This is a genomic window from Tenacibaculum piscium, from assembly GCF_021390755.1.
GTDB lineage: Bacteria > Bacteroidota > Bacteroidia > Flavobacteriales > Flavobacteriaceae > Polaribacter > Polaribacter piscius.
Genome location: NZ_JAJGWR010000002.1, coordinates 57672 through 288357 on the forward strand (window position 1 = coordinate 57672; position 230686 = coordinate 288357).

At 30.9% G+C, this 230686-nt stretch carries 224 protein-coding genes, 6 tRNA genes and 1 other annotated feature (2 of these 231 only partly in view); of the genes, 122 read left to right on the forward strand and 108 right to left on the reverse strand.

The genetic code is table 11. The features are described from left to right. From L0U72_RS11775 to L0U72_RS04275, 6 genes are all read left to right on the forward strand, one after another. Window positions 1–1007, forward strand: the 3' portion of a protein-coding gene (locus L0U72_RS11775; protein ID WP_317206238.1) for a LuxR C-terminal-related transcriptional regulator. The gene continues 595 nt to the left of window position 1, outside the view; the window shows 1007 of its 1602 coding nt (coding positions 596–1602); its start codon lies beyond the left edge, outside the window; its stop codon occupies window positions 1005–1007. A 235-nt stretch (window positions 1008–1242) separates the two neighbouring features. After that, window positions 1243–2538 (forward strand): OmpA family protein, encoded by a 1296-nt coding sequence (locus tag L0U72_RS04255; protein ID WP_233898508.1) that lies wholly within the window; start codon window positions 1243–1245, stop codon window positions 2536–2538. Window positions 2539–2572: 34 nt separating this feature from the next. Then, window positions 2573–3451: a hypothetical protein gene (locus L0U72_RS04260; RefSeq protein ID WP_233898509.1), complete on the forward strand. Its 879-nt coding sequence runs from the start codon at window positions 2573–2575 to the stop codon at window positions 3449–3451. Between the two features lie 52 nt (window positions 3452–3503). Beyond that, the gene (locus L0U72_RS04265; RefSeq protein ID WP_233898510.1) at window positions 3504–4184 is read left to right on the forward strand and encodes a hypothetical protein; all 681 of its coding nucleotides are present in this window, start codon (window positions 3504–3506) and stop codon (window positions 4182–4184) included. Between the two features lie 61 nt (window positions 4185–4245). After that, a complete protein-coding gene (locus tag L0U72_RS04270; protein ID WP_233898511.1) occupies window positions 4246–5478 on the forward strand; it encodes an META domain-containing protein in 1233 nt (410 codons plus the stop codon). A gap of 19 nt (window positions 5479–5497) precedes the next feature. After that, the gene (locus L0U72_RS04275; RefSeq protein WP_233897917.1) at window positions 5498–6109 is read left to right on the forward strand and encodes an outer membrane protein; all 612 of its coding nucleotides are present in this window, start codon (window positions 5498–5500) and stop codon (window positions 6107–6109) included. An 84-nt stretch (window positions 6110–6193) separates the two neighbouring features. Here L0U72_RS04275 and L0U72_RS04280 read toward each other — a convergent pair whose 3' ends face one another. After that, the gene (locus L0U72_RS04280; protein ID WP_233861096.1) at window positions 6194–6928 is read right to left on the reverse strand and encodes an MbnP family protein; all 735 of its coding nucleotides are present in this window, start codon (window positions 6926–6928) and stop codon (window positions 6194–6196) included. A gap of 99 nt (window positions 6929–7027) precedes the next feature. Between L0U72_RS04280 and thiL the strand changes: the two genes are divergently transcribed. The 10 genes from thiL (at window position 7028) to L0U72_RS04330 (ending at window position 17446) form a co-directional block, all read left to right on the forward strand. After that, a complete protein-coding gene (gene thiL, locus L0U72_RS04285) occupies window positions 7028–8086 on the forward strand; it encodes a thiamine-phosphate kinase (protein ID WP_233897916.1) in 1059 nt (352 codons plus the stop codon). Between the two features lie 628 nt (window positions 8087–8714). Beyond that, window positions 8715–9200, forward strand: coding sequence for a peptidoglycan-binding protein LysM (lysM, locus tag L0U72_RS04290; protein WP_233898512.1), 486 nt, complete (start codon window positions 8715–8717; stop codon window positions 9198–9200). Between the two features lie 160 nt (window positions 9201–9360). Then, complete coding sequence (locus L0U72_RS04295; RefSeq protein ID WP_101917809.1) at window positions 9361–10284, forward strand: DMT family transporter; 924 nt, start codon at window positions 9361–9363, stop codon at window positions 10282–10284. A gap of 29 nt (window positions 10285–10313) precedes the next feature. After that, a complete protein-coding gene (locus tag L0U72_RS04300; protein WP_233884653.1) occupies window positions 10314–11204 on the forward strand; it encodes a YicC/YloC family endoribonuclease in 891 nt (296 codons plus the stop codon). A gap of 1 nt (window position 11205) precedes the next feature. Continuing rightward, window positions 11206–11796: a guanylate kinase gene (gmk, locus tag L0U72_RS04305; RefSeq protein WP_101917807.1), complete on the forward strand. Its 591-nt coding sequence runs from the start codon at window positions 11206–11208 to the stop codon at window positions 11794–11796. A 39-nt stretch (window positions 11797–11835) separates the two neighbouring features. Next, window positions 11836–12432: a nicotinate (nicotinamide) nucleotide adenylyltransferase gene (nadD, locus tag L0U72_RS04310; protein WP_101917806.1), complete on the forward strand. Its 597-nt coding sequence runs from the start codon at window positions 11836–11838 to the stop codon at window positions 12430–12432. 66 nt (window positions 12433–12498) lie between these two features. After that, window positions 12499–13374, forward strand: coding sequence for a M23 family metallopeptidase (locus L0U72_RS04315; protein WP_233898513.1), 876 nt, complete (start codon window positions 12499–12501; stop codon window positions 13372–13374). Between the two features lie 25 nt (window positions 13375–13399). Continuing rightward, window positions 13400–14893, forward strand: a complete 1494-nt coding sequence (locus tag L0U72_RS04320; RefSeq protein WP_233897913.1) for a GH3 auxin-responsive promoter family protein — start codon at window positions 13400–13402, stop codon at window positions 14891–14893. Window positions 14894–14934: 41 nt separating this feature from the next. Beyond that, complete coding sequence (locus L0U72_RS04325; protein WP_233898514.1) at window positions 14935–16608, forward strand: tetratricopeptide repeat-containing sensor histidine kinase; 1674 nt, start codon at window positions 14935–14937, stop codon at window positions 16606–16608. 91 nt (window positions 16609–16699) lie between these two features. Further along, window positions 16700–17446, forward strand: coding sequence for a LytR/AlgR family response regulator transcription factor (locus L0U72_RS04330; protein WP_233898515.1), 747 nt, complete (start codon window positions 16700–16702; stop codon window positions 17444–17446). Between the two features lie 316 nt (window positions 17447–17762). Here the strand turns inward: L0U72_RS04330 and L0U72_RS04335 are convergent, their stop codons facing one another. The 4 genes from L0U72_RS04335 to L0U72_RS04350 form a co-directional block, all read right to left on the reverse strand. Beyond that, window positions 17763–19325: a S41 family peptidase gene (locus tag L0U72_RS04335; protein WP_233898516.1), complete on the reverse strand. Its 1563-nt coding sequence runs from the start codon at window positions 19323–19325 to the stop codon at window positions 17763–17765. Beyond that, a complete protein-coding gene (locus tag L0U72_RS04340) occupies window positions 19312–19743 on the reverse strand; it encodes a deoxycytidylate deaminase (RefSeq protein ID WP_101917800.1) in 432 nt (143 codons plus the stop codon). Before L0U72_RS04340 ends, L0U72_RS04335 begins: the two co-directional genes overlap by 14 nt. Window positions 19744–19798: 55 nt before the next feature. Beyond that, window positions 19799–20380, reverse strand: coding sequence for a HupE/UreJ family protein (locus tag L0U72_RS04345; protein ID WP_233898517.1), 582 nt, complete (start codon window positions 20378–20380; stop codon window positions 19799–19801). Window positions 20381–20445: 65 nt separating this feature from the next. Next, complete coding sequence (locus L0U72_RS04350; RefSeq protein ID WP_101917798.1) at window positions 20446–20907, reverse strand: Lrp/AsnC ligand binding domain-containing protein; 462 nt, start codon at window positions 20905–20907, stop codon at window positions 20446–20448. 199 nt (window positions 20908–21106) lie between these two features. Between L0U72_RS04350 and L0U72_RS04355 the strand changes: the two genes are divergently transcribed. Continuing rightward, window positions 21107–21544, forward strand: a complete 438-nt coding sequence (locus tag L0U72_RS04355) for a LexA family protein (RefSeq protein WP_233861088.1) — start codon at window positions 21107–21109, stop codon at window positions 21542–21544. 75 nt (window positions 21545–21619) lie between these two features. Here L0U72_RS04355 and L0U72_RS04360 read toward each other — a convergent pair whose 3' ends face one another. Next, window positions 21620–22030 (reverse strand): BrxA/BrxB family bacilliredoxin, encoded by a 411-nt coding sequence (locus tag L0U72_RS04360; protein WP_101917796.1) that lies wholly within the window; start codon window positions 22028–22030, stop codon window positions 21620–21622. Between the two features lie 332 nt (window positions 22031–22362). On the opposite strand from L0U72_RS04360, the gene L0U72_RS04365 reads away from it, so the two are divergent. The 7 genes from L0U72_RS04365 (at window position 22363) to L0U72_RS04395 (ending at window position 30811) form a co-directional block, all read left to right on the forward strand. Continuing rightward, complete coding sequence (locus tag L0U72_RS04365) at window positions 22363–23127, forward strand: TerB family tellurite resistance protein (protein ID WP_233884631.1); 765 nt, start codon at window positions 22363–22365, stop codon at window positions 23125–23127. A gap of 71 nt (window positions 23128–23198) precedes the next feature. Beyond that, window positions 23199–26597 carry an isoleucine--tRNA ligase gene (gene ileS / locus L0U72_RS04370; RefSeq protein WP_233898518.1) on the forward strand — a complete coding sequence of 1133 codons (3399 nt, stop codon included), beginning with the start codon at window positions 23199–23201 and terminating at the stop codon, window positions 26595–26597. Between the two features lie 3 nt (window positions 26598–26600). After that, the gene (locus tag L0U72_RS04375) at window positions 26601–26978 is read left to right on the forward strand and encodes a TraR/DksA family transcriptional regulator (protein WP_101917793.1); all 378 of its coding nucleotides are present in this window, start codon (window positions 26601–26603) and stop codon (window positions 26976–26978) included. Window positions 26979–27108: 130 nt separating this feature from the next. Further along, window positions 27109–28536 (forward strand): gliding motility-associated C-terminal domain-containing protein, encoded by a 1428-nt coding sequence (locus L0U72_RS04380; RefSeq protein WP_233898519.1) that lies wholly within the window; start codon window positions 27109–27111, stop codon window positions 28534–28536. Window positions 28537–28581: 45 nt separating this feature from the next. After that, window positions 28582–29505 (forward strand): PorP/SprF family type IX secretion system membrane protein, encoded by a 924-nt coding sequence (locus tag L0U72_RS04385; protein WP_233884617.1) that lies wholly within the window; start codon window positions 28582–28584, stop codon window positions 29503–29505. 68 nt (window positions 29506–29573) lie between these two features. Next, a complete protein-coding gene (locus L0U72_RS04390) occupies window positions 29574–30149 on the forward strand; it encodes a lipoprotein signal peptidase (protein ID WP_233884616.1) in 576 nt (191 codons plus the stop codon). 53 nt (window positions 30150–30202) lie between these two features. After that, window positions 30203–30811: a DUF4230 domain-containing protein gene (locus tag L0U72_RS04395; protein ID WP_101917789.1), complete on the forward strand. Its 609-nt coding sequence runs from the start codon at window positions 30203–30205 to the stop codon at window positions 30809–30811. 17 nt (window positions 30812–30828) lie between these two features. Here L0U72_RS04395 and L0U72_RS04400 read toward each other — a convergent pair whose 3' ends face one another. From L0U72_RS04400 to pdxA, 9 genes are all read right to left on the reverse strand, one after another. Beyond that, window positions 30829–31242: a DUF6691 family protein gene (locus L0U72_RS04400; protein WP_101917788.1), complete on the reverse strand. Its 414-nt coding sequence runs from the start codon at window positions 31240–31242 to the stop codon at window positions 30829–30831. A 16-nt stretch (window positions 31243–31258) separates the two neighbouring features. Further along, entirely contained in the window at window positions 31259–31825 is a 567-nt protein-coding gene (locus tag L0U72_RS04405) for a YeeE/YedE family protein (RefSeq protein ID WP_101917787.1), read from the reverse strand. Beyond that, window positions 31825–33075, reverse strand: coding sequence for a 3-deoxy-D-manno-octulosonic acid transferase (locus L0U72_RS04410; RefSeq protein WP_233898520.1), 1251 nt, complete (start codon window positions 33073–33075; stop codon window positions 31825–31827). The genes L0U72_RS04405 and L0U72_RS04410 overlap by 1 nt, the downstream gene beginning before the upstream one ends. A gap of 71 nt (window positions 33076–33146) precedes the next feature. Then, on the reverse strand, window positions 33147–34484 hold the full coding sequence (accC, locus tag L0U72_RS04415; RefSeq protein WP_101917785.1) for an acetyl-CoA carboxylase biotin carboxylase subunit: 1338 nt from the start codon (window positions 34482–34484) through the stop codon (window positions 33147–33149). A gap of 62 nt (window positions 34485–34546) precedes the next feature. Further along, complete coding sequence (accB, locus tag L0U72_RS04420) at window positions 34547–35020, reverse strand: acetyl-CoA carboxylase biotin carboxyl carrier protein (protein ID WP_101917784.1); 474 nt, start codon at window positions 35018–35020, stop codon at window positions 34547–34549. Window positions 35021–35046: 26 nt separating this feature from the next. Beyond that, on the reverse strand, window positions 35047–36045 hold the full coding sequence (locus L0U72_RS04425; RefSeq protein WP_101917783.1) for a beta-ketoacyl-ACP synthase III: 999 nt from the start codon (window positions 36043–36045) through the stop codon (window positions 35047–35049). Window positions 36046–36197: 152 nt separating this feature from the next. Next, window positions 36198–36392: a 50S ribosomal protein L32 gene (gene rpmF, locus L0U72_RS04430; RefSeq protein ID WP_101917782.1), complete on the reverse strand. Its 195-nt coding sequence runs from the start codon at window positions 36390–36392 to the stop codon at window positions 36198–36200. A 6-nt stretch (window positions 36393–36398) separates the two neighbouring features. After that, a complete protein-coding gene (locus tag L0U72_RS04435) occupies window positions 36399–36935 on the reverse strand; it encodes a YceD family protein (RefSeq protein ID WP_193700362.1) in 537 nt (178 codons plus the stop codon). A 127-nt stretch (window positions 36936–37062) separates the two neighbouring features. Continuing rightward, window positions 37063–38100 (reverse strand): 4-hydroxythreonine-4-phosphate dehydrogenase PdxA, encoded by a 1038-nt coding sequence (gene pdxA / locus L0U72_RS04440; RefSeq protein ID WP_233884611.1) that lies wholly within the window; start codon window positions 38098–38100, stop codon window positions 37063–37065. Between the two features lie 97 nt (window positions 38101–38197). Here pdxA and L0U72_RS04445 point away from each other — a divergent pair, with 97 nt between their 5' ends. After that, window positions 38198–38785: a riboflavin synthase gene (locus tag L0U72_RS04445; protein WP_101917780.1), complete on the forward strand. Its 588-nt coding sequence runs from the start codon at window positions 38198–38200 to the stop codon at window positions 38783–38785. A gap of 495 nt (window positions 38786–39280) precedes the next feature. Here the strand turns inward: L0U72_RS04445 and L0U72_RS04450 are convergent. Together L0U72_RS04450 and L0U72_RS04455 are read right to left on the reverse strand one after the other, a co-directional pair. Next, a tRNA-Ile gene (locus L0U72_RS04450) sits at window positions 39281–39354 on the reverse strand. Window positions 39355–39406: 52 nt separating this feature from the next. Next, window positions 39407–40390 (reverse strand): polyprenyl synthetase family protein, encoded by a 984-nt coding sequence (locus L0U72_RS04455; protein ID WP_233898521.1) that lies wholly within the window; start codon window positions 40388–40390, stop codon window positions 39407–39409. Window positions 40391–40525: 135 nt separating this feature from the next. Between L0U72_RS04455 and L0U72_RS04460 the strand changes: the two genes are divergently transcribed. From L0U72_RS04460 to L0U72_RS04480, 5 genes are all read left to right on the forward strand, one after another. Further along, window positions 40526–41140, forward strand: coding sequence for a TetR/AcrR family transcriptional regulator (locus L0U72_RS04460; protein ID WP_233884606.1), 615 nt, complete (start codon window positions 40526–40528; stop codon window positions 41138–41140). Between the two features lie 28 nt (window positions 41141–41168). Continuing rightward, entirely contained in the window at window positions 41169–42509 is a 1341-nt protein-coding gene (locus tag L0U72_RS04465) for a TolC family protein (protein ID WP_101917777.1), read from the forward strand. Window positions 42510–42544: 35 nt separating this feature from the next. Further along, entirely contained in the window at window positions 42545–43735 is a 1191-nt protein-coding gene (locus tag L0U72_RS04470; protein ID WP_101917776.1) for an efflux RND transporter periplasmic adaptor subunit, read from the forward strand. A 21-nt stretch (window positions 43736–43756) separates the two neighbouring features. Beyond that, window positions 43757–47236, forward strand: a complete 3480-nt coding sequence (locus tag L0U72_RS04475; protein ID WP_233898522.1) for an efflux RND transporter permease subunit — start codon at window positions 43757–43759, stop codon at window positions 47234–47236. Between the two features lie 177 nt (window positions 47237–47413). Continuing rightward, window positions 47414–47878, forward strand: coding sequence for a regulatory protein RecX (locus L0U72_RS04480; RefSeq protein ID WP_233884602.1), 465 nt, complete (start codon window positions 47414–47416; stop codon window positions 47876–47878). 7 nt (window positions 47879–47885) lie between these two features. On the opposite strand, the gene L0U72_RS04485 is transcribed toward L0U72_RS04480, so the two are convergent. After that, window positions 47886–48407 carry a hypothetical protein gene (locus L0U72_RS04485; RefSeq protein ID WP_233897898.1) on the reverse strand — a complete coding sequence of 174 codons (522 nt, stop codon included), beginning with the start codon at window positions 48405–48407 and terminating at the stop codon, window positions 47886–47888. 117 nt (window positions 48408–48524) lie between these two features. Between L0U72_RS04485 and L0U72_RS04490 the strand changes: the two genes are divergently transcribed. Then, window positions 48525–49115 (forward strand): thioredoxin family protein, encoded by a 591-nt coding sequence (locus L0U72_RS04490; RefSeq protein WP_233898523.1) that lies wholly within the window; start codon window positions 48525–48527, stop codon window positions 49113–49115. A gap of 38 nt (window positions 49116–49153) precedes the next feature. After that, window positions 49154–49648 carry an ABC transporter ATPase gene (locus L0U72_RS04495; protein ID WP_101917771.1) on the forward strand — a complete coding sequence of 165 codons (495 nt, stop codon included), beginning with the start codon at window positions 49154–49156 and terminating at the stop codon, window positions 49646–49648. Window positions 49649–49723: 75 nt separating this feature from the next. On the opposite strand, the gene truB is transcribed toward L0U72_RS04495, so the two are convergent. Genes truB through L0U72_RS04515 form a run of 4 tightly spaced genes read right to left on the reverse strand, consistent with a single transcriptional unit; the run spans window position 49724 to window position 52390 of the window. Further along, window positions 49724–50416, reverse strand: a complete 693-nt coding sequence (gene truB, locus L0U72_RS04500; protein ID WP_193706514.1) for a tRNA pseudouridine(55) synthase TruB — start codon at window positions 50414–50416, stop codon at window positions 49724–49726. Window positions 50417–50440: 24 nt separating this feature from the next. Further along, complete coding sequence (locus L0U72_RS04505) at window positions 50441–51235, reverse strand: undecaprenyl-diphosphate phosphatase (RefSeq protein WP_233897896.1); 795 nt, start codon at window positions 51233–51235, stop codon at window positions 50441–50443. Window positions 51236–51237: 2 nt separating this feature from the next. After that, complete coding sequence (locus tag L0U72_RS04510) at window positions 51238–51504, reverse strand: DUF3098 domain-containing protein (protein ID WP_233884594.1); 267 nt, start codon at window positions 51502–51504, stop codon at window positions 51238–51240. 7 nt (window positions 51505–51511) lie between these two features. Beyond that, window positions 51512–52390: a cell division protein FtsX gene (locus tag L0U72_RS04515; protein WP_101917767.1), complete on the reverse strand. Its 879-nt coding sequence runs from the start codon at window positions 52388–52390 to the stop codon at window positions 51512–51514. Window positions 52391–52569: 179 nt separating this feature from the next. On the opposite strand from L0U72_RS04515, the gene rbfA reads away from it, so the two are divergent. After that, window positions 52570–52965, forward strand: a complete 396-nt coding sequence (rbfA, locus tag L0U72_RS04520) for a 30S ribosome-binding factor RbfA (protein WP_101917766.1) — start codon at window positions 52570–52572, stop codon at window positions 52963–52965. A 49-nt stretch (window positions 52966–53014) separates the two neighbouring features. Continuing rightward, window positions 53015–54217 carry an ABC transporter permease gene (locus tag L0U72_RS04525; protein WP_233898524.1) on the forward strand — a complete coding sequence of 401 codons (1203 nt, stop codon included), beginning with the start codon at window positions 53015–53017 and terminating at the stop codon, window positions 54215–54217. A gap of 89 nt (window positions 54218–54306) precedes the next feature. Here L0U72_RS04525 and L0U72_RS04530 read toward each other — a convergent pair whose 3' ends face one another. The 3 genes from L0U72_RS04530 to L0U72_RS04540 all read right to left on the reverse strand — a co-directional run bounded on the left by L0U72_RS04530 (window position 54307) and on the right by L0U72_RS04540 (window position 56529). Next, entirely contained in the window at window positions 54307–54702 is a 396-nt protein-coding gene (locus tag L0U72_RS04530; RefSeq protein ID WP_233898525.1) for a hypothetical protein, read from the reverse strand. 163 nt (window positions 54703–54865) lie between these two features. After that, window positions 54866–55867, reverse strand: a complete 1002-nt coding sequence (gene dusB / locus L0U72_RS04535; RefSeq protein ID WP_233898526.1) for a tRNA dihydrouridine synthase DusB — start codon at window positions 55865–55867, stop codon at window positions 54866–54868. Window positions 55868–55878: 11 nt separating this feature from the next. After that, window positions 55879–56529 (reverse strand): hypothetical protein, encoded by a 651-nt coding sequence (locus L0U72_RS04540; protein WP_233898527.1) that lies wholly within the window; start codon window positions 56527–56529, stop codon window positions 55879–55881. A gap of 160 nt (window positions 56530–56689) precedes the next feature. Here L0U72_RS04540 and lepA point away from each other — a divergent pair, with 160 nt between their 5' ends. Then, on the forward strand, window positions 56690–58486 hold the full coding sequence (gene lepA, locus L0U72_RS04545; RefSeq protein ID WP_233884574.1) for a translation elongation factor 4: 1797 nt from the start codon (window positions 56690–56692) through the stop codon (window positions 58484–58486). Window positions 58487–58578: 92 nt separating this feature from the next. Here the strand turns inward: lepA and L0U72_RS04550 are convergent, their stop codons facing one another. After that, on the reverse strand, window positions 58579–59277 hold the full coding sequence (locus L0U72_RS04550; protein ID WP_233898528.1) for a zinc metallopeptidase: 699 nt from the start codon (window positions 59275–59277) through the stop codon (window positions 58579–58581). 116 nt (window positions 59278–59393) lie between these two features. Between L0U72_RS04550 and L0U72_RS04555 the strand changes: the two genes are divergently transcribed. The 6 genes from L0U72_RS04555 to L0U72_RS04580 all read left to right on the forward strand — a co-directional run bounded on the left by L0U72_RS04555 (window position 59394) and on the right by L0U72_RS04580 (window position 63755). After that, window positions 59394–60440, forward strand: coding sequence for an asparaginase (locus tag L0U72_RS04555; RefSeq protein ID WP_233884567.1), 1047 nt, complete (start codon window positions 59394–59396; stop codon window positions 60438–60440). A 235-nt stretch (window positions 60441–60675) separates the two neighbouring features. Next, the gene (locus L0U72_RS04560) at window positions 60676–61389 is read left to right on the forward strand and encodes a MotA/TolQ/ExbB proton channel family protein (RefSeq protein ID WP_101917758.1); all 714 of its coding nucleotides are present in this window, start codon (window positions 60676–60678) and stop codon (window positions 61387–61389) included. A gap of 8 nt (window positions 61390–61397) precedes the next feature. Beyond that, on the forward strand, window positions 61398–61835 hold the full coding sequence (locus L0U72_RS04565) for a hypothetical protein (RefSeq protein ID WP_101917757.1): 438 nt from the start codon (window positions 61398–61400) through the stop codon (window positions 61833–61835). A gap of 6 nt (window positions 61836–61841) precedes the next feature. Continuing rightward, window positions 61842–62468: an ExbD/TolR family protein gene (locus tag L0U72_RS04570; protein WP_101917756.1), complete on the forward strand. Its 627-nt coding sequence runs from the start codon at window positions 61842–61844 to the stop codon at window positions 62466–62468. An 18-nt stretch (window positions 62469–62486) separates the two neighbouring features. Next, window positions 62487–62957 (forward strand): ExbD/TolR family protein, encoded by a 471-nt coding sequence (locus tag L0U72_RS04575; protein ID WP_233884565.1) that lies wholly within the window; start codon window positions 62487–62489, stop codon window positions 62955–62957. A gap of 162 nt (window positions 62958–63119) precedes the next feature. Beyond that, window positions 63120–63755 carry a porin family protein gene (locus L0U72_RS04580; RefSeq protein WP_233898529.1) on the forward strand — a complete coding sequence of 212 codons (636 nt, stop codon included), beginning with the start codon at window positions 63120–63122 and terminating at the stop codon, window positions 63753–63755. Here the strand turns inward: L0U72_RS04580 and L0U72_RS04585 are convergent. From L0U72_RS04585 to L0U72_RS04635, 11 genes are all read right to left on the reverse strand, one after another. Continuing rightward, window positions 63750–64349: a hypothetical protein gene (locus tag L0U72_RS04585; protein WP_233898530.1), complete on the reverse strand. Its 600-nt coding sequence runs from the start codon at window positions 64347–64349 to the stop codon at window positions 63750–63752. The two genes, L0U72_RS04580 and L0U72_RS04585, sit on opposite strands and share 6 nt — an antisense overlap. Continuing rightward, window positions 64349–65809, reverse strand: coding sequence for an RNA polymerase factor sigma-54 (gene rpoN / locus L0U72_RS04590; RefSeq protein ID WP_101917752.1), 1461 nt, complete (start codon window positions 65807–65809; stop codon window positions 64349–64351). Before rpoN ends, L0U72_RS04585 begins: the two co-directional genes overlap by 1 nt. 84 nt (window positions 65810–65893) lie before the next feature. Beyond that, complete coding sequence (gene asnS / locus L0U72_RS04595; protein ID WP_193700082.1) at window positions 65894–67327, reverse strand: asparagine--tRNA ligase; 1434 nt, start codon at window positions 67325–67327, stop codon at window positions 65894–65896. Between the two features lie 97 nt (window positions 67328–67424). Then, window positions 67425–69788, reverse strand: coding sequence for an efflux RND transporter permease subunit (locus tag L0U72_RS04600; RefSeq protein ID WP_233861076.1), 2364 nt, complete (start codon window positions 69786–69788; stop codon window positions 67425–67427). 191 nt (window positions 69789–69979) lie between these two features. Further along, a complete protein-coding gene (frr, locus tag L0U72_RS04605; protein WP_101917749.1) occupies window positions 69980–70534 on the reverse strand; it encodes a ribosome recycling factor in 555 nt (184 codons plus the stop codon). Window positions 70535–70587: 53 nt separating this feature from the next. Beyond that, a complete protein-coding gene (gene pyrH / locus L0U72_RS04610; protein WP_101917748.1) occupies window positions 70588–71295 on the reverse strand; it encodes a UMP kinase in 708 nt (235 codons plus the stop codon). A 112-nt stretch (window positions 71296–71407) separates the two neighbouring features. Next, window positions 71408–72376, reverse strand: coding sequence for a translation elongation factor Ts (gene tsf / locus L0U72_RS04615; protein WP_233884559.1), 969 nt, complete (start codon window positions 72374–72376; stop codon window positions 71408–71410). A 91-nt stretch (window positions 72377–72467) separates the two neighbouring features. Beyond that, window positions 72468–73265 (reverse strand): 30S ribosomal protein S2, encoded by a 798-nt coding sequence (rpsB, locus tag L0U72_RS04620; protein WP_233898531.1) that lies wholly within the window; start codon window positions 73263–73265, stop codon window positions 72468–72470. A gap of 155 nt (window positions 73266–73420) precedes the next feature. Further along, window positions 73421–73807 carry a 30S ribosomal protein S9 gene (gene rpsI, locus L0U72_RS04625; protein WP_101917745.1) on the reverse strand — a complete coding sequence of 129 codons (387 nt, stop codon included), beginning with the start codon at window positions 73805–73807 and terminating at the stop codon, window positions 73421–73423. Then, window positions 73807–74262, reverse strand: a complete 456-nt coding sequence (gene rplM / locus L0U72_RS04630; protein ID WP_101917744.1) for a 50S ribosomal protein L13 — start codon at window positions 74260–74262, stop codon at window positions 73807–73809. The genes rpsI and rplM overlap by 1 nt, the downstream gene beginning before the upstream one ends. Window positions 74263–74467: 205 nt before the next feature. Beyond that, window positions 74468–75316: an OmpA/MotB family protein gene (locus L0U72_RS04635; protein WP_233898532.1), complete on the reverse strand. Its 849-nt coding sequence runs from the start codon at window positions 75314–75316 to the stop codon at window positions 74468–74470. Between the two features lie 148 nt (window positions 75317–75464). On the opposite strand from L0U72_RS04635, the gene L0U72_RS04640 reads away from it, so the two are divergent. After that, window positions 75465–76529, forward strand: coding sequence for an FAD:protein FMN transferase (locus tag L0U72_RS04640; RefSeq protein WP_233898533.1), 1065 nt, complete (start codon window positions 75465–75467; stop codon window positions 76527–76529). Here L0U72_RS04640 and L0U72_RS04645 read toward each other — a convergent pair. From L0U72_RS04645 to L0U72_RS04670, 6 genes are all read right to left on the reverse strand, one after another. Continuing rightward, entirely contained in the window at window positions 76526–77317 is a 792-nt protein-coding gene (locus L0U72_RS04645) for a class I SAM-dependent methyltransferase (RefSeq protein WP_233898534.1), read from the reverse strand. The two genes, L0U72_RS04640 and L0U72_RS04645, sit on opposite strands and share 4 nt — an antisense overlap. Window position 77318: 1 nt before the next feature. Next, on the reverse strand, window positions 77319–78137 hold the full coding sequence (gene map, locus L0U72_RS04650) for a type I methionyl aminopeptidase (RefSeq protein ID WP_101917741.1): 819 nt from the start codon (window positions 78135–78137) through the stop codon (window positions 77319–77321). A 29-nt stretch (window positions 78138–78166) separates the two neighbouring features. Further along, the gene (locus L0U72_RS04655) at window positions 78167–78697 is read right to left on the reverse strand and encodes a thioredoxin domain-containing protein (protein ID WP_233884543.1); all 531 of its coding nucleotides are present in this window, start codon (window positions 78695–78697) and stop codon (window positions 78167–78169) included. 10 nt (window positions 78698–78707) lie between these two features. Next, window positions 78708–80225 carry a 2,3-bisphosphoglycerate-independent phosphoglycerate mutase gene (gene gpmI, locus L0U72_RS04660; protein WP_233898535.1) on the reverse strand — a complete coding sequence of 506 codons (1518 nt, stop codon included), beginning with the start codon at window positions 80223–80225 and terminating at the stop codon, window positions 78708–78710. Window positions 80226–80596: 371 nt separating this feature from the next. Continuing rightward, window positions 80597–81139 (reverse strand): REP-associated tyrosine transposase, encoded by a 543-nt coding sequence (locus L0U72_RS04665; protein WP_233898536.1) that lies wholly within the window; start codon window positions 81137–81139, stop codon window positions 80597–80599. A gap of 398 nt (window positions 81140–81537) precedes the next feature. Beyond that, window positions 81538–82311, reverse strand: a complete 774-nt coding sequence (locus L0U72_RS04670; protein WP_101917737.1) for a M48 family metalloprotease — start codon at window positions 82309–82311, stop codon at window positions 81538–81540. A 131-nt stretch (window positions 82312–82442) separates the two neighbouring features. On the opposite strand from L0U72_RS04670, the gene L0U72_RS04675 reads away from it, so the two are divergent. After that, window positions 82443–84185, forward strand: a complete 1743-nt coding sequence (locus tag L0U72_RS04675) for an aromatic amino acid hydroxylase (protein ID WP_101917736.1) — start codon at window positions 82443–82445, stop codon at window positions 84183–84185. 47 nt (window positions 84186–84232) lie between these two features. Further along, window positions 84233–84511: a rhodanese-like domain-containing protein gene (locus tag L0U72_RS04680; RefSeq protein ID WP_101917873.1), complete on the forward strand. Its 279-nt coding sequence runs from the start codon at window positions 84233–84235 to the stop codon at window positions 84509–84511. 31 nt (window positions 84512–84542) lie between these two features. Here L0U72_RS04680 and L0U72_RS04685 read toward each other — a convergent pair whose 3' ends face one another. Continuing rightward, complete coding sequence (locus L0U72_RS04685; RefSeq protein ID WP_233898537.1) at window positions 84543–85493, reverse strand: GSCFA domain-containing protein; 951 nt, start codon at window positions 85491–85493, stop codon at window positions 84543–84545. A 155-nt stretch (window positions 85494–85648) separates the two neighbouring features. On the opposite strand from L0U72_RS04685, the gene L0U72_RS04690 reads away from it, so the two are divergent. The 19 genes from L0U72_RS04690 (at window position 85649) to L0U72_RS04780 (ending at window position 99897) form a co-directional block, all read left to right on the forward strand. Then, window positions 85649–86542, forward strand: coding sequence for a MerR family transcriptional regulator (locus L0U72_RS04690; RefSeq protein ID WP_101917734.1), 894 nt, complete (start codon window positions 85649–85651; stop codon window positions 86540–86542). Between the two features lie 220 nt (window positions 86543–86762). After that, window positions 86763–88226: a phytoene desaturase family protein gene (locus L0U72_RS04695; protein WP_233898538.1), complete on the forward strand. Its 1464-nt coding sequence runs from the start codon at window positions 86763–86765 to the stop codon at window positions 88224–88226. A 2-nt stretch (window positions 88227–88228) separates the two neighbouring features. Then, window positions 88229–89071, forward strand: coding sequence for a phytoene/squalene synthase family protein (locus L0U72_RS04700; protein WP_233884526.1), 843 nt, complete (start codon window positions 88229–88231; stop codon window positions 89069–89071). 2 nt (window positions 89072–89073) lie between these two features. Continuing rightward, window positions 89074–89520, forward strand: coding sequence for a sterol desaturase family protein (locus L0U72_RS04705; RefSeq protein WP_233898539.1), 447 nt, complete (start codon window positions 89074–89076; stop codon window positions 89518–89520). A gap of 37 nt (window positions 89521–89557) precedes the next feature. Next, window positions 89558–90271, forward strand: a complete 714-nt coding sequence (locus L0U72_RS04710) for a lycopene cyclase domain-containing protein (protein ID WP_233898540.1) — start codon at window positions 89558–89560, stop codon at window positions 90269–90271. Further along, complete coding sequence (locus tag L0U72_RS04715; RefSeq protein ID WP_233897882.1) at window positions 90258–90731, forward strand: TspO/MBR family protein; 474 nt, start codon at window positions 90258–90260, stop codon at window positions 90729–90731. Before L0U72_RS04710 ends, L0U72_RS04715 begins: the two co-directional genes overlap by 14 nt. 26 nt (window positions 90732–90757) lie before the next feature. Further along, window positions 90758–91411, forward strand: a complete 654-nt coding sequence (locus L0U72_RS04720) for a TetR family transcriptional regulator C-terminal domain-containing protein (RefSeq protein WP_233898541.1) — start codon at window positions 90758–90760, stop codon at window positions 91409–91411. Between the two features lie 6 nt (window positions 91412–91417). After that, window positions 91418–92728 carry an ABC1 kinase family protein gene (locus tag L0U72_RS04725; RefSeq protein WP_233898542.1) on the forward strand — a complete coding sequence of 437 codons (1311 nt, stop codon included), beginning with the start codon at window positions 91418–91420 and terminating at the stop codon, window positions 92726–92728. 57 nt (window positions 92729–92785) lie between these two features. After that, complete coding sequence (locus L0U72_RS04730) at window positions 92786–93340, forward strand: flavin reductase family protein (RefSeq protein ID WP_233898543.1); 555 nt, start codon at window positions 92786–92788, stop codon at window positions 93338–93340. A gap of 31 nt (window positions 93341–93371) precedes the next feature. Next, window positions 93372–94790, forward strand: coding sequence for an SDR family oxidoreductase (locus tag L0U72_RS04735; protein ID WP_233898544.1), 1419 nt, complete (start codon window positions 93372–93374; stop codon window positions 94788–94790). A gap of 9 nt (window positions 94791–94799) precedes the next feature. Next, on the forward strand, window positions 94800–95066 hold the full coding sequence (locus tag L0U72_RS04740; protein ID WP_101955010.1) for a TIGR03643 family protein: 267 nt from the start codon (window positions 94800–94802) through the stop codon (window positions 95064–95066). 15 nt (window positions 95067–95081) lie between these two features. After that, window positions 95082–95492 (forward strand): 6-pyruvoyl trahydropterin synthase family protein, encoded by a 411-nt coding sequence (locus L0U72_RS04745; protein WP_233898545.1) that lies wholly within the window; start codon window positions 95082–95084, stop codon window positions 95490–95492. Further along, window positions 95455–96150, forward strand: coding sequence for a GTP cyclohydrolase I FolE (folE, locus tag L0U72_RS04750; RefSeq protein ID WP_233898546.1), 696 nt, complete (start codon window positions 95455–95457; stop codon window positions 96148–96150). Before L0U72_RS04745 ends, folE begins: the two co-directional genes overlap by 38 nt. Next, complete coding sequence (locus L0U72_RS04755; protein ID WP_233898547.1) at window positions 96147–96371, forward strand: hypothetical protein; 225 nt, start codon at window positions 96147–96149, stop codon at window positions 96369–96371. Before folE ends, L0U72_RS04755 begins: the two co-directional genes overlap by 4 nt. After that, window positions 96368–97045 (forward strand): SDR family NAD(P)-dependent oxidoreductase, encoded by a 678-nt coding sequence (locus tag L0U72_RS04760; protein ID WP_233898548.1) that lies wholly within the window; start codon window positions 96368–96370, stop codon window positions 97043–97045. The genes L0U72_RS04755 and L0U72_RS04760 overlap by 4 nt, the downstream gene beginning before the upstream one ends. A 10-nt stretch (window positions 97046–97055) precedes the next feature. Continuing rightward, the gene (locus L0U72_RS04765; RefSeq protein ID WP_233898549.1) at window positions 97056–97580 is read left to right on the forward strand and encodes a CIA30 family protein; all 525 of its coding nucleotides are present in this window, start codon (window positions 97056–97058) and stop codon (window positions 97578–97580) included. Between the two features lie 39 nt (window positions 97581–97619). Further along, window positions 97620–98135: a glutathione peroxidase gene (locus tag L0U72_RS04770; protein WP_394801452.1), complete on the forward strand. Its 516-nt coding sequence runs from the start codon at window positions 97620–97622 to the stop codon at window positions 98133–98135. A gap of 3 nt (window positions 98136–98138) precedes the next feature. Next, the gene (locus L0U72_RS04775) at window positions 98139–98621 is read left to right on the forward strand and encodes an SRPBCC family protein (RefSeq protein ID WP_233898551.1); all 483 of its coding nucleotides are present in this window, start codon (window positions 98139–98141) and stop codon (window positions 98619–98621) included. After that, the gene (locus tag L0U72_RS04780; protein WP_233898552.1) at window positions 98611–99897 is read left to right on the forward strand and encodes a cryptochrome/photolyase family protein; all 1287 of its coding nucleotides are present in this window, start codon (window positions 98611–98613) and stop codon (window positions 99895–99897) included. The genes L0U72_RS04775 and L0U72_RS04780 overlap by 11 nt, the downstream gene beginning before the upstream one ends. Window positions 99898–100078: 181 nt before the next feature. Here the strand turns inward: L0U72_RS04780 and alaS are convergent, their stop codons facing one another. Then, the gene (gene alaS, locus L0U72_RS04785; RefSeq protein ID WP_233898553.1) at window positions 100079–102706 is read right to left on the reverse strand and encodes an alanine--tRNA ligase; all 2628 of its coding nucleotides are present in this window, start codon (window positions 102704–102706) and stop codon (window positions 100079–100081) included. A gap of 243 nt (window positions 102707–102949) precedes the next feature. Here alaS and L0U72_RS04790 point away from each other — a divergent pair, with 243 nt between their 5' ends. The 11 genes from L0U72_RS04790 to L0U72_RS04840 all read left to right on the forward strand — a co-directional run bounded on the left by L0U72_RS04790 (window position 102950) and on the right by L0U72_RS04840 (window position 114637). Continuing rightward, window positions 102950–103450, forward strand: a complete 501-nt coding sequence (locus L0U72_RS04790; protein ID WP_233884493.1) for a sigma-70 family RNA polymerase sigma factor — start codon at window positions 102950–102952, stop codon at window positions 103448–103450. Between the two features lie 54 nt (window positions 103451–103504). After that, the gene (locus L0U72_RS04795; protein ID WP_233898554.1) at window positions 103505–104479 is read left to right on the forward strand and encodes a FecR family protein; all 975 of its coding nucleotides are present in this window, start codon (window positions 103505–103507) and stop codon (window positions 104477–104479) included. A gap of 87 nt (window positions 104480–104566) precedes the next feature. Next, window positions 104567–107368 (forward strand): TonB-dependent receptor, encoded by a 2802-nt coding sequence (locus L0U72_RS04800; protein WP_233898555.1) that lies wholly within the window; start codon window positions 104567–104569, stop codon window positions 107366–107368. Window positions 107369–107372: 4 nt separating this feature from the next. After that, on the forward strand, window positions 107373–108203 hold the full coding sequence (locus tag L0U72_RS04805) for a DUF4249 domain-containing protein (RefSeq protein ID WP_233884490.1): 831 nt from the start codon (window positions 107373–107375) through the stop codon (window positions 108201–108203). A 241-nt stretch (window positions 108204–108444) separates the two neighbouring features. After that, window positions 108445–109413: a M23 family metallopeptidase gene (locus tag L0U72_RS04810; RefSeq protein WP_233898556.1), complete on the forward strand. Its 969-nt coding sequence runs from the start codon at window positions 108445–108447 to the stop codon at window positions 109411–109413. Between the two features lie 37 nt (window positions 109414–109450). Then, entirely contained in the window at window positions 109451–109780 is a 330-nt protein-coding gene (locus tag L0U72_RS04815; protein WP_101917714.1) for a MerR family transcriptional regulator, read from the forward strand. A 44-nt stretch (window positions 109781–109824) separates the two neighbouring features. Then, window positions 109825–110427, forward strand: a complete 603-nt coding sequence (locus L0U72_RS04820) for a LemA family protein (RefSeq protein ID WP_101917713.1) — start codon at window positions 109825–109827, stop codon at window positions 110425–110427. Between the two features lie 20 nt (window positions 110428–110447). Further along, the gene (locus L0U72_RS04825) at window positions 110448–110885 is read left to right on the forward strand and encodes a TPM domain-containing protein (protein WP_101917712.1); all 438 of its coding nucleotides are present in this window, start codon (window positions 110448–110450) and stop codon (window positions 110883–110885) included. Beyond that, window positions 110854–111699, forward strand: coding sequence for a TPM domain-containing protein (locus L0U72_RS04830; RefSeq protein WP_394801450.1), 846 nt, complete (start codon window positions 110854–110856; stop codon window positions 111697–111699). Before L0U72_RS04825 ends, L0U72_RS04830 begins: the two co-directional genes overlap by 32 nt. Before the next feature lie 115 nt (window positions 111700–111814). Then, window positions 111815–113518, forward strand: a complete 1704-nt coding sequence (locus L0U72_RS04835; RefSeq protein ID WP_233897866.1) for an alkaline phosphatase D family protein — start codon at window positions 111815–111817, stop codon at window positions 113516–113518. Between the two features lie 270 nt (window positions 113519–113788). Continuing rightward, window positions 113789–114637: an NHL repeat-containing protein gene (locus L0U72_RS04840; protein ID WP_233898557.1), complete on the forward strand. Its 849-nt coding sequence runs from the start codon at window positions 113789–113791 to the stop codon at window positions 114635–114637. Here L0U72_RS04840 and L0U72_RS04845 read toward each other — a convergent pair. From L0U72_RS04845 to msrB, 5 genes are all read right to left on the reverse strand, one after another. Then, complete coding sequence (locus L0U72_RS04845; protein ID WP_101917709.1) at window positions 114630–115025, reverse strand: DUF423 domain-containing protein; 396 nt, start codon at window positions 115023–115025, stop codon at window positions 114630–114632. The two genes, L0U72_RS04840 and L0U72_RS04845, sit on opposite strands and share 8 nt — an antisense overlap. Window positions 115026–115050: 25 nt before the next feature. Continuing rightward, window positions 115051–118773 carry a metallophosphoesterase gene (locus L0U72_RS04850; protein WP_233898558.1) on the reverse strand — a complete coding sequence of 1241 codons (3723 nt, stop codon included), beginning with the start codon at window positions 118771–118773 and terminating at the stop codon, window positions 115051–115053. Window positions 118774–118836: 63 nt separating this feature from the next. Further along, a complete protein-coding gene (locus tag L0U72_RS04855) occupies window positions 118837–120402 on the reverse strand; it encodes a protein adenylyltransferase SelO (protein WP_233898559.1) in 1566 nt (521 codons plus the stop codon). A gap of 38 nt (window positions 120403–120440) precedes the next feature. Further along, on the reverse strand, window positions 120441–120980 hold the full coding sequence (gene msrA, locus L0U72_RS04860; RefSeq protein ID WP_233898560.1) for a peptide-methionine (S)-S-oxide reductase MsrA: 540 nt from the start codon (window positions 120978–120980) through the stop codon (window positions 120441–120443). A 14-nt stretch (window positions 120981–120994) separates the two neighbouring features. Next, window positions 120995–121441, reverse strand: a complete 447-nt coding sequence (gene msrB / locus L0U72_RS04865; RefSeq protein ID WP_233898680.1) for a peptide-methionine (R)-S-oxide reductase MsrB — start codon at window positions 121439–121441, stop codon at window positions 120995–120997. Window positions 121442–121531: 90 nt separating this feature from the next. Between msrB and L0U72_RS04870 the strand changes: the two genes are divergently transcribed. Then, the gene (locus L0U72_RS04870) at window positions 121532–122692 is read left to right on the forward strand and encodes a Pycsar system effector family protein (RefSeq protein WP_101917702.1); all 1161 of its coding nucleotides are present in this window, start codon (window positions 121532–121534) and stop codon (window positions 122690–122692) included. 27 nt (window positions 122693–122719) lie between these two features. Here L0U72_RS04870 and L0U72_RS04875 read toward each other — a convergent pair whose 3' ends face one another. Beyond that, window positions 122720–125113, reverse strand: a complete 2394-nt coding sequence (locus tag L0U72_RS04875; RefSeq protein WP_233898561.1) for a GAF domain-containing protein — start codon at window positions 125111–125113, stop codon at window positions 122720–122722. Window positions 125114–125243: 130 nt separating this feature from the next. After that, window positions 125244–126548: a ribosome biogenesis GTPase Der gene (gene der, locus L0U72_RS04880; protein WP_233884476.1), complete on the reverse strand. Its 1305-nt coding sequence runs from the start codon at window positions 126546–126548 to the stop codon at window positions 125244–125246. Between the two features lie 117 nt (window positions 126549–126665). Between der and L0U72_RS04885 the strand changes: the two genes are divergently transcribed. Further along, window positions 126666–127172 carry a GTP-binding protein gene (locus L0U72_RS04885; RefSeq protein WP_101917698.1) on the forward strand — a complete coding sequence of 169 codons (507 nt, stop codon included), beginning with the start codon at window positions 126666–126668 and terminating at the stop codon, window positions 127170–127172. A gap of 125 nt (window positions 127173–127297) precedes the next feature. On the opposite strand, the gene era is transcribed toward L0U72_RS04885, so the two are convergent. Further along, window positions 127298–128179 carry a GTPase Era gene (era, locus tag L0U72_RS04890; RefSeq protein WP_233884472.1) on the reverse strand — a complete coding sequence of 294 codons (882 nt, stop codon included), beginning with the start codon at window positions 128177–128179 and terminating at the stop codon, window positions 127298–127300. 137 nt (window positions 128180–128316) lie between these two features. Between era and L0U72_RS04895 the strand changes: the two genes are divergently transcribed. Then, window positions 128317–128389 (forward strand) — tRNA-Met (locus tag L0U72_RS04895). A 45-nt stretch (window positions 128390–128434) separates the two neighbouring features. On the opposite strand, the gene L0U72_RS04900 is transcribed toward L0U72_RS04895, so the two are convergent. From L0U72_RS04900 to L0U72_RS04910, 3 genes are all read right to left on the reverse strand, one after another. Further along, the gene (locus tag L0U72_RS04900) at window positions 128435–128839 is read right to left on the reverse strand and encodes a DUF2452 domain-containing protein (RefSeq protein ID WP_233884471.1); all 405 of its coding nucleotides are present in this window, start codon (window positions 128837–128839) and stop codon (window positions 128435–128437) included. Between the two features lie 14 nt (window positions 128840–128853). Then, complete coding sequence (locus tag L0U72_RS04905) at window positions 128854–129018, reverse strand: Lacal_2735 family protein (protein ID WP_145993225.1); 165 nt, start codon at window positions 129016–129018, stop codon at window positions 128854–128856. A 321-nt stretch (window positions 129019–129339) separates the two neighbouring features. Continuing rightward, on the reverse strand, window positions 129340–129504 hold the full coding sequence (locus L0U72_RS04910) for a hypothetical protein (protein ID WP_233898562.1): 165 nt from the start codon (window positions 129502–129504) through the stop codon (window positions 129340–129342). 6 nt (window positions 129505–129510) lie between these two features. Between L0U72_RS04910 and L0U72_RS04915 the strand changes: the two genes are divergently transcribed. Beyond that, window positions 129511–129583 (forward strand) — tRNA-Met (locus L0U72_RS04915). A gap of 112 nt (window positions 129584–129695) precedes the next feature. Here the strand turns inward: L0U72_RS04915 and rodA are convergent. The 7 genes from rodA to L0U72_RS04950 form a co-directional block, all read right to left on the reverse strand. Further along, window positions 129696–130973, reverse strand: a complete 1278-nt coding sequence (rodA, locus tag L0U72_RS04920; protein WP_233898563.1) for a rod shape-determining protein RodA — start codon at window positions 130971–130973, stop codon at window positions 129696–129698. Next, complete coding sequence (gene mrdA / locus L0U72_RS04925) at window positions 130954–132837, reverse strand: penicillin-binding protein 2 (protein ID WP_233898564.1); 1884 nt, start codon at window positions 132835–132837, stop codon at window positions 130954–130956. The genes rodA and mrdA overlap by 20 nt, the downstream gene beginning before the upstream one ends. 86 nt (window positions 132838–132923) lie before the next feature. Next, window positions 132924–133430 carry a rod shape-determining protein MreD gene (gene mreD / locus L0U72_RS04930; protein ID WP_101917690.1) on the reverse strand — a complete coding sequence of 169 codons (507 nt, stop codon included), beginning with the start codon at window positions 133428–133430 and terminating at the stop codon, window positions 132924–132926. Between the two features lie 17 nt (window positions 133431–133447). Then, on the reverse strand, window positions 133448–134302 hold the full coding sequence (gene mreC, locus L0U72_RS04935; RefSeq protein WP_233898565.1) for a rod shape-determining protein MreC: 855 nt from the start codon (window positions 134300–134302) through the stop codon (window positions 133448–133450). A 17-nt stretch (window positions 134303–134319) separates the two neighbouring features. After that, window positions 134320–135348 (reverse strand): rod shape-determining protein, encoded by a 1029-nt coding sequence (locus tag L0U72_RS04940; RefSeq protein ID WP_101917686.1) that lies wholly within the window; start codon window positions 135346–135348, stop codon window positions 134320–134322. A 94-nt stretch (window positions 135349–135442) separates the two neighbouring features. Then, window positions 135443–136969 (reverse strand): bifunctional phosphoribosylaminoimidazolecarboxamide formyltransferase/IMP cyclohydrolase, encoded by a 1527-nt coding sequence (purH, locus tag L0U72_RS04945; RefSeq protein WP_233898566.1) that lies wholly within the window; start codon window positions 136967–136969, stop codon window positions 135443–135445. A gap of 69 nt (window positions 136970–137038) precedes the next feature. Then, complete coding sequence (locus L0U72_RS04950; RefSeq protein WP_101917683.1) at window positions 137039–137503, reverse strand: GAF domain-containing protein; 465 nt, start codon at window positions 137501–137503, stop codon at window positions 137039–137041. A 105-nt stretch (window positions 137504–137608) separates the two neighbouring features. On the opposite strand from L0U72_RS04950, the gene L0U72_RS04955 reads away from it, so the two are divergent. The 4 genes from L0U72_RS04955 to L0U72_RS04970 all read left to right on the forward strand — a co-directional run bounded on the left by L0U72_RS04955 (window position 137609) and on the right by L0U72_RS04970 (window position 143106). After that, window positions 137609–138022, forward strand: coding sequence for an HYC_CC_PP family protein (locus L0U72_RS04955; RefSeq protein WP_233898567.1), 414 nt, complete (start codon window positions 137609–137611; stop codon window positions 138020–138022). 103 nt (window positions 138023–138125) lie between these two features. Next, entirely contained in the window at window positions 138126–140384 is a 2259-nt protein-coding gene (locus tag L0U72_RS04960; protein WP_233898568.1) for a TonB-dependent receptor, read from the forward strand. A 49-nt stretch (window positions 140385–140433) separates the two neighbouring features. Continuing rightward, the gene (locus L0U72_RS04965) at window positions 140434–140805 is read left to right on the forward strand and encodes a heavy-metal-associated domain-containing protein (protein ID WP_233884463.1); all 372 of its coding nucleotides are present in this window, start codon (window positions 140434–140436) and stop codon (window positions 140803–140805) included. A gap of 210 nt (window positions 140806–141015) precedes the next feature. After that, a complete protein-coding gene (locus tag L0U72_RS04970) occupies window positions 141016–143106 on the forward strand; it encodes a ComEC/Rec2 family competence protein (RefSeq protein ID WP_233898569.1) in 2091 nt (696 codons plus the stop codon). Between the two features lie 2 nt (window positions 143107–143108). Here L0U72_RS04970 and L0U72_RS04975 read toward each other — a convergent pair whose 3' ends face one another. The 4 genes from L0U72_RS04975 to L0U72_RS04990 all read right to left on the reverse strand — a co-directional run bounded on the left by L0U72_RS04975 (window position 143109) and on the right by L0U72_RS04990 (window position 149089). Beyond that, window positions 143109–143636, reverse strand: a complete 528-nt coding sequence (locus L0U72_RS04975; RefSeq protein ID WP_101917679.1) for a thioredoxin family protein — start codon at window positions 143634–143636, stop codon at window positions 143109–143111. Window positions 143637–143768: 132 nt separating this feature from the next. Then, a complete protein-coding gene (locus tag L0U72_RS04980) occupies window positions 143769–145526 on the reverse strand; it encodes a peptide MFS transporter (RefSeq protein WP_233884460.1) in 1758 nt (585 codons plus the stop codon). A gap of 55 nt (window positions 145527–145581) precedes the next feature. Then, a complete protein-coding gene (locus tag L0U72_RS04985) occupies window positions 145582–146937 on the reverse strand; it encodes a peptide MFS transporter (protein ID WP_233884459.1) in 1356 nt (451 codons plus the stop codon). A gap of 7 nt (window positions 146938–146944) precedes the next feature. Further along, a complete protein-coding gene (locus L0U72_RS04990; protein ID WP_233897854.1) occupies window positions 146945–149089 on the reverse strand; it encodes a S9 family peptidase in 2145 nt (714 codons plus the stop codon). Window positions 149090–149231: 142 nt separating this feature from the next. Between L0U72_RS04990 and L0U72_RS04995 the strand changes: the two genes are divergently transcribed. The 3 genes from L0U72_RS04995 to L0U72_RS05005 are packed head-to-tail and all read left to right on the forward strand — an operon-like array spanning window position 149232 to window position 152706. Beyond that, window positions 149232–150503 (forward strand): hydroxymethylglutaryl-CoA reductase, degradative, encoded by a 1272-nt coding sequence (locus L0U72_RS04995; protein ID WP_233898570.1) that lies wholly within the window; start codon window positions 149232–149234, stop codon window positions 150501–150503. Window positions 150504–150507: 4 nt separating this feature from the next. After that, entirely contained in the window at window positions 150508–151449 is a 942-nt protein-coding gene (locus L0U72_RS05000; RefSeq protein ID WP_233898571.1) for a GYDIA family GHMP kinase, read from the forward strand. A gap of 48 nt (window positions 151450–151497) precedes the next feature. Continuing rightward, window positions 151498–152706, forward strand: a complete 1209-nt coding sequence (locus L0U72_RS05005) for a BaiN/RdsA family NAD(P)/FAD-dependent oxidoreductase (RefSeq protein ID WP_233898572.1) — start codon at window positions 151498–151500, stop codon at window positions 152704–152706. A gap of 88 nt (window positions 152707–152794) precedes the next feature. Here L0U72_RS05005 and L0U72_RS05010 read toward each other — a convergent pair whose 3' ends face one another. The 4 genes from L0U72_RS05010 to L0U72_RS05025 form a co-directional block, all read right to left on the reverse strand. Further along, window positions 152795–153241: a KTSC domain-containing protein gene (locus tag L0U72_RS05010; RefSeq protein WP_101917668.1), complete on the reverse strand. Its 447-nt coding sequence runs from the start codon at window positions 153239–153241 to the stop codon at window positions 152795–152797. A 131-nt stretch (window positions 153242–153372) separates the two neighbouring features. After that, window positions 153373–154011, reverse strand: coding sequence for a hypothetical protein (locus L0U72_RS05015; protein ID WP_233898573.1), 639 nt, complete (start codon window positions 154009–154011; stop codon window positions 153373–153375). A gap of 96 nt (window positions 154012–154107) precedes the next feature. Further along, window positions 154108–154395: a hypothetical protein gene (locus L0U72_RS05020; RefSeq protein ID WP_193700116.1), complete on the reverse strand. Its 288-nt coding sequence runs from the start codon at window positions 154393–154395 to the stop codon at window positions 154108–154110. A 22-nt stretch (window positions 154396–154417) separates the two neighbouring features. Further along, window positions 154418–154651 (reverse strand): hypothetical protein, encoded by a 234-nt coding sequence (locus L0U72_RS05025; RefSeq protein WP_233898574.1) that lies wholly within the window; start codon window positions 154649–154651, stop codon window positions 154418–154420. A gap of 374 nt (window positions 154652–155025) precedes the next feature. Between L0U72_RS05025 and L0U72_RS05030 the strand changes: the two genes are divergently transcribed. From L0U72_RS05030 to L0U72_RS05080, 11 genes are all read left to right on the forward strand, one after another. Then, on the forward strand, window positions 155026–158214 hold the full coding sequence (locus tag L0U72_RS05030; protein ID WP_233898575.1) for a SusC/RagA family TonB-linked outer membrane protein: 3189 nt from the start codon (window positions 155026–155028) through the stop codon (window positions 158212–158214). A gap of 1 nt (window position 158215) precedes the next feature. After that, window positions 158216–159772: a SusD/RagB family nutrient-binding outer membrane lipoprotein gene (locus L0U72_RS05035; protein ID WP_233898576.1), complete on the forward strand. Its 1557-nt coding sequence runs from the start codon at window positions 158216–158218 to the stop codon at window positions 159770–159772. Window positions 159773–159918: 146 nt separating this feature from the next. Then, on the forward strand, window positions 159919–161016 hold the full coding sequence (locus L0U72_RS05040; protein WP_233898577.1) for a diphosphomevalonate/mevalonate 3,5-bisphosphate decarboxylase family protein: 1098 nt from the start codon (window positions 159919–159921) through the stop codon (window positions 161014–161016). Window positions 161017–161027: 11 nt separating this feature from the next. Next, complete coding sequence (locus L0U72_RS05045; RefSeq protein ID WP_233898578.1) at window positions 161028–161351, forward strand: toxin-antitoxin system YwqK family antitoxin; 324 nt, start codon at window positions 161028–161030, stop codon at window positions 161349–161351. 51 nt (window positions 161352–161402) lie between these two features. Next, the gene (locus tag L0U72_RS05050; protein WP_193700119.1) at window positions 161403–162329 is read left to right on the forward strand and encodes a mevalonate kinase family protein; all 927 of its coding nucleotides are present in this window, start codon (window positions 161403–161405) and stop codon (window positions 162327–162329) included. A 33-nt stretch (window positions 162330–162362) separates the two neighbouring features. Further along, complete coding sequence (locus tag L0U72_RS05055; protein ID WP_101917654.1) at window positions 162363–163280, forward strand: geranylgeranylglycerol-phosphate geranylgeranyltransferase; 918 nt, start codon at window positions 162363–162365, stop codon at window positions 163278–163280. 40 nt (window positions 163281–163320) lie between these two features. Beyond that, window positions 163321–164394, forward strand: a complete 1074-nt coding sequence (locus L0U72_RS05060) for a pseudouridine synthase (RefSeq protein ID WP_233898579.1) — start codon at window positions 163321–163323, stop codon at window positions 164392–164394. A 730-nt stretch (window positions 164395–165124) separates the two neighbouring features. Further along, window positions 165125–168241 (forward strand): SusC/RagA family TonB-linked outer membrane protein, encoded by a 3117-nt coding sequence (locus tag L0U72_RS05065; protein ID WP_233898580.1) that lies wholly within the window; start codon window positions 165125–165127, stop codon window positions 168239–168241. A 9-nt stretch (window positions 168242–168250) separates the two neighbouring features. Further along, window positions 168251–169759, forward strand: coding sequence for a SusD/RagB family nutrient-binding outer membrane lipoprotein (locus tag L0U72_RS05070; RefSeq protein ID WP_233898581.1), 1509 nt, complete (start codon window positions 168251–168253; stop codon window positions 169757–169759). A 19-nt stretch (window positions 169760–169778) separates the two neighbouring features. Then, on the forward strand, window positions 169779–170645 hold the full coding sequence (locus tag L0U72_RS05075) for a hypothetical protein (protein ID WP_193700120.1): 867 nt from the start codon (window positions 169779–169781) through the stop codon (window positions 170643–170645). A gap of 9 nt (window positions 170646–170654) precedes the next feature. Then, a complete protein-coding gene (locus tag L0U72_RS05080) occupies window positions 170655–171614 on the forward strand; it encodes a hypothetical protein (protein WP_233898582.1) in 960 nt (319 codons plus the stop codon). A gap of 152 nt (window positions 171615–171766) precedes the next feature. Here the strand turns inward: L0U72_RS05080 and lysS are convergent, their stop codons facing one another. Continuing rightward, window positions 171767–173464 carry a lysine--tRNA ligase gene (gene lysS, locus L0U72_RS05085; RefSeq protein ID WP_233897840.1) on the reverse strand — a complete coding sequence of 566 codons (1698 nt, stop codon included), beginning with the start codon at window positions 173462–173464 and terminating at the stop codon, window positions 171767–171769. A 542-nt stretch (window positions 173465–174006) separates the two neighbouring features. Between lysS and L0U72_RS05090 the strand changes: the two genes are divergently transcribed. Together L0U72_RS05090 and L0U72_RS05095 are read left to right on the forward strand one after the other, a co-directional pair. Next, a complete protein-coding gene (locus tag L0U72_RS05090) occupies window positions 174007–174378 on the forward strand; it encodes a BlaI/MecI/CopY family transcriptional regulator (protein WP_233884430.1) in 372 nt (123 codons plus the stop codon). Continuing rightward, the gene (locus L0U72_RS05095; protein ID WP_233897839.1) at window positions 174372–175886 is read left to right on the forward strand and encodes a M56 family metallopeptidase; all 1515 of its coding nucleotides are present in this window, start codon (window positions 174372–174374) and stop codon (window positions 175884–175886) included. The genes L0U72_RS05090 and L0U72_RS05095 overlap by 7 nt, the downstream gene beginning before the upstream one ends. 36 nt (window positions 175887–175922) lie before the next feature. Here L0U72_RS05095 and L0U72_RS05100 read toward each other — a convergent pair whose 3' ends face one another. Continuing rightward, window positions 175923–177431, reverse strand: coding sequence for a GH3 auxin-responsive promoter family protein (locus tag L0U72_RS05100; RefSeq protein WP_101917644.1), 1509 nt, complete (start codon window positions 177429–177431; stop codon window positions 175923–175925). A gap of 75 nt (window positions 177432–177506) precedes the next feature. Between L0U72_RS05100 and L0U72_RS05105 the strand changes: the two genes are divergently transcribed. Beyond that, window positions 177507–178298 (forward strand): DUF2797 domain-containing protein, encoded by a 792-nt coding sequence (locus L0U72_RS05105; protein WP_233884426.1) that lies wholly within the window; start codon window positions 177507–177509, stop codon window positions 178296–178298. Between the two features lie 121 nt (window positions 178299–178419). Here the strand turns inward: L0U72_RS05105 and L0U72_RS05110 are convergent, their stop codons facing one another. Further along, entirely contained in the window at window positions 178420–180636 is a 2217-nt protein-coding gene (locus L0U72_RS05110) for a carboxy terminal-processing peptidase (RefSeq protein ID WP_233898583.1), read from the reverse strand. Window positions 180637–180877: 241 nt separating this feature from the next. Here L0U72_RS05110 and surE point away from each other — a divergent pair, with 241 nt between their 5' ends. From surE to L0U72_RS05130, 4 genes are read left to right on the forward strand one after another with little or no spacing between them, the layout of a single operon-like run. Beyond that, window positions 180878–181648 (forward strand): 5'/3'-nucleotidase SurE, encoded by a 771-nt coding sequence (gene surE / locus L0U72_RS05115; RefSeq protein ID WP_101917639.1) that lies wholly within the window; start codon window positions 180878–180880, stop codon window positions 181646–181648. Further along, the gene (locus L0U72_RS05120) at window positions 181636–181923 is read left to right on the forward strand and encodes a hypothetical protein (protein WP_101917637.1); all 288 of its coding nucleotides are present in this window, start codon (window positions 181636–181638) and stop codon (window positions 181921–181923) included. Before surE ends, L0U72_RS05120 begins: the two co-directional genes overlap by 13 nt. Before the next feature lie 10 nt (window positions 181924–181933). Continuing rightward, window positions 181934–183079 carry a lipid-A-disaccharide synthase gene (gene lpxB / locus L0U72_RS05125; protein WP_233898584.1) on the forward strand — a complete coding sequence of 382 codons (1146 nt, stop codon included), beginning with the start codon at window positions 181934–181936 and terminating at the stop codon, window positions 183077–183079. Window positions 183080–183103: 24 nt separating this feature from the next. Further along, window positions 183104–183694, forward strand: a complete 591-nt coding sequence (locus L0U72_RS05130; protein ID WP_233898585.1) for a C40 family peptidase — start codon at window positions 183104–183106, stop codon at window positions 183692–183694. Between the two features lie 90 nt (window positions 183695–183784). Here L0U72_RS05130 and L0U72_RS05135 read toward each other — a convergent pair whose 3' ends face one another. The 11 genes from L0U72_RS05135 to L0U72_RS05185 all read right to left on the reverse strand — a co-directional run bounded on the left by L0U72_RS05135 (window position 183785) and on the right by L0U72_RS05185 (window position 195734). Then, a complete protein-coding gene (locus L0U72_RS05135) occupies window positions 183785–184429 on the reverse strand; it encodes a YceI family protein (RefSeq protein WP_193700123.1) in 645 nt (214 codons plus the stop codon). 82 nt (window positions 184430–184511) lie between these two features. Continuing rightward, window positions 184512–185228, reverse strand: a complete 717-nt coding sequence (locus L0U72_RS05140) for a tRNA threonylcarbamoyladenosine dehydratase (protein ID WP_101917632.1) — start codon at window positions 185226–185228, stop codon at window positions 184512–184514. Then, window positions 185225–185863, reverse strand: a complete 639-nt coding sequence (locus L0U72_RS05145) for a TatD family hydrolase (RefSeq protein ID WP_233898586.1) — start codon at window positions 185861–185863, stop codon at window positions 185225–185227. Before L0U72_RS05145 ends, L0U72_RS05140 begins: the two co-directional genes overlap by 4 nt. 11 nt (window positions 185864–185874) lie before the next feature. Further along, on the reverse strand, window positions 185875–186567 hold the full coding sequence (locus L0U72_RS05150) for a tRNA-uridine aminocarboxypropyltransferase (protein WP_239710146.1): 693 nt from the start codon (window positions 186565–186567) through the stop codon (window positions 185875–185877). Window positions 186568–186627: 60 nt separating this feature from the next. Beyond that, on the reverse strand, window positions 186628–187080 hold the full coding sequence (dtd, locus tag L0U72_RS05155) for a D-aminoacyl-tRNA deacylase (RefSeq protein ID WP_233898588.1): 453 nt from the start codon (window positions 187078–187080) through the stop codon (window positions 186628–186630). Then, window positions 187081–188046: a ribosome small subunit-dependent GTPase A gene (rsgA, locus tag L0U72_RS05160; RefSeq protein WP_233898589.1), complete on the reverse strand. Its 966-nt coding sequence runs from the start codon at window positions 188044–188046 to the stop codon at window positions 187081–187083. Between the two features lie 549 nt (window positions 188047–188595). Then, window positions 188596–189678: a bifunctional 3-deoxy-7-phosphoheptulonate synthase/chorismate mutase type II gene (locus L0U72_RS05165; protein ID WP_101917624.1), complete on the reverse strand. Its 1083-nt coding sequence runs from the start codon at window positions 189676–189678 to the stop codon at window positions 188596–188598. 20 nt (window positions 189679–189698) lie between these two features. Beyond that, window positions 189699–190547, reverse strand: coding sequence for a prephenate dehydrogenase (locus L0U72_RS05170; protein ID WP_101917622.1), 849 nt, complete (start codon window positions 190545–190547; stop codon window positions 189699–189701). A gap of 65 nt (window positions 190548–190612) precedes the next feature. Then, on the reverse strand, window positions 190613–191758 hold the full coding sequence (locus L0U72_RS05175; RefSeq protein WP_233898590.1) for a pyridoxal phosphate-dependent aminotransferase: 1146 nt from the start codon (window positions 191756–191758) through the stop codon (window positions 190613–190615). Next, window positions 191755–192597 (reverse strand): prephenate dehydratase, encoded by an 843-nt coding sequence (locus tag L0U72_RS05180; RefSeq protein WP_101907782.1) that lies wholly within the window; start codon window positions 192595–192597, stop codon window positions 191755–191757. Before L0U72_RS05180 ends, L0U72_RS05175 begins: the two co-directional genes overlap by 4 nt. Window positions 192598–193556: 959 nt before the next feature. Continuing rightward, window positions 193557–194462, forward strand: a sequence feature (most likely nonfunctional fraction of RNA operon). 783 nt (window positions 194463–195245) lie between these two features. After that, a complete protein-coding gene (locus L0U72_RS05185) occupies window positions 195246–195734 on the reverse strand; it encodes a CvpA family protein (protein ID WP_101918659.1) in 489 nt (162 codons plus the stop codon). 110 nt (window positions 195735–195844) lie between these two features. On the opposite strand from L0U72_RS05185, the gene L0U72_RS05190 reads away from it, so the two are divergent. Both L0U72_RS05190 and L0U72_RS05195 read left to right on the forward strand, forming a co-directional pair. After that, window positions 195845–196201: a hypothetical protein gene (locus tag L0U72_RS05190; RefSeq protein ID WP_101918332.1), complete on the forward strand. Its 357-nt coding sequence runs from the start codon at window positions 195845–195847 to the stop codon at window positions 196199–196201. A gap of 207 nt (window positions 196202–196408) precedes the next feature. Then, a complete protein-coding gene (locus L0U72_RS05195) occupies window positions 196409–197851 on the forward strand; it encodes a TlpA family protein disulfide reductase (RefSeq protein ID WP_233898591.1) in 1443 nt (480 codons plus the stop codon). A gap of 77 nt (window positions 197852–197928) precedes the next feature. On the opposite strand, the gene L0U72_RS05200 is transcribed toward L0U72_RS05195, so the two are convergent. Further along, window positions 197929–198288, reverse strand: a complete 360-nt coding sequence (locus L0U72_RS05200; protein WP_233898592.1) for a YraN family protein — start codon at window positions 198286–198288, stop codon at window positions 197929–197931. Next, a complete protein-coding gene (locus L0U72_RS05205) occupies window positions 198288–199280 on the reverse strand; it encodes a S66 peptidase family protein (RefSeq protein WP_233898593.1) in 993 nt (330 codons plus the stop codon). Before L0U72_RS05205 ends, L0U72_RS05200 begins: the two co-directional genes overlap by 1 nt. A gap of 148 nt (window positions 199281–199428) precedes the next feature. Here L0U72_RS05205 and metG point away from each other — a divergent pair, with 148 nt between their 5' ends. Together metG and L0U72_RS05215 are read left to right on the forward strand one after the other, a co-directional pair. Further along, the gene (gene metG, locus L0U72_RS05210; RefSeq protein WP_233898594.1) at window positions 199429–201483 is read left to right on the forward strand and encodes a methionine--tRNA ligase; all 2055 of its coding nucleotides are present in this window, start codon (window positions 199429–199431) and stop codon (window positions 201481–201483) included. Window positions 201484–201557: 74 nt separating this feature from the next. Continuing rightward, complete coding sequence (locus L0U72_RS05215; protein ID WP_233898595.1) at window positions 201558–203681, forward strand: Tex family protein; 2124 nt, start codon at window positions 201558–201560, stop codon at window positions 203679–203681. A 59-nt stretch (window positions 203682–203740) separates the two neighbouring features. Here L0U72_RS05215 and L0U72_RS05220 read toward each other — a convergent pair whose 3' ends face one another. Both L0U72_RS05220 and L0U72_RS05225 read right to left on the reverse strand, forming a co-directional pair. After that, window positions 203741–204589, reverse strand: coding sequence for a YitT family protein (locus L0U72_RS05220; protein WP_233882987.1), 849 nt, complete (start codon window positions 204587–204589; stop codon window positions 203741–203743). 209 nt (window positions 204590–204798) lie between these two features. Continuing rightward, a complete protein-coding gene (locus tag L0U72_RS05225) occupies window positions 204799–205134 on the reverse strand; it encodes a single-stranded DNA-binding protein (protein ID WP_101918341.1) in 336 nt (111 codons plus the stop codon). A gap of 194 nt (window positions 205135–205328) precedes the next feature. Here L0U72_RS05225 and L0U72_RS05230 point away from each other — a divergent pair, with 194 nt between their 5' ends. Beyond that, a complete protein-coding gene (locus L0U72_RS05230; protein WP_101918342.1) occupies window positions 205329–205691 on the forward strand; it encodes a hypothetical protein in 363 nt (120 codons plus the stop codon). A gap of 95 nt (window positions 205692–205786) precedes the next feature. Here the strand turns inward: L0U72_RS05230 and pyk are convergent, their stop codons facing one another. The 4 genes from pyk to L0U72_RS05250 all read right to left on the reverse strand — a co-directional run bounded on the left by pyk (window position 205787) and on the right by L0U72_RS05250 (window position 209648). Further along, entirely contained in the window at window positions 205787–207214 is a 1428-nt protein-coding gene (gene pyk, locus L0U72_RS05235) for a pyruvate kinase (protein WP_101918343.1), read from the reverse strand. 184 nt (window positions 207215–207398) lie between these two features. Further along, window positions 207399–208136 (reverse strand): ribonuclease III, encoded by a 738-nt coding sequence (rnc, locus tag L0U72_RS05240; RefSeq protein WP_233861796.1) that lies wholly within the window; start codon window positions 208134–208136, stop codon window positions 207399–207401. 6 nt (window positions 208137–208142) lie between these two features. Next, on the reverse strand, window positions 208143–209393 hold the full coding sequence (gene fabF / locus L0U72_RS05245) for a beta-ketoacyl-ACP synthase II (protein ID WP_101918345.1): 1251 nt from the start codon (window positions 209391–209393) through the stop codon (window positions 208143–208145). An 18-nt stretch (window positions 209394–209411) separates the two neighbouring features. Further along, on the reverse strand, window positions 209412–209648 hold the full coding sequence (locus tag L0U72_RS05250) for an acyl carrier protein (protein WP_101918346.1): 237 nt from the start codon (window positions 209646–209648) through the stop codon (window positions 209412–209414). Window positions 209649–209825: 177 nt separating this feature from the next. Here L0U72_RS05250 and purN point away from each other — a divergent pair, with 177 nt between their 5' ends. Beyond that, the gene (purN, locus tag L0U72_RS05255; protein WP_233882989.1) at window positions 209826–210395 is read left to right on the forward strand and encodes a phosphoribosylglycinamide formyltransferase; all 570 of its coding nucleotides are present in this window, start codon (window positions 209826–209828) and stop codon (window positions 210393–210395) included. Next, window positions 210388–211023, forward strand: coding sequence for a ribonuclease H1 domain-containing protein (locus L0U72_RS05260; RefSeq protein WP_233898596.1), 636 nt, complete (start codon window positions 210388–210390; stop codon window positions 211021–211023). Before purN ends, L0U72_RS05260 begins: the two co-directional genes overlap by 8 nt. An 84-nt stretch (window positions 211024–211107) precedes the next feature. Here the strand turns inward: L0U72_RS05260 and L0U72_RS05265 are convergent, their stop codons facing one another. After that, the gene (locus tag L0U72_RS05265; protein ID WP_101918349.1) at window positions 211108–211455 is read right to left on the reverse strand and encodes a toxin-antitoxin system YwqK family antitoxin; all 348 of its coding nucleotides are present in this window, start codon (window positions 211453–211455) and stop codon (window positions 211108–211110) included. Window positions 211456–211659: 204 nt separating this feature from the next. Here L0U72_RS05265 and L0U72_RS05270 point away from each other — a divergent pair, with 204 nt between their 5' ends. Together L0U72_RS05270 and L0U72_RS05275 are read left to right on the forward strand one after the other, a co-directional pair. Then, on the forward strand, window positions 211660–211860 hold the full coding sequence (locus L0U72_RS05270) for a dodecin family protein (protein WP_101918350.1): 201 nt from the start codon (window positions 211660–211662) through the stop codon (window positions 211858–211860). Between the two features lie 175 nt (window positions 211861–212035). Next, window positions 212036–212842, forward strand: coding sequence for a mechanosensitive ion channel family protein (locus tag L0U72_RS05275; RefSeq protein ID WP_101918351.1), 807 nt, complete (start codon window positions 212036–212038; stop codon window positions 212840–212842). On the opposite strand, the gene tsaB is transcribed toward L0U72_RS05275, so the two are convergent. The 10 genes from tsaB to cyoE all read right to left on the reverse strand — a co-directional run bounded on the left by tsaB (window position 212839) and on the right by cyoE (window position 220173). After that, a complete protein-coding gene (gene tsaB, locus L0U72_RS05280) occupies window positions 212839–213516 on the reverse strand; it encodes a tRNA (adenosine(37)-N6)-threonylcarbamoyltransferase complex dimerization subunit type 1 TsaB (RefSeq protein WP_233882993.1) in 678 nt (225 codons plus the stop codon). The two genes, L0U72_RS05275 and tsaB, sit on opposite strands and share 4 nt — an antisense overlap. A gap of 66 nt (window positions 213517–213582) precedes the next feature. Then, on the reverse strand, window positions 213583–214959 hold the full coding sequence (locus L0U72_RS05285; protein ID WP_233898597.1) for a TolC family protein: 1377 nt from the start codon (window positions 214957–214959) through the stop codon (window positions 213583–213585). Between the two features lie 152 nt (window positions 214960–215111). Next, entirely contained in the window at window positions 215112–215333 is a 222-nt protein-coding gene (locus L0U72_RS05290; protein WP_193700219.1) for a hypothetical protein, read from the reverse strand. Continuing rightward, entirely contained in the window at window positions 215326–215847 is a 522-nt protein-coding gene (locus L0U72_RS05295) for a DUF420 domain-containing protein (RefSeq protein ID WP_101918355.1), read from the reverse strand. The genes L0U72_RS05290 and L0U72_RS05295 overlap by 8 nt, the downstream gene beginning before the upstream one ends. 26 nt (window positions 215848–215873) lie before the next feature. Further along, window positions 215874–216521: an SCO family protein gene (locus tag L0U72_RS05300; protein ID WP_233898598.1), complete on the reverse strand. Its 648-nt coding sequence runs from the start codon at window positions 216519–216521 to the stop codon at window positions 215874–215876. After that, window positions 216508–217188: a hypothetical protein gene (locus tag L0U72_RS05305; RefSeq protein WP_233898599.1), complete on the reverse strand. Its 681-nt coding sequence runs from the start codon at window positions 217186–217188 to the stop codon at window positions 216508–216510. Before L0U72_RS05305 ends, L0U72_RS05300 begins: the two co-directional genes overlap by 14 nt. A gap of 91 nt (window positions 217189–217279) precedes the next feature. Beyond that, window positions 217280–217618 carry a cytochrome C oxidase subunit IV family protein gene (locus tag L0U72_RS05310; protein WP_101918358.1) on the reverse strand — a complete coding sequence of 113 codons (339 nt, stop codon included), beginning with the start codon at window positions 217616–217618 and terminating at the stop codon, window positions 217280–217282. A gap of 18 nt (window positions 217619–217636) precedes the next feature. Then, window positions 217637–218620 (reverse strand): cytochrome c oxidase subunit 3, encoded by a 984-nt coding sequence (locus tag L0U72_RS05315; protein ID WP_101918359.1) that lies wholly within the window; start codon window positions 218618–218620, stop codon window positions 217637–217639. A 56-nt stretch (window positions 218621–218676) separates the two neighbouring features. Next, window positions 218677–219261 carry a cytochrome c oxidase subunit 3 gene (locus L0U72_RS05320; RefSeq protein WP_101918360.1) on the reverse strand — a complete coding sequence of 195 codons (585 nt, stop codon included), beginning with the start codon at window positions 219259–219261 and terminating at the stop codon, window positions 218677–218679. 6 nt (window positions 219262–219267) lie between these two features. Next, window positions 219268–220173 (reverse strand): heme o synthase, encoded by a 906-nt coding sequence (cyoE, locus tag L0U72_RS05325; protein WP_233898681.1) that lies wholly within the window; start codon window positions 220171–220173, stop codon window positions 219268–219270. A gap of 191 nt (window positions 220174–220364) precedes the next feature. On the opposite strand from cyoE, the gene L0U72_RS05330 reads away from it, so the two are divergent. The 8 genes from L0U72_RS05330 (at window position 220365) to L0U72_RS05365 (ending at window position 224914) form a co-directional block, all read left to right on the forward strand. Next, window positions 220365–220436 (forward strand) — tRNA-Gly (locus tag L0U72_RS05330). 55 nt (window positions 220437–220491) lie between these two features. Then, window positions 220492–220575, forward strand: a tRNA-Leu gene (locus L0U72_RS05335). 70 nt (window positions 220576–220645) lie between these two features. Further along, window positions 220646–220729, forward strand: a tRNA-Leu gene (locus tag L0U72_RS05340). A 387-nt stretch (window positions 220730–221116) separates the two neighbouring features. Continuing rightward, complete coding sequence (locus L0U72_RS05345) at window positions 221117–221932, forward strand: purine-nucleoside phosphorylase (RefSeq protein ID WP_233898600.1); 816 nt, start codon at window positions 221117–221119, stop codon at window positions 221930–221932. Between the two features lie 144 nt (window positions 221933–222076). Next, the gene (locus L0U72_RS05350) at window positions 222077–222376 is read left to right on the forward strand and encodes a phosphoribosylpyrophosphate synthetase (RefSeq protein ID WP_233898601.1); all 300 of its coding nucleotides are present in this window, start codon (window positions 222077–222079) and stop codon (window positions 222374–222376) included. Window positions 222377–222378: 2 nt separating this feature from the next. Further along, on the forward strand, window positions 222379–223257 hold the full coding sequence (locus L0U72_RS05355; protein WP_233898602.1) for a DnaJ C-terminal domain-containing protein: 879 nt from the start codon (window positions 222379–222381) through the stop codon (window positions 223255–223257). Between the two features lies 1 nt (window position 223258). Continuing rightward, window positions 223259–223555, forward strand: coding sequence for a chaperone modulator CbpM (locus L0U72_RS05360; protein ID WP_233861787.1), 297 nt, complete (start codon window positions 223259–223261; stop codon window positions 223553–223555). A 30-nt stretch (window positions 223556–223585) separates the two neighbouring features. Then, the gene (locus L0U72_RS05365; RefSeq protein WP_233898603.1) at window positions 223586–224914 is read left to right on the forward strand and encodes an APC family permease; all 1329 of its coding nucleotides are present in this window, start codon (window positions 223586–223588) and stop codon (window positions 224912–224914) included. Here the strand turns inward: L0U72_RS05365 and radA are convergent. The 4 genes from radA to panC form a co-directional block, all read right to left on the reverse strand. Continuing rightward, window positions 224903–226264 (reverse strand): DNA repair protein RadA, encoded by a 1362-nt coding sequence (gene radA, locus L0U72_RS05370; RefSeq protein WP_233883007.1) that lies wholly within the window; start codon window positions 226262–226264, stop codon window positions 224903–224905. The two genes, L0U72_RS05365 and radA, sit on opposite strands and share 12 nt — an antisense overlap. Window positions 226265–226476: 212 nt before the next feature. Then, window positions 226477–227424: a lysylphosphatidylglycerol synthase transmembrane domain-containing protein gene (locus tag L0U72_RS05375; RefSeq protein WP_233897503.1), complete on the reverse strand. Its 948-nt coding sequence runs from the start codon at window positions 227422–227424 to the stop codon at window positions 226477–226479. Window positions 227425–227435: 11 nt separating this feature from the next. Next, window positions 227436–227786: an aspartate 1-decarboxylase gene (gene panD / locus L0U72_RS05380; protein ID WP_058885987.1), complete on the reverse strand. Its 351-nt coding sequence runs from the start codon at window positions 227784–227786 to the stop codon at window positions 227436–227438. A 61-nt stretch (window positions 227787–227847) separates the two neighbouring features. Further along, entirely contained in the window at window positions 227848–228693 is an 846-nt protein-coding gene (gene panC, locus L0U72_RS05385; protein WP_233883009.1) for a pantoate--beta-alanine ligase, read from the reverse strand. Window positions 228694–228789: 96 nt separating this feature from the next. Here panC and L0U72_RS05390 point away from each other — a divergent pair, with 96 nt between their 5' ends. Together L0U72_RS05390 and L0U72_RS05395 are read left to right on the forward strand one after the other, a co-directional pair. Then, entirely contained in the window at window positions 228790–229608 is an 819-nt protein-coding gene (locus L0U72_RS05390; RefSeq protein WP_101918367.1) for a glycogen/starch synthase, read from the forward strand. Window positions 229609–229617: 9 nt separating this feature from the next. Further along, window positions 229618–230686 carry the 5' portion of a DUF4270 family protein gene (locus tag L0U72_RS05395; protein ID WP_233898604.1) on the forward strand. It continues 503 nt past the right edge of the window, so only the first 1069 of its 1572 coding nucleotides appear in the window; it begins with the start codon at window positions 229618–229620; its stop codon lies beyond the right edge, outside the window.

Consider the following 230686-nt stretch of genomic DNA (forward strand, 5'->3'; position numbering starts at 1 on the left):
AAATTGAAGAAAAAAACAACAACGAAAGAGGCATCGAATACGGTCTTGCAAATATCGGTGAATCATTTATTTATTTAAAATCGTACGATTCTGCCTACGTTTATTTAGAAAAAGCAATTTTATTATCAACAAAAAACAAACGAAAAGATAGTAAAGCTATCAAATTAAACCTTTTAGGACTTTTATATCAAAAGAAAAAAGAATACAAAAAAGCAAATAGTTATTATAATCAAGCAAAAAATATTTTTGAAAAAACAAAAAACATTCGATATTTAAGTAATACTAAAATTAATATCGGAATTAATAATTGCTACTTAAATAAACGAAAAATTGCCTTGTCTTTTATCGAATCAGGATTAAATGACGCTATAAAAATAGATTCCAAAGAAAATATTTTATTAGGATATAACGCACTTTCTAATTTCTATATCAAAAGTGAAAAATATAAAAAAGCCTTAGAAATTAATCGAAAAGCAACCGCACTAAAAGATACAATGCTTAATGAAGCTTCTCAAAAAAGTATCATCAGCTCTCAAGTTGCCTACGAAACTTACGAAAAAGATAAGAAAATAAAACAACTCGATAGCGATAATCAAAAAAATCAACAAAAAGCAAAAAATAATTTCAATAAATTATTATACGGAGGTATTTTAGTCGCAATTATTTTTATTGGAGCAACCATTCTTTTTATTTTAGATAGAAAAAATACTGACCTTAAATTACAAAATGCGAATAAAGATATTCAAAATTATGTGTTGCAATTAAATGAGTTGAAAAATAACGTGTCAAACGCTAAAAGAGTATCGGTAGAAGATAGAATTTCTTTGTTAGATTTGACAAAAAGAGAAGCCGAAGTGTTGCAACTTATCGTAAAAGGATACCAAAATACGGATATTTCTAAAGAATTATTTATTTCCGCAAATACCGTCAAAACACATATTAAAAATATCTACGTAAAATTAGATGTAAAAAATAGAGTGCAAGTAATTAAAAAAGTAGTGGTTTAAAAAAGTAGTGTGGCAAGGGGTTAAAACCCCTTGTTGAAAAATAGTATTTAAATAAATTAAAAATCATACAGAAAAATAATTTTTTCGGTATGATTTTTTTTTAGCCCTTTATTTTAGGGAGGTTTTTAACTAAAATCACCCGAATAGGTGATGTAAATCGCCCGTAAAAATGAACTAAAAAAGTAAGGTTGTCGCTAGTTTTGTAGTCGTAAAACGAACTCAAAATTATGCGATTATGAAAACACTAATTACATCAAAAAGTATTTTTAAAGTGATGCTTTTTTTCGGTTTTATGCTCTTTTTTCCTCAAAAATCGAATGCTCAATTCTTTAAGAAATTATTGAAAAAAGCAGAAAATAAAATTGAAAGAGAAGCAGAAAAACGTTCAGAAAGAAGAATCAATAAAAAAATTGATAAAGAATTCGATAAAGTAGAAGATAAAATTGATGGCAAAAAGAAACCCGAAAATCAGCCAGAAAATCAAAAAAATAAAACGACTGAAAATGATAAAAAAGTATCAGTAAAACCATCGGAAGAAGTAACCGAAAAACCCAAAAAAAGAACGGTAATCTGGAATAAATTCGATTTCGTGTCTGGTGATACCGTAATTTTTGAAGACAATCCAAGTACATCCGAAGAAAATGGCGAATTTCCTAGCCATTGGGATTTATATAAAGGAGGAGCAGAAATAGCCGAAGTTGATGGAAAATCTGTAATCACCTTTATTACAGACATCGGAAATATGCACAGCAAAGGAATTGTTCCGTATTTAAAAGATGCTGAAAAAGATTATTTACCCGAAATTTTTACTATCGAATTTGATGCCTTTTTTAATCCGAATGTATATAACGAACGCTATTATGTAACATTTTATGATAAAAAAAATCAATCGAGAAATGGGATTTCACAACTAACAATTTATGTGAATCAAGTAAGAATGAAGGATAGCGAGGGAGCTTTATCAGAAAAAGCCCGTTCAAATCTTGATAAAATTGCGGGTTGGAGACACGTATCAATAGCTTACACAAAAGGGAAATTTAAAGTTTATTTAGAAGATGAACGATTAATAAATATTCCACATTTAAAAGGAAATCCGACAGGATTAACAATGACGGCAGGTTCGAAAGGAATGTATATCAAAAATATTCGTATCGCAAAAGGTGGCGTAAAATATTATGACAGAGTTTTATCCGAAGGAAAAATAATTGTAAACGGAATTAAATTCGATGTGAATAAAGTTACTCTTAAACGTGAAAGTATGGGACCTATCAATAAAATTTTTCAATTGATGAGAAAACAACCCGATTTGAAATTTAGCATCGAAGGACATACCGATACTGATGGCGATTCTGAAAATAATCAAAAATTATCGGAAGGAAGAGCCAAAACCGTTAAAAATAAATTAATCAGCATGGGAATTTCTGCAAGCAGATTAAAAAGTAAAGGTTTCGGAGAATCAAAACCACTAGATAACAACAATACATCCGAAGGAAAAGCAAACAATAGAAGAGTCGAATTTGTGAAATTTTAATCGTTTTAAAATCAATAAAAATGAACATAAAAAAATGAAAGCAATACTAACAAGCCTGCTTATTATTATCAGTATGATGAGCTGTAAGGGCAATGAGAAAAATCAAAAAAACACTGATAATCAGCAGAAAACGATAAAAAGATACAATTTATCCGAAGGAAAAATAACCTATAAAACAACCATTTCAGGTAAAATTATGGGCGGAAAAATACAAGGAAACGGAATAGAAACACGCTATTTTAAAAACTGGGGAACTGTGGAATTAGTAGAAATAAAAAATACGCAAACGACCACGATAAGTATTCTAGGAAACAAACAAGTAACCACGGATAATCATCATAGTATTAGTAAGCTAGATAACGGTGAAAGCTATACTGTAGATTTTGAAAATCAAAAAATATACGCCAATAGAAGCCCTGTTATGGATGTCATAAAAACCCTAGAACCAAATGCCAATGCCGAAAAAATAGGCAAAAAAATGCTTGAAAGTATCGGAGGAAAAGAAATAGGAAAAGAAAAAATAAACGGCGTTTTATGTGATGTTTGGGAAATCCCTGGAGGAAAACAATGGATGTACAAAGGCGTGGTTTTGAAATCGGTAATTACATTAATTGGAGTTACTACAACAACCGAAGTTGTTACGATGAGTTTTAATCAGAATCCGCCAGAAAAAGCGTTTAAACTTCCTGATTTTCCAATAGAAAAACAACAAGGTTTTTTAACAAATATTGAATTTGATCAGGAAATGAAAGGCGATGTCGATGATATGAAAAAAGAACTCGCCAAAATGAAAAATATGTCTTTTAAAGAATGGAAATATCAAGCAACTAAAAATGATGCCGAAATGAGAGAAATGAGCGATGAAGAATTACGCAAAATTTATGATATGATTCAAAAAATGATGCCCAAATAATTCTTCAAAAAAAAATAAAAAAACTTTTAAATAATTCTTAAAAATAAATAACATGAAAAAATTACTTACAGCAACAATTATCTTAATAACACTAATCGTAACATTTTCATCTTGTAGTAAAGATGATAATTTAGAAAGTAAAGACATTAAACGATATAATGTTGAATCTGGAATAATAAAATATGTAACAACAATATCGGGAACAGTTGCAAGTGGAACTGTAAATGGTTCAGGAACGTCTCAATTATATTTTGATAATTGGGGTGCAAAAGAACTTAAAAATGAGCAAAGTACTACAACAACTGTCGTTATAATTCCTATTTCTAATCAGAAAATTACAGATGTTAGTACCACTCATAATACTTATAAAATCGATAATGAAATGATTTATACAGTCGATTATGATACTAAAACAATTTTCACAAAATCAGACCCGCTAATAGAACTTATGCGTTTGAATGATTATGACGCTCTTGAAGCAGGTAGAAAAATGCTGATTTCAATGGGAGGAACACAATCTGAAAATGAAGAGTTTAAAGGGTATGATTGTGAAATATGGACTGCTTTAGGCTCGAAACAATGGATTTATAAAGGAATTACTCTTAAAATAGTTTCAACAATTGGCGGTATTATAACCACGCAAGAAGCAACAGATATTAAGTTCGATGTATCTGTAAATGAAAGCTATTTTAAATTACCAGATTATACGCATAAAAATATTGATGAGCTGTAAATCATATTGATATAATTAATCCTTTAGGAGATAATTTTATTAAAAATAAATATCAAAAAAAATGCAACAAAAAATAATCGTAGTATTTGTCTTACTGATGTCTTTAGCTTCTTTAACAGCCGAAGCACAAGATTTAGTTTCAGGAAATTGGAAGCTTACAAAAGTAGAAGATCAAGGAATTATTAATGAGGTTAATACCGAATTTACGTTCTCTAAAGAAGGGAAAATTATGGAGCGTGGAAGGGAATTTGGTCAGTGGGAAATTAAGCCAAATAAAAAAGAAATTGTGTTGAAATCTTCTTTTTCAGAGGATGAATTTAATGGCACACACAAAATAAGTAAACTGACTAAAAAAGAATTTATTTTCTCTAAAAAGCAAATGCGTTACTTTTTTAAGAAAATTGATTTAAAAGCAATTTCAAAAGGCAATAAAAAATCAAAATTAATGGGAACTTGGAAATTAAATCATAAAGATTTTGATGATTTATTTCTGATATTAAAATTACCGAACAATTTTATTTTTGTAAGTGCTAGCCCAAATTCAGTAAGTTCAGAAAAAGGAACATGGGAATATTTGCGAAAAACAAAAGAGTTAAGTCTTCAAGGAACTCGTGGGATTTTAAAAGGAAAAAGTAGGGTAAAAGATGTTTCTGATAATTTTTTAGCCCTAATAAGACCGCAAGAAACCTTGTTTTTTGATAACGTAAATTTTGATAAAAATCCGATTCAATGGCTCGATTTTAAATCAGAAGATTTAATGTCAGAAGAAAATCAACAAGAAAATCAGCAACAAAATAATCAAGAAAACGAAGCAGAAAAACTGCCAAAAGCATGGAGAAATCAACAGAATTTTAATGAAAATTTAGCCAATTTTAAAAGTCTAGAATATAAATACGCAACTTATGTAAAAGAAGCTGAAGCTTTTCGATTTTCAAAAATTTGTAAAAATATTACGATAAATAAAGAAGAGCAAAGCGTTTCAATTGCTAATAAATTGATAACAAAATACGATACCATTCAAACTTCAGAAAATTATAAAGGAAATATGGTAAATCGGTACAATTCTTTTTTTCCTGAAAAAACGCCCGATTATTATAAAATTATCGGAAAAGAAACTATAAATAATCAAAATTGTACCGTCGTAATAGGCGTTTTAGGCGATGAAAAAATAAAATATTGGATGATTGATAACAGTCCTGGTGTGTATGCTAAAATTATCAAACAAACGACTGATACCTTTTTTAATGAAACAACATATACTATCGAAACGTTAACGAAATCAATAAAAAAATAATAAAAAAACAATCAAAATTATGAAAACAACAACACTTTTTATCGCAATTTTTACGACACTTTTAGCCGTGTTTTCAACCACAAAAACACAAGCTCAAACAAAAGATGGAACTTTTTTAGCAGGTGCAGGAATTGGATATGCTTCAGAAATTAATTCTTTAGGATTGTCAGCAAAAGGAGTTTATATTATTAACGAACAATGGGAAGCAGCGGCATCATTTACGTATTTTTTACCAAAAAAAACCTACGGTTTTGACTTAAAATGGTACTCTTTTGACGTAGATGCTCATTATGTTTTTTCATCAAAAGATAAAACAACTTTTTATGGTTTGGCAGGAATTAATGCCTTAATGGTAAATGTTCCAACCTTCGATTTTGAGGGCGATTATGACGATATTTACGATGATATTTCTGACGATTCTCAAAATATTTATGAGGAATATAATAAAGACTATAATAAAAATTATAATGCCAAAGAAACAAGCTCTACAACAACCGATTTTGGCGTAAATATAGGGGCAGGAGCTCGTTACGAAATTTCAAAATCAATATCTTTAGTAGGCGAAGCAAAATATACGATTACAACAGGTGGTTTTTTTCAAATAGGAGCAGGAGTTTTATTTGCTTTTTAATGAAGTTTTTATCCTAAAAAAAAGAGTTAATTAAAAATAAAACAGGAGTTGCTTAAAAACAATTCCTGTTTTTTTTGATGAAAATTATTGCGAAATAGCTCCCAAACTAAAAACGCCTTTTTTACCATTTTCAAACATTATTTTTTGAGCTTCATAGTTTTTTGTTAAATCAGTATTTAATTCATTCAAATTCCAGTTTTTAGGATTTTTAAACCATTCTGCAATATTCATTTTGATTTCAATAGTCGCGTCATTTTTAATTGAAATCACACCCAATTCTACCGAAAAAGAACTCTCTTCTGTTTTGTTGGTTTTCGGATTAAATGTATGTATCATATCATAATTAAACTTGGAATAAACGTTAGTACTATCTAAATAAGTTCCGCTCATTTTTATCAAATGATAATCGCTGTTTAATTTGTCTGATTTGTCTGATTTTTTTGTATCAATATCATTTAAAGCTGTTCCAAAAGTCATCGATACTTTATAAATTCCTTCGGATATTTTCTCTGATAAACTGGGTGTTAAACTTTTTGAATCTTCTAAATTTACTAAATAATGTGTTTTAAAAATGGTAGAATCGCCACCCGCATCAGTAAAAATAATTTTCGAAATTACATAGCGTAAACTATCAATTGTAAGTTTTGTTCCTAATTTATTCGTGAATTTGGTGCGACTCAAATCTTCCGAAGTTACAGGTGTTTCATCCCAATTTTGAGTAAAATTAAGTTTGATAGTGGCGTGTTTAATTAATTCGTCATCATCGGTACTACAAGAAAAAAATACGGCACTTATAATAAATAAAAAAAAATATTTCATTCGGATATTATTTAGGTTTTAAAAGTCAAAAAAAAGTTAATAAAAAAATCAATAAAAGAGCATCAAAGATAATTAAATACTTGTTGTTATCTTTGCCAGATGTTAGAAGATAAAAATCAAGAAAGAACCTCATTAGCTGAATTAGGAGAATTTGGATTAATAAACCATTTAACCGAGCATTTTAAGCTGTACAATTCATCAACAACAAAAGGAATTGGAGACGATGCTGCGGTCATTAGCGCATCAGAAAAAGAACGCTTAATAACTACCGATTTATTGATTGAAGGCGTGCATTTTGATTTAAGCTACATGCCTTTAAAACACTTAGGATATAAAGCCGTTATGGTGAATTTATCAGATGTGTATGCGATGAATGGTGTTGCCGAACAAATTACGGTTTCCATAGCGGTTTCAAACCGTTTTCCGTTAGAAGCTTTGGAAGAATTATATGCAGGAATTCAACTTGCGTGTGACACGTATAAAGTAGATTTAATTGGCGGTGATACGACATCATCAACCAAAGGAATGTTGCTTTCGATTACTGCAATTGGAACAGCGAATAAAGAAGAAATCGTGTATCGAAATGGCGCAAAACCAACGGATTTAATTGTGGTTTCAGGAGATTTAGGAGGCGCGTATTTAGGATTACAAGTTTTAGAAAGAGAGAAACAAGTATTTCAAGTAAATCCAGAAAGTCAGCCAGATTTAGACGCTTATACGTATTTAATTGAACGTCAATTAAAACCAGAAGCACGTAAAGATATTGTCGAATTATTGAAAGAATTGGACGTGAAACCAACTGCTATGATTGATATTTCTGATGGATTATCTTCGGAAATAATGCACATTTGTACGCAAAGTAAAACGGGTTGTAAAATTTATGAAGATAAATTACCGCTAGATCCACAAGTTATTTCAACATCCGAAGAATTTAATATGGATAGCACGATGATTGCATTAAGTGGTGGCGAAGATTATGAACTCCTTTTTACAGTTCCAATTGCCGATTTTGAAAAAATTAAATCAAATCCAAACTTATCAATTATTGGGCACGTTGTAGAACAAAATCAAGGAATGAATCTTGTAACACGTGCCGATCAAGAAATTGAACTAAAAGCACAAGGATGGAATACTTTTAAACAAGGTGCTCAAGAATAAATACAAAATATATCAATATATTATAAACCATACTTTTTAGAAGTGTGGTTTTTTTTGCCATTTTTTTAAAGAATATAAAAATAATAAATTGAAGCAATTTCCCGCTTTCTGCACTCGCTCTTTTTTGAAGAAAAATCAAAAAAGGAGCTCAAACAAATGCGTCAATCGGGGCTAGGCATTTGATTTATCTATTTATTTCAAATATATTTTTATCATTCTTGCCTTCAAAGTATTATTAGATACGGTACGAGCGTGACGCTCGCACTAGCAATGAAAAATGCTAGCGCAAGCATCTTGCTTGTGCCGTCAAATAAAAATAGAACTGAGTTTCTTTTTAGTCTTAAAAAGTATAAAAAGCAATAGTTAAGGAAATAATTAGAGTAAAAATAACCCTAAAAATCAATAGAAAATAGCTTAAAACCAAGCTATCAAAAAACAAAAAAAATAATCTGTTGAAAAAAGATAAACACTAGTAGTTTAGATTTTTATCTTGTAAATATTGCTATTTGTCTATAAGGAAAATTAAAAAATAAAATATTTTTTTATAAAAAAAATAAAAATGGCGTAAAAATTGTATATTAGTAATCAGAAGTAAAACTATTTATTAACTAAAAAAAACAAAAAGAAAATGGGAATTTTTTCATTTATTAAAAACGCTGGAGCTAAAGTATTTGGTGTAGGAAAAACAACGGAAGAAGAAGCGGTTGAAAAATCTGCAAAATTAGTAGATGCTGTAAATACGCTAGAATTACCTGTTGAAAATTTAGCAATCGTTATAGACGAAGACAAAGCAACTATTTCTGGAGAAGCAGCTGATTTAGCAACCAAAGAAAAAGTTATTTTAGTAGTAGGAAATACTAATGGAATTGGTTCTGTTGAAGACAATATGACCGTTGCACCTGTTGAGGTTGTAGCAGAAGTAGAAGTTGTTGAAGAAATAATGGCACAATTTCATACCGTAGGAAGTGGAGATACTTTAGGGAAAATAGCAAAAGAATTTTATGGTGATCCAATGAAATATACCGTAATTTTTGAAGCAAACAAACCAATGTTATCACATCCTGATAAAATTTATCCTGGACAAGTATTAAGAGTTCCTGCTTTAATTGATTAATTAAAAGGAATTTATAGATAAAATCTAACGTAATTTAGAGAAGAAAAGCACTACAAACGTAGTGCTTTTTTACGTCCAAAAATTCAAGAATAAACCGCATCTTTGTAGCTTTTTAAACAGATTAGAAGTATCCTGAAAAAGTATCTCAAAAAATATTAAAATGAATCAAAGAACACTGGCTTTAATAGCATTATCAGTAGCTACGCTCATTTATGGGGTTACCTTTACCATCGCAAAAGAAGTGATGCCAATGTATATTAAACCATTTGGATTTATCGTAATTCGAGTAGGAGGTGCGGCTATCGTTTTTTGGACGCTAGGTCTTTTTATCAATAAAAAATCAACTGAAACAGCAAGAAAAATAGTAATTGAAAAATCAGATTATAAAAAAATAAGTATCGCCGCCTTTTTTGGAGTTGGGTTAAATATGCTTACTTTTTTTAAAGGATTAAGCTACACAACGCCAATCAGTGCTTCGGTAATGATGGTTACAGCACCCATTTTAGTCTTGATTTTTTCGAGTATTATCCTAAAAGAACGCTTAGTTTTACAGAAAATAATCGGTATTATCATAGGACTAATCGGTGCAATTATTTTAATCGTTTACGGAAGTACCTCCGATGGTGCAACCAAAAATATGATGTTCGGTAATTTTTTAGTATTTATTAACGCTGCTTCTTACGGAATGTACTTAGTACAAGTGAAAAAAATAATAGGAAAATACCATCCAATTGTATTTGTAAAATGGCTCTATTTATTCGGTTTAATATTCGTTTTACCCTTCGGATTTTTAGAATTAATCGAAATTCAATGGCAAGTAATGCCAATATCAATCTACTTAAAAGCAGGTTTTGTCGTACTATTCACTACCTGTATTACGTATTTATGTAATTTATTTGCCCTAGTAAGATTAAAACCAACAACCGTAAGCGTTTTTATCTATTTACAACCAGTAATCGCAGCTATTTACGCCTTGTTGGTCGGAAGCGATAGTTTCGATACCGTTAAAATAATGGCAACATTATTGATATTTTTAGGTGTGTTTTTAGTATCAAAACAAGTAGTTTCGGTTAAAAATAAATAACAGTATCTTTGCTTTTCTAAATTGACGATATGATACAGTCTATGACGGGTTATGGAAAATCCGTATTACAGTTGCCATCAAAAAAAGTAACCATTGAAATTAAGTCGCTAAACAGTAAAAACTTAGACTTAAATACCAGAATCCCTTCTTATTACAGAGAAAAAGAACTATCCGTTCGTAAAAAATTAGCGAGTAATCTGGTGCGAGGTAAAATAGATTTTTCTATTTATGTAGAAATGACCGCCGAACAAACATCAACAACCGTCAACAAAATAGTGGTTGAAAATTACATCGAACAGCTAAAAAAATCACTCGGAAATTCACTCGGAAATATATCGACTATTGATGAAAATCAAAAAATTGAATTCCTGAAAATGGCCATCAGAATGCCTGATGCCCTGAAAACAGAACGTGAAGAATTAGACGAAAATGAATGGACGCAAATTGAAATCCATATTGAAGAAGCGCTAAAAGAAATCATCGCATACAGAACCGATGAAGCCAAATCTTTAGAAAAAGATTTTCAACTACGAATCGCCAATATTCAAACAGCTTTACAAGAAATTAAAGAACTTGATAGCCAACGAATTGTTAACGTAAAAGAACGTTTGCAAAAGGCATTAACCGACTTGAAAATCGAAATTGATGAAAATAGATTCGAACAAGAATTAATCTACTATCTAGAAAAATTAGACATCAACGAAGAAAAAGTACGCTTAGAAAATCACCTGATTTATTTCCTAGAACAATTAGAAACAAACGATTCTAACGGAAAAAAATTAGGATTTATCGTGCAAGAAATTGGACGAGAAGTAAATACAATGGGCTCAAAAGCTAATTTTGCAGTAATGCAAAAAATAGTCATTCAAATGAAAGACGAATTAGAAAAAATAAAAGAACAAATTTTAAACGTTTTGTAAGATGTCAGAAAATTCTAAAAAAGACTTTAAAGGAAAATTATTAGTATTTTCAGCTCCCTCAGGTTCAGGAAAAACAACCATTGTTCGACACTTATTACAACAAGAAAAACTTAACCTAGAATTTTCAATATCAGCAACCTCAAGAAAAGCAAGAGGCGAAGAGGTTAATGGCGAGGATTATTACTTTATTTCTGCTCACGAATTTAAACAAAAAATTAAAGCAGATGAATTCTTAGAATGGGAAGAAGTATATCGAGATAACTTCTACGGAACTCTAAAAACCGAAGTAGAACGCATCTGGGCTTTGAAAAAACACGTTATTTTTGATATCGATGTTGCAGGAGGATTGCGTATCAAAAGTAAATTCCCTGAACAAACATTAGCCGTTTTTGTAAAGCCTCCAAGTATTGATGAACTTAAAATACGACTCAAAAAAAGAAGCACCGAAACCGAAGACAAAATAAATATGCGTATCGCTAAAGCATCCGTAGAATTGGCAACCGCACCGCAGTTTGATAAAATTATAAAAAATTACGATTTAACAATCGCTTTAAAAGAAGCAGAAGAATTAGTTCGTGATTTTATATCATAAAATAGTAAAAATAATAATACATATATTTTAAAACGGATTATGGGAAATTTCAGCAAAAATATCGGTCTGTATTTCGGAACTTTCAATCCTATTCATATAGGACACTTAATTATCGCCAATCAAATGGTCGAAAATTCTGATTTAGATGAAATTTGGATGGTCGTAACACCTCATAATCCGTTTAAAAATAAAAATACCTTACTCAATAATTACGACCGATTCGAAATGGTGCAATTAGCAACCAAAAATTACGATAAAATTAAAGCGTCCGATATCGAGTTTACCTTGCCACAGCCAAATTATACCATCAATACATTAACGCATATTTCGGAACAATATCCGAACTATAATTTTAACCTAATTATGGGAGAAGATAATTTGAAAAACTTCCATAAATGGAAAAATTATCAAGCTATTTTAGACGATTATCAATTATATGTGTATCCTCGAATATCCGAAGGAATTGTAGCCAATCAATTTATAAAACACGCCAAAATTCATCGAATTGAAGCTCCAATTGTACAAATATCTTCCACAATGATTCGAAATGGAATCAAAAATAATAAAAATATAAGACCATTAGTAGCAACGAAAGTTTGGGAATATATCGATAAAATGAACTTTTATAAAAAATAGTTTCGCTAAATTTTCATTAAATTTTCGTTGTATATTTGAAAAAGCTTCAAATTAAAAAAGTATAACGTGCCTCAAAATAAAAATAAAAAGAAACTCAAACATAAACTTAAACAAAAACTAGTCGATAAATATCGATTGGTAATTTTAAATGAAGATACTTTTCAAGAGAAATTTTCATTAAAATTATCACGCTTAAATGTCTTTGTTTTTAGTGGTATTTTTTCAATCGTATTAATTGGATTAACAACCCTGTTAATCGCCTTTACTGGACTTAGAGAATATATTCCTGGATATTCCTCAACCTCATTAAAAAAGAAAGCTACCCGATTGGTATATCAAACCGATTCCCTAAAAACCCGATTGGCTGTTATTGAACAATTTACAAAAGCTTTGAAACCCGTTTTAACAGGTGAAATAGGTCCCGATAAAATAGATTCTATACAAACAGAAATTAAAAATATAGGCGTTTATCAACAACAATTACAAGCTACCAAAGAAGATTCCCTATTTAGAGAAAAAGTGGAAATGAAAGACCGATTTCCATTATCCGAAGGAGCAGAAGGAAGAGCTAAAGTGGTGTTTTTTTCGCCCCTAACAGGTACCGTTTCTCAAATTTTTAATAGAGATGATAAACATTATGCTATTGATATTGTTGCAAAATCAGGAACGCCCGTAAAAGCAATTACTGATGGAACCGTGATTTTAGCAGAATGGACAGCAGAAACAGGTTATGTATTAACCATACAACACGCTAATGAATTTATATCGGTATATAAACACAATGGAACACTATTAAAACAACAAGGCGATATTGTCAAATCAGGCGAAGCCATTGCTAGTGTTGGTGATACAGGTGAATTATCAACAGGACCACACCTGCATTTTGAATTATGGAATAATGGATTTCCCGTAAATCCAACCGATTATATAGATTTTCAATAATAAAAATCAGCTAAAATATTGTATCATGAGCATCAAAGCATTATTAGCCATTCCTTTTGCTAAACAAGTACGAAAACAAGTGTATAAATGGGCAAATAATCCGCATAAAACACAACAAAAAGTATTCGAATATTTGGTATCAGAAGGATGTAAAACAGCTTTTGGTAATGATCATGATTTTGTGTCAATCAATAATTATGAAGATTTTAAAAAACGTGTTCCAATTACCGATTATGAAGGATTACGTAGCTATGTCGATAGGATGGTCGCAGGAGAAGAAAATATTTTGTGGAAAGGAAAACCACTGTATTTTGCTAAAACTTCAGGCACAACTTCTGGAGCAAAATATATTCCGATTACCAAAGAATCAATGCCAACACATATAAAATCGGCACGAAATGCCTTGCTTTTTTATATTGCCGAAACAAAGGATGCTAGTTTTGTAAACGGAAAAATGATTTTTTTACAAGGAAGCCCTGTTTTAGAAGATTTAAACGGTGTCAAATTAGGACGATTAAGCGGGATTGCAGCCCATTATGTACCGAATTATTTATTGAAAAATAGGTTGCCAAGTTGGCAAACCAATTGTATCGAAGATTGGGATACAAAAGTTGATAAAATAGTAGAAGAAACCATTGATCAAGATATGTCAGTCATTAGTGGAATTCCGTCTTGGGTGCAAATGTATTTTGAAAAATTAATCGCCAAAACAGGAAAACCAATCGCAGAAATATTTCCGAATTTTAATTTCTTCGTATATGGAGGCGTGAATTTTGAACCGTATAAAAATAAATTCGAAACGTTAATCGGAAAAAAAATTGATTATATTGAATTATATCCCGCTTCCGAAGGATTTATTGCGTATCAAGATTCGCAAACCGAAAAAGGAATGTTACTGCAATTAAATTCAGGAATTTTTTATGAATTTATTCCAGCATCCGAATTTTATGAGCAAAATCCTACCCGAATTTGTTTAAAAGATGTCGAATTAAACGTAAATTATGTCATTATTTTAAACACTTCCGCAGGACTTTGGGGCTATAATATCGGCGATACTATCGAGTTTATATCACTGAAACCCTACCGAATAAAAGTTACAGGACGTATTAAACATTTTATTTCCGCCTTTGGCGAACACGTAATCGGAAAAGAAGTTGAAAAGGCTTTAAATGATGCAATTATCGGTACAAAAACCACGATAAGTGAATTTACCGTTGCTCCACAGGTAAATCCTGAAAGCGGATTGCCGTATCATGAATGGTTTATCGAATTTGAAAATGAACCCGAAAATTTAACCGAATTAGCACAGAAAATGGACGCTTCTATGCAACATCAAAATGTATATTATTTTGATTTAATTACAGGGAAAATATTACAACCGCTTATCATCAGAAAAGTGAAAAAAGGTGGTTTTCATGAATATATGAAATCAATTGGAAAGTTTGGCGGACAAAATAAAATCCCACAATTATCAGACAATCGTAAAATTGCCGAAGTCTTAAAAAACTTTTTAGTGTAGTTTTTACTATGAATAATAAATACGTGTTTTTTATTTTATTGATGTACGTAATAAATTCTTTTTCTCAAAAAGCATTAGACGATTTGAGAAATAAAACAGATTCTATTTGTAGAAAAGTTCAAATAAAATCTTTTTGTAAAGTTCTTGAATTTTATAAATTAAAACAATACGATTCTTGCTATATTTATTCAAATAAAGCTTTATTAGACGTTACAACTACCAATCAAAAAGATATTATATATTATTTGCAAAGTATTAGTCCAACAGAAAAATCACTATTTAAAAAGGCACTGTTTAGCCTTGATAAAATATCAGATACAGGGCGTTTTGCTTCTTTAAAAAATTTAAGACTCGGTTATGTTTACTTAAATCAACAAAAATATGATACATCAATTTTAAGCTTAGAGAAATGCGTATCATCTAAAGATATTATGAAAGATGTTGAGCAAAGGTCAATGATCTATCATAATTTAGCAGCATGTTATTTTTATAAAAAAGACTTTAAAAAAGCTACTTTTTATTATGATAAACAGCTTTCTTTAATTCAAAAAAACGATACCACTTCTTTGATTAAATTAAAAATGGGAATGGCATATATGTATTACGATCAATATTTAGATAAACAAGCGATTCCCTTATTTAAAGAAAGTTATAATTTATCACAATTGTATACTGATATCGTATTAAAGGAAAGTACTGCTTTTAGTATGGCCGTGGTAGAAGAAAATAGAAAACGCTATAAAAAAAGTGTTAAGTATTACAAAGAAAGTAATCGCTGGAAAGATTCTATTTGGAATAAAGAGAAAATTTGGGAAATTACCGAAAGAGATAAAAAAATTGCCATTGCTTATAAACAGCAAGAAATTAGAATTAAAAATGAAGAAATAAAACGTCAAAAAATAGTTCAAAAAGGATTGATTTTTGGCGGAAGTTTATTGTTATTTCTTTTAGCGATTTTAGGGGTTGTCTATAAAAAATTACGAAGTAAGAATAAACTAATTATAGCACAAAAGGAAGCTTTAAGTGTGGCTAATAAAACAAAAGATTATTTGTTTTCGGTAGTTTCACATGATTTACGATCGCCTATAAATACGATAAAAAGACAGCATAAAAAACTAGAAAAACATATTGAAAATAATGATTTACCTGCAATTAAACAAGCAACTCAGCTGGCTATTTCAATTACGCAAAGTACGAGTCGTTTATTAGATAATGTACTGTATTGGTCGTTAGATCAAAGTAATATGTTAAGTTTTACTCCCGAAAAAAATGCCCTCCGCCCAATAATAGAACATCTTTTGTTTGATTATGAAAATTTAGGAAGTGTTAAAGATATTTCTATTTCAAGCGATTTAGAAACAGGGGTATTTGTTTTAATAGATAAAGAATCTTTAAAAATTGTACTGCGAAACTTAATCGATAATTCGATGAAATACATGAAAGATTCAGGAAGTATTTCGATTAAAATGAAAATATATTCCAAAAACCAAGCATCGATTGAAATTAAAGATACTGGAATTGGAATGTCACCAGAAAAACTTAAAGAAATTAATGGGTTAAAAGATGTATCCATAGCTAAAATAGACCATTCAAAAGGCGTTGGATTGGGCTTATTATTGTGTCAAACATTGATTAAAAAAAATAAAGGAACTTTGTTTTTTGAAAGTGAAGAAGGAGTTTATACAACGGCTGTTATTTTACTGCCTTTAGCTTAGTTATTAGTCTAGAAATTAGTTTGTTTAGTGTTTTTTTAAGATGATTTAACTTATAAAATAAGTATCTTCGTTAGTTAAAAAGCTATAAAAGATGAATAATTTACGACTGCTTCTATTAGAAGATTTAGAGGAAGAAGCGACAGAAATAATAAACTTATTAGAGGCACATGATTATGAAGTTATTCATGTGAAAAATACTAAAGACGCTGAAAAAGAACTAAAAAACCGCTTTTTTGATATCATTCTTTTAGATATTATGATTAACGGACAGCCAGATGGTATTTCGTTAGCACATCGCTTAAATAAAGAACAGATTGAAACGCCTTTTTTATTTTTAACAAGTATGCAAAGTAGGGTAGTATTTAACGATGCAAAACTTACAAAACCATACACTTATTTATTAAAACCATTTAATAAATTGGAATTACTGTATTCTTTAGAATTGGCTTTAGAAAAATTTTATGAACAGGGAAATAACAGCAGTTTAAGTGATGAAAAAGCGATTATTACACCTTCCTTTTTATTTGTTAAAAAAAACCAAGGTATTGTAAAGGTTGATATAAAATCAATTTTTTATGTAGAAGTTAAAGAAAAATACTGCCGGTTTGTTTGTGATCAAGATCAGGAGTATATAATTCGATTATCGTTAACAAAAGTGAAAGAATTACTTGGCGATACTTATTTTGTTCAAACTCACCGAAATTATTTAGTAAATCTTAAAAAAATACAAGCACTTTATTTTGAAGATAATTTATTGATTTTAAATAATAATCATAAAGTATTATTTAGTGATCGTTTTAAGAAGCAATTTTTGAAAAATAATAAGATTTTTAGATAAAAAAACAAATTATCAATTTTAATTTGAGGAACTAGGTATGTGTTAATAAAAAAGACACTAGGACTTAGCTTTGAGTGTAGCTCAGGTACTTTAAAGCGTAAAAAAGCAGTAAAAAACATAGTATCTTAATTCCCTCCCTCCTGAATTTGAATACATACATGTTAATTACCACTTTTTTTGTAGTTAAAAAACCCTTCTTTTATTTTTAACTTACTACAAATGTAAAGAGTAATTGAAAGTGATTTATTTTAGAATCCCTTAGTGCTTAAAAATAGGAGGTAAGCGTTTCTTATATTGGTATAAGTGTTTTTTTTGATTATTTCGTTTCTAATTCAAATACTTTTTGAAGCATTTTATCATTCATTTGATTCACTTTATACAAACCTTCATCGCTAAAAAGTTCTCTAGCGATGACTGTTTTTAGCGTTTCTTTTAGTTGATTTTTCGTTTTTTTAGAGAATTTATAACTTTTAAGTTCTTTGAAAAATTCAGTAGAAACATCATTTTTAGCATCAAAATTTTTGATAAATTCTTCGACTGTTAGGTTTTCTAATGCTGTACGATTATTATCGACATAATTAAAAGCAAAGGTATTTAAAGGTCTAAAAAAGATAGTTGGAATATAGTTTGTGGTATCTACAGACACAAAATAATCAGGAATAATACCGCCACCGCCGTACACAATTTTTCCTTTTGGCGTGGTAAATTTTAGACTATCAATAGTTTTAATGCTATCTTTTGTGAAAAACTCGCCATTTTTTAATCGAGTATCAAAATCGGTATCATATACCGAAGTTGCGTCTTCTTTTTTGTATGGTTTTTGAATGGAACGTCCTGTTGGCGTGTAATAGCGAGCGATTGTTAAACGAACTGCAGAACCATCTCCTAAATCCATTTCTTGTTGTACCAATCCTTTTCCGAACGAACGCCGACCGATGATAATTCCTTTGTCATTATCCTGTAAAGCTCCCGCAACAATTTCCGAAGCCGAAGCTGAATTTTCATCAATTAAAACATATAAACCACCTTTTTCAAAACTTCCTTTTTTGGTGGCAAACGATTCTTTAATGTTTCCTTTATTATTTTTGGTGAATACAATTAATTTTTCATCTTCTAAAAATTCATCAACAATACTATTGGCGATATCCACAAAACCACCACCATTTCCACGAAGATCAAATACTAAATCAGTCATTCCTTTTTCTTTTAAATCACGTAAAGAATTTTTAAATTCCTGATAAGAATTACGAGCAAAACGATTTAATTTGATATACCCAAGACTATCATTTAGCATATAAGCGACATCAACACTTTTAATATTTACCTTATTTCTATTGATATTTACATCAAAAATACTATCGATTGTTTTTCGATAAATTTGTAAGCGAACGCTTGTATTTGGTTCTCCTTTTAGGGATTTCATGATGGTTGTTGTCGATAAATTTTTACCGAATAAGGTATCTTTATCTGCGGATAAAATACGGTCGCCTGCTTTAATTCCCGCTTTAATACTTGGACCTCCTTTGATAGGTGAAATCACTGTAATAGTGTCGCCAATCATACGATATTGCACGCCGATTCCTACAAAATTACCTTGCATATTTTCGGTAATTAATTGAAGTTTTTCTTTGGGAATATATACAGAATGTGGGTCTAATTTACCGAGCATTTCGGTTATTGCACCGTCTAATAAATCATCAGTATTTACAGCATCGACATAATCATGTTGTATGTAATCGATTAAGCGTTTTATTTTTTTTTCCGATGCTGAATTTTTTCGGATAAAATTAGTTGTTGTTCCTTTGCTAAAAAAAGTTCCGATAAGGATACCTAAAACTACGGCAAAGGAAAAATAGATAGGGAAATTATTTTTTTTCATAAGGTAAATGTATGATTTTAACCCCTGCTTTTTCTAAAAAATCGATGCCAGAAGTATCTTTATAATCTTCGGCATAAACCACGCGTTTTATACCCGCCTGATGTATTAATTTGCTACATTGTTGGCAAGGAGAAAGAGTAATATATAAGGTCGCACCTTTGCATGATTGCGTAGAAGCAGCAACTTTTAAAATCGCATTTGCCTCGGCATGTAGTACGTACCATTTTGTGTAGCCTTCTTCGTCTTCACAATAATTTTCAAAGCCAGAAGGCGTTCCGTTATAACCATCAGAAATAATCATGCGATCTTTAACGATAATCGCGCCTACTTGTTTGCGTTTGCAATGCGATAATTTACCCCATTCTTTTGCCATTTTCAAATAGGCCTTGTCGTATTTTAATTGTTTTTTACCCAAAATAATAAATGAATTTATAGATTTTACAAGAGTTTTTAAAAGTTAATTATCTAATTCGTTACCAAAAAATACGATTCATCATCATCTCGAAAGCAATTCCCATAACAACTGATGAAACCACTAAAATCCAATCTCTTCGGTGTAAATTCAAGAATGTTAACGCTATTTTCCCTGTCAATAAAATTCCTAAAACAATAATAATTTGTGCGATTTCTACACCGATAGCAAATTCTAAAAGTGGCATTAATTTATCGGAAGTTTTACCAATCATTATTTTGAAATAATTTGAAAAACCAAGTCCGTGAATTAATCCGAAGAATAAAGCAAAAAATAAATTTTGATTTTCTTTTCCTACCGATGCTTTTTTAGCGGTTAAAACATTCAGCAAACCAGTGATGAAAATACTTAATGGAATTAAAAACTCGACTAAATCGGCATTTATTTTGACGATTCCATAGGCAGAAAGTGCCAAAGTTATCGAATGTCCAACGGTAAATAACGTGATTAACCATAAAACTTTTTTCCATTGTTTAAATTGATATACAATCGCCAAGACGATTAAAAATAAAATATGGTCATAGGCACTAATATCAAGCACATGAAATAAGCCCATTTTAAGGTAAAAAATAAAATCGTTCATTGATTTGAGTAAGTATTAATGATAATTAAATAATTAAAATGATAAATAGTTGAAATATAAAAAGTTTAAATTTTGATTTGTCGGTCTATTTGTTGGTCTAAAGAAATAAAGGTTTCGGTTCTGGAAACGCCTTTTATATTTTGAATATCCTTGTTTAATAAGTGCATTAAATCTTCATTATTTTTACAAAGTATTTTGATGAAAATAGCATAATTCCCTGTAGTATAATGACTTTCAACAACTTCAGGAATTTCTTTTAATCTTTTTATTGCTGATGAATACAAGCTCGAAGAATCTAAAAACACCCCTACAAAAGCGGTCGTATTATAGCCTAAAGCCTTCGGATTTAAGACCATTTTGTAGCCGTCAATTAAATCGGAAGCATCTAATTTTCGTAATCGCTGATGAATGGCAGCTCCTGAAATTCCAACTTCCCGAGCAATGCTTAAAATAGGCGTACGTGCATCGGCAACCAACCGTTTGATGATAATTTTATCAATTCCATCAATTTTTAACTTTTTAATCATACTGCAAAAATAAGCAAACTTCAGTAGATTATTTTTGAGCTTATCATGCAATGTTTATTATCTATTTTAAATTTTATTGCTTTTTTGATGCATATCAATTAAAGGATTAAAAATTAATGTGTTAAATTAGCATTTCCTTCAGAAGTAGTTGGCGAAGTATAGTCAAAACAGGAATCAGATTATTATCATAAAATAAATTATGAATACATCAAAAGTATTAACTTTTTTAGCACCTAAGGAAATGAGTAAAAGTAAGGGTGCCATTTTTATAGACATGGGGATTTCAGCAGGTTTTCCATCGCCTGCCGATGATTTTAAAGAAACACGTATTTCTTTGGATGAAGAGTTAATTAAAAATAAAGAGGCTACTTTTTTTGCGAAAGTTAGCGGACAATCAATGATTGGTGCAGGATTAGATGATAATGATTTATTAGTAATTGATAGAAGTATTACACCAACAAATAATAAAATCGCTGTCTGTTTTTTAGATGGAGAATTTACTGTAAAAAGATTAAGAGTAACCAAAGATGAAGTTTGGCTACAACCCGAAAATCCTGATTATCCTGTAATCAAAATTACCGAAGAAAATAATTTTATCATCTGGGGAATTGTAACAAGTGTTATTAAAAAAGTGTAATTTTAGAATATCAGTATAAAATAAAATCCAGCAAATTTGCTGGATTTTATTTAAAATATTTTCTATAAATGCTGTTTAGCAAAATTCATCGTAAGCTGCTGCTAAATTCTGTGCAATCGCTTGTGCTGAATGTCCTTCAATATGATGACGCTCTAAAATATGAACTAAATTACCATCCTTAAATAACGCAATCGCTGGAGACGATGGAGGAAAAGGAATCATCATTTCTCTTGCTCTTGCCGTAGATTCTTTCTCTACACCTGCAAATACAGTCGTTAAATTTGTTGGTGTTTTTTCAGCGCCTAAAGAGGCAATAGCTCCTGGTCTTGCAGTACCTGCAGCACAACCACAAACAGAGTTTACCATTACTAAAGTTGTTCCTTGTTTTGCTAATGCTTTATCAACATCTTCAGCGGTATATAATGCGTCAAAACCAGCGTCGATTAATTGATCACGCATCGGTTTTACTAATTCTTCTGGGTACATATTTTTTGTGTTAAATGGTTCTCTGCAAAGATACTTTATTTAAAAACAAGAATCAAACTCCAAAAAAGCATATCTAGAATGAAACTCGCCATTTTAATAAAAAAACAAGATTTAAGAAAATACTCAAAACTTAATAAATAGACCTAGCCCCGATTGAAGCAATTGTTTGAGCTCCTTTTTTTTGATTTTTCTTCAAAAAAAAGAGCGAGTGCGCAAAGCGGGAAATAGCTTCAAAATAACTCTAAAATAGCTTTTCGTTTTAAAAAAAGAAATAATTACTTAAAAATAAGATTAATAGTATATTTACATCTTTAAAAAAAAATAAAAATAAAATGGGAAAGTTTGCAAAATGGCTCGGAGCAGGAGTCGGATTTACAATGGGAGGACCTATTGGAGCTATTATCGGATATGCCGTAGGAAGTTTTATTGATGGCGTTTCTTTCAGCGATTTTAGCAATGAACAAAAAGAATATCAACAAAATACACAAGAAAAAAATAAAGAAAGAATGCAAGCCACTTCTGGCGACTTTGAAATAACATTACTGATCTTAGCTTCCGTAGTTATTAAAGCCGATGGGAAAATCGATCAACGTGAACTCGATTTCGTACGCCTGCATTTTGTAGAAATGTACGGGAAAGAACGCGCAAATCATGCCTTTAAATTGTTTAGTGGCATCATTAAAAAAGAAATTTCAACACGACAAGTTTGTATGCAAATCCGTCAACACATGACGCACTCCTCTCGTTTACAATTGCTACACTTTTTATTCGGAATCGCCAAAGCTGATGGGCAAGTAACAGCACTTGAAGAACAAGAAATAAAGAAAATTGCAGGGTATTTATATATCAATAATCATGATTATACATCCATAAAAGCAATGTTCTATGAAGAAGTTGATAGCGCCTATAAAATCTTAGAAATTACGAAACAAGCCACCGATAACGAACTTAAAAAAGCCTACCGAAAAATGGCTAAGAAATATCATCCCGACAAATTACAAGGATTAGGAGAAGAACACAAACAAGGCGCAAATCAGAAATTTCAGCAAATTCAAGGTGCTTATGAACAGATAAAAAAAGAAAGAGGACTTTCTTAAAAAGAAGTGCATAATTACTACAATTACAAGAAAATACGTAATTTCGCGAAATCAATAAATATAAAGAAAAAATGAGTACGAAGTTTACTGAATACAAAGGGCTTAACTTGCCAAATGTTGCAGATGAAATCCTAGATTATTGGAAAGAAAACAACATTTTTGAAAAAAGTATAACTACGCGTGATGATAATAAACCGTTTATCTTTTTCGAAGGACCTCCTTCGGCAAATGGTTTACCTGGGATTCATCATGCAATGGGACGTACCATTAAAGATATTTTTTGCCGTTATAAAACCTTAAAAGGATTTCAAGTAAAGCGTAAAGCTGGTTGGGATACCCATGGTTTACCTGTTGAATTAGGTGTTGAAAAAGAATTAGGTATTACCAAAGAAGATATCGGAACTAAAATTACGATAGAAGAATACAATATTGCTTGTAAAAAAGCAGTAATGAAATATACTGATATTTGGAATACGCTTACCGAAAAAATGGGATATTGGGTAGATATGGAAGATCCGTATGTAACTTATAAACCAAAATACATGGAAACTGTTTGGTGGTTGTTAAAGCAAATCTATAATAAAGATTTGATGTATAAAGGATATACAATTCAGCCATATTCACCAAAAGCAGGAACGGGTTTAAGTTCTCATGAAGTAAATCAACCAGGAGCATATCAAGATGTTACTGATACAACTGTAGTTGCTCAATTTAAAGCAATTACTGAAACGCTGCCTAGTGTTTTACAAAACGGAAACGATGTTCATATTTTAGCTTGGACAACAACTCCTTGGACACTGCCAAGTAATACTGCATTAACCGTTGGAAATAAAATTGAGTATGTTTTAGTAAAAACATTCAATCAATATACTTTTGAGCCTACTCAAGTAGTTTTAGGAAAACCTTTACTTGCAAAACAATTTGCAGGGAAAAAGTTTAAAGCTGTTGAAAACGAAGCTGATTTAGCAACGTATACATCAGAAGATAAACAAATACCTTATTTAGTAATTGCAGAATGTAAAGGTGCTGATTTAGTAGGTACTAAATATGAGCAATTATTACCTTATGCATTACCACACGATAATCCTGAAGAAGCTTTTAGAGTAATTTCTGGAGATTTTGTAACTACAGAAGATGGTACAGGAATCGTACATACAGCGCCAACTTTTGGAGCAGATGATGCTTTAGTTTGTAAAGATGCAGGCGTGCCACCAATGTTGGTTAAAGATGAAAATGATAACTTAGTTCCTTTAGTTGATTTACAAGGTAAATTTACCAAAGAAATGGGTGAATTTGCAGGGAAATATGTTAAAAATGAATATTATGCTGATGGCGAAGCTCCTGAGCGTTCGGTAGATGTAGAAATTGCCATCAAATTAAAAGAAGAAAATAAAGCCTTTAAGGTTGAAAAATATGTGCACAGTTATCCACATTGTTGGAGAACTGATAAGCCTATTTTATATTATCCGTTAGATTCTTGGTTTATTAAAGTAACGGAAGTTAAAGACCGTATGCATTCTTTAAACGAAGAGATTAACTGGAAACCTGAATCAACAGGAACAGGTCGTTTTGGAAATTGGTTGAAAAATGCCAATGATTGGAATTTATCTCGTTCTCGTTTTTGGGGAATTCCGTTGCCTGTTTGGAGAACCGAAGATGGTAAGGAAACCAAAATAGTAGGTTCTGTAGCTGAATTAAAAGAAGAAATGGCACTTGCTGTAAAAGCAGGCGTAATGACCGAAGATATTTTTGCTGATTTTGTATCAGGAGATATGTCTGATGAGAATTATGATACCGTTGATTTACATAAAAATGTAGTTGATAAAATTACCTTGGTATCAGCTTCAGGTGAGCCAATGCAACGTGAATCTGATTTGATTGATGTTTGGTTCGATTCAGGTTCTATGCCGTATGCACAATGGCATTATCCTTTTGAAAATAAAACATTGGTAGAAGATGGCTGGAAAACTGCCGATTTTATCGCCGAAGGAGTGGATCAAACTCGTGGATGGTTTTATACTTTACACGCTATTGCTACTATGGTTTTTGATGATAAAGCCTATAAAAATGTAGTTTCTAACGGATTAGTGTTAGATAAAAACGGACAAAAAATGTCGAAACGTTTAGGAAATGGTGTTGACCCATTTACTACCTTAGATAAATATGGTCCTGATGCTACACGTTGGTACATGATTTCAAACGCAAATCCTTGGGATAATTTAAAGTTTGATTTAGATGGAATTACCGAAGTAAGTAGAAAATTCTTTGGAACACTTTATAATACGTATTCGTTTTTTAGTTTATACGCTAATTTAGATAACTTCAATTATAGTGAAGCTGAGGTTCCATTAAATGAAAGACCAGAAATTGATCGTTGGGTTTTATCAGAATTAAATACGCTTGTTCAAAAAGTAGATGTATTTTATGCTGAATATGAACCAACAAAAGCAACTAGAGCAATTTCTGATTTCGTACAAGATCATTTAAGTAACTGGTATGTTCGCTTATGTAGAAGACGTTTTTGGAAAGGCGAATATGTACAAGATAAAATATCGGCATATCAAACTTTATATACGTGTATGCTTACGGTGGCTAAATTGGCATCGCCAGTAGCGCCTTTCTTTATGGATAAATTATATAAAGATTTAATAAGCACGACAAATAGTGAAGGTTTTGAAAGTGTACATTTAGCAGAATTTCCTGTTTGTAATGAGGCTTTAATTGATAAATCATTAGAGCGTCAAATGGAAAACGCACAAACGATTTCTTCTTTAGTTTTATCATTAAGAGCAAAAGAAAAAATTAAAGTACGTCAGCCATTACAAAAAATAATGATTCCTGTTTCAGATGCGACTCAAAAAGCAGCAATTTTAGCCGTTGCCGATTTAATAAAATCGGAAGTAAATGTGAAAGAAATTGAACTTTTAGATGATGCTTCTGATATTTTAGTGAAGCAAATTAAACCAAACTTTAAAGCACTTGGACCAAAGTTCGGTAAAGACATGAAGTTAGTTGCGGGGAAAATTAAACAATTTACCCAAGATGATATCATCAAAATTGAAAAAGAAGGAAGTCTTTCAGTAGAAGTTAATGGTAAAAATATCACCTTAGAAACTGCGGATGTAGAAATTTCATCGAAAGATATCGAAGGTTGGTTAGTGGCAAATGCAGAAGGTTTAACCGTAGCGTTAGATGTTACTATTAATGAAGAGTTACGTAAAGAAGGAGTTGCTAGAGAGTTAATCAACAGAATTCAAAACGGACGTAAAGAAACAGGTTTAGAAGTTACCGATAAAATTAAATTAACGATTTTAAAAACAGCTGATTTACAAGAATCTGTAACAGCAAATGAAAATTATATAAAGGCAGAAACATTAACGAATGAATTGGTTTTTGTCGATGAGTTAAGCGGTGGTACAGAAATTGAGTTTGATACCATAAAAAGTAGCATATTAATTGAAAAAGCATAAGTTATGGATGACATTAATGTAAGATACTCTGATGTAGATTTACAGGAGTTTAAAGAAATTATTTTAAAAAAAATTAAGCATGCTGAAGAAGATTTATTATTGATAGAATCTTCTTACAAAAATGGTTCTGACAATGGTACAGAAGATACTTCTCCGACTTTTAAATCATTTGAAGAAGGATCGGATACCATGGCAAAAGAAGCAAATATGCAATTGGCAATCCGTCAAGAAAAGTTTCTTCGCGATTTGAAAAATGCTTTAATTCGTATTCAAAATAAAACATACGGTATCTGTAGAGTTACAGGGAAATTAATTCAAAAAGAACGCTTAAAGTTAGTGCCGCACGCTACTTTAAGTATTGATGCAAAACGCAAACAATAAGTACTACAATTATAATAGAAAAAGCTGTTTAGTGCTGTTCTGGTATTAAACAGCTTTTTTAATTAAATATTTTATTAAAATAATGCCCCCAAAAAAACAGAAGATTAAAAGTGCTATAAATTTTATTTATATGCCTTTTATATTAGCATGCTTATGTATTACAAGCAATAGCTTTAGCCAAACAGATTTAGATTCCGATAACGATGGTATTTTAGATTCCGAAGAATGTGGATTTACTATTTGTGCTCAACCAATTATAAATGGTAGTTTTGAGAATCCTGCTAAATCAGTATCTACCTACAATTTTATTAAAGAAAATCAGGTTCCTGGTTGGGAAACAACTGCTTCAGATAATTTTATTGAAATTTGGCGTGGTCCTCTGGAAGGCGTAAATGCTGCAGAAGGAAATCAATTTGCTGAGTTAAATGCTAATGAAGAATCAACATTATTTCAAAAATTATGTTTAACTCCAGGTACTAAAGTATCTTGGTCTGTTAAACATAGAGGTAGAATGGGTACAGATGTTGCAGCTGTTAAAATAGGTGCTTCATTAAGTACTTTAATACTACAAGAAACCATGTCCGACGGTAAATCAGCTTGGGGTACTTATGGTGGTGAATATACAGTGCCTTCAAATCAAACAGAAACGATATTTGCTTTTAAATCGATATCAAGTACAGGGAATGATAAATCTATTGGTAATTTAATTGATGATGTTCAAATTATCGTGCTTTCAAGCCCACCTTGTAGAGATACAGATGGTGATGGAATACCAAATAATTTAGATTTAGATTCTGATGGCGATGGTTGTTTTGATGTTCTTGAAGCAGGTTTTTCAGACCCCGATAATGACGGTGTTTTAGGAACAGGAACACCCGTAGAAGATGCCAATGGTTTGGTAACATCTGCATCCGATGGTTATACAAAACCTGCTAATTTAGATAATAATAATGTTAATGATTATCTGCAAGATGTACCTGTTATTGTTTTTAATAAAAAACTTAAAAACACTAGTGTTAAAATTGGTGAAACCGCAAGTTTTAGCTTTGTAACGAATATCAATCAAGTGAATATTCAATGGCAAGTAAGTGAAGATAATGGCAGTTCATGGAATACTTTAACAGATGATTTAACCTATTCAGGAACCAATACAACTCATTTATCAATAGCAAATGTAGTGCCAAGTTTTTCAGGGAATTTATACAGTGTACTTGTAAGTCCTAAGGCTAATATTTGTGCGAAACCCAATATATCAAAAGCTAAATTATTGGTAGCTTTACTGATAAAACCCATAACAATACCTGATGGTTTTTCACCAAATAACGATGGTATAAATGATACTTTTAGTATTAAAAATTTAGACATCTATTTAAACCATAGTTTAGAGATATTTAATAGATATGGATATCTAGTTTTTAAAGGAACTATAAATTCAAGCCCTTGGGATGGTACCGATACCAAAGGAAACACATTACCTAGTGGAGTTTATTTTTATCGAATAGAACTTAATGAACCTGATAGTGAATTATTGCAAGGACGCATACATTTACGAAAATAAGTACTAGAACTTCAATATAATTTCAATACAACTTTACGACAAACCATGACTAAGAAATTATTTTTCATAATATTCTGTTGGGCAAGTTTTGCTATGGCACAACAGCGACCTCAATTTTCACATTACATGTATAATTTAAGTATGTTAAACCCAGCATATTCGAATGTTGATAAAAGCGTTGTTGAATTTGGTGCTTTTTACCGAAATCAATGGAGCGGAATAACAGGTTCCCCTAAAACAGGACTTCTTTTTGGGCATGGAGCCTTAAATAAAAATTTAGAAGGAGGATTTTCTATTTTATATGATAATATCGGAAACGACATACAAACGGTTAATGCAACTGTTGATTTATCGTATGTTGTTAGATTGAAAAAAGATATAAGCCTTTCTACAGGAGTAAAAACAGGGTTTTCATCTTATAACGGAGTTTTTAATAACTTAACATTAGCATCAGGTTTAGCAAGTACCGACCCTTTATTTAAGGAAAATGTTAGTATGATTGATTTTGTTTTTGGTGCAGGGGTATTTTTGTTTTCTAAGAAATTTTATGTCGGTATATCAAGTCCTAATTTAATTAAAAGTAAACTTTATGACAATACTTTACAAAGTAACAGTAGTTTAGAAAATCATTACTATGGAACTGCAGGCTATGTATATGAAGTTCATGCTGATTTAAAAGTAAAACCATCTATTTTAGTTACTTATTTGCAAAATTCAGCACCGTCTATTGATGTGGCAACAAATGTGCTAATTAATCAAAAGTTCGAACTAGGTGTAGGTTATAATTTTAGTAATACGTTAAATGCCCTAGTTAAAATTAGTGTTTCAGAAAACGTAGCTTTAGGATACTCTTACGGTAAAATGTTTAATAGTTTAGGCAGTTTAAGTAATGGATCTCATGAGTTTTTTATATTGTACAACTTAAAAAAAACAAGAGGAAATCGCTGTTATTATGACCGTTTCTTTTAAAGCAAAATGAATAAAGCTTGTTAATTAGCTGATAATATGCTTATTTTTGTTGCTATTAAATTTAAAAAATGTCTAAAAAAAATATTGCAATACTGACCATCATTTTGGCAATTTTAATTGACCAAATTAGTAAAATATATATCAAAACAAACTTTCAATTAGGGGAGGAAGTAGTTGTTTTTAGTGATTGGTTTAAAATCCATTTTACTGAAAATAATGGTATGGCTTGGGGTTTTGAATTTGGTGGTAAGGCAGGGAAATTATTTTTAACGCTTTTTAGAGTTGTTGCGGTTTCTGGTATTGGATATTGGTTGTGGCAAACAATACAGCGAAAAACACATACAGCAGTTATCATTGCGATTGCCTTAATTTTGGCAGGAGCAGTAGGGAATATTATTGATTCTGTTTTTTATGGAGTTATTTTTGATAGTTCATATCATAATGTAGCCACGTTATTTTCTGATAAACCGTATGGTGAATTGTTTCATGGTAAAGTAGTGGATATGCTTTATTTTCCGATGTATCAAGGTGAGAATTTTACTTTTTTCAATGCTATTTTTAACGGTGCCGATGCGTGGATTAGTATTGGCGTTGCGTTGTTATTTTTATTTAATAAAGAAGCGTTTCCTAAAGAAGAAAAATAAGCGTGAAATTAGACTATTTGTTATATATTTATAGGAAAATATAATAAAAAAAGATGATGCGTTTCTTTAAATATTTGGCTGTTTTTTTACTCGGTTTTTTGGTTGCTAAACTTTGGTACGAGAAAAAACAAGAAGAAAAACAGCAACATGAAGAAGTTCAAGTCGTTTTAAACAGTATTCAAAACATACGTAAATTAGTAGTTTCACAAGGAACTTTTTCTGAAATGTATCATTTTTCAGATACCAAAAAATATTTTTACGACTATCTTTCTTTTGAAAAAAAAGCAATTCTATCGGTAAATGCAAAAGTGGAGGTTGGGTATGATTTATCAAAATTAGACATCGAAATAGACAGTCTTGCAAAGCAAATTATCATCCATAAAATACCAAAACAAGAATTGGTTATTTCTCCTGATATCAAATATTTTGATATGCAACAAAGTCAATTTAATACTTTTTCAAAGGAAGAATTGAATAACCTGAGTGCCAAAGCAATTGAGAATATCAAAACAACAATTACGGTTTCGGAGTTAGAGAAAAAAGCAAAAGATAGATTATTTGAAGAGTTATCAAAAATCTATCAATTATCTAAAATTTATCAGTGGAAAGTGGTCGATAAAACGAACTCAAAAACATCAAACAATACGTTATTTGAAAATTAAATTTAAAAAACAAAAAATTAATTCGGTAATTTATCACTTAATAATCCATAGATAAAAGCGCCTAAAACAGCTCCGAATAAGACTACAATAATAGGGAATATTCCGTGTCCAATAAGTACAAAAATAGGACCAGGACACGCGCCAGCTAACGCCCAACCTAAGCCAAAAATTGTCCCACCAACAAGGGTTCTTATCATTCCTTTTTTCTTTTGTTCTATATTTATTTGATTTCCTAAATAATCTTTAATTGTTCCTTTTTTGAAGAAATACATAAAAATCATAGAAACTGCCACTGCCGAACCGATAATTCCGTACATATGGAAGGATTGAAACTTAAACATTTCATAGATTCTGTACCAAGAAATAGCTTCGGATTTTGTCATTATTATTCCAAATAAAATACCGATTAGCAAAAATTTTATATTTTTCATGATGTTTTTTTAAGATTTATAAACTTCCAAAAATTAACGGAAAAAATACCCAAGTCATTAATAAACCGCCTATAAAAAATCCGATAACGGCAACTAATGAGGGTAATTGTAAACTGCTTAAACCTGTAATTGCATGTCCAGAAGTACATCCACCAGCGTACCGAGTTCCAAATCCAATGAAAACTCCAGCGATTAATAAGATTGAAAATCCTTTAAAAGTTAGCATATTTTCAAGGCTAAAAATTTCTGAAGGAACAAACGAATTCCCAGCATTTACAAAGCCTAAATCGGCTAATTCTTGTACGGTTTTTGGGTTTAAATCGATACTTTTTTCTGCGGATAAATAATTAATCGCGATAAAACCACCAATAATTAATCCGACTAAAAAAGTAAGTGCCCAGTCACGTTGTTTCCAATCTTTTTTAAAATAATCGGAAATTTTTCCTGCACCAGCAATCGTACACATGGTTTCTAAGTTTCTAGATACGCCAAAACTTTTCCCAAAATAAAAAAATAAAAACAGTACCAAAGCGATTAAAGGACCTGAAATATACCAAGTCCAAGGTTGTAAAATAATATTCATTATAAGGTTTTTTTGATGTAATCGAGTATTTTTTTGGTAGCACCCGTATGCTCCAAAATATATTGCTGATTGATATTTGCAAAGGTAGTTCTTAAATCGGCATTATTTTTTAAAGTACTTACAATATTGGTAAATTCTTGCTGATTAACGACTGTTTTAACGCCTCCTAATTGTAATAAATCCGTTGCTTCTTGAAACTTTTTGTATTTATTTCCGCCAAAAATAATAGGCACACCAAAAGTGGCAGGTTCTAAAATATTATGAAGTCCTGTAGCCAATCCACCGCCAACGTAAGCAACATCAGCATAAGAATAAATTTTGGTCAATAAACCGATAGTATCAATAATAAAAACTTGATTTTCTGCTAAATTTCCTGCGTATTTTTTGTGGTCTTTTTCGGAATATAAAACCGTTTTTTTATAGATTGATTTTTGTAATTCTTTTATTTGATTTTGATTGATATTATGCGGTGCGATGATAAATTTTTCATCAGAAGAAGCCTGATTATTTATATAATTTACTAACAGTTTTTCGTCTTCTTTCCAAGTACTTCCTGCAACTAGGGTATAAGTATCATTTTTAAAATCAGCGATAAAATCAAGTGAATTATCTTGTTTTAAAATATCGTGAACTCTATCGAATCGGGTATCTCCAGCGATGGTTGTATTTTTAAAACCGATGCTTGAAAGTAGTTCTTTAGAGCTTTCATTTTGAAGATAAAAATGATGAAAGGCTGTTAATTTATCACGCATAAAACTGCCGTATCTTTTAAAAAATACTTGTTTTTCTCTAAAGATTCCTGAAATTAAAATGGTATTAATTTGTTGTTTTTTTACTTCGGATAAAAGATTTGGCCAAAACTCATATTTTATAATAATGGCTATTTCTGGATGTATTTTATCAATAAATTTTTTAACATTCGATTTTGTATCAAAAGGTAAATAACAAACAACATCGGCTAAATTATAATTTTTTCTGATTTCATATCCCGAAGGAGAAAAAAAAGTAACCACTATTTTATGATTTTTATAGTCTTCTTTTAAGGCTTCAATAATGGGTCTTCCTTGTTCAAATTCGCCTAGAGAAGCGGCGTGAAACCAAATAATCTTATCTGATTGTTGGATGTTTTCTAATTTAGAAAATGTTTGTTTTCGTCCATCAACAAAAAGTTTTATTTTTTTATTGAATAACGCAACAATAGGCAATAATAACGATGCTACAAAAAGCAATAAATTATAAAGAAAATTCATAGGGCAAATTTATGAAATAAAAAATCAGTGAGTTTCCCCACTGATTTTTATGTATTTATGTTGATGTTTTATTATTTCATTTTAAAATCTTCCATAAATTTTGTGGTGTAATTACCCGCAATATAATCAGGATGATCCATTAATTGTCTATGAAAAGGAATGGTTGTTTTTACGCCTTCGATAATGTATTCATCTAAGGCACGTTTCATTTTATTGATTGCTTCTTCACGAGTTTGTGCGGTAACAATCAATTTTGAAATCATTGAATCGTAGTTTGGTGGAATCATATATCCTGCATACACGTGCGTATCAATACGAACTCCATGACCTCCTGGGGCATGATATGAGGTTATTTTTCCAGGTGCAGGTCTAAATCCATTATAAGGATCTTCTGCATTAATTCTACATTCGATAGAGTGTAATTGAGGATAGTAATTTTTACCAGAAATTGGCACTCCTGCTGCCACTAAAATTTGTTCACGAATTAAATCGTAATTAACAACTTCTTCAGTAATAGGGTGTTCTACTTGAATACGCGTGTTCATCTCCATAAAGAAGAAATTACGATGTTTATCAACTAAAAACTCTACTGTTCCAGCACCTTCGTACTTAATAAATTCAGCAGCTTTTACAGCAGCTTTTCCCATTTTATCACGTAAATCATCGGTCATAAACGGCGAAGGAGTTTCTTCGGTTAATTTTTGATGACGACGTTGTACCGAACAATCTCTTTCAGATAAATGACATGCTTTTCCGTAAGAATCTCCAATAATTTGAATTTCGATATGGCGAGGCTCTTCAATAAGCTTTTCCATATACATATCATCATTACCAAAGGCAGCTTTTGATTCTTGACGTGCAGAATCCCACGCATCTTTTAAATCTTCCGCTTTCCAAACAGCACGCATTCCTTTTCCACCACCACCTGCAGATGCTTTTAACATTACAGGATACCCAGTTTCTAAGGCCGTTTTTTCACAATCTTCAAAATTTTCAATAACACCTTCACTTCCAGGTACACAAGGTACACCGGCAGCAATCATGGTTGATTTAGCATTGGCTTTATCACCCATTCTGTCAATCATTTCGGGAGAAGCACCAATGAATTTTACATCATGTTCTTCACAAAGTTTAGAGAATTTAGCATTTTCTGATAAAAACCCATATCCTGGATGAATGGCGTCTGCGTTGGTAATTTCTGCGGCAGCAATAATACGATCCATTTTCAAGTAAGATTCGCTACTAGCGGCTGGTCCTATACAAACGGCTTCATCAGCAAATCTTACATGTAAACTTTCGGCATCAGCTTTTGAATAAACAGCTACAGTTTTGATGCCCATTTCTTTACAGGTTCTAATTACACGTAGTGCAATTTCTCCTCTATTGGCAATTAATATCTTTTTAAACATACGTTCTAAAAATTTTAAAACTCCAAATAATAAATTTTTTATTATTTGGAGTTATATGTAAATTAAGATGGATCGACTAAAAATAATGGTTGATCAAATTCTACAGGTGTAGAATCATCTACTAATACTTTAATGATTTTACCTGAAATTTCAGATTCAATTTCATTAAATAATTTCATTGCTTCAATAACACAAACAGTATCACCTACTTTTATTTCGGTACCAACTTCTGCGAAGTTTGGTTTATCTGGTGATGGTTTTCTATAAAAAGTTCCAATAATTGGCGACTTAACAGTAATGTATTTTGCATCTACTTCTTCGGTAGTTGGCATATTATTGGCAGGTGCAGCTGCAGTAAAAGGTGCTTGCATTTGTGGTGCGATACCCATTTGTGGTGCAGCCTGAATAATAGTAGTTTCAGGAGTTTCGCTTCCAGTTTTAATGGTGATTTTGATATCTTCCATTTCTAACTTTACTTCACTAGCGCCAGATTTAGCTACAAATTTTATAAGACTTTGAATTTCTTTAATATCCATATTCCTAATTTTAGTTGTTTGGTTTTTTATGAATTGTATGCCCATTTTAAATAGATAGCTCCCCATGTGAAGCCTCCACCGAATGCGGCAAAAATTAAATTATTTCCTTTTTTCAGATCTTTTTCATAATCAGCAAGCAATAGGGGTAGGGTCGCTGAAGTGGTATTTCCATATTTATGGATATTTACCATTACTTTTTCAGCATCTAAACCGACTCTATTTGCGGTTGCTTCAATAATTCTGTTATTTGCTTGATGTGGTACTAACCAATCGACATCATCTTTAGTAAGATTATTTCTGGTAAGCATTTTTTCAGAAACATCTGCCATGCTAGAAACGGCGTATTTGAATACGGTTCTACCTTCTTGAGTTATAAAATGTTGTCCATTTTTAATGCTTTCTTCGGATGCTGGAGTAATAGAACCTCCTGCGTGAATTTTCAAGAAATTTCTTCCAATTCCGTCACTTCTTAAATATTCGTCTTGTAATCCTAGTCCTTCTGTATTTGGTTCAAATAATGCTGCACCAGCGCCATCACCAAAAATAATACAGGTTGCTCTATCAGTATAATCGATTACTGATGACATTTTATCGGCACCGATTAACAATACTTTTTTGTAACGACCACTTTCTATATAGCTTGCAGCGGTAGACATTCCGAATAAAAAGCTAGAACAAGCGGCTTGTAAATCATAAGAAAAAGCGTTTACAGCTCCTATTTCGGTAGCAGTATATGCTGCGGTAGAGGCAACTAACATGTCAGGAGTTGCGGTTGCTACAATAACCAAGTCAATTTCTTTCGGATCGATATTTGATTTTTCTAGTAAATTTTGTGCCGCTTTAATTGCCATGTAAGAAGTTCCTACGCCTTCTTCTTTTTTGAGTATTCTTCGTTCTTTGATACCTGTTCTAGTAGTAATCCATTCATCATTGGTATCTACCATTGATTCAAGTTCCTTATTTGTTAAGGCGTATTTAGGAACAAATTTTCCTACTGCGGAAATCGCTGCAGTTATTTTAGTCATAATTGTTTGTTTTGATGTAAAACTAGTTTTCAAAAGTAATGAAAAATAGTTGACACTTTTTAAGATAAAACATCTAAAATAGCTTTTTTTCACAAAAAAGCACAAAAAAACCCTCGAAAGGAGGGTTTTTTTATTTTGTAAAAACTACTTTTTTAAGCTTCAAGACCTGCTTTTTCTAAAACAACTTGACCTCTGTAATATAATTTTCCTTCATGCCAGTGAGCTCTGTGGTATAAATGAGCTTCTCCAGTTGTAGGATCAACAGCTATTTGAGGTACAGAAGCTTTATAATGAGTTCTTCTTTTATCTCTTCTAGTTTTCGATATTTTTCTCTTTGGATGTGCCATTATGTTTTATTTATCTGTTAGTAAATCCTTTAATTTATCCCATCTTGGGTCTGTTGAAGTTTGTTCAACATTTTTTGGTTCTCGTATTCTTAATTTGTTTAATCTCTCTAAAGCTTCCGATTTCATAGTTCCATTTAATACATCAGGATGTACTCTTCTGTTAGGAACTGACAATACGATTAACTCATATATATATTGTGCGACATTCATTTGATACATTTCATGTGGAAGTATCAAAATTTCATCGTGTTCATCATTATATTCTTGCCCGAATTGAACGACTAAATCTAAAACACCATCAATTTTTAAATCAAATAGCTCGCCAGTGCTATCACAAGGTACGTTTACCGTTCCATTTATTGTAAATTCAAGTTCAAAAAGTGTACTTTTTTTTACAAAATTGAGCGTAGCGGTTATGTTTGCGTCGTTAAATTCATCAAACTTAAATGCTTCAAAGAACTTTTTGTCAATTTGATAGGTAAACAAATGACTTCCTTCTTTCAAACCTACAAAAGGTATATTGAATTCTTTTATGTCTTTCATCTATAAGATCAATTTGAGCTTGCAAAGATATAAAAAATGTTTATATTTTTATATTTTACCGAAAAAAAAATACTATTTTACTTTTATCTTATTTTGAGGTTCATTTGATCTTCAAATAAAATAATTTTTAGCGTGTTTTTAGCGTATTTTCTGTTAGCGTTTCATATTGTTTTCTGCTCTTAAATATTTGTAATGAGGTAAATAAAGCTTCTTTGAATGATGATGGGTTTGCGTTGTTTTTACCAGCAATATCAAAACCTGTACCGTGATCTGGTGAGGTTCTTACTTTATTTAATCCAGCGGTAAAGTTTACACCATTGCCAAATGATAAGGCTTTAAAAGGCGCTAATCCTTGGTCGTGATACATGGCTAAAACACCGTCAAATTTTTTGTAAGTTTCAGAGCCAAAAAAGCCATCGGCGGCATACGGACCAAAAACTAATTTACCTGTTTCTTTAATTTCAGCAATTGTTGGGCGTATAATTACGTCATCTTCATCGCCTATAATTCCGTGATCTCCACAATGTGGGTTCAGCCCTAAAATAGCAATTTTTGGTTTAGTAATGCTAAAATCTTGCTTTAAAGAGTGGTACATAATGTCCACTTTTTCTTTAATCAATGCTGGTGTAATACTTTCTGAAACTTTAGAAATCGGGATATGCCCCGTAATTAAACCGACTCTTAGCGTGTCGCTCATTAAAATCATTAAACTTTTTCCTTCTAAATTTTCTTCTAAATATTCGGTATGTCCTGGAAAGTTAAATTCTTCCGATTGAATATTTTCTTTGCTAATCGGTGCGGTTAGCAACACATCAATTTGATTATTTTTTAAAGCATTCGTGGCTGCTTCTAATGATTTATACGCATATTTACCACCGATTTCAGTACTTTTACCCAATTCAATTTTAACTTCCTCGCTCCAAGAGTTCATTAAATTGATTTTAGTATCCGCAATTTTATCGAGCGAATTAATCCCGAATATCGTATTGTGTAATTTTAAATTTTTCTTGTGATATGAAATTAATCTATTAGAAGCGAAAATTACGGGCGTGCAAAAATCAAGCATTCGTTTGTCTTCAAAAGTTTTTAAAATAATTTCGATACCAATTCCGTTTATATCTCCAACTGAAATTCCAACAATAATTTTGCTTGTAGTCTTATCCATCGTCATTTTTCGTCCGTGTTTTTATGGTTTTTTTTGTCTGTAAAGTTGTATTTTTGATACAAACAAAAGTAACTAAAAGTAACTAAAAACGTAGAGAATGTTTACAGGAATAATTGAAACCCTTGGAATTGTAACAAAAGTAGTACCTGAAAAAGAGAATTTACACCTTACTATTTCAAGTGATATCACCAACGAATTAAAAATTGACCAAAGTGTAGCGCATAACGGCGTTTGTTTAACGGTGGTTGCTATTGATAATAAGGAATATACCGTTACGGCAATTAAAGAAACACTTGATAAAACGACAATTGGAAGTTTAGCGGTTGCTGATGAAATTAACTTAGAAAGAGCTATGAAATTAGGGGCTCGTTTAGATGGTCATATCGTGCAAGGTCATGTTGATAAAACAGGAATTTGTAAAAATATCAAAGATGAAAATGGAAGTACCGTTTTTACTTTTTCGTATGATTTTGATGCAAGTGCGATCACTATTGAAAAAGGTTCGATTACCATAAACGGCGTAAGTTTAACCGTTGTAAATTCACAAAAAGATGAATTTAGTGTTGCAATTATTCCGTATACTTTAGAACATACGAATTTTAAAAACTTCAAAATAGGCACAAAAGTAAACCTAGAATTTGATGTAATCGGTAAATATGTAGCACGTTTGACACAGTTTAATTAGGATATTTTTAAAAGGATAATAAAATAGAAAACCTCATATTCAATTAAGAGCCTGTTTAAATTTCATCTGAAAAAAATATATAACAGAAAAATAAGGAATCGAATCCGTCAAACTGAATTTATTTCAGTTTCACATCCTGATTTTCTGTGTTTTTTAGCTTTTTTTGATGATTCTTGTCAATTCGAGTGATTTTAATGACTAAAAGGAATTAAAATTGTATCGAGAATTTCAATTCTTTTATATTGATAAATTTCATGCTAAAAAAGTTCTCGATACAATTTTTTTGAAGGAAAAAAATCACTCGAACTGACAGTTTCTTTAATTTTTAAACAGGCTCTAAATAGAATTTAAAATTACTTTAAAAAAATGATGTACAATTATTATATCTAATTTTGTTTTTATAAAACAACAAAATTACTGACACATTTACTGACACATTAAATATTCCAAACAAGAAAAAACCTCATAATCAGTTAAGATTGTGAGGTTTAAACGTGGTCCCACCTGGACTCGAACCAGGGACCACCTGATTATGAGTCAGGTGCTCTAACCAACTGAGCTATAGGACCGGTTAATTAGGATTGCAAAAATAACATCTTTTTTTAAATAAAAAAGTTTTTTTTAAACTTTTCTACTCATTAAATTTTTACCAAACATAAGAAGTCCGTCTTTTGCTTGTTGACTAATCTTTAAATAAGCAAGGCTCTCAAACGACTTATTCGTGTAATATTCAATAAGTTGATGCGTGTATTCAGGAATGTTATTTCTGGTGAAAATAGCCGAAACAGTTGCTACTTTTTCAATGTTATTTTCCGTATTATTTTTTTGTTTTTTACTATAAAATTGTAGTAATTTTTCTTTATCCGAAGTATTTGAAACTTCTAATGCCTTTAAATAAAGAAAGGTTTTTTTATTTTCCATAATATCACCACCAACTTGCTTTCCGAAATTTTCAGGATTTCCATAAGTATCCAAATAATCATCTTGCAATTGAAAAGCAATACCTAAATTTAATCCGTAATTATATAAATGTTGGGCTTGTTCTTCACTCGCATCAGCCACAATAGCTCCCATTTTTAAAGCAGCAGCTACTAAAACAGACGTTTTTAGCGTTATCATTTTAATATATTCTGCAATAGTAACGTCGTTTCTGGTTTCAAAATCAACATCTAATTGTTGCCCGTCGCAAACTTCTAAAGCTGTTTTGCTGAATAATTTTGCTAATTTTTGAAAAACAATCGGTTCGTAGTTTTCGAAATATTGATACGCCAAAATTAACATCGCATCACCAGATAAAATTCCCGTATTAATATCCCACTTTTCATGAACTGTTTTATGCCCTCTTCTTAAAGGAGCATCGTCCATAATATCATCGTGAACCAACGTGAAATTATGAAAAACTTCAACCGCTAATGCAGCTGGCATGGCTTTTTTATAATCTCCAGAAAAAATATCCGAAGCCATAAGTGTTAGCATTGGACGAATCCTTTTCCCCCCGATTTGAAGAATGTAATCGATTGGTTCATAGAGGTTTTTAGGCTCTTTTACTAGTTTTTTAGTACGTAAATACGATAAAAAGTCTGATTGATATTTTAGTATGTCCAAATCTTAAATTTTTTGTAAAAATAAGATAAACAATAATTCTAGCTCTAAACGAATGTTAAAAAATAATTAAAACGAAGGAAACTTTTATTGTTTTTAAAGTTTCCTGTTTTATATTTGCAAACTATTATGAGCAGTATGAGAGATAAAATTTTAAATAAAACAGGAGAATTATTTTTAAATCTAGGGTTTAAAAGTGTAACAATGGATGATATTGCAAGTGAATTAGGAATATCAAAAAAAACATTATATAAATATTTTTCAAGTAAAGCGATACTTGTTGAAGCAAGTGCTTCTAGACTTCATCTTTCTGTAAGTCAGGAAATTAATCGCATAAAAAAACAAGGATATAACGCCATTGAAGAAGAATTTGCAGTAAAAGCAATCTTTAAAGAAATGTTTAAAAATGCGAAAACTTCGCCGATGTATCAATTAAAAAAATATTATCCTGAAACATATTCTAATTTAGTAGCACGAGAAGTTTGTATCTTTAAAAACTGTAATATTGATAACCTCACAAAAGGTATTGCACAAGGATTTTATCGACCAAATATAAATATAGAATTTGCCGTTAACTTCTATTTTACCTTGATTTTTGGCGTTTTTGAAACCGAAATCTATGGAAATCAAACGCAAGAATTAATGAAAGTAGAATATGAAATTTTAGAATATCATATAAGAGCAATCGCCACCGAAAAAGGATTGAAAGAACTAGAAAAACAAGTAAATAGTATCAATAAAAATCATCAATAAAATCATCTATCAAAAAAAAAAAATAACCATGAAAAAATACCTGTCTAGTGTATTTATAATCTTTTGCTCAGGTTTTCTGTTTGCTCAAGAACAACTTAATTTATCAATGCAAGAAGCCATTGAATATGCTATTAAAAATAATTATCAAAATAAAATAGCCGTAAATAATATCAAGGCCGCTAAACAACGAAAATGGGAAACAACAACGATCGGGTTGCCACAAATTGATGGAAATGTCGATTATCAAAATTGGCTCAAACAACAAGTTTCATTGCTCCCCGCAGAAATTACAGGAGGAGAAAAAGGCGGTTTCATACCCGTTAAATTTGGTACGAAACAAACTGTAAATGCCAATGTTACAGTATCACAATTAATTTTTGATGGCTCTTATATTGTTGGTTTACAATCAGCTAAAACATATTTGAAAATATCGGAACAAGCCAAAGAAAAAACCGAACTAACTACAAGAGAAGCCGTCATTAATTCCTACGGAAATATATTAGTCGTTGAAAAAATGCTCGGAATTTTAGAACGAAATAAAAAGGTCGTTCAACAAAATTTATATGAAACTCAAAAAATATACGACAACGGTTTAACCGAATTAGAAGACGTAGAACAACTACAAATAACGCTCGGAACAATTGAAAATAATTACAGAAATACTAAAAGAATGAAAAGCATTGCGTATCAAATGCTAAATATTTCTTTAGGAAATACGGTAAATCATCCTATCAAAATAACCGATTCATTAGATAATTTGGTCGTTGCAAATACCGACTTAAATTTGCTGACAAAAATTTTTAATGTCGATAAACATATCGATTTTAAAATGGCAGAAAATGAAAAAGTAAGTAAAGAATTGTTAATGAAACTCGAACAAAGTAAAGCATTACCAACCTTATCTGCCTTTGTAAATTACGGTGCAAATGCCAATGCTGATGATTTTAATTTTACAAATACATCCCAAAAATGGTTCGATTATTCCATGTTAGGTGTAAAATTAAAAGTGCCTATTTTTAGTAGTTTCGGAAGACACGCCAAAACAGCAAGAGCAAAAATTGAACTCGAAAGCGCTCAAATTAAAACAAATCAAATTAAAGAACAACTAAAATTACAAGCAAAAACCGCTAAAAGTAATTATCAATTAAGTATCGAAAGTTTTCAAACTGCCACTAAAAATTTAGCCCTAGCACAAAGAATCGAAAAAAAACAACAAATTAAGTTTTTTGAAGGAATCTCTTCTAGTTTTGAATTATCACAAGCACAAAATCAACTATACACACAACAAAATAATTATGTGCAATCGATGCTAAAAGTTATCACCCAAAAAGCACAGCTAGAAAACGCATTAAATATTCCCGTAAAATAAAAAACATCTAAAATAAAAAAATATAAAAAATAAAAATGAAAAAAATATACTCACTAATCGCAATAACACTACTGTTAGCTTCCTGTTCAGGAAATAAAAAACACTCCCTAGAAAAAGTGTTAGCGTCCAATGATTTAACTAAAATTCGTGCCAAAAAAACAACCTTAAATAGCGAAATTCAAAAATTATCAGAAAGCATTAAAGCATTAGATGCTAAAATTGCAACGCTAGATACTTCTAAAAAAGTACCATTAATTACTGTCGTATCAGCAAATAAAACGGTTTTTAATCATTATTTAGAATTACAAGGAGATGTAAAAACAAAACAAAATGTACTCATATATCCTGAAATGGCAGGGCAATTAGTCCAAATTTATGTTAAAGAAGGACAATCGGTAGTAAAAGGACAAGCATTAGCCAAAATTGATGACGCCGGTTTATCGAATAAATTAGCGCAAATTGAAATTCAAACAGCATTAGCAAAAACAACGTATGAACGTCAAGAACGTTTGTGGAATCAGAAAATTGGCTCGGAAATTCAATTCCTACAAGCAAAAACAACTTTCGAAGCTCAAAAAAATGCCGTAACGCAACTTAAAAAACAACTCGGAAAATCAATCATAAAAGCACCGTTTTCAGGTATTATTGATGACGTAATTAAAGAACAAGGCGTAATTGTTGCTCCTGGTGCAAAATCAGAAATCTTTAGAATTGTAAATCTTTCTAAAATGTATATCGAAACTGCCGTGCCTGAAAGTTATATCAGTACCATTAAAAAAGGTAAAAATGTTGAAATCGAATTTCCAGTATTGGGCGAAAAAATGACTTCAACAGTACGTCAGGCAGGAAATTTTATCAATCCTGCAAATCGTACTTTTAATGTCGAGGTTGCCGTGGATAATAAAGCGAAAAATATCAAACCAAACCTAACTGCAAAACTGAAAATTAACGATTATACCAATAATGAAGCCTTGCTAATTCCACAAAGTATCATTTCTGAAAACGCTAAAGGCGAGCAATATCTTTATGTCGTTACAGATTTAAAAGAAGAATCAAGACAAAATTCAAAAGAGCTATTAGGTACAGCCAAACAAATAATTATTACCACAGGAAAAACACAAGGTGATGTCGTGGAAGTTTTAAAAGGTATCAAAACTGGCGATAAAATTATTATGGAAGGAGCGCGTAGTGTGCAAAATGGACAACAAGTTCAGATTTTAAATTAATTCATCAATAAAAATAGAATTATGTCTGAAAAAAATAAAAAAAAGAAACACGTAGATAAAGAATTTGCATTATCATCGTGGGCAATCAATAATAAAACCACTATTTATGTGATGATGGCAATTATCCTATATGCAGGAATTGCCGCATTTATAGATATGCCACGAGAAAATTTCCCAGAAATAAAAGATACTAAAATTTATGTTAGTTCTATTTATCCAGGAAATACCGCCGAAGATATTGAGAAATTAATCACAGATCCGTTAGAAGATAGATTAAAATCAGTTAGTAATATGACTGAAATTACATCAACTTCACAAGAAGATGTGTCGATGATTACCGTTGAATTTGACGATAAAATTACCATCGAAGAAGCAAAACAAAAAGTAAAAGATGAAATTGATGAAGAAGTTTCATCCGAAGATTGGCCGACTTTTAACGGAGCAAAAGTATCTCCCAATGTTTTTGAATTAAATATATCAGAAGAAACACCAATTCTAAATATCAATATTTCTGGAGATTATACCGTTCGTCAATTAAAAGAATTTGCCGAAATTCTACAAGATGAAATAGAAGATTTATCCGAAATAAAAAAAGCATCTATTCGAGGAGCAGAAGATAAAGAAGTAGAAGTTGCCGTAGATATTTATAAAATGATGGCCGCTAAAATTAGCTTTAATGATATTCTTCAAGCCATTCAATCCGGAAATGTAACCATGTCAGCAGGAAATATCATCACCAGCGGACAACGTAGAACATTGCGTATTTTAGGAGAAGTTAATTCACCTAAAGAATTGGAAAATTTTGTGGTGAAATCAGAAAAAGGAAATTCGATTTATCTAAAAGATGTTGCCACAGTGTCTTTTAAAGATAAAGATAAAACCACCTACGCTCGTGAATTTGGTCAGCAAGTAGTGATGCTAGACGTTAAAAAAAGAGCAGGAGAAAATATGGTAACCGCTACCGAAAAAATTAGAGAAATTGTAGCACATACCCAACAACAAATTTTTCCTAAAAATTTAAAAGTTACCATTGCCAATGACCAATCTTCAAAAACTATTGGTCAAGTTGATGATTTAGTAAATAATATTATTTTCGGAGTGCTTTTAGTAGTACTTGTCTTGATGTTTTTCTTAGGATTTAAAAACTCGTTATTTGTAGGTTTTGCGATTCCGATGTCGATGTTTATGTCTTTAATGATTTTACATTTAATGGGCTACACCATGAATACCATGATTTTATTCGGATTAATTATGGGACTCGGAATGCTCGTTGATAACGGTATTGTGGTCGTTGAAAACGTATATCGTTTGATGGATGAAGAAGGAATGTCGCGCTTGGAAGCGGCAAAAATGGGAATCGGAGAAATTGCTTTTCCAATTATAATATCGACAGCGACTACCGTAGCGGCATTTATTCCCTTAGGAATGTGGCCAGGAACAATGGGACAATTCATGATTTATTTTCCAATTACTTTATCGGTAGTTTTAGGATCATCATTATTTGTGGCCATCTTTTTTAATTCGGTAATGGTATCACAATTTATGAGTACCGATGATAAAGCAATGCCTTTAAGAAAGATTATTCGCATTACATTAGTGCTTGGTATACTCGGAATTTTAATTGTAATTTTTGGAGGAGCAATTCGACCCTTAGGAACCTTATTGATTTTTGCTGCCATCAATTTTTGGATATATCGTTACGCATTACGCCCGATGGCAAATGCTTTTCAAAATAAAATATTGCCTTACTGGGAACGCTTTTACGAAAGAACAATTCGTGGTTCTTTAAAAGGATGGAGACCTTACGGAATCACCGTAGTAACCATTATTTTGCTCTTTGTCGCATTTATCGGTTTTGGAGCTTCTGTAAAAAGTAAGCGAACTAAAATTGAGTTTTTTCCTGATAATACACCCAATAAAATTGTGGTTTATGTTGAATATCCGCAAGGAACAGATATTGAAAAAACAAATGCTATCATGAAAAATTTAGAAACACGAGTTTCTAAAGTATTAAATGAAGATATGTATATGGATATGGACGGAACCCATAATTTTATGGTGGAAAGTTCGATTGCACAAGTAGGAGCAGGGTCTGGAAATCCACAAACTGATGGCGGTTCAGTTGCTGAAATGCCACATCGTGGAAAAATTGTCGCTTCCATGCGAGAATATAAATATCGAAAAGGACGCGATAGTAAAGTGCTTAAAAAGAAAGTAACAGACGCTTTAACAGGGATTTATCCTGGGTTATCAATTTCCGTAGAAAAAGATCCCGTAGGACCTCCTGCAGGATATCCAATTAATATCGAACTAGAAGGAAATGATTATGATGCTTTAATCGTTACTGCCGAGAAAATGCGTGATTTTATCAATACAAAATCAATTCCTGGAATCGCAGAACTCAAAATCGATGTTAATAAATCAAAACCAACCATGTTAATTGATGTCGATAGAAAAAAAGCAGGAGAACTAAAAATAAGTACTTCCCAAATTGGGAAACAATTACGTACATCTATCTTTGGAACAAAAGCAGGAATCTATAAAGAAGATGGTGATGATTATGATATTTATGTTCGTTTTAATAAAGAAAATCGTTACAACTCAAGTGCGATTTTCAATCAAACCATTACTTTTAAAGATATGGCAACAGGCGAACTTAAATCGATACCTGTTTCCGCAGTGGCAAAACAGCGTAATACTTCAGGATTTAGTGCCATTAAACACAAAAATGTAAAACGTGTAGTTACGGTATATTCTGCCCTAGCTCCTGGTTATACTGATGCTTCCGCGATTGTTGATAAAATTCAAAATGAAATGAAATCATTTCCAGAATTGCCAAAAACAATAAAAGTTGATTATACAGGGCAAATTGAAGAACAAAACAAACAAATGAGTTTCTTAATGGGCGCTTTTTTCTCTGGATTAGGATTAATTTTCTTGATTTTGATTTTCCAATTTAATTCGGTGTCAAAACCTGGAATTATTATGTTGGCAATCTTTTTAAGTTTGATTGGTGTTTTTGGAGGAATTGTAGCATCAGGTTCGTCATTTGTAATTATGATGACCATGATGGGAATTATTTCCTTAGCAGGAATTGTGGTAAATAATGGTGTTGTATTGTTGGATTATACTCAATTATTAATTGATAGAGAAAAATCGGCACGTAACTTAGAGGAAGATGAATTTTTAGAAGTTTTCGTATTAAACGAAGCCATTGTAAAGGGAGGAAAAGCACGTTTACGTCCTGTATTATTAACGGCAATTACCACTATTTTAGGATTAATTCCATTAGCAACAGGATTAAATATTAATTTTTTCACCTTATTAACAGAGTTAAATCCGCACATATATGTTGGAGGAGATAACGTAATTTTCTGGGGTCCATTAGCCTGGACGGTAATTTATGGATTATTAATTGCTACTTTTTTAACCTTAATTGCAGTGCCAATTTTATTCTTTTTAATCACGAAGTTCAAAATGTGGTTGAAAACAAAAATGTAGTATTTTAATTTTTTAAATGATTATTTAAGAATCATAAAATTAAAGAAAATTAAGAGTTAAAGAGAGTTAAGAGTTAAAGAGAGTTGGAAATATAATTTTTCAACTCTCTTTTTTTAGGTATTATTTTAATGTTATTTTGAATTTTAATATTTTGTGAATATTTTTAGATAAATTTATATGGATAAACAAGGTTTTACAGTGAAAGAAATACAACGAAAATTAGAATTTTATTGTGTATATCAAGACCGTTGTCATAAAGAAGTGGAAGCAAAATTAAAAGAATATAATGCTGTTCCTGAAGTTCGAGAACTGATTTTGTTGAGTTTACTAAAAGATAATTTTTTAAACGAAGAGCGTTTTGCTAAAAGTTTTGCAAGAGGGAAATTTCGTATAAAAAAATGGGGAAAAAATAGAATTGTAAGAGAGTTAAAATTTAGAGATATTTCTCCATATAATATAAAAACGGCTTTAAAAGAAATCGATGAACAAGAATATATCGCTACATTATATGCTTTGGTTACTAAAAAAAATAACGTAATTTCTGAAACAAATAGCTTTAAAAGAAACAAAAAAATTGCCGATTATCTGTTATATCGAGGTTTTGAAAGCCATTTAATATATGAAGCCATAAACGCACTTTAAATTCTTTTTAAAATTGAAATAGACTATCTAAATTAATTTCTTCGTTAAATTGTTTTTGCGTGTATACGGTATTTATTTTATTATTGATACTTCCAAAAAGTAACAGTATTTTAGCGACTTCAATATTTATCTCCCTTGAACTAATTGCAGGAATATATGTCATATCAGCAAGTCGTAAAACTTCATTTTCAAAAACATTCATACGCGCTTTAAAAGCAGGCGTTTTAAGTGTTTCAATTGCTAAACTATCTTTTAAATTTTTAGTCAGTTCTTTTAATTCTATCGCATTATTTAAAGCTTCGGTAGGTGTCGTTTGTTCTAATTGTTTGAGCAAATCAGCAATAATAAAATACTCTTCCCAATCTTTTATTTCTTTAATAGCGTTTTTGTTTAATTGAACATATTTTAAATGTTTAACGCTACCATTCATGCCTGTTTTTTCAACAAGTGTATTTTTTGTAGTTCCTTCTTTTTTACAAGAAAAAATCATCAATATAAAAGAAAGTGAGAAATATAAAAGGTGTTTCATCAACATAAAATTAAAACTATAAAAATACAATTTTTAGCAATGTAACTTACATTACGAACAATTTAAATAGAAAGAAATATCTTTGTAATATCTTTGTAAAATAAATAATTTATCAAAATGAAAGAAGTGATAGCAAATAGTTTAGCAAAAGGAATTTCATATCATGAATATCGAGATTTAGTGAAAAATTTGCTAGAAAAAGGCAAATCAACTGGTGAAAATCAATCCGAGGAATTGTTGAATTACAGTGTGTTAAACGATAAACGAATGAAACGTTTGGATAAAACCATCAAATTAACTAATGAGGTTTTAGCAAAAATAAAAACAGTGAAAGCACCACAAACTTGGTTGGTTTTATCTGAAAGTTGGTGTGGCGATGCCGCGCAAAATTTACCTGTTATCCATAAAATGGCATCAGAAAATGAACAAATTCAATTAAAAATAGTGTTAAGAGATGAAAATCTAGCTTTGATGGACGCTTTTTTAACCAATGGAGGACGCTCAATTCCGAAATTAATTGCCTTAGATACCAATAATGAAGTCCTTGGAACTTGGGGTCCAAGACCTGAAATTGCTACCAAAATGGTTGCCGATTACAAAAAAGAACACGGAGCATTAGATGCAGAATTTAAAGAATCGTTACAGGTTTGGTACAATAAAAATAAAGGCGTAAATCTTCAAGAAAATCTTATGTCGTTGTTAAAATAACATTTCTGTATCTTTGCACTTTAAAACCAGCAATCGTTATGTTAGTCAATTTTAATACGTTATCCGAAGAAGCAAAAGTTTGGATTTATCCCTGTAATAGAAAATTTTATCCACAAGAAATTGAAGGATTAAATGAGCAATTAAAAACATTTATCGAAGGTTGGAAATCGGATGATGAAAATTTTAAAGCCTCTTTTGAAATAAAGTATAATCGATTTATTATTTTTTCAGCAGATGAAAATTCAGTGTTATCAAATGCCGATATTGATGCCCAAGTTGGTTTTATTCTACAACTACAAGCGCAGTATGAAGTGGAATTATTAGATAGAATGAATGTATGTTTTAAGCAAGGCGAATACACGCAATATAAAGAATTAAAGGACTTTAAACAGTTAATTAAAAATAAAGCGGTAACGGAAAAAACAATTGTTTTTGATAATTTAATTGAAACAAAACAAGAATTAGAAAATCATTGGGAAGTACCAATTTCTGAAAGTTGGTACAGTCGATTTTTAAAGAAAAAGAAAGCGTAATTTTAGTTTTTTTTAACTTTTTTGATAAAATAAAAACTCGAATCGCTAATTAAAATAGCCATTCGAGTTTTTTAATTATTCTGATAAATTTGCTATAAATTCATCAATACTTACGGCGTTATTTACATGAAAATCACCAATTTTAGTTCTTCTTAATGCTGATAAATGTGCGCCAGAATTTAAAGCAATTCCGAAATCATATGCTAAAGAACGAATATAAGTTCCTTTACTACAAACAACTCTAAAATCAAGATTATTGCCATCAATTTTAGTGATTTCAAAAACAGGAATCGTAATTTCTCGTGTTTTAATTTCGGTAGTTTCTCCTTTTCTTGCTAATTCATATAAGCGTATACCTTCTTTTTTGATGGCTGAAAAAATAGGCGGTTTTTGTTGAATTATGCCTGTAAATTGTTGCGTCGTTTTGTGAATTAATGCTTCAGAAATATGTTCGGTAGCAAAAGTTTCATTTATTTCGGTTTCTAAATCATAACTAGGCGTTGTTGCTCCTAAGGTGATTGTTCCCGTATATTCTTTTATTTGCGCTTGATATTGGTCAATAATTTTGGTTTTTTTACCCGTGCAAAGTATCAGTAAACCTGTTGCTAACGGATCTAAAGTTCCAGCATGCCCAACTTTAATTTTTTTGATGTTAAAGCGTTGTTTTATATGCCAACGCAATTTATTAACGACCTGAAAAGAGGTCCATTCTAAGGGTTTATCAATTAATAAAACGTGTCCATTTTGATAATCTTCTAGTGTTTTCATACTTAAAAATAACTTGAAAAAAAATTAAAAGAATAAAGAATATCCAATAGCGATTATCCCGACAACAGCACAATATATTGAAAAATAAGATAATTTACTTTTTTTAACCAAGGCAATCATCCAATTACAGGCGACTAATCCTGAAAGGAAAGCCGCAATAAAACCTGCAGATATTGGTATGATTTCCGAAGATTGAAAATTAATATCGCCACCAAGAAAATCTTTTGCTATTTTTCCAAAGATAAGTGGAACGACCATTAAAAATGAAAATCGAGCTGCTTTACTACGATCAATTCCTAATAAAACCGAAGTTGAAATCGTGGCTCCAGAACGAGAAATTCCAGGTAACATCGCAATTGCTTGCGAAATCCCGATAATTAATGAATTACTAAATGAAACTTCTTTATTGGTGTTTTTTGCTTTATCGGCAAATAATAATAAAACAGCGGTAACTAATAACATAACTCCTACAAGTAATATTTTTCCGCCAAAAAAAGATGCTAATTGTTTTTCAAATACTAATCCAATAATTACTGCTGGAAGCATCGAAATAATAATTTTTAAAGAAAATTTAAGTTCATCATTCCATTTAAATTGAAATAATCCGCTGAAAATTTCAGCAACTTCTTTTCTGAAAACAACCAACGTACTTAATGCCGTTGCAAAATGTAAAACGACTGTAAAAGTTAAACTTTCTTCAGGTATAGAGGTATCACCTAAAATGGCTTTTGCTAGTTCTAAATGTCCGCTGGATGATACAGGTAAAAATTCGGTAAGCCCTTGAATAATACCAAGGATAATAGCTTCTAATAAATTCATGCTTATTTTTTAGGGTTGGCTAAAATAGCATAAATTTCAATACCCAACCCGATAATTACCAATGTTGGTGCAAAACGAATTCTACGCCAGCTGTAAATCTCGGCATTAAAAATAGCTGGATCGTCGCTTCCACCACCTGCCATCAAAATAAATCCGAAGGCAATAATAGCCAAACCAAGCAACATGATACTATAATTTTTTTTACCAAATAAAAATACTGGTTTTTGGGCTGATTTTAAATCCTGTTTTGAAAGAGTCTCTTTTTTCATGAAAATTTTAGTAATATAAATCGTTTGTTCGTAAGTTTAAAAAACGCTGTGTGGCAAAAAAAGTGCTTATCCACGTAATGAAAAAAGCGGTAGATAACACGCCAATACCAATGTAAATTAAAGAAATATAATCAGTTAATAAACCTAAACTAGGAATTTTTTTATCAAGATAATAAATTACAATTGCCAAACCAGATAAAGCAATAATAGCACCTAAAAATCCTAATTTTATACTTTGCCAAATAAACGGTTTTCGGATAAAACTTTTCGTTGCGCCCACCATTTGCATCGTTTTTATATTAAATCGTTTCGAATAAATTGATAATCGAATAGAACTATTAATCAAAAGAATGACAATTAAACCTAAAAAACCACTTAAAACTAATAACCAAAAACTAATTCGCTGAATATTTTCGGTAAGTAATTCAACCAACGGTTTGTCATAATTTATTTCTGCAACAAGCTTATTTTTATCAAACTGTTTCTTGATAATATCCATTTTTTCAGGCGTTACAAAATCGGCTTTTAAATAAATATCAATCCCGTTTTTAAGTGGATTATCGCCTAAAAATTGTAAAAAATCTTCGCCTAAATCTTCTTTATAAATTTTAGCAGCTTCGGCTTTTGTAACGTATACTATTTTATTGGTGTACGCTTCTTTCTCAAGGGTTTCTTGAAATTTTTTGATATCTTTTTTAGCAACATCATCATTTAAAAAGAGTGTCATTACTACTTTTTCTTTAAAATGATTGGCTACTTTGGTCGATTTGAGAAGCATCAACCCTAAAACTCCCATCATAAATAACACTAAAGCGATACTAATCACGACAGAAATATACGAAGATTGTAAACGACGTTTTTGAAAAGATTCAAAAGAGTTAGACATTTAAAGGTGTTTTAAATAAAAAAATTTAGACTTTGCAAGATACAAATATTTTGTGAAATTTTGTAAAATTTTATAGCAGTAATCTCAAAAATAACAAATGAAAATAAGGCATTTTTAGCCTTTTTTAACTGATGAAAAATAAAATTTACACTCCGTAATTTTATCCTTAAATTTGCCACATGGAAGAAACGAATAGACAACGGAAAATTGCAGGAGTTTTGCAAGAAGATTTAGTAGATGTGTTGCAGCGTGCAGCACAAGATGGAATGAAAGGAGTAATTATATCGGTATCAAAAGTTTCGGTAACCGCCGATTTAGGAGTCGCTAAGGTATATTTAAGTGTTTTTCCTTCGGATAAAAGAGATGAAATCGTACAAGGAGTGGTGTCTAATACGCCATTAATTCGTCATGAATTAGCAAAACGTACTAGAAATCAATTAAGAAGAATGCCAGAATTATTGTTTTTTGGAGACGATAGTTTAGACTATATTGAAGAAATAGACAAATCGTTAAAAGGTGAAGATGTAGATCCAATTCAAAATCCAGATGTATTGCCACGTCGTCAAAAACGTTAAGTAAGTTTTACATACTTTGATTCTTATGATTCTTAAAATTTATTAAAACTTGAAATTTTCCTTATACATCGCTAAAAGATACCTGTTTTCAAAAACAAGCACCAACGCTATAAATATTATTACATTTATAGCAGTTTTTGGAGTTGTTGTTGGGGCTTTGGCGTTGTTTGTAATTTTATCAGGCTTTTCAGGATTACGAACCTTTAGCGATTCGATGTTAAATGCCTCTGATCCTGATATCAAAATAACAAGCGTACAAGGGAAATCATTTAAGTACTCTGATACTGTTCATCAAAAATTAATCGAGCATTCAGAAATAAAAACAGTATCAAAATTTATTGAAGAGCGAGTGTTTTTAAAATATAAAGATAAAAGTCAAGTAGCTTATATTAAGGGAGTTGATGATAATTATAACGGCATAATTTCGGTTGATTCACTTTTAACTGTTGGTACTTGGCTAGATCCTACCTATAAAAATACAGCGGTTATTGGCTACGGAATTTCATATAAATTATCGTTGAGCGTGTTAAATTTTGGGGAACCATTGCAAATTTTAGTACCAAAACCTGGTAAGGGATTTATAAATGTCAATAATGCTTTTCGGTCAGTATCGACACAGGTTATCGGGGCGTATTCAGGTTCAGAAGAATTTCAGAATAAATACGTTTTTACAGAATTATCTTTAGCGCAAGAGTTGTTAAATTATGATGAAAATCAAATTTCAGGAATCGAACTAAAATTACAACCAACTGTTGATTTAGATGATTTTCAACAGAAATTACAACAAAATTTAGGTACAAATTTTGAAGTAAAAACCAGAGCGCAATTAAATGCGTTGTATTATAAAGTAATTAATACCGAAAATTTTATTTCGTATTTAATTTTCACTTTGATAATTGCCATTGCGTTATTTAATGTAATCGGTTCTATTATTATGATGATTATTGATAAACGAAAAAACCTAAAAACGCTCTATAATTTAGGAGCAAGTATCGAGGAGATTAAAAAAATATTCGTGTTACAAGGTTTTTTATTGACGCTTGTAGGAATGTTTATCGGGCTTATTTTAGGTGTTTTATTAGTGATAATTCAGCAACGTTACGAACTTTTTATGATTACTCAAAATTTAGCGTATCCCGTAGAATTTAGATGGACAAATTTATTAGTTGTTATGTTTACAATTTCAATATTAGGCTATATTTCAGCAAAAATTGCGAGTTCGAGAATATCGAAAGCTTTTATTGAGAGGTAAAAATTTATAAATTTAGTGTATAAAATAGCATTAAAAAATCCTCACATATTTTGAAATAGGCGAGGATTGATAGTTTCTCTTTTTGATTTTTATTTTCTGAGTTTTCTCTGCTGTTTTCTTTCTAATTTTCGTTTTCTTTTAGCGGCTTTTTTTTGTTTTTTTAAATACTTATGATGTGCATTTACGGTTTTATTATTAATACGTCCTGTTACTTGAACATCATAGCCAAGAGATTTTAATTTCTCTTGATATTTTTTTAATTTGATTTTATCTTGTTCACATTTTACAAGTTCTTTTTTTGATTTTTCTTGCTTAACTTTTGAACATTTAACCTCTTTCCATTCAATTTTTTTGTCATACTCAAAACATCGTTCGTAGCATATTCCTGGTTTTGCGTTTCGAGGTAAATTAGAATTTTGAGCTTTTACTTGCATATTGAAGGCTAAAAAAGCGAGTAGTGTAATTATAAATTGCAATTTTTTCATTTTTCTTATTTTTTTTTAAAGATATAAATTTCTTCTAAATTAGAAAATAAAAGCGAAGTAAATACAGAAATTAAGGAAGCTTGTAAAATGTGCGAACACACAGATTCGCCCCTACAATGATTAATGTAAGGGCAGACCTATGTGTCTGCCCCTTTTTTATTTATTACTTAATATCAGGAATAATCATATTTCCAAATTTTGCTTCTACTTCATCAAGAGCTTTAAAAACATCTTCTGGAGCATCCGAAGTAACCATTTTCATTCTATGTTCTTTAAAATGTGGAATTCCTTTAAAGTAATTGGTGTAATGTCTTCGTGTTTCAAAAACACCTAAAATATCGCCTTTCCAGTCGATAGCCATTTGTAAATGTCTACGAGCCATTTCTACACGTTGTGCGATGTTTGGTTTTGCTAAATATTCACCTGTTTTAAAAAAGTGCTTTATTTCATTAAAAAACCACGGATAACCAATCGAAGCTCTTCCAATCATACAGCCGTCTAAACCATAAACATCACGCATTCTCATGGCTTTTTCAGGAGTATCCACATCACCATTTCCAAACACAGGAATGTGCATTCTTGGGTTATTTTTCACCTCGGCAATTGGCGCCCAATTTGCTTCGCCTTTATACATTTGTGCGCGGGTTCTTCCGTGGATAGAAATCGCTGCACAGCCAACATCTTGGAGGCGTTCGGCAACTTCTACAATTTTAATAGAAGCATCATCCCAACCTAAACGAGTTTTAACGGTAATTGGTAAATTCGTATGTTTTACCATGGCTTCGGTTAGGGAAACCATTAAATCTATATCTTTTAAAATACCTGCGCCTGCACCTTTTGAAACTACTTTTTTAACAGGACAACCGAAATTAATATCAATAATATCAGGGTTTGATTTTTCAACAATTGCTACGGATTGTAGCATCGATTCTAAATTTGCACCAAATATTTGAATCCCAACAGGACGTTCTTTTTCGTAAATATCTAATTTCATAACGCTTTTTGCCGCATCACGAATCAATCCTTCCGAAGAAATAAATTCAGTATAAACTACATCTGCACCATTTTCTTTGCATAAAGCTCTAAAAGGTGGATCACTCACATCTTCCATCGGCGCTAATAATAGCGGAAAATCAGGAAGTTCTATATTGCCAATTTTTATCAAAATTTTATATTTTATTTACCTAATTCGGTTATTTTTTTCTCGTATAATTTTTTACTTTCTGTAACGGCAATATTTAATTCTTGCATAATTCCGTCCACTCTTTGTTCAATACTTTTCATCTGCCCGTTAATAGAATCGAAGGAATTTAGTGCTGCTGCAACTTCTAAAGCTTTTACAATTTCAACAGCATCAGTATGTAAAAGTCTTAATTTTTGTATTGCTTTTGAAGTATTATTTAGCGTTGTATTATAATTCTTTTTTGCTTTATTGATAGCCGATAAAAGCGTAGTTTTAGTAGTAACATCGCTTAAACTATTGCTTTGCGTTTCCATCGCCATAAATAAATTGGAAGCCTTTGTTTTTAAGTCTTCAAATTCTTTATTAAGATTATTGACTTTTCTATTAACTTTTTCCCAATCGCCATAAACTCGGGCAAATTCTTTGTCTTCATTTTTGGCATCTTCTAACGCTAATTTTAAGGCTCCTAAAGAATTTAAACCTTTGGTGATTTTTTTGTTAGCGGTTTCTTTTTTGCTTTCGAAAGTAGAAACTTGTGATTTGAATTTTTCTTTCAAGCGAATTAAATCTTCAGGACTTCTATCTTTCCAACAAGAAGTTAATAGCAATAATAATCCAGCAAATAGCAGTATTTTTTTAGACATCTGTAAAAAAAATTATTTATTTAATTGATGCAAAGATACAATAGAAGAAATAAAAAAAAATTGTGTAAAAATTAATATTTTTTAATGCATAAATTTTTAATTGTACAACGTTTTTCAATAAAGTATCTTTGTCAGTCATAAGAGGTTAGAAATACGACGAATGAAGAAAATTAGAAATTTTTGCATTATTGCACATATTGATCACGGTAAAAGTACACTTGCCGATAGATTATTAGATTATACAGGAGCTGTTACTGAAAGAGAAAAGAAATCACAGTTATTAGATAGCATGGATTTGGAGCGTGAACGTGGTATTACCATTAAATCACACGCCATTCAAATGGACTATACTTTTGAAGGCGAAGATTATATTCTAAATTTAATTGATACGCCTGGTCACGTAGATTTTTCGTATGAAGTATCTCGTTCGATTGCTGCTTGTGAAGGTGCATTGTTAATTGTTGATGCAGCACAAAGTATTCAGGCACAAACAATTTCTAATTTATATCTAGCCTTAGATAATGACTTAGAAATTATTCCAGTATTAAATAAAGTTGATTTACCATCGGCAAATCCTGAAGAAGTTACCGATGATATTGTTGATTTATTAGGCTGTGAACCAGAAGATGTAATTCACGCAAGTGGAAAAACAGGTTTTGGAGTTGATAAAATTTTAGAAGCAATCATTAATAAAATTCCTGCGCCGTCAGGAAATCCTGATGCGCCTTTAAAAGCGTTAATTTTTGATTCTGTTTACAATTCTTATCGAGGAATTGAAACCTATTTTAGAGTAATTGATGGTTCTATTAAAAAGAATCAGCGTATTCAATTTATGTCAACAGGAACGGAATATAAAGCCGATGAAGTTGGTACTTTAAAGCTAGAACAAGTTGTTAAGCAAGAAGTGAAAACAGGAGATGTAGGGTATTTAATTACAGGAATTAAAGTTGCAAAAGAAGTAAAAGTAGGAGATACAATTACTGATTTTGAAAACCCAACAGAAAGCCTTATTGATGGTTTTGAAGATGTGAAGCCAATGGTTTTTGCAGGTATTTATCCTGTAGATACAGAGGATTACGAAGAATTACGTAATTCAATGGAAAAATTACAATTAAATGATGCTTCTTTGGTATTTCAACCAGAAAGTTCAGCAGCATTAGGTTTTGGTTTTCGATGTGGATTCTTAGGAATGTTACACATGGAAATTATCCAAGAACGTTTAGAACGTGAATTTAATATGACTGTAATTACGACCGTTCCCAACGTTTCTTATCACGCATATACCAAGAAAAATCCGACAGAAATAGTATTATTAAATAATCCGACAGATTTACCAGATCCGTCAAGATTAGAAAAAGTGGAAGAACCTTTTATTAAAGCAACAATTATTACAAAGTCTGACTTTGTTGGACAAGTAATGTCGCTTTGTATTGAAAAAAGAGGGGAAATAGTAAATCAAACGTATTTAACTACAGAAAGAGTTGAATTAACTTTTGATATGCCTTTAGCAGAAATCGTATTTGATTTTTACGATCGTTTAAAAACAGTTTCAAAAGGATATGCTTCTTTTGATTATTCGCCAATCGGAATGCGAACTTCAAAATTAGTTCGTGTTGATATTCTATTAAATGGACAACCTGTAGATGCACTTTCAGCCTTATTACATGCAGATAACGCCTATACAATCGGTAAAAAAATTGTAGAAAAATTAAAAGAATTAATCCCAAGACAGCAGTTTGATATTCCTATTCAGGCGGCAATTGGTGCGAAAATTATCGCTAGAGAAACGACTAAAGCGTTGCGTAAAGATGTAACGGCAAAATGTTATGGTGGAGATATTTCACGTAAACGTAAGTTATTAGAAAAACAGAAAAAAGGTAAGAAAAGAATGCGTCAGGTTGGTAATGTAGAAATTCCTCAAGAAGCATTTATGGCTGTTTTAAAATTGAATGATTAATAAAATTATCAAAATAAAAGTAAAACTAAAAAGCACTCCTTATATAAGGAGTGCTTTTTCAGTTATAATAAATGCTAAAAGCATCTGCGATACTAATCTCTATTTCCTAGAATTTGTGATCCCCAATATAATAACATGGCTAACGAACCTAAAGCGGCAACTAAATAGGTTCTTGCTGCCCATTTTAAAGCATCTTCAGAACCTGCTAATTCCTCTCGAGTTACGATGTGTTTATCTTCTAACCAAGCCAAGGCTCTGTTACTTGCATCATATTCAACAGGCAAAGTTACAAAACTGAATAAGGTACCAACTGCCATAAATACCAATCCTGCAACAGCGATATAAAAACCAATTCCTGTATTTCCAGAAGCGGCACCAAAGGCGATTCCACCAATAACCATCCATTGCGAATATTTAGAAGTAATATTTACCATCGGTACTAATTTTGAACGCATTTGTAAATATTGATATGCTCTAGCATGTTGCACAGCATGTCCAACTTCGTGCGCTGCCACGGCTGCTGAAGCGGCATTTCGTTGGTTATAAACACCTTCACTTAAATTAACCGTTTTATTCTGCGGATTGTAATGATCGGTAAGCATTCCTGGCGTAGAAATTACTTTTACGTCATTAATTCCGTGATCATCTAACATTTTTTGTGCTATTTCAGCCCCACTCATGCCATTTTTTAAATGAACTTGCGAGTATTTCTTAAATTTTCGTTTAAGCATATTACTTACTAACCAGCTACATAGCGAAATAATTCCTATGAGTACATAAAATCCGATCATAAATTATGTTGTTTTAAAAGTTTGTATTGTTTTGTTTGATAAATTTACAACATAAATTATTCCATAATTAAATTATTTATCAAATAATATACTAAATTTAGTATAAAAGTGTCAAAATGTCAAAAAATAAAAAAAAACCTACAATTTTAATAGTGTATACAGGAGGAACTATTGGTATGGTTAAAGATTATAAAACAGGCGCTTTAAAAGCATTTGATTTTAGTCAAATATCTAGTAAAATTCCCGAATTACAACAATTGCATTGTGAAATTTCAACAATTTCATTTGAAGAACCTATTGATTCATCAAATATGAATGTGAATTATTATGTTGATATCGCTCAAATTATTGCCGATAATTATGATAAATTTGATGGTTTTGTAGTATTAACAGGTTCTGATACCATGTCATATACGTCATCAGCAATTAGTTTTATGTTGGAGAATTTGCAAAAACCAGTGATTTTTACAGGTTCGCAATTACCAATCGGTGATTTACGAACAGATGCTAAAGAGAATTTAATTACTTCGATACAAGTAGCATCCACCTATAAAAAAGGAAAACCCGTAGTGCAAGAAGTTGGGCTGTATTTTGAATACAAATTATACCGAGCTAACAGAACTACCAAAATAAATGCCGAACAATTTGAAGCTTTTGCTTCGATGAATTATCCGCCTTTAGCGATAAGTGGCGTGCATTTAAATTTTGATTATCCAGTATTACTTAAAACATCTAAAGAAAAAGAAGATAAACAACTTATCTTTAGAAAAAAATTAGATAATAATGTAGCAATTTTAAAATTATTTCCAGGAATAACAGCGTCAGTTGTGGAAAGTTTTATAAATATTCCGAATTTGAAAGGAATTATTCTAGAAACCTACGGATCAGGAAATGCCCCCACCGAAAAATGGTTTATAAATTTGATTGAAAAAGCAATATCGAAAGGAATTCATATTGTAAATGTAACGCAATGTGCTGGTGGAAGTGTTATTTTAGGGCATTATGAAACCAGTTCCGACCTAAAACGCATCGGAATTATTGACGGAAAAGACATTACCACAGAGACTGCCGTTGCTAAAATGATGTATTTATTAGGTGAAAAATTATCAAAAAAAGAATTTAAACATTATTTTGAAACATCGTTACGAGGGGAAATTAATTAAATGACATTTTTTTAACTAAATTTATGACGATAACTACCTGAAATCGTTATAGAAACAAAAATGTTTTATAAATAACCTTAAATTTTTTAATGTACCAACATTTTTTTGTTACTTGGCACTCTGAAAATTAAACTTTATCAAATAAATAAAAATCACTTATTTGTAAAAATTTAAGTTTTTTCTAGTAAAATTTGTATTTTTAACCCATTAACTATTTAAAATTAATTATAACAAAATGAAGAAAGTAGTAAATTTCCTAACTGTTGCAGGATTTATGTTTTTAGGGGCTATTCAGTCAACTTATGCTCAAGAAGCAGAAAAAACTTTTCACCAAGAGTTAAAACAACGTTTTATTGAAGGAGATCCTCAGTTTATGGGTATCGTATTAGTTGCATTAATTTTAGGATTAGCAATTGCAATTGAAAGAATTATTTATTTAAACATGGCTACAACCAATACTAAGAAATTAGTAGAAAGTGTAGATGAAGCTTTAAGTTCTGGTGGTATTGAAGCTGCTAAAGAGGTTTGTAGAAATACAAAAGGACCTGTTGCTTCTATCTTTTTCCAAGGATTAGAAAGAGCTGACGAAGGTTTAGAAGCTGCTGAAAAAGCCGTAGTAGGTTATGGTGGTGTACAAATGGGATTATTAGAGAAAAATGTTTCTTGGTTATCTTTATTTATTGCATTAGCTCCGATGTTAGGGTTCATGGGTACTGTAATTGGTATGATTGAAGCTTTTGATAAAATCGCAGTAGCAAATGATATTTCTCCAGCCGTAGTAGCAGGTGGTATTAAAATTGCACTTTTAACAACTGTATTTGGTCTTGTTGCAGCAATTATTTTACAGATTTTTTATAATTACATCGTTTCTAAAATTGATAGTATTGTAAATAATATGGAAGATGCTTCAATTTCGTTAATCGACTTACTTGCTAAGTATAAAAAATAATCAATCGTATGAATAATAAAATATTAACATTACTTGTAGCGGCAATATCACTTATCGGTGTTGCGTTATTTGTAAACGTTGTAATAATAGACAAAGAAAACGTAGAAGCGGTTTCTAACGCTGTTTCTCCTTTAGTAAGTTATTCATATTATTTACTAATTGTAATTGTAATTGTAGCTGTAGTAATTTCACTATTGAGTATGCTTAAAAACCCTGCCGCATTAAAGAAAACTTTATTAGGTGTTTTAGTTTTAGGAGTACTTTTAGTAGTGTCATATATGCTGTCTTCTGACAGTCAAGTATTAGGTCCTGATGCAGGAGTATTAGTTGCAGCAGGAAGTACTTCTAAATGGGTAGGAACAGGAATTAGTTTTACCTTGATTTTAGGTGCAATTGCAGGAGCATTTTTTGTAGTAGATTTATTAAAAGGAATCGTTAAATCATAAGTAAATATGGCAAGAAGAGAAAACCCAGAAATTAATGCAGGTTCTATGGCAGATATTGCATTCTTGCTACTTATCTTTTTCCTTGTAACAACAACAATGGATGTAGATTCAGGTATCCCTAAAAAGTTAGCTGAAAAATCAGACGTTGTACCACCTATTGTAAAAGAGAAAAACATTTTTCAAGTAAGTATTAACAGAAACAATCAGTTATTCGTAGAGAATGAAGGAATGGAGTTAAGAGACTTAAAAGATGCGGCTGTTAAATTTATAGATAACGGTGGAGGTGTTGGTAACCCAATGCCTGGGAAAGAAGCAGGTACATCTTGTAATTATTGTAAAGGAGCTAAAGATCCAGCTTCTTCAGATCATCCAAATAAAGCCATTATCTCTGTTGAAAGTGATAGAGGTACTGAGTTTGGAATGTATGTAGCTGTTCAAAATGAATTGTTAAAAGCCTATGCTGAATTACGTAATAGATTATGTCAAGAAAAATACGGCATGAGCTTTACAGAATTAGAGAAATCTTTTACAGCAGGAGCAAGAAAAGACGACTCATTAAGAAAAAAAGTAGAAGATATTAAGAATAGTTATCCTCAAATTATATCGGATACTGAGCCAACAAATGTTCAATAGTATTAAAACAATTTAAGTATGTCTAAATTTAAAAATAAGAAAAAAGAGATGCCAGCAGTGAATACTTCTTCACTTCCTGATATTGTTTTTATGTTATTATTCTTTTTCATGGTAACAACGGTAATGAGAGAAAGTGATTTAGCAATCGAAAATCCTCGTTTACCTAGTGCAAGTGAAGTAAAGAAACTAGAACGTAAAAGTTTAGTGAGCACTATTTATGTTGGTAAAGCTAAAGATGCTAAATATGGAAAGGGATATAATAGAATTCAGTTAAACGATAAGATTGCCACACCTGATGATGTGCCTTCTTTTATTTTCTTAGAAAGAGGAAATGTATCGGAAGCTGAAGTACCTTTTATGACCACTTCTATAAAAATGGATAAAGAGTCAAGTGTTGGTACATTATCTGATATTCGTGAGAAATTAAGAGACGTAAATGCGCTTAAATTAAGTTTATCTACGCATAAATCAGCAGATATTAAAAAGTAATTACTTTTTAATATAAATAAAAAAAGGACAATCATTTTGATTGTCCTTTTTTTGTGTAAAATAACGTACATTTAGCGAACTTTAACAAGTATTAGTCAAGTTCCAAGATTTATTATTATGAAAAATAGTTTCATTTTATACCTGTTTTTTTTATCAATAAGTATGTTTTCTCAAAAGGATTCGCTACAAATTGGCGATTCTTACTGGGAAGATCAACTGTATTTAAATATTTCATTTACCGCCTTAACAAATCAGCCTCAAAAACTTGATAAAAAGTTACATAAAAGTGGTTTTTCTTTTGGGTTTTCAGCTGGATATATTAGGGATATTCCTGTTGTAAAAAGCGGTAAAATTGCGATTGGTATCGGTTTAGGCTATGGTTTTGATTCTTTTAATCATAGTTTAAAAGTGATTGAAGGCGATCCTAATGGTTTTAAAATTGACAAAAATATTAGTACCAATAAACTAAAAACACATAATATTGAAATTCCTATTCAGTTTCGATTACGAACATCTACTCAAAATAGTTATGCTTTTTGGAGACTTTATACAGGAATTAAATTCAGTTATAATTTAAAAAACACCTTTAGTTATATGGAATCAGATTCAGAAATAAGTTTATCAAATTTAGCTGAATATCATACATTTCAAACAGGTTTAACGCTGTCAGCAGGCTATAAAACGTTTAATTTTCATGCCTATTATGGAATAACGCCTATCTTGAAAAATACGTATTTACATGCTCATAAAATTAAAACTAATATTGTACGTATTGGTTTGAGTTTTTATTTATTATAAAATATAATAAGCAAAAAAAGGACTGGCTATTCCAATAAAAAAACCAAGATATACTTCTTTAACAGTATGTGCTTTTAAGCGGAGTCTAGCACTTGCTAAAACTCCTGAAAGCAATATAAATACCATACTTATTGGAAGTGTGTATATGTTATGGATTTGCTGAAAAAGCATGAAATATCCAATAATTGCGCCCATTGAAAGTAGGTGTAAACTCGCTTTTATTTTTGTTACAAAAAGAATATAAATAAATCCTAAGCCAAATACAACGCCAAAAAAAAGATAGCTTAAATCTTTAATACTTGTGATTTCTAAGAAAAATTTTCCTAGTAAAAAAAGTAACGACATCATAAAGAAAACGGGTATTTTACGTTCTTCAATACTATGTACTTCGTACGATTTTATATAGCCAATTGCTTTTAAAAAAAGCAATAATAGTATAGGAATAATATAGGTAGCAACAAATACAACGCCGAGCATCATATATTGTTGATAACGGCTTAAATTAATCGGTGTTAACATAAAATACAGCAACATTCCTATTGTTGGTATCACAATAGGATGTAAAATTGTTGATATAAATTTAGCCCAACGCATTATATTTCTTTACGTAATCTAGCTACGGGAATATCTAATTGTTCTCGATATTTAGCAACGGTTCTACGGGCAATTAAATAGCCTTTTTCTTTTAAAAGAATTGATAATTTCTGATCTGTAAGAGGTTTTCGTTTGTCTTCTTCTTGAATAACGGTTTCTAGAATTTTTTTAATTTCACGAGTAGAAACATCTTCTCCTTGATCATTTTTCATTGATTCAGAGAAAAACAATTTTATTAATTTTGTTCCGTAAGGCGTTGCGACATATTTACTGTTGGCAACTCTAGAAACGGTAGAAATATCCATGTTAATTTCCTCGGCAATATCTTTTAAAATCATTGGTTTTAGCTTGCGTTCATCACCTGTTAAAAAATAAGCTTCCTGACGCTTCATAATAGCATTCATCGTAATTAGCAAGGTTTGTTGTCGTTGTTTTATCGCGTCGATAAACCATTTTGCGGCATCTAATTTTTGCTTGATAAACATTACGGCATCTTTTTGCGTTTTGCTTTTCTTTGTAGCATCGCTATAGCCTTTAAGCATGTTATTATATTCACGAGAAACGTGTAATTCTGGTGCGTTTCTAGAGTTTAAGGTAAGATCGAGCGTTCCATCAATAATTTGTATGGAAAAATCGGGTACTATTTGTTCTGCAAATTTATTATTTCCAGCGTAGGAGCTACCTGGTTTTGGGTTTAATCGTGCAATTTCTTCAATTACTTCTTTTAGTTTTTCTTCACTGATTGTAAACTTTTCGAGTAATTTTTTATAGTGTTTTTTTACAAAATGATCAAAAGCATCTTCAAGAATAGCAATGGCTAATGTTCTTGTTTCTTTTGCTGATTTCGCTTTTAATTGAATAATTAAACATTCTTTTAAGTTACGAGCACCAATTCCGATAGGGTCTAGTTTTTGAATTACATTTTTTAAAATAGCGATTACATTTTCTTCTGATGTAAAAATATTTTGTGTAAATGCTAAATCATCTACTAAATCAATAATTTCTCTACGAATATAACCACTATCATCAAGGCTTCCTACTAGAAACTCTGCAATAGCACGTTCTTCTTCGTTAATAGGATAGGTTGTTAATTGATTATTTAATGATTGATGAAAGCTAGTTCCTGAAGCATAGGGAATTTGTTTTTCTTCATCATCTGCCGAATAATTGTTCGCTTGTGTTTTATAACTAGGATATTCATCATCACTTAAATACTCATCAATATTGATGTCATCCGTATCTATTTTTTCATTTCCATCATCGTAATCTTCGGCATCTGTTAGGGTGTCTTCAAAGTTTTCAGGCTCTTCTTTACCCGTATCTAGTGCTGGATTTTCTTCAATTTCTTGCTTTAAACGCTCTTCAAATGCTTGTGTAGGCAATTGAATTAACTTCATCAACTGAATTTGTTGAGGCGATAACTTTTGAAGTAACTTATAATGTAAACCTTGTTTTAGCATACTTACAAATATATGAAATTAAGCACAAAAAAAAATCGTCATTCTGTGAGGAATGACGATTCGTATCTTTAAAAAAGATATATATTAAAATTCTGCATTTTGTGGTGTTCTTGGGAAAGGAATTACGTCACGAATATTGCTCATTCCTGTGGTGAATAAAACCAAACGTTCAAAGCCTAAACCAAATCCTGAATGTACTGCTGTTCCGAATTTACGAGTATCTAGATACCACCATAATTCTTCTTCGTCAATGTTTAAATCTGCCATTTTAGCTTTTAAAACATCTAAACGTTCTTCTCTTTGTGATCCTCCAACCATTTCTCCAATTCCTGGGAATAAAACATCCATAGCACGAACTGTTTTACCATCGTCATTTAAACGCATGTAAAATGCTTTAATTTTTGCAGGATAATCGAATAAAATAACAGGACATTTAAAGTGTTTTTCTACTAAATAACGCTCATGTTCCGATTGTAAATCAACACCCCATTCAGTAATAGGAAATTGAAATTTCTTCTTTTTATTAGGCTTCGAATTGCGTAAAATATCAAAAGCTTCGGTATAAGAAACACGTTTAAAGTTGTTGTTCGCTACAAAGTTTAATTTTTCAAGTAAGCCCATTTCGCTACGTTCAGCTTGTGGTTTTGTTTTTTCTTCTTGCGTTAAACGATTGTCTAAAAAGGCTAAATCATCTTTACAGTTTTCTAAAACATATCCTAAAACTGATTTGATAAAATCTTCAGATAAATCCATATTGGCATCTAAATCATTAAATGCAACTTCAGGTTCAATCATCCAAAATTCGGCTAAATGACGTGTTGTATTTGAGTTCTCAGCTCTAAAAGTAGGACCAAAAGTATATACTTTTCCTAATGCCATCGCGTAGGTTTCAGCCTCTAACTGTCCAGAAACGGTTAAATTTGTTTCTTTTCCGAAGAAATCTTGTGTATAATCAATTTCTCCTGCTTCGTTTAACGGTGCTTTATTGGTATCAAAATTAGATACGTGGAACATTTCTCCAGCACCTTCAGCGTCAGAACCTGTAATAATAGGCGTATTTACGTAGTTGAAACCATTTTCTTGAAAGTATTTATGTACACCAAAAGATAATGCCGAACGAACTCTCATTACCGCACTAAATGTATTTGTTCTGATACGTAAATGTGCATTTTCTCTTAAAAACTCTAAGCTATGTTTTTTTGGCTGAATTGGGTATTCATCAGGATTTGAATCGCCTAAAATTTCTAGTTTTGTAACTGTAATTTCTACCGACTGTCCTTTTCCTTGACTCTCTGTTAAGGTTCCCGTAATGCTTACGGCAGCACTTGTTGTGATTCTTTTTAAAAGTTCTTCCTCTGTATTTTCAAAATCTACAACACATTGAATATTATTAATGGTAGATCCATCATTTAAAGCAATAAAACGATTGCTTCTAAAGGTTCTAACCCATCCTTTTACGTGTACTTCTTGTAAAAATTTATCAGAATGTAATAATTCTTTAACGCTACTTCTTTTCATCTTTTAAAAATTGAATAGCAAAGATACTTTTTTACAAAGAATTTAGCAATTTTGCTATTTAAAATAAAATAAAAATCAGTTTCTCGTTATATCGAATTTATTCTTCTTCCTTTGGCGGTAAAATTTTAAAATTAGTTTCTTTCAATACTTTTTTATTCGCAATTTTCTTTTCAAACGAAAGTAGGAGTGATGGTAATAATATTAAATTCGATACCATCGCTAATAATAACGTTACTGAAACCAAGCCTCCTAAAGCAATCGTTCCTCCAAAACTGGAAATCGTAAACACCAAAAACCCAAAGAATAAAACAATAGAAGTGTAAAACATACTCACGCCAGTTTCCTGAAGTGCGGCATAAACGGCAGGTTTGATTTTCCAATTATTTGCTAATAATTCTTGACGATATTTTGCTAAAAAGTGAATGGTATCATCGACAGAAATACCAAAAGCGATACTAAAAACTAAAATAGTAGAAGGTTTTATTGGGATATTAAAAAAGCCCATTAATCCAGCTGTTATCAACAAAGGAAGCATGTTTGGAATTAATGAAATGAAAATCATTTTATACGAACGGAACATCCATGCCATAAATATCGCAATTAATAAAATAGCTAATGATAAGGAAATTGCTAAATTTTTAATCAGATAATTTGTTCCTTTTAAGAAAACTAACGCTTTTCCTGTCATCGAAACGGTAAATTTATCTTCAGGAAATTGTTTTTTGATAACGGCATTTAATCGATCTTGAATAATGTCCATTTTATCGGTACCTACATCTTTCATAAATGTCGTAATTCTGGCATATCTTCCAGTACTATCTACAAAGTTTTTAAGCATATTCGAATTACCATCGGAATTTTTAGTGTAGGCAAAAATGTGCGCTTTTTCTTGACTCGTTGGTAATTGATAATATTTAGGATTTCCTTTATAAAAAGCTTGTTTTGAGTATTTAACCAAATTGGTAACCGAAATTGGTTTGGATAATTCTGGAAAAGATTCGATGGTTTCATTTAATTTTTCCATCTTTTTTAAGGTAGAAAGTTTCATGACACCTTTTTCTTTTTTGGTATCAATCAAAATTTCCAAAGGCATAATTCCTCCAAATTCTGTTTCAAAGAATTTAATATCCTTATAAAACTGTGCTTCTTTGGGCATATCTTCAATTAAACTTCCCGAAACACGGATTTGATATACGCCAATCATACTTAATATAATTACCGAAACAGTGGTAATATAAATAGTATTTCTGCGTTCTTTTACCATGCGTTCCATCCACGAAACCACATTGTTCATCCATTTATTTTCCAAATGATTTAAGTGTTTTTCCTTTGGAAGTGGCATAAAACTGTAAATAATAGGAATTATCAATAGCGCTAAAATAAAGATGCTAATAATATTTATAGATGCTAAAATTCCAAATTCTCTTAATAAATTACTTTTCACAAAAATAAAGGTTGCAAATCCTGATGCAGTGGTAATATTGGTCATTAAGGTTGCATTTCCAACCTTTGAAATAACACGTTGCAAAGATTTTGCTTGATTTCGGTGTTTTTTTATTTCTTGCTGATATTTATTGATAAGAAACACGGCATTTGGCACACCAATCACAATAATTAATGGTGGAATTAACGCTGATAAAACGGTGATTTCATAGCCAAATAATCCGATAAAACCAAATGCCCAAATAACACCAATTCCTACAACGAGTAGCGTAATAAAAGTAGCTCTAAACGAACGAAAAAAGAAAAAGAAAATAACGGCTGTAATTCCTAATGCGCCTAATACAAAAAGACTCATTTCGTCAATAATATTTTGAGAATTGATCGTTCGTATGTATGGCATTCCAGACATTCGTACATCTATTTGATGGTCATTTTCAAATTTTTCAACGGTAGGAATTAATATATCTGCAATAAAATCTCTACGAGCAGGCGTGTTTACAATTTTTTTATCAATATAAAGTGCTGTTTGTAAGGTTCCTTTATCGTTGTATAATAGGTTGTCGTAAAAAGGCAGTTTTTCAAACAATTGTTTTTTAATCCTGAGAACTTCTTCATTGGTTGTTGGAGCTGTTTCAAACAATGGTTCAAGTACAAATTTCTTGTTTTTTCGGTCTGCTTTTAATTGTTTTACATCTGCAATTGAAACTGTAAAATCGACTTGTGTTGCTTTGTTTAAATCTTTAACAAGTTTATTCCAAGCATTGAATTTTACAGGCGTAAAAATAGTAGAATCCTTAATTCCTAAGATCACTAAGTTTCCTTCTTCGCCAAAAATTTCTAAAAATTTATTGTATTGTATGTTTGCTTCGTGATCTTCTGGAAGTAAATTTGCTTCGGTATAGGAGAAGCGCATATACTTCATTTGGGTGACTAAAAGCCCCGTAACAATCGCAATAGCGATTAAAACTAGATATCGGTTTCTTAATATAAATCCTGCGATTTTAGTCCAAAAAGTCATTCAAATATTTTTTGCAAAGTTATGTTAAATGAAATTATTAAACCAAAAAAAGAGTGTCTTTAAAAAACACTCTTTTTATTTATTTTTTATTCGTTGTTTATCTAGGTTCTTTATCTTTTTTTGCTGTTTTTTCAGCGGATAAAGAATCAAAATATGTTTGAAAATACGTTTAAAATATTTTCAATTAATTCTTAAACAGTCATAATTTCTTTTTCTTTCACGACTACTTTTTCATCAATAATTTTACTGAAAGTATCGGTTAATTTCTGTACACTTTCTTCGGATATTTTTTTAACATCATCAGAAACATCGGCTTTTTTGATATCGTTATTAGCATCTTTACGTGCATTACGTACGCCAACTTTAGCGTGTTCAGCTTCAGCTTTACATTGTTTTGCTAATTCTTTACGACGTTCTTCTGTTAAAGCAGGAACGTTTATAATAATAACATCGCCATTATTCATTGGATTGAATCCTAAATTAGCGTTCATAATTGCTTTTTCAACTTCTTGAAGCATATTTTTTTCCCAAGGCTGAATGGTAATTGTTCTAGCATCAGGAGTGCTTACGTTGGCAATTTGCCCTAAAGGAGTTGCTGCGCCATAATAATCAACTTGTACATTTGCAAGCATTGCAGGTGATGCTTTACCAGCTCTAATAGTACGTAATTCTTTTTCTAAATGTGCGATTGCATTATTCATTGCCTCTTTGGCAGCATCTAAAATAAAATCAATTTCTTCGTTCATTTTGCTTGTGTTTAGTGTCCTCTGAAAAAAGTAAGAGGTTGTATTGCTATTTATTAATTATCAACGATTGTTCCAATTTGTTCTCCAGAAACTAATTTTAATAAGTTTCCTTTTTTGTTCATATCAAAAACGATAATTGGAAGTTTATTTTCTTCACTTAAGGTAAAAGCGGTCATATCCATTACTTTTAATCCTTTGTCAATAACGTCTCTAAAGGTGATATTATCGTATTTTATGGCATTTTTATCTTTTTCAGGATCTGCATTATAAATCCCATCGACTCTAGTTCCTTTTAAAATGGCATCGGCATTTACTTCGATAGCTCTTAAAACTGCTGCTGTATCAGTAGTGAAATAGGGATTTCCAGTACCTCCGCCAAAAATAACGACACGACCTTTTTCTAAATGACGATTTGCACGACGTTTAATATAAGGTTCTGCTATTTCTTTAATTTCGATTGCTGTTTGTAAACGGGTATGAATTCCTTCAGCTTCTAAAGCACTTTGCAAAGCTAAACCATTAATGCAAGTTGCTAACATTCCCATGTGGTCACCTTGTACTCTGTCCATGCCTTGGCTTGCTCCAGCAACCCCTCTAAAAATATTTCCACCGCCAATAACAATGGCAATTTCAATGTTTTTAGCTATTACTTGTTTTATTTCTTGGGCGTATTCTTTAAGTCTTTTAGGATCAATACCATATTGAAGGTCGCCCATTAATGATTCGCCGCTTAATTTTAAAAGGATTCTTTTATATTGCATAATCTTGTTGAAAGTTATGCAAAATTACGCATTTTTTTTGAGTTTGAATTTTGATAAAACAAAAAACCATCCAAAAAATGGATGGTTTTAAATATTTTGTGGTGTTTAAGAATTATCCTAAAGTAACTCTTACGAAGTTTTTAACTTCTACGTCACCAAAAGAAGAAACATATTCTGCAACAGTTTTCTTTTCGTCTTTAATAAACTTTTGATCTAATAAACATTGTTCTTGATCTAAAGTTGTGTTATCAGAGATAAATCTTTCCATTTTTCCTGGTAAAATTTTATCCCAAATTTTTTCTGGTTTCCCTTCTGATTTTAATTGCTCTTTGGCAACTTCTTCAGCTTGTGCTAAAGCAGCCTCAGTTAATTGTAATCTAGAAACATATTGAGGAACGTTTTTTAAAGTTTTACCTAAACGTCCTAATTCGATGTTATCTTTAGCGATAACAGCAATTCTTGCTTCAGTTTCAGCTTCTACATAAGCAGGATCAAAATCTTTGTAAGACAAAGAAATTGCACCCATTGAAGCAGCTTGCATTGCTAAGTCTTTAGCTAAAACAGCAGCATTATCTACCGCAGCAGATAAACCAACCATAGCAGCAATTTTACCAATGTGTGTATAAGAACCTACGTAAGGCGCTTCTAATCTTTCGAAAGAAGTGATGTCGATTTTTTCACCGATAACACCTGTTTGTTCGATTAATTTTTCAGCAACAGTTACTCCACCGAAATCAGCAGCTAAAAATTCTTCTTTACTTTTAGTATCAAAAGCAATAGCAACAAATTCAGCAGCTAAATCTTTGAAAGAATCATTTTTAGAAACGAAATCTGTTTCACATGCTAATACAATAGCAACCCCATAAGTATTATCATCACTAATTTTAGTGATAGCAACACCTTCAGTAGAATCTCTATCGGCTCTTTTAGCAGCGATTTTTTGTCCTTTTTTACGTAAAATATCAATTGATTTATCAAAATTACCTTCAGCTTCTACTAATGCATTTTTACAATCCATCATACCGGCTCCGGTAGTTTCTCTTAATTTTTTTACGTCTGCAGCGCTAATTTTTACTGACATATCTATTGTTATTTTTTAGTTGTGAATTTATACTTGTAAAAATAGTTAAAGGTTTCAAGTAAATGAAACCTTTAACGGAAATAAATTGAAATTATTTAGCTTCTTCTTCTTCTTCTTTAGCTGGTGCTTGTGTAGCAACAGTTTCAGTAGTAGCTTTTACTTCTTTAGCTTCTTCTTTAACAGGAGTAGCTACTTTTTCTTTGTCAGCCTTTCTTTCAGATAAACCTTCAGCAATAGCATCAGTTACATAAGATAAAACTTTATCAATAGATTTTGAAGCATCGTCATTTGCAGGAATTACGTAATCTACTGGTCTAGGATCAGAGTTCGTATCAACTAATGCAAAAATTGGAATGTTTAATTTTGTTGCTTCAGCAATTGCAATGTGTTCTTTTTTAACATCGATTACAAATACAGCCGCAGGTAAACGAGTCATATCAGAAATAGAACCTAAATTCTTTTCTAATTTAGCTCTCTGACGGTTAATTTGTAACTTTTCTCTTTTAGATAAAGCGTCAAAAGAACCATCTAACTTCATTCTATCAATAGTAGCCATTTTCTTAACAGCTTTACGGATAGTTACGAAGTTTGTTAACATCCCACCTGGCCAACGCTCAGTAATGTAAGGCATGTTAATGTTTGCTGCTCTTTCAGCAACGATATCTTTCGCTTGCTTTTTAGTTGCAACGAATAATATTTTACGTCCAGAGTTTGCTATTTTTTGTAAAGCTGCAGCAGCTTCGTCAATTTTAGCAGATGTTTTATACAAATCGATGATGTGAACACCGTTACGTTCTGTATAAATGTATGGAGCCATGTTTGGGTTCCATTTTCTAGTTAAGTGACCGAAGTGCACTCCGCTTTCTAATAATTCTTGAATATTTGCCATTTTAATAAAATGTGTTTACGTTCTGTTTTCACAATATTTCAGTAGTTGTAAAAAGTCTGAAATATTTAGATACTAAACTGTTAAAAATAAATGTATAAATAACAGTCTCTTCTGAAAATAAAGAACATTGCCTTTTGCAAGGCAATGAAAATATATTAACGTTTAGAGAACTGGAATTTCTTACGTGCTTTTTTCTGACCGAATTTCTTACGTTCAACCATTCTAGGATCACGAGTTAATAAACCTTCTGGTTTCAATACTGCTTTGTGCTCTTCGTTAATTGCTACTAATGCTCTAGTAATTGCTAAACGGATTGCTTCTGCTTGACCAGTAATACCACCTCCAAAAACGTTTACTTTAATGTCATAAGACTCTAAGTTCTCCGTTAACATTAAAGGCTGTTGGATTTTGTATTGTAAAGTTCCTGTTGTAAAGTAGTTCTTATAGTCTTTTTTATTAACAGTAATGTTTCCTTTACCTTCTGAAAGATAAATACGAGCAACTGCTGTTTTTCTTCTACCTATTTTGTGTACAGTTTCCATTATATAAGATCTTTAAGGTTAATAGCTTTTGGGTTTTGAGCAGTTTGTTGGTGCTCAGTACCTGCATACGCATATAAGTTTTTGTATAAAGCGCTTCCTAATTTATTTTTAGGTAACATTCCTTTTACTGCTTTTTCGATTAATCTTGTAGGATCTTTTTCGAACATTTCTGTAGCAGTTAATGATCTTTGTCCACCTGGATAACCTGTATGACGGATATAAGATTTATCAGTCCATTTTTTACCAGTTAAAACAATTTTTTCTGCGTTGATAACAACCACGTTATCTCCACAATCTACGTGAGGAGTATAATTTGGTTTGTACTTACCTCTAATTAGCATTGCTATTTTAGAAGCTAGACGACCCAACGTTTGCCCGTCCGCATCAACTAAAACCCACTCTTTATTAACAGTGTTTTTGTTTGCTGATACTGTTTTGTAACTTAATGTGTTCATAATTACACGATTAGTTTTTGTTTATTAATATATGATTTTATCCTTAAAAAAGGTGTGCAAATATACGGCTAATTATTTGATTGACAAATAGTAGGTTTGTTTAATTTTTTCTAATAAAAAAAACGTGCAGTTGCACGTTTTTTTATTTATGAAATAGTATTTTGAATAAAAATGCTCTAATTTTTATTCTATTTTTCAGGTTATTTTACTCTGTTTTTTGTTCTAATAATTCAAAGAATTGATTTAAACGTGGTAAAATAATAATTTTTGTTCGTCTATTTTTGGCTTTATTATCAGGAGTATCGTTTGCTACTAATGGCACATAACTTCCTCTACCAGCTGCGATTAATCTTTTAGGAGCAACGCTGTATTTATTTTGTAATTCACGAACAATAGCTGTTGAACGTAATACACTTAATCCCCAGTTATCTATTAGTCTAGATCCTTTCGAAACAGGTGTATTATCAGTATGTCCTTCAATCATTACATCCATTTCTGGCTGACCATTTACAACCGTTGCTACTTTTCCTAAAACTTTAGAGGCTTTATCAGAAATTGTATAGCTTCCGCTTTTAAATAATAGTTTATCAGAAATCGAGATAAAAACCACTGTTTTTTCTACGTTAATAGTGATATCTTCATCATCAATACCTTGTTGTAATTCTTTTTTCAGATGAAAAGCAACGACTAAATTTAACGAATCTTTTTTAGAAGCTGCTGCTCTAATTCGGTTAATATATTTGTCTTTTTTGCTTAATTGCGTTAAGGTTTCTTTGATGTTATCATTTGCTCCTTTGGTTAAAACGGTTAAGTTTTCTACTTGTTGAAGCGTATTTTGTTTGTCTTGTTTTAAATCACCAACGGATGATTTTAAGGTATTTACTTTTTCTTGACAACTTTCTTTTTCAACTAAACATTTCGTTAAATTTGCCTTTACAGCTAATAATTCATCTTTTGTTTTTTCGTGCTTAGTTTTTAAAGCGTTTAATTCTTTGGTAGAAACACAAGATGCTAGTAAAAAAGAAGCGGTAATAACTAAAAATATTTTCTTCATTTTAGGCTGTTTTTAAGTGGTGAATTAGTATTGTTTTGAAAAATACAAATTTATGAAAATCAATGCGTAAAAAAACAGAATTAACAATCTTTTATGAAGCGATAATGATTTATTTTTGTCGTTACATTTTAAATATTAAATTTTTACGATGATTCAAAATAGAATTTGCACAGTATTTTTAAGATTATTATCAATAATATTTCTATTATTATTTTTGATTTCTTGTAATCAGAAAAAAGAAATAACTCCTACGAAATTAACAGGTTTTGTATTTGGAACAACGTATCATATTACCTATTTTGATGCTCAAAATCAAGAAATCGCTCAAAAAATAATCAATAAAACGACTACTAAAACGAGTGAAAAATTAAATAAAAAGTTGCTTCAAAAATCAATTGATAGTTTATTTAATTTAGTGAATAAATCATTGTCTACGTATTTACCAACTTCCGATATTTCTAGGATTAATCAAGGCGATACCACGGTAGTTGTTGATGCGATGTTTGTCGAAGTTTTTAAAAAAGCTAAAAAAATTCATCAACAAACCGATGGTTATTTTGATCCAACGATTGGAAAATTAATTGATGCGTATGGTTTTGGAGCGGGAAAAGAGATTAAAAATTTAACATCCGAAGAAATTAAAAAACTAATGATTGGCGTTGGTTTTGATAAAGTAAAATTAGAAAATAATAAGGTTTATCGTGAATCAGATCATATTGAATTTAATGTAAATGCTTTTGCAAAAGGTTATGGAGTTGATATTATCGGTCGATTTTTAGAGGATAAAAACATTGAAAATTATTTGGTAGAAATAGGAGGGGAGATTCGAGCGAGAGGAAAAAAGAACAGTAAATTATGGAAAGTAGCGATTGAAAAACCAAATATTGATGGCACACGTTCGCTTCAAAAAGTTATTTCTTTGGATAATGAATCGATGGCAACTTCTGGGAATTACCGAAAGTTTAAAATCAATGAAAACGGCGATAAAATTGTACATACGGTAAATGCAAAAACAGGTTTGGCAAGTCAAAGTAATTTATTGAGTGTTTCGGTTCGTTTAAAGGGCGATTGTGCCGATGTTGATGCCTACGCAACCGCTTTTTTAGCCATGGGATTAGAAAAAACGAAAGCATTTTTACAAAAATATCCTGAATTAAAAGTAGTCTTATTATATAATGACGAAAATAATGAGTTAAAAGAGTATAAAAATTAACTCTTAAAACAAACAGGCAGAATTTCGTCTTTCATCAATGCAAATCGTGCTAGTTTTTCTGGGGCGATTTTTTGTGTCAAATCAACCTCATCAACCTTAAAACCTACGGAACGAAGTTTGTCGAAATAATCACGTCCATACACGCGAACATGATCGTATTGACCGAATATTTTGGTGCGTTGCTTTTCATCGGTAATGGAATCGTCTTCAAAAGTTTTTTCTCTTGATAAATCTTGAGGAATCTGAAAAATTCCAAATCCGCCAACTTTTAAAACCCTGTATAATTCTTGCATTGCTTTGGTGTCATCAGAAATATGTTCTAAAACATGATTGCAAAAAACAACATCAAACTCATTATCTTTAAAAGGTAAATCGCAAATATCGGCTTTTACATCCGCAATTGGAGATTCTAAATCAGCAGTAATATAGTCTAAGTTTTTTTGCTTTCTGAAGATATCTAAAAAGCATTGTTCAGGTGCAATATGAAGTACTTTTAGTTTTTTATCCGAAGAACTATTTAAGTTATTTGAAGCTAAAAAATTTGTTTCATTTTGTAAATACAACCATAATAAACGGTGTCTTTCTAAGGATAAAGTAGAAGGAGAAAGGGCATTTTCTCTTTGATCTTGATATCCGTAAGGCAAAAATTTGCGAAAAGATTTTCCATCAATAGGATCTGTAAAAACATCACCTTGTAACCACCAAGAAATTACTGGGCGAACCCAGTAACTTGCTTTAATTAATAAAGGTCTTGGAATGGTGTTTAATATGATTTTGAATATTGACAAATTATATTGTTAAAGGTTGTTGTCTAAATTCGTCTTCTTCATTTGTTTCAATTCCTAATGCTTCATGTATATATTTGAAGGTAGAAAGTAATTCTGGTTTTCCATCAACAATAGCAACATCGTGTTCAAAATGAGCGGAAGGTTTGTTGTCTAAAGTTGTAATTGTCCAACCGTCATTATGTTGTAAAATTTTATGTGTTCCTAGGTTTGTCATCGGCTCGATGGCAACAACCATTCCTTCGATAAATTTTTTCCCACGACCTCTACGACCGTAATTTGGCATTTCAGGGTCTTCGTGCATTACACGTCCTAAGCCATGACCAACTAATTCACGAACTACACCGTATCCATGTTTTTCAGTAAAGTTTTGAATAGCAAAACCAACATCACCAACACGATTTCCTACTTTTAATTCACGAATACCAACATATAAACTTTCTCTGGTAACGTCTAATAATTTTTGCGTTTCAGGAGCGATTTCACCCACTGCAAAAGTGTAGGCGTGGTCGCCATAAAAACCATTTTTAATCGAACCACAATCAATGGAAATAATATCTCCTTCTTGCATTGGGTTTTTATTCGGAATTCCGTGTACTACTTGTGAATTTGGGCTCATACAAAGGCTATTCGGGAAATCATACAATCCTAAAAAACCAGGAATTGCTCCTTGTTCACGGATAAATTCTTCGGCAAGTTTGTCTAAATATAAAGTGGAAACACCAGGTTTCACTTCTTTAGCTAACATTCCTAAAGTTTTTGATACTACTAATGCACTTTCACGCATTAACTCTATTTCTTCTCTAGTTTTTGATTTAATCATCTTAAAAATATTGAAGGACAAATTTACGGTTATTTTTGATAAGGATGTGTGTATGGCTTGCCAGAAACTATTTTTAAAATATCTTCTTCGATAGTACTACCATCAAGTGCATGCTCAACAAAACGACCAATTTCTTTTCCATCTTTATAAAAAATGAAGGTTGGTATTCGAATAATATCAAGTCCTTTTTCTAATCCATTTCCTTTTTTCTTACGGTTAACAGCTACTATTTCTGAATTTATATAGTTAAAATTAGCTTGATCTAAAATTTTATAAAAATTAGGAAGTACGCGTTGGCTATCTCCACACCAAGTTGCTACAAAACCTCTAATAGTAACATCTTTTAGATGTATTTTCAATTTATTAATCGTTTTTTTATCGGTTTGGTAATACCTATAAAAATCATTAAACCATTCTGAGGCATAAGGTTCTTGTTTAAAATCTTTTTTGGTAGCAATTCCGACTAAGTCATTCTGATTATTTTTAGTAGCAGGCTCTCTTGATATTGATGCACAAGAAGTAACTAATAATACAATAAATAAGTATGTTATTTTTTTCATCGGTATAATTTTAAATTAACGAATCTTGTGTCATTTCTTTAGGTTGCGGTACGTTCATTAAGTGCAAGATAGTTGGTGCAATATCACCTAAAACGCCATCTTTTATAGTTTTTAAATCGTTATCGATTAAAATCATCGGAACAGGGTTCGTGGTGTGCGATGTATGTGGTGAACCATCAGGATTCATCATCGTTTCACAATTTCCATGATCGGCGATTAAAATAGTGGTATAATCGTTTTCTAAAGCCGTTGTAATTACATCTTTTACGCAATTATCGACGGTTTCACAAGCTTTTACTGCGGCATCAAAAACGCCTGTATGTCCAACCATATCGCCATTTGCGAAATTTAAGCATACGAAATCAACAGTGTTATTTTTTAATTCAGGAATAATAGCGTCTCGGATTTCATACGCACTCATTTCTGGCTGTAAATCATAGGTTGCTACTTTTGGCGATGGGCATAATAAACGTTTTTCGCCTTTAAATTCTTGCTCTCTTCCTCCAGAAAAGAAAAAAGTTACATGTGGATATTTTTCAGTTTCCGCAATTCTAATTTGCGTTTTACCAGCATTTTCTAAAACTTCGCCAAGTGTATTTTCGATATTTTTACCATCGTAAATTACCTTGATGTTTTTAAAAGTTTCATCATAATTTGTTAGTGTAACAAAATATAACGGCACTTTTTTCATGTTAAATTCAGGAAAATCTTTTTGCGATAATGCTTCGGTTAATTCACGACCTCTATCGGTTCTAAAATTAAAGAAAATAACTACATCATCTTTTTTGATTGTTGTTTTAGGATGCTTATTTTGATCAACCATAATAATAGGTTTGATAAATTCATCCGTAACATTTTCATTGTAACTTTCTTGAATACTTTGGTTAGCATCTCTAGAAAAACTTCCTTTTCCGTTTACTAAAGCATCGTAAGCGAGTTGCACTCTTTCCCAACGATTATCTCTATCCATTGCAAAATAACGCCCTGTAATTGTCGCCAATTCACCGGTGGTTTTTTGCATATGTTCTTCTATCTCATTGATAAAATATTTTCCAGATTTAGGATCACAATCACGACCATCAGTAAAAGCATGTAAAAAAACATTGTCCAATTTTTGCTCGTTTGCGATGGATAAAAGTCCTTTTAAATGATTGATATGAGAATGAATCCCACCATTAGAAACCAATCCTAAAAGATGAACATTTTTATTGTTTTTTTTGGCGTAATCAAAAGCTTTTAATAATTCAATTTCTTGCGCTAAAGTTCCTTGTTCAACAGCCTTGTTAATTTTAGCAAGATTTTGATATACAATTCTACCTGCGCCTAAATTCATGTGTCCAACTTCCGAATTCCCCATCTGTCCTTCAGGCAAACCGACATGTTCTCCATCAGTACGTAATTGTGCGTGTGGAAATTTATCATATAAAGAATTTATGAAAGGCGTTTTGGCGTTGTATATAGCAGAAACTTTTGGATCTTGGGTAATTCCCCAGCCATCGAGAATCATTAAAATTACTTTCTTGTTCATTTTTGTTGAATTGAACGGTAAAAATAAGAAAGATTTTATCGTTTTAAGAGCCTGTTTAAAAAATAAATAGTCAGTTCATCGCTAGTGCAAGCATCTTGCTTGTGCCGTTGCTGCTAAAAGCATTATTTTTATCAGATATCAATCTCTAAAACTGTTTTATTGTCTTAATAATTACTACTATATTTCTAATCTACAGAGTTTGTTATGAAACTTATATTTTTTATATATCGCTTTCTTCTTACTCATTTGGTCACGAGCAAGATGCTCGCGATAGCCGTAAATAAATTCTATAAAAATTATTTTTACTTGATAAATCCATCGCTAGCGCAAGCATCTTGCTTGTGCCGTTGCTGCTAAAAGCATTATTTTTATCAGATATCAATCTCTAAAACTGTTTGATCACCTTGATAATTTCTAGCGCTACTATATTTCCAATCTACAGGGTTTGTTACAAAACCACTTTCAATAGGGTTATTATGTATATAATCTATCTTTTGTTGTATTACTTTTTCGCTCCACAATTCTATAGGTTTATTGTGTTGTTGCCAAAGTTGGTATTTTTTAACATTACTATTTTTACTTCCCGCTCTTTTTAGCATCCATAATAACCATTCTTTTCTGCTTTCTTGAGGATTTTCTTCTATCATTTTTATTAATTTTCTGGCAGTAAAACCTTTAAAATCACGTAGCAATCCAGAAGGGTTTTCATCCGTTGAGCGAAAAATTAAATGAACATGATTTGGCATAAAACAATATGCAAATACCTGCATTGCTTTTTCTTTTCTACAATAGGTTATACTTTCTTCTAAAATATTAAAATAAGCTTGTCGAGTAAAAATATCAATCCAATATACGGTAGCAAAACTTATGAAATAAACACCTGATTTGTTATGAAATTTATATTTTCTACTCATTTTTTATCTTACTGATTTTCCTCATTACTAGCGCAAGTATCTTGCTTGTGCTGTTACTTAAAAACTTATATTTCCTACTCATTTTGGTCACGAGCAAGATGCTCGCGCTAGCTACAAATACGTTTTATAAAAATGTGTTTTCACTTGATAAATCCATTGCTAGCGCAAGCATCTTGCTTGTGCTGTTACTTAAAAACTTATATTTCCTACTCATTTTGTTCACGAGCAAGATGCTCGCGCTAGCTACAAATAAGGTTTATAAAAATGTGTTTTCACTTGATAAATCCATTGCTAGCGCAAGCATCTTGCTTGTGCCGTTACTTAAAAACTTATATTTCCTATTCATTTTGTTCACGAGCAAGATGCTCGCGCTAGCTACAAATAAGGTTTATAAAAAATTATTTACGATACTTTCGAATCGCGTTTTTAATTTTTTCGATTCTATTTTCAGGATCGGGATGTGTACTTTGAAATTCTGGAGTTCTGTTAGGTCCTGCGGCAGCTTTTAAAATTTGCATAACGCCAATTAAACTCTCAGGATTATAGCCTGCATCAATCATTAATTTAACACCTAATTCATCACTTTCTAACTCATCGCCTCGACCATATTTCATGTTAATAACATTGGCAATTCCTGCCATTCCTTGTGCAGTACTTGGGTCAAAACCAACAGAAGCTCCTGAGAGTAATCCTTGTGTTAAATCTTGTTTTGCCATGCGAGCCGCAGAATGTCGCCCGATAACATGTCCAATTTCATGTCCTAAAACGCCCGCTAACTGATCTTTATTTTTCAACTTTGAAAACAATGCATACGTAATAAATACTTGTCCTCCAGGAAGTGCGAAAGCATTAATAGTTCTTTCATCTCTTAATAAATGAAATTCAAAAGGATAGCCAGATTCTCTAGCAATACTATTGTCAACTAATTTTTTTCCAATTTGGTCCACTAATTTTTGAGCATCTATATTCGGATGTAATCCACCGTGTTGTTGTGCCATTTGAGGAGCGCTACTTAAGCCGATTGCGATTTCTTGTTTCGGAGAAATAGAAATATGTTGTTTTTGACCTGTGTACGGATTTGTTTCTGCACTAGCGCAGTATTTTACCAAAGCAAAAAGTGCGATTGCTGCACCAATTAAAAGTCTAATTTTTAAACCTCCGCGATTTCTCATAATTTTTCTTTTTTTAATTTTTTTGATAAAAGTAAATATACAATTTATATATTTTAACGAATATCGATTTTTTGTAAACGATAAAAAACTTAATTTTACCTTTACAAAATAGTTACAAAATAATTGAAAATATGAAACCTCATTTCGAGTTAAATGACGTAACAAAAAAATTACCAAAACATCTGCATAAATTTGTTGTTCAACAACCGTATGATGAATATACAGCTCAAAATCAGGCGGTTTGGCGATATGTAATGCGAGTAAATGTTGATTATTTAGGTAAAGTTGCTCATTCATCATATTTAAAAGGATTAGAAAAAACAGGTATTTCTGTAAATAGCATTCCGTATATGGAAGGAATGAATCGAATTTTAAAAGAAATCGGTTGGGCGGCAGTTTCTGTTGATGGCTTTATTCCGCCAAATGCTTTTATGGAATTTCAAGCCTATAATGTGCTGGTTATTGCTTCGGATATGAGAACTATCAATCATATTCAATACACGCCTGCTCCAGATATTATTCACGAAGCCGCAGGACACGCTCCAATTATTGCAAATCCAGAATATGCAGAGTATTTACGAAGATTCGGTGAAATAGGTTCAAAAGCAATTTCATCCGCAGAAGACTATGAAATGTATGAAGCAATTCGATTATTATCGATTTTAAAAGAAGATCCAAATTCAACCCAAAAAGAAATCGCCCAAGCGCAAGAAAAAGTTACCTATTTACAAGATAATATGGGCGAATTATCTGAAATGGCACAAATTCGAAATCTGCATTGGTGGACAGTCGAATATGGCTTAATCGGAACACTTGAAAATCCGAAGATATACGGCGCAGGATTGTTATCATCTATAGGAGAAAGTAAAGGTTGTCTGAAATCAAAGGTTAAAAAAATAGCCTATTCGATAGCTTCTGCAACGGTTAATTTTGATATCACCAAACCACAACCACAACTTTTTGTAACCCCAGATTTTGCCCATTTAAGCTTCGTTTTAAATGAATTTGCAAATACGATGGCACTTCGTACTGGAGGATTATCTGGAGTTCAAAAATTGATAACATCTAAAAATTTAGGAACTGTTGAATTAAGTACAGGAATTCAAATTTCAGGGATGTTTAGCAACGTAATAAAAGATGAAAATGGGAAAATTGCGTACTTACAAACAACAGGAAATACTGCTTTATCAAACAGAGATAAAGAATTAATTGGACACGGAATTTCGTATCATGCCGAAGGTTTTGGAAGCCCAATCGGGAAATTAAAAGGTATTAATTTGCCGATCGAAAATATGAGTCCGCGCGATTTAGAAGCCTACGGAATTTATGAAGGAAAAAATATCAAATTAGAGTTTGAAAGTGGCGTGCTTGTTACAGGAAATATCATCACGGGAACACGCGATTTAAGAGGGAAAATTTTAATCATCTCTTTTAAAAACTGTACAGTTACCTATCAAAATGAAACATTATTTGAACCTTCTTGGGGAATTTATGACATGGCAATCGGTAAAAAAGTGGTTTCCGCTTATTCAGGTCCTGCCGATGTTACTTCTTTTGAAAATTTAGGGAAAGTTTCTGAAACGAAAACACACAAAATAACATATACTAAAAATCAGCAAGAATTATATACATTATATGCCGAAGTTCGAGAAATGCGAGAACAAAAACAAGCCACAAATAGCAATATTGAAACCATTTTTCAGCGCTTGAAAAAAGAGTTTCCAACAGATTGGTTGCTCGTTTTAGAACTCTATGAACTATCCGTAGAAAATAATTTTAGCATCAAAAATGAACTGGAAAAATATTTAGAAAACTTAAAAAGTAACAAGAGTTACAAAGCTTTAATAGAAAACGGACTACATTTGTTGCCGTAGAAACACGCAAACAAATGGGATTATTTAACTTATTTAGAAAAAAAGATATGACAAACGAAATACAAACGTATTTAGATAATGGCGCAATTATTTTAGATGTACGAACTTTAGATGAATGGAACGAAGGACATTCACAAGGAGCAAAACATATTGTTTTAACAACAATATCGGCACGAGTTGCTGAAATTAAAGCATGGAAAAAACCTGTAATCGCAGTGTGTAGAAGTGGCGCTAGAAGTGGACAAGCAACCGACTTTTTACATGCACAAGGTGTCGATATTATTAACGGAGGACCTTGGCAAAATGTCGATAAACACTTAAAATAATTTTTGATTTTTTAAGTGTCTATACGTTTTTTTAAAATTGAATAAAAGGAAATGCTTTTTGAAGTGTTTCCTTTTTTTGTGCGATATTTTGTAAGAATTTTTGATGGGCTTCTGATGTTGGATTAAAAGAACGATGCGCCAATCCTTTTTGAATTATTTCAATTTCCTTCATCGTTTTTTGGGTGTTTTCAGCAATCCAAACGGCTATGAATTTTTCCCAAATATAATTTATTGCAGTAGCATTTGGATGAATCATATCTTGGGCATAAAAACGATAATCACGCAATTCATCCATCATAATTTCATACGAAGGAAAATAATAAACGCTCTTTTTAATATCGATAATTGAATGAATTGCCGATATTAAATGCGATTTACTTTGCTGATTTTCAATAAATCCATCTTTTAGATGACGCACAGGCGATACGGTAAAAAGAATCGCAATATCAGGATTAACGGATTTTGTTAAAGCTATAATTTCTGATAAACTTTCAGTGATTTCAGCAATACTTAAAATCTTTTTTGTAAAGTTTTTCTGTGGAATTTTATGGCAATTCGCTACAATTGTATCCGAAGAAATTTCACGATAAATCCATGAAGTTCCCAAGGTAATTATCAAATGACTAGCGTTTTTTAACTGCGTAAATGTTGCCGAACTGGCAGTGTTTAAATTCTCTAAAACTTCATTTTTATCCAAAGAACTTATACTCGAATGCGCATCAAAACAATGCCAAGATTCATTGTGATAAAAAACAGCTTCTTCTGTATATTTTTTTTGATTGATAGCATCGGTAATTAATTTTTCAATAGCCTTTGGATGAAATAAAATTCCAAAAGGATTCTGTGTCGATTGAAATTTATAATACGATAATTTATCGCCGATATTTTCAGAAAAACAAGACCCCAATAAAAATAATTTCGAGTTATAATCAATTAAATGATGCGCTTGTTTTTTTAAAGAAAGTTGTGTTTGAAGTTTCATTTTATAAAAATAGTATCAAAAGCATAAACATCAAAAATAATTATAAAAATAGTCATAACTATACTTATCAAAAATGATTCTAAAAATAAAGTCAAACCAAAACTAAAGACAAACTCCGTAAAAATGTATCTTTGTTTATCTTAAAACATAATAAATTGAACAATATTAAAAATACTTTTACCATTAAAGATCTTGAAAATATTTCAGGAATCAAAGCACACACCATTCGTATTTGGGAAAAACGCTATAATTTATTATCCCCCGAAAGAACCGATACGAATATTCGGTATTATTCTTCAAAAAATTTATTGAAATTATTAAACGTTGTTCTACTGAATAAAAACAATTATAAAATTTCTAAAATAGCCGCAATGTCTAACCAAGAAATATTGATTGCTTCAAGAGAATTAGCCTTAAAAACAGCCTCTAATGACCAAGCAATGAACTCCTTGAAATTAGCAATGTTTCAGTTTGATAAAGAGTTATTTAACAATACTTACAATCAATTGTTGGATAAAAAAACGTTCCGAGAAATCTTCAAAGATGTTTTTGTACCTTTTTTAAATCACATCGGTTTACTATGGCAAACAGACACCTTACTTCCTGCTCACGAGCATTTTATATCAAATTTAATTACTCAGAAAATTCAAATAAGTACCGAAAGATTGCCGTATAATATTTTAAATTCAAAAGTATTATACGTATTGTTTTTACCAGAACATGAAATACACGAATTAGGTTTGATGTACTTAAATTATGAGTTAGTGTTGCGTGGTTATAAAACGATTTACTTAGGGCAAAGTTTGCCGTTAAATAATTTGAATTATTTCTTTGAAAGTGATACGGAAATTCGTTTTGTAACTTCATTAACCGTACAGCCCTACGACGATAAAATAACCGATTATTTTAAGGAAATAGAAGCTATTTTAAAAGATACAAAGCATCAATTAATTGCGATAGGAGCAAAAACAGCCAACGTTAAAGAAATAGATTTTGAAGCAAATATTTCGCTATATCCTTCTATTATTGAGTTTTTAAAAATAATGTAGCTTTTTTTGATTAATTTAATTTTGTTTAACTCTTTTTTGTCTTAATTAAACAAAAGTTGTAAATTTGGGTATTCATAAAGAGCCTTCTTTAATTTTATATATTTAATTATTTTTAGATGTTTTTTAATTCTTAAAAATCCTTAAATTTATCAGAAAGTATTTTGTGAGTATAATTTTGTGAGTGTATTAGTAATCCTACTAAAAAAAAATAAAATTGAAATTGAAAAAGAAAATACATATAATAGGTTCGGGTTTTTCATCATTATCAGCTTCGTGTTATTTAGCAAAAGCAGGATATGACGTTGTAATTTTAGAGAAAAATGAAACACTAGGAGGCAGAGCACGTCAGTTAAAAAAAGATGGTTTTACTTTTGATATCGGACCAACATGGTATTGGATGCCCGATGTTTTTGAGAAGTTTTTTGCCGATTTTGGTAAAAAACCATCTGATTATTATGAATTAGAAAAGTTAGATCCAGCATATCAAGTTTATTTTGATACCGCAGATTCGATTACAATTCCTGGTAGTGTTGAAGAAATTTATGAAATTTTTGAAACAGAAGAAAAAGGAAGTTCAGTTCATTTAAAAGCATTCTTAAAATCTGCCGCCTATAATTATGATGTTTCGATAAACGATTTAGTCTATAACCCAGGAGTTTCTCCTTTAGAATTAGTAACTCCTGTTACGATTGGAAAAATAACCCAGTTTTTTTCATCCATAAGAAAAGAAGTTCGTAGAAAAATTAAAAGTAAAAAATTAATTCAGATTTTAGAATTTCCTGTCTTATTTTTAGGCGCAAAACCAAGCAATACACCCGCTTTTTATAACTTTATGAATTATGCCGATTTTGTTTTAGGAACTTGGCATCCAAAGGGCGGAATGTACAAAGTGATTGAAGCAATGCATACTTTAGCTAAAGATGTAGGCGTTGAGTTTAAAACCAATGCTAATGTTGAAGAAATATCGGTTAATGAAGTGGGCGAAGCTATCGGGCTTATTGTAAATGGTGAATTTATTGCTTCGGATATTGTGTTGAGCGGTGCCGATTATCATCATACAGAAACATTATTACCTCAAAAATATAGACAGTATTCTGAAAAATATTGGGATAAAAAAGTTTTTGCACCATCGTCATTATTGTTTTACGTTGGTTTTGATAAAAAACTAAAAGATGTTTGTCATCATACCTTATTTTTTGATACCGATTTTGATATACATGCGGCATCAATATATGATACTCCAAGTTGGCCAAAAGATCCGATGTTTTATGCAAGTTTCCCCTCCGTAACAGAGGATTCTTTTGCGCCAATTCATAACGAAGCTGCCACTTTTTTAATCCCGATAGCGCCAGGTATTGAAGATACTCCTGAGCTTAGAGAAAAGTACTTTGATTTAATTATCAACAGATTAGAGAAATTAACACAGCAATCTGTAAAAGAAAATGTTATCTTTAAAGAGAGTTTTTGTGTCAAGGATTTTGTAAAAGATTATAATTCGTACAAAGGAAATGCCTACGGATTAGCAAATATTTTAACACAAACTGCTTTTTTAAGACCAAAAATAAAAAGTAAAAAAGTAAAGAATTTATTCTTTACAGGGCAATTAACGGTTCCAGGACCAGGCGTGCCACCGTCATTAATTTCGGGTAAAATAGCTTCAGATTTAATTTTAAAACACCATTAAAAATGAAACAATTATTTGATGAAGTTTCTTATGCTTGTAGTAAATTAGTTACTGAAAAATACAGTACTTCTTTTTCTTTAGCAACTCGAATGTTATCGCCAAAAATACGTGCCGAAATTTATAATATTTATGGTTTTGTCCGTTTTGCTGATGAAATAGTCGATTCTTTTCATCAGTATAATAAAGAAGTTTTATTAACACGATTTGAACAAGAATATTACAACGCAAAAAAAGAAGGTATTAGTTTAAATCCGATTCTAAATGCATTTTTACATACTGTTGAAAAATATAAAATTACCGAAGATTTAATTCAAGCTTTTTTAAAAAGTATGAAAGCCGATTTACATCAAACAACATACACTACCCAAGAAGAATATAAACAATATATTTATGGCTCGGCTGATGTTGTTGGCTTAATGTGTTTAAAGGTTTTTGTAAATGGTGATGCAAATCAATATAACGAATTAAAAGATGCCGCAATGCGTTTAGGTTCTGCGTTTCAAAAAGTAAATTTTTTAAGAGATTTAAAAGATGATTTAGAACTCTTAAACCGTTCTTATTTTCCAAATATCAACCTTAAAGAATTAGATCAAGCATCCAAAGAAATTATTATTAAAGATATTGAAGCTGATTTTGATTATGCCTATGAAAATGGTATTTTAAAATTACCTGTTGAAGCAAAATTTGGTGTTTACATGGCGTATCGATATTATAAAAAATTGCTTAATAAATTAAAAGCAACGCCATCATCAGAAATAATGGACACAAGAATTAGAATCTCTGACCCAATGAAAATTAATCTTTTGGCAAGAAGTTACGTAAAATATAAACTAAACCTTATTTAAAAATGTTATTTGCAATTACAACTTTACTGGTTTTTATAGGGATGGAAGCCGTTACTTGGTGCACCCATAAATATATAATGCACGGTTTTGGATGGTATTTACACGAAGACCATCATCAGCCAGGATACCCGAATGTGTTTGAAAAAAACGATGCTTTTTTTGTGGTTTTTGCCATACCGAGTATGTTGTTGTTTTACTTCGGAATTAATCCAGCATTAAATTATTTGTTTTTTATAGGCTTAGGAATTTTATGTTATGGAATCGCTTATTTTTTAGTGCATGATGTGTTAATTCATAGGCGTTTTAATTGGTTTAAAAATACGAATAATCAATATCTAAAAGGACTTCGAAAAGCACATAAAATACATCACAAGCATTTAGGGAAACCTGATGGAGAATGCTTCGGAATGTTGTTCGTTCCGTTTAAATATTTTAAGAAAAGACAATAAAAATAATTAAATTAATCTAGCTAATAATACTAAAATAATGAGTGAATATCTATATCTCTTATTGAATTTAGGAAGTTTAAGTATCCCTTTAGGTTACAGTATTTTTGAGAAAAAATTTCATTTTATACAGCATTTTAAAAGTGCTTTAATCAGTATTTCGCTAGTCGCTTTACCGTTTATAACTTGGGATGCGGTTTTTGCTCAGATGGGAGTTTGGGGCTTTAATACTGATTATTATTTAGGAATAAAACTATTTAAATTACCTATTGAAGAATGGCTATTTTTCTTTTGTATTCCGTATGCTTGCTTGTTTACGCACGAGGTTTTAAAATATTTAGCACCTCAATTTAAGTTATCAAAAACTCCCACAGTATTGTTGAGTTTTTTATTGATTTTGATTACTTTTTTATTATTGATTTTCAATTTTGGAAAATGGTATACGACTGTAAATTTCATTCTTTTTATTGTATTGATGCTTTTTTCATTAAAAAATAATTTATCGGAACTACAAGCGTATTTTCCAAGTTTTTTGGTGATTTTAATTCCGTTTTTACTAACAAATGGAATCTTAACAGGAAGCTTTATTGAGCAACCTGTAGTTTGGTATAATAATACAGAAAACTTGAATTTTAGAATTTTTACAATTCCTATTGAAGATGTTTTTTATGCTTTTACGCTATTGTTTTCAGTACAATTAATTTTTAATCATTTAAAGAAATCTAATAAAAAAATAAAATATGAAACAAAATAAATACATACGATTTTTACTCTTTTTAGTAGTTAATTTTTTAGCCTTAGGTATCGGTGTTATATTGATGGAAAATGGTCCAAAAAGTGAGTGGTATCTATCATTAAATAAAGCACCTTGGACACCCGCAGGTTGGGTTTTTGGAGCAGCTTGGTCAACAATTATGCTGTTATTTGCTTTTTATATGACAAAATTGAGTTTTAAATTTCCTTTTTTAGATAAAAAATTAACAATCCTTTTTAGTGTTCAGTGGATTTTAAACGTCGGTTGGAATTACTTGTTTTTCAATCAACATTTAATGGGAATTGGCTTGCTTGTTATTACCTTATTATGGCTTTTAATCGGGTATTTTACTTTTAAATATCTGAAAGAATTAAAAATAAACACGCTATGGATACTGCCTTATTTAATTTGGATGACCATAGCAACAACATTAAACGCATACACAGTACTTTATAACTAATATATAGTGTTAATAATTAAATGATTATGGCAAAAAAAAAGAATATTACCCAAGATAAAATTATAGAATTATACATGAATTCAGTATTAATTTCAGGAAAACCGAATTCTATTTATGCTTTTGCCCTTCAAAATAATATTGAAGAAACCGATTTTTATAAACATTTTTCAAGTTTTAAGAGTTTAGAAAAATCAATATTTGGAATTTTTGCTAAAGAAACAATCCATTTATTGCATAAAACAGAAGCTTATCAAGGTTATGAGTCAAAAGATAAATTACTAAGTTTTTATTTTACTTTTTTTGAATTATTAACTGCAAACAGATCCTATGTTTTATGGCAATTTCAAGATATGAAATCGGATTTTTCAAAACTAGCAGTTTTAAAAGAATTACGTTCAGAATTTCTAAAATATATCAGTGAAATTGAAATAGAAAAAATTGATTTTAAGAATGATAAAATCAATGAAATTCAAGATAAAACAATAACAGAAGCTTATTGGATGCAATTATTAATGATTCTGAAATTTTGGATTGATGATGAATCTTCAAACTTCGAAAAAACAGATGTTTTTATTGAAAAATCAATTAAAGCTGCTTTTGAAATTCAACAAATAACTCCCGTAAAAAGCGTTATTGATTTAGCGAAATTTTTATGGAAAGAAAAAGGAATGTCAACATAAGAAAATATGAAAAGACTCGATAAAATACCAACATCAAAAATAGAAAGAACAACTAAATTAGTTACTACAGGTTTAAAACTTGGTGTAAACTATGCAAAGTATTACGGAAATAAAATCACAAAATCAGAAGAAGAGGCAAGAGCTCAGTTAAATGAAGATAATGCAACTGATATTTATGACGGTTTAAAAGAATTAAAAGGTTCGGCATTAAAAGTAGCGCAAATGCTAAGCATGGAAAAGAATTTATTGCCAAGTGCTTATGTTGAAAAATTTTCGTTATCACAATTTTCTGTTCCGCCACTTTCAGGACCTTTAGTAGTTAAAACTTTTAAAAAATATTTTAACAAAACACCTGAAGATGTTTTTGACACGTTTACAGCAGAATCTGTAAATGCGGCAAGTATCGGACAGGTTCATAAAGCTACGATAGGCGAAAAAATATTGGCTGTTAAAATTCAATATCCTGGTGTTGCAAATAGTATTTCTACCGATTTAGCATTGGTAAAACCGATTGCTATGAAAATGTTTAATATAAGAGGCGAAGGTTCTGATGAATATTTTAAAGAAGTTGAAAGTAAACTATTAGAAGAAACAAATTACGTTTTAGAATTAGCACAGAGTAACGAAATAGCGAATGCTTGTGCACATATTCCAAATTTAAAATTTCCGAAATATTACGAAGAATTTTCTACGGATAGAATTTTAACAATGGATTGGATGGACGGAATTCATTTGTCAGAATTTACATCAAAAGGATATGATGAACAAACGGCAAATAAATTAGGACAAGCTTTATGGGATTTTTATATGTATCAAATGCATGTCTTAAAAAAAGTACATGCCGACCCGCATCCTGGTAATTTTTTGGTATCCAAAGAAAATGATTTAATTGTTATCGATTTTGGATGTATGAAAGAAGTACCAATGACTTTTTATACGCCATATTTCGAGTTAGCCAAACGAGAAAATATTGAAAATCCTGCTTTTTTTGAAAGTAAATTATACGAATTAGAAATTTTGAAAAAAGACGATTCCGAAGAAGAAAAAGCCTTTTTTAAAGAATTGTTTTACGAAATGTTGTATTTATTTACATCGCCTTTTCAGCAAGAATCTTTTGATTTTTCTGATGGTATTTTCTTTGGTAAAATAGCCGATTTAGGACAAAAATATGCAAAAAGTACTGAGTTGAAAAAAATGAACGGAAATAGAGGTTCGAAACATTTTATTTATATCAACAGAACATTTTTCGGTTTATATAATTTAATGCACGATTTAAAATCGACTCATATAAAAATTAATAATTACAAGAATTTATAAATGCATTTATCAAGAAAAGCTATAGATGAGATGAATCATCTGTATAAAATAAATCTAATGAACAGTATTTCTGGTTATAAACCAGCAAATTTAATTGCTACAAAATCGGAAGATGGAACTAGTAATGTAGCTGTTTTTAGTTCTATTGTTCATTATGGCTCTAGTCCTGCAATTTTAGGATTTGTTTTGCGTCCGACAACCGTGGCAAGAAATACCTATGACAACATTAAAAAAACAGGTTTTTATACGATAAATGCTATTAACGAAGCCATAATTGAAGATGCACATCATACATCGGCTAAATATCCTTCAGGAGTTTCAGAGTTTGATAAAACGGATTTAACCGAAATTTATAAAGATGATTTTTTTGCACCTTATGTAGCAGAATCGCCTATAAAAATAGGAATGAAATTTTTAGAAGAACATCATATAAAAGCAAACGGAACAATTTTAGTTCTAGGCGAAGTAACCGATTTGTATTTTAAAGATTCAATGCTTTCTGAGGATGGTTTTTTAAATTTATCCGAAGAAAAAATTGCAGCAATTAATGGTTTAGATACGTATATGGTTGCAAAAGAATATAAAAGATTATCATACCAAAGACCAAAGTAACACAATAATTAATATGTAAAACATCAAGAAAATGAAAATTTTAATCACAGGAACAACAGGATATATTGCAAAAAGATTGGTATTAAAATTACTAGATGCAGGTCATGAATTAGTATGCTGTGTCCGTGATTTAAAACGAATTCCTGATGAAATAGAATACAAAGACAATATTTCATTTATAAAAGTTGATTTTTTACAAACCGAACAAATTGTTTTTCCTTCGGATATTGATGTTGCGTATTATTTAATTCATTCAATGGCTACGGATGCTACTAATTTTGAAGATTTAGAGCAAACTTGTGCCAAGAATTTTAAAAATATTGTCGAAAAAATAAATTGTAAGCAAGTCATTTATTTAAGTGGTATTGTAAATGATAGTTCTTTGTCTAAGCATTTGGCTTCTCGTTTTCAGGTAGAGAAAAATTTAGCTTCAAAAAAATATGCATTGACCACTTTTAGAGCAGGAATTATTGTTGGAAGCGGTAGTGCATCTTTTGAAATTATTAGAGATATTGTTGAAAAGTTACCTGTAATGGTTACGCCAAAATGGTTGAATACAAAATCGCAACCAATTGCAATTAGAGATGTATTAACTTTTTTAGAACGTGCTGTTGGAAATGAAAAATTGTATAACAAATCCTTTGATATTTGCGGTACAGAAGTGCTTACTTATAAAGAAATGCTTTTGCAATTTTCAGAAGTAAGAGGCTTTAAACGTTACATTTTAACACTACCACTTTTAACGCCAAAATTATCATCGTATTGGTTGTATTTTGTAACTTCTACGTCTTTTAATTTAGCACAAGCTTTGGTGGATAGTATGAAAGTTGAGGTAATTGCCAAGTCAAGTAATATCAATCAAATTTTAAATATACAGCCTATTTCTTATAAAGAATCGGTCGATTTAGCTTTTCAACGAATAGAACAAAATGCTGTAATATCAAGCTGGAAAGATGCTATTAGTAGCGGTGTTTTTCAAGCTCAATTATCTGATCATATTCAAATACCACAATACGGTTGTTTTATTGATGAACGTACTGTAAAAGTTATTGATGATGCTTTTACTCTTGATAAAATTTGGTCAATTGGAGGGAAAAATGGTTGGTATAGTTTTAATTGGTTATGGAAAATAAGAGGTTATGCCGATAAAATTTTCGGAGGAGTTGGCTTGCGTAGAGGAAGAACACATGATGCATCTTTAGAAGCTGGTGATCCGTTAGATTTTTGGCGTGTTTTATTGGCTGATAAAAAAGAAAAAAGACTTTTGTTATTTGCAGAAATGAAATTACCTGGAGAAGCTTGGTTAGAGTTCAAAATAGTAAATGATACTTTACATCAAAAAGCAGTTTTCAGACCCAAAGGAGTTTTAGGACGCTTGTATTGGTATTCCGTTTTACCGTTTCATGCTTTTGTATTTAAAGGAATGATAAATGCTTTGGTAAAAAAATAATCAAAAATTATGAATCACAGAGATATAGATAGAATAATAGAAATGGCATGGGAAGATAGAACTACGTTCGATGCTATAAAGTTTCAGTTTGGTTTAAAAGAACAACAAGTAATCGAATTAATGCGTAAAGAATTAAAACTGTCTAGTTTTAAATTATGGAGAGCAAGAGTTCAAGGTCGTTCAACCAAACATCAAGCAAAACGAATTTTCGAAAAAGGAAGGTTCAAATGTACAAGGCAAAAAAGTATCAGTAATAATAAAGTTTCTAAGCGATAATAAGAGATAAAGTGAATGAAGAAAATAGCAATTACAAGAAAAGAGCATTTTAACTCGGCTCATAGACTTCATAATCTTAATTGGTCAATTGAAAAAAATAAAGAGGTATTTGGTAAATGTAATAATGAAAATTACCATGGGCATAATTACGATTTAGAGGTAACTATTATCGGAGCAATTAATCCTGATACAGGATATGTAATAGATACTAAGATACTTTCAAATCATATTAAAAATGAAATATTAGAACCTTTTGATCATAAAAACTTAAATCTTGATACAGAAGATTTTGAGTTTTTAAATCCAACTGTAGAAAATATTGCAGTTGTAATTTATAATAAATTAAAAAAAGTAATAAGTAACGATTTAGAAATAAAAATTAAACTATATGAAACAGCCAGAAACTTTGTTGAATACCCCTATTAAAAATGGTTATAACGGTCTGTCTGTAGAAGAGATAGGAGATAATCATTTATCAATAGGTATTGATACACCAATGACACTTGATGCATTTTTAATGTCAGATAAAGAAAAGAAGCAAAAAATAGCAATGCTTTTTAAAGAAATTATGCAAACGATGGGTTTAGACTTAAATGACGATTCATTAAAAGGCACTCCAAATAGAGTTGCAAAAATGTATATAGATGAAATATTTTCAGGGTTAAATCCAGAAAATAAACCTAAAATAGCATTGTTTGATAATAAATATCAATATAATCAGATGTTGGTAGAAAAAGATATTACTTTTTACTCTAATTGTGAACATCATTTTGTTCCAATAATAGGGAAAGCACATATAGCTTATATATCATCAGGTAAAGTAATAGGACTATCTAAATTAAACAGAATAGTACAATATTATGCAAAACGCCCACAAGTACAAGAGCGTTTGACCAATCAAATTGCAACAGATTTAAAAGAGATATTAGATACCGAAAATGTTGCAGTAATAATAGATGCAAAACATTTATGTGTATCATCTAGAGGAGTAGAGGATAATGCATCATCTACTTTAACTTGTTATTATGGAGGTGTTTTTAATACTTCAGAGAAAATTGTCGAACTTCAAAATTATTTAAAATGAGTACATTAAATTTAGTAGAAGAAGCATTAGATTTTGAAAAAAATTATAAATCTTTTAGAACAAGAAACGACAAAATAATAGCTTCTAGAAAAGCTAAAGAAATAGTTTTAGCTATCAATGAAATTTATAAGAAAAATAGAGATAAAAAATTAATGGATATTATGAAACGTATTACATTGATTAAACAGAAAATTGAAAAAAGGTTAAAAGGAAGATTATGAAAACAATTGTAGTAGTAGGAGGTAGCTCGGGTATCGGAAAAGCTATTGTAAATAAATTAAAAGATACACATCAAATCATCAATATAAGTAGAACAGCACCCGAAGAACATGAAAATGTAACGCATTATTCATGCGATGTTTTAAATGATGAATTACCAGTTTTAAAAGATATTAATGGATTGGTATATTGTCCTGGAAGTATCAATTTAAAATCATTTACTCGACTTAAAGTTGCCGATTTTAAAACTGATTTTGAAATAAATGTTATAGGCGCAATCAATACTTTAAAAGCATACGAAACTAGTTTGGCAAAAAACAACGGAAGCGTGGTCTTATTTAGTACAGTTGCTTCTGCTTTAGGAATGCCATTTCATGCAAGTATTGCTACAAGTAAATCGGCAGTTGAAGGTTTAACAAAATCGTTAGCAGCAGAGTATGCAACTAAAATTCGTTTTAATGCGATTGCTCCAACCGTAACAGATACACCACTTGCAAAACGTTTGTTAAGAAATGAAAAGCAACAAGAAAGTATGCAAGACAGGCATCCGCTAAAAAAATATTTAACACCTCAAGAAGTTGCAGGTTTGGCTAGTTATTTATTATCAGAGGATGCAAGTTCAATAACAGGACAAATTATTCCTATGGATGCAGGAATTGTAAGTGTAAAATTATAATTGTACTCGAATGAAATGGCTAATTTTATTCACTATTTTTTTATGTATGAATGATGAGGTAATAATTTTTGATAAAAATACAACATCCCAAAATTGGATTATCACAAATGATGATGTTATGGGAGGCGTATCGACATCATCTATGAAATTGAATAACGATAAACAACTTGTTTTTTCGGGAGCTGTTTCTTTAGATAATAACGGCGGTTTTGCAATGACAAGATTACCTATCGCTATTAATTTTGATGATAAAAAAACAAATCTAGTTATAAAGTTAAAAGGCGATGGTAAAAAGTATCAGTTTAGAATAAAAGCCAAAGAAGATCAGCATTTTTGGTATGTTCAGCCGTTTGAAACGACCAATAAATCAGAAGAAATTATTTTGCCTTTACATAAATTTTATGCTTCATCTAGAGGTAATTTAGTTGATGTGCCAAATTATTCAGCAACTACTATTTCAGAAATTGTAATTTTGATAGGTAACAAAAAGAACGAAAATTTTAATATATCCATAGAAAAAATAACACTTCAATAAATGAAAACACTTAAAATAACCTTATCAATACTAGTAATTATGGCATTATTTAGTTTTTTATCAAATTCAGAAACAGTATCTCCTAATCAATCTTTATATGACATAGAAATTAAAGGAATTGACGGAAAAAGATTAGATTTAAATCAATATAAAGGTAAAAAAATATTATTTGTAAACGTTGCCTCTAAATGCGGATTTACCAAGCAATATGATGGTTTACAAGAATTATATTCAAAATATAATGATAAATTAGTAGTCATCGGTTTGCCGTGTAATCAATTTGGAGAACAAGAACCTGGTGAAGCATCTGAAATAAAATCGTTTTGTAAATTAAATTTTGGAGTCGATTTTCCATTAACCGAAAAAATAGCCGTTAAAGGAGTTGACAAACATCCGTTATATCAATGGTTAACAGAAAAAGAAAAAAATGCAAAAATGGATTCGTCTGTAAAATGGAATTTTCAAAAATATTTAGTTGACGAAGAAGGAAGATTAATTGATGTTTTCTATTCAATTACAAAACCAATGAGTACTAAAATAACAAGCCTTTTATAAATGATGAATTTTAAAAAACACTCAGGAATTTATACGCTAGAAACAGTACAAGAATTAAAAATGCCGTTAGCAAAAGCATGGGATTATTTTTCATCACCAGAAAATTTAGCCAAAATTACGCCAAAAAAAATGGGTTTTAATATCACTTCAAAAGTTGATAAAAAAGCATATCCTGGGCAAATAATAACATATAAAGTATCGCCTGTTCCGTTTGTAAAAACAAATTGGGTAACAGAAATAACGCAAGTAAAAGAACAAGCTTTTTTTATTGATGAGCAACGTTTCGGACCTTATTCAATGTGGCATCACGAACATTTTTTTGAAGCCTTGCCAAACGGAAATACCTTAATGAAAGATAAAATTTCCTATAAAATACCGTTCGGTTTTTTAGGACATATAGCGCAAGCTCTTTTTATCAAAAAACAATTAACAAGTATTTTTGAATATCGATATATAATTTTAGAAAAAATGTTTAATGGCAAATAAAGTAGCGATATTTTGGTTTCGTAGAGATTTGCGTTTAGAAGATAACGTAGCTTTATTTAATGCTTTAAATTCATCAAATAAAGTACTGCCAATATTTATTTTTGATGAAGAAATTTTAGATAATTTACCCAAAAATGATGCCCGAGTTTCATTTATTTATCAAACATTAGAGCAATTAGATACCGATTTAAAAGCAGTTGGTTCATCTTTATTGATAAAAAAAGGAAATCCTCTTGAAGTTTGGAAAACAATAATTTCAGAATTTGATATTTCAGCAGTTTATACCAATAAAGATTACGAACCGTATGGATTACAAAGAGATGCAGAAATTAGCGATTTTTTGAAATCAAAAAGTATTGATTTTTTAAGTTATAAAGACCAAGTTATTTTTGAAGAAGCTGAGGTTACCAAAAATGATGGTTTGCCATATACCGTTTATACGCCTTATAAAAATAAGTGGTTGCAGAAATTTAATGCCGAAGAAGATTTAAAAAATTATGAAATAAATTTTGATAATTTTCATCAATTTACATCAGAAATACCTTCTTTAAAATTCATAGGATTTAATGAAAGTAGTATAAAAGTAAAGCCTTATAATTTATCAAATTTAACAAATTACGATGAAGTTCGTGATTTTCCTTTTATCGATAAAACATCTTATTTATCGCCTTATTTTCGTTTCGGATTGGTCAGTGTTCGTAAAATGGTGCAATTTGCTTTAAAAACGAATGCTACTTTTTTAAATGAATTGATTTGGCGAGAATTTTTTATGCAAGTGTTATTTCATTTTCCAAAAGTGGTTACAAATAATTTTAAGCAAAAATACGATGCCGTTCCGTGGAGAAATAACGAAGCCGAATTTGAAAAATGGTGTAAAGGAGAAACGGGGTATCCGATGGTCGATGCAGGCATGCGACAGTTAAATAAAACGGGTTATATGCACAATCGGGTACGCATGATTACGGCAGGTTTTTTATGTAAACATCTGTTAATTGATTGGCGTTGGGGCGAAGCGTATTTTGCTGAAAAACTATTAGATTACGAATTGTCAGCAAACAATGGAAATTGGCAATGGGCAGCAGGAACAGGTTGTGATGCTGCACCATATTTTAGAGTTTTTAACCCTGAAGCACAATTAAAAAAGTTCGATAAAGACTTACAATACATTCGAAAATGGATTGAAAATTTTGATGAATTAACATATCCACAGCCAATGGTTGAACATAAATTTGCCAGAGAAAGAGCAATTTCGACTTATAAAGAAGCCTTAAATTAATTGCGAAAGAAAAAGGTTCAAAGAATTAAATCTTTGAACCTTTTTGAAGTTGTTTTTTATAATTATTTGAAGCAATTTCCCGCTTTCCGCACTCGCTTTTTTTTGAAGAAAAATCAAAAACAGCCCTCAAACAAATGCTTCAATCGGGGCTAGAATTTTCTGCTATCTTTTTTATATTTTACTAAACAATATATTCTTTCGCTTTTTCTAAAGCTTTAGGGATTCCGCCAGGATTTTTACCTCCAGCAGTTGCAAAGAAATTCTGTCCACCACCACCACCGTGGATTAGTTTTCCTAATTCTCTAACAACTTTACCAGCATCGTAACCACGTTCTGCAGCTAATTCTTTCGAAATATAACAAGTTAACATTGCTTTATCTGCTTTTTCAGAAGAGGCAAAGAATAAGAATAAATTTTTAAAATCTTTTCCTAAAGCAAATGCTAAATTTTTAATTCCGTTGGCATCTAAAGCAACTTTAGTCGCTAAAAACTGCACACCGTTTATTTCTTGTAATTGATTTCTTAATTCACCCGATAAATTTTCAGCCTTTTCTTTAAGTAACTGTTCTACTTGCTTTTTTAAAGTAGCGTTTTCATCTTGTAAATTAGTTACCGATTTTACAACATCTTTAGGGTTTTTAAATAGTTGTTTTATATCAGTAAAGTTACGTTCAACATCTTCAAAATAATTACCAACAGCTACATTTGTAATTGCTTCAATTCTTCTAATTCCTGAAGCAACAGCACCTTCCGATTTTATTTTAAAATGCCAAATATCACCAGTTTGTGGAACGTGAGTTCCTCCACATAATTCCATTGATTGACCAAATTTAATGGCTCTTACGGCATCTCCGTATTTTTCGCCAAATAAAGCAATTGCTCCTTCATCAATAGCTTGTTGCATCGGAATATTTCTTCTTTCAATTAAAGAAAGATTTTCACGAATACGAGCATTTACAAAATCTTCAATTTCTTGTAATTCATCCGAAGTTACTTTAGAGAAATGAGAAAAATCGAAACGTAAATGTTTAGGACTCACTAACGAACCTTTTTGCTCAACATGAGTTCCTAAAATTGTACGTAATGCTTGATGTAATAAATGCGTAGCAGTATGATTACTTGCAGATAAATTTCTACTATTTTTATTAACTACGGCTTTAAATTTTTCTGATAAATTTGCAGGTAAAGTTTTAGTATAGTGAATAATTAAATTGTTTTCTTTTTTAGTGTTTACTACGTAAATTAAATCTCCGTTAGAAGTTTTAATATGTCCAACATCACCAACTTGTCCACCACCTTCAGGATAAAAAGGAGTCATGTTAAAAACTAATTGATATTGTTCACCATCTTTTTTAGTGGTTACTTTTCTGTATCGAGTTAATTTAACATCAGCAGTTAAGGTATCGTATCCGATAAACTCTTCTTCGTCATCTTCAATTAAAACATTCCAATCATCAGTTTCAATAGCCGTTGCAGCTCTTCCTCTGTCTTGTTGTTGTTTTAAAGCTTCTTTATATTCTTCTTTATTATAATCTAATCCTTTTTCAGATAAAACTAATGCCGTTAAATCTTCAGGAAAACCATACGTATCTTTTAATTCAAATACTTTTTTACCAGAAATTACTTTGTTTCCAGCATTAGCTGTCATAGTATCTAGTAATAACAAACCTTGCTCTAATGTTTTTAGGAAAGATTGTTCTTCTTCTTTAATAACATTTCGGGCTAATTGTTCTTGTGCTTTTATCTCTGGAAAAGCATCACCCATTTGGTCGCTTAACGTTGCGACTAATTTATAGATAAAAGGTTCTTTCTGATTTAAGAACGTAAAACCGTAACGAATAGCTCTTCTTAATATTCTTCGGATGACATAACCTGCACCAGTATTACTAGGTAATTGACCATCGGCAATAGAAAATGCTACAGCACGAACATGATCGGCAATTACACGAATTGCGATATCTGTTTGATCATCTGCAACTGATGAATCTTCATATTTTACGCCTGTAATAGTTTGAATTTCTCTAATAATCGGCGTAAAAACATCAGTATCATAATTAGATTGTACGCCTTGTAAAGCCATACATAAACGCTCAAATCCCATACCTGTATCAATATGTGTAGCAGGTAAGTTTTCTAGGCTTCCGTTAGCTTTACGGTTGAATTGCATAAAAACTAAGTTCCAAACTTCCACCACATGTGGATGATCTAAATTTACCAAAGATGCTCCCGAAACTTTTGCTTTTTCATCCGCAGAGCGAATATCAATATGAATTTCAGAACACGGTCCACAAGGTCCTTGTGCACCCATTTCCCAGAAATTATCTTTTTTATTTCCTAATAAAATACGGTCTTCAGCAATATATTGTTTCCAAATATCGTAGGCTTCTGTATCTTTTGCTAAACCTTCTTTTTCATCACCTTCAAAAATAGTAACATATAAAATGTCTTTGTCTATTTTATAAACTTCAGTCAATAATTCCCAAGCCCAAGCAATCGCTTCTTTTTTGAAATAATCGCCAAAAGACCAATTTCCAAGCATTTCAAATAATGTATGATGATACGTGTCTTTTCCAACTTCTTCTAAATCGTTATGTTTTCCAGAAACACGCAAACATTTTTGAGAATCGGCAACTCTAGCATCCACTATTTTTTTCTGTCCTAAAAAATATTCTTTAAAAGGAACCATTCCTGCATTTACAAACATTAAAGTAGGATCGTTCTTTAACACCATTGGCGAAGATGGAACGATAGCATGGTTTTTAGACTTGTAGAATTCTAAAAATTTTGATCTTATTTCTTGAGATTTCATATGTTTTGAGCTCGAAAATTTTGTTAAATAATCATTAAAAAACAGCTAATTAGAAGTAGTTTTAAAATAGTTATTATATTAGTTGCTAAGTATTGTATTTTTATTACTTACTTGAAAAAGACAAAAATAAGATATTTAGTAGTATGAAAGCAAAATGTTTTTTTAATCAGCTTGAATAAAAATAAGATTAATTTAAGCGTATTTAAAAGAACGTATTAAGTGAATTTTTAGCATTAAAAATTGATGAAATTAAAAGAAAAGGTAGATTTTTCAGGATTGTTTGATACACATTATGAAAAATTATATAACTACGCTATTAAAATAGTAAAAGATGAAAGTATATCGAATGATTTATTACAAGACACTTTTATAAAGTTATGGGAAAATATCGATTCGATGAAAATAAATCATCGATCTATAGAATCTTTTTTGATTATAACATTAAAAAATAAAATTGTAGATCATTTTAGAAAAGAAAACGTAAAAAAGAAACACTTAAATCTGTATGTTTTAAATAAAGATATTGAAGAAGAAATAAATAATGAATGGGATTTGTTAAAAACAATAGAAGAAGTATATAGGTTACTTCCTCAAAAAACAATTGAAATTTTTAAGCTTTCAAGAGATAAAGGACATACTTATGCTGAAATAGCATCCATAAAAAATATATCAATAAAAACGGTAGAAGCTCATATTTCAAAGGCTTTGCAAGTTTTTAAAAAAGAATTAGTAAATTTTTTATAAAAAAAATAGGGTACTTGTTGTTCAGAAACGTTTTATAATAAATCTCATATTATTATGAAGCGAGACAAAATTGAAGAAACAGACCTTTGGGCTTATGTATCAAACACAGCAAGTGTTGCTATTAAAGCTAAGGTTGAGCGATGGAAAAACTCAACAGAATATGATGAACAATTATTTGAGGAAATCAAAAAAATAAATCAAATTACTAAAGAAAATAGTAGTGTAGCTACACCTAATATAGAAAAGAATAAAACCAACTTTTTCAAAAAGATAGAAAGTAAGGAAAAGAAAAATAACTTTAAAAAGCTTTTCTTTAAATATGCTGCGGCAGCAATAATAGTATTAAGTACTTCTTTTTTCGCCTATTTTATAACACAATCTAAAGAAATATTTATAGCAACAACTTACGGAGAACAAAAGGAAGTAACGCTTTCAGATGGATCTGTTGTTTGGTTAAATGCTTCGAGTAAAATTTCATATAAGGAAAATTCTCCAAGAACCATCCGTTTAGAAGGGGAAGCTTTTTTTGAAGTAGCAAAAGATAAAAAGCATCCGTTTACGGTAGAAACTCCAGATAATATTATAGTTAAAGCATTAGGAACTAGCTTTAATATTAAATCTTACAAAGAAAATAATTATTATGAAACAGTTTTATTTACAGGCAAAGTAGCAGTTAATGTTAAAGATTCTGAAAAAAATAAAATGATAATGTTACCTAATGATAAAATAAGAATTCTGAAGAAAAATAAACAAATTATAAAATCTGTTATCAAAAATAAAATGAATACTATTTCTTGGAGAGAAGGTAAAATTCAGTTTAAGAACAAAACATTTAAAGAAATAGCTACCGATTTTAAGAATCAATATAATTTGAAGTTTCATTTTGAAAATGAAAAAATATCAAATATAAAATTTACTGGAACTTTTGAAAAAACAATGCCTATAGGAGAAATTTTAGAAATTTTAAAAATAACAAAACCTTTTGAATATCATTTTAATACTCAAAAAAATACTTGGATTATTAAATAAAAAATAGGAGAACTGCAATTCTCCTATTTAAAATTGCTGATAAATTTAATTTTAATTGAACAAAACCATCTAACAACATTCAAATCTATGAAAAACAAACAATTTATAACCCAATTAGGGTTAAAAAATGTATCCCAAAAACATGCGTTTTTAATGAAAATCACTTTATCAATTTTTTTATTTTGTTGCTTACAAATAGCAGCAACGAATACTTTTTCTCAAAAAAATGTAACACTAAACTATGAAAACACAACTTTAGAAGCTATTTTAAATCAAATAGAAAAACAAACTAATTATAACTTTGTTTTTAATAATGATGAAGTTAATATTCAACAAAAATTTACGATTAATGTAGTTAATAAAGAGCTTAATAAAGCTATAAAACTATTGTTTAGAAATACAGCAATAAAACATCAGGTAAAAAATGAATTGATAATTTTATCTAAAGATAAAGAAACTTATCAAAAGAATATTTTAAAAAAACAGCAACAAAAATATACTATTAGTGGAACCGTAAAAGATGCTACAACTGGTGAAACATTATTAGGTGCAAATGTAATTGTGAAAAATCCTTTAAAGGGAACGGTTACCAATGAATATGGTTTCTATTCTATGACACTTTTAAAAGGTATTTATGTTGTCGAAATTTCTTATATCGGTTATAAAAGTAAACAACTTGAGGTTGTTTTAAATAAAGATATTAAGAAGAACTTTGAATTAACTTTAAGTGAAAATGCCTTAGAAGAAGTTGTTGTAAAATCAACGAATACTAGTAAAAGTCAACTAAAAACAATTTTAACGGGCGTTTCTAGTTTGAAAGCTTCTGAAATAAAAAAGCTTCCTGCATTTTTTGGTGAACCAGATATTACAAGAGCAATTTTAACACAACCTGGAGTTAGTTCGGTAGGAGAAGGCGCTAGTGGATTTAATGTTAGAGGAGGTAATATTGATCAGAATTTATTATTATTAGATGAAGCACCATTATATAATTCATCTCATTTATGGGGACTTTTTTCGGCAATTAATGCCGATGCGTTAAAAGATATAAAATTTTACAAAGGAGGTATTCCAGCACGTTTTGGAGGTAGAGCTTCTTCGGTATTAGATATGAGACAGAAAGAAGGTAGTTCTAAAATTTTTAAAGCAGAAGGAGGCGTTGGTTTGTTATTTTCAAGATTAACCCTAGAAGGACCGATAAAAAAAGATAAACTTAGTTTTTTAGTGTCAGGGCGTAGAACTTATTTTGATTTGTTTTTTCCATTAGCAGGAGAAGACCTGAAAAAACAAAAAATGTATTTTTATGATTTAAATACAAAATTAGCGTGGAATATAAATGATAATAATAAATTGTTTTTATCAGGATATTTCGGTCAAGATGTAATGAAGTTTAAAGCTGAAGAAGAACTTGTATATGATGAAAAAACAAAAGAAAATAAAAAAGAACCTGGAGGGAAAATAGACTTCTTATGGAATAATGCCACTACAAGTTTACGTTGGAATCATATATTTTCGAATAAACTGTTCATGAATGTATCAACGATTTATAGTTCTTATAAATATTCCTTAGCTGCTGAAAATGATGGTCCTTCACAAACAGATTCAGGAAGTGCATTTGAATGGACATCATCGGTTGAAAATTATATTTTTAAACCAGATTTTACCTATTATTTGAATCCAGAAACAAAGATGAGGTTTGGAATACACGGAACGTATTATAGATTCACACCAGCAAAGATTACAAGTACTGAACAAGGAATAAGTAATATAGATTTTTCTGTAGAAAAAGGCTTGGAAATAGCACCGTATTATGAACTAGAAAAAAAATGGAATAAGTTATCTCTAAATTTAGGAGCGCGTTATGCTATCTTTAGAAATATTGGACCCTATGAAGTTGCTTCTTATGCTTCAGGATTTCCGAAAACACCAAGCACAATAACAGCACAGGTAAAGTATAAAAATGGAAAAACAATAAAAGAATATGCTGGTTTTGAACCGCGTTTGTCTTTGAAATATGATATTGATAATCGAAAATCATTAAAAATTGGGTACAATAAAATGTATCAATATATACATTTAATGAGTAATAGTAGCGCTGCATTACCTTTTGATATTTGGAAACTTTCAGGAAAACATGTAAAGCCATTAGCGGTAAATCAATATTCTTTTGGGTTTGCATTTGACAATCAAAATAGAACCTATAATTTTTCGGTAGAAGGCTATTATAAAGATTTTAAAAATTTAGTAGAATATGTAAATAATGCCGATTTATTTATCAATAAAAATATTGAAACACAATTGCTTCCTGCTAATGGATATGCTTATGGAACAGAGTTTGCCGTTTATAAAACAAAAGGAAAATTAACAGGTAATTTAAATTATACGTACTCGGTTTCTAAAAGAAAAACTGTTAGTGAGTTTTCATCAGAAAATATAAATAATGGCGAATATTTTTCATCAAATTATGATAAGCCTCACATATTTAATGCAACTGCCAATTATAAATTTAGTGATAAATGGACGCTGGGAACTTTTTTTACTTTCCAATCAGGAAGACCAACTACATTAATAACAGGAAGAGGTGTTTATGGTGAAAATCAAGATAAATCTATTTTTACCTATTCTGATAGAAATGCATACCGAATGAAAAATACACATCGATTAGATGTTTCATTAACATATACACCAGAATCTAGTTTATATTCAAAATGGAAAGGGAGTTGGAGTTTTGGAGTTTATAATATTTATGGAAGAAAAAATGCTTTTTCTAATTATTATACTTTTTCTAATAAAGAAAATCAAAATACAGGAATTTCTAAAACATTAAACAAGAAACAGTTTTCGCTGTTTGGAGCTCCAATACCATTTATTACGTATAATTTTAAATTTTAAAAAAATGAAATTACTATATATATTATTCATACTTATCATAAATATGGTTGCTTTTTTAAGTTGTTCACAAACCATTCCATTAGATGATATACACGAACCTAACATAATAATAAAAGGAGGAATAACAAAAAATAATGTTGTTTATGTTGATATACAAGAAACTGTTCCTGTAGATGTAATAACGAAAAAATCAATTAATACAGCAAAAGTTTCTTTGTATGCTAAAGGAGAAAATAGTTTAGATACAAAAATTGCTGATTTATCAATTTTAGATGAAAGAGACGGAATATATGTTATAGAAAATCAATTTAATCCGATAGTAAATAATTATTATTGGATAAAAATAATCTTAGAAGATGGAACTGTTTTAGAATCATATCCTGAAGTATTTAAAGAGAAAGTTGAGGTGAAAAGTATCACTATAAATAATGAAAATACACGCGTAACTTTTAAGGATTCTTCAACAGATCAAAAAGATTTTTATTTGATAGTCTATCGATTATATAATGAACAAGGAGATTTTATTTTTACTGATTTTTTTGTTCAAAATGATATTCTTTTTGAAGAAGACCAAGATCCTTTTTCTGAGATAGAGGATACTGCAAAAAGTATAGAAGTTGAAATTTCAAACATTGGTTATAATAATTATAACTTCTTCAAAAATTATTTATCTCAGGTAGAAGCACAAGATGTTGAAGATGGTGATTTCTTTTCACAATTATTCTCTGGTCCACCAGCGAATTTAGAAGGAAATATTATAAATAAAACCACAGGGAAAAAGGCATTAGGTTTTTTCGGTTTGTTCAATCCAACCATTAAAAAACAAGATTTTTAGTTTTTTATAAAAAAATAATTAAATAAAAATAAAAAGGAGCGTTTTAAAAAAACGTTCCTTTTTTTGATTAGACTTTTTGTTAAATTATCATTAAAAAACAACTAATTAAAAGTAGTTTTAAAACATTTTGTAAATTTGTGTGTTTACAAACAATACTTTATCAATCAAAATGTAAATAAAGTAATGAATAAAGTAGTTTGTTTAAAAGAACAAAACAGTACATTTAGTAGTATATAGCACTATGGCGAAAGTAAAATATTATTACGACCCTGATACCTTGTCGTATCGAAAAATAGAGTCGAAGAAAAGTGAAAAATATAAAAATTCTTTTTTAGGAATTATAGGAGTATTATTAATTGCCTTTTTTGGATTTATTGGTTTTAGTCAATTTTTGATGTCGCCTAATGAAAGGGCTCAGAAAAGAGAACTTGAAAATTTCAAATTGCATACAGAATTAATGTCAAAAGAATTAGGAATGTTATCGGAAAGATTAACAGAACTACAAAAACGAGACGACAATATTTATAGAACTTATTTTGAAGCAAGCCCAATTCCTGAAGAACAACGTAAAGCAGGTTTTGGAGGAGTAAACCGATATAAACATTTAGAAGGCTTTAAAAATAGTGCCATGATTACTAACGTAACCAAAGAGATAGAAATGTTGTCGAAACAAATGGTCGTGCAATCGAAATCATTAGATGAAATTGTAGGATTAGCCAAAGAAAAAGAAAAAATGCTAGCTTCTATACCTGCAATTCAACCTGTAAAAAATCAAGATTTAAAAAGAATGGCATCTGGTTATGGAATGCGATTGCATCCTATTTTAAAATCGTGGAGAATGCATAATGGAATGGATTTTACCGCACCAACAGGTACGCCTATTTTTGCATCAGGAAATGGAAAGATAAAAAAAGCACATCGTAGTGCCTCTTTTGGAAATGTTGTATATATCGATCATGGCTACGGATATGAAACTATTTACGCACACATGAGTAAAATTGCAACCCGAGAAGGAAAACAGGTAAAACGTGGCGATTTAATAGGATATGTAGGGAATACAGGACGTTCTGCTGCGCCACATTTACATTATGAAGTGCATAAAAATGGCAGACCTGTAAATCCTATTTATTATTATTATGGAGATTTAAGCCCTGAAGAATTTATAGCAATGCAAAAAGCATCACAACAAAAAGGACAATCATACGATTAAAAATAGTTCAAAATAATTAAGATAAAATATGCAATGAATGTATGTAGAATTTCCTGAAAAAAGATATTATAAAATAGGAGAAGTTTCTAAAGCATTTGGGGTAAATGTATCCTTAATTCGGTTTTGGGAACAAGAATTTGAGGTTATCAAACCTAAAAAAAATGCTAAAGGAAATAGATTATTTACCAAAGAGGATATCGAAAACTTTAAATTGATATACAATTTAGTAAAAGAAAGAGGATTTACATTAGAAGGTGCCAAAAAAAAACTAAAGAGAAATCCTGAAGATGTAATTCGAAATCATGAAATTATTAGTAAATTAGAAGCCGTAAAAGCCGTTTTACTAAACATAAAAAATCAACTATAAAAATTAATTATCTAAATAATTTAAAATAAAATAAAAATCAAAACATGAAAAAATTTATACCTATAATTATAATCGTTTTAATTGCTTTCTCAATATATAAATGGGCAGTAGGATTTCAAAATACCGCCGTAGAATATCAAGAAAATGCAAAAACAGCATGGTCAAATGTAGAAAGCTCGTATCAACGAAGAAATGATTTAATCGGAAACTTAGTAAAAACAGTACAAGGAGCTGCCGATTTTGAAAAAAGTACCTTAATCGGAGTTATTGAAGCTAGAGCTAAAGCAACTTCTGTAAATATCAACGCAGGAGATTTAACGCCTGAAAACATGGCGCAATTTCAAAAAGCACAAGCAGGATTAAGTGGTGCTTTATCTAAATTATTAGTGTCTGTAGAGCGCTATCCTGATATCAAAGCAAATAAAAATTTCTTAGAATTACAAAGTCAATTAGAAGGTACCGAAAATAGAATTAATGTCGCTCGTGATCGTTTTAATGAAAGCGTAAATATCTACAATAAATTGATTAAGAAATTTCCGAGTTCTTTATTAGCTGGTATTTTTAATTTTGATGAAATGAATCGTTATAAATCGGATGCAGGTTCTGAAAATGCACCAAATATCAATTTTGATTTCAATAAAAAATAAGATATCTAAAATATAAAAACATGTCTAAAGTAGAAGATTTTTTGACACTTCAAGAAGAACAAGAAATTATTGCTGCTATTCAAATTGCAGAGAAAAATACTTCTGGTGAAATTCGAGTTCATATCGAAGCATCTGCTAATAAAGATGCTTTTCAGCGTGCATTAGAAGTATTTGAACTGCTCAAAATGTTTGATACCAAAGCCCAAAATGCTGTGTTATTTTACGTGGCGGTAAATGATAAAAAATTTGTGGTTTATGGCGATAAAGGAATCGATAAAGTAGTGCCTGAAAACTTTTGGGATACTACAAAAAATACCATGAAAGCACATTTTATAAAAGGAGCTTTTAAGCAAGGAATTGTTGCTGGTATTTTAACCGCAGGAGAAGAATTAAAAGTTCATTTTCCTTGGCAAACTGATGATGAAAATGAATTATCTAACGAAATATCTAAAGGATAAAAAAAGTTTGAAGAACACGACACGTATTTTATTTTTTATTCTTGGACTCTTTTTTATTCAAGCAACATTTTCTCAAGGATTTAAAATCCCTGAAAAACCGAAATTTGAAACAAGTGTTTACGATTATATTGGCTTACTTTCTGCAGAACAAAAATCTCGCTTAGAAGATAAGTTAATTCAATATTCTGATACTACATCAACACAAATAGTTATTGCTATTATCAATTCTACCCAAGGAGAGAATATTAATTATTTAACTGCAAATTGGGGCGAGAAATGGGGGATTGGACAGGCAAAAGAAGATAATGGTGTCTTAATTTTATTAGCACAACAAGACCGTAAAATATCGATTCAAGCAGGAAAAGGAACAGAACATTTATTAACCGATTTTGCTTCTAAAAGAATTATTGAAAGAGCAATTATTCCCGAATTTAAACGCGGCGATTATTATGCAGGTTTAGATAGGGGAGCGGATGCTGTTTTTAAAACCTTACAAGGAGAATATTCAGGAACTCGTAAAAAATCCGACCAATTTGATCCAAGTTTTATCATCTTTATCATTATTCTTGTGGTGTTTTTTATCATCATCTCAAGAGGAAATAAAAATAGTGGCGGTCGTGATGGGAACGATAATGGTTCGAATAAAAGAAATATTGCAGGTAGTATTTTGGAAACCATTATTTTAAGCAGTGCAGGTCGTGGTGGTTTTGGCGGTGGCGGAAGCTTTGGAGGAGGTTCTTCTGGAGGCGGAGGTTTCGGTGGAGGCTTTGGCGGTGGTAGCTTTGGTGGTGGTGGTGCATCAGGAGATTGGTAAATTAAACTTTTTAGCATAATATTCACCTAACAATTTAAACAACTACATCTTTTACTTTTGCTTGATAACAAAACAAATTAATAAAAATTAATTAAAGCAAAAATTAACGTAAAAGATGGCAACAAATATTAAAAGGAGAAATTTTTTAAAAAATACTCTTTTAGCAAGTGGAGGAATACTTTTGGCAACCAATTTTATCAGTTGTAATGATGATGACGAAATAACAAATCCTATTCCTGATAATTTATCCGAAGAAAATTTTAAAGAAGGTGTCGCAAGTTTTGATCCTACAAATTCTCAAGTAATTATCTGGACACGATATACAACCGATAAATCTTCCGTAGCAATCACTTGGCAAGTAGCAACAGATATCAAATTTAAAAATATTGTACGTCAATCCGAAGTAATTACAGATGCTTCTAGAGATTATACAATCGCTATCGAAGTAAAAGAATTAGCCGAAAATCAAAAATTATATTACCGTTTTATCAATATAAAAGATAAAACAACTTCTGTAATCGGCGAAACATTAACTTTCGGAACGAAAACTTCTGATGTGAAATTAGCCGTAACTTCTTGTGCAAATTATGCCTACGGATATTTTAATGTCTATGAAGCAATTAACAAATCGGAGGCTGAAGTTGTCGTGCATTTAGGCGATTATATCTACGAATATGGCGAAAATACGTACGGCTCATTTAGAACGCCAAATCCAAAAGGTGAAATAATTTCTTTAGATGATTATAGAACTCGTTATCGCCAATATCGTTCGGATAATAAATTAAAAGAGTTGCATCAAAAGAAACCATTTATCTGTATTTGGGACGATCATGAAGTTGCAAACGATTCGTATAAAGATGGTGCTGAAAATCATCAAGAAAACGAAGGAAGTTACACCGTTCGAAAAAATAGTGCGTTACAAGCATACAGCGAATATTTACCAAATACGACTAATATTGTTGATAATGCTATCATTTATAGAAATCTGAAAATAGGAAATTTAGCCGATTTAATTTTATTAGATACTCGAATTATAGGACGAGAAAAGCAGTTAAATTATGCAGATTTCTACACTTCAAAAGGAGAATTTGATATTCCTAGTTTTCAAAAAGAATGGCTGAATCCAAATAGAACGATGTTAGGAACTACGCAAAAAACATGGGTTACGAATCAAATAAAAACATCAAATGCGAGTTGGCAAATTATTGGGCAACAAGTTTTGATGGGGAAAATGTTAATGCCCGCAGAATTATTACCGATTTTAGCACGTGTTTCGGCAGAAGCTGAAACGAAAGGTGGCGCATCGGCGGAAACTTTTGGTGCTTTTCAAAAAGCAATTACCGAATTGGTTATTATCAAAACAAGATTTTTGAAAAAAGATCCAAGTTTAACGCCTCAAGAAATAGCCAGAATAAAAACTGTTTTACCTTATAATTTAGATGCTTGGGACGGTTATTTTATGGAAAGAGAAGCACTTTTAGCAAGTTTCAAAAACAAAAAAGTAGTTGTTTTAGCAGGCGATACGCATAATGCTTGGCAAAGTGATTTAACCAATGCAAATGGAGATAAAGTAGGCGTAGAATTAGCGACAAGTTCGGTGTCATCACCAGGATTAGAAAAATATTTAGGCGAAGGAGCATTACAACTCGAAAAAGCATTACAACTTTTAGTCGATGATTTAAAGTATAGCGATTTCTCACAAAGAGGTTTTATGGAATTACATATAAATCAAGCATCGGTAGTTTCGAATTGGAAATATGTAAGTACTGTAATTAGCGAAACCTATACCACAAAAACAGGACACAGTGTAACGGTTTAAAATCAGTCTATTAAATATCAAAAATATTAAAATCATATAAAATAGTTCCTTGAAATTTATTTTGAGGAACTATTTTATTTTAAATATTTTTTGAAGCAATTTCCCGCTTTCCGCACTCGCTCTTTTTTTGAAAAAAATCAAAAAAAGGAGCTCAAACAAAGCTTCAATCGGGGCTAGGGGTATTTGCAAATTATTGAAATTATGCAAAAAAACAAGTTACTTCTCTAAAAAATAAAATCGTATCATTGTGTTTAATAACAGTGTGTTTTTATGAAAAAATTAATAGGATGTCTTCTTTTTATTTTACTAAGTAACTGTAAAAATTATGGCGAATTAAAGCTTCAATATAATTTACCTAAAAAATTAGCAGAAGTTTCAGGAATCGAAAAAATAAACAATAGTAATTTACTTTGGATGCATAATGATAGTGGTAATAAAGCCGTTATTTATGGTGTTGATTCAAAAGGAAAAATCATTAGAGAAATCGCTATCAATGCCAAAAATAATGATTGGGAAGATATGACATCCGATGAAAAAGGAAACTTATATATTGCCGATTTTGGAAATAATGATAACACTCGGAAAAACTTAAAAATACTTAAAATTAAGCATCAAGATTTAGTAGAAAAAGAAGCTGTTGATGTCGATAAAATTAAGTTTTCGTATGCTTCTCAAACAAAATTTCCTCCTAAAAAGAAACATCGTTTTTTTGATGCTGAAAGCTTATTATATAATGACGGATTTTTATATTTTTTCACCAAAAGTAGGGTTAAAAATAACTACGGAAAAACAACTTTGTATAAAATTCCTGCCCAAAAAGGAACACATATAGCACAGCGTATTTCAAGTTTTGAAACTTGTAATGATTTATCTTGTTCGATAACTGCTAGTGCGATTGCTCCTAATGGAAAAAAAATGGCGTTATTAAATCATCAATCGGTTTTTATTTTTAGTGATTTTAAAAAAGATGATTTCTTTTCAGGAAAAATTCAGGAATTTCCCTTAGGTTTTGTTTCGCAAAAAGAAAGCATCACTTTTAAAGATCATAATACGTTGTATATTGCTGATGAAAAAGCACATGGAAAAGGTGGGAAATTATATGAGTTTTCGCTTAAATAAATGCAACTAAAAGCAGTATCCAGCCGATAACTAATAACAAACCGCCAAGAGGTGTAATTGGTCCTAAAAATGACATTTTTTTTCCTTTGGCATCGGATAAAACTAATCCGTAAATACTAAATGAAAAAAGAAAAGTTCCGATAATAAAAGCAAAACTCATCAAGGTATTTGCTGTTGAATTTAATATTGAATTTGACGTTGAAAAATAATTCCCTATAAACAATAAAACAAGGGCGTGATACATTTGATATTTTACGCCTGTTTCAAACGATTTTAATTGTTCTTCGGATAAAATTTTCTTTAAAGCGTGTGCGCCAAAAGCTCCAAAAATTACGGCTAATCCGCCAAATAAAGCGCCTGATATTACTACTATTTGTTGTGTTATCATTTTAAAAAATTAAGAGAATAAAATATTAAAAATTAAAGCCCATTGCAAAAGACCATTGCAAACCATCTTGGCTATGAAATGTAGCTATATTTGCGGTTATCATGTTTGTCATATTAAAGAAAATTCCGCCACCGATCGAGGTTTTTATATCCTGTGAACTAAGCTCATTAAGCCATACTTTTCCATAATCAAAACCAGCATAAATACCAAGATGTAAAGGTAGTATACTTGTCTTTAATTTCTTTATGTTTACTCGAATATCGGTACTATGATATGCCGAGTTTTTACTTGTAAATCGTTCGTTTCTGTATCCTCGTAATCCGTTATTTGCCCCTAGATTTGCTCCTTGATAAAAGGCAAAAGTATCCCCAAAAATAAAATGACTTTTCACTTTGGTTGCCAATACTACTTGACCGCTCGGAATTAGTTTATAATCAAAAGAAATCGCAGGAATTAGATAACTAAAATTATTGTTCTCATTTATAGTATTCAGATTTGCTGTATAACCAATTCGAAATAACATTTTCATTCCCATGGTTGTAAAAGCTTTGTTATCCGTGTTTTCAAATTCGTAACTGGCTTCGGCATTCACAAAGTTTTGACGCTTAAAAGTAACTGATTCTAAAGGTGTTGTAATAAAACGATGGTTTGTTTTATCTATTTTAAAGGATTGAAAATTAATGCCTAATTTTACTTCGGCTTCTAAATCGCCTTTCCAATGTAGGGCAGTTCCTGTTATAAATTTCTTTATTTTTACTCGATTATAATTTTTATCTTTAAGGTTATTTGCTTCTAAATTGATGGAATTATTCCCAAATCCGAAGAAATTAATAGCGTAATTTGGGCTTGTATATAAGGCGTTTACACTTACATTCCAATTGCCAATAACATTGGCAAATTCGCTGGAATAGTTTAGTTCAAAACCATCAGTAGCAAAATAATAAGCACCTGAAATTTTATGTTGTGAGGTAAACGGATTTCGTTCAAAACCGTTGATAGTATACGTATTTGAAAAGCCTATTTTTACACGGTCATCAGGGTTCATTCCGATAACGGGTTTGAGAACATTTGCGTTATTTTTCAGCTTTTTATAATTGTACGTATTTGTTTGATAATCGTCCGTTAATTTTTTGTGAATATTCCTGCTATTCTTGGTCGTAAAGGTATTTTTGGTTGATTTATGATCGTATATTGTAACTTTTTTAGTGTTTAAAATCGTGTATTTATCATTGTTTTGTCCTCCGATAATTCGCAGTTTAATCAAATGATTTCCGGTACCTTTTACCATAAAAACATCATCATCTGCCAAGCCATAAATCCATAATTCTTTTGTTTGTTTTTTATCATAAATTCTTTGATGAAAAATCGTTGCTTTTTTTCCTTTTTTGATGCGATACGCTGTTACTTTGGTGCGTCCGTTTGGCAATCGAATGATATCAAACCAATCGTCTTTTACAGTTCCTTTAATTACTTGAAATTTATTGATATGTTTAAAATAAGCATCGGATATTTTCTGCAAATTTTTTCTTCTTCCAATTAGTTTTCGTTTGATTTCTTGGGTATTTTTTCCTTGAATTTCTTTTGGGAAATTTTCAAAAGCGTTGTCGATAATTTCATCGGTAATATTATTGGTAATATGTTTTACTTGTGCGTCCCAAATGCTTTTATCAGATTTATTAATTAGTGCCATATCCAACGGATATGGTTCTAAATTAAACCATTTTGGGCTTTTTAAGGTTTCTTTATAGGGTTTCATTAATCGCAAAGCGGGAATAATTCTAGTAGCGATACTTAACAAAAATCCATCACCCATAATTGAAAAAGCTTGGTCTCTATCTCTTGGAACTGGGCGATAAATAGTACGTTTATTTTCTTTGAAAACAGCCCATCGCCATTGATCTTCATGTCTATCCCAATCACCGATTAGCATGTCAAATAAACGTGCTTTTATGTAAGCAGATTCGTCTAATTGATGTTTTTCATTTTTTGATAGATTGCTTAATAAATCATCGGTACTAATTATTTCATTTGAAAATCCAAAGCTACTTTTATCCTGATGTCCTGAAGAAGCTCGTTCTTCAATCATGTATAATTCATTGCCGAAATCGGCATTAAAAGTACCTAAGACATGTTGTTTTGGAACGTAATATAAAACAGGATTTGCGTGATAAATTCCCACGGCATCGCTTAAAGTTCCGATAACAAATGGGGCGTAAGGATGCGCACCTGTAAAGGCATCGAGCAGTAAATTCTCGGTGTAGGTATCGTTAAATTGTCCATCTAAATAATAGTCTTTAAAGGCAACGGCTTGTAAGTATTGCACGGCATTTTTTCGCAAAGCACGCATTACATATTCTCGTCCTTTTTTATCTTTTAATCGCAATGATTTTGATTGATTTCCGCCTCCTTTTCGAACGGGTTTTAATCCGCCAAAAAGCGTGTCTAAATTTACGGTAGGTGCGGTTATTTTTGTGCCAAAATCTTTTCGATAACGTTTTCCCCAAAAATATTCAAATACTTTTGTTTTTTCAACTTCCTTATCGGTGTAAATACTTGCTTTTTTTTGAGTGATATTTCGATGCGGATACGTAGTAAAATTCTTTTTTTTATCCGCAGGAAAAATAGCTGTTTGATATACTTTTTTAGCTTCTTTTTCTGAATAAAAATGAACTTCTGAACTTCCATCAGTATAAATATCTAATTGTGCAAAACCTTGACTTGCATAGGTAAATTTTGCTCCACCTGCCAATTTGGTTGGCGTAGTTTTAGAACCTGAACCACTAATAATTTGAACAATATTATTTTGTTCAATATATTGTAAACTGTGTTCATGCCCAGAGATAAAAATGGTTTTTTCATTTTCTTGAGCCAGTGTTACCAGATGCTTTTTAAGTTCATTATATTTTTTATTTTGCAAATCGGTATTGGTAATTCCTGTTGTTTTTCGTAGGATATTTTTTAGCGTTCCAAGAACAGGAAGTGGTTTTAAATGACTTTTAAAAGAATAATAACCGCCATGAGAACCGTTGGTAAATAACGGGTGATGTATGGCAATTAGGGTTGTTTTTCCGTTGGATTTTTTGAGCAAACTTTTAAATTCTTCTAAAAATTTGGCTCTTGTTTTGATGTTGCAATTATCATTTATTTTAGGATGTTTATTCCAATTTGTTACATACCAATGCGAATCAACAATAATTAAAACAACTTTTTTACTGATAGTTACTTTTTTTAAAGGACAGCCATTCTCGGGGAGAAAAGTGTTTTTTCCTAAGGCTTTTTCGACTAATTTTTCTTCTCTTTTTAAGCCTTCTAAACCGTTGTACCAATCATGATTTCCTGGGATAAAAATAGTATTACCTGCAAATTTTTCAGCAATATCGGTTTGTACTTTAATTCGATGTTTTGCTAACGGATATTTTTTAGAATTTTCGGGAGGAATACCAGTTTCATACACATTATCACCTAAAAAAAGCAAGGTTGAATTTTTAGGAGCTGTGCGAATATGTTTATTTAAATATTTTAATGCAGGCGATATTTTTCCTAAATCAGAATTTCCAGCATCGCCAATTAAATAAAAAGTATGGGCTATTTTTTTATCAGAATTTGGGTTGTTTTTTTCTTTTTTAAGATTTTTTACGGTATTTTTATCGGCATATTGAGCTTTGTACGTTGCACAATTATTGAACAGCGTACTTATAATCACCAGAAAAAAGAATACTAAATATCTAAAATTTCCCCTAAAATTCATCTCTCTTTAATTAGGCTGTAAAAATACTTTATATTCTTTTAATTCAGATGAAAAACACTCTTTTTAAGAACTACAACTTAATGCAGAACATCCAATTTTATTACGAGCCCATTCTGGACGTTTTGCAAACCATTTTTCATGCTTTGGTTGCTCATCATATGGCTTTTTTAATAACTCATATAATTCATCAATTAAATTATAATCACCTTTATTGGCAGCATCAATAGCTAATTGTGCCATATAATTTCGCAATACATATTTCGGATTTACAGCATTCATTTTTTCTTTTCTTACTGAATCAGATAAAGTTTCTAGTTCTAATCTTTTTAAATAACGCTCAAACCAATCTTGCCAATGATTTTTTATTTCATCTTTAACTTCGATAATCGTATAAAATGCGATTTTTATTTTATCGAAAGCAGTTTCAAAAGTATCATCCGAAGAAATTAAGGCTAAATTTCTAAAGAAAAGCGTCATGTCGGTTTCTGTTAATTGTAAAGTTTCTTCTAAGCGTCCAATTAATTCATAATCGTTAGTATCTTCAGAAAATAAACCAATTTTCGATTTCATCATTTCTAAATATTTCTTTTGATAAATATCAGAATATTCATCTAAAATTTCTTGTAAAGGCGGTGCTTCTTCGATAAGTGGAAACAAGGCATTTGCTAATTGAAATAAATTCCAAACACCAATTTGTGATTGATTTCCAAAGCGGTATCGCTTGTGTTGATTGTCGGTTGTATTTGGTGTCCAGCCAGCATCGTAGCCTTCTAACCATCCGTAAGGACCGTAATCGATGGTTAATCCGAGGATAGACATATTGTCGGTATTCATAACGCCATGAACAAAACCAATACGTTGCCAATGAACAATCATTTCAATAGTTCGATTTCTTATTTCGGTTAAAAAATCAAGATATTTTTGTTTTCCTTCGGATGTAATTTCAGGATAAAAATGAGTAATCGTATAATCTGCTAATGTTTTTAAAGCAGGATAATTTTTTCTAGATGATAAAATTTCAAAACTTCCAAAACGAATAAAACTTGGAGCTAAGCGGCTTACAATTGCACCTTTTTCATAGGCTGCATTTCCGTTGTATAACATATCTCGCAACACATTATCGCCCGATAAACTTAACGATAAAGCTCTAGTTGTTGGAACGCCCAAATGAAACATTGCTTCGCTACATAAATATTCTCTGACCGATGAGCGTAAAACGGCCAAACCATCGGCAGTTCTTGAATATGGAGTTTCTCCAGCACCTTTTAATTGTATTGCCCAACGTTTATTATTGTGTACAACTTCGGTTAAATTGATAGCTCTACCATCGCCTAATTGTCCTGCCCAATTTCCAAACTGATGCCCGCCATAACACATCGCAAATGGATGCGTGTTTTCTAAGACTTTATTTCCTGTAAAAATCTGTAAAAACTCTTCTGATTTAGCATCTTTTTCAGTTAATCCAATAGCAGTTAACATTTCTTTTGAAACATGAAGTAACTTCGGATTTGCTGTTTTTTTAGGTTCAACAAACGAAAAACAAGCATCTAAAACTTGTCTTCGGGTGTTTTCTAAAATTTTATCAGCAGGTAATTCTTTTGTAAAAGTATTTTGAATGTTAAGCTTCATTATTTTTTGGATAAATGGATTGACAAAATTACGGTAAATTACTTTAATTTATGAGCATGTAATTTTCGAAGTGTTGCTAATTTTGGCGAAATAACAAAACTACAATACCCTAGTGTTTGGTTTTGTCTGTAATAATTTTGATGAGCTATTTCTGCTTCGTAAAAAATAGCATATGGACTAACTTCTGTAACAATTTTATCTTCATAAAAAGGAGCAACTTCAGTTAAAACAATTTCTGAAATTTCTTTTTGCGATTCGTTATGATAAAAAATTACAGAACGATATGCTGTTCCTTTATCCGCTCCTTGCTGATTTAAGGTTGTCGGATTGTGAGTTGTCATAAAAATAATTAAAATATCTTGATATGAAATAATATTTGCATCAAAAGTAAGTTGAATTACTTCGGCATGTCCTGTTAATCCGCTACAAACTTCTCTATATGTTGGGTGTCCTGGTACGTTTCCGCCAGCATAACCAGAAACCACTTTTTCAATACCTTTTACTTCCTGAAAAACTGCTTCTGTGCACCAAAAACATCCACCGCCTAAGGTGGCTATTTGTAAATTTTGATTAGTCATTAAATTGAATTATTTTAATTTTTATTTAAAATCATTGATTCCGAATTGATGCAATATCTTAAACCACTAGGCTGAGGACCATCAGGAAAAACGTGTCCTAAATGTGCATCACAACTGTTGCATAAAACTTCTACTCGTACCATTCCCAAAGTACTATCTCTATGATATTTAATGGCATTTTCGGCAATTGGTTGGGTAAAACTAGGCCATCCTGAGCTTGAATCAAATTTAATAGTAGAATCAAATAAAGGCGTATCGCAACAAGTACAATTGTATTTTCCTTCATCATAAGTAGTACATAATTCTCCAGAAAAAGGACGTTCCGTTCCTTTTAAACGGGTAATTCTGAATTGTTCATCTGTTAATAATTCTTTCCATTGAGTTTCAGTTTTTTCAACTCTTTTTATTGGTGTTGGATTGCCATTTACAGCAAAATGAATGATTTTTTTCCAAGTAAGTATCATTGTCTTTTTAATTTAAACGAAAGATAGTTAATAATTATGGGTAATAAAATTCAAAAAAGTATCTGTAATTTTGTAAAAAAAAATCTGATGGAAAAATTAGTACTTAAAGTAGAGAATTATGTAATCAGTCTTTTAAATGAAAAATTACCTGCTTCCTTTTTATATCATAATATATTTCACACACAAAGGGTGGTGGAGAAAACAAAAATATTAATTGAAGAATTAAAAATTGATGCAAAAGACGCTACTAATTTGCTGTTATCGGCATGGTTTCATGATACTGGCTATATTTTTTCCATTGAAAATCATGAAGAAGAAAGTGTTCAAATAGCATCGGATTTTTTGAAAAAACAGGCCGTTTCAGCTGAGCTTATTTCGGAAGTTTCGAGATTGATTTTGGCTACAAAAATAGGTGCAATCGCTACTGATGAACTACAAAAAATAATGAAAGATGCCGATTGTGCACATTTAGGAAGTAAAAATTTCAGTAATTATACTTCTTTATTGCGAAAGGAGTGGGAATTAACCAAAAATGAGGTCGTTTCTGATGACGTTTGGAATGCTGGAAATATTGAATTTTTATCTAATTTTCGATTTCAGACAACTTTTGCGATTAAAAATTGGGGTAAAATAGCGCATAAAAATTTAGCTGAATTATTAATATATCAACAAAAAACAGCACATAAAAAAGTACAAAAAGCACCCGAAAGAGGCGTAGAAACAATGTTTCGGGTCGCCCTTCGAAATCATATAACTTTAAGTGATATCGCCGATACAAAGGCAAATATTTTGTTATCGGTAAATGCTATTATAATTTCGATGACCTTATCAACATTAATTCCGAAACTCGATAATCCGACCAATCATTATTTAATAATTCCGTCATTAATTTTCGTTTTATTTACCGTGGCATCTATTATTTTATCGATAATGGCAACCCGCCCAAATGTAACGCAAGGGAAATTTACTAAAGAAGACGTAGCAAATAAAAAAGTAAATTTATTGTTTTTTGGGAATTTTCATCAAATGAATTTGCCCGATTTTGAATGGGCAATGCAAGAAATGATGCAAGATCGTGATTATTTATACGGTTCGCTTACCAAAGATTTGTACTTTTTAGGCTTGGTTTTAAACCGAAAATACAAATTATTGCGCGTAACCTACACCGTTTTTATGATTGGAATTATTGTAAGTGTACTCGCTTTTGCAGTGGCTTTTAAAATACAAGACATGGCAAGTATTTTATAATTTTATAAAATTATGAATTATTTATTTTTAGGATTTAAACTGCTTGGTTAATTCATCCATCGTGATGGTTTTTTCACTGTTAAAATCATCTTGATAAATGACCGTAACACGTAACGCTTTTAAACCAGAAACACCTTGTAAGTCTTCTAATTCAAGGTTTTCTACGTTGCCTACTAATTTTTTAGATTGCAAGTAATTAATATATTTTAAATATTCTTTAGCTTCTTTATCTTGCGAATATACAATGGCAATTTTTCCAGGAATGGTAAGGCGTTTTTTGGTATTTTTGAGATGTACTTTATCAATTCTTTTTTTGATGATTTCATAGCGAATATTGTATGCACCATCTACGTCGAATTGTTTTTCATCCATTCTAAATTTTATGGATAAGGGCGTACTATGCACCAAAATTAACGATGCCACTTGTAGGTCGTGTTCCATCGATTTTCTAGCAATATTAGCTACATTTTCCATCTCGCACATTGTTTGTAATTGCCATAACCGAAGATTGTACAAATAGACTTCATCAAAGGTTTTATCTTTGGTTAAAGACTGCCCGATATACATATTATATTCGACGCCATCGGTTTTATAACGCTCAAAATAATGCGGAAACATTGCTTGTGCATCTTCTTGTTTCGCATCAATAAATTTGGCTAATTTATCATTTAAAAAAGTAACACTTTGCTCGTATGCTTTTCGTTTTTCATAGACGACATGCAAATTACTATCAATTCGATTCATGTACCTATTTATGGTAGTTTCCAAGCTGTTGTTATTGCTTTTGATGTGTTTAAAAACAGGATAAATCTCTCGTTTTAAAAAATCTAAAATTCCAATTTCATCGCCTGTTTTTAAGCCGTTGATAACGTTGTTTAAATATACTTCCACACGAAACATCAGCTCTTTATAAATGGGTAATTTCTCTAATATATAGGCTTTTTTAAGTACATAAATAGCCATGTTAAGTTGTGTTATTAAATCTTCTTTAATGGCTTCATTTCTAGCGAAAGAGGAACCTTTTATGTCCGATTGTCCGTATAACGGATATACATTTTTAAAGATTATTTGTTCTATTTTTAAGTTTTCTTTTTTGCTATAAATTCCTGCTTGATATTGTTCTGCGGCTTCATAAAATTTCCATTTTACAGTAGGATGTAGGGCAGTATAATGTTCTTGTATGGTTGCTTCTAGGACGTTTAAATATTCTTCGGATGAACGATTTATAGCGGCTTTAAAAACAGGAATAATATCTTTTAATTTTTGTTGATTTACCGAATTTAACTCATAGGCTCTTGGTGATGCGATTTCTAACAAAGCTAAATCATTATTGCTACTTGCTTTGATGGGAATCAACAAAATGCTACCAATATTTTGATTTTTTAATCTTTTTGAAAATTCATTATATTCAGAGCCTCTTCCATAATTTTCCGTATCAGATATGGCTATAATTTCTTGTTTTTCAAAAACTTGAGAAATTACATGATTACAAAAAAAACTATTACAGGCTATTTTTTTTTCATTATTAGGAAAAAGAAGACTTTCTGATTTTTTAATACGTGTGGTTTGTAACGAAAGTGTAGCGGTATCAAAAATAGAAAATCCTACTTTTAAATCTTTAATATTATAAAATTCACTTAAATCTTTGCGTAGTTTTTCGATAATTGTTCCGTTATCTTTTTCAAGCAAGGTGGTTCTTATGGATGAAATATTTTCATCGCTAGTAACATCAAACAAATTCATGATTCCAAATCCTTTAAAAATATAGCTGTTTGGCGGAAATTTTTCTTTCCAAATAGCAATATCTTCATAATTATTTAAGAGAATTTTAATGTCTTCTTTAGTGATTTTTGGTGCATTTTCAGTGGGTATAATTTCCATGAAATCGGCATTAAAAGCCACCCGATAATGTTTTATAATATTTAATGTTTTATCAGGAATATCAAAAAAAAATGGACGTTTTAAATCGATATTATATTGATAAACAGTATTTAAAATAAAAGTACATGCCATGATGTACATTTTATCATTTTCAAAATTTCGCACTTTAAATTGATATTCATCTCCTGCATTTTTAAGAATATCTTCGAGTCTTTTTGTAAATTTAAAAGAGGTAAATGAAAAAGGAATTGTGGCTACTTTAATTTCATTTAAGGTAAGCATTTCTGGAAATAATGTTTCTAGTAAAACATCGATAATCGCTTCGTGTTTTTTTAATAATGAAACATCAGAAAAACCATTAATAAGTTCAGGATATTTAGCAACTTCTTTTAAAATGATAGTTGCCGAGGCATTAAAAGGGTGTTTTTTGGCAGTATCACTGGCATACTGCTTAAGCATATTATATATTTTCTGAAAACTAATATGTAATTGTAGTGGTAATTCAGGATTTTTAAAGGCGTTTAATTTTCTAATTTTCATAAAATGATGATTAATCTACTACAAATTTACAAAAATCCAGACAACGTATGGGCAGACCTGTGTGTCTGCCCTATATATTGTGTGTCTGTGCCAAATGTTTAACAAGTTCTTTTAAAAGAATTGTCGTTGTTTATTTCTGTCTGAAATAAATAATAATTGGTACACCATTAAAATTATAATGTTGACGTAATTGATTTTCTAAATAACGTCTGTACGGATCTCTTACATACTGCGGTAAATTGGCGAAAAACGCAAATTGTGGCGTGTAAGTAGGTAACTGCATACAGTATTTAATTTTGATATACTTTCCTTTAATTGCAGGTGGCGGATTTTGTTCTAAAATTTCTAACATCGTTTCATTCAATTTACTTGTTTGAATACGGCGTTTTCTATTTTCAAAAACTTCTACGGCAGTTTCGATGGCTTTAAAAATACGTTGTTTTGTTAAAACGGATGTAAATACGATAGGCACATCAGTAAAAGGGGCAATTTTTCTTCGGATTTGTGCTTCAAAATCACGCATGGTATTGGTTTCTTTTTCAACCAAATCCCATTTGTTTACTAAAATAACGACACCTTTTTTATTTTTTTCAGCAAGCCAAAATATTTTTTCATCTTGTCCTTCAAAATCACGAGTTGCATCGACTACTAAAACGGCAACATCACAATGTTCGATTGCACGAACGGCACGCATTACAGAATAAAATTCTAAATCTTCTTTTACTTTTGATTTTTTACGAATCCCAGCAGTATCTACTAAGTTAAATTCAAAACCAAAACGATTGTATTTTGTATCAATAGAATCACGTGTTGTACCTGCAATATTGGTTACAATATTTCTATCTTCACCGATTAAAGCGTTGATAAACGACGATTTTCCAGCATTTGGACGTCCTACAATAGCAAAACGAGGAAGTTCATTTTCTTCTTCTTCTTCTTCAACAGGAATTTCTTCAGCAACGGCATCTAATAATTCACCTGTTCCACTACCATTTATTGAAGAAATAGTGTGATATCCTCCTAAACCAAGGTTATAGAATTCAACGGCATCTGCATCACGCATTGCATTATCTACCTTGTTAACAGCCATAATAATAGGCTTTTTAACTTGGCGTAAAATTTTGGCAACTTCAGCATCCATCGGTGTAATTCCTTGTTCCACATCAACAACAAAAATAATGATGTCAGCTTCTTCAATGGCTAATTGTACTTGTTTGCGTATTTCTTCTTCAAAAATATCATCAGAACCGACAACATATCCACCAGTATCAATTACCGAAAATTCCTTTCCGTTCCATTCTGATTTCCCGTAGTGTCTATCTCTTGTAACTCCACTTACAGAATCAACAATAGCTTCACGGCGTTGCACTAAACGGTTAAATAACGTGGATTTACCTACATTTGGTCTTCCAACAATGGCTACAATACTACTCATTTATACTAAAATTTGTGCAAAGATACAACTTAGGGAATTAAGTTTTGATGGAATTTTAAAGAGTATCGTATTTTTAGTACATTGTGGCACAATTACTTTTAAACGCTCTTATATATTATGAATGATAAATTATACAATCAAATTTTTTTAAAACCAAGATTTCAGTTTGATTTTGAGATGAATTCACAGGATTTATTAAATAATATAAAAGCGCATTTATTAGATGATAAACGTTATAAAATGGCAATTATAGATGCTCATATAATTATTGATGTTCCGATAAAAGATGCGCATCTTTGGTCGCCACAATTATCATTGGAAGTAGCGGAATTGACAAAAACAAGGTCAAAAATAAAAGGATTATTTGGTCCAAAACCACAAATTTGGACTTTTTTTATGTTCATACATTTTGTGGTTGCATCGGCTTTTTTAATTTCTAGCGTGATGGCGTATAGCAATTGGTCGTTAAAAAACGGGTCGATATTTCCTATTGTGATGTTGGTTGTTTTGCCAATTGTTTGGGTATTGCTATATCTTGTAGGCGCAATGGGGAAGTCTATCGGGAAAAAGCAAATGGATGAATTAAAAGAGTTTACACAAGATTTATTAATTAAAATAAATTAAGCGCTTGTTTAAATTTCATCTGAAAAAATATGGTGTCAAAAAATGATGCCAAGGATTTTTTAACCCCTTGCTTTATTGTTATTTTGACGTTACAAATTTTTTTTGATTAAAATTTAAATATATTTTTAATCTTTGTAACCGAAACGTTTTAATTGTCGGTCGTTGGAACGCCAATTTTTATTGACTTTTACGTATAATTCTAAAAACACTTTTTTATCAAAAAAGATTTCTAAATCTTTACGCGCTTCTGTTCCTACACGTTTTATCGCCATTCCTTTATGTCCGATAATAATTCCTTTTTGGGTATCGCGTTCTACCATAATTACGGCACGGATTTTTATAATATTTTCTTCTTCGAAAAACTCTTCGGTTTCCACTTCAATAGCATATGGAATTTCTTTTTTATAGTGTGTTAATATTTTTTCACGAATTTTTTCATTGACAAAAAAGCGTTCAGGTTTGTCGGTTAATTGATCTTTCGGATAAAAAGCGGGCGCTTCAGGAAGTAATTCTATAATTTTAGTAAAAACGGAATCCACATTAAATTTCTCTAAAGCTGAAATTACATATACAAAAGCATTTGGCACTTTATTTTTCCAGTACTCAATTTTTTCTTCTACTTCATCTTGTGATGATTTGTCAATTTTATTTAATAATAAAATCACAGGAATTTCACTATGAATAATTCGCTTAAAAAAAGCTTCATTTTTGAGTTCTTTCTCACCAACTTCGACCATATAAATCAGTACATCGGCATCATCAAAAGCTGATTTTACAAAATCCATCATTGAATTTTGTAGTTCATAAGCGGGTTTTATAATTCCAGGAGTATCGGAAAAAATAACTTGATGATTTTCATCATTTACGATTCCTAAAATACGGTGTCTGGTGGTTTGTGCTTTAGCGGTAATTATTGATAATTTTTCACCAACTAATGCGTTCATTAAGGTTGATTTCCCAACATTTGGGTTTCCGATGATGTTTACAAATCCTGCTTTATGTGTCATAGGGCAAAGATAAGCTGTTTAAATTAAAAATTAATTTTTTTATAGTACTGTTATTGTAGTAGTTAAGAAATTTTTTATTTAAAAGTTAATTTTATTAGGTTAGCTAGTATAAAAGAACGTATATTTGCACTCGAAATCGCGGGATAGAGCAGTAGGTAGCTCGTCGGGCTCATAACCCGAAGGTCACTGGTTCGAGTCCAGTTCCCGCTACTATTTTACCTAAAACTCCTTACAAATTGTAAGGAGTTTTTTATTTTATATTATTTTTTCCCAAATTTGATCAACATTTAAATAAAAGCTTCCTAATGAGTTAAAGTCACATTCTTCAGGAGCTATTATCGAAAGAAAAGACTCTCCATTTTCTCTTTTATAAAGATGGTATATTTGTCCAATAATTGGCTCAAAAGTAAATTTTGCTTCAAAAATGATTTTATTATATTCAAAATCTTGCATCATTTTATCATATTCGGCTTTTAGTTCTAAATATTTAGTAGCTACTTTATGATTTATTTTATTGATACTTCTATTTTTCCAAGCAATTGTATCGGTTGTTGTAATAACGGGTGCACCTACAGAGGTTGCGTAAGGTTTTAGTGAAGCGTCATATTTTTGAGTAGTTGTATTAAAAACTACGTTATCTGGTTTTTTATCTTCTGTCATTTTATTGAAATGGTTTAGCTCAGTTCTTCAATTTTTTTAAGAATTTCGTTTGCTTCAAAACTTTTTTGGTCGCTCATTTTTCTATTTGTTGTTGATAAGCTGTGCGCTTCTTTGAGTAATTTTTCATACTGAATTTGAAGTTTTTCTTTGGGTGTTTTGCTTTTAAATATTCCGAACATTTTTTGTAGTATTTATCGTTGTCATAAGTTATCGATAGATAAGCCTAGACAATTTTTCGGATAAAGATAGTAAATGTTTAACTATTTCAGCTTTAAGTTAAACAAAATATTGAGTTAAATTTTAAATAGATTTTTATTTTTGATGTTAATTCTTTAGAAGTTCTCTTTCTACATACATGAATTTCAGTCAATTTTATACAAAAAGATAACAAATTATTAAGATTAATTTTAACCTTAATAATTTAGAGCCTGTTTAAAAATTAAATAAAAACCAAATTCTCGTCATTCTGAATTTATTTCAGAATCGCATAAAGAGAAGAACTATGGCAAATCAGGATGCGAAACTGAAATAAATTCAGTTTGACGGATTCGATTTTCTGTTTTCATGCTATAAAACTTTTTTTTGATGAAATTTAAACAGGCTCTTAAAATATAATAATAATGATATTTTGATGTTTTTTTGATAAAAAAGTGTATCTTTGCCATTCAAATCGCGGGATAGAGCAGTAGGTAGCTCGTCGGGCTCATAACCCGAAGGTCACTGGTTCGAGTCCAGTTCCCGCTACTATTTTTATCTAAAACTCCTTACAAATTGTAAGGAGTTTTTTGTTTTTAATCATTAAAAGTGTCTTTTTATTTTTTAAGATTCTAAATTATCAGAAAAACTTCAAAAGACTTTAAAAATCATATTTTTTATGCGCATCTAAGCGAATAAAAATAAATAAAAGTACCGTAAATCCCCATAAAGACGAGCCTCCGTAGCTAAAAAATGGTAGTGGAATTCCAATAGTTGGTAATAAACCGATAACCATTCCAATATTTACAATAATATGAAAAAAGATAATAGAAGCAATGCCATAACCATATATTCTTCCAAATTTATTAGTTTGATTTTCAGCTAAATAAATAATTCGATATAGTAAAAACATAAACAAAATAATAACAAAAGTACTGCCTAAAAAACCCCATTCTTCGCCAACGGTACTATAAATATAATCAGTTTCTTGCTCTGGAACAAATTTACCTTGTGTTCTATCGCCTTGTAAAAAACCTTTGCCTAGAAAACCTCCAGAACTAATTGTTAATTCAGATTGGTACGTGTTATATCCTTTATTTTTAAGGTCGGTTGTTTTCCCTAAAAGAATGTCAAATCTATCTTTTTGATGCGGTTCTAACACGTTTTCATACGTATAACCGATACCGTAAATAAATAAAGTCGTAAATAAATATAACGATATAACTTTTAATGTATTGAATCGAAAAAAGCGTTTATCTTTATAAAGTCCGTAAAAAACTCCTAAAGTTATCAGAAATAAACAACTAAAAAGAATCCAATTTGCACCAAAATAGATTGTCAGAATAAATAAAATAATTGAAACAGTTCCAAAAACAATATAATTTAAGGTTAAGCCTTCTCTATTTAAAACAAAAAAGAATGAAAAATAAATTAAAACAGATCCCATATCAGGTTGTAACGCAATAAAAAAAGCAGGTAAAAAGATAAGTACAAAAGCTTTTAATTGATTTTTAAGTAACTTAAAATTATACTTTCTATCACTAATTAATTTGGCAAGCGCTAGTGCTGTAAATGCTTTTGAAAACTCGGAAGGTTGTAAGCCGATACCTCCAAAATTATACCAAGAAGTTGCGCCGTTAATTTTTTTTCCGAAGATAAAAACTCCTGCCAATAACACTAAAGAAAGCACGTATAATACGCTGGCAAATCGTTCATAAAATTTTGAATTAAAAAATAGAATCAGAATTATTAATGGAATACTGAGTCCTATAAAAATAAATTGTTTGCCATATTTTGTTGAAAAATCAAAAATAGCTCTACTATCTTCTGTTGATGATGAGGCATAAATATTCATCCATCCGAAGCCTACAAGCACTACGTATAGTAGCACAAGTAACCAGTCGATGCCTTCAAAAATATTATTTCGTTCCTGTCGCAAGGGTATCGTTCTTTTTAATTAATTTATCGTATTCTTTTTGAAGACTCATGTTAATCATGCGTTGTTCGAGATGTTTATTGGTAATTGAACCTCTTAAGTATTTTTCAATTAATAAACTAGTTACTGGACCTGCTATTGTAGAACCATATCCACCATTTTCAACAAAAATTGCGATGGCTATTTTTGGATCATCTTTTGGGGCAAAAGCAATAAATATTGAATGGTCTTTTGCTTGTACTTTTTTACCATCCACCATTTTGGTTTTATTCTCGGAAGTTCCTGTTTTTCCACAAATTTCAATATCTTTTACTTGATATCTTCTTGCAGTTCCTTTGGTGAACACTTCGTGCATTGCTTCAATGGCAATTGGAAAATGTTTTGGGTCTATAGTCGTATTTCTTTTGATAGTATATGTGGTGTCTATAATTGCTTTATTATTAATTTTTTTAACGATATGAGGTGTATGAAAATAGCCTTTATTTGCAATAGCGGCGGTCATATTGGCTAATTGCATTGGCGTGGTTAATATTTCTCCTTGTCCAATCGCATTTGAAATTGTATAGGTAGATCGCCATCTGTTTTTATACCATTTATTATAAAATTCAGCATTAGGAACCATACCTTTTCTTCCAACGGGTAAATCATATCCTAGAAAATTTCCTAAGCCAAAACTTTCCACATGTTTGTTCCAAGTATCCATTCCTTCTTTTGGGTCGCCCGATTTATCAATAATTTTCTTATAGATGGTTGCAAAATAACTGTTACACGATTTTGCAATGGCTGTTTTTAAGTGAATCGGTCTTCCTGTGATACCACAATGACATCCCATAAATTGGCTTTTACCTGAACCATATCGGTATCCGTGATGGCAATACACACCAAAATTTTCATCAATAACTTCTTCCTGTAACCCGATTAAACCGTTGAGTATTTTAAAGGGGGAACCAGGCGGATACATGGCTTGTAATCCTCTATCAAAAGTGGGCATATTAACGGTATCGTTAAATAATTTGACAGAATTTGGCGAGCGTTTTCTTCCTACTAATAAATTTGGATCGTAAGAAGGAGCGGTTACAAGTGCCAATATTTCACCAGTTTTCGGTTCGATAGCTACAATACCACCTCTTTTTCCTGTCATTAATAATTCTCCGTATGCTTGAAGTTCACTATCAATAGTTAATGTTAGATCTTTTCCTGTAACGGCAAGGGTATCATATTTTCCATCTTTATAAGAACCTGTAATTTTATTTAGATTATTTCTTTTGAAAAATTTCCGACCTTTAACACCTCGAAGTACAGTTTCATATTGTTTTTCAACGCCAAGTTTTCCTATTAATTCTCCTTGTTCGTAATAATTATTTGTTTTTGCTTTTTGTTCATTTACCTCAGCAATAAATCCTAGAATATTAGCCCCAATTTTAATAGGATATTCTCTAATAATCCGCTTTTGAATATAAAAGCCTTTGTATTTTGGTAGTTTTTCTTGCAGATACGCAAAATCTTCTTTCGCCAATTGTTTTAAAAATACAGATGGCAACCAGCGTGCAAAATTTTCAGCTTTTTTATAGCGTTTTTTAAAACTTTTTTTATCGATTTTTAACAGCTTACAAAATTCTAAGGTATCGAGCGGCGTTACATTTTTAGGAATTATCATCACATCGTACGATAATTGATTGGCAACTAGTAGTTTATTATTTCTGTCATATACATATCCACGTTCAGGATAATCATATTCAATTTTAATGGCAGAACTCTGTATTGGATTAGGATTTACTCCACGAATAATTTGTAATTGAAATAATCGACCAATATAAATTAATCCAACAAGGGTAATTAAAAAGAGTAATAAAAAGCTTCGTTTCATGTAGTATTTGACCTTGTTTTATCTATTTAGTCACTTAAATTTAATAAAAAAGGCTATTTTTTGTTTGATAATTAATTTTTAAAGTTTTATTTCAGTTTTTTTCTAAAGATAAAACTTCCTAAAAAATACAAAATCAACGTAAAGATACTTGAGTAAAGTGTGTTTAAAAGTACTTTAGAGATATTGTAAAAGCTAAAATTAATCAAACTAAACAAAATAAAGTGATGAATACCTGTTAAAATTACGGTATAATTAAAAACTTTTCCAAAGGATTCCAATTTTAAGTCGAATAATAAATAATCGCCTTCATTTTTTTTGAAAATTGCTTTAATAAACCAAAGTCTTATATAGGCGATAAATAATATTGAAAAAGCATGTATTCCGCCAGAATTTGAAAAAGCATCAATACATAAACCTAATAAAAAAGAGATGCTTAAAAACGGAATTCTATTGGTATTTAAAGGATATAAGAAAACAAAAATAATGTATACATACGGATTGATGTATCCTAAAAATAACACATTATTTAGCACAAGAACCTGTAGCAGCAATAAAAAAACAAATAAAAATAAGAGGTAGATGGTTTTATTCATTAATCATTTATTAGTATTTATTTGTGAATATTTTCTAGGTTTTTGATTTCTTTTTTATCAAGATTTGTAACGATATAGATATGTTCTAAATTAGCCATATCATTAAATAAGGTAATATCAATTGTGTAAGAAACGGCTAATTTATCAGGAATTTCACGAACAGTTCCCACGGGAACTCCTTTTGGAAAAATGGTCGATTTTCCACCTGTAATAATCGTATCTCCAACTTTAAAAATTGCTTGCCGAGGAATATCTGTTAATTGAACGGTATTATAATTTTGTCCATTCCATTTTAAGGTACCGTAATAATTATTGTTTTTAAAGCTTGCGTTAATACTACTTTTGGCATTTAAAATAGATTGAACTCGCGCATATTTACCGCTTGTATTATCTGTAATTCCAATAATTCCTTTACTATTGATAACCGCCATTTCAGTCGTAATTCCATCATTTGTTCCTTTATTAATCGTTATAAAATTATTAGCTTCATTATAAGAATTGTTAATAATTTTACCATTGATATAAGTAAATTGTTGCTTATTTTTTAAAGAATCAATATTGGTCTTCATATCAGCATTAAGAGATATCATTGCTGTATCAGCGATATTTAGAGTACTGTATAGGGAGGCTATTTTATTTTTTAAACGGGTATTTTCTTCAGAAAGTATTTTGTTATTACTTTTTAAATGTAGATATTCAAAAATATTGGCGGATTGTTGATAAAAACCACCTGTAATATAATTGGTAGAACTAATAAATTTACTCCTGTGAAAAGAATGATTATTAATCATTAATGCAACAGCAATAATTTCTAGAAATAGAAAAAATAAGAAATTCTTATACCTCTGAAGGAAATAAAGAAGCTGTTGCATAAATAATCATTCAAAATTTATTTGATTAATACAGATTTGTATTTTTCAAGGTTTTTTAAGGCAATTCCTGTTCCACGTACTACGGCACGTAATGGGTCTTCGGCGACATATACTGGTAAATCTGTTTTACGAGATAAACGTTTATCTAATCCTCGAAGCATAGAACCTCCACCAGCTAAATAAATACCGCTATTATAAATATCGGCAGCTAATTCAGGCGGTGTTTTAGACAATGTTTCCATTACAGCATCTTCGATACGTAAGATTGATTTATCCAATGCTTTGGCAATTTCTCTGTAAGAAACCTGTACTTGTTTCGGCTTTCCGCTTAATAAATCACGTCCTTGCACCATCATATCTTCAGGCGGACTTTCTAAATCTTCGGTTGCAGAACCTATTTGTATTTTGATTCTTTCAGCCGTAGTTTCCCCTACATGTAAATTGTGTTGCGTACGCATATAATACATAATATCACTGGTAAATAAATCTCCAGCAACTTTTACAGATTGGTCGCAAACAATGCCTGCAAGTGCGATTACTGCAATTTCAGTAGTTCCTCCACCGATATCAATAATCATGTTTCCTTTTGGTTCCATAATATCAATACCAACTCCGATTGCTGCTGCCATTGGCTCGAAAATTAAATAAATTTCCTTGGCATTCATATGACGTCCAGAATCAATAACGGCACGTTTTTCAACTTCCGTAATTCCAGAGGGAATACAAATAACCATTCGCAATGATGGTGGAAAAAATTTCTTTTTGATGGCAGGAATTTGTTTAACAAATTCTTTAATCATTTCTTCAGATGCCTGAAAATCTGCAATTACGCCATCTTTTAACGGACGAATTGTTTTTATATTTTCATGAGTCTTCCCTTGCATTCTGCTAGCTTCATGACCAGTGGCAATAATTTTACCTGTCAATCGGTTACGTGCAACAATAGACGGGTTGTCAATGACAACTTTTCCATTGTGGATTATAAGTGTGTTTGCAGTACCTAAATCGACTGCAATATCTTCCGTCATAAAATCGAAGAATCCCATATAAAGTCCGTTGTTTTTACTTGTGTTTTACTTATTTTGAATGTAATCTCACAAATCTAATCAAAATCTGTGGGTAATTTACATTGAATATAAATTAATGTTTAAAATGTCTTGTTCCTGTAAACACCATAGAAACATTGTTGTTGTTACAGTAATCGATACTTAATTGGTCTTTAATAGAACCTCCTGGCTGAATTACACTTTGTATTCCTGCGTTTTTTGCAATTTCTACACAATCAGGAAATGGGAAAAAAGCATCACTTGCCATCACGGCTCCGTTTAAATCAAAATTGAAACTTTTTGCTTTCGCGATTGCTTGTGTTAAAGCGTCAACTCTACTTGTTTGACCCGTTCCACCCGCTAATAATTGCTTGTTTTTTACTAAGATAATCGTATTCGATTTGGTATTTTTACACAATTTAGAAGCAAATAATAAATCATCTAATTGTGCTGTTGATGGTTTTGTATTTGTAGGATATGATAAATCTTCTAATTTATCCGTAATCATGTCTTTATCTTGAATTAAAACACCATTTAAAGCTGTTCTAACGGTTTGTGTAGGTAAAGCGATTTCTTTTTGAACTAAAATAACCCTATTTTTCTTTCCTTTCAAGATAACTAAAGCATCATCATCAAAAGAAGGAGCGATAACTACTTCACAAAATAATTTATGAATTTCTTCGGCAGTTGCTTTATCTATTTTGGTATTTGAAATTAAAACACCTCCAAAAGCTGAGGTTGGATCGCCTGCTAAAGCATCGGTATATGCCTGAGAAATAGTGTCTCTTTGTGCAAAACCACAAGCGTTATTATGCTTTAAAATTGCAAAAGTTGGTGCTTCTCCTTTAAATTCGTTCATTAAATTAATCGAAGCATCAACATCTAATAAATTATTATAACTTAATTCTTTTCCGTGTAATTTATCGAACATTGCGTCTAAATCACCAAAGAAATAGCCTTTTTGATGTGGGTTTTCACCATATCTTAACGTTTTAGAAGTCGTTTCACTTGCTTTGTAAACAACTTCATCTTCATTAAAATAGTTGAAAATTGCTGTATCATAATGAGAAGAAACATTAAATGCTTTTGCTGCTAATTTCTTTCTATCAGAAATTGTTGTGTTTCCGTTAGTTTCAGTAATTAAATTTAAGAAATCACCATATTGTTCCATTGAAGAAACAATAATTGTGTCTTTAAAATTTTTAGCTGCTGCACGAATTAATGAAATTCCACCGATATCAACTTTTTCAATAATATCTTGTTCAGGAGCTCCAGAAGCTACTGTTTTTTCAAAAGGATATAAATCAACAATCACTAAATCTAATTGCGGAATGTTGTATTCTTTCATTTCGGCAACATCTCCTTCATGGTCTTGACGATTTAAAATTCCTCCAAATACTTTTGGATGTAATGTTTTCACACGTCCGCCTAAAATAGAAGGATATGAAGTAACTTCTTCCACAGGTACTACGTTTATACCTAATTCTTTGATGAATTTTTCTGTTCCACCAGTTGAATAAATAGTAACGCCTAGGTCGTTTAATTTTTGTACAATTGGAGCTAATCCATCTTTATGAAATACCGAAATTAGGGCAGATTTGATTGTTTTTGTGTTGTTCATTGTTGCAGTGTTGTTAAGCGCGCAAAGCTACTAAAAGCGTGAAGCTTATACAATAATTATTTTGATTTGTTATGAAATAAATAACGCTACTTTTTTACAGGCGTATTCTAATAGATTTTCGTCATCTGCTGTAAAAACATTTGCGGTATGCGAATCGATATCAATTTGACCGATGTTCTGATTATCAACAAAAATAGGAATTACAATTTCTGATTTCACTTTCCAGCCACAAGAAATATAATTGTCTTGTTCTTTCACATCTTGCACCACAAAATTTTCATTACTAACGGCAACTTGTCCACAAATTCCTTTTCCGAAAGGAATAATGGTGTGTTCGGTTGGTTCTCCATGGAATTGCGCTAATTTTAATTCGTCTTTATCGCCATTTTTAAAATAAAAACCGACCCAATCATAATATGAAATTTCGGATGCTAAATAATCACAGATTTGTTGTAATTTTTCTTCTTTAGAATGATTGTTTTCTGCAATGTTATTTATATTACTTTTTAATTCTTGTAAATTCTGTAAGCTCATTTTGATATTTTTTTAAGTAAAAGGTAAGCTACAAAAATAGTTTTAACAATTCTTTTAAATACTGATTTTTTAAATTTTTCGTATCTTTTCGTATCTTTGTTTCCAATGAAACAACTATTTACAAAAATAACGACCCTATTATTAGCTTTGCTAGTGATGTTTTCTACCTTTTCTTTTACGGTGGCAAAACATTATTGTGGTGATTTTTTAGTAGCTGTTTCTTATGTCGGCAAAGCAGATACTTGTGGAACATCAGTAGTAAAAGATACTTGTGAAACGGTTCTTAAAAAAAAGAAATGTTGTAAAGATGAACTTTCTCAAATAGAAGGACAAGACAATATTCAAAAAGTTTCTTTACAAAAAATAAGCTTTGATTCCGTAAAATTATTTATTGCGTTTAACACTTTTTATACATTATTTTTTCAAGAAATTGAGCAAGAAAAGGCTGTTTATAAGCAATATTTCCCACCAGATTTTAAGGTAAACTTTCAAATACTTCATCAAGTTTTTATTATATGATTTAGCAATTTTTATTAAGTATTTACGTCAATTTTCACGTCATTTTTATGAGGTGAAAAGTAAATATGTAACAAATTATTGTTGAATTTAATACTATAAAATCATGAAAATAAATATATTCGGTATTTTTATACTGATTTCTACTGTTGTCTTTTCTCAAAATGAATTTAAAGGCATGATTATGAACGAACATAATCCAAAAAATAATTTAGGCGTTTACGGCGCAAGCGTTCATTGGTTAGACACAAGTGTAGGTGTTACCACTAACGAAAAAGGTTGGTTTACAATTCCGTATAAAAAATCATATAAAAAATTAGTCGTGAGTTTTGTCGGATTCAAAACCGATACAATTACGATTAATGCTACTAATAATTTAAAACCGATACATCATTTTTTAACGGAAAATAGCACGTTAGAAGAAGTAACAATTAATTCTAAAAAAAAGGGAATTGAAAAATCATATTTTCATTCTCAAAATTTAGTAACGATTAATAGTGAAGAATTATTAAAAGCGGCTTGCTGTAATTTGGCAGAAAGTTTTGAAACAAATCCATCAATTGACGTTAATTATTCGGATGCTTTAACAGGAACAAAACAAATTCAAATGTTGGGATTAACCAGTCCGTATTTGTTGATAACTCAAGAAAATATTCCTTCTATTCGAGGTGCATCACAGGCTTTTGGATTGTCTTTTACGCCAGGAACTTGGGTCGAAAGTATTCAAATAACTAAAGGAGCGGGGAGTGTTGTTAATGGTTTCGAAAGTATTTCAGGACAAATAAATACCGAATTAGTAAAACCATTAACCGATGCTAAATTTTTTCTAAATACGTACGCATCCGCAGGAGGAAGGCTGGAACTCAATACACATTTCAACCAAAAAATAACAGATAAATGGCAAACAGGAATTTATATTCACGGAAATTCTAGAAATGAAAAATTTGATAAAAATAACGATGGTTTTTTAGATAATCCACTGGCAAAACAAGTGAATATCATGAATCGTTGGCAATATACAGATGCCCAAAAAGGTTGGATTAGTTTTATCAATTTTAGATATTTAGATGATGAAAAACAAGTAGGGCAGGTGGCTTTTAATCCTGATATACATCAAGGTTCAAGCACTTTTTGGGGAAGTGAAATTAAAACAAAACGCTTTGATACTTCGGCAAAAGTAGGCTATGTTTTCCCTGATTTACCGTTTCAAAGTATCGGATTTCAAGTGGCGTATAATAAACATAATCAAGATTCTTATTTTGGATTAAGGGATTATAATATTGAACATCAAAGTTTATTTTCTAGTATTATTTTTAATTCAATTATTAGCGATACTCGTAATAAATTTAAAACAGGAATCAATTTTACTTTTGATGCTTACGATGAATTTGTGAAAATTTCCACGCCTCAAAATTTCAATAGAAATGAAAAATCCTTGGGAGCTTTCTTTGAATATGGGTATGATAATGCTGATAATTTAAGTATTACTGCGGGTTTAAGAGCGGATACGCATACGATATTAGGAACTTTTTTAACGCCACGTTTGCACGTTCGATATACGGCTTGGGAAAAAGGTGTTTTTAAAGCATCGATAGGAAGAGGAAAAAGAAGTGCGAATATTTTTACAGAAAATCAACAATTTTTTGGTTCTTCAAGGCAATTAATTATTGATAAAACAGGAAATGATATCTATGGTTTAAACCCTGAAATTGCATGGAATTATGGCGTGTCATTTTTACAAGGCTATACATTATTTGATAAAAAAGGTGATGTAACATTCGATTTTTATCGAACAGATTTTCAAAATCAAGTGGTTGTTGATTGGGAAAATCCGCAGGAAATAGCCTTTTATAATTTAGATGGAAAAAGCGTTGCAAATAGTTTTCAGTTAGAAATAAATCAAAATATAGTACCGCATTTAAATACGCGTTTTTCGTATAAATATTATGACGTAAACACCGATTTTAAATCAGGAAATTTAGCGAAATCATTGCAAGCAAAACATCGATTTTTCGCCAATATTTCCTACGAAACGCATCAAAAAGAAAACCATGCACAGTGGAAATTCGACCTAACCTATAACTCGATTGGTGAACAACGCTTGCCTAATACAGTGTCAAATCCGAGTGCGTATCAACTGCCAAAATACTCGGAAAGCTACAATTTATTAAATACGCAAGTTACCAAAGTGTTTTCAAAAAAGTTTGAAATCTATGCAGGAGTAGAGAATATCACCGATTATACACAGAAAAATCCTATTCTTGGAAGTGAAAATCCGTTTGGAGAAAATTTTGATAGTACCATAATATACGCACCGATGTTTGGACGAAATTTTTATGCAGGATTGCGATTCAAAATAAAATAATCATAATAAAATTAAACCCAAATTAAACCCAAATTAAACCAAAATAAACATGAAAAAAATAGCCATAATAATTACCGTTTTAGTAATGAGTATCTCTTTATCAGCACAAAAAAAACAGAAAAATGCTAAAGTTTCTATTCAAATTGACGGCGTTTGTAAAATGTGTAAAAATCGAATTGAAAAAGCAGCTTTAAATTGCAAAGGCGTGAAATATGCAAATTGGAATGTGAACACCCACGAATTAAAATTAATTGTCGATAAACGAAAAACAAACGAACAAATTATTCAACAAAATATTGCTAATTCAGGACACGACTCTAAAGAAATTAAAGCAACTTCCGAAGCTTATGAAAGTCTGCATAATTGTTGTAAGTACAGGGATGAAGAAGTAAAAGAGGAACATAAAACAGTTGAAAAATAGTACTACTTTTTTACTGAATTATTTTTTTTTTTAGAATAAAAACACTAAAACTCAAGTTTTAAACTTGAGTTTTTTTTATGATATAATTTATAATAACATCAAAAACAGATTAATTAACTATTAATTTTAGGATAATAAAAGGCTAATTGTCAGTAGTTAATTGTGAGTTATTACTAAATTATTATTGTTTTTAAGTAACTTTCAAACGTTATGAAAAAACTTAAAAACTATCTGCCATTTCATTTTTTAATCTGTGTGATTATTGGAATTTTAACACAATATTACACGCATATTTGGCACTATAATTTTATATATTTAGCAATTTTGATGCTTTTAATAACGGGCGTTTTATTGCTTTTTAAAAATAAAATAGCAAGTAAAATTTATTATACAATTACTACTTTTTTATTTTTTATACTTCTTGGAATTTCGACTACTTTTTTAGATAATCCAAGAAATTTAAAAAATTATTATCAAGAACATCTTCGTGAAAATAGTGAAAATTCGGGTGCAATATTGCAAATTCACAAAGTTTTAAAATCGGGAAATTATGCCGATAAATATATTGCAAAGGTCATTCAAATTGATACGAAAAAAACAACAGGAAGTATTTTAGTAAATATCAATAAAGACAGTATTTCAACGCCTTTACAGGTTGATGAACGTCTTTTTATTGCGTCAGAATTTCAAAATATAAACATTGCTTTAAATCCTCATCAATTTGATTATGCCGATTATTTGGCGAAAAAACACGTATATCAGCAAGTTTTTTTGAATCAAAATAATTATAAAAAAGTTCCAACAGCAAGGGTTTCTATTTATGGTTTATCTGCCGATTTTAGACGTAAAATTCAAACATCTTTAAAAAAATACGACTTTACTAAAAATGAATTGTCTGTAATAAATGCGCTTTTACTAGGACAGCGAAAAAATATTTCTAAAAGTCTTATCGAAAGTTATACTGATGCGGGAGCGATTCATATTTTAGCGATTTCAGGATTGCATATTGGAATAATTTTAATGATGCTAAATTATTTTTTAAGTCCGATCGAACACCTTAAAAACGGGCTACTTTTTAAAACAATATTACTCGTTATATTACTTTGGATGTTCGCTTTTATTGCAGGATTATCGGCATCGGTGGTTCGGGCAGTTACGATGTTTACCTTTGTGGCAATTGGCGATTCTTTTAAAAGGAAAAAAGTTGTTGAATTTTCATTAATAAGTTCGATGCTTTTTTTATTGCTGATACAACCATTATTTCTATTTGATATCGGTTTTCAGTTGAGTTATTTGGCGGTTTTTGGAATTATTTGGGTACAACCGTTGTTGTTTAATTTATGGAATCCGAAAGGGTGGTTTTTGAGTAAATTTTGGAGTTTATTAAGCGTTTCCATAACAGCACAAGTAGGAATTTTGCCACTTATTTTGTATTATTTTCATCAATTTCCTGGATTGTTTTTTGTGTCAAATTTACTAATTATTCCTTTTTTAGGAGCAATTTTGATGGGTGGGATTTTAACAATTACATTCGCATTGTTACATATATTACCAGCTTTTTTTGTTGATTTTTATGGATTCATAATTTCATTAATGAATGAAATTGTTACTTGGGTTGCCCAGCAAAAACAATTTTTATGGCAAGAAATCCCGATGTCATTTATACAAATGTTGGTTTGGTATTGCCTTATTATTTTCACGTATCAACTGATTATCAGTAAAAAAATGAAATCGCTTATTTTAGTACTTATTGCGATGATTTCCTTACAAATTGTTTTTATTTTTGATGAAAAAAAGCAACAAGAAACACGTGAATTTATTGTTTTTCATAAAGGAAAAAGTACTTTATTAGGCATTCGAAATGGCGATAAGTTGCAAGTTTTTCACAATACAAATCACAATAAGAATCAAAAAAATATAAAAACTAAAAAGAATATAAATACTCAAGGTTTAGAAATATCTGAAGAAAAAAATATAAAAGCGTATCAAATAAATGAAGGCGTAACTAGTAATTTTCCCTCAAAAATACCTGCTATTTTTTCTTTTTATTCGGATACAATTTTACTTGTTGATAGTTTAGGAATTTATGATATTTCGTTAAAAAAACCGATTGTAATTTTACAAAATTCGCCTAAAATTAATTTAACTCGATTGTTAAAAAAACTAAATCCGAAGCAAATAATTGCTGACGGAAGTAATTATAAAAGCTATGTGAATAGGTGGGAAGCTACTTGTGGTCAACAAAAAACTCCGTTTCATAGTACTCGAAAAAACGGAGCGTTTTATATCAAAAAAGAATAATTCTACATCGCACTTTTAAATTCTTTCTCAAAAGTTGTCCATTCTGTGGTTTTGTAATGGTCTTTCGTGAAGAAATTTATGATTTTTTCAAAACGTTGCTCGCTTAAATATCCGGGAACAGTTTGAATTAATCTTTTCTCTACATCAAAAAAAGCAGTAGAAGGATAACTCATTTGTCCTTTCATAATTTGGGCGGCTAATTCATGATACTTAACGCGTCCTTGCTCGATATATTTATAAGTTTTACCGTTGAAGAAAATATCATCCTTTCCTTCGCCGTCCATTTTTACAGCGTAATAATGCTCATTAAGATATTTTATAATACTATTATTTTCATAAGTTGTTTTATCCATCTTTTTGCACCAACCACACCAATCGGTGTATAAATCGACTAAAATAGGTTTCGGATTTTTGTCATTTTTAGCAATTGCTTGTTCAAAAGTTAGCCAATTAATTTTTTCTTGTGCCTGTACATTTATCGAAATAAATGCGATTATTACGAATAATGTCGTTAAAATTGTTTTTTTCATGGTTGATAAATTTCAAAAAAAGTATCTCAATAAGTGTTCCAAATTTACAAAAAAACCTATCAATATTAATACTGTATTAATATTGATAGGTTTTTGAATTATTTTGACTTAATTTAATTTGTTGTAAATTAATTATTTAACTCCGTGCATTAATTTTTTAATTACAGGACTTAAGGCTAAAATAATAAGCGCCGCTATAATTGGAACAATTGTGAAAATTAAGAAAAATGTAGATAAACTATATTCTTCTGCAATATTTTCAATTTCACCTCCAATAACCGCTGCTACTTTATTTCCTATCGCAATGGCCAAATACCACATACCAAACATAAAAGCAATCATACGAGCAGGCACTAATTTTGATACGTATGCCAATCCGACAGGCGATAAACAAAGTTCTCCTAAAGTGTGTAATAAATACGCTAAAATCAACCAAACCATACTTACTTTAACACCCTCTTGCATTCCGTAAGAACCATACGCTAATAAACCAAAACCTGATGCCATAATAACTAAACCTAAAGCATATTTTCCCGTTACTGATGGATTGTATTTACTTTCCCACCATTTCGAAAATAAAGAAGCAAAAGCAATGATGAAAAATGAATTTAATACCGAAAACCATGATACGGTAATTTCAGAAATATCCGATGAAAATTCACGACCTAACATCCAAAGAGCAATTGCCCACATAAGGCTAAAACAGATTACTAGAACAATGTTTGAACCTGGTATTTTTTTAAAAGTCTTTTTCCAAAGGATAAATAATACATAGGTAATTATTGCTAATGGAATTACAGTAATTAAAGCATTTATTGTATTGAATATTAATGCACTATTACCAGTTAAAACTCTATCGACATTATCTCTAGCAAATAATACCAATGAAGAAGCTCCTTGTTCAAAACTCATCCAAAAGAAAACCGTAAAAAAAGCAAAGATAATAAACGCAATCATTCGGTCTCTGATTACTCTAGTGTAACGACTAATTCTGCTGATTACTAATACTAAAAATGCACCTAATCCTGCTAATACAGCAATGTATTGTCCTTCTAGGCTTCCCATTTTTAAAGCTGAAAACATATCAAAACCTGCAATTTTTGAAATTGGGTCATTTAAGGCATATCCTAAACCTAAGGTTCCTGAAATTGCGATTAAAATTTTATCAATTTTTGTAAAAGGATTTAATTGCTCTTCTTCAGAACGATTTTTATTAATTTCAATAGCTTCTGTTTCAGAAATAGCAACTGGTTTTGCACCAATTTGTCCGAATAAATTTCCTGACATCCAAAATTGGATAGTTCCTAAAAACATGAAAATTCCTGCTAATCCGAAACCATAATGCCAACCTACTTTTTCAGCTAAATATCCACATAATAACATTCCGAAAAATGCTCCTGCATTTACACCCATATAAAAAATGGTGTATGCACCATCTTTTTTATCGGGGCTTTTCTTATACATTTCAGAAATGATAGCCGTAATATTCGGTTTAAAAAAACCTGTTCCAATTACTAACAATCCTAATCCTGCGTATAATGAAATCTCGGTATCAAATGCCATTGCAGCATGTCCTAAAGTCATAATTAAAGATCCGATAACAACAGCTCCTCGATATCCTGTTAATTTATCAGCAACAACACCACCAATAATTGGGGTGATATATAATAACATGGCATACGTACCAAATAAAGCTCCTGCATTTTCAGCAGACCAACCCCATCCTGGATTATCGGCACCAACAATAGCCATGGTTAAAAAATTTACCAATAACACACGCATTCCGTAAAATGAAAAACGTTCCCACATTTCCGTGAAAAACAACACAAACAATCCCGCAGGGTGTCCTAAAACTTTGTCTTCAAATAAATTTTCAATATCTGTATTCATCTTTTGTTATATAATTTTTATTTAAGCGATTCTTTATTGGTCGTGGTTAATTAATTTAATGTTCTAAGGCTCTTTCGTTATCTTCAGCACCGTGTGTTAAGGCTTCTAATTTATTTCGGAAGACTAATACTAAAGCACCGAAAATCATACAAAAAACAGCGATTCCAGTAAAAATAGTACTTTCACCTAAGCTTTCTGCAGATTCTCCTAATAATCCTGCTAATTTATTTCCTAAACCTGTCATGGCAAAATAAACACCCATCATAATAGAAGCGTATTTTGTAGGTGATAATTTCGTGATAAACGATAATGCTACTGGAGAAATACACAATTCTCCTGTAGTATGAAGCATGTACGCCAATACTAACCAGTACATAGCAGAAGAACCTTCTTCGTTAAATTGAGCAACAGCACCTGTCATAAAAAAGAAACCTGCACCCATAATAATAAGTCCAATAATCATTTTAAATAATGATGTTGCTGTTTTCCCTTTTAGTTTTCTTTTCGCCCAAAAACCAGCAATTAAAGTTCCTAAAGTGATGATAAATAACGCATTTAAGGATTGAAACCAAGAAGCAGGAACTTCAAAGCCCATTAACATTCTATTTGTTTTTTCTTTGGCATAAATATTCATCAATCCACCAGCTTGTTCAAAAGCTCCCCAGAAGATAATTACTAATAAAAAGGAAATAAATAAAACAATAATTCTATCTTTTTCTATTTTAGTTAAAGGTTTGTCCATTAGTGCTTGTTCTGCTTTGTTTTCAGAACTTCCTAAAAAATTACCTACATGATTTAAATGTTTTTGACCTATAATATACTGTACCAAACCTAACGCCATTCCGATACCTGCAATTCCAAAACCATAATGCCATCCGTAAGTTTCTCCAACATATCCAACGACTAAAGCCGATATAAATGCACCGACATTAATTCCGATATAAAAAATAGTAAAACCTTTATCTCTTCTGATATCTCCTTGTTCATATAAACTTCCTACCATGGTAGAAATATTGGGTTTTAATAAACCAACACCCGCGATAATTAATCCTAATCCTGTGTAGAAAGCCCACATTTGCTCAATTGCCAAAACACTATGTCCGAGAACCAGTAAAATACCACCATATAATACTGATTTTTTTTGTCCTAAAAATTTATCAGCAATCCAACCTCCAGGAATTGACGCTACATATACGAGCATCGTGTACCAACCATATAATGACAACGCTTCTCCGTTGGTCCAACCTAATCCTGCGTTTTTATCAGTGGTTTGTGCAACTAAATATAATACCAAAATTGCCCTCATACCATAGTATGAAAAACGTTCCCACATTTCTGTGAAAAATAGCACATATAGCCCTATTGGGTGTCCGAATAATTCTTTTTGCGTACTAGATGCTGAATTTGTCATATGTTTCCTATAAATTATTTTTAATAAAGTTTGTCATTTTAGTATATAAGTGCAAACGAGTATTACCACCGTAAATTCCGTGATTTTTATCAGGATACATTCCCCATTCAAATTGTTTGTTGGCTTGAATTAGTGCTTCTGCCATTCTATACGCGTTTTGAACGTGTACATTATCATCACCTGTTCCGTGGATTAATAAATATTTTCCTTTTAATAATTCAGGATAATTTAAGGGCGAATTTTCATCATAACCTGTTGGGTTCTCAGAAGGTGTACGCATATAACGTTCAGTGTAAACGCTATCATAAAAACGCCAAGTAGTTACAGGTGCTACTGCAATTGCGGTTGTAAAAATATCATTTCCTTTTAAGATACAATTCGTACTCATGTGTCCTCCGAATGACCAACCCCAGATTCCAATTCTATTGGCATCAACATACGGTAAATCAGCTAATTTTTTCGCTACTGAAATTTGATCTTCTGTTTCGTATTTTACTAAGTTTAAGTAGGTAACTTTTTTGAAATCTCTTCCTTTAAAACCAGTTCCTCGACCATCAACACAAACAATAATATAACCGCTTTGTGCTAGCATTTGATGCCAATAATCGTTCGAATCATTCCAGCTATTTTTTACACTTTGAGAACCTGGTCCTGAATATTGATACATCAAAACAGGATATTTCTTGCTTGCATCAAAATTAGCAGGTTTAATCGTGTACATATTTAAGTCGTTTCCGTTTATATTAATGGTAGAAAACTCTTTTTTACTTAAATTATACTGCGAAACTACTTGTTTTAAATCAGCGTTATCTTTGATGGTTTTTAACACTTTTCCTGTGTTATCTCGTAATGAATATACGGTTGGCGTAGTGGCATCAGAAAAAGTATTGATAAAATAATGCCTATTTTTACTAAAAGAAGCATTGTTTGTTCCTGATGGATTACTGATTAATTTTTTATAATCACCCGATAAAGAAATACTGTAAACACCTCTATTTATCGAGCCATTTTCTACGGATTGATAGTAAATTGTTTTTTTATCGGCATCAAAACCGTAATAATTGGTTACTTCCCAATTTCCTTTGGTAATTTGATTGATTAATTTTCCTTTTTTATCATAATGATACATATGATTGTAGCCATCTTTTTCGCTTGACCAAATAAAACTGTTATCTTCTAAAAAAGTTAAATCATCATTTACGGCAACAAATGCGTTGTCTGTTTCGTTTAAAATTAAGGAAGTATCGTATGTTTCGGCATTGATAAAATACATTTTCAAATCATTTTGATGACGATTTAAAGTACGAACAGCTAGAGTATTTGCATCTTTTGTCCAGTTGATTCTTGGAATATATTCATAATTGCCAAACAGTACTTTAGCGGTTCCGTTGGTGTTTAAATTGTAAATATGCACGGTAACTTTTGCATTTTCTTCGCCTGCTTTCGGGTATTTAAAAACCTCTTGCGTTGGATATATTTCGTTTCCATATACATCCATAGAGAATGTTTTTACAGCACTTTCATCGAAACGTAAATATGCTAAATTTGTTCCATCAGCACTCCATTCAAAAGCTCTTACAAAGGCAAATTCTTCTTCGTAAACCCAGTCGGTGATACCGTTGATAATTTTATTTTTCTCACCATCTTTTGTTACCTGAACAAGGGTATTATTTGAAAAATCTCTAATAAACAAATTATTATCTTTTGCGTAGGCAACTTTATTGCTATCTGGCGAAAAAGTAGGACGTTGAATATCTTCTCCTATTAATGTTAGCATTTTTGATGAAACATCATATAGATAAAATGTTCCTAAAAATGAATGACGAAAAATCGGTTTGAAATTAGTTCCTAAAATTAGTTTTGTTTCATCGCTATTAAAGCTGTATGATTGAAATGTTTTTAAACCGTTTAAAGTAGCGCCATTTACGATGCTTTCAACTTTTTCTAAGGTTTTATAACTGTATTTATCAACTGTTGATGTTCCATTTTCCGTATTTAATAAGGAATAAAAATCACCATTCATTGAATTTAATGAATTCATGTAATCGGCTCTAAATGTGCCTTTTCTCCATATATCTTCTAAGGATACCTCTTTTTTTTGTGCTTGCAAAAAAGTAGATATTCCTATGAAAATTATTAATATTTTCTTCATGTTGAATTGTTGTTTATCTGAAAAGTTTGCCAAGTTTACGGAAAAATCAGCAAAAAACGTGTCAAAAAAAGCATAAATACTAAATAAGCCCCCTATTTTAACAGGATTCATTTATCTTTGAACGATCTAAAATTATTAAAAAATGTCTAAAATTATTGCTGGATTTTCTAAACTTTCCAAAGAAGAAAAAATAGAATGGTTAGCGAAAACGTATTTTTCTAAGCAACCTAAAATTACTCAAACCTTAAAACAATATTGGAATGCTGATGAAAAACTGCAACAATTACATGATGATTTTATAGAAAATACCATTTCTAATTTTTATATGCCCTACGGAATTGCGCCAAATTTCATCATCAATGGGCAAGATTATGTAATTCCGATGGTCGTTGAAGAAAGTTCGGTTGTTGCGGCGGCATCGTTAGTTGCTAAATATTGGAGTACTCGTGGTGGTTTTAAAACTGAAGTTATTTCTACTACCAAAATTGGACAAGTACATTTTATGTATGAAGGCAATAAAGAAGATTTAAACACCTATTTTAATAATCAAAAAGAAAATTTATATACCGCAACGGCTTCCATCACTAAAAATATGGAAAAACGTGGCGGTGGTATTTTAGATATTCAATTAATTGATAAAACCGATAAACTTGCCAATTATTATCAACTTCATGTCACTTTTGAAACAAAAGATAGCATGGGAGCAAATTTTATCAATTCTTGTTTAGAAGCTATTGCTAAAACTTTTCAAAAAGAAGATATTGAAATTGTAATGAGCATTTTATCAAACTATGTTCCTGAGTGTTTGGTACGTGCTGAAGTTTCTTGTAAAATTGAAGATTTAGGCGGAGAAAATCCTCAGAAATTTGCTCAAAAATTTGAACAAGCTGTTAAAATTGCTGAAATAGAACCTTACAGAGCCGTTACTCATAATAAAGGAATTATGAATGGTATCGACGCTGTTGTTTTGGCCACAGGAAACGATTTTAGAGCTATTGAAGCTGGTGCGCACGCCTACGCTTCAAAAGACGGGCAATACAAAAGTTTAACGCATTGTGAAATAAAAAACGGAATCTTTAAATTTTGGATTGAAATTCCGCTTGCTCTTGGAACTGTTGGTGGATTAACTGCTTTACATCCGATGGCAAAATTATCGTTAGATATGATGCAAAAACCATCAGCAAAACAATTAATGGAAATTATTGCAACTGCTGGTTTAGCTCAAAATTTTGCCGCTTTACGTGCTTTAACAACTAAAGGAATTCAGCACGGACACATGAAAATGCACTTGCAAAACATTTTAAATCAGCTAGAAGCAACATCCGAAGAAAAAGAAATTGTTACCACTTATTTTGATAACAAAACTGTTTCTCATAGCGCCGTAGTTGATAAAATTAACGAATTAAGAAACTAAAATTTTGGATACATTTTATAGTAACGGAAAATTATTAGTAACAGGCGAATACCTTGTTTTAGACGGCGCAATATCATTGGCTGTTCCAACGAAATTTGGGCAAGATTTAATAGTTGAACCCATAAAAGAAAAACAACTTATTTGGGGAAGTTTTACCAATACTGGCGAATGCTGGTTTGAAGCTACTTTCGATTTGCCAAAGTTACGTTTAACTTCTACTACTTTTAATTCTGATAAAGAAGGAAGTGCCGAATTTATTGCGGAAACTTTATCGGATATTTTACAAGAAGCTAAAAAATTAAATCCTGATTTTCTAAGCGATAAAAATGCCGATAATAATGGCTATCTTGTAAAAACAAACTTAACTTTTCCTCAAAATTGGGGATTAGGAAGTTCATCAACGTTGATAAATAATATCGCAACTTGGGCAAAAGTAAATCCGTTTATTTTGTTGCAAAATGCCTTTTCAGGAAGTGGTTATGATATTGCTTGTGCAAGTAATAACACGCCTATTTTATATCAACTAGATGCAAAAAAACCGATTGTATCAAAAGTAAATTTCAATCCAAATTTTACAGATGAATTATTTTTTATCTATTTAAATCAAAAACAAAATAGCCGAGAAGGAATTGCACAATATAAAAATCATCGAGAAGAAGCTAAAAAATTAATTCCTGAAATAAACAATTTAACACAGCAATTTTTAAAAACAGACTCTACTAAAAATATCAATAAAATAATCGTTGAACACGAACAAATAATCAGTTCAATTATTAAACAAACACCCGTAAAAAAACGTCTTTTTCCAGATTATTTTGGAGAAATAAAAAGTTTAGGTGCTTGGGGTGGTGATTTTGTTTTAGCTACAGGAAATGAAAATACCATAAATTATTTCGAAGAAAAAGGATATAATACAATTGTTCCTTATCAAAAAATGGTTTTATAATCGTTTTCAGAAAAATATCAAAATTATTCAAACGGATAAAAATAAATAATGAAAAAAGTAATTATTATAGGTGGCGGTGCTGCAGGACATTTTACAGCAATTAATGCAAAAGAACAAAATCCTGATTTAGATATTACCATTCTTGAAAAAGGAAAAGAAGTTTTACAAAAAGTAAAAATTTCTGGTGGAGGACGCTGTAATGTTACACACGCTTGTTTTGAACCGAAAGAATTAGTGAAATTTTATCCTAGAGGAGAAAAAGAACTTTTAGGTCCTTTTCATCAATTTATGACAGGCGATACTTTTGAATGGTTTGATGACAGAGGCGTTCCGTTGAAAATTGAAGATGATAACAGAGTTTTTCCTGAGGCAAATACTTCGCAAGCAATTATTGATTGTTTTCAAAATGCTATTGATAAATTAGGAATTAAAGTTTTAAAAAATCACGGTGTAAATTCTGTTGAAAAAAATAATAAACAATGGATTATCAACACAAAAGAACAACAATTTGAAGCCGATTATTTAGTAATTGCGGCTGGTAGTTCTAAAAAAGTTTGGGATTTATGTAAAACTTTAGAACATACTATTGTTGAACCTGTGCCTTCATTATTTACTTTTAATATCAAGGATAAAAGAATTATAGATTTAGGCGGAATATCTGTTCCAAATGCTGATGTAAAATTAGTAGGAACAAATTTAGAAAACTCAGGACCTTTATTAATTACACATTGGGGATTGAGTGGACCTGCAATTTTAAAGTTATCGGCTTTTGGAGCACGTATTTTAGCTGATAAAAATTATCAATATAATGTTTTAGTAAATTGGCTAGGGCAAGATTTTGATGATACTTTAGATGAATTAACAGCTCTAAAAAGTTCTCAAGCAAGAAAACAAATACATTTAAAATCGCCATTTGCTGATATTCCTCGTCGTTTATGGGAACGTTTTGTTGCTGCTGCTGAAATTAAAACAACCCAAAACTGGGGAGATTTAAGCAATAAACAATTACATAATTTAGCTACGCAATTAACAAAAGGATTGTTTAATGCCAACGGACGAACCACTTTTAAAGATGAATTTGTAACTGCTGGAGGTGTCGATTTGAAAGAAATTAACTTTAAACGTTTTGAAAGTAAATTACACAAAAACTTATTTATGGTTGGTGAAGTTTTAAATATTGATGCCGTTACTGGTGGATTTAATTTTCAAAATGCGTGGACTGGTGCCTTTATTTGTGCAAAAAGTATTGCGGAATAATTAAAAATATAAACAATAAAAAAGCCTTTTTCAAATTTGAAAAAGGCTTTTTTTATATAAATTAACAACGAAGTGTTAAAGCAAATTTTTAAGCGTTTGCCATTGCTTTTTTCGACTTTCTGTAGATGAAAGAATTGAAAATATTTCTTTTTCCGAAGTTGTTTATCGATTTTGCATTTACAAATTTGATAAATAATTTTCTACTAACACCAAAGTATTCATACGTATTACCATCAGTAAAAGTAACCTCTAACAACATACTTTTATGTTGATAATCAGCAACTCTCGATTCTGTAATCGTTACTTTATACGCATCAGCATGTGCTTCTTTAGTTTCAGGAGCAATACTTACTAAAAAATGATATCCATCAATAATTTGAGTACTTACTTCTTCCGCTTCTAATTTCTTATCCTCGTCTTGAAATTTATCTGGATGCCACTCTTTTACCAATCCTCGGTACGTGGTTTTTAATTCTTTTAAAACTATAGCGCCTTCTACATTAAAAAGCTTCTTATATTCTTTTATACGTTTCATCTGTATGAAATAATTTAGCCCGCGAAATTACTCAAATTATCTGAATATGAGATACAAAGCTGTTTAAATTTAAAAATATTTTATTTTATCCAACGAATATTTTAGCTAAATACTTCAAAAACAATTCTTAATTAATAACTCATAACCGTACCAAAATACAATAATTGAAATGTTTTGACATCTAAAAGTAAACAATTCATTGCCATCATGATTCCGTAGTTTGAAGTATCAAAAAAAAGATATTCAAAATAATTTAATTCATGTTCATCGAAATCATAAAAAATAGTATCTGTTTTAAAATGACCCTTATAAAAATTTTCTAATTGCGATAATTGATGCCCATTAATTTTAACAGCATAATTATACAAACTATCAATTTTTATTTTAAGCTGATTCCCCTTAAAACTTAGCGTTTTATCATTTGCAAAAAGTAGGTTTTTATAATGATTTTCCGCTAACATTTCATATAAAATCTGTTCGGTATTTACTTGATTTTGAAGTTCCTCAATATATTTTGATACATTATTCGAGAGTCTATTTAATTGTCCTATTTTAACGCTAGTATGTTGAAACATTAGCGGTTTTTCTTGTGCTTGTTTTTCAAAGAACAATGTTCTACCGAGAATCATTTTATCACTAAGCGTAATAGCTTCGGTTATCGATTGATGCGCTGTGTAAGTCGCAAATTTATGTTGCGAAAAACCATTCAAAGAACCACTAAAATAAAAAATAAAAGCAATAATGAAAGTGAAAAAATACCGAAGGTTCATAGCATAAATAATTTTAGTGAAAAATAGTAAATTTCGGTTGGTTTTTATAGATTAAAACATCAACTTATAAAACCAACCGAAATTAATCAGAAATGATTATTCTTCCTCTTCGTAACAATTAAACACCATTGTATACCCGTATTCTAGGGCTTCTTCATAGTGCTCTTTTTGATCTTCATCAACATCATCTGCAGAGTTTAACGTAAAATATTCTTCTTCTATTTCAGTAACTTTCCAACCTTCGTCTTTTATATAATGTTTGGCAAGTTTTAAAGCTCCTTCGATATCTTTATAATCGATATACAAACTTACATAAGCTCCTGCAACTTCATCATAATGTTCAGACGATTTCTTTGGTTTTGCTAAGGCATTTATTAAAAACATAATTCTATTTTTTTAAATTTAATTAAACAAGTTCGCCTCGGTGAGGCTTTAAGGCATCTCTAAAAATTTTCATAACGCTTTCATCAATATTGATAAAAGCAATAGCATGCATCGGATGTAACTCCTGAAAATTTACTTCATCATACGCTAAATTATCAATTAAAGCAAATTCCTTTAAATGAATGCAATGATACTTGGCAGTAGCTAATCCGTCAGGACCTTTAAAATCCCATATTAATTTTATTTTTTTACCCATAAATTTATACGGTTTTATATCCACAAAAATACCAAATTTAAACATACTAAATCGCCTTACTACTAGCGTTATTTTAAAAACACTTTTTTATAGGATATATTGTTAATCAGCTGATAAATAATTACTATCTAATAATCAATTTTACAAGCTTTAAATCCTTTAGAAACATTAAATAAACATTTAGTTTGGTGTTTCTTAACATTGAAAGTAAGACAGTAATAAATAATCAATAATAAATGACTTGATAAATTATATTTTAACTAAAAAAAACATTGAAATATAATTTTTTACCATAATAAGATACCTTATTACCATTAATTAGGGAAAACGAATATTATTTAAGTTATTTGAGTAAATAATTTAAATTTTAAAACATGAGAGTAACATTATTATGGCTACTTTTTCTTATCACGCAAGTTACATTTGCTCAAGAAAAAATGATATCAGGGGTAGTCTCAGATGAATCTGGAGGACTTCCAGGTGTTAGTATTATTATTAAAGGAACCACAACCGGTGTAGAAACCGATTTTGATGGTAATTATGCAATTAAAGCAAAACAAAATGACATTCTTGTTTTTAGTTTTGTAGGAAAAGCTACCGTTCAAAAAACAGTAGGGGCTTCAAGTAAACTTAATGTTACATTAGCTGATGACCAAAACTTATTAAACGAAGTGGTTGTTACTGCCTTAGGTATTAAAAGAGAAAAGAAATCTTTAGGGTATGCAACGCAAGAAGTTAAAGGAGATGAGTTATCTAAAGTAGCAACTTCTAACGTAGCAAATGCGATTTCTGGTAAAGTATCGGGTGTTGCTATTAGAAAATCAGGTAATATTGGTGGTTCAACGAATGTTGTAATTCGTGGTAATACTTCTATTACTGGAAATAACCAAGCGTTATGGGTTATTGATGGTGTACCGATGAATAATGATAATACCAATACTGCTGATCAAAAAGCTGGTGGTAATGATGGTGGTTTTGATTATGGAAATGCTGCATCAGATATTAATCCTGATGATATTGCATCAATGTCTGTATTAAAAGGAGCTGCTGCTTCTGCATTATACGGTTCAAGAGCTGCAAACGGGGTTATTATTGTAACTACTAAAAAAGGTAGAGAAGCAAAAGGATTTGGTGTTACTGTAAATAGCGGTGTAACAGTAGGTTCAGTTGATAAAGAAACATTACCAGAGTACCAAAAAGAATACGGTGCTGGTTGGGGTGGTTTTGGTGCAAACATAGATTTAGGTTCAGGAAGTCATCCTTTTTTACTTACTGCAGATGATGCTGCTTGGGGACCAAAATATGATTCAAAATTATTAGTTTATGGTTGGGAATCTTTTCACCCAGAATTAGCTACCTATGGAAAAGCAAGAGCTTATGTTGCTCCAAAAAATGACCCAAATTCATTTTATCAAAAAAGTACTACTTTTACCAACTCGGTATCGTTACAAGGAAGTACCGATAAAAGTTCTTTCCGTTTAGGATATACGAAATACGAACAAAACGAAGGGATTTTACCAAATAGTAAGTATAAAAAAGATAACTTTAGTTTTTCTGCTTCTCATAATTTGTCTGAAGAAACAACTGTTAGTGCTAGTGCAAACTACATTAAAACAGATGCTTTAGGATTAAATGAAACTGGTTATGGAACTGGTGGTAATGGGTATGCAAGTAGTGTTAGACAATGGTACACAAGTGATGTAGATTTCGCAACAATGAAGGATGCTTACTTTAAAACAAGACGTAACCTTACATGGAATGTATGGTCTCCTACCAATAGAGAAGCTGCTTTTCATGATAATCCTTATTTTCAACGTTACGAAAACTATAACAACTTTAACAGAGACCGTTTCTTTGGAAACTTTAGTATAAATACTAAATTTAACTCTTGGATGGGTGCTACTGCTAGAGCTGGTATCGATACGTATAGCCAAATTCAAGAAGAGCGTACTGCTATTGGTTCTAAAAGAACTGGTAATTTAAAAGGAAAGTACTCTAGATATGATAAAACTTTTAGAGAGTTTAACATGGATTTAATCCTTAACTTTAATACCGATATTACAGAAAATATCAGCTTTACAGGTTTAATAGGTGCAAATGCAAGACGCTCTAAAGATAGAAATGTTTATTCAGTTACTAACGGAGGTTTGTCAGTACCTAATGTATATTCTCTTGAAAATTCAATTGAAACGCCTAATCCAGCATCGGAAAATTTAGCAACCATTGGTACTAATAGTGCGTATGCAAACGCTTCTTTTGGATTTAATGATACGTACTACTTAGAAGGAACTTTTAGAGTTGATGAAGCATCAACATTACCTTCTGATAGTAATGTATATACCTATCCTTCTATTTCTGGTACATACATCTTTAGTAAGCACCTTAAAGCAGACTGGTTCTCTTTTGGTAAATTACGTATGAACTATGCAGAAACTGGTAACGATGCAAGTTTTGCTGTAATTCAATCGACCTATACTAAGCAAACAAATTATGATGGAAAACCTCGTTTTGCTATTGAAGGAACTAAAAAGAATCCAGATTTAAAAAGTGAAAGTACAAGTGCTTATGAAGCAGGTTTAGAGCTTAAATTCTTAAAAAATAGAATTGGTTTAGATATTTCTGCATATAGAACAGTAACTTCTGATCAAATTATGGATGTTGCTGCAGCTCCAACTACTGGATATTACAGATATTATGTAAATGCTGGTGAGGTTGAAAATAAAGGTATTGAAATAGGACTTAGTTTAGTGCCTGTAAAAACAAATGATTTTACATGGAGAACAAACATTAACTGGTCTAAAAACAAAAATAAAGTACGTAGTCTTTTTGATGATTTAGACCAATTTGAGATAGGATTTTTCCAAGGAATTAAATCGGTTGCTAAAGTAGGAAGACCTTTAGGTACTATGATTGGTAGAGGTTTCAAATATAATGACAAAGGACAACGTATAGTAGGAACTGATGGTCATTACGAAAATGTAGAGGATGTAATTATTGGAGATGCTAATCCTGATTGGATTGCAGGTATTACGAACTCTTTTAGTTATAAAAACTTTAATTTTAGTTTCTTAGTTGATGTTAAACAAGGAGGAAGTGTGTTCTCTTTAGATCAGAAATTTGGTCAATCAACAGGTATTTATTCTAATACTGTAGGAAACAATCACTTAGGAAACCCTGTACGTAACCCTGTTACAACTGGAGCAGATAGTGGAGGTGTTATCAACCCAGGAGTTTTAGCGGATGGTACTAAAAATGAAAAGATAATCGCTATGGACTACTATGCAGCGGATAAAAAACCAGAAGAAGCGTTTGTTTATGATGCCTCTTATGTAAAATTACGTGAAGTTTCTTTAAGCTATAGTGTACCTTCTAAATTTTTAGATAAATCATTTATCAAAAATGTTACATTATCAGCAAGTGCTAGTAACTTATGGATTATCAGTAAAGAATTACCGTATGCAGACCCAGAAGCAACTGCTTCATCAGGAAACTTACAAGGATTCCAAACAGGAGCTATGCCTAGTACGAAAGAATATAATTTTAATGTAAAATTTAACTTTTAAGATGAGAAAAATATATAAACAAGGGATTTTAGCCTTAGCTATCTCTTCATTATTAGTAACGAGTTCTTGTGATAACGTAGAGTCGTTAAATACCGATACAAAATCATTTACAACAGCAGTACCTGAAGCTTTTATGACTTCAGCGCAGGTAAGTCATACTTATTTTTTACACAACGCTGATGTAAATAATAATAACTTTAGAAAATACGTACAACAATGGGGTGCTAGAGCTTACAAAGATGAAGATCAGTATAACCAAGCTAAAAGAGATTTAGGAGCTAGTTATTATAGTTCTTTATATACAGGAGTTTTAGCGAAATTGTATGAGTCTAAAAAGCTTATTCAAGAGAAAGAAACTTTTTCTGCAGAAGAAGTAATTGCTAAAAAGAATAAATTAGCAATTATTGAAATTCAAGTAGTGAATGCTTACATGACATTAGTTGACCTTTTTGGAAATGTACCATATACGGAAGCACTTGATTTAGCAAACTTTCCTACACCTAAGTATGATGATGCGAAAACTATTTATTTAGATTTAGCAAAAAGAATTACAAATGCTGTTAATTCATTAAATACAAATGTTGGTAGTTTTGATGGTGCTGATTTAATCCATAATGGAGATGTTGCTAAATGGAAAATGTACGGTAACAGTATCAAATTAAAAATGGGACTTCACTTAGCTGATGTGGATGCTACTAAAGCAAAACAATTAGTGGAAGAAGCGTATGCTTCTGGAGTTATTTCATCAAATGCAGATAACACTGTAATGAAATACTTAGATAAAGAGATTGAACAAAATCCTCTTTATGCAAGTTTAGTTGAAGAGTCTCAATTAATTCCTACTTCTTTTTTAGTGGATAATTTAGATGCTAAAGAAGATCCAAGAAGAGATTTCTTTTTTGACCCAGCAACTAAAATAGCCTTATTTGAAAAAGATTCTGATGGTAATATTGTCAAGGATGAAAATGATGAGAATGTCTATAAATTAGATAAGGATGGCAACAAAATAAAAGAGTATAAAGGATTTCTTTATGCAGATGGAGAAGGAGCTTTTGATTTATTTTCTTCACAAGGTACAGCTTTAAAGAAAAAAGACACCGAAGGTGTAATTTTTGATTATTCAGAAACTTCTTTTCTTTTAGCAGATGCTGCTAGTAGAGGTTTTTCAGTAGGAAATACTGCGGCTCATTATTATGAGCAAGGTATTAAAGCAAGTATGGAATATTGGGGCGTTGCTGATGCTGACGTTACTACATATTTAGCAAGACCAGATGTTGCTTTTGCAACGGCTACAGGTTCTACTAAACAAAAAATAGCAGAACAATTATGGATTGCTTACTACAACAGAGGTTTAGAATCTTGGACGGAATATAGACGTTTAGATTTCCCTGTATTAACTGCACCTAAATCAGCAGTTGCTGAATCAGAAGGGAAAGTTCCAGTTAGAATTATTTATCCATCTTCAGTAAGAGTACGTAATGCTGCTAATTATGCGGATGCTGCATCTAAAATTGGAGGAGATAAAATGACTACCAAATTATTTTGGGATAAATACTAATAAAATAAATATTATATAATTATTTGAATTAATAGTATTTTATTTATTACTGAAAAAGGCTGTCTGAAAAGACAGCCTTTTTTTCGTTCTTAATAACTGTTACAAAACATATCTTTACATATCTTTGTTTTTAAATAGCCGAAAAATTGAACACAGCAGATTTTATTTCAAAAAAAACATCAGAAACAATTATAAACGCAAGCTATACTTGGCAAACACCGAGTAATATTGCTTTGGTAAAATATTGGGGAAAAAGTGAACCGCAAATCCCTAAAAATGCGTCTATCAGTTTTACGTTAAATAATTGCCATACCATTACAACGATTGATTTTGAAAAAATAACAGCAACAACATCAAAAAAAGAGAAAGCAATTTTTGAATTATTTTTTGAAGGAAAAAAGAAAGACGATTTTAAACCTAAAATTGCAAAATTCTTCGAAAGAATACAAGAATACTGTCCGTACATCTTAGACTATAAAATGATTATTTCTTCTGAAAATTCATTTCCTCATAGTAGTGGAATTGCATCATCAGCAAGTGGAATGTCAGCAATTGCAATGTGTTTATTGAGCTTAGAAAAAGATTTAAATCCTAGTTTAACAGCGGATTTTATCCATAAAAAAGCCTCTTTTTTAGCTCGTTTAGGTTCTGGAAGTGCGAGTAGAAGTATCGAAGGAAAATTAGTCGTTTGGGGAAAACATCCTCAAATTGAAGGAAGTTCTGATTTATTTGCCGTTAAATTTCCGTATAAAATACATCCGATTTTTGATAATTATTGTGATACTATTTTATTAGTCGATAAAGGCGAAAAACAAGTTTCATCCACAGTCGGACACAATTTAATGCACGAGCATCCGTATGCCGAACAACGTTTTATCCAAGCAAATGAAAACCTATCGAAATTAACTGATATTCTTCAAAATGGAAATATCAAAGAATTTATCAATTTGGTAGAAAGCGAAGCATTAACCTTGCACGCAATGATGCTTACTAGCAATCCGTATTTTATTTTGATGAAACCAAATACGCTAGAAGTCATCAATAAAATATGGGAATATAGAACTGAAAATAATAGTAATATCTGTTTTACTTTAGATGCTGGGGCAAATGTTCATGTATTGTATCCTGAAAACGAAAAGAAAGACGTGGAGCTTTTTATCAAAAATAATTTAGCAGAGTATTGTCAAAAAAATCAGTATATTACAGATATTGTTGGGCTAGGAGCAAAACAAATAATAGCGTAATGTATCAAAATATGAAAACCTCAACAGTAATACTACTACTATTTATAGGATTTTTAAGTGTATCTGCAACGGCTCAAAAAATAACTTGGCTTGATAAAAATAAACAAGAAACATCTAAAAAAAATCATGAATATTATAGTGTTCAAGAATTTGAAGGAACACTAAAAACATTCTACAAAACTGGCGAACTCTTTGAGCAAGGGAACTATAACAATCAGAAAAAAGAAGGCGTTTGGAAAACCTTTTATAAAAATGGAAAAATAAAAACCAAAGGAAAATACCGAAATAATGAAAAAGTAGGTGTTTGGAAAACTTTTTACAAAAATGTGTACTAGTTTGTAAACGAGCACTTTTACACGTACTTTTGTATCGTAATAAAAATAGCAATGAAAGGACCTTTATTTTACGCAAAAATATTACTCTTCGGAGAATATGGAATTATTAAAGACTCAAAAGGATTAGCAATTCCTTTTAATTCTTATAAAGGCGTATTAAAATCAGCCAATACTTTAACAGGAGAAGCTGAAAAATCAAACGCTAATTTAGCGAGATTTCAAGAATATTTAAGTACGCTAAATTCTGATATCGTTTCTTTTGATACAACATCTTTTAAAAATGATATTGATAAAGGAATGTATTTCGATTCGTCAATTCCGCAAGGCTATGGCGTTGGAAGTTCAGGTGCGTTAGTTGCCGCTATTTACGATAAATATGCCGCTGATAAAATTACCGTATTAGAGAACTTAACCCGTGATAAATTATTAGTACTAAAACAAGTTTTTTCTTTGATGGAATCTTTTTTCCATGGAAAAAGTTCTGGTTTAGACCCGTTAAACTCGTATTTAAGTTTGCCGATTTTAATCAATTCGAAAGAACATATTGAAGCTGCCGGTATTCCTTCTCAAAAACAAGGAAAAGGTGCTGTTTTTCTATTAGATTCCGAGCAAGCAGGCGAAACCGAACCGATGGTAAATATCTTTATGAACAAGATGAAAAATGAAGGATTTCGAAAAATGTTAAGCGAAGAATTTTCATTACATACCGATGCTTGTATTGATGATTTTTTACAAGGAAATGTAAAGTCGTTGTTTGGAAACGTTAAAAAATTATCAAAAGTTGTTTTAACCAATTTTAAACCGATGATTCCTACCGCTTTTCATAAAATTTGGAAAAAAGGAATTGAAACCAATGAATATTACTTAAAACTTTGCGGTTCTGGTGGCGGTGGTTATATTTTAGGATTTACCGAAGATTATGAAAAAGCAAAAACAAGTTTAAAAGACTATAAATTAGAACTAGTATATCGATTCTAAAATTAGAATTTAAACAAGATTATTTATGAATTTATGAGCCGTGTATCAGCAAAAATAATCGTAAAAAAACTATTCAGTCTTTTATCAGTTGTTAGAGGATACAATATTTTAGTACTAATAGCAGCTCAGTATTTGGCTGCTATTTTTATTTTTTCGAATCATAAATCTATAAAATCAGTGCTTTTTGATTGGCATTTATTATACTTAGTAATCGCTACTATTTGCGTGGTTGCTGCAGGTTATATTATCAATAATTTTTATGATAAAGATGCCGATAAAATAAACCGTCCTATTAAAACAACCTTGGATTCCTATGTAAAACAAGAAACCAAATTATCGCTCTATTTTTTTTTAAATTTCACAGGTTTTGCCTTCGGATTATTGGTTTCTTGGCGAGCGGCTTTCTTTTTTTCAGTATATATTTTCGGAATTTGGTTATATTCTCATAAGCTTAAAAAACATCCTTTTATAGGATTAATTAGCGTTACTATTTTAACAATACTTCCTTTTTTTGTGCTTTTTGTACATTATAAAAATTTTTCAAAAGTAATTTTTGTACATGCAATTTTTTTATTTTTAATCATTCTTATTCGTGAATTAATTAAAAATTTAGAAAATATTAAAGGAGCAATTATCAATAATTATAACACGTTTCCTGTAAAATATGGCGAAAAAAATACCAAAAAATTAATCATCTTATTAATGGTCTTAACACTGATTCCAATTGGTGTTTTATTTAAGTATCCTGCTATTGAATACATGAAATATTATTTCTATTTAGCTGCGATTACCTTAGTTTTTATCGGTTTTTATACTTGGAGAGCAACCAAAACAAATCAATATCGTTTGTTGCACAATATCTTAAAAGTGCTGTTGTTAATCGGTGTATTTAGCTTGCTTTTTATTGATAAGTCTTTAATTTTAGATAAAGTAGTTACTGTTCTAGATTAAATAATTACCCTATATTTGCACCCTTATTTAAAAATAAATTATGAATTCAAAAAACTCGTCGAGAGGACGACAGGCTGACAAGAACAGCAATCCTCGTGAAAAAAAATCATCTGACAGAAATAGAACATCTTCTAGATCGGATAGAAGTTCTTCTGATAGAAATAGTGGTTCTTCAGAAAGAAACAGAAATTCTTCTGATAGATCTGACAGAAACAGAAGCTCATCTGATAGAAGTAGTAGTTATTCAGAAAGAAAATCATCATCTACCGATAGAACTTCTTCGGATAGACCTGTTAGAAAATCATCAGAAAAACCAAGATTTGCAACTAGTGCTTCGGATAATAAAAAACAGTTTAGAAGTGATGCTAGAAAACCAGCTGTTGAGCAAGTAAGCAAAGATGATACTGCAGGGATTCGCTTAAACAAGTACATTTCTAATTCAGGAATTTGTTCTCGTAGAGAAGCCGATACGTATATTGAACACGGAAGTGTTTTTGTAAACGGAAATTTAATGACACAAATGGGCTACAAGGTACAACCTACCGATGAAGTTCGTTTTGATGGTACTTTAATTTCAATCGAAAAGAAACGTTATATCTTATTAAACAAGCCTAAAAACTATATTACTACCATGGAAGATGAACGTGGTCGTAAAACAGTGATGGAACTTGTAGATAATGCTACCAAAGAACGTATTTATCCTGTTGGAAGACTAGATAGAAACACTACTGGTTTATTATTGTTTACAAACGATGGTGAGTTAGCTAAAAAATTAACACATCCAAAACATAATGTACGTAAATTATATCAAGCTTCTTTAGATAAGAAATTATCTATATCAGATTTAGATAAATTACGTGGTGATGTTGTTATTGAAGGAAAAAAAGTTTTTATTGATGCTGTTTCTTATGTAGAAGGTGAACGAAAAACCGAAGTAGGAATTGAAATTCACTCTGGAAGAAACAGAATTGTACGTAAAATATTTGAAAACTTCGGATACGCAGTTACAAAATTAGATCGTGTTATTTTTGCAGGAATGACTAAACGTAATTTACCTCGTGGTAGATGGCGTGAATTAACCGAGCAGGAAGTAAATACCTTAAAAATGTTATAAATATTCTTTTTAAAACATAATTTAAAATCTCATATAATAGCTATATGAGATTTTTTTTTACCTGAAATTGAAGTGATTAATAATTTAAAATACCTTAAAAATAGGCTGAAAAAAAAGTATATTTTTTTATAAAAGAAGTGTAAATAGAGTTTATTTTGTATTAAAATAGTATCATAAATGTTGATTTATTCTTAATTTTAAGTAAATTTTCTTTAATTTATGATTTAATGACCATTATATACTGCTACTTATTTTTATTTTAATTCGTAATTTTTTTAATTTATTATTCTTCTAAAATATCAGTATTATGAAAGAATAATCAATCATAAAAAAAAAGTCTTTTTTATCAAATAAAACTAATATTATACCCTTAAATAATAAGATGATAATTTTTTTTAAGGATAGATCTGTAATTATATATTTTTATTTAACTGACTATTAATTAGGTTTTTGTGTTTTTTTTAAAAGAGTCCTTATAAAAGTATACATACATTTTTTATAGCCTTTTTTTTTTGTTGATAGAAAAAAATAAGCCTTTTTTTTAAGATATTTTTAGTGTTTTATTTGTTGTTTTTTTTGAAAGAATTAACAAAATTAATGTTGTTTTATTCGCAATAAAAAGAAACTGAATTTAAAATAATTTATTTTTTTTAAGATTATTTTATGATTAAAGTTGTTTATGACATAAAAAAATAGCAATTTTGGCATAATTAATTCAAATAATTATATAATGAAAACAAAGTTTAATGGAATTTTAACGCTATTGTTAGCGTTGGTTGTGCAAATTTCCTTTGCCCAAGACAGAACAATTTCAGGTACTGTATCAGATGAGTCAGGACCATTGCCTGGAGTAACAGTATTGAGAAAAGGTACAGCGAAAGGTACGGAAACTGATTTTGATGGAAAATATACCATTGCTACTAAACAAGGTGAAGTACTTATATTCAGTTTTGTAGGAATGAAAACCGCTCAAAAAACAGTGGGAGCTTCAAATAGTATTAATCTTGTTATGCAAAATGACAATGTTTTAGACGAAATTGTGGTTACTGCCTTAGGTATTAAAAGAAAATCAGATGAAATTACAACTGCAAATCAAGTTGTAAAAGCATCTGAAATCACTAAAGCGGAAGTACCTACGGTTACTCAAGGTTTAGTTGGTAAAGTTTCTGGTTTACAAATTAACACGACGAGTCAAGGTGCAAAACCAACTTTTGATTTAAGATTACGTGGTAATAGATCTTTAACAGGAAACAACAGTGCTTTAATCGTAATTGATGGTGCTATTTCTTCTAGTGTTGTATTAAACGCTTTAGATCCTAAATCTATCGAAAGTGTAAACGTTATAAAAGGTGCAAATGGTGCTGCTTTATACGGTTCTGACGGAAGTAACGGGGTGTTAATCGTTACTACTAAAAAAGGAAATAATGACGGTAAATTTAGAGTAACAATTGGTACTTCAGTACAAGTTCAAGAATTAGCGTATTTACCAGAAAGACAAACTACTTACGGTCAAGGTTGGGGTACTGGAATTAACTTAGCTGAAAATGGTGGATGGGGTCCTGCTTTTGATGGTTCAATACAACCAGTTGGTGTAGCAGCTCCTGGATTTGAGCAAATGTATGCGCCATACGTTGGTGATGCTGATAATATCAAAAGTTTCTTTAAAAAAGGTTTCCAAAAGCAACATAACATCGGTCTTTCAACAGGTAGTTTAGAGCAAGGGTATGTGAACTTTTCTGCAGGTTTATTAGATGTAACTTCTATTATTCCTAATGAAAAATATAAGCGTAGTTCTTTTAATTTCAAAGCTGGTAAAAAAGTAGGAAAAGTTACCGTAGATGGTTCTATTTCTTACATTGTTGATAGTGAAAAAGTAGCAAGTTCTGAAACTACTCGTGGTGATAACTCTGTATATGGAGCTTTATTACAAACACCAACAAACGTAAATCTTGATCAATTTAAAGATTTTACAGGAAACGAAAGAAATACACGTCACTGGAACTCATATTATTTAAGTCCTTACTGGGTATTAGATAATGTAAGATCTACTACTAAAAGTGATATTGTAAACACAACAATAAACTTAGGATATGAAATTAATGACAACATTAATTTTACTGTTTTAGGAAATGCTATTTTCCGTCAAACAAATACAGAATACAAAAGAAATGCTTTTACAGAGCCAGTAGTACGAGTAGGAGATAGAACTGCTTCTTCACGTTATACAACGCGTAACAGAACGACAAGAGAAATTTATAGTAACTATAAATTTAATTTTGATTATGATTTAACAGAAGATATTACCTTTAAAGCAAACGTAGGGGGAGATATTAGAGAGTTTAACCGTAAATATTTATATTCAGGGGTAAATAATTTAGCAATTGAATCATTATCAAATATTGCTTCTGGTGCTTCTGCTCCAACAGTTACTGATGCGAAATATAAGAGAAGAGCAATTGGTCTTTTTGGAAATTTTGATTTCGGTTTTAGAGATTATTTATTCTTAAACATGACTGCTAGAAATGACTGGACTTCTAAATTATCGAAAGATAACAATTCATTCTTTTATCCATCAGCAGGGGTATCTTTTGTACCAACAAAAGCATTTCCTAGTTTAAAAACGAATGTGTTAAATAAAATGAAATTATCATACTCTTTCGTAAAAGTTGGTAATGATGCTGCAGGGATTAACGCAATTAATGCTATTTATGAAAAGCCAGCTGCTTTTCCTTATGGAGATTTAACTTCATTTCGTCCTGATAGAACTATTACAGATCCTAACTTAACACCAGAATTTATAGCGTCTCATGAATTTGGATTAAATGTAGATTTATACAGAAGTCGTGTAACTTTAGATGTTAGTGCATTTACCTCTAAAAATACCGATCAAGTTGTGAAAGTAGCCTCTTCTAGAGCAAGTGGTGTAGAAGAAGCAGGAATCAATATTGGAGAAACATCTTCTCAAGGTTTTGAAGTAGATTTAGGATTCGTTCCTATTAAAACGGATGATTTACGTTGGGATCTTAGAGTTAGTTATGCAACAAATAAAACTGTAGTTGATAAAATTTCAGATTCTTTAGATGAGGTTGTAATTTCTAATGATACTGATGTTGATATTGTAGCTAAAAAAGGAGAAGAATTTCCTTTAATCAAAGGTATTGCGTATCAAAGAGATGATAAAGGAAGAGTTATTGTAGATGCAAGTACAGGAAACCCATTACAAACAGATGCAAAGGTAGTATTAGGAAAAGTTACTCCTGATTATGTTTTAGGATTAACGTCTGCATTAAACTACAAAGGATTTACGTTATCTACAACACTTGATTATAGAACAGGTCATAGTATTTATAGTAGTGTAAAGAAAGAATTAGTAAGAAATGGTTTAGCTGTTGAAACAGTTCAATCAGGACGTAAAGGATTTATACTTCCTAACTCTGTAATATCAGATGGTAAAGGAGGATATGTTCCTAATACAAACGTAATTACTGGAGGAACAACTTCAAATTCTATTACAAATTATTATACAGGAAACTTCGGTGATAGTGCTGAAAACTTTGTTCTAGATGCAACTGCTTTAAAAGTACGTGAAATTTCATTAACGTATGATATGCCAAAAGACTTCTTAAAGAATACAGGTGTTAATAGTTTACAGATAGGATTAAGTGCTAGAAACCCTTTTGTTTTATTATCAAATGATAACAGAGGATTTACGGATCCAGAATATAATTCTGCTGGTGGTGATACTTCTAAAGCTGGTGATAGTTTTAACAATGCAGGTGGAGCTTCAAGGTATGACTTATTACCTCCAACAAGGTATTATGGTCTTAGTGTTAACTTATCATTATAAAATTAAATTATGAAATTATTTAGAAATATATTATTAGGAACTGCCGTTGTAGCATTTGGCGCATGTTCTGATTACTTGGATGTAAATAAGGATTTAAACAATCCTACTGAAGTAACAAAAGGAATTCAATTACCTGCTGCTTTACTTGATTCTTATTCAGGAAAAGTTGTAGATGGTAACATTTACGGAAACGTTTTAATGAATAGTTGGTCTGGAAATATTCTTAATTTTACGGGTGCTTATGACCCTTGGACTAAATTAGATATTAAAACAGAAGATGTTTCTTTTTTATGGAATCGTATGTATTTAGGGATTGCTGAATTAGATAATATTATTCAAACAAGTACGCCTGGTACTGATGATTATTATAAGGCGATTGCGTTGATTAATAAATCTTTTTACATGCAAACAATTGTTGATTTATGGGGGAATGTTCCTTATTCTGAAGCTTTTAAAGGTGGTGAAAATTTAGCACCTGCTTATGATGATCAAAAAGAGATTTATCGTGGATTAGTGGCTAACATAAACCAAGCTGTAGCATTAATTAACAATGCTGATGCTACTATGGTATCGGAAGTTAAAGCTGAAGATGTTGTTTATCAGGGAGATATGACCAAGTGGCTTAAATTAGCAAATACGGTTAAATTACGTCTTTTAGTAAGACAGTCTGATTTAACAGATGCTGAAACGAAAGCGTATATCAATAAAGAAAAGGCTTCTTTAACTCAAAATGGTGGTTTAATCAGTGTAGGTGAAACGGTAACGATAAATCCAGCATTTGATAAAACAAATGAAGATAAAAATAGTCCGTTTTTCAATCGTTTTCATGATTCTGAAGGGAAAACAAATGGTTGGTATGCACAATCTGCTGCTGCTGAACATGCTATTAAATTCTTAAAAGGAGATTTAACAGGTGTTGCCGATCCTCGATTAAAAACACTTTATAAAAGTATTGGTGATGATAAATACGAAGGTATTAAGCAAGGAGCTTTAAAAGAAGAATCTCCTAAAAAAGTATCTAGTATTGGAGAGATTCCTTTTAAAGGAGGTGCTGAAGGTGATGGTATTTTAATTAGTTCTGCACAATCATTATTCTTACAATCAGAAGCTGTTTTAAAAGGGTTAATTCCTGGTGATGCAAAGGCATTATTTGAAAGTGGTATTAGAGAATCTTTAGCTTATCATGGTGTTAGTGCTGAAGATGCAAATGCGTATATGACTTCATCTAGTAGTGCTAATAAAATTGGTTGGAATGGTTCTGCAAATAAAGTAGAAGCAATTATGACTCAAAAATGGATTGCTTTAAATAGTATCAATGCTATTGAATCTTTTATTGAGTATAACCGTACAGGATATCCTGTTACTCCGATGCCTTTAAGAGCAACGAATAGTAAAAAACCAAATCGTTTTCCTTATCCTGATTCAGAGTATTCTGGTAACACCGCTAACGCAACTGCTCAAGGAATATCTCAAAGCAATATTTTTACTGAAACGATATTCTGGGATACTACAAAATAATTTAAAAAATTAGAAAAAAATGAAAACATTTAAAATAACAATATTTTTTATAGTAGCGATACTTGCTTTTTCTGCATGTCAAGAAGATCAAGATTTTACTACTGTAGATAAAAATGGACCATCTATTGTTGGATTTCAAGAATCAAGCAAAACGATTTCTCATTTTGAAGATAAAGGGGCTGTTGTATCAAAAATTCCTGTGGCTTATTTAGGCGGAGGAGATGGTCAATTCTTAAAGAAAGATGTAGATTTAACAATTGCTGTTATTGCTGATAAATCATCAGCAAAAGAGGGAACAGAATTCTCTTTAGCAACAAAAAAAGTAACGCTTAAAGCAGGTGCTGAATTTGTTGAATTACCTTTAACAGTAAATACAGGTTCTTTAGATTTATCGAAACCTTCAAACGTTGTATTACAAATTAGCTCTAGCGACCCTCAAACAGTGGTAGCTGCTAAAAATGGACAAGTTTCAATAACTTTCGTTGGATGTAAAGCAAATGTTGAAGATTTTACTTATGATAATAAAATGGTAGGTGCTGAATATGACGGAACTCCAACATTGAGAGATTACCCAGCTGAACCGATTATTTTACATGATGGAACTCCTAACTTATACAGAACAGCGACAACTTTTAGATGGGGTGTCGGTAGTTTAACTCCTACTGCAAAGTATGATGGTTTTGTATTTGAAGTTATCTGTGGAGATGTATTTATCAAAAAACAAAGTTTGGGAGCTGTTTATTCTAACCAAGTAGAGTCTTTAGATGGTGATGAATCAACACCAGCAGGTAAAGTTGATGCGGATGGAAATATTACTATCGAATACAGAGTTATTGTTTCTGATGGAAAATTCCGTAAGGTAAAAAGTACATATACTAAAAACTAAATTAAAATAATGATGAAACATATTTTATATAAAACAGCTTCGCTTGTATTTCTTGGGTTAGCGATGGCATCATGTGAACCAGAATTCACAGAAACAGGAATGTTAACTACCGAGGATAAAAGACCTGTTGCTACTGCTTCTGTTTCTTCTTTACAGATAAAAGAAGGGAAATCAGGTAGTGTTAAATTTACACTTGATAAAGCAATTGGTGAACCTTCAATATTATTAGTTTCTGTTGTAGGCGCTGAAAATGATGAAGAAAACAATCAAGTTTTAAACGGTTTTACGTTTAACAGTATTGATAGCGAAGGAGAATCAACCGCTCTTGAAGCATCAAGTTCACTTGAGTTTGGTAGAGGTTTTGAATTAAAGATTCCTGCTTATACAACACAAGTAGAGCTTAGTATTGAAACATCAGTAGAAACAAATACAACAACGGATCAAAAGTTTGTTGTGCGTATTGAAGATCATACTTACAATTATGTAAAAACGAATAAAAATGGAACTCCTATTTTTATTCCGGTTACTATTAAAGATACTCCTTCTTTAGATTTAACTTTAGATTTCAATACTTCAGGACCTAATGGAACTGATTTATGTGAAGCAGGCGTTAAATTTGAGTTCTATTTAGTAGATGCTCAAGGTAACTATACTGATCCTGTAAAAGGAGACTGTACAAGTGAGATGAAGCTTAATATCAACACGATTAAAAGTGGTACGTATACAATTGAAGGTTATTTAAGTGATTATGGAGATTTCCCTAAAGCAGATACTGACCCTGTTGTTGATTTAACAATTCCATTTCATATTGCTACAGCAAATAAATCTAAATCAATAGATTTAACATTCAATACAGCAAATAATGCTTGGGATCAAATTATACTTCCTGGAACTGTAACTGTAAATAATGATGCTACCTTTACAATAAAAGATACTGATGGTAAGGTTTTATTTAGTAGTGCTAAATAATTATTTCAAAAGTATATTTTAAAATAAATTAAAAGTATTTTACAATTAAAAGGAGCTGTTTTATAACAGCTCCTTTTTTAGTTTAATAGAGATTTATATCATAAAAAAAGCAACCTGAAAGGGTTGCTTTTTTTATGATATGTAAGAAAAAATTATACTAATTCAACAAATAAACCTTCTTCAGTTTTTTCAACTTTTGCTAATTTATTTTTAGTTAATCCTTTAATTGTTTTATCCCATTTTTTGTTTGATAAAGAAGCTTGTATTTTTAAGTTATTTAATTCAATTTTTTCAGCTTTTTCGATGATTGCTAAAACAGTTTTTTCATCTTCGGTTAATTCAAGAGTAGGTGCTTTTTTCTCGGGTCTCATTTGCGGGAAAAATAACACTTCTTGAATAGATGGATTATTAGTTAAATACATAATTAACCTGTCCATCCCGATTCCTAAACCAGAAGTTGGAGGCATTCCGTATTCTAAAGCACGTAAAAAATCGTGGTCGATAAATTCAGTTGCTTCGTCATCGCCACGTTCGGCTAATTTTAACTGCGCTTCAAAACGTTCACGTTGGTCGATTGGGTCATTTAATTCAGAATATGCGTTGGCAATTTCTTTACCACAAACCATTAATTCAAAACGTTCTGTTAGTTCAGGATTATCTCTATGTTCTTTACATAAAGGCGACATTTCCTTTGGATAATCAGTAATAAAAGTAGGCTGAATGTAGTTTCCTTCACATTTTTCACCAAACATTTCATCAATTAATTTTCCTTTCCCCATGGTTGCATCTACTTCGATACCCATTTCTTTGGCAGCCTCAAAAAGTTCACTTTCTGATTTTCCATTAATATCAAAACCAGTAAAATGTTTGATAGAATCTGCCATGGTAACTCTTGCGTATGGCGCTTTAAAATCAATTTTATGTTCTCCAAAAGTTGTTTCACTTGTTCCATTTACGGCAATGGCACAATGTTCTAATAACTTTTCGGTAAAGTCCATCATCCAGTTGTAGTCTTTGTAGGCTACATAAATTTCCATGGCTGTAAATTCAGGATTATGTGTTCTATCCATTCCTTCATTTCTGAAGTTTTTAGAGAACTCATACACGCCATCAAAACCACCAACAATTAATCTTTTTAGATATAATTCATTGGCGATACGCATATATAAAGGTACGTCTAAAGCATTGTGATGCGTCATAAAAGGTCTTGCAGAAGCACCACCAGCAATAGGCTGTAAAATGGGTGTTTCTACTTCAAAGTAACCAGCATCATTAAAGAAGTTACGCATTGCGGTAAATAACTTTGTACGTTTTACGAATACTTCTTTTACGTGTGGATTTACTACTAAATCAGCATAACGCTGACGGTAACGCATTTCAGGATCTGTAAAACCGTCAAAAGTATTTCCTTGTGCATCTACTTTTGGCAATGGCAATGGTTTTAAGGATTTACTTAAAAGTTTAAAATCTTTTACCATTACGGTTTTTTCACCAACTTGTGTGGTAAATAACGTTCCTTCAATACCGATAAAATCACCGATATCTAATAATTTTTTATATACTTCGTTGTATAAGGTTTTATCTTCTCCCGTACATATTTCATCACGATTAAAATAGACTTGAATACGTCCTTCGCTATCTTGTAATTCGGCAAAAGAAGCTTTTCCTTGAATACGACGACTCATTAATCGACCAGCAATTATCACCTTTTTTCCTTCTTCAAATTCTTTTTTGATAACGTTCGAATTTGAATTTAAAGGGAATAAATCAGCAGGATAAGGATTGATACCTAATTCACGTAATTTTCCTAATTTTTCTCTACGTACAACTTCTTGTTCTGATAATTGCATTGATTTTTATATAATTTTTAATGAAGCTACAAATATACAATCAATTACAGCATTAAACAACGATTAACAAAATGGGCTTTTTTGTAAAATATCATAAAAAAATTATAAATTGATGATTGTTTTTGTGAAGCATAAAAAAAGAAGTATATTTGCAGGCTGATTTTTTTATAAATATCAGCGATTTAGTTGTGTTGTTAGGCACTTTAAATAGTGTCATGGTTTTGTTAACCAATGGAAAGCTTCCCTGAGATGGGTCGCTTTTTTTTTGTGCTAAATTTCAATTTTTGGAGCTATTTCCCGCTTTCCGCACTCGCTCTTTTTTTGAAGAAAAATCAAAAAAAGGAGCTCAAACAAATGCTTCAATCGGGGCTAGGCATTCAGTTTTTCAATTTTAATACGAATTAATTTCATATAAAATACGTTATTTAAACAGTGTAAAAAACTGATTGAAAGTGGTTTGCTATTTTTATTTTAAACTAAATAATTAGTTACAACTAATTATTTAGTTATATTTGTAATAAACAAATAGATTATCTAAAAAAATGAGCAAACAATTAACAAAAGCAGAAGAGCAAATAATGCAGGTATTATGGCATTTAAAAACGGCCTCGGTAAAAGAAATAATTACTGAATTACCAAATCCAAAACCTGCTTATAATACGGTGTCAACGATTATCAGAATTTTAGAAACCAAAAAATTTGTAGGGCATCAGCAAAAGGGTAGAGGTTATGTATATTATCCGTTGGTAGAAAAAACGGCTTATAGTAATGATAGTTTGCATAAACTAATGAATGGTTATTTTGAAGGTTCTTTTAAAAGTATGGTGTCTTTTTTTATGAAAGAAAATAAAATGGATATCCAAGAATTGGAAAGCATTTTAAAAGAGGTTGATAAAAATAAAAAATCATGTTAAACTATAGTATTCAGGTAATTTTATTTCAAGTATTATTTGTAGCTGTTTATGATTTGTTTTTAAGTAAAGAAACATTTTTTACTAAAAACAGGTGGTATTTGTTAAGTACTTCAGTTATTTCATTTTTGTTGCCATTTTTTAAAATACCAACCCTACAAAAATCAGTAAGACAAGAGTATCGTGTTTTATTACCAGAAGTAGTTTTATCACCTCAAAGTGTGTTCGAAAAATCAGCAATTTATCAATCTATAAATTATGTAGAAGTGTTTTTTTCTATTGGATGTTTACTGTTTTTTGTAATTTTCATTATAAAGCTACAACGAATAATATATTTAATTTTTAAATATGGAAGCGAAAACAAACGAACCTACAAATTAGTTTTACTTCCCGAAAACTCAAAAGCATTCTCATTTTTTAACTATATATTTTTAGGTGCTGGAATTTCTGAAGAAAAACAAGAAAAAATAATTCAACACGAGTTGGTACATAGTACACAAAAACACACATTTGATTTATTATTCTTTGAAATTCTTAGAATAGTGATGTGGTTTAATCCGATGATTTACGTGTATCAAAACCGAATAACCTTAGTACACGAATATCTTTCAGATCAAGAGGTTAGTAAAAATATTTTAAAAGAAAATTATATAAATAATTTATTATCAGATGTGTTTCAAGTAGATAATATTTCCTTTATCAATCAATTTTATAAACATTCATTAATTAAAAAACGAGTTATTATGATGACAAAAGAAAAATCAAAAGAAGTAAAAAAAATGAAGTATTTGATATTAATTCCGATGTTAGTAAGCATGGTTTTATACACTTCCTGTAATGTTGAAAAAGATAATGAAAATCAGCAAATTATCAAAGATCAGGTAAGCGTTTATAAAATGATAGATGGTAAAATAACGGCTATTCCTTCTAGTGGTTATCAAAGTAAATATCTTGACATTTATCTAGGTGATAATAAACCTAATGCCAAAGAAGTTTTAGTATCAGAATTAACATCCGAAGAAAAAGAGGAATATCAAATTTTATTAAATAGCTTAGAAAATCGTTCTCTACCAATTAAAATGACAATTTTTGAAACTAGTAATAATAGAAAAATGATTTTTTATGAATCTAAATATAAAAGATTAAAAAAATTAGTAGATAATAATAATATTACTTTTTCAGATTTAGATAAAATACCAACATTTTCAGGTTGTGAAAAAAATGATAAAAAATGTTTTAATAACAGTATTTCTAAGTTTATACACAAAAATATTAACGCAAAACTAGCCAATACTTTAGGTTTATCAGCAGGTGAAAAGAGAGTTTATGTTCAGTTTAAAATTGATGAAAAAGGTAATATTATTGATATTAAAGCACGTGCCCCACACCAAAAATTACAGGAAGCAGTTATAGCGATAGTACAAAAATTACCCAAAATGATACCAGGAGAAGTAGCAGGAAAAGTGGTCGAAATAGGTTATGCTTTACCAATTATTTTTAATGTTGAGTAAAAAAATACTTAAAAGCCGAGGTATATACTTCGGCTTTTATAATTCGAGTAATTCTTCAATAAAATTACGAGAATTCGATAAACGAGGAACTTTATGTTGTCCTCCTAATTTTCCTTTTTTGGTAAACCAATCATAGAATAAATTTTCACGAGCAATATGTATTTTCGGCATTGCTAAAGTCATATTATGATATCGTTTGGCTTCATAATCCGAATTAATTTCTTGTAATGAACTGTCTAATAATTTGGTGAAAAGTGTTATATCTTCTGGTTTTTCATTAAATTCGATAATCCATTGATGTCCGCCACTTTTTTTATCTGCCATAAAAATAGGACCAACGGTATAATCCTTAATCGTTGCTTTTGTTTTTTTACAGGCTATTTTTAAGGCATCTTCGGCATTTTCGATGATTAATTCTTCTCCAAAAACATTAATATGATGTTTGGTGCGTCCTGTAATTTTTATGCGATACGGATTTGTATTGGTAAAACGGACGGTATCGCCAATTAAATAGCGCCATAAACCGCCATTAGTGGTAATAACAACGGCATAATTAATTCCTATTTCTACTTCGGATAATGGAATTGCAATAGAATTTTCGCCATCATATTGGCTCATCGGAATAAATTCATAAAAAATACCATAATCCAACATTAAGAGTAGTTCATCGGAATTATTAATATCTTGAATGGCAAAAAAACCTTCGGATGCATTATAGCTTTCGTAATATTTAAAATTTTTCTTCGGAATTAATTTTTTGTATTGTTCTCGATAGGGATTAAAATTTACGCCTCCATGAAAATAAACTTCTAAATTAGGCCAAACCTCTAAGATATTATCTTTACCAGTTTTTTCTAAAACCCGATTTAAAAGTACCAACATCCAACTAGGAACACCAAATAAACTGGTAATATTTTCATCAATAGTTTCATCAATAATGGCTTCAATTTTGGCTTCCCATTCATTCATTAACGATACTTCTTGGCTAGGAGCAGAGCTAAAATCTGCCCAAAAAGGCAAATTTTCTGTTAAAATCGCCGATAAATCACCAAAATAAGAATTGTTATTTTCATAAATTGCTGTGCTACCGCCAAGTTTTAAAGCTTTACCAGCAAACATGTTAGTATTTTCATTGTTCGAAACATATAAGCAGAGCATATCTTTTCCTGCTTTCAAATGACAATCTTCAATTGCTTGATCGCTTACAGGAATAAATTTACTTTTTGCATTGGTTGTTCCACTACTTTTTGCAAACCAACGGATAGGTGTTGGCCAAAACAAGTTCTGTTCGCCTTTTCGGCAACGTTCGATAAGCGGTTCAATACTTTCATATTGTTGAATAGGAATATTTTTAGTAAAATCGGCATATTTTTTAATAGATGAAAAATGATGTGCTTTTCCAAATTCAGTACTTTTAGCAGTCTGTATTAATTTTTGAAGCAATTCATCCTGAACATCAATAGGATATTTTAAAAATAATTCGACTTGGTGTTTACGCTTTTTTAAAAACCAAGAAATAATAGAATTTATAAATGGAAACGACATAGGTTACGACTTAATGATTTTTTTTACAGTTTTTTACAGTAAGTTTGTGAAGCTAAAAGTAATAAAATTTAAGACATGGAGTACCAAGGAATTTTAAAAAAAATGTCCACCGAAAATTTAGAGACCGTTCAATATTATTTAGATATGGGTTCGGATTTTATTAATATGAATCAGTTGTTAAACAGGCAAATAAAATTAAGTTTTGTAGGGTATTCGTGTTTAAATTGTTCTTCTTCACAAGAAATATACCGTCAGGGTTTTTGTAAGAAGTGTTTTTTCGAAATGCCAAATGCAGGCGATTGGATTATGCGTCCTGAATTAAGCACGGCACATTTAGGCATCGAAGATAGAGATTTAGCCTATGAAAAAAGTGTGCAATTAAAACCTCATATTGTATATTTAGCAAATTCGAGTAGCGTAAAAGTTGGTGTTACCAGAAAAGGACAAGTGCCAACTCGTTGGATAGATCAAGGAGCACATGAAGCCATCGAAATTGTGGAAGTACCAAACAGGTATTTAGCAGGAATTACGGAAGTTGCTTTAAAAGCGTATGTTGCTGATAAAACCAATTGGCGAAAAATGCTAAAAAATGATGTTGTTGATGAAAGTTTGGTCGCTTGGAAAGAGAAATTAAGCGCTTTTATTCCTGAACAAGCCAAGCAATATATTATCGAAAATAATGAAGAAACGCAAATTAATTTTCCTGTTGATAAATATCCGTTGAAACCTAAAAGTTTAAATATTGTAAAATCAGAAACATATACGGGTGTTTTAGTAGGCGTAAAAGGACAATATTTAATTTTTGATGATGAAACGGTTTTTAATGTGCGTTCCAATGAAGGGTTGATTGTAACTATAAAAATTTAAAAATTTGAGAATTTTAATATTTTAACGATGCTTTTATAAGATGAACAAGGGATTTTAAATCCCTTGTTTTTGTCTTATTTTTTGTGTTTTTTTTGCTTTTATTTTTTGTTGAACTTTAACATTATTGTTTGATAATTGTATAATTTTCTGTCATTTTAAGTTCACTTAATACGTTTAGTGCTTCGTTTAAGTAAATATCTTTTTTCAGATTTTTATGCCAAACAACGCGTTTTTCTTTTAAGATGGTATCTTTTGAAAACAGCTTTAGTTCATATTTAGGCGATTTAAATGCTAAATCAGAATCGAATTTAAAGATATCTTTAAACTTTTTACTTTCCTTAATTTTGGTTTCGCTTTCTTTTTTAAAAGTGCTATATTTTAAGGAATACACATTTTCTTCTTGATTTTTCTTCAACCATTTAGCATAATTATTAATTTCGTTAAATTTCTGATTATGCAATACACGTTGCTGACTATTGTACACGGCATCGCTAAAATTACGATAAGAATTTGTAGGATGATAGTTTGCTTGTTGTACTTTATCCCAAGGCAAAGCACCGTCTAAATCACGTTCACCAAATTCCATATAACTATATTTTGATGGTAATGCGATATCGGAATATACGCCTTCAATTTGAGTTGAGCCACCATTTATGCGATAAAATTTTTGAATGGTCATTTTTAACGCTCCTAAATCGCTTGGATATTTTTCATAAAAACGATTGATTGGCATTACATTTTGTACCGTTCCTTTTCCGTAGGTTTGTTTTCCACCGATAATAATTCCTCGTTTATAATCTTGCATAGCGGCGGCAAAAATTTCAGAAGCCGAAGCTGAAAACTCATTAACCATCACTACTAAAGGACCGTTCCATTGTGTTTTTGTATCGGTATCATTTTTAACAAGCGGTGCTTCTCCACGATATTTCACTTGTACAATTGGTCCTTCTTTGATAAATAATCCACCAATTTCGATGGCTGTTTTTAACGATCCACCACCATTGTTTCTCAAATCGACAATTAATCCTTTTACGTTTTCATTTTTCAAACGGTCGATTTCTTTTTCCATGTCTTTAGCGGCATCTCTACGGCTTAAATCATTAAAATCAATATAAAATCGAGGAAGATTGATAACGCCATATTTTTCGCCATTTTTTTCAACAATGCTCGATTTTACAAAAGTTTCCTCTAGTTCAACAACATCTCGAATAATTGGAATTGTTTTAATAGTTCCGTCAATTTTTTTCTTTACGGTTAAACGCACTTCTGTTCCTTTTTTTCCTTTGATAAATTTAATAGCATCGTCCAAACGCATTCCTACAATATCTAGTGGTTTTTCATCGGATTGTGCAACTTTTAAAATGATATCATCAGGTTCAAGTTCTCCTTGTTTCCAAGCAGGACCTCCAGAGATGAGTTCTACAACATGCGTATACATTCCTTTTTTTTGTAAACGAGCGCCAATTCCTTCTAGTTTTCCTGACATTTCTTGGTCAAAACGAGATTTTATTCGGGGCGACATATAGGTTGTATGTGGATCAAAACCACTTACGACACTATTTAAAAAAGTAGAATACCAATCAGAATTTTCAAGTTCATCAATGCGTTCATATAGTTCATTCATGTTGGTTAAAACTTCTTTTCGGGCTTCAATTTCTAATTCTTTAAAACTCTTTTTAGTTTTATTTTTAGTTGATTTTTCAAGTTTTTCTGATTTCTCCTTTTTTTCTGATGAATTTTGAGCTGTTTCTGCTTCTTCAATTCTACTTAAAATAGAAAGTTTTAATTGTTTTCTCCAGTAATCAACTAATTCGAGTTCATCTTTTGCAAAGGGTAAGTTTTCATAATCAACATTAATTACTTCATTTTTTTTATAATTAAAAGGCTGTGCTAACAATGTGCGATAATTGTTTTTAGCGGCTGTTAATTTTTCTAAAAATCGATGATAGACTAATTTATAAAAGTCAATATTAGTGTTTCGTAATTGGTCATCTATTTGATATTTAAATTGAGAAAATTCTTTTAAATCTTCTTGGGTAAAATATCTTTTATTAGGGTCTAAACCATCAATAAAGCTGGTGTAAACATGTTCTGAAAAATCATCATTTAATTCTTTTTTAACATAATGATATCGGCTTAAAATATTTTTTAAAACATAGACAATAACTCTGTCTTTTTCAGGATCTTTGCTTAGATGTCTGTTGACATATTTGCTAGAGTCTTGTGCTTTGTTTTGGCTTGATTTTTTGCGTATTTTTTCATCAAAACTACTTGAGTAAATAGAGCTTGAAAATAATACTATACTTGCTATAAATGGAATGATAAACTTCTTCTTCATATATCTTCTGTATTTTAATGGGAATATCAGCAATGCTAAACTACTAAAATAATGCCATTTTTTTACTTTTAATTTTTATTTCGATTTGATGTTGTTCTTGTTGTTTATTTTATAGCGATATTCTGAGGTTTTATGGTTTTTGAGTTACAATTTTACGCATAAAACATAGGATTCTATCTTTAATAAATGTTAAAATAAGAGTGCTTTTTTTATGTTACATTTGTTGTAAAACAAACACCCTATGCAAAAAAGACCTTTAATTTTGGTAACGAATGATGATGGAATTACCGCGCCAGGTATTCGAATGTTAATTCAAATAATGAATGAAATAGGCGATGTAATTGTGGTTGCCCCAGATAATCCACAAAGTGGTATGGGACACGCGATTACAGTAAATAATGTATTACATTGTAATGCTATTGAAATAGATCAAGGACCCCAAATAGAATATAGTTGTTCTGGTACGCCTGCCGATTGTGTTAAAATGGCGAAAAATGAAATTTTAAATCGTACGCCAGATTTATGTGTTTCAGGAATAAATCACGGAGCAAATTCATCGATAAGTGTTATTTATTCGGGAACAATGAGCGCCGCTGTAGAAGCTGGTATTGAAGGAATTCCTGCTATTGGTTTTTCTTTATTAGATTTTGATTGGCATGCCGATTTTGGTGCTGCTAAAGAATCGATCAAAAAAATAGTAATCAATGTTTTAACAAACGGATTGCCTGATGGCGTTGTTTTAAACGTAAATATTCCGAAGTTAAAAGAAGAAGAAATTAAAGGAGTTCGTGTTTGTCGTCAAGCAAATGGTTTTTGGAAAGAAAATTTTGACAAACGAAAAAGTCCAAACGGTAAAGAATATTATTGGTTGTCAGGAGAATTTATCAACAAAGATAAAGGCGAAGATACCGATATTTGGGCATTAGAAAATGGCTATATATCTATGGTGCCTGTACAATTCGATATGACAGCACATCATGCAATTCAAAAAATAAATTCATGGGATATATAACAAAAGAAATAATAATTGGAATTTTTGTAGCCATACTAGCCACCATTGCTGGATTTTATCTTTATTTAGAATTTATATCTGTAGGCACACTTAGCGAAACATTCATAAAAATACGAGAAGGTGGCGTTTTAGGATCGGTATTAGCATTGGCGAGTATTCCTAATTTAGTCGTTTTTTGGATTTTTTTAAAGAAAAATCAAGAATATAGAGCTAGAGGCGTTCTAATAATTACCGTAATCATAGCGTTACTAACATTTATTTTGAAATTTTTATAAGATATCATTTATGAAATATTACATTCTTGTAGGGGAAGCTTCTGGAGATTTACACGGAGCTAATTTGATGAAATCGTTATTAAAAGAAGATCCAACAGCCCAAATTCGTTTTTGGGGCGGTGATTTAATGCAAGAAGTAGGCGGAACGCTTGTAAAACATTACAAAGAACGTGCTTTTATGGGATTTGTTGAGGTATTCTTAAATTTGAAAAAAATTCTAGGAATGCTTTCTTTCTGTAAAAAAGATATTGCAAATTTTAAGCCTGATGTCTTAATTTTTATAGATAATTCAGGGTTTAATCTTCGGATTGCCAAATGGGCAAAACAACAAGGTTTTAGAACAAATTATTATATTTCACCTCAAGTTTGGGCAAGTAGAGCCAGTAGAGTACAAGATATAAAACGAGATATTGACCAAATGTTTGTCATTCTTCCGTTTGAAAAAGAATTTTATCAAAAATATAATTATGAGGTAAATTTTGTTGGACATCCGCTAATTGACGCAATTGCTGATAGAAAATCATTAAATGAACAGGATTTTAGAACAAAATATCAGTTAGGAGATAAAAAAATTATCGCTATACTACCTGGAAGTAGAAAGCAAGAAATTACAAAAATGCTGTCGGTAATGCTGTCGTTAGTGCCTGATTTTTCAGAATATCAGTTTGTAATTGCGGGAGCTCCAAGCCAACCTTTTGAGTTTTATAAAACATTTATCGATACTTTTGAAGCTCGTTTTCCCGAAGGTAAAAAAATCAAATTTATCAACAATAAAACGTACGATTTATTAAGTGTTTCACACGTTGCTTTGGTTGCTTCGGGTACCGCAACCCTAGAAACAGCTTTGTTTAAAGTACCTCAAGTAGTTTGCTATAAGGGAAGTACGATTTCGTATCAAATTGCAAAACGAATTATTACCTTGGAATATATTTCGCTTGTCAATTTAATAATGAATCGGGAAGTTGTGAAAGAATTGATTCAAAATGAGTTTACAAAAGAAAATTTATCCAATGAATTACAACGAATTTTAATGCCCGATACACGACAAAAATTACTTTCAGCATACACCGATTTAGAACAAAAATTAGGTGGAAAAGGCGCATCAGCAATAACTGCAAAATTAATTGTAGAAGGATTAAAAGAAGCTAAAAATTAAAAAAAACAATTAAAAATAGTATTTATGATGCTTCAAAAACTAGGATTCTTTTTATTTATTTCTTTCTTATTCATTTCTTGTGGAACTTCTAAGAATATATCGAAGTATCGAAAAATTAAAAATAGTGCTAATAGCGTCATTTATATACATAAAAAAATCAATACAAAATCTGGAGGTAAATCACCTAAAAAAGTATCTAAAAAATCAACAAACAATTCAAAAAATACGCCTTCTATTGCCGATAAAATTGTTTGGACAGCTGTAAGTTATAAAGGAGCTCCGTACAAATTTGGCGGAACGACCAAAAGAGGAATGGATTGTTCGGGTTTAATTCATACATCTTTTAGTTTTCGGAAGATTTCAATGCCAAGAACATCACGAGAAATGTCTCGAAAAGGCTATGATATTTCACTTGGAAAAGTAAAACGAGGTGATTTAGTATTTTTTAAAACATCAAGAAGAAGAGCAGGCATAAACCATGTAGGTTTGGTTACTTCGGTAAAACGGGGCGATGTTCGTTTTATACATGCAAGTACTTCTAGTGGTGTTATTATCAGCTCATTACGTGATAGTTATTGGCGGAAATCATTTGTAAAAGCTAAAAGAGTTTTGTAATTTTCTTAAAATAATTTAAGAATTAAAGCAAAAAACCTGAACAATACTGTTCAGGTTTTTTTATAAAATATTTTAAATCAGCTACTAAAATTATTTTTTAGCTTTAATATCAAAAGAAATTTCCATTAAATCATTAATGAATTTATCTTTTAAAGCTGCATCAATTTTTTTAGATTTATAAGTAACACCAAAATCTGTTCTATCAATATTAAAAACCTCACTTTTAAAAGTTACTACGTCTTCATTTTGAGTAACGGTTGCAGGAATTGTGATACTTTTTGTAGTTCCTCTAAGTGTTAAATTACCAGTTACCTGTAATTTTCCGTCTTTAGTTTCAGAACTTGCGATTTCAAATTTAGCGGTAGGGAATTTTTCAACATCAAAAAAGTCTGCATCTTTTAAATGTTTTTCTAATTTTTCTTTACCATCAGCAACTTCTAAATCGCTACAAGAAATTGAAGTCATATCAATGGTAAACTCACCTGATTTAAGCACTTCATTTTCAATATCAAACACACCGTTAGTAATATTAACAACGCCATTATGTGAACCTGTAGGCTTATTTCCTTTCCAAGTTACGGTAGATTCAGCAATATTTGCTTTGTACGAATTAAGTACATTTTCTACTTTTTTGATGTCTTTAACTTCTTCGTTAGCCGTAACTTTATTTTTTTCTGATTTACAAGAAACCGCTGTAATTGCGATAAGAGCAATTGCTAAAATTGATTTTTTCATGTTGATTGATTTTTTTAGGATTGATTATTAATAAACTTAAATAATTACGGCAAATATACTTTAAAAATAGTTTCCGTGGGAATTATTTTTTTGTTAAGATTTTGTTAATAACATAAGAACTAGCTTGTAAGCCAAAAGCGGCGGGCATATAACTGATTGTTCCATAAAAAGATTTTTTAAAATTATTTCCATCGGTTAATTGTAAACTTTCCGGAATTTGGATTTCTTCGGAATAGACAGCCATAACACCTTTATCGACTTTTCGTTCTTTCAATCTTTTTTTAAGTGCTCGTGCCATTTTACAGTTTTTAGTTTTGCTGATATCTTTAACGACTATTTTACTGGCATCTAATTTTCCGCCAGCTCCCATGGCACTTATCAATTTGACTTTTTTTCTTTTAGCGGCAACGATTAAATTAATTTTAGGTGTGATACTATCAATACAATCTAAAACATAATCATATTTTGGGTTTACAATTTCAAAAGCTCTTTCTGGCGATAAAAATTCTTGAATTTCTGTAAGTTCGATATTGGGATTTATATCTTTAATTCTTTGGGCAACTACGCTAACTTTCGATTTTCCAATCGTACTATTTAAGGCGGGTAATTGTCTGTTTATATTTGTTTTATCAAAATCATCGCCATCAACAATGGTCATTTTTCCAACGCCTGCTCTTGCTATAAATTCGGCAGCAAATGAGCCAACACCTCCTAAACCAACAATTAAAATATGTGCTTTTTGGAGTTTTTCAATGCCTTCTTTTTTAACTAATAATTCCGTTCTTTCTAACCAACTCATTGTATAAATATCGTATTAAAATTTTGATGTATTTTTTCTTGTATTTTTTTGATGTTACTATTTTTGATGCTACTTGCTTTTTGATAAATTTCGATAATATCAATTTCTGCGTCATCGGTTTCTAAAAATATTTTATCGATCGGAATATTTTCAAACACTTTTTGTAGTTTATCGGAATATAAAAGGGCTTTTCCGAAGGATAAAAAACAGCCATTTTTTATAAGTTCTAAAGCAATTTGATTGTTTTTATGAAAACCGTGAATTAGCCATTTTTGTGAAGGGTTCAGTTCTTTTTTAATTTGAATAATTTCTTGAAAAGATTTTACACAATGAATAATCAGTGGTTTTTTATAAATTTCTGATAATTGAATATGTTCTTTAAAAACCTTAATTTGAAGTTGATAATTTATTTTTGATAATCTATCTAAACCACATTCTCCAACGGCATAACAATTTTTATGAAGTAGTTTTTTTTTGATAAAGATAAGTTCATCTTCAATTTTTTCTTCAAGAATAAACCACGGATGAATCCCGATAGAAAACGGCGTATTAAAATCTGTTGAATTAGGATAACAATTTAAAATATTGAAATCCTTTTTGAAATTTTGATGCGTATGAATATTTATAAATTTCACAAAAAAGACCACTAATTTTCTTGTTCAAAAATAATACTTCTTTCCATATTTTTCTTATAAACATTCTTAGGAACAAGCTCTTTATTATTTGTGTCTAGCATACATTCAATTTGATGGGCAATCATTTTTTCAAAAGGAAGCAAAAAACTCTTGGTGTCACATTGTTCTAAATTACTTTGATTAAGTAAATTTAAAACGGTGTAAACAGATTCAATAGTACTAAGGCAAAGCGGCGCAGGCTGTTGCTTAATACTAAATTTTGATTTTATTTTATTATCAAAACTTACTCTTTTTAGTTTTTGTAAGTTTTTACTCAATTTTAGCATTTTACGAGCGCAAGGCCATGTTCCATCGAGAATAAAAATGTGTGGATTATCGCCTATAAATAAACTTATTTCAGCAGGTTCACTTACCGATAAATTCAAGCTATCTTCTCCTGGATAAAGTAAAAAAGAAGAGTTTTTTTCTTTACTTATTATTTCGTTTACACGTTTATTATTTGTAAAATCTACACCAACGATAATTTCTGAATTTTCAAGCTGAAGATTGGTCATACGTCCCGTTCCGTTTTTTTCTTTTTTGTACTCTTTCGGGTGCATAAGAATAATAAAACGAGTCTTGGTTTGTAAATTATTTGTGTGTTTACAAATACATGATGATGAAGGCATCATACATTTATAACATGTTATTCTTGGAGTTTTCATTGCTGTTTTCAAAGTGAATATCTCTTTTTTTGAATTAAAGCGAACTATAAAATAGTAAAATTACACTTTATTTTTACTATCGATAATAATCGTAACAGGACCATCGTTTAAAAGTTTGATTTTCATATCGGCACCAAATTCTCCTGTTTGCACTTTTTTTTCTAAATTTCCTTCTACTTTTTCAATAAATACTTCATATAAAGGAATGGCAATTTCAGGTTTTGCTGCATTCATATAGCTTGGTCTATTTCCTTTTTTGGTGGATGCTTGTAACGTAAACTGACTTACAATAATTGCATCTCCTTTGATATCAATTAATGACTTATTCATCACATCATTTTCATCATTAAAAATTCGAAGATTCGTTATTTTTTTAGATAACCAATTGACGTCTTCTATAGTATCTTCATTGGTTATTCCAATAAGAATTAGTAAACCATTTTGAATATCGGCAACTTTTTGATTTTCAATTGTTACACTTGCTTTGCTTACTCTTTGAATTACAGCTTTCATTTATTCTTGATCTTTTTCCCAAATATCGGTTCTATAATGTTCTTCTTCGCCTTCTAAAATTTGCAAATAACTTTTATAGCGTTCCCAAGAAATTGTATCGGCTTCTAGGGCATCTTTCACGGCGCATTTCGGTTCATTTACATGAATACAATTATTGAATTTACAATCTTGTTTTAGGGCAAAAAACTCTGGAAAATAATCGCCTAATTCTTCTTTATCAATATCAACGACACCAAATCCTTTAATTCCAGGCGTGTCAATAATTCGTGCATCATTTGGGTTTTCGAGGTTTAAATCGAACATTTCGGCAAAAGTGGTGGTATGTTTTCCTTGATTATGTTGGTCGGAAATTTCTTTAGTTTTTAGGTTTAAACTAGGGTCAATGGTGTTTACCAGGGTTGTTTTTCCAACGCCTGAATGCCCTACAAACATAGATGTTTTTCCAAGCATTATTTTTTTAATGGCATCGACATTATTATTTTCTTTTGCTGATACTTCAATACAGGTATATCCGATATTTTCGTAAATATCTTTAAGGTATAAAATTTCGCCACGTTCTTCTATTTCGTAAGAATCTATTTTGTTGAAAACTAAAATTGTATCAATTCTGTATGCTCTTGCGGATACTAAAAATCGATCAATAAAAGTGGTAAAAGTGGGCGGATTATTAATGGTAATTAGCAAAAAAACTTGGTCAATATTTGCGGCAATAATATGTGTTTGTTTCGATAAGTTTACCGATTTACGCACGATAAAGTTATTACGTTCATGAATAGTTGTAATTACGCCAGTTTCTTCATTATTTTTGGTTTCTAGGTCAAAATCAACGATATCTCCCACGGCGATTGGGTTGGTACTTTTGATGTCTTTTAGTCGAAATTTTCCTTTGATACGGCATTTGTATAAAACGTCCTCAGACTTTACCCAATACCAACTTCCTGTAGATTTATATACGATTCCTGTCATGCTACAAAGATGCAGAAATTAATGTAAAAATTAAAGTGTCGGTTCGTGTGTTTTTAGTTTTAGTAGTAAATAACGAATAATTTGAAGCAATTTCCCGCTTTCCGCACTCGCTCTTTTTTTTGAAGGAAAAAAAAGGAGCTCAAACAATTGCTACAATCGGGGCTAGGGGTTTGTGCTACAATGAAAAATTTAAATCCGTAGGGGCACGACCTATGTGTCTGCCCATTTTTACATGTATTTATCTGTCGGTTTCAAAAGATGTTTTAGGAAATAGAGAAGCAACAAAAAACCTCATAAATTTTTACGGTTATGAGGTTTAGAACCTGTTTAAATTTCATTTGAAAAAAATATGACAGAAAAATAAGGAATCGCATCGGTCAACCTGAATTTATTTCAGGTTCGCATCCTAATTTGCCATAGTTCTCCTGTTGATGCGATGCTGAAATAAATTCAGCATGACGTTTATCTCTTTTGAAAAACACTTTTTTTAAAATTTAAACAGGCTCTTAAATATTTTAAAATATCAAGAATAATTTACCCTTTAATAATTTATCCTTTGATAATTTTTTCTTGATGATTGATAGATTCTTGATGAACAGCTTTAAACATTTTGAGTACAAACTCTTCGCTTAAACCTTTGCTTTCTCCTTCAAGAATCATGTTTCCAAGAATTTCGTTCCAACGTCTTGATTGTAGCACGGCAACATTCATATCTTTTTTCAAAGCTCCGATTTTATCGGCAACTTTCATTCTTTTGCTCATCATATCGATTAATTGTCCATCAATCACGTTAATTTGAGCTCTTAAATTTTCTAAAGATTCTCTATAACTAGAATCGGTTTCGGTTGCTTTTCTAATTTTCAAATCTTCCATGATTTGTTTTAATTTATCAGGCGTAACTTGTTGAGCGGCGTCGCTCCAAGCATTTTCAGGATCGAAATGCGTTTCAATCATTAAGCCATCAAAATTCAAATCTAACGCCGTTTGACACACATCAAAAATCATTTCTCTATTTCCTGTAATATGCGAAGGATCACAAATTAATGGTAAATCAGGAAATCTATTTTGAAATTCGATAGCAATTTGCCATTCAGGAATATTTCTATATTTCGATTTTTCGTAGGTAGAAAATCCTCTATGAATAGCTCCTAAATTTTTAATTCCAGCGGTATATAAGCGTTCGATTCCACCTAACCATAAGGCTAAATCTGGGTTTACAGGATTTTTAACCAATACAATTTTATCCGTTCCTTGTAAGGCATCGGCAATTTCTTGCATAATAAATGGCGATACCGTTGAACGTGCGCCAATCCATAATAAATCAATATCGTGTTCTAAAGCCAATTTTACGTGTGCTGCGTTTGCCACTTCGGTACAGGTTTTCATACCTGTTTCTGCTTTTACTTTTTGCAACCACTTTAAACCTAACGCGCCTACGCCTTCAAAATTCCCAGGTCTTGTTCTTGGTTTCCAAATTCCTGCTCTAAAATAGTTTACATCAGAATCTTTTAATTCGTGTGCAATTTTTAAAACCTGTTCTTCGGTTTCTGCACTACAAGGCCCTGCTATTACTAGTGGATGTGCTAAATTCATATCATCCAACCATGTTCTTAATTCTTTTGTATTCTTCATTTTAATTATTATTGTGGCTATTATTTTATGCCGTTTAATATTTGTTTTATATGATTTGTACTTTCCATTTTGTTATAAATTTCTGTAAAATCATCTTTTTTCATTAGTTCTTTAAATTCTTGCAAATTAGTTATATATTCTTCTAAAGTTTCTATAACATTATTTTTATTTTGCTTGAAAATTGGTGTCCACATTGCGGGCGAACTTTTTGCTAAACGTACTGTTGATGCAAAACCTGAACCAGCCATATCAAAAATATCACGTTCATTTCTTTCTTTTTCGATAACGGTTTTACCGAGCATAAAAGAGCTAATGTGCGATAAATGTGATACATATGCAATATGTTTATCGTGTGATTCTGCGTCCATATAACGGATTCTCATGCCTATTTTCGCAAAAATCTCTAATGCTTTTTCTTGTAATTTAAACGCTGTTTTTTCGACTTCACAAATAATATTTGTTTTTTGTTGAAATAAATTTTGATGCGCTGCGGTTGGTCCAGAAAATTCTGTTCCTGCAATTGGGTGCGTTGCTAAAAAATTTCTTCTTTTCGGATGCGTTTTAATTTCGTTGCAAATTAATGATTTTGTTGAACCTACATCAAAAACGAGACAAGTATCTGATACGATTGTTAATATTTTCGGTAATACTTCGATAGTTACATCAACAGGAATTGAAATAATAACGATATCGGCTTTATCTAGTTCTTCGAAGGTTGCTTTTTTTTGAATAACGCCAATTTTCAGGGCTTCTTCTAAGTGATTATCGTTGGCGTCAATGCCGTATATAGTTGCTTCTGGATATTCTCGTTGAATATCCAAGACCATACTTCCGCCAATTAAACCAACGCCAATTACAAATACATTCATATTTTTTATTTTAGATCATTTCGTTGCTTTTTTTGCTTGAAATGTTATTTTACGATGCCTTTTTTTTAGGCAAATCGACTAATTGCTTCTTGAATTACTTTTTTTGAGATACATAATGAGAAGCGAATATATCCTTCTCCTTGCGAACCAAAAACCGTTCCAGGGGTAATAAATATATCTTTTGTATATAAAATTTCATCGGCAATTTCTTCGGATGTTTTTCCTTCAGGAATTTTCGCCCAAACAAATAATCCTGTGGAATTTTTATTGTAGGTACATTTTAGGATATCGGCAAGTTGAAAAATTAATTCTCTACGTTCTTGGTATGTTTTATTTTGAGTTTTAAACCATTGATCGGACAAATGTAACGCTTCAATTGCGCCTTTTTGAATTCCGTAAAACATTCCAGAATCCATATTACTTTTAACCTTTAATATTTGGTTGATAAAATTCGGATTTCCTAAAACCATTCCAACTCTCCAGCCCGCCATGTTAAAGGTTTTGCTTAATGAATTTAATTCTAAAGCGATGTCTTTTGAGCCTTCAACTTGTAAAATACTGATAGGATTATCATTTAAAATAAAACTATACGGATTATCATTTACGATTAAAATTTGATGTTTTTTTCCAAAGGCGATTAATTTTTCAAAAGTATCGAGTGTTGCATTTGTTCCCGTTGGCATGTGTGGATAATTCACCCACATAATTTTCACGTTTTCTAAATCTAACTTTTCTAATTCTTCAAAATCGGGTTGCCAATTAGAGACATCATTTAAGTTATAAAAAATGGGATTTGCTCCGACCAATTTGGTAACGGAAGTATAGGTTGGATATCCAGGATTTGGAATTAATACGGCATCGCCTTGATTCAAAAATGCCATAGAAATATGCATAATTCCTTCTTTACTGCCCATTAGCGGTAATATTTCATTTTCAGGATTTGCTGAAACGTTAAATTTTTGTTGATAAAACGTAGCAATAGCGTTTCGTAATTCTGGTAATCCTTGATAGCTTTGATATTTATGTGCAACGGCGTGTTCAAAACTTTCCTGAATTGCGTTTATTACGATTGGCGGCGGCAATAAATCAGGGCTTCCGATTCCCATATTGATAATTGGTTTCCCTTGGGATGCTAATTCTCTAACTTCTCTTAATTTTTTAGAGAAGTAGTATTCTTGTACGGTATTTAGTCTTTTTGCTGGTTGAATCATTTTCTTCCGTTTTTGTATGCTCCTAATATTTTCAAATTTTCCGCCATTATTTCTATAATTGCGATTGCTTTTTCATAGTGTTGATATTCATCAAAAGTAACATCAACGAAGAAGGAATATTTCCATGGAGCTTCTATTACTGGTAGCGATTGAATTTTTGTTAAATTCATTTTACAATCGCTTAATACGTTTAATATGGTTGCTAAACTGCCTCTTTTGTGGTCTAGTTGAAATTTAAGTGATGCTTTATTGCTATTTTTGATAGTATTATCGCTATTATTTTGGTGATTTCTTTTTTTGGTTTCTAGTATTACGAATCGGGTTGCATTTTCTTTGATTGTTTGAATGCTGTCTTCGATAATGTTTAGGTTAAATATTTCTGCGGCGATTTTTGGAGCAATTGCAGCGACTCCTTTTAGGTTATTTTGAGCGATTCTTTTAGCGACTTCAGCGGTATCGACATCTTCGATTAGTTTTATTTTCGGATATTTTTTAAAAAATTCTTTACATTGCAGGAGTGCCATTGGATGTGAGCAAACTTCTTTGATATCTTCAATTTTCTGATTGGGCAATGCCATTAAATGGTGATGAATATTTAAATATTGTTCACCTATTATTTGTAAATTATGGTTATCGATGAGTGCATAATTCGGAATAATCGAACCAGCGATGGTATTTTCGAGTGCCATAATTCCGATAGTTGCTTTTTCATTTAGCAGATTATCTACTAAAGTATCAAAGGACATACATTCTATTATTTGTGTTTTTCCGTAAAAGTCACGAGCTACTTTATGATGGTTAGAGCCTTCTGCTCCTTGAATTGCTATAATTTCTTTCATTTTTAGTCAAAAAAAAAGCCTCGGTATCGAGACTTTATAATTATATATGTTATTTAACATTACGATACAAAGTCTCAGTTCTTATTAAAGAAATAAAAATAGAAATAGAATCCTTTGTTATTATTTTGTAATGTCATTTTTGTTTTTGTTGTGTCTGACAAATCTAAAGATTAATCTGATAAAAACAAATTAGTTCGGTTATATTTATTAAATAGGGTTAATTATTGTAGTTTTTGTTTGCTTTTTTTGGAGCTATTTCCCGCTTTCCGCACTCGCTTTTTTTTGAAGAAAAATCAAAAAAAGAGCTCAAACAATTGCTTCAATCGGGGCTAAGTCTATTTACTGTGTTTGTTTTTAGCTATTTAGTTTCGTTTTTTATACGCTATCGCGAGCATCTTGCTTGTGCCGATAGTAATAAGAGTTAAAAATGGGGAAATTGATGTCGTTCAAATTTTGTTTATGATAAATAATAATTAAGGTTTAATGCTTTGAAAATCAGCGATTAGTAAAATACTTTAAAAATAAACAAATAAAATCCCTTGTCAGTCCAATAAAAGGGCGTAGATTTGCAACCGCTAACAACAAAACGCAAGTTTAAAAGTTAACAAGGTTCATTAAAATGTCGTTAAGTATTACATTAATAAAATGTAAAAAATAAGTTAAATTTAACTTGTTTAAAACAAATTAAAGAATGTATATTTGCAACCGCTTTAAGAAATGCATTAAAGCAAAACGATCAAGAAATTTTGGAATGATTTTTAAGATAAAAATCAGTTAGTTCAATTCTAGCATTTCTACAAAAAATGATAAGAGTAAAATCTTATCTGTAACTAAATAAGTTACGTTCATTGAAAATATTGAAATTGACAGCGTAAATAAGAGTAGAATAACCACAACTTCTAACGAAGTTAAATTCTTTTGAAACTTATTCATTAATATTATTTAAAATATACAATGAAGAGTTTGATCCTGGCTCAGGATGAACGCTAGCGGCAGGCTTAACACATGCAAGTCGAGGGGTAACATTGTGCTTGCACAGMTGACGACCGGCGAACGGGTGCGTAACGCGTATAGAATCTGCCTTGTACAGGAGGATAGCCTTTAGAAATGAAGATTAACACTCCATAATGTAATGATTCGGCATCGAGACATTATTAAACATTTATGGGTACAAGATGACTATGCGTCCTATTAGCTAGATGGTAAGGTAATGGCTTACCATGGCAACGATAGGTAGGGGGTCTGAGAGGATTATCCCCCACACTGGTACTGAGACACGGACCAGACTCCTACGGGAGGCAGCAGTGAGGAATATTGGTCAATGGAGGCAACTCTGAACCAGCCATGCCGCGTGCAGGATGACTGCCCTATGGGTTGTAAACTGCTTTTATACAGGAAGAAACCGATGTACRYGTACATCGGTTTCTTCCTGTATAAAAGCAGTTTACAACCCATAGGGCAGTCATCCTGCACGCGGCATGGCTGGTTCAGAGTTGCCTCCATTGACCAATATTCCTCACTGCTGCCTCCCGTAGGAGTCTGGTCCGTGTCTCAGTACCAGTGTGGGGGATAATCCTCTCAGACCCCCTACCTATCGTTGCCATGGTAAGCCATTACCTTACCATCTAGCTAATAGGACGCATAGTCATCTTGTACCCATAAATGTTTAATAATGTCTCGATGCCGAATCATTACATTATGGAGTGTTAATCTTCATTTCTAAAGGCTATCCTCCTGTACAAGGCAGATTCTATACGCGTTACGCACCCGTTCGCCGGTCGTCAGCATAGCAAGCTACCTGTTACCCCTCGACTTGCATGTGTTAAGCCTGCCGCTAGCGTTCATCCTGAGCCAGGATCAAACTCTTCATTGTATATTTTAAATAATATTNAATGAATAAGTTTCAAAAGAATTTGTTCTAATTTAATAGAACGTGGTTATTCTACTCTTATTTACGCTGTCAATTTCAATATTTTCAATGAACGTGTCGAGTCGACACACACAAGTATTTTCAACTTGTTAATCTTCTCAGACTTTTTTGTAGAAATGCTAGAATTGAACTAACTGATTTTTAGCTTAAAAATCATTCCAAAATTTCTTGATCGTTTCTCGCTTTAGTGTATTTCTTAAAGCGGTTGCAAATATACATCTTTTAATTTGTTTTAAACAAGCTAAATTTAACTTATTTTTTACATTTTATTAATGTGATACTTAACGATATTTTAATGAACCTTGTTAACTTTTAAACTTGTGTTTTTCCGTTAGCGGTTGCAAATCTACGCCCTTTTATTGGAACAGCAAGTACCTTTTTTTATTTATTTTTAAAGTATTTTACTAATCACTGATTTTCAAAGAATTAAACCTTAATTATTATTTATCATAAACAAAGTTTGAACGACATTATAGACAAAAACATAATAATCAGTGAAAAAATAGGTTCCTTATAACAAAAATTAATTTCCCCGTTTTTAACTCTTATTACTATCGGCACAAGCAAGATGCTCGCGATAGCGTATAAAAAACGAAACTAAATAGCTAAAAACAAACACCGTAAATAGACTTAGCCCCGATTGAAGCATCTGTTTGAGCTCTTTTTTTGATTTTTCTTCAAAAAAAAGCGAGTGCGGAAAGCGGGAAATAGCTCCAAATTATTCCGAATCATTAATTATGGAAGGAAAAAGTATCGGTGCAATTCTTTTTATCGGAACATACAAAATAGATGAAGACAAACTCTTTTCACTCAAAAAAGGAAGCGTATTGTTAACCTTTCCAAAGAAAATAAACAAAACACTCAAAAGTAAACCTATTTTTAATCCGCCAAAAATACCACCAACAAACTTATTTAAAAGACCTAATGATGCAAAATCAGCAACTTTTGTCAAAAATTTACCCAACAACGAAATAATAACCAAAATTAAAATAAAAGTAATACCAAAAGAAAATAAAGAAATATACTCAGAATCCCAAGAAACACGAGAAACTAACCAATCAGAAACAAAATAAGAAAAATGAAGTGACCCATAAACTCCTCCAATCAAAGCAACCAACGAAGCAACCTCAACAAATAAACCCTTCAGCAAACCTCGAACAAATCCAAAAAGTAATAAAGAAGCAATGATAATATCAAAAATATTCATAAAATATAAATTTAAAAAAAAATAGCAACAATCAAATAAAGCATCACCAAAAATTATACTCCAAATATACACAACTCAATCGTATCTTTGCAAACTCAAAATAAATACTCATGCACAAAGAAAGTAAACTAAAAGAAAAATGGAGTTTTATAATCAAAAATTTATCAAGCCAATTTGCCGATGGAGATGAATTAAATATAGACGCCGTTATCTACTTAATTGGCGTGCAAGAACTAGGACAAGGAAAACGTAACTTTAAAAAAGATGAAAAAGTAAACCTAATGCACATCGCTATTTGTAAACTTTTAGAACCTTACGGATACTACGAATTCGACTTCTTTGACCAAGAAGGATGGCCTCACTATAAAACACTAACAGCACTGCCAAACCTAAAACCCGGAGAACAATCCGTACTAATTAAAGAAGCTATTATTAACTATTTCGAACAAATAGAATTCTTTAAATAACTCGTTGTCAAGCTCTATAAAAATTTAAAAATATCAACAAATAACTTCACCAAAAAATAAGAACAAAATAATAGCAAAAATAAACACGGTACACTTCTTGCAAACCTCTACCTAAATGATTAGTTTTATTTTTTTAAATCAATTCAAAATAACGTGCAAAATAACGTTCAAAAATAAATATTCAAAAATAAAGAATTTAAAATAATGATGAAAAAATTACTAGCAATATTTGTATTAACAACTTCCATAGTTAGCGCGCAATATACCGTAAAAGGAACAATGACGCCTCCTGAAAAAAGTGATTGGGTTTATTTACATAAATTACAAGGAGCAAAATCGAAATTTATAAGTAATACAACAATCAAATCAAATACCATCGTTGTAGGCGGTGAAAAACAAGTATTAGGAAAATTTGAATTTACATTGCCAGAAAATGCAACTCCTGGTGTATACAGAGCAACATACAGAAATAAAGGTAACGGTTTTGTCGATTTTTACTTCAATAAAGAAAATATTGAATTTATTTTTAACCCAAAATATCCTGAACAATCTGTAGTTTTTACCGCATCTAGAGAAAATAAACTCTACAACGAATACTTGCAAGCATACGCATTAGTGCAAAATAAAATTGATGAAAATCAAGTAGCGTACATCAAAAATGGAAACAAAGAAACCAAAAAAGCATACAGAAATGATGTAAAAAAACTAGAAGACATTCAAGAAATTTATGAAAATAAATCCGAAGGAATGTTAGTACATAATTTTATAAAAGCATCACAACGTTATAATCCATCGAGTCCTATGGATAATATGGATGAATATCTTTCATCAACTGTTAGTCATTTTTTTAAATATATCGACTTTAAAAATGATGCCTTATACAATTCTTCTTTCTTAGTCGATCGTATTGCCGATTATGTTTTTTATTTAAACTTTTCAGAGAATCAAGTATTACAACAAAAATTGTTAAAAGAATCGATTACAAAAGTAATGGACGAACTTCCGAACGTAAAATTAAAAAAAGCCGTTACCGAATTTCTAATTACTTCTCTAGCCGATAAACGAAATGGTGAAGTGGTCGATTGGGTATTTGAAACCTATTATGATAAATTACCTGAAGAAGAAATTGATGAAAAATTCAAAAAAGAAAAAATACAATTATTACGTGCTACTATCGGTAGAATAGCACCCGATTTTTCATGGAAAGAAGAAGGTAAGGATTTTAAATTATCAACCTTAAATGATGCTGAGCAATATTTATTAGTTTTCTGGAGTACAAGTTGCCCGCATTGTACCAAAGATATTCCTAAATTGCATAATTATATAAAGGAAAAACATGAAGAAGTATCTGTAATTACCTTTGGAATCGAAGATACCGAATTAGACTGGAATGAATTTATTAAAAACCTTCCGTACTCGCACAATGCTGTTGGAACGCATCCTACGTATAAATTTGATAACGAAACAGTTCGTAAATATAATTTATTAGGAACACCTACTTATTTTGTTTTAGATAAAGATAAAAAAATTGTTGCAATGCCAAATCAATTGGTAGATGTTAAGAATTATTTTGATAAAGAAAAAGAAAATCAGCAAGAACAAGACGAAAATGAAGATGAAGATGAAGATGAAGATGAAGATGAAGACTAAATACTTCTAAGTTATTCATTTAAGTTATTTCTGATAAAAAAACACCCTCGATATTAAGTATCGGGGGTATTTTTTTATCAGAAATATAAAAAAGCATCTTCTATGTGTTCTATTTTGAAAGTGTTATTTGTTTGTAAAATACCGATAATATCAAATCGAATTTCGAGGTCTATATTTTTTTGATGCACATAATGATTCATCGCATACACTAATAATTTTATTTTCTTCGGATTTACAAAATCTTGAGGATTTCCAAAATAAGAACTAGATCTTGTTTTAACTTCTACGACTATTAAAGTATCTGATTTTTTAGCGATAATATCAACCTCAGCCTTTTTAAATCGATAATTTTTCTCAACAATAACATACCCTTTTTTTTGCAAATATTCAATGGCTAACTGCTCTCCTTTTTCTCCAAGATCGTTATGTTGCGCCACTACTTAAATTTTACGGTTACTATTTTATCATTAGTAATTACCTCAACTACTCTCCCCATAATTAAAGCTCTGTTATCAGGTTCATGACCTGCTGGGAAATTAAATATAACAGGAATCTCTTTAGGAATCACATCTAAAATTAATTGTTCGATAGAACTTCCCCAAGGTGTTGAATTTTTTTTAACCTTAGTCATATCACCTACAATAACACCACTTACTTTTGTGAAATATCCCGCACGTTTTAAACTTTGCAACATTCTATCAATCGAATATTTGTACTCGCCTATTTCTTCAATAAATAACACTTTATTTTCTGTTGATAATTGACTATCTGAGCCTAACATCGATGCTAAAATAGCGATATTTCCGCCAATTAATTTCCCTGAAAATTTTTGATTATTTTTAATATTTCTATTGTATTTTGATGCTGAAATTTGATATGATAATTTTTCACCAAACAATACTTTTTTAAGCGATGCAATACTTTTTGCAATTTTATCAGGATTTTCTTGCAAACTTGTTGCCATAATTCCGTGAATAGTTTCTATGCCTAAATTATGAATATGATTATGAAACGCTGTGATATCAGAATAACCAATTACCCATTTTGGATTTTCAATAAATTTAGAAAAATCTAATTTATCTAAAATTCGAACAGAGCCATATCCTCCACGAGCCGCCCAAATAGCTTTTATATTCGGATTATCTAAAGCATCTTGAAAATCTTGACAACGTTCTTCATCCGTTCCTGCAAAATGATTTTCTTGCTTAAATAAATTATTTCCGTAAACAACTTTTAATCCCCAACTTTGGGCAAGTTTTTTGGCTTTATCAATAATATGTTTTCTATTTTTTAAAATTCCTGCTGGTGCAATAATAGCAATCGTGTCGCCTTTTAGTAAAGATGGCGGCGTTATTAAATTCATAGTTGGTGTTTGTGAAAAAGCGACTGAAATCATTAGTAAAAAAGGAAGTATTATTATATTTTTCATCAAAATTTAGCCTGTTTTTTTAAAATTATTTTAATATTGATTTTTTAAAAAGGATAATCTATGTAAATGTACCTATTTTATAACAGTTTAAAAAATTGCTTTTTCGTACTTTTGTACTTTAATTTTAGGATAAATTTAGCATAGAAAAATGACTACACCAAAAAGATATACAATTACAGCGGCATTACCTTATACAAACGGTCCTATACATATTGGACATTTAGCAGGTGTATATGTTCCTGGAGATATTTACGCACGTTTTTTACGTGGAAAAGGAAAAGATGTGGCTTTTATTTGCGGATCTGATGAGCATGGTGTAGCAATACCAATGCGTGCAAAAAAAGAAGGCGTTACCCCGCAACATATTATTGATAAATATCACGGAATTATTAAAAAATCATTTGTTGATTTTGGTATTTCTTTTGATAATTATTCTCGTACTTCTTCGAAAATTCATCATAAAACAGCTTCTGATTTTTTCATCAAATTATATAATGATGGCGAATTTATTGAAGAAGTTACCGAGCAATTATACGATGCAGAAGCAAATCAATATTTAGCCGATCGTTTTGTGGTTGGAACTTGCCCAAAATGTGGGAATGAAGAAAGCTACGGAGATCAATGTGAAAAATGTGGAACAAGCCATAACGCAACAGATTTAATCAATCCTAAATCGGCAATTACTGGAAATGTTCCTTCTTTAAAAGAAACAAAACACTGGTTTTTACCTTTAGATAAACACGAAGATTTTTTACGTAAATGGATTTTAGAAGGGCATAAAAGCGATTGGAAACCAAATGTTTTAGGGCAATGTAAATCTTGGATTGATGACGGATTACGTCCTAGAGCCGTAACTCGTGATTTAGACTGGGGAATTCCTGTGCCTGTAAAAGGTGCTGACGGAAAAGTATTATATGTTTGGTTTGATGCTCCTATCGGTTATATTTCATCAACCAAAGAATGGGCTGCTCGTGAAGGTAAAAATTGGGAAGATTACTGGAAAAAAGACGATACTAAATTAGTACACTTTATCGGAAAAGATAATATTGTGTTTCACTGTCTTATTTTTCCTGCGATGTTAAAAGCACACGGTGATTTTATTTTACCAGAAAATGTACCAGCAAACGAATTTTTAAATTTAGAAGGTAATAAATTATCAACGTCTAAAAACTGGGCAGTTTGGTTACATGAATATTTAGAAGATTTTCCTAATCAGCAAGATGTTTTACGTTACACTTTAACAGCAAACGCTCCTGAAAGTAAAGACAACGATTTTACTTGGAAAGATTTTCAAGCAAAAAATAATAATGAGTTAGTAGCAATCTTTGGAAATTTTATAAACCGTGTCGTTGTTTTAACTAACAAATATTACAACGGAAAAGTGCCTGTTGCTGGAGATTTATCAGAAGTTGATGAAGATACTTTAGCGACTTTAAAAGAGTTTCCTAATGTAATTGCAAAATCTATAGAACGTTACCGTTTTAGAGAAGCATCGCAAGAATTAATGAATTTAGCGCGTTTAGGAAATAAATATTTAGCTGATGAAGAGCCTTGGAAAATGATTAAGGTTGATGCAGAACGCACCAAAACAATTATGAATGTAGCGTTACAAATTGCTGCTGGATTGGCTATTTTATCAGAACCTTTTTTACCTTTTACATCTACTAAATTAAAAGGAATTTTAAATATTGATACCGCTTTAACTTGGAATGATGTATCAGAAAAAGAAGTTTTAATTTCAGATAATCATCAAATTAATGAAGCAGAATTATTGTTTTCTAAAATTGAAGATGTTGAAATTGAAAAACAATTAGCAAAATTAGAAGCTACTAAAAAAGCAAATGAAGCTGAAAACAGAGTTCTTGAGCCTCAAAAAGAAACCATTGAATTTGATGATTTCACAAAAATAGATATCCGTGTAGGAACTATTACTGCTGCCGAAAAAGTAGCAAAAACGAAGAAGTTATTAAAACTTACTGTTGATGTTGGACTTGATACTAGAACAATTGTTTCGGGTATTGCTGAAAGTTTTAAACCTGAAGATATTATCGGGCAACAAGTTTCTGTAGTTTGTAATTTAGCACCACGTAAATTAAAAGGAATCGAAAGTCAAGGAATGATTTTAATGATTGATACTCCTGATGGTAAACTTGCCTTTGCACAACCTTCTGAAAAGGTAACAAACGGAGAGTTTATTTCTTAAATAAAAATAACATTTTACTATATTTACAACCTCACTTTTAAAAGTGAGGTTTTTTTATCTCAAATAACTACGCTATGCAACTCATCAATTATATAATTTCTCGCTGTCAAATTTCTTTAAAATCGATTCAAAGTACTATTGAATTATTAAATGAAGATTGTACCATTCCTTTTATTGCTCGTTATAGAAAAGAAAAAACAGGTAATTTAGATGAAGTTGAAATCGGCTTAATAGTCGAATTAAAAGAAGCATTTGAAATCCTTGAAAAGAGAAAAAAAACAATCATCAAAGCCATTGAAGAACAAGGCGCTTTAACTGATGAACTAAAAAATAAGATTGATAAAACAGAAAATATTACTGCTTTAGAAGACATATATCTTCCTTATAAAAAGAAACGAAAAACAAAAGCCGAAACTGCTCGTAAAAATGGCCTAGAACCTTTGGCAAAAATGATACTAAGTCAGCGTATAAATGACTTAGAATTTACAGCATCAAAATATAAAAACAACGAAGTTTTATCCGAAGAAAAAGCCTTAGAAGGCGCACGACATATTATTTCAGAATGGATAAATGAACGCACCGATGTTCGAAATAATATTCGTAAAGAATTAGCACGTTTTTCTGTTATTAATACTAAAGTTGTAAAAACAAAAAAAGAAGAAGAAAACGCGCAAAAATTTAAAGATTATTTTGATTGGAATGAAAGCTTTAATAGAATTCCTTCACATAGATTTTTAGCCATTCTTCGTGCCGAAAAGGAAGGTTTTATCAGAATAAAAATTGACATAGATAATGAAAGAGCTATTCAAAAAATAGAAAATAGTATTATTCGTTCTCAAAATAACTGTAGTGAACAGATTGAATTAGCTATTTCCGATGCTTATAAACGTTTATTATTACCTGCTTTAACAAATGAAGCAATGGTAATTGCTAAAGAAAAAGCAGATGAAAATGCGATAACAGTATTTACAAAAAACTTACAACAACTTTTATTAAGTGCTCCGTTAGGCGAAAAACGAATTTTGGCAATTGACCCAGGTTTTAGGTCGGGTTGTAAAGTAGTTTGTTTAAATAAACAAGGTGATTTATTACAAAACGATACTATTTATCCACACGCACCGCAACATAAATCTGACGAAGCAATACAAAAAATAAGTGCTTTAGCTGAAAAATATAACATTAAAGCCATTGCAATTGGTAACGGAACTGCATCGAGAGAAACGGAACAGTTTATCAAAAAAATAGCTTTTAAAAATAATATTTCAGTTTTTGTTATTAGTGAAGCTGGAGCATCTATTTATTCGGCTTCAAAAATTGCTAGAGATGAATTTCCTGATTACGATATTACCGTTCGTGGTGCAATTTCTATTGGTCGTAGATTGGCTGATCCGCTTGCGGAATTGGTTAAAATTGATGCAAAATCGATTGGCGTTGGGCAATATCAGCACGATGTTGACCAAAATAAGCTAAAAAAATCATTAGAAACCGTTGTGGAACATTGTGTAAATAAAGTGGGCGTAAATATAAATACGGCTAGTGTTTCTTTGTTAAGTGCTGTTTCGGGAATTGGCGAAAAACTAGCAGAAAATATTGTAAATTATCGAAATGAAAATGGTGCTTTTAAAAACAGAACTGCCATAAAAAAAGTTCCTCGTTTAGGTGGAAAAGCTTTTGAACAATCCGCAGGTTTTTTACGTATTAAAAATGGCGATAATCCTTTAGATAATTCGGCTGTTCATCCTGAGCGTTATGCTTTGGTCAAACAAATGGCTAAAGATTCTGGCAATAAAATTATCGATTTAATAGGAAATAACTCGGTTTTAAAACAATTGAAATTACAGCAATATATTACCGATTCTTACGGATTACCTACCCTTCAAGATATTGTAAAAGAATTAGAAAAACCTGGCTTAGATCCTCGAGAAAAAGCAAAAGAATTTAGTTTTAACGAACATGTTAAAACAATTGATGATTTAAAAACAGCAATGATTCTTCCTGGAATTATCAACAATATTACAAATTTTGGTTGTTTTGTTGATATCGGAATTAAAGAAAGTGGTTTAGTGCATGTTTCTAATCTTTCAAATACTTTTGTGAAAGACATTAATGAACATGTTACCTTAAATCAGCATGTACAAGTAAAGGTTTTAGAGGTCGATGTAACAAGAAAACGCATTCAACTTTCTATGAATTTCTAATATTATAAAAAAGCAAGGGGTTTTAACCCCTTGTGAACTAAATTCTTACATTATTAACATTAAACCGTAGAACCTAATAATTGTGTTGCTTCTAAAACAATCATATACGCTTCTGGATCGTGTTTTTCAACTAAATTTTTCAGTGTTACAATCCTGTTTTTATTGATGGATAAAAAAATTATATTTCGCTGATTAGTTTGCGATAAATCATTTCCTTCAATCAACGTTCCTGAAACTCCCATTTTTGCAGCGATTATCTTCTTTAACGCTACTAAATCTTCCGAAGCAATATGTACAATTTTATTCTGTTTACGTCCCGTAAGCACTAAATCAATAAATTTACTAGCTACAAAAATACTTAACATCGCCCATAAAGCCAATTCTAAATCTTTAAAAACAATTGCCGATAAAAGCACTACAAAAATATCTAAAGTCAAAATTACCGTACCAGGTTTAAAATGATACTTATCCTTTAAAATACGGGCGATAATAGCACCTCCTCCAGCAGAAGCATCTCCTTTAAAAATAAGCCCAATTCCCGAACCAACACATAATCCTCCGTAAATTGTAGCCAATAATGTATGATCACTTAACACAGGAAAATGTATTATTTCTCTAAGAAAATCAATATATATTGCTAAAGAAACGATAGAAATCATCGTGCGAAATGCAAAGCGTTTTCCAATATATTTTACACTTATTAAAAGTAATGGCGCATTGAGGACTAATAACAACATTCCTATCGGAATATTTGACATATAATTCAACACAATCGCCAAACCTGAAGTTCCTCCTGTTGCAATTTTATTTGGAGCTAAAAATCCAACAACACCAATTGCTAAAACTAAACTTCCACTAAGTATAAAAAAATAATTTTTTAATTCATTTTTCAACTTTTTAGTATTCATGTTTTATCTTTTTTAATCTTTAATTTTATGATTTACTATTTTGTAATCGGCAAAAATACCTCTAAAATTAAAGATTACAGATGTTTTTAATGTTATTAATTTAGATAAAAAAAGATATCAAATTATAGGTAATATCGTATTTTAAAAGCTTAAAAAAGTATCCCAAATGATTCTTTTTATGCGTCATTTTTAAGTATCTTCAAAAAATATTATTTATCATCTAATAATACTAATTCATTTATTACAACTTCAGTCATATATCGTTTTTCGCCTGCGGATGTTTCATAAGAACGATACGTTAATTTTCCATGAACCAATACTTTTCTTCCTTTGGTTACATATTTTTCAATGATTTCAGCAGTTTTATTCCAAGCAACGATATTGTGCCATTGTGTATCTTTAATTTTTTCGCCTGTCGAATTTTTATAAATTTGATTCGTTGCTAATGAAAATTTAGCTACTTTTTTTCCACTTTCTAAGGTGATAATTTCAGGATCTTTACCTAAATTACCTAATAATTGTACATTGTTTTTTATGGTATTCATTTTCTTTATTTTTAGTTGTTTTTATATAATTTTATAATGACACTGCAAAGATGAAATAGCTTGTAAATTAAAATCGGTTGGTAAACAATTGTTTTCGTTTGTAAACAGATGTAAATGAATGTAAACGAATACAGTCATTTAATAATTTTAAAGATATCGTAATCAATGTATTATTTTTATTGATAAAAAAATGTATGAAAAACAGCCAAGAAAACAGAAAATGTCTAACTTGTAACGAAAAAGTAGTCGGTAGAATTGATAAGAAATTCTGTTCGGATTATTGTCGAAATAGTTATAATAATAACGTACATAAAGACAGTAAAAACTTAATTAGAAATACGAATAATCGGTTGCGTAAAAACTACAAAATATTAACTGAACTGAATATTTCGGGCAAAACCAAAGTTAGCAGACGTACATTATTTGATAAAGGTTTTGATTTTAAATTTATCACATCATTATATGTTACCAAAACAGGAAATACCTATTATTATGTTTATGACCAAGGATATTTGATACTAGAAAATGAACTTTTCTTGCTAGTAAAACAAGATTAAAAGATTTAAAAAGAAGCCTTTAACAATGAATTTGTTAAAGGCTTTTTTTAACCTGAGCTTAAAGCTTCAAGTAAAACAGTAAGTAAAATAGCGTATTAATGAATTTTAGAAACACGCAATGTATTTACCATTCCTTTAGCTTGTACGGGCATTGACGATAAATTAATCATAAAATCGCCTGCTTTTACAAAGCCTTTTTCTTTGGCTATTTCATTAATATCTTCTAAAGTATCATCGGTACTTAAATCTCTATCATAATAAAAAGCACGAACTCCCCATAAAAGATTTAATTTTCCTAGTATTCTTTTTTCTGATGAAAATGCTAATACATGCGATTTTGGTCGCCAAGCAGAAACCTGAAACGCCGTATAACCACTATTTGTTAAAGTTGTTATTGCAGAAGCATTCATATTATCTGCCATTAACGCAGCGTGATGACATATTGATTTTGTGATAAATCTATTGGTACGAATATGTGGTGCTTCTTGTGGCACTTTAATTAAATCTGAAAATTCAACACTTCCAATAATTTCGGTCATTTTTTGGATAACGCGTAAAGGATGTTTTCCTACGGATGTTTCTCCCGAAAGCATTACAGCATCTGCGCCGTCTATAATTGAATTTGCCACATCATTTACTTCGGCTCTTGTTGGAACAGCATTTTCAATCATGGTTTCCATCATTTGTGTCGCAATAATTACAGGAATTCTTGCTTGTTTCGCTCTTCGAACTAACATTTTTTGAATCAATGGAACATCTTGCATCGGAACTTCTACGCCTAAATCACCACGAGCGACCATTAGTCCGTCACAATATGGGATTAAAGCATCAATATTTTCAACAGCTTCTGGTTTTTCAATTTTAGCAATTACGGGAACTCTATAATCAGAATTTTGATCAATTAAATCACGTAACATTCTTAAATCTTCAGGATTTCTAACAAATGATAATGCGATCCAATCTACTTCTTGTTGTAAAGCAAAAATTGCATCTTTTTTATCTTTTTCTGTTAATGCCGGTAATGAAATGTTGGTATTTGGTAGGTTAACACCTTTTTTTGAATTTAAAGCGCCACCTACAAGTACTTTGGTAACTACTTCTGTTTTTTTATCGGTAGCAACTACTTCAAATAATAACTTACCATCATCAACTAAAATATGTTCTCCTACTTTTACATCTTTAGGAAAACGCTGATAGGTCATAAAAGCTTTTTCTGTTGTTCCTATGCATTCTTCAGTGGTAAAGGTAAAAGTAGCACCTGCTTTTACTTTTACAGCATCATTCATCACGCCAACTCTTAATTTAGGTCCTTGTAAATCGGCTAAAATAGCTAAGTTATAACCGTTTTCTTCATTAATTTCTCGTATTTCACGGATACGTTGTTTTACATTATCGTAATCTGCGTGCGAAAAATTAACTCTAAAAACATTAACTCCAGCTGCTGCCATTTTAGCTAAAATTTCTTTGGTATTGATTGCAGGTCCTAGTGTGGCTACAATTTTCGTTTTTTTGTTGTGTGGCATAATTTAAAATATTAAAAAATCTTTCGATTTTAAGGATTCAACCTCACTGTTATATGAGGTAATAATATATTTAAGCTTATATTTAAAGCACAAATAAGCATCGTAACAATTATTTGTTACAAGCTAAAGTACTGAATGTATCTAAATATTATGTAAATTTTATAAAAACCTTTTGCAGAAAATGTTAAGATTCTTCCATTTGAGTTTGCATGGCAAAATAGACTCTTTTAGCAGCAATTTCTTGTGCTTTTTTCTTGGATGTAGCTCTTCCTTTACCCATGATTTTATCATCAACACTGAGTGTTACGGAAAAGTATTTTTTATTTTGATTTCCAGAATCTTCGAATGACTCGAATTTATATTTTTTCTTGTTTTTCTGGCACCACTCGATAACATAACCTTTATAACTCGATATTTTACCTTCTAAGCGTTCAATATCAACATAAGGCAATATCACCTGTTCATAAATAAACTGGTGACAATAATTGTAGCCTCTATCTAAATAAATAGCGCCAATTAAAGCTTCAAAAATATTTCCGTAAAGATTATTACTAATATGCTCTTCAGCCATATTACTTTTTACGAATCGTATTAAGTCTAAATCTTTACCTAAGGTATTTAAATGCTCTCTACTCACTACTTTAGAGCGCATTTGTGTTAAATATCCTTCATCTCCTTTGGGGACTTTTTTATATAAATAAGAAGCCATTACAGAACCTAACATGGCATCACCTAAAAACTCTAAGCGTTCGTAATTAATAGGGATTCCTTTTCTATCAATAAGTTTTAAGGACCTATGTGTAAACGCTTTTTTATAATGAGAAAGCTTTATTGGTTTAAAATTAAGCAGTTCTTTTAACTCGTAGTAAAGATTTTTATCCTCTTTACTTGCGGGTTTAATAATACTACGAAAAAAGTTCATACGTGATTAATCTAGTTTTCTAAAAACTACACAAGCATTATGACCTCCAAAACCAAAAGTATTACTCATCGCAACTTTGATTTCTCTTTTTTGCGGTTTATTAAGTGTTAAATTTAACTCAGGATTAATATTTTCATCCACATTAACATGATTAATTGTTGGTGGTACAATACTATGTTCCATCGCTAAGATAGCAGCAATTGATTCAATAGCTCCAGCGGCACCTAATAAATGCCCTGTCATTGATTTTGTAGAATTGATATTGATATTCTTTGCATGTTCTCCAAAGACTTCAGAAATCGCTTTTAATTCCGCAACGTCTCCTAAAGGTGTAGAAGTACCGTGGGTATTAATATGATCTACATCTTCTGGTTGTAAACCTGCATTTTCCAGACAATTTTTCATTACAGCAATAACGCCAATTCCTTCAGGATGTGGTGCTGTCATGTGATAAGCATCTGATGACATACCGCCACCTAAAACTTCAGCATAAATTTTAGCGCCACGCGCCTTTGCGTGTTCATATTCTTCTAAAATAATTGCACCTGCTCCTTCTCCTAAAACAAAACCATCACGTGTTGCGTCAAAAGGTCTTGAAGCTGTTTCTGGGCTTTCATTATTTGTAGAAAGTGCGTGCATTGCATTAAATCCACCGACACCTGCGTATGTAATAGCGGCTTCACTACCACCTGTTACAATGACGTCACAGTATCCTAGGCGAATATAATTTAAGGCATCAATCATCGCATTTGCTGAAGATGCACAAGCAGATACCGTTGTATAATTAGGTCCCATAAATCCATGTTTAATAGAAATATGTCCTGGTGCGATATCAGCAATCATTTTAGGAATAAAAAATGGATTAAATCTTGGTGTACCGTCTCCAGTAGCAAAATTCATTGCCTCGTTTTGAAAAGTTTCTAAACCTCCAATACCAGCTCCCCAAATTACGCCTACTCTTAGTTTATTGATTTTATCTAGATCTAATTTTGAATCTACAATAGCTTCATCAGAAGCAACCATTGCATATTGCGTAAATCGATCCATTTTACGTGCATCTTTCCTGTTAATGAAATCTGTTACGGTAAAGTCTTTTAACTCACATGCAAAACGAGTTTTGAACTTGGCAGCATCGAAATACGTTATAGGCGCTGCTCCGCTAACTCCGTTAACTAAGCTATTCCAATATTCTTCTTTATTATTTCCTATTGGCGTTAATGCGCCAAGTCCAGTTACTACAACTCGTTTTAATTGCATATGAATTTTATATAATTGTTATTTTTTAGCTTCTTCAATATAGCTAACTGCTTGTCCAACAGTTCCAATGTTTTCTGCTTGATCGTCTGGAATTTGGATATCAAATTCTTTTTCGAATTCCATGATTAATTCAACAGTATCTAAAGAATCTGCTCCTAAATCGTTTGTGAAGCTTGCTTCGTTCGTTACTTCGTTATCGTCTACTCCTAACTTGTCTACGATAATTTCTTTTACTCTTGATGCTATGTCTGACATAATTTGTTTGTTTTAAAATTTAAAGTCGAGGCAAAAATACAAATCTTAAGTATTAATTCTAACTTTTGCTCGAAAATGTGGTGTTTTTAATGAAAAAAAAATGAATCTTTTGCTACAAACACCGTCATTGTTAATAATTATTCTTTTTTTTGTAGTAACAAAATAATTTATTTTCCTATGAAACGCATCGTAATTCTTGCTTCTGGTTCGGGTAGTAATGCCGAAAACATTATAAAATACTTTCAAAACAGCAAAATAGCTAATGTTACTCATGTGCTATCTAACAATGAACATGCCAAAGTTTTTGACCGATGTGAACGTTTACAAATTGATGCCTCATTATTTGATAAAGAGGCTTTTACAGAAGATGACACTGTTTTATCTTTTTTACAAGTAGAAGCTGACATTATTATACTTGCTGGCTTTTTATGGCGAATTCCTGCCAACATAGTGGCAGCATTTCCGAATAAAATTATTAATATTCATCCTGCTTTATTGCCAAAATACGGTGGAAAAGGGATGTATGGTATGAATGTTCATAAAGCTGTTAAACAAAATAACGAAACTCAAACTGGTATTACCATTCATTATGTGAATGAAAATTATGACGAAGGTACGATTATTTTTCAAGCAAAAACAACTTTACTTCCTTCGGATTCTGCAGAAGATATTGCCGCTAAAATTCATTTATTAGAACAAGAACACTTTCCACGAGTTATTGAAGAAGTAATATCAAAAAATGGCTAAAAAAAAATATTACGTTGTTTGGAAGGGTAAAAAAACAGGCATTTATACTTCTTGGAATGATTGTAAAAAACAAATCACGAATTTTCAAGGAGCACAATACAAAGCTTTTGTCGATGAAAAAGAAGCCAAAATAGCGTTCACCAAAAATTATAACGATTATAAAGGAAAAGACACCAAGAAAGTTATTTTATCTGATAAAGAAAAAGCAAGCTACGGAACACCTATTTTAGAAAGTATTTCTGTGGATGCTGCTTGTTCAGGAAATCCTGGTGCGATGGAGTATCGGGGTGTTTTGACTAAAAGTAAAAAAGAAATTTTCAGATTAGGACCTTTTAAAAAAGGCACGAATAATATTGGCGAATTTTTAGCCTTAGTTCACGGAATTGCCCTTTTGAAAAATAAAAAAATGGATACCTATCCTATTTATTCCGATTCTAGAATTGCCATGAGTTGGGTTCAAAAAAAACAATGCCGCACTAATTTAACTTTTAATCAAAACAATCAAGAAATTTTAAATTTGATAAAACGTGCCGAAAAATGGCTCAAAGAAAATACCTATACAAATCCAATATTAAAATGGGAAACCAAAGCTTGGGGCGAAATACCTGCCGATTTTGGTAGAAAATAACAAAAAAATAACCAAGTATCTAGATACTTGGTTATTAACAATTTATTAACAATAAAAAACTATTTAAAACTATCTTATTTATAACTATTTAATCGCCATTTTGGTTTCTTCTTTCCAAGTTTGCACACCTGCAATTACGTTATTATTGTAATCGATTTCTTTTAATCCATCGGCTTGCCACATAAACCATTTTCCTGATTTTTTCCCTTCTTTATAATGTGCAATAGCAGTCTTGTTTCCTTTTGTATCAAAAGAAATCCAAGTTCCTTGTAATTTTTTATCTTTAAAGAAACCTTGTTCTTTTACTTTTCCATCTTTATAAAAATAAGTAGCTTTTACTAAATCTCCTTCTTTTTCAAATGTTACTTCTGTGTTCTGAGCTTGCAATAATGATATCGATAATATGCAAACAACTAATATAAATTTCTTCATGTCTGTTATATTTTAAATTAATACTCTCTTTTTGATGTTACAAATATACAATAAATTTTACACAAACCAAACATTTAAGTAACAATTACATAACATTAACTTAACATTAGGATTTCAAACTAACTTTTAACTACTTTCAACTAAAAGATATATCAGCTGAAATTACTATATTTACGAGAGTATTAACCTTTTAACAAAAAAAATATGGCGGTAATGAAAGTAATTGAAGTATTATCTAATTCTGACAAAAGTTGGGAAGATGCAACAAAGAAAGCAGTAAAACAAGCTTCTAAATCGGTTAAAAATATTAAATCGGTATTTGTACAATCGCAAAGTGCTGTTGTCGAAAATGATGAGGTTACCGAATTTAGAGTAAACTTAAAAATTACTTTTGAAGTAAAGTAATTGTATAAAAACGAACTACTATAAAGCGATTTTGTTAAAACAATATCGCTTTTTTTATTTGATTGTAAACAAGCAATACTAATTGCTTACTCTTTTTTAAACCAAATCGAATTTACATTCAACTTTATATTTTACATTTACACTCGAATTAAAAAAATCAAAAAAAATTAAAAAAATGGAACAAAACATTGAAAAATTAAAAGACCTCTTATTTGAATATGGTCCTAAAGTAATTTCAGCATTAATTATTTTAGTTGTTGGACTTTGGATTATTAAAATGATAACTAAAGGTGCTAAACAATTAATGGTTAAGCGTAATTTAGACGAATCTTTACAAGGATTTTTCGGAAGTTTAATCGGTTGGGGGTTAAAGATATTTTTATTTATTACCGTTGCAGGACAATTAGGAGTTGAGACAACTTCATTTGCTGCAATCATCGCTGCCTTAGGTTTAGCAATTGGTATGGCATTACAAGGAGCATTATCTAACTTTGCTGGTGGTGCATTAATTATGGTTTTCAAACCGTTTAAAATTGGTGATTATATTGAAGCACAAGGTGAACAAGGTACAGTTAAAGAGATTCAAATTTTTACAACAAAATTAAATTCTATTGACAATAGAGAAATAATTGTTCCTAACGGAATATTATCAAACGGAAATATTGTTAATTATTCTTCGGAAGAAAACAGACGTGTTGATTTAGTTTTTGGTGTCTCTTATGATGCGGATATTAAAGAAACTAAAAATGTATTATTAAGTGTTTTAAACAACACGCCATATACTTTAAATACTCCTGCACCAGCAGTTATGGTTAGTGAATTAGCCGATAGCTCTGTAAATTTCACCACTAGAACTTGGGTAAAATCTGCTGATTATTGGAATGCTCATTTTCATATTATTGAAAACGTAAAAATAGCATTAGACAAAGCTGGTATCGAAATTCCATATCCTCATGCTGTTGAAATTCAAAAAGAAGCTTAAACTTTCTTTTTTTCAGGAATAGCAATAAAATCTTTTAAATAAAAAGGTTCAAAATAAGCGACATCTTCGGTGTCGCTTTTTTGGTATTTACCAAAACTTAAAACTGCCATTTCTTTGGATGATGGAAATTTATCTTCTATAAATATAGCATTTTCATGTAAAATAATGTCTTTACATTTTGATGCTCCATCGCCTAAAAAATAAACTTTTCCTTGTGATAATTCTTCTTTAAAAGAATTTTCATCAATAATTTCGGCTTTAATTTCTCGTATTTCTTTATATTTTGAATCATAAACTGCCGAATATACTTCCATTCTTCGAGCATCTAACATCGGAATAATAAGACCGTCATCAACAGAAATATAATGTGCTAATGAATGTAAAGTTCCAATAGAAATCAAGGGTTTATCAATCGCAAAACACATTCCTTTGGCCGCTGAAACGCCAATACGAAGTCCGGTATAAGACCCTGGTCCTTTACTGACAGCAACCGCATCAATATCCTTAGATGTTAAATTTGCTTCTTTTAAAATCTCCTGAATAAAAGGATGTAATTTTTCAGCATGCGAATAATTTCCATCATTTAATTCTCTAATTGTGATTATTTGACCATTTTTAGCCAAACAAACCGAACAATTTTTGGTTGCTGTTTCTATATTTAAAATTATTGCCAATTGAAGTAGGTTTATTTATTTATTTTATTTTTTGCAAAGATACCGTATAAACAAAAAATCATATGATTAATCAACAATCGATTCTCCAAAATAAAATTTTAAGACCTTTGTTTTAAAGATATAATCGTATTTAGCGCGTATCATAGCACTTTTAGCATTAACAAATCGATTATGAATTTGGTCGAAATCAACTTGTGTTATTGCCCCGTAATCATAACGAGTTTGTGCGTTTTTTAAGGCTTCTTTTTGTGCTGATAAAGATATTTCTGAAGCTTCAAAACTCTTTGCGGCCGCTTTTGCATCTAAAAAAGATCTTGCTATTTCTTGTTCTAATTGCAATTTTTCACGTTCCAAAACAAACTCACGTTGTTGTTTATTAATGAATGCTTTGGCAATGTTATTTTTAGTTTGAAAACGGTTAAATATTGGAATATTCAACGACAACGCAAGCATATAACTTACATTATTTTCTAATTGAGTTGAAAAACCATTCGGAATTGAAGTTACAGTATTCGTTACAGGATTTCGTTGTAAAAGTACATCGGGTTCACCAAAAACAGTAAAATAAGACGTACTTGTATTTGCCGAATACGTAAGAGTTGGCAAATAAGCACCTTTTGCTTTTTTAATCGCTAAAGTTTCATTTTCGATATTTAACAATGCTTTTTGTATTTCAGGTCTGTTTGCTACGGCTTTTGTAAACACTTCTTTTGCAGAATCATACAGTAAAATTTTCGAAGGATTTTCGATATTGATAGTAGCAATATCAAAGGCATCTGAAGAAACCTGAAGTAATTGTGCCAAACTTAATAACGCAAAATTTAAGGTATTTTCTTGTGTTACCAACTTTTGAACATCATTGGCAACCGTAGATTCCGCATTTAAAACAGCTCCTTTGGCTACTGCTCCTGCGTCAAATTTTATAGTGATATTTTTAAATTGTTGTTTACTGATAAGAATTTGCGCCTTGGCTACAGCTAAATTTTCTTTAGCAAATAAAACATTTAAATACGCATTAACAACATTTAAAGAAATATCATTTTCAATTTTAGCCAATTCTAAATCGTTACTTTTTACGGCTAATACAGCTTGTTTTTTAGTATTAAGATTTCTAAATCCGTTAAAAATAGTTCCTGATGTTGCCAAGCCAAAATTTGTAACATACCTATCTTGACTGGTATTCACGCCATTAACGCCTGATGATAATCCAAAAGTACTACGATGCGAATTTTCAAAACCTAAATTTGGCAGAAAATTTCCTTTAGCTATTTCAACATCCATTTTTGCCGATTCAATAGCCGATTGCTGTTGTTTCACAGAAATATTATGTGATAATGCTTGTGAAACACATTCTTTAAGCGTCCATTTTTTTTGAGAAAAACCGACAAATGAATTGCATACAACAAGTAAAAAGACTAGAATTAAAGTAGGTATTTTCAACATAATTGTTTTTTAGTTTTTTATTTAAAAAATAACCTTTTAAAAATCTTAAAATAATCTTTATAAGATATTTATGTAAGATATTTAAATGACAAGCTTCGATGACAAGACGACTAAAAACAAGTTTTGTTACAAAAAAATAATTTTATCAGTAATTAATTTTTCGCACCTTTTTTATGTCGATAAATAAAATAAAATAACACGCCTACCAAAATATACGGAAACACCATTAAATAGGTAATTCCATTATTAACGCCTTCGGCAACGGTTTCATTACCGCCTTCTACCACTGCTTTACACATCGCACATTGTGCATTGACATCCACAGAAATACTCAATACTAAAATCACTAAAATTATTAATCCTTTTTTATACATAATATGGAGATATCATTAAATATACAACAACTCCCGTTACGGCAACATATAGCCATAATGGAAACGTAATTTTTGCTATTTTTTTGTGTTCTGGAAAATTACCCAAACGAGCTCTCATAAAGGTAATCAAAACAAAAGGAATTACAATTATTGATAATATAATATGCGTTATCAGAATAAATAAATAGATATATTTTAGTATTCCTTGCCCTCCAAATGAGGTCGAATCGGAGGTCATATGATACGCCACATACATCACCAAAAACAATGCAGAACACGCAATTGCCGTGGTATTTAACTGTTCATGTAATTTTTTGTTTCCCTTTTTTATAGCGATTACCGATGCGATTAATAAAACGGCTGTCAATGCGTTGATACTTGCATATATTGGCGGTAAAAAAGATAACGGTTCAACATTCGGGATTTTAACACCAAATAAAATCGCCACAGCGATTGGCACTAAAATAGAAACAAGGGTAATTAATTTTTTATATTTTTGTTCTGCTGTATTCATCTTTACTATTCTTGTTTGATATTATCTTAATCCTTGATTAATAATTTAATATCTTGTTTTAATTCTTTGATTTGATTTCCAAAACCGTGTTCATCTAAAGCTCGATAATACATAATTGGATTTCCATATTCATCGTAGCGAGAGCGGATAATTCCATTTTTATCAACCAAAGCAAATAAACCTGAATGTTCAAAACCACCGTGTGAAACCTCTCCTTTTCCTACAAATAATTTAAATCCTTCGTTGGATAAATCATAGACAATTTCTTCAGATTTCCCTGTTAATAAATGCCAATTTTTATGATTGATACCATTTTTAAGGGCATATTTTTTTAATTGTTTTGGAGTATCAATCTCTGGTGTGATTGAAAAAGAAGCAATTCCAAAGTTTGGATTTCCCATAAATTCGTTTTGAATTTCGACCATTCGAGCATTCATAATAGGACAAATACTTGGGCAAGTTGCAAAGAAAAACTCAACAACATAGACTTTATTTTCAAAATCTTTATTGCTAATTGTTTTTCCATCTTGATTGATAAACTCAAAATCAGGAACTTTCGTAAAGGTATGTAAATCGGCCGTTTGAAAATGTTTTACAATTTTTGGCACTGAATAAATACCAAATAATAAAATAATAAACGAAATTCCAACGTATGAATAGTTATTTTTTTTCATTTGAAATGCTATTTGTTCTTCGGTCTTCACTACTATTATTTTTCTTCAATGCCATTTTGTATTCTACTAAAACAACGCTGATATCATCAATCATATCATTTTTAAGTTCGGCTACCGACCTCATATTGTATCCGAATAAATGTTGATTTTCTAAACTTTTAATGGTTGATTTTCCTCTTCTTAGATTCAGTTCTTTATCAATAATATAGGCTTTTGGCGAATGACTATTTTCATCTAAAGAGGTTCCTGTTTTAAAACTCTCATGTAAAGCTTCCATTTCTTCTGATGAAGTAAAAACAAAGTTCCATCTACTTAAATCGGTATTAACACCTAGCATTTTTTTCAAGTCTTCTACGGCTTGTTTTTGATTTTTATCAACTAGAGAAATCATTTGAAAACTTACATAATTCGAAAACTTCGTATAAATTTTTTCCTTTAAATTATAAACTTCTCCTTTTACTAAGCTGATATCATTTCCTAAAAAAGTAACTACAGTAACTCTTTTATCAAAAGAAATCGTTTTATCAATTAACGAAATATCAATAACATCTTTAGAAACTATCGGAAGTTTTCCAAAATTATGCGTTCCTAATTGTAACAAAATATAAAACAATAATGGCACTATAAATAAGGCAAATAATACCGTAAATTTTTTAATTTTTTTCATTTTTAGTGTTAATTTAAGAGCTAGTTTCAGTGCTAATTAAAGTAAAAAAAAGGTGGTTAAAACCACCTTTTTTTTGAAATATTTTATTTGATTACCATTTTACTAATGGTGCTAATGTTTCATGCAAATAATCTCCTTCTATCAAGATAATAAATAATACATAAGAAACTAAAAATACAGCAGTCCAAACAATTGATCTTCTAAACCATGTTTTTTCGCCTTCTAAGTGCATAAATGCCCAAGCAATGTAATATGCTTTCACCAATGTTAAAATGATAAATAACCAGTTTAACCAACTCGTTCCTAAACCGTGTAAATGCAATGCGTCTGGTTTTACAATACCAAAAGCTACCTCCACAGTTGTTATAATTGTTAAGATTGCTAAAACAACCCAAATTCTTTTTTTATTTGATTCGTGTGCGTGCGCCATTTTAATGTCGTTTTTTAATTATACTAAGTAGAAAAAGGTAAATACAAATACCCAAACTAAATCTACGAAGTGCCAATATAAACCTACTTTCTCAACCATTTCATAGTGTCCTCTACGTTCATACGTACCGAGTACAACATTGAAAAATATAATAATATTTAGGATAATTCCTGACAACACGTGAAAACCGTGAAACCCTGTTATAAAGAAAAAGAAATCAGCAAAAATAGGATTTCCATATTCATTTTCATGTAAATTAGCGCCTTCAACAACCTTTGTTATTAAGGGTAATTTCGCTAAACTTTCTTCTCTTGATAAAACTATTTTTTGTTTTGTTTCAAGATTTAATTGTTCTGTTCTTATTAATAAAGAAGGATCCGCTTTAAAAGCCTCTTTAATTTGTGCTACTGAATACTGTGAAACAGTTGCTTCTTTTTCAAACCATAATCCATTTTTACGAGTATGCTCAATTCTTTCGTCTTTTCTTGGCGAATGCACAAAATCAGCTAAAGCGATTTGATGACCGTCTTTTACAAACTGTAAAATATGATTATTGGTTGTTTTCACAGCTCCGTAAGAACCGTTGATAAAATTTTTCCATTCCCAAGCTTGTGAGCCTACGAAAATAATACCGAAAATAATCGTGGCAAACATATACCAAGCAACCTTTTTTTGTTTCTTTTGATGACCAGCATCAACCGCTAATACCATTGTTACTGACGATATAATCAGAATAAAGGTCATTAAAGCTACATAATACATGGGTGCATGCACACCATGTAGCCCTGGAAAGTGTGTAAACACTTCATCGGCAATTGGCCATGAATCAATAAATTTAAAACGAGTTAAGCCATAAGCGGCTAAAAAACCCGAAAAAGTTAATGCATCAGAAACGATGAAAAACCACATCATCATTTTACCATAACTAGCGCCAAATGGTTTCTCACCACCTCCGCCCCAGGCTTCTTTCTTATCAGAATTTACAGCAATATTTGCTTCCATAAATCTTTTTTTGTTAATTTTTGTTAAAACAGTGTGCCAAAATTACGCATTTTTCATCATCTTATGAAATAGAAAAAGAAAAATAGATAAATCCATAAAACATCTACGAAATGCCAGAAGATCCCACCTAACTCAAAGCCAAGCATATCGGCTGCTGAATATTTCTTTTTAAAATGATTATAAATAACGACCAATAGCACAATTATACCCGCTAAAAGGTGCAATATATGCATAAATGTTATCCCTAAAATAAAAGAAGTCGATACCGTACTCTCAGGTCCTGTAAAAAATAATCCGACTGCTTTTAATTCATTAAAACCGACATATTGAAACCAAACAAAGCCCAAACCAAGCAATAAAGTAGCCAATAAAAGTGCTAATGAACCTTTTAAATTATTTTTCTTTAATAGTTTTTGAGATAAAATCAGCGTAACACTACTCAATATAATTAAAATAGTACTCGTATAAAATGCTTGTGGCAAATCAAAAGTAACCCAATCATCTCGTTTCATACTTACTACGTAAGCACTGGTTAGTCCTGCAAAAAACATCACCATACTAATCATGGAAACCCATAACATTGGTTTTGCTGATTTTCGTTTTCCTGCCGTTAATTCCTCTTGTAAAGTTTGTGCGCTCATTTTTATTTAGTGTAAAAATTTATCGACCACATAAATTATGGGTACGATGGTGATATAAAAAACACTGGCTAACATTAATTTTCGTGCGTCAGTATTTTCTGATGATTTATATAATTGAAAAGCGTAATACAACATCAACATTCCTAATGCCAAAATTAGCACGGCTGTTAATGGATAAATATAAAAATTACCTGTTACTTTTAAAACGGGAGCTACCGACATTAAAATCATGATACAGGTATAAAAAATTATTTGCACAACAGCTCCTTTATCTTTTTTATCCATAGGAAGCATGTGTAAACCTGCCTTATTATATTCTTCAAATTGCAACCAGCCAATTGCCCAAAAATGTGGAAATTGCCAAAAAAATTGAATCATAAATAAAAAGCCTGCTTCAATACCAAAATGACCTGTTGCCGCTACCCATCCTAACATAAAAGGGATAGCTCCTGGAATCGCCCCTACAAAAACTGCCAAAGGCGTTACTGCTTTTAAAGGTGTATAAGCACTCGTGTACAAAAATATAGAAACGGCACCAAATAAGGCACATTTTGGGTCAATTGCATATAAAATTCCGATACCTAAAATAGTAAAAACACTAGCAATTAGTAATGCAGTACTAACTTTCATTCTACCTGCTGGTAAAGGACGATTTTTTGTACGTTGCATTAAGGCATCGATATCTTTTTCAATTACTTGATTAAAAGCATTGGAAGCACCAACCATTAAATAGCCACCAATGGCGAGCAATAAAACGATATAATAATCAATTGTTTCAGCTCCTAATAAGTACCCTGTAATGGAAGTAAAAACAACACTGATAGATAACCCGACTTTGGTTAATTGCTTAAAATCGTTAAATACTGATTTTAAAGAAGCTGTTGTATGATCGGTTGCGATGGATTTCAATATTAGTTTTATTTTTTGCAAAGATATTTCTTTCTTTGTTCAATGACAATAAAAAAAAATAGTTATCAATTTTTGATGAAATTAAAAAAAAATGAGAAAAAAATGAAAAAAGTTTTTTTTATCTAAAAAAAGGTTATAGATTTGCACCCGCATTGAAACATATGCAAAACGATCTTTAAAATAATTTTGACTACGCGAAAGTAGCTCAGGGGTAGAGCATCACCTTGCCAAGGTGGGGGTCGCGGGTTCAAATCCCGTCTTTCGCTCTGAGACTTTCTTAAAAAAATATACCAATTTTGATTGTAAAAACAATCAAAACACGCTGAAGTGGTGGAATTGGTAGACACGTTGGACTTAAAATCCAATGGCCCTTGGGCCGTGCGGGTTCAAGTCCCGCCTTCAGTACTAAACCTCGCTTTTATTAGCGAGGTTTATTTTAAGAAAGAGTCAAAAAAATAATTATAAAAATCCACTTGCTGAAGTGGTGGAATTGGTAGACACGTTGGACTTAAAATCCAATGACCCTTGGGTCGTGCGGGTTCAAGTCCCGCCTTCAGTACTAAGCCTTAACATTTATTTGTTAAGGCTTTTTTATTGCCTTTTATTTTCCTTCAAAAAAATTGTATCGAGAACTTTTTAGTGTCAAAATCAATCAAAATTCATTTTAGAGCCTGTTTAAATTTCATCTGAAAAAAATATAGTAGCAAAAAATGACGGCAAGGGGTTAAACCCCCTTGTTAAAAGGAAGTAAAAATGATAAAAATTATCATAAAAACTAAAAACTTTAGCAAATCAGGATGCGAACCTGAAATAAATTTAGGTTAACGGATTCAATACTTTTTTTTAACAGTTTACTTATTTGATCCTATAAAATTCATATAATTTTAAATAGGCTTAAAAACTAAATGTAAATTTGTTAGCGAAAATCAACAATCATCAACAGAAAATGAAAAAAAAACAACTACAAGAAACCAAAGCATATTTAATCGCTAACGGAATTATAAATCCTGAAATAGGAATCGTACTAGGAACTGGATTAGGACAATTAATCAACGAAATTGATATTGAAAAAGAAATTTTATATACTGAAATCCCACATTTCCCACAAACAACTGTAGAATCACATTCAGGAAAATTAATTTACGGAACGTTATCTGGAAAAAAAGTACTCGTAATGGCAGGACGTTTTCATATATATGAAGGCTATAATCTTTGGGAAGTTACTTACGGAATTAGAACAATGCACGATTTGGGAATTAAAAACTTATTAATTTCAAATGCCGCTGGAGCAATAAATCTTACTTACAAAAAAGGTGATTTAATGCTTTTAGAAGATCATTTAAATTTACAAGGTGGTTCTCCCCTTGCCTTTAAAGGCGCAAATGACTTTGGAAATATTTTTGCTGATATGCTACAACCCTATGCTAAAAAAATCAACGATTTATTTAAAGAAATTGCCATTGAAAACAACATACAATTACATCAAGGAACATACGCAAGTGTTGTCGGACCTCAACTAGAAACCAAAGCAGAATATCGAATGTTACAAATTTTAGAAGCCGATGCCGTGGGCATGAGCACCGTACCTGAAGTAATTGTTGCCAAACAATTAAACCTTCCCTGTGCTGCTATTTCGGTTTTAACAGATGAATGTAATCCTAAAAATTTACATCCCGTAAATATTACTGAAATTATTTCCGTTGCCAAAAAAGCAGAACCAAAAATGATTATATTATTTAAAGAAATACTCTATAAATTATAAAAAATTAATGATTATAAAAATTAGCCCTCGCCTTTTAGTGAGGGTTTTTTGTTTACTTAAATTAACTTGTTAACTAAGTTGATTTAAATTAACTTAGCTAACAAGTACAAGACCATATTTTTTAAACACCTAAAATTAAAAAAAATGAGCATTACAAATTTTGATACACTTTCTGAAGCAGTCGATTATTTAACAAAAGAAGGATTTACAGAAGACTTTAAAGCTATGGAAAACAATATCATCGCACTTTATTCAAAAAAAGAATTCAACCCAGAAAATCTTAAAATAATAAGTAAATATCGATTTGAAGGACTCAGTGACCCTGATGATGAAACTGAACTTTTTGCCATTATTGCAAATGATGGTACAAAGGGAACTTTAGTAATGTCTTATGGCGCTAAACATAATCAAAATATCGAATTAATTAAAAAAATAAAAATATAAAAATGGCTTTTGTAGATTATTATAAAATACTTGAAATAGAAAAAACAGCTACAGATAAAGATATTAAAAAAGCATATCGAAAATTAGCTCGAAAATATCATCCTGATTTAAATCCTAATAATAAAGAAGCTGAAATAAAATTCAAAGAAATTAATGAAGCCAACGAAGTATTAAGTAATTCTGAAAACAGAAAAAAATACGACAAATACGGAAAAGACTGGGAACACGGAGAGGCTTATGAAAAAGCAAAACAACAACAAACATATTCAAATTCGGAAGGAAATAGCCAATACAGTAATCAAGATTTTTCGGACTATTTTAATACAATGTTTGGTCAAAGAAATACATCAAACAAACAAGGAAATCGAGGCTTTAAAGGACAAGATTTTAACGCCGAACTTCACTTAAATTTAGAAGATGTTTATCAAACTCATAAACAAGTATTAACCGTTAATAATAGTAAAATAAGACTTTCTATACCTGCAGGTGTCGAAAATGGTCAAGTAATAAAAATAAGCGGAAAAGGAGGTGCTGGTATAAACGGTGGACCAAATGGCGATTTATACATTACCTTTTCTATAAAAAACCACACAAAATTCAAACGAGAAAGTAACAATCTTTATACTACTGTCGATTTAGATGTATATACCGCTATTTTAGGTGGTGAAATAACAGTTGATACTTTTAACGGAAAAGTAAAATTAAAAATTGCTCCTGAAACACTAAATAATACCAAAGTGAAATTAAAAGGAAAAGGATTTCCTGTCTATAAAAAAGAGGGACAATTTGGTGATTTAATAATTACTTATACCATTAAAATACCTACAAGATTAAACGATAAAGAGAAAGAATTATTTTTAGAATTACAAAAATTAAGATAAAATGCCTACACAAAATTTAATACCTATCGAAAAAATTTGTTCACACTACAAAATTGAATACTCATTTTTTAACGCTTTAGTTGAGGTTGGTCTTGTAGAGGTGAAAATTTATGAAGAAAACACTTATATTTATCAAGATAAAATTGGTGATATTGAAAAAATAATACGTCTTAACACCGAACTAAATGTAAATATCGAAGGGATTGATATTATTTTAAATCTTCTAAAAAAAGAAGTAAGATTACAAGAAGAAGTAACAACTCTGCAAAACAGGTTACGTCTGTATGAGAACAATTAAATTATTAAAATGCATGTCGAATAGTTAACAATGCAACACAGAAAAAGAAATAAAAGTTTAGGTTTAGCGGAATTAATTGCCATTGCCCTAGGCGGAATGGTTGGTGGTGGGATTTTCACAATACTTGGAATATCAGTAGCAATGATAGGTAATTTAACGCCAATTGCCATTATTATTGGAGGGCTTATTGCAACCTTGGCGGCGTATTCGTATGTTAAATTAGGAGTCTATTATAAAGATGAAGGCGCTACCTATTCGTTTTATAAAAGAACGTATCTTAATTCTGATTTTTCGGCATCGGCAATTGGCTGGTTTATAATTTTTGGATACATCAGTACCTTAGCTTTGTATGCTTATACATTTTCATCGTATGCAATTAGTAGTACCGCTTTTGCTGATAATATTTGGGCTCAAAAAGCCATTGCTATTGGAGTTATCGGGCTTTTTAGCTTGATAAATATTTGGAGCGTAAACGGAATGGGCAAAATTGAAGACCTTATGGTCTATACCAAATTGATTGTTTTAGGTATTATTTCAGTGGTTTTAATGCAAAATGGTACGACAGATTTCAGTACTTTTATAGATAATATGGCGTTGGATGCTCAAAATGCGGGCGTATTTTCTATTTTGATAGTTGCTTCTTTAACCTTTGTTTCTTATGAAGGATTTCAGTTAGTAATTCATGCGATGGACGAAATGAAAAACCCTGAAAAAAATATTCCAAGAGCCATTTATTCGGCTATTTTTTTAGCAGTTTTAATTTATGTTGTTATTTCTTTAGGCGCTTTATTTGCCATTTCCACGGAAGATCTTATTAAAGATAAAGAATATGCACTTGCTTCTGGAGCAGGAAAAATACTAGGAAACACAGGAACAAATCTTGTTATTTTAGGCGCAATTTTAGCTTCAAGTAGTGCGGTAAGTGGTACTATTTTTGGTGCTTCAAGGCTGATGTCGGTAATTGCTAAAGACGGTTATTTTCCAAAATTTATTAGTATCCGAAAAAATAACAGCCCACAAAATGCCATTATAACCTTGGCGTGTTTGGCTAGTTTTTTAGTAATACTTGGCGGTTTAGAATTAATTCTTGAATTTGGAAGTATTACCTTTTTATTGGTGTCGTTATTAATGGCAATTGCCAATTTTAAAATAAGAGATAAGACTAATTCTTCTACTTTTTTAACAATACTAGCTATTATTGGTTTAGCCGTTGGCGGATTTCTTATTTTATATTATGAATTTACCAACAAATGGGAACAAATGATTATTATTTTAGTACTGTATATCCTGTTAGCCATTGGTGCTTGGGCATTTTCAAAGAGAAAAATTAATAAAGAAACATCAAAACTATGCAAATAACGTAGCAAAAGCTTCTTCAATTTTACCGACTAAAAGCAATTTTATCGAGTGATTTTTTGAAGATATTTTGTTATATTTTGATGCTACTAAAGTTTTATAGCCTAATTTTTCGGCTTCTAAAATACGTTGGTCGATTCTTGAAACAGGTCTTATTTCTCCTGATAAACCAACTTCGGCAGCAAAACACACATTCGGGTTTATTGCCATGTCTTGGTTGGAAGAAATAATTGCGGCAACAACGGCTAAATCAATTGCGGGGTCATCTACACGGATTCCTCCGGTAACATTTAAAAACACATCTTTGGCGCCTAATTTAAAACCTGCTCGTTTTTCTAAAACAGCCAAAATCATGTGTAATCTTTTTAAATTATATCCTGTGGTAGAACGCTGTGGAACTCCATAAACGGCGGTACTTACCAAAGCTTGAATTTCAATCATTAACGGGCGGATTCCTTCTAGGGTTGAAGCAATTGCGGTTCCGCTTAAATCGGCATCTTTTTTAGATATTAATATTTCTGATGGATTAGAAACTTCTCGCAATCCTGTGGATAGCATTTCGTAAATTCCTAATTCGGCAGTTGAACCAAATCGGTTTTTTTGAGAGCGTAAAATTCTATACGTATGATTTCTATCGCCTTCAAATTGTAAAACAACATCGACCATGTGTTCTAAAATTTTGGGTCCTGCGATATGCCCGTCTTTATTAATATGCCCAATTAATAAAACTGGTGTTCCTGTTTCTTTGGCAAATTTTATAAGCTCTGCCGAGGTTTCTCGAATTTGAGAAACACTTCCTGGTGATGCTTCAATAGTATCGGTATGTAGGGTTTGAATAGAATCGATAACCAATACATCGGGTACTACTTCGGCAATGTTTTTAAATATTTTTTGGGTGTTGGTTTCTGTTAAAATTAAACAGTTTGAATTGCTTGCTTCTAAGCGTTCGGCACGCATTTTTATTTGCGATTGACTTTCTTCTCCTGAAACATACAGTACTTTTTGAGGAATATTCAACGCTATTTGTAGCAATAATGTTGATTTTCCAATTCCTGGTTCTCCTCCTAATAAAACAACGGCTCCTTTTACAATTCCTCCGCCTAAAACGGTGTCTAATTCGGTGTTTTTAGTAGCAATACGTTCTTCAGAATTTAGCTGAATATCTTGTACTTTTAAGGGTTTTGAAACTGTTTTCCCTATATTTTCAGGGGTTTTCCAAGTTCTTTTTTCTTCTTTTTGAATTACTTCTTCAACAATGGTATTCCATTCTTTACAGGTATTGCATTGCCCAGCCCATTTTGAATGTTGTGCGCCACAGCTTTGACAGAAAAAAGTCGTTTTTATTTTTGCCATTGGAAGTAATTTGAAGGTTTTTTAAAAAATCTTATTAATCGTATTTAACCAAGATTCAAAGTTACAAACTAATCGTTAGATATGAAGCGTTGTTTTTTAAAAGCTTGTTTAATTTTGATGTAAGAATTTTACTCGAAAACTGCGTTAGCGATTGAATGGCATGTTTGAGTAATGAAAGCGCGACCTGCAAGGGAACGCCCAAAAAATTATTGTTATTTCTTGTTCTTATTATAAAGTGGTAAAAATAGAAATGCCAAGCCTCCGAAAATAATAATCATAGCGGTTTGAGCTGTCCACATAATCCACCCGAAAGCGGTTGCGGGTTCTGCTGATATTCCAAATAATGCCAGTGCTCCTGCTACGGCAATTGGATATAAACCGATGCCTCCATTGGTGGCTGCAATGCTAAATCCGCCTGCGATAAAACCAATTAAAACACCGCCTAAAGGAACTTCTAAGCCGTCAATAGCGGGAATGGTTGCCCAAAACATACACACATACATTGCCCAAATAAACACGGTGTGGAATATAAATGCCCACTTGTGTTTCATTTTAAAAATGCTGGTTACGCCTTCGACTAAGCCTGAAATAAAGCTTTTAATTTTTAAACCAATTCCTGATTGTGCTTTTTTTACATAACGAGTTATTGCGTAAAAAATAAGGGCTAAAACACTTAAAATAATGACGATTCTTAGCGGGTCAAAATTTTTGGTAAGCAGGTTATAAATAAAATCGAATTGCAGGAAAAGCGTAATAGTAACAATGCTTAACATCATAATTACATCAGCAATTCTTTCGGCTACAATGGTTCCGAATCCTTTTTCAAAAGGAATATCTTCGTAGTTTGCCATTACCGCTGCTCGAGAAACTTCACCCGCTCTTGGCAATGCTAAATTAACTAAATAACCGACCAAAACGGCTAAAGTGCTATTGCCAAAATCAGGTTTATATCCCATTGGTTCTAACAGAAATTTCCATCTGTAGGCTCTTGATAAATGGCTTAAAATTCCAAAAAATAAGCCCAAGGCTATCCAACTGTAATTGGCGTCTTTAAAATATTGAACTAAAACATCTAACGAAATTTTAGAAACAGAATACCAAACTAAAAAACCGCCCAAAATGAGCGGTAATATAATTTTTAAAGCTTTTTTTAAATTCAAAATGTAAGAATCTAGGTAAGTGTATTGTCGGCTTCGTTAGGAAAAACTAAAGAAGGTGTAAATTTCTTTGCTTCTTCTAATTCCATAAACGCATACACGATTAAAATTAACACATCGCCTTTTGCTACTTTTCTGGCTGCAGCACCGTTTAAGGTGATTTCACCGCTTCCTCTTGGTCCTGGAATGGCGTATGTTTCTAAACGTTCGCCATTATTGTTATTCACAATTTGAACACGTTCGCCTTCGATAATTCCTGCAGCATCCATTAAATCTTCATCAATGGTAATGCTTCCTATATAATTTAAATCGGCACCTGTAACTTTTACGCGGTGGATTTTAGATTTTACTACTTGTACTAACATAATTGCAAAAATATGTTTTTAATGATTAATGATTTGTTTTTTAATAGCTTTTTGTTGATTTTTATTTTAATCGGATGTTGTCTATCAACCGAATATCGCCTGCAAAAACAGCGATAAAGGCACGACATTGACAATTAGTTTCTTTATTTTTAACTGTTTCTAATGTTTTTTCATCAGCAATAGTAAAATATTCTAACACTAATAACGGATGTTTTTTAAACTTTTTATCGACCCATTTTGTTAATTGTTCTGCATTTTTTGTGCCAAATTTTTTCTTGGCTTTTTTTAGAGTTCTATAAATAAACGGTGCAACCTCTCGGTATTCTTCGGATAAACGACTATTGCGAGAACTCATCGCCAAACCATCTTCTTCCCTAAAAATAGTACAGCCTTTTACTTTTACAGGAATCTTGTATTTTTTAACCAGTTTTTTGATAATTTGTAATTGCTGAAAATCTTTTTTACCAAAATAAGCCGTATTTGGCGTTACTATTTCAAATAATGATTTTACAATAGTTCCTACGCCATCAAAATGTCCGGTACGAAATTTCCCTTCCATTTGATGCTCTAATCCATCAAAATTAAAGGCATCAGCAGTTATGTTATCGTCATAAATTTCAGCTACTGACGGCAAAAATAACACCTCACAATCGACACTTTCTAAAAGGGCAATATCTTGGTCAATAGTTTTTGGATACTTCGCCAAATCTTCTTGGTTATCAAACTGCGTAGGATTTACAAAAATACTCACTACCGTAATGGCATTGTGCTGTTTTGACTTTTTTATCAGCGATAAATGTCCTTGATGCAAAGCGCCCATCGTAGGCACAAATCCTATTGATGTATCCGCCTTTTTAAGGCTCGCTAAATATTCTTTTAATGCTGATTTGGTTTTATAAATTTTCATGGTCTTATAGTTGGAAAAGGTGCAAAATTAGCAATTTAACATCATTATAGCATAAATTTTCGTATTTTTGCTTCTTTAATAAAAGAGACAGATTTAATGAAGGATAAGAGAATATTATATGTTTCATCGGAGGTAATACCTTATTTACCTGAAACAGAATTATCGTCTACTGCATTTAATGTTGCTAAAAACGCACATTCTAAAGGAGTTCAAACCCGAATTTTTATGCCTCGCTACGGGGTAATCAATGAACGAAGGCATCAATTACATGAAGTTATTCGTTTATCTGGTATGAATTTAATAATTAACGATATGGACATGCCATTAATTATTAAAGTCGCTTCAATTCCTAAAGAAAGAATGCAGGTATATTTCATTGATAATGAAGAATATTTTAAGCGTAAAGCGGTATATTCTGATGAAGATGACAACTTATTTAGCGACAATGACGAACGTATGATTTTCTTCGCAAAAGGAGTTATCGAAACTGTTAAAAAACTAAACTGGGCACCTGATGTTATTCATATTCATGGTTGGCTAGCCTCTTTACTTCCTTTATATTTAAGAGAATTTTATAAAGAAGAACCATTATTTACCGAAAGCAAAATTGTAACTTCGATTTATGAAAATAATTTTGATGGAGAATTAAATCCTGAATTGGCAAATAAAGTGCGTTTCGATAAAATTGACGAATCAAAAATTACAACGATTACCACACCAAATCAAATCAATATCTTAAAAAGTGCTATTGAAAATTCTGATGCGATTGTAAAAGGTAGTGAGGTGTTACCTGATGAAATTAATGATTTTATCGCTGAAAAATGTACCAAAGTTTTAGAATTTCAATCGGAAGAAACTTTAGCAGAAGCATATTTAGATTTTTACAAAGAAAACGTTTTAGAAATAAGCGAATAAATTTTACAAATGATTAGAAAAATTGGTATTTTAGGCATCAGCTTGCTGTGTTTGGCAACGATTATATCGTGTGAAAAAGATTTTAACGAAATCGGAGGTCAAGTTGTTGATAATACAAAGTTTGAAACAGGGGAACTCTTAATTGATGTAACTATCAATCCTGTTGATATCACACATGTTAGTGCCGACAATATTGGTACTGGTACAGCCACTGTAAATCAATATTTATTAGGAGTTTACAACAATAAAGACAAAAATTATAAAGGGATTACAGCAAGTATTGTTAGTCAATTAAATTTACTGACAAACCCAAAAACTGCCGATACACAAACAGCTCGCAAAACAGGTGAAATTGACTCGGTATTTGTACTAGATAAAGTGCTTCTTAAGTTGCCATATATCGCTACTAATATCACGAGCCAAAATGATGCAAAACCAACTTTTCAATTAGAAAATGTTTTAGGAACAACCAATACGCCGACATCATTAAAAGTTTTTAGAAATGAAACTTATTTAAATTCATTAGATCCAAAAAATCCAGCGAATCAAAATAGTTTTCAATCGGATGCGAGCTACCTTACTTCTGATTTATTAAATGAAAATCCAGCATTTTCTTTTATCCCAAATCCTATAGATACTGTTTTTAAAATAACACGACACTATAGCGATGGTCGCACTTTTAAAAGTGATGTAAAATTAGCCAATAAAGCTCCTTTTATCGCAATTCCATTAGATAAAAAGAAAATGAAAACGCTTTTTTGGGATAAATTTCAAAATAAAGAATTTTCTTCTAACGCAAATTTTAAAGACTATTTCAGAGGACTTGTTCTTGAAGCATCAGGAAACGATGGAGCTTTAATTCCACTTAATTTATTAGGAACAAATGCTTCAGCTACGCTAGATTTTCATTATACTATTACCCGATTCGAAAAGAAAGAAGGACAAAACGATTTAATATATAAAGATACCGTACCAAGTACTTATTCTTTTGCTTTATCAGGCGTTAGCAATAGTATTTACAAGATGACTCCTGCTCAAAAAGAGACCCCGAAAAATAATATTGCCATTCAAGGAACAG

What these genes read in the sequence shown, in the direction of transcription:
- L0U72_RS04255 (WP_233898508.1), top strand. Translation starts at nt 1,243, where the DNA reads ATGAAAACACTAATTACATCAAAAAGTATTTTTAAAGTGATGCTTTTT.
- L0U72_RS04260 (WP_233898509.1), top strand. Translation starts at nt 2,573, where the DNA reads ATGAAAGCAATACTAACAAGCCTGCTTATTATTATCAGTATGATGAGC.
- L0U72_RS04265 (WP_233898510.1), top strand. Translation starts at nt 3,504, where the DNA reads ATGAAAAAATTACTTACAGCAACAATTATCTTAATAACACTAATCGTA.
- L0U72_RS04270 (WP_233898511.1), top strand. Translation starts at nt 4,246, where the DNA reads ATGCAACAAAAAATAATCGTAGTATTTGTCTTACTGATGTCTTTAGCT.
- L0U72_RS04275 (WP_233897917.1), top strand. Translation starts at nt 5,498, where the DNA reads ATGAAAACAACAACACTTTTTATCGCAATTTTTACGACACTTTTAGCC.
- L0U72_RS04280 (WP_233861096.1), bottom strand. Translation starts at nt 6,928, where the DNA reads ATGAAATATTTTTTTTTATTTATTATAAGTGCCGTATTTTTTTCTTGT.
- thiL (WP_233897916.1), top strand. Translation starts at nt 7,028, where the DNA reads ATGTTAGAAGATAAAAATCAAGAAAGAACCTCATTAGCTGAATTAGGA.
- lysM (WP_233898512.1), top strand. Translation starts at nt 8,715, where the DNA reads ATGGGAATTTTTTCATTTATTAAAAACGCTGGAGCTAAAGTATTTGGT.
- L0U72_RS04295 (WP_101917809.1), top strand. Translation starts at nt 9,361, where the DNA reads ATGAATCAAAGAACACTGGCTTTAATAGCATTATCAGTAGCTACGCTC.
- L0U72_RS04300 (WP_233884653.1), top strand. Translation starts at nt 10,314, where the DNA reads ATGATACAGTCTATGACGGGTTATGGAAAATCCGTATTACAGTTGCCA.
- gmk (WP_101917807.1), top strand. Translation starts at nt 11,206, where the DNA reads ATGTCAGAAAATTCTAAAAAAGACTTTAAAGGAAAATTATTAGTATTT.
- nadD (WP_101917806.1), top strand. Translation starts at nt 11,836, where the DNA reads ATGGGAAATTTCAGCAAAAATATCGGTCTGTATTTCGGAACTTTCAAT.
- L0U72_RS04320 (WP_233897913.1), top strand. Translation starts at nt 13,400, where the DNA reads ATGAGCATCAAAGCATTATTAGCCATTCCTTTTGCTAAACAAGTACGA.
- L0U72_RS04325 (WP_233898514.1), top strand. Translation starts at nt 14,935, where the DNA reads ATGTACGTAATAAATTCTTTTTCTCAAAAAGCATTAGACGATTTGAGA.
- L0U72_RS04330 (WP_233898515.1), top strand. Translation starts at nt 16,700, where the DNA reads ATGAATAATTTACGACTGCTTCTATTAGAAGATTTAGAGGAAGAAGCG.
- L0U72_RS04335 (WP_233898516.1), bottom strand. Translation starts at nt 19,325, where the DNA reads ATGAAAAAAAATAATTTCCCTATCTATTTTTCCTTTGCCGTAGTTTTA.
- L0U72_RS04345 (WP_233898517.1), bottom strand. Translation starts at nt 20,380, where the DNA reads ATGAACGATTTTATTTTTTACCTTAAAATGGGCTTATTTCATGTGCTT.
- L0U72_RS04350 (WP_101917798.1), bottom strand. Translation starts at nt 20,907, where the DNA reads ATGATTAAAAAGTTAAAAATTGATGGAATTGATAAAATTATCATCAAA.
- L0U72_RS04355 (WP_233861088.1), top strand. Translation starts at nt 21,107, where the DNA reads ATGAATACATCAAAAGTATTAACTTTTTTAGCACCTAAGGAAATGAGT.
- L0U72_RS04360 (WP_101917796.1), bottom strand. Translation starts at nt 22,030, where the DNA reads ATGTACCCAGAAGAATTAGTAAAACCGATGCGTGATCAATTAATCGAC.
- L0U72_RS04365 (WP_233884631.1), top strand. Translation starts at nt 22,363, where the DNA reads ATGGGAAAGTTTGCAAAATGGCTCGGAGCAGGAGTCGGATTTACAATG.
- ileS (WP_233898518.1), top strand. Translation starts at nt 23,199, where the DNA reads ATGAGTACGAAGTTTACTGAATACAAAGGGCTTAACTTGCCAAATGTT.
- L0U72_RS04375 (WP_101917793.1), top strand. Translation starts at nt 26,601, where the DNA reads ATGGATGACATTAATGTAAGATACTCTGATGTAGATTTACAGGAGTTT.
- L0U72_RS04380 (WP_233898519.1), top strand. Translation starts at nt 27,109, where the DNA reads ATGCCTTTTATATTAGCATGCTTATGTATTACAAGCAATAGCTTTAGC.
- L0U72_RS04385 (WP_233884617.1), top strand. Translation starts at nt 28,582, where the DNA reads ATGACTAAGAAATTATTTTTCATAATATTCTGTTGGGCAAGTTTTGCT.
- L0U72_RS04390 (WP_233884616.1), top strand. Translation starts at nt 29,574, where the DNA reads ATGTCTAAAAAAAATATTGCAATACTGACCATCATTTTGGCAATTTTA.
- L0U72_RS04395 (WP_101917789.1), top strand. Translation starts at nt 30,203, where the DNA reads ATGATGCGTTTCTTTAAATATTTGGCTGTTTTTTTACTCGGTTTTTTG.
- L0U72_RS04400 (WP_101917788.1), bottom strand. Translation starts at nt 31,242, where the DNA reads ATGAAAAATATAAAATTTTTGCTAATCGGTATTTTATTTGGAATAATA.
- L0U72_RS04405 (WP_101917787.1), bottom strand. Translation starts at nt 31,825, where the DNA reads ATGAATATTATTTTACAACCTTGGACTTGGTATATTTCAGGTCCTTTA.
- L0U72_RS04410 (WP_233898520.1), bottom strand. Translation starts at nt 33,075, where the DNA reads ATGAATTTTCTTTATAATTTATTGCTTTTTGTAGCATCGTTATTATTG.
- accC (WP_101917785.1), bottom strand. Translation starts at nt 34,484, where the DNA reads ATGTTTAAAAAGATATTAATTGCCAATAGAGGAGAAATTGCACTACGT.
- accB (WP_101917784.1), bottom strand. Translation starts at nt 35,020, where the DNA reads ATGGATATTAAAGAAATTCAAAGTCTTATAAAATTTGTAGCTAAATCT.
- L0U72_RS04425 (WP_101917783.1), bottom strand. Translation starts at nt 36,045, where the DNA reads ATGACTAAAATAACTGCAGCGATTTCCGCAGTAGGAAAATTTGTTCCT.
- rpmF (WP_101917782.1), bottom strand. Translation starts at nt 36,392, where the DNA reads ATGGCACATCCAAAGAGAAAAATATCGAAAACTAGAAGAGATAAAAGA.
- L0U72_RS04435 (WP_193700362.1), bottom strand. Translation starts at nt 36,935, where the DNA reads ATGAAAGACATAAAAGAATTCAATATACCTTTTGTAGGTTTGAAAGAA.
- pdxA (WP_233884611.1), bottom strand. Translation starts at nt 38,100, where the DNA reads ATGGATAAGACTACAAGCAAAATTATTGTTGGAATTTCAGTTGGAGAT.
- L0U72_RS04445 (WP_101917780.1), top strand. Translation starts at nt 38,198, where the DNA reads ATGTTTACAGGAATAATTGAAACCCTTGGAATTGTAACAAAAGTAGTA.
- L0U72_RS04460 (WP_233884606.1), top strand. Translation starts at nt 40,526, where the DNA reads ATGAGAGATAAAATTTTAAATAAAACAGGAGAATTATTTTTAAATCTA.
- L0U72_RS04465 (WP_101917777.1), top strand. Translation starts at nt 41,169, where the DNA reads ATGAAAAAATACCTGTCTAGTGTATTTATAATCTTTTGCTCAGGTTTT.
- L0U72_RS04470 (WP_101917776.1), top strand. Translation starts at nt 42,545, where the DNA reads ATGAAAAAAATATACTCACTAATCGCAATAACACTACTGTTAGCTTCC.
- L0U72_RS04475 (WP_233898522.1), top strand. Translation starts at nt 43,757, where the DNA reads ATGTCTGAAAAAAATAAAAAAAAGAAACACGTAGATAAAGAATTTGCA.
- L0U72_RS04480 (WP_233884602.1), top strand. Translation starts at nt 47,414, where the DNA reads ATGGATAAACAAGGTTTTACAGTGAAAGAAATACAACGAAAATTAGAA.
- L0U72_RS04485 (WP_233897898.1), bottom strand. Translation starts at nt 48,407, where the DNA reads ATGAAACACCTTTTATATTTCTCACTTTCTTTTATATTGATGATTTTT.
- L0U72_RS04490 (WP_233898523.1), top strand. Translation starts at nt 48,525, where the DNA reads ATGAAAGAAGTGATAGCAAATAGTTTAGCAAAAGGAATTTCATATCAT.
- L0U72_RS04495 (WP_101917771.1), top strand. Translation starts at nt 49,154, where the DNA reads ATGTTAGTCAATTTTAATACGTTATCCGAAGAAGCAAAAGTTTGGATT.
- truB (WP_193706514.1), bottom strand. Translation starts at nt 50,416, where the DNA reads ATGAAAACACTAGAAGATTATCAAAATGGACACGTTTTATTAATTGAT.
- L0U72_RS04505 (WP_233897896.1), bottom strand. Translation starts at nt 51,235, where the DNA reads ATGAATTTATTAGAAGCTATTATCCTTGGTATTATTCAAGGGCTTACC.
- L0U72_RS04510 (WP_233884594.1), bottom strand. Translation starts at nt 51,504, where the DNA reads ATGAAAAAAGAGACTCTTTCAAAACAGGATTTAAAATCAGCCCAAAAA.
- L0U72_RS04515 (WP_101917767.1), bottom strand. Translation starts at nt 52,390, where the DNA reads ATGTCTAACTCTTTTGAATCTTTTCAAAAACGTCGTTTACAATCTTCG.
- rbfA (WP_101917766.1), top strand. Translation starts at nt 52,570, where the DNA reads ATGGAAGAAACGAATAGACAACGGAAAATTGCAGGAGTTTTGCAAGAA.
- L0U72_RS04530 (WP_233898525.1), bottom strand. Translation starts at nt 54,702, where the DNA reads ATGAAAAAATTGCAATTTATAATTACACTACTCGCTTTTTTAGCCTTC.
- L0U72_RS04540 (WP_233898527.1), bottom strand. Translation starts at nt 56,529, where the DNA reads ATGTCTAAAAAAATACTGCTATTTGCTGGATTATTATTGCTATTAACT.
- lepA (WP_233884574.1), top strand. Translation starts at nt 56,690, where the DNA reads ATGAAGAAAATTAGAAATTTTTGCATTATTGCACATATTGATCACGGT.
- L0U72_RS04550 (WP_233898528.1), bottom strand. Translation starts at nt 59,277, where the DNA reads ATGATCGGATTTTATGTACTCATAGGAATTATTTCGCTATGTAGCTGG.
- L0U72_RS04555 (WP_233884567.1), top strand. Translation starts at nt 59,394, where the DNA reads ATGTCAAAAAATAAAAAAAAACCTACAATTTTAATAGTGTATACAGGA.
- L0U72_RS04560 (WP_101917758.1), top strand. Translation starts at nt 60,676, where the DNA reads ATGAAGAAAGTAGTAAATTTCCTAACTGTTGCAGGATTTATGTTTTTA.
- L0U72_RS04565 (WP_101917757.1), top strand. Translation starts at nt 61,398, where the DNA reads ATGAATAATAAAATATTAACATTACTTGTAGCGGCAATATCACTTATC.
- L0U72_RS04570 (WP_101917756.1), top strand. Translation starts at nt 61,842, where the DNA reads ATGGCAAGAAGAGAAAACCCAGAAATTAATGCAGGTTCTATGGCAGAT.
- L0U72_RS04575 (WP_233884565.1), top strand. Translation starts at nt 62,487, where the DNA reads ATGTCTAAATTTAAAAATAAGAAAAAAGAGATGCCAGCAGTGAATACT.
- L0U72_RS04580 (WP_233898529.1), top strand. Translation starts at nt 63,120, where the DNA reads ATGTTTTCTCAAAAGGATTCGCTACAAATTGGCGATTCTTACTGGGAA.
- L0U72_RS04585 (WP_233898530.1), bottom strand. Translation starts at nt 64,349, where the DNA reads ATGCGTTGGGCTAAATTTATATCAACAATTTTACATCCTATTGTGATA.
- rpoN (WP_101917752.1), bottom strand. Translation starts at nt 65,809, where the DNA reads ATGCTAAAACAAGGTTTACATTATAAGTTACTTCAAAAGTTATCGCCT.
- asnS (WP_193700082.1), bottom strand. Translation starts at nt 67,327, where the DNA reads ATGAAAAGAAGTAGCGTTAAAGAATTATTACATTCTGATAAATTTTTA.
- L0U72_RS04600 (WP_233861076.1), bottom strand. Translation starts at nt 69,788, where the DNA reads ATGACTTTTTGGACTAAAATCGCAGGATTTATATTAAGAAACCGATAT.
- frr (WP_101917749.1), bottom strand. Translation starts at nt 70,534, where the DNA reads ATGAACGAAGAAATTGATTTTATTTTAGATGCTGCCAAAGAGGCAATG.
- pyrH (WP_101917748.1), bottom strand. Translation starts at nt 71,295, where the DNA reads ATGCAATATAAAAGAATCCTTTTAAAATTAAGCGGCGAATCATTAATG.
- tsf (WP_233884559.1), bottom strand. Translation starts at nt 72,376, where the DNA reads ATGTCAGTAAAAATTAGCGCTGCAGACGTAAAAAAATTAAGAGAAACT.
- rpsB (WP_233898531.1), bottom strand. Translation starts at nt 73,265, where the DNA reads ATGGCAAATATTCAAGAATTATTAGAAAGCGGAGTGCACTTCGGTCAC.
- rpsI (WP_101917745.1), bottom strand. Translation starts at nt 73,807, where the DNA reads ATGGAAACTGTACACAAAATAGGTAGAAGAAAAACAGCAGTTGCTCGT.
- rplM (WP_101917744.1), bottom strand. Translation starts at nt 74,262, where the DNA reads ATGAACACATTAAGTTACAAAACAGTATCAGCAAACAAAAACACTGTT.
- L0U72_RS04635 (WP_233898532.1), bottom strand. Translation starts at nt 75,316, where the DNA reads ATGAAGAAAATATTTTTAGTTATTACCGCTTCTTTTTTACTAGCATCT.
- L0U72_RS04640 (WP_233898533.1), top strand. Translation starts at nt 75,465, where the DNA reads ATGATTCAAAATAGAATTTGCACAGTATTTTTAAGATTATTATCAATA.
- map (WP_101917741.1), bottom strand. Translation starts at nt 78,137, where the DNA reads ATGATTAAATCAAAAACTAGAGAAGAAATAGAGTTAATGCGTGAAAGT.
- L0U72_RS04655 (WP_233884543.1), bottom strand. Translation starts at nt 78,697, where the DNA reads ATGAAAAAAATAACATACTTATTTATTGTATTATTAGTTACTTCTTGT.
- gpmI (WP_233898535.1), bottom strand. Translation starts at nt 80,225, where the DNA reads ATGAACAAGAAAGTAATTTTAATGATTCTCGATGGCTGGGGAATTACC.
- L0U72_RS04665 (WP_233898536.1), bottom strand. Translation starts at nt 81,139, where the DNA reads ATGAGTAGAAAATATAAATTTCATAACAAATCAGGTGTTTATTTCATA.
- L0U72_RS04670 (WP_101917737.1), bottom strand. Translation starts at nt 82,311, where the DNA reads ATGAGAAATCGCGGAGGTTTAAAAATTAGACTTTTAATTGGTGCAGCA.
- L0U72_RS04675 (WP_101917736.1), top strand. Translation starts at nt 82,443, where the DNA reads ATGAAACCTCATTTCGAGTTAAATGACGTAACAAAAAAATTACCAAAA.
- L0U72_RS04680 (WP_101917873.1), top strand. Translation starts at nt 84,233, where the DNA reads ATGACAAACGAAATACAAACGTATTTAGATAATGGCGCAATTATTTTA.
- L0U72_RS04685 (WP_233898537.1), bottom strand. Translation starts at nt 85,493, where the DNA reads ATGAAACTTCAAACACAACTTTCTTTAAAAAAACAAGCGCATCATTTA.
- L0U72_RS04700 (WP_233884526.1), top strand. Translation starts at nt 88,229, where the DNA reads ATGAAACAATTATTTGATGAAGTTTCTTATGCTTGTAGTAAATTAGTT.
- L0U72_RS04705 (WP_233898539.1), top strand. Translation starts at nt 89,074, where the DNA reads ATGTTATTTGCAATTACAACTTTACTGGTTTTTATAGGGATGGAAGCC.
- L0U72_RS04710 (WP_233898540.1), top strand. Translation starts at nt 89,558, where the DNA reads ATGAGTGAATATCTATATCTCTTATTGAATTTAGGAAGTTTAAGTATC.
- L0U72_RS04715 (WP_233897882.1), top strand. Translation starts at nt 90,258, where the DNA reads ATGAAACAAAATAAATACATACGATTTTTACTCTTTTTAGTAGTTAAT.
- L0U72_RS04720 (WP_233898541.1), top strand. Translation starts at nt 90,758, where the DNA reads ATGGCAAAAAAAAAGAATATTACCCAAGATAAAATTATAGAATTATAC.
- L0U72_RS04725 (WP_233898542.1), top strand. Translation starts at nt 91,418, where the DNA reads ATGAAAAGACTCGATAAAATACCAACATCAAAAATAGAAAGAACAACT.
- L0U72_RS04730 (WP_233898543.1), top strand. Translation starts at nt 92,786, where the DNA reads ATGAACAGTATTTCTGGTTATAAACCAGCAAATTTAATTGCTACAAAA.
- L0U72_RS04735 (WP_233898544.1), top strand. Translation starts at nt 93,372, where the DNA reads ATGAAAATTTTAATCACAGGAACAACAGGATATATTGCAAAAAGATTG.
- L0U72_RS04740 (WP_101955010.1), top strand. Translation starts at nt 94,800, where the DNA reads ATGAATCACAGAGATATAGATAGAATAATAGAAATGGCATGGGAAGAT.
- L0U72_RS04745 (WP_233898545.1), top strand. Translation starts at nt 95,082, where the DNA reads ATGAAGAAAATAGCAATTACAAGAAAAGAGCATTTTAACTCGGCTCAT.
- folE (WP_233898546.1), top strand. Translation starts at nt 95,455, where the DNA reads ATGAAACAGCCAGAAACTTTGTTGAATACCCCTATTAAAAATGGTTAT.
- L0U72_RS04755 (WP_233898547.1), top strand. Translation starts at nt 96,147, where the DNA reads ATGAGTACATTAAATTTAGTAGAAGAAGCATTAGATTTTGAAAAAAAT.
- L0U72_RS04760 (WP_233898548.1), top strand. Translation starts at nt 96,368, where the DNA reads ATGAAAACAATTGTAGTAGTAGGAGGTAGCTCGGGTATCGGAAAAGCT.
- L0U72_RS04765 (WP_233898549.1), top strand. Translation starts at nt 97,056, where the DNA reads ATGAAATGGCTAATTTTATTCACTATTTTTTTATGTATGAATGATGAG.
- L0U72_RS04770 (WP_394801452.1), top strand. Translation starts at nt 97,620, where the DNA reads ATGGCATTATTTAGTTTTTTATCAAATTCAGAAACAGTATCTCCTAAT.
- L0U72_RS04775 (WP_233898551.1), top strand. Translation starts at nt 98,139, where the DNA reads ATGAATTTTAAAAAACACTCAGGAATTTATACGCTAGAAACAGTACAA.
- L0U72_RS04780 (WP_233898552.1), top strand. Translation starts at nt 98,611, where the DNA reads ATGGCAAATAAAGTAGCGATATTTTGGTTTCGTAGAGATTTGCGTTTA.
- alaS (WP_233898553.1), bottom strand. Translation starts at nt 102,706, where the DNA reads ATGAAATCTCAAGAAATAAGATCAAAATTTTTAGAATTCTACAAGTCT.
- L0U72_RS04790 (WP_233884493.1), top strand. Translation starts at nt 102,950, where the DNA reads ATGAAATTAAAAGAAAAGGTAGATTTTTCAGGATTGTTTGATACACAT.
- L0U72_RS04795 (WP_233898554.1), top strand. Translation starts at nt 103,505, where the DNA reads ATGAAGCGAGACAAAATTGAAGAAACAGACCTTTGGGCTTATGTATCA.
- L0U72_RS04800 (WP_233898555.1), top strand. Translation starts at nt 104,567, where the DNA reads ATGAAAAACAAACAATTTATAACCCAATTAGGGTTAAAAAATGTATCC.
- L0U72_RS04805 (WP_233884490.1), top strand. Translation starts at nt 107,373, where the DNA reads ATGAAATTACTATATATATTATTCATACTTATCATAAATATGGTTGCT.
- L0U72_RS04810 (WP_233898556.1), top strand. Translation starts at nt 108,445, where the DNA reads ATGGCGAAAGTAAAATATTATTACGACCCTGATACCTTGTCGTATCGA.
- L0U72_RS04815 (WP_101917714.1), top strand. Translation starts at nt 109,451, where the DNA reads ATGTATGTAGAATTTCCTGAAAAAAGATATTATAAAATAGGAGAAGTT.
- L0U72_RS04820 (WP_101917713.1), top strand. Translation starts at nt 109,825, where the DNA reads ATGAAAAAATTTATACCTATAATTATAATCGTTTTAATTGCTTTCTCA.
- L0U72_RS04825 (WP_101917712.1), top strand. Translation starts at nt 110,448, where the DNA reads ATGTCTAAAGTAGAAGATTTTTTGACACTTCAAGAAGAACAAGAAATT.
- L0U72_RS04830 (WP_394801450.1), top strand. Translation starts at nt 110,854, where the DNA reads ATGAATTATCTAACGAAATATCTAAAGGATAAAAAAAGTTTGAAGAAC.
- L0U72_RS04835 (WP_233897866.1), top strand. Translation starts at nt 111,815, where the DNA reads ATGGCAACAAATATTAAAAGGAGAAATTTTTTAAAAAATACTCTTTTA.
- L0U72_RS04840 (WP_233898557.1), top strand. Translation starts at nt 113,789, where the DNA reads ATGAAAAAATTAATAGGATGTCTTCTTTTTATTTTACTAAGTAACTGT.
- L0U72_RS04845 (WP_101917709.1), bottom strand. Translation starts at nt 115,025, where the DNA reads ATGATAACACAACAAATAGTAGTAATATCAGGCGCTTTATTTGGCGGA.
- L0U72_RS04850 (WP_233898558.1), bottom strand. Translation starts at nt 118,773, where the DNA reads ATGAATTTTAGGGGAAATTTTAGATATTTAGTATTCTTTTTTCTGGTG.
- L0U72_RS04855 (WP_233898559.1), bottom strand. Translation starts at nt 120,402, where the DNA reads ATGAAGCTTAACATTCAAAATACTTTTACAAAAGAATTACCTGCTGAT.
- msrA (WP_233898560.1), bottom strand. Translation starts at nt 120,980, where the DNA reads ATGACTAATCAAAATTTACAAATAGCCACCTTAGGCGGTGGATGTTTT.
- L0U72_RS04870 (WP_101917702.1), top strand. Translation starts at nt 121,532, where the DNA reads ATGGAAAAATTAGTACTTAAAGTAGAGAATTATGTAATCAGTCTTTTA.
- L0U72_RS04875 (WP_233898561.1), bottom strand. Translation starts at nt 125,113, where the DNA reads ATGAAAATTAGAAAATTAAACGCCTTTAAAAATCCTGAATTACCACTA.
- der (WP_233884476.1), bottom strand. Translation starts at nt 126,548, where the DNA reads ATGAGTAGTATTGTAGCCATTGTTGGAAGACCAAATGTAGGTAAATCC.
- L0U72_RS04885 (WP_101917698.1), top strand. Translation starts at nt 126,666, where the DNA reads ATGAATGATAAATTATACAATCAAATTTTTTTAAAACCAAGATTTCAG.
- era (WP_233884472.1), bottom strand. Translation starts at nt 128,179, where the DNA reads ATGACACATAAAGCAGGATTTGTAAACATCATCGGAAACCCAAATGTT.
- L0U72_RS04900 (WP_233884471.1), bottom strand. Translation starts at nt 128,839, where the DNA reads ATGACAGAAGATAAAAAACCAGATAACGTAGTTTTTAATACAACTACT.
- L0U72_RS04905 (WP_145993225.1), bottom strand. Translation starts at nt 129,018, where the DNA reads ATGTTCGGAATATTTAAAAGCAAAACACCCAAAGAAAAACTTCAAATT.
- L0U72_RS04910 (WP_233898562.1), bottom strand. Translation starts at nt 129,504, where the DNA reads ATGGCAAAGATACACTTTTTTATCAAAAAAACATCAAAATATCATTAT.
- mrdA (WP_233898564.1), bottom strand. Translation starts at nt 132,837, where the DNA reads ATGAAACGAAGCTTTTTATTACTCTTTTTAATTACCCTTGTTGGATTA.
- mreD (WP_101917690.1), bottom strand. Translation starts at nt 133,430, where the DNA reads ATGAATAAAACCATCTACCTCTTATTTTTATTTGTTTTTTTATTGCTG.
- mreC (WP_233898565.1), bottom strand. Translation starts at nt 134,302, where the DNA reads ATGCAACAGCTTCTTTATTTCCTTCAGAGGTATAAGAATTTCTTATTT.
- L0U72_RS04940 (WP_101917686.1), bottom strand. Translation starts at nt 135,348, where the DNA reads ATGGGATTCTTCGATTTTATGACGGAAGATATTGCAGTCGATTTAGGT.
- purH (WP_233898566.1), bottom strand. Translation starts at nt 136,969, where the DNA reads ATGAACAACACAAAAACAATCAAATCTGCCCTAATTTCGGTATTTCAT.
- L0U72_RS04950 (WP_101917683.1), bottom strand. Translation starts at nt 137,503, where the DNA reads ATGAGCTTACAGAATTTACAAGAATTAAAAAGTAATATAAATAACATT.
- L0U72_RS04955 (WP_233898567.1), top strand. Translation starts at nt 137,609, where the DNA reads ATGAAACAACTATTTACAAAAATAACGACCCTATTATTAGCTTTGCTA.
- L0U72_RS04960 (WP_233898568.1), top strand. Translation starts at nt 138,126, where the DNA reads ATGAAAATAAATATATTCGGTATTTTTATACTGATTTCTACTGTTGTC.
- L0U72_RS04965 (WP_233884463.1), top strand. Translation starts at nt 140,434, where the DNA reads ATGAAAAAAATAGCCATAATAATTACCGTTTTAGTAATGAGTATCTCT.
- L0U72_RS04970 (WP_233898569.1), top strand. Translation starts at nt 141,016, where the DNA reads ATGAAAAAACTTAAAAACTATCTGCCATTTCATTTTTTAATCTGTGTG.
- L0U72_RS04975 (WP_101917679.1), bottom strand. Translation starts at nt 143,636, where the DNA reads ATGAAAAAAACAATTTTAACGACATTATTCGTAATAATCGCATTTATT.
- L0U72_RS04980 (WP_233884460.1), bottom strand. Translation starts at nt 145,526, where the DNA reads ATGAATACAGATATTGAAAATTTATTTGAAGACAAAGTTTTAGGACAC.
- L0U72_RS04985 (WP_233884459.1), bottom strand. Translation starts at nt 146,937, where the DNA reads ATGACAAATTCAGCATCTAGTACGCAAAAAGAATTATTCGGACACCCA.
- L0U72_RS04990 (WP_233897854.1), bottom strand. Translation starts at nt 149,089, where the DNA reads ATGAAGAAAATATTAATAATTTTCATAGGAATATCTACTTTTTTGCAA.
- L0U72_RS04995 (WP_233898570.1), top strand. Translation starts at nt 149,232, where the DNA reads ATGTCTAAAATTATTGCTGGATTTTCTAAACTTTCCAAAGAAGAAAAA.
- L0U72_RS05005 (WP_233898572.1), top strand. Translation starts at nt 151,498, where the DNA reads ATGAAAAAAGTAATTATTATAGGTGGCGGTGCTGCAGGACATTTTACA.
- L0U72_RS05010 (WP_101917668.1), bottom strand. Translation starts at nt 153,241, where the DNA reads ATGAAACGTATAAAAGAATATAAGAAGCTTTTTAATGTAGAAGGCGCT.
- L0U72_RS05015 (WP_233898573.1), bottom strand. Translation starts at nt 154,011, where the DNA reads ATGAACCTTCGGTATTTTTTCACTTTCATTATTGCTTTTATTTTTTAT.
- L0U72_RS05020 (WP_193700116.1), bottom strand. Translation starts at nt 154,395, where the DNA reads ATGTTTTTAATAAATGCCTTAGCAAAACCAAAGAAATCGTCTGAACAT.
- L0U72_RS05025 (WP_233898574.1), bottom strand. Translation starts at nt 154,651, where the DNA reads ATGGGTAAAAAAATAAAATTAATATGGGATTTTAAAGGTCCTGACGGA.
- L0U72_RS05030 (WP_233898575.1), top strand. Translation starts at nt 155,026, where the DNA reads ATGAGAGTAACATTATTATGGCTACTTTTTCTTATCACGCAAGTTACA.
- L0U72_RS05035 (WP_233898576.1), top strand. Translation starts at nt 158,216, where the DNA reads ATGAGAAAAATATATAAACAAGGGATTTTAGCCTTAGCTATCTCTTCA.
- L0U72_RS05045 (WP_233898578.1), top strand. Translation starts at nt 161,028, where the DNA reads ATGAAAACCTCAACAGTAATACTACTACTATTTATAGGATTTTTAAGT.
- L0U72_RS05050 (WP_193700119.1), top strand. Translation starts at nt 161,403, where the DNA reads ATGAAAGGACCTTTATTTTACGCAAAAATATTACTCTTCGGAGAATAT.
- L0U72_RS05055 (WP_101917654.1), top strand. Translation starts at nt 162,363, where the DNA reads ATGAGCCGTGTATCAGCAAAAATAATCGTAAAAAAACTATTCAGTCTT.
- L0U72_RS05060 (WP_233898579.1), top strand. Translation starts at nt 163,321, where the DNA reads ATGAATTCAAAAAACTCGTCGAGAGGACGACAGGCTGACAAGAACAGC.
- L0U72_RS05065 (WP_233898580.1), top strand. Translation starts at nt 165,125, where the DNA reads ATGAAAACAAAGTTTAATGGAATTTTAACGCTATTGTTAGCGTTGGTT.
- L0U72_RS05070 (WP_233898581.1), top strand. Translation starts at nt 168,251, where the DNA reads ATGAAATTATTTAGAAATATATTATTAGGAACTGCCGTTGTAGCATTT.
- L0U72_RS05075 (WP_193700120.1), top strand. Translation starts at nt 169,779, where the DNA reads ATGAAAACATTTAAAATAACAATATTTTTTATAGTAGCGATACTTGCT.
- L0U72_RS05080 (WP_233898582.1), top strand. Translation starts at nt 170,655, where the DNA reads ATGATGAAACATATTTTATATAAAACAGCTTCGCTTGTATTTCTTGGG.
- lysS (WP_233897840.1), bottom strand. Translation starts at nt 173,464, where the DNA reads ATGCAATTATCAGAACAAGAAGTTGTACGTAGAGAAAAATTAGGAAAA.
- L0U72_RS05090 (WP_233884430.1), top strand. Translation starts at nt 174,007, where the DNA reads ATGAGCAAACAATTAACAAAAGCAGAAGAGCAAATAATGCAGGTATTA.
- L0U72_RS05095 (WP_233897839.1), top strand. Translation starts at nt 174,372, where the DNA reads ATGTTAAACTATAGTATTCAGGTAATTTTATTTCAAGTATTATTTGTA.
- L0U72_RS05100 (WP_101917644.1), bottom strand. Translation starts at nt 177,431, where the DNA reads ATGTCGTTTCCATTTATAAATTCTATTATTTCTTGGTTTTTAAAAAAG.
- L0U72_RS05105 (WP_233884426.1), top strand. Translation starts at nt 177,507, where the DNA reads ATGGAGTACCAAGGAATTTTAAAAAAAATGTCCACCGAAAATTTAGAG.
- L0U72_RS05110 (WP_233898583.1), bottom strand. Translation starts at nt 180,636, where the DNA reads ATGAAGAAGAAGTTTATCATTCCATTTATAGCAAGTATAGTATTATTT.
- surE (WP_101917639.1), top strand. Translation starts at nt 180,878, where the DNA reads ATGCAAAAAAGACCTTTAATTTTGGTAACGAATGATGATGGAATTACC.
- L0U72_RS05120 (WP_101917637.1), top strand. Translation starts at nt 181,636, where the DNA reads ATGGGATATATAACAAAAGAAATAATAATTGGAATTTTTGTAGCCATA.
- lpxB (WP_233898584.1), top strand. Translation starts at nt 181,934, where the DNA reads ATGAAATATTACATTCTTGTAGGGGAAGCTTCTGGAGATTTACACGGA.
- L0U72_RS05130 (WP_233898585.1), top strand. Translation starts at nt 183,104, where the DNA reads ATGATGCTTCAAAAACTAGGATTCTTTTTATTTATTTCTTTCTTATTC.
- L0U72_RS05135 (WP_193700123.1), bottom strand. Translation starts at nt 184,429, where the DNA reads ATGAAAAAATCAATTTTAGCAATTGCTCTTATCGCAATTACAGCGGTT.
- L0U72_RS05140 (WP_101917632.1), bottom strand. Translation starts at nt 185,228, where the DNA reads ATGAGTTGGTTAGAAAGAACGGAATTATTAGTTAAAAAAGAAGGCATT.
- L0U72_RS05150 (WP_239710146.1), bottom strand. Translation starts at nt 186,567, where the DNA reads ATGAAAACTCCAAGAATAACATGTTATAAATGTATGATGCCTTCATCA.
- dtd (WP_233898588.1), bottom strand. Translation starts at nt 187,080, where the DNA reads ATGAAAGCTGTAATTCAAAGAGTAAGCAAAGCAAGTGTAACAATTGAA.
- rsgA (WP_233898589.1), bottom strand. Translation starts at nt 188,046, where the DNA reads ATGACAGGAATCGTATATAAATCTACAGGAAGTTGGTATTGGGTAAAG.
- L0U72_RS05165 (WP_101917624.1), bottom strand. Translation starts at nt 189,678, where the DNA reads ATGAAGAATACAAAAGAATTAAGAACATGGTTGGATGATATGAATTTA.
- L0U72_RS05170 (WP_101917622.1), bottom strand. Translation starts at nt 190,547, where the DNA reads ATGAATGTATTTGTAATTGGCGTTGGTTTAATTGGCGGAAGTATGGTC.
- L0U72_RS05175 (WP_233898590.1), bottom strand. Translation starts at nt 191,758, where the DNA reads ATGATTCAACCAGCAAAAAGACTAAATACCGTACAAGAATACTACTTC.
- L0U72_RS05180 (WP_101907782.1), bottom strand. Translation starts at nt 192,597, where the DNA reads ATGAAAGAAATTATAGCAATTCAAGGAGCAGAAGGCTCTAACCATCAT.
- L0U72_RS05185 (WP_101918659.1), bottom strand. Translation starts at nt 195,734, where the DNA reads ATGAATATTTTTGATATTATCATTGCTTCTTTATTACTTTTTGGATTT.
- L0U72_RS05190 (WP_101918332.1), top strand. Translation starts at nt 195,845, where the DNA reads ATGCACAAAGAAAGTAAACTAAAAGAAAAATGGAGTTTTATAATCAAA.
- L0U72_RS05195 (WP_233898591.1), top strand. Translation starts at nt 196,409, where the DNA reads ATGAAAAAATTACTAGCAATATTTGTATTAACAACTTCCATAGTTAGC.
- L0U72_RS05205 (WP_233898593.1), bottom strand. Translation starts at nt 199,280, where the DNA reads ATGAAAAATATAATAATACTTCCTTTTTTACTAATGATTTCAGTCGCT.
- metG (WP_233898594.1), top strand. Translation starts at nt 199,429, where the DNA reads ATGACTACACCAAAAAGATATACAATTACAGCGGCATTACCTTATACA.
- L0U72_RS05215 (WP_233898595.1), top strand. Translation starts at nt 201,558, where the DNA reads ATGCAACTCATCAATTATATAATTTCTCGCTGTCAAATTTCTTTAAAA.
- L0U72_RS05220 (WP_233882987.1), bottom strand. Translation starts at nt 204,589, where the DNA reads ATGAATACTAAAAAGTTGAAAAATGAATTAAAAAATTATTTTTTTATA.
- L0U72_RS05225 (WP_101918341.1), bottom strand. Translation starts at nt 205,134, where the DNA reads ATGAATACCATAAAAAACAATGTACAATTATTAGGTAATTTAGGTAAA.
- L0U72_RS05230 (WP_101918342.1), top strand. Translation starts at nt 205,329, where the DNA reads ATGAAAAACAGCCAAGAAAACAGAAAATGTCTAACTTGTAACGAAAAA.
- pyk (WP_101918343.1), bottom strand. Translation starts at nt 207,214, where the DNA reads ATGCCACACAACAAAAAAACGAAAATTGTAGCCACACTAGGACCTGCA.
- rnc (WP_233861796.1), bottom strand. Translation starts at nt 208,136, where the DNA reads ATGAACTTTTTTCGTAGTATTATTAAACCCGCAAGTAAAGAGGATAAA.
- fabF (WP_101918345.1), bottom strand. Translation starts at nt 209,393, where the DNA reads ATGCAATTAAAACGAGTTGTAGTAACTGGACTTGGCGCATTAACGCCA.
- L0U72_RS05250 (WP_101918346.1), bottom strand. Translation starts at nt 209,648, where the DNA reads ATGTCAGACATAGCATCAAGAGTAAAAGAAATTATCGTAGACAAGTTA.
- purN (WP_233882989.1), top strand. Translation starts at nt 209,826, where the DNA reads ATGAAACGCATCGTAATTCTTGCTTCTGGTTCGGGTAGTAATGCCGAA.
- L0U72_RS05260 (WP_233898596.1), top strand. Translation starts at nt 210,388, where the DNA reads ATGGCTAAAAAAAAATATTACGTTGTTTGGAAGGGTAAAAAAACAGGC.
- L0U72_RS05265 (WP_101918349.1), bottom strand. Translation starts at nt 211,455, where the DNA reads ATGAAGAAATTTATATTAGTTGTTTGCATATTATCGATATCATTATTG.
- L0U72_RS05270 (WP_101918350.1), top strand. Translation starts at nt 211,660, where the DNA reads ATGGCGGTAATGAAAGTAATTGAAGTATTATCTAATTCTGACAAAAGT.
- L0U72_RS05275 (WP_101918351.1), top strand. Translation starts at nt 212,036, where the DNA reads ATGGAACAAAACATTGAAAAATTAAAAGACCTCTTATTTGAATATGGT.
- L0U72_RS05285 (WP_233898597.1), bottom strand. Translation starts at nt 214,959, where the DNA reads ATGTTGAAAATACCTACTTTAATTCTAGTCTTTTTACTTGTTGTATGC.
- L0U72_RS05290 (WP_193700219.1), bottom strand. Translation starts at nt 215,333, where the DNA reads ATGTATAAAAAAGGATTAATAATTTTAGTGATTTTAGTATTGAGTATT.
- L0U72_RS05295 (WP_101918355.1), bottom strand. Translation starts at nt 215,847, where the DNA reads ATGAATACAGCAGAACAAAAATATAAAAAATTAATTACCCTTGTTTCT.
- L0U72_RS05300 (WP_233898598.1), bottom strand. Translation starts at nt 216,521, where the DNA reads ATGAAAAAAAATAACTATTCATACGTTGGAATTTCGTTTATTATTTTA.
- L0U72_RS05305 (WP_233898599.1), bottom strand. Translation starts at nt 217,188, where the DNA reads ATGAAAAAAATTAAAAAATTTACGGTATTATTTGCCTTATTTATAGTG.
- L0U72_RS05310 (WP_101918358.1), bottom strand. Translation starts at nt 217,618, where the DNA reads ATGGCGCACGCACACGAATCAAATAAAAAAAGAATTTGGGTTGTTTTA.
- L0U72_RS05315 (WP_101918359.1), bottom strand. Translation starts at nt 218,620, where the DNA reads ATGGAAGCAAATATTGCTGTAAATTCTGATAAGAAAGAAGCCTGGGGC.
- L0U72_RS05320 (WP_101918360.1), bottom strand. Translation starts at nt 219,261, where the DNA reads ATGAGCGCACAAACTTTACAAGAGGAATTAACGGCAGGAAAACGAAAA.
- L0U72_RS05345 (WP_233898600.1), top strand. Translation starts at nt 221,117, where the DNA reads ATGAAAAAAAAACAACTACAAGAAACCAAAGCATATTTAATCGCTAAC.
- L0U72_RS05350 (WP_233898601.1), top strand. Translation starts at nt 222,077, where the DNA reads ATGAGCATTACAAATTTTGATACACTTTCTGAAGCAGTCGATTATTTA.
- L0U72_RS05355 (WP_233898602.1), top strand. Translation starts at nt 222,379, where the DNA reads ATGGCTTTTGTAGATTATTATAAAATACTTGAAATAGAAAAAACAGCT.
- L0U72_RS05360 (WP_233861787.1), top strand. Translation starts at nt 223,259, where the DNA reads ATGCCTACACAAAATTTAATACCTATCGAAAAAATTTGTTCACACTAC.
- L0U72_RS05365 (WP_233898603.1), top strand. Translation starts at nt 223,586, where the DNA reads ATGCAACACAGAAAAAGAAATAAAAGTTTAGGTTTAGCGGAATTAATT.
- radA (WP_233883007.1), bottom strand. Translation starts at nt 226,264, where the DNA reads ATGGCAAAAATAAAAACGACTTTTTTCTGTCAAAGCTGTGGCGCACAA.
- panD (WP_058885987.1), bottom strand. Translation starts at nt 227,786, where the DNA reads ATGTTAGTACAAGTAGTAAAATCTAAAATCCACCGCGTAAAAGTTACA.
- panC (WP_233883009.1), bottom strand. Translation starts at nt 228,693, where the DNA reads ATGAAAATTTATAAAACCAAATCAGCATTAAAAGAATATTTAGCGAGC.
- L0U72_RS05390 (WP_101918367.1), top strand. Translation starts at nt 228,790, where the DNA reads ATGAAGGATAAGAGAATATTATATGTTTCATCGGAGGTAATACCTTAT.